The 223,041-nt window shown below is 61.6% G+C and carries 222 protein-coding genes, 8 tRNA genes, 1 other RNA gene and 16 pseudogenes (1 of these 247 only partly in view); 106 read left to right on the top strand and 141 right to left on the bottom strand.

Translation table 11 applies throughout. The features are described 5' to 3' along the window. Window positions 1-1,185: the 5' portion of a bacterio-opsin activator domain-containing protein gene (locus A4G99_RS10640; protein ID WP_066143168.1), read on the bottom strand. Its footprint begins 834 nt before the window's first position; 1,185 of the gene's 2,019 nt are visible here — the first part of the coding sequence; it begins with the start codon at window positions 1,183-1,185; its stop codon lies beyond the left edge, outside the window. Between the two features lie 92 nt (window positions 1,186-1,277). Here A4G99_RS10640 and A4G99_RS10635 point away from each other — a divergent pair, with 92 nt between their 5' ends. Continuing rightward, entirely contained in the window at window positions 1,278-1,574 is a 297-nt protein-coding gene (locus A4G99_RS10635) for a transcriptional regulator (protein WP_066143163.1), read from the top strand. A 260-nt stretch (window positions 1,575-1,834) separates the two neighbouring features. Here the strand turns inward: A4G99_RS10635 and A4G99_RS10630 are convergent, their stop codons facing one another. The 3 genes from A4G99_RS10630 to A4G99_RS10620 all read right to left on the bottom strand — a co-directional run bounded on the left by A4G99_RS10630 (window position 1,835) and on the right by A4G99_RS10620 (window position 5,394). Continuing rightward, window positions 1,835-3,109 (bottom strand): PHB depolymerase family esterase, encoded by a 1,275-nt coding sequence (locus A4G99_RS10630; protein ID WP_223301822.1) that lies wholly within the window; start codon window positions 3,107-3,109, stop codon window positions 1,835-1,837. An 8-nt stretch (window positions 3,110-3,117) separates the two neighbouring features. Continuing rightward, entirely contained in the window at window positions 3,118-4,110 is a 993-nt protein-coding gene (locus A4G99_RS10625; RefSeq protein WP_066143160.1) for a PHB depolymerase family esterase, read from the bottom strand. A gap of 81 nt (window positions 4,111-4,191) precedes the next feature. Then, window positions 4,192-5,394 carry a glycoside hydrolase family 18 protein gene (locus tag A4G99_RS10620; protein WP_066143156.1) on the bottom strand — a complete coding sequence of 401 codons (1,203 nt, stop codon included), beginning with the start codon at window positions 5,392-5,394 and terminating at the stop codon, window positions 4,192-4,194. A 178-nt stretch (window positions 5,395-5,572) separates the two neighbouring features. On the opposite strand from A4G99_RS10620, the gene A4G99_RS10615 reads away from it, so the two are divergent. Together A4G99_RS10615 and A4G99_RS10610 are read left to right on the top strand one after the other, a co-directional pair. Next, window positions 5,573-5,968 (top strand): VOC family protein, encoded by a 396-nt coding sequence (locus A4G99_RS10615; protein WP_223301821.1) that lies wholly within the window; start codon window positions 5,573-5,575, stop codon window positions 5,966-5,968. 132 nt (window positions 5,969-6,100) lie between these two features. Beyond that, window positions 6,101-6,940: an SDR family NAD(P)-dependent oxidoreductase gene (locus tag A4G99_RS10610; RefSeq protein ID WP_066143153.1), complete on the top strand. Its 840-nt coding sequence runs from the start codon at window positions 6,101-6,103 to the stop codon at window positions 6,938-6,940. A 22-nt stretch (window positions 6,941-6,962) separates the two neighbouring features. Here A4G99_RS10610 and A4G99_RS10605 read toward each other — a convergent pair whose 3' ends face one another. The 3 genes from A4G99_RS10605 to A4G99_RS10590 form a co-directional block, all read right to left on the bottom strand. After that, window positions 6,963-7,898 carry an alpha/beta hydrolase gene (locus tag A4G99_RS10605; RefSeq protein WP_066143150.1) on the bottom strand — a complete coding sequence of 312 codons (936 nt, stop codon included), beginning with the start codon at window positions 7,896-7,898 and terminating at the stop codon, window positions 6,963-6,965. A 423-nt stretch (window positions 7,899-8,321) separates the two neighbouring features. Next, window positions 8,322-9,563 (bottom strand): Nramp family divalent metal transporter, encoded by a 1,242-nt coding sequence (locus A4G99_RS10595; RefSeq protein ID WP_082837784.1) that lies wholly within the window; start codon window positions 9,561-9,563, stop codon window positions 8,322-8,324. Between the two features lie 612 nt (window positions 9,564-10,175). Then, complete coding sequence (locus tag A4G99_RS10590; protein ID WP_066143139.1) at window positions 10,176-11,555, bottom strand: NAD(P)/FAD-dependent oxidoreductase; 1,380 nt, start codon at window positions 11,553-11,555, stop codon at window positions 10,176-10,178. A 142-nt stretch (window positions 11,556-11,697) separates the two neighbouring features. On the opposite strand from A4G99_RS10590, the gene A4G99_RS10585 reads away from it, so the two are divergent. The 3 genes and pseudogenes from A4G99_RS10585 to aglJ all read left to right on the top strand — a co-directional run bounded on the left by A4G99_RS10585 (window position 11,698) and on the right by aglJ (window position 14,880). Beyond that, the gene (locus A4G99_RS10585) at window positions 11,698-12,477 is read left to right on the top strand and encodes an enoyl-CoA hydratase/isomerase family protein (RefSeq protein WP_066143136.1); all 780 of its coding nucleotides are present in this window, start codon (window positions 11,698-11,700) and stop codon (window positions 12,475-12,477) included. A 196-nt stretch (window positions 12,478-12,673) separates the two neighbouring features. Continuing rightward, window positions 12,674-13,877 (top strand): annotated as a pseudogene (locus tag A4G99_RS10580) (amidohydrolase). A gap of 94 nt (window positions 13,878-13,971) precedes the next feature. Next, window positions 13,972-14,880: an S-layer glycoprotein N-glycosyltransferase AglJ gene (aglJ, locus tag A4G99_RS10575; RefSeq protein WP_066143130.1), complete on the top strand. Its 909-nt coding sequence runs from the start codon at window positions 13,972-13,974 to the stop codon at window positions 14,878-14,880. A 93-nt stretch (window positions 14,881-14,973) separates the two neighbouring features. Here aglJ and A4G99_RS10570 read toward each other — a convergent pair whose 3' ends face one another. Beyond that, entirely contained in the window at window positions 14,974-15,612 is a 639-nt protein-coding gene (locus tag A4G99_RS10570; RefSeq protein ID WP_066143126.1) for a cell division inhibitor MinD, read from the bottom strand. An 83-nt stretch (window positions 15,613-15,695) separates the two neighbouring features. On the opposite strand from A4G99_RS10570, the gene pyrB reads away from it, so the two are divergent. From pyrB to A4G99_RS10555, 3 genes are all read left to right on the top strand, one after another. After that, complete coding sequence (pyrB, locus tag A4G99_RS10565) at window positions 15,696-16,607, top strand: aspartate carbamoyltransferase (RefSeq protein ID WP_066143124.1); 912 nt, start codon at window positions 15,696-15,698, stop codon at window positions 16,605-16,607. Next, window positions 16,604-17,065, top strand: coding sequence for an aspartate carbamoyltransferase regulatory subunit (gene pyrI / locus A4G99_RS10560; RefSeq protein ID WP_066143121.1), 462 nt, complete (start codon window positions 16,604-16,606; stop codon window positions 17,063-17,065). Before pyrB ends, pyrI begins: the two co-directional genes overlap by 4 nt. Window positions 17,066-17,163: 98 nt before the next feature. Next, window positions 17,164-17,862 (top strand): hypothetical protein, encoded by a 699-nt coding sequence (locus tag A4G99_RS10555; protein WP_223301820.1) that lies wholly within the window; start codon window positions 17,164-17,166, stop codon window positions 17,860-17,862. On the opposite strand, the gene A4G99_RS10550 is transcribed toward A4G99_RS10555, so the two are convergent. Further along, window positions 17,863-18,465 carry a hypothetical protein gene (locus A4G99_RS10550; protein WP_066143116.1) on the bottom strand — a complete coding sequence of 201 codons (603 nt, stop codon included), beginning with the start codon at window positions 18,463-18,465 and terminating at the stop codon, window positions 17,863-17,865. Window positions 18,466-18,546: 81 nt separating this feature from the next. Further along, on the bottom strand, window positions 18,547-19,464 hold the full coding sequence (locus A4G99_RS10545; RefSeq protein ID WP_066143114.1) for a peptidylprolyl isomerase: 918 nt from the start codon (window positions 19,462-19,464) through the stop codon (window positions 18,547-18,549). A 261-nt stretch (window positions 19,465-19,725) separates the two neighbouring features. On the opposite strand from A4G99_RS10545, the gene A4G99_RS10540 reads away from it, so the two are divergent. Continuing rightward, entirely contained in the window at window positions 19,726-20,205 is a 480-nt protein-coding gene (locus A4G99_RS10540; protein ID WP_066143111.1) for a phosphopantetheine adenylyltransferase, read from the top strand. 15 nt (window positions 20,206-20,220) lie between these two features. On the opposite strand, the gene A4G99_RS10535 is transcribed toward A4G99_RS10540, so the two are convergent. Further along, window positions 20,221-20,541, bottom strand: a complete 321-nt coding sequence (locus A4G99_RS10535; RefSeq protein WP_066143109.1) for a cyclin — start codon at window positions 20,539-20,541, stop codon at window positions 20,221-20,223. 86 nt (window positions 20,542-20,627) lie between these two features. On the opposite strand from A4G99_RS10535, the gene A4G99_RS10530 reads away from it, so the two are divergent. Next, a tRNA-Leu gene (locus A4G99_RS10530) sits at window positions 20,628-20,712 on the top strand. A 142-nt stretch (window positions 20,713-20,854) separates the two neighbouring features. Further along, entirely contained in the window at window positions 20,855-22,411 is a 1,557-nt protein-coding gene (locus A4G99_RS10525; protein WP_066143104.1) for a polysaccharide biosynthesis C-terminal domain-containing protein, read from the top strand. Between the two features lie 327 nt (window positions 22,412-22,738). Here A4G99_RS10525 and A4G99_RS10520 read toward each other — a convergent pair whose 3' ends face one another. Together A4G99_RS10520 and A4G99_RS10515 are read right to left on the bottom strand one after the other, a co-directional pair. Further along, window positions 22,739-23,158 (bottom strand): RNA-binding protein, encoded by a 420-nt coding sequence (locus A4G99_RS10520; RefSeq protein WP_066143098.1) that lies wholly within the window; start codon window positions 23,156-23,158, stop codon window positions 22,739-22,741. A 30-nt stretch (window positions 23,159-23,188) separates the two neighbouring features. Beyond that, a complete protein-coding gene (locus A4G99_RS10515; RefSeq protein WP_066143095.1) occupies window positions 23,189-23,401 on the bottom strand; it encodes a hypothetical protein in 213 nt (70 codons plus the stop codon). Between the two features lie 165 nt (window positions 23,402-23,566). Between A4G99_RS10515 and A4G99_RS10510 the strand changes: the two genes are divergently transcribed. Further along, on the top strand, window positions 23,567-24,124 hold the full coding sequence (locus tag A4G99_RS10510; protein WP_066143092.1) for an NUDIX hydrolase: 558 nt from the start codon (window positions 23,567-23,569) through the stop codon (window positions 24,122-24,124). On the opposite strand, the gene A4G99_RS10505 is transcribed toward A4G99_RS10510, so the two are convergent. Next, entirely contained in the window at window positions 24,121-24,945 is an 825-nt protein-coding gene (locus tag A4G99_RS10505; protein WP_066145126.1) for a hypothetical protein, read from the bottom strand. The genes A4G99_RS10510 and A4G99_RS10505 overlap by 4 nt on opposite strands. 157 nt (window positions 24,946-25,102) lie before the next feature. On the opposite strand from A4G99_RS10505, the gene A4G99_RS10500 reads away from it, so the two are divergent. The 4 genes from A4G99_RS10500 (at window position 25,103) to A4G99_RS25900 (ending at window position 27,569) form a co-directional block, all read left to right on the top strand. After that, on the top strand, window positions 25,103-25,411 hold the full coding sequence (locus tag A4G99_RS10500) for a hypothetical protein (protein ID WP_066143089.1): 309 nt from the start codon (window positions 25,103-25,105) through the stop codon (window positions 25,409-25,411). A 107-nt stretch (window positions 25,412-25,518) separates the two neighbouring features. Next, entirely contained in the window at window positions 25,519-26,661 is a 1,143-nt protein-coding gene (locus A4G99_RS10495) for an acyl-CoA dehydrogenase (RefSeq protein ID WP_066143086.1), read from the top strand. A 324-nt stretch (window positions 26,662-26,985) separates the two neighbouring features. Beyond that, on the top strand, window positions 26,986-27,144 hold the full coding sequence (locus A4G99_RS25905) for a hypothetical protein (RefSeq protein ID WP_190303740.1): 159 nt from the start codon (window positions 26,986-26,988) through the stop codon (window positions 27,142-27,144). A gap of 257 nt (window positions 27,145-27,401) precedes the next feature. Further along, window positions 27,402-27,569 carry a hypothetical protein gene (locus tag A4G99_RS25900; RefSeq protein WP_190303739.1) on the top strand — a complete coding sequence of 56 codons (168 nt, stop codon included), beginning with the start codon at window positions 27,402-27,404 and terminating at the stop codon, window positions 27,567-27,569. 24 nt (window positions 27,570-27,593) lie between these two features. Here the strand turns inward: A4G99_RS25900 and A4G99_RS10490 are convergent, their stop codons facing one another. The 6 genes and pseudogenes from A4G99_RS10490 to A4G99_RS10470 form a co-directional block, all read right to left on the bottom strand. Then, a complete protein-coding gene (locus A4G99_RS10490; RefSeq protein ID WP_066143083.1) occupies window positions 27,594-28,268 on the bottom strand; it encodes a phosphoglycolate phosphatase in 675 nt (224 codons plus the stop codon). Between the two features lie 66 nt (window positions 28,269-28,334). Beyond that, a complete protein-coding gene (locus A4G99_RS27160) occupies window positions 28,335-28,763 on the bottom strand; it encodes a low molecular weight phosphatase family protein (protein ID WP_394337456.1) in 429 nt (142 codons plus the stop codon). 33 nt (window positions 28,764-28,796) lie between these two features. Continuing rightward, window positions 28,797-29,135, bottom strand: a pseudogene (locus A4G99_RS27155) (ArsR/SmtB family transcription factor); the annotation flags it as partial. A gap of 153 nt (window positions 29,136-29,288) precedes the next feature. Further along, a complete protein-coding gene (locus A4G99_RS10480) occupies window positions 29,289-30,431 on the bottom strand; it encodes a hypothetical protein (protein WP_066143080.1) in 1,143 nt (380 codons plus the stop codon). Further along, window positions 30,432-31,976 carry a glycerol kinase GlpK gene (gene glpK, locus A4G99_RS10475; protein WP_066143078.1) on the bottom strand — a complete coding sequence of 515 codons (1,545 nt, stop codon included), beginning with the start codon at window positions 31,974-31,976 and terminating at the stop codon, window positions 30,432-30,434. A gap of 141 nt (window positions 31,977-32,117) precedes the next feature. Further along, window positions 32,118-33,260 (bottom strand): Cdc6/Cdc18 family protein, encoded by a 1,143-nt coding sequence (locus tag A4G99_RS10470; RefSeq protein ID WP_066143076.1) that lies wholly within the window; start codon window positions 33,258-33,260, stop codon window positions 32,118-32,120. A 143-nt stretch (window positions 33,261-33,403) separates the two neighbouring features. Here A4G99_RS10470 and glpA point away from each other — a divergent pair, with 143 nt between their 5' ends. Genes glpA through A4G99_RS10455 form a run of 3 tightly spaced genes read left to right on the top strand, consistent with a single transcriptional unit; the run spans window position 33,404 to window position 37,678 of the window. Beyond that, complete coding sequence (gene glpA, locus A4G99_RS10465) at window positions 33,404-35,071, top strand: anaerobic glycerol-3-phosphate dehydrogenase subunit GlpA (protein ID WP_066143073.1); 1,668 nt, start codon at window positions 33,404-33,406, stop codon at window positions 35,069-35,071. Next, window positions 35,061-36,353 carry a glycerol-3-phosphate dehydrogenase subunit GlpB gene (glpB, locus tag A4G99_RS10460; RefSeq protein ID WP_066143071.1) on the top strand — a complete coding sequence of 431 codons (1,293 nt, stop codon included), beginning with the start codon at window positions 35,061-35,063 and terminating at the stop codon, window positions 36,351-36,353. The genes glpA and glpB overlap by 11 nt, the downstream gene beginning before the upstream one ends. Then, window positions 36,350-37,678 (top strand): anaerobic glycerol-3-phosphate dehydrogenase subunit C, encoded by a 1,329-nt coding sequence (locus A4G99_RS10455; protein ID WP_066143069.1) that lies wholly within the window; start codon window positions 36,350-36,352, stop codon window positions 37,676-37,678. Before glpB ends, A4G99_RS10455 begins: the two co-directional genes overlap by 4 nt. 20 nt (window positions 37,679-37,698) lie before the next feature. Here the strand turns inward: A4G99_RS10455 and A4G99_RS10450 are convergent, their stop codons facing one another. Beyond that, on the bottom strand, window positions 37,699-38,337 hold the full coding sequence (locus tag A4G99_RS10450) for a hypothetical protein (RefSeq protein WP_150123090.1): 639 nt from the start codon (window positions 38,335-38,337) through the stop codon (window positions 37,699-37,701). 113 nt (window positions 38,338-38,450) lie between these two features. On the opposite strand from A4G99_RS10450, the gene A4G99_RS10445 reads away from it, so the two are divergent. Together A4G99_RS10445 and A4G99_RS10440 are read left to right on the top strand one after the other, a co-directional pair. Further along, window positions 38,451-39,026 carry a plastocyanin/azurin family copper-binding protein gene (locus A4G99_RS10445; protein ID WP_066143064.1) on the top strand — a complete coding sequence of 192 codons (576 nt, stop codon included), beginning with the start codon at window positions 38,451-38,453 and terminating at the stop codon, window positions 39,024-39,026. A gap of 80 nt (window positions 39,027-39,106) precedes the next feature. Continuing rightward, entirely contained in the window at window positions 39,107-39,418 is a 312-nt protein-coding gene (locus A4G99_RS10440) for a hypothetical protein (RefSeq protein ID WP_066143061.1), read from the top strand. Here the strand turns inward: A4G99_RS10440 and A4G99_RS25180 are convergent. The 3 genes and pseudogenes from A4G99_RS25180 to A4G99_RS10430 form a co-directional block, all read right to left on the bottom strand. Next, the gene (locus A4G99_RS25180) at window positions 39,399-39,515 is read right to left on the bottom strand and encodes a rubrerythrin-like domain-containing protein (protein WP_150123089.1); all 117 of its coding nucleotides are present in this window, start codon (window positions 39,513-39,515) and stop codon (window positions 39,399-39,401) included. The genes A4G99_RS10440 and A4G99_RS25180 overlap by 20 nt on opposite strands. Window positions 39,516-39,556: 41 nt before the next feature. Then, window positions 39,557-40,488, bottom strand: a pseudogene (locus tag A4G99_RS10435) (DUF368 domain-containing protein). Between the two features lie 213 nt (window positions 40,489-40,701). After that, entirely contained in the window at window positions 40,702-43,749 is a 3,048-nt protein-coding gene (locus tag A4G99_RS10430) for an oligosaccharyl transferase, archaeosortase A system-associated (protein ID WP_066143059.1), read from the bottom strand. Between the two features lie 244 nt (window positions 43,750-43,993). Between A4G99_RS10430 and A4G99_RS10425 the strand changes: the two genes are divergently transcribed. From A4G99_RS10425 to A4G99_RS29820, 5 genes and pseudogenes are all read left to right on the top strand, one after another. Then, window positions 43,994-44,893 carry a hypothetical protein gene (locus A4G99_RS10425; RefSeq protein WP_082837782.1) on the top strand — a complete coding sequence of 300 codons (900 nt, stop codon included), beginning with the start codon at window positions 43,994-43,996 and terminating at the stop codon, window positions 44,891-44,893. Between the two features lie 87 nt (window positions 44,894-44,980). Next, a complete protein-coding gene (locus A4G99_RS10420; protein WP_066143056.1) occupies window positions 44,981-45,805 on the top strand; it encodes a glycosyltransferase family A protein in 825 nt (274 codons plus the stop codon). Beyond that, entirely contained in the window at window positions 45,802-46,881 is a 1,080-nt protein-coding gene (locus A4G99_RS10415) for a sulfatase-like hydrolase/transferase (RefSeq protein WP_066143054.1), read from the top strand. The genes A4G99_RS10420 and A4G99_RS10415 overlap by 4 nt, the downstream gene beginning before the upstream one ends. Before the next feature lie 136 nt (window positions 46,882-47,017). Next, entirely contained in the window at window positions 47,018-48,130 is a 1,113-nt protein-coding gene (locus A4G99_RS10410) for a lipopolysaccharide biosynthesis protein (RefSeq protein ID WP_082837781.1), read from the top strand. Beyond that, window positions 48,013-48,336: pseudogene (locus tag A4G99_RS29820) on the top strand (polysaccharide biosynthesis C-terminal domain-containing protein); the annotation flags it as partial. The gene A4G99_RS10410 and the pseudogene A4G99_RS29820, both read left to right, overlap by 118 nt. Before the next feature lie 132 nt (window positions 48,337-48,468). On the opposite strand, the gene A4G99_RS10405 reads toward A4G99_RS29820, so the two are convergent. From A4G99_RS10405 to A4G99_RS10375, 6 genes and pseudogenes are all read right to left on the bottom strand, one after another. Beyond that, window positions 48,469-49,443, bottom strand: a complete 975-nt coding sequence (locus A4G99_RS10405; protein WP_066143048.1) for a glycosyltransferase family A protein — start codon at window positions 49,441-49,443, stop codon at window positions 48,469-48,471. Between the two features lie 159 nt (window positions 49,444-49,602). Next, window positions 49,603-50,745, bottom strand: a complete 1,143-nt coding sequence (locus A4G99_RS10400) for a glycosyltransferase (RefSeq protein ID WP_066143045.1) — start codon at window positions 50,743-50,745, stop codon at window positions 49,603-49,605. 66 nt (window positions 50,746-50,811) lie between these two features. Next, complete coding sequence (locus tag A4G99_RS10395; RefSeq protein WP_223301819.1) at window positions 50,812-51,015, bottom strand: hypothetical protein; 204 nt, start codon at window positions 51,013-51,015, stop codon at window positions 50,812-50,814. A 111-nt stretch (window positions 51,016-51,126) separates the two neighbouring features. After that, on the bottom strand, window positions 51,127-52,044 hold the full coding sequence (locus A4G99_RS10390) for a hypothetical protein (protein WP_066143040.1): 918 nt from the start codon (window positions 52,042-52,044) through the stop codon (window positions 51,127-51,129). 106 nt (window positions 52,045-52,150) lie between these two features. After that, window positions 52,151-52,713: pseudogene (locus tag A4G99_RS10385) on the bottom strand (hypothetical protein). A gap of 624 nt (window positions 52,714-53,337) precedes the next feature. Continuing rightward, window positions 53,338-55,125, bottom strand: a complete 1,788-nt coding sequence (locus A4G99_RS10375) for an SLC13 family permease (protein ID WP_066143034.1) — start codon at window positions 55,123-55,125, stop codon at window positions 53,338-53,340. A 242-nt stretch (window positions 55,126-55,367) separates the two neighbouring features. Here A4G99_RS10375 and A4G99_RS27145 point away from each other — a divergent pair, with 242 nt between their 5' ends. The 7 genes from A4G99_RS27145 to rqcH all read left to right on the top strand — a co-directional run bounded on the left by A4G99_RS27145 (window position 55,368) and on the right by rqcH (window position 60,320). Then, window positions 55,368-55,841 (top strand): universal stress protein, encoded by a 474-nt coding sequence (locus tag A4G99_RS27145; protein WP_066145118.1) that lies wholly within the window; start codon window positions 55,368-55,370, stop codon window positions 55,839-55,841. After that, entirely contained in the window at window positions 55,769-56,233 is a 465-nt protein-coding gene (locus tag A4G99_RS27140) for a universal stress protein (protein ID WP_066143031.1), read from the top strand. Before A4G99_RS27145 ends, A4G99_RS27140 begins: the two co-directional genes overlap by 73 nt. 43 nt (window positions 56,234-56,276) lie before the next feature. Then, entirely contained in the window at window positions 56,277-56,870 is a 594-nt protein-coding gene (locus A4G99_RS10360; RefSeq protein WP_066143029.1) for an SHOCT domain-containing protein, read from the top strand. A gap of 71 nt (window positions 56,871-56,941) precedes the next feature. Next, window positions 56,942-57,181 carry a hypothetical protein gene (locus A4G99_RS10355; protein WP_066143026.1) on the top strand — a complete coding sequence of 80 codons (240 nt, stop codon included), beginning with the start codon at window positions 56,942-56,944 and terminating at the stop codon, window positions 57,179-57,181. A gap of 93 nt (window positions 57,182-57,274) precedes the next feature. Then, a complete protein-coding gene (locus A4G99_RS10350; RefSeq protein ID WP_066143023.1) occupies window positions 57,275-57,739 on the top strand; it encodes a VOC family protein in 465 nt (154 codons plus the stop codon). Window positions 57,740-57,780: 41 nt separating this feature from the next. Next, window positions 57,781-58,194, top strand: a complete 414-nt coding sequence (locus A4G99_RS10345) for a hypothetical protein (protein ID WP_066143020.1) — start codon at window positions 57,781-57,783, stop codon at window positions 58,192-58,194. A 44-nt stretch (window positions 58,195-58,238) separates the two neighbouring features. After that, on the top strand, window positions 58,239-60,320 hold the full coding sequence (gene rqcH, locus A4G99_RS10340) for a ribosome rescue protein RqcH (protein WP_066143017.1): 2,082 nt from the start codon (window positions 58,239-58,241) through the stop codon (window positions 60,318-60,320). On the opposite strand, the gene A4G99_RS10335 is transcribed toward rqcH, so the two are convergent. Together A4G99_RS10335 and A4G99_RS10330 are read right to left on the bottom strand one after the other, a co-directional pair. Beyond that, window positions 60,278-60,742, bottom strand: a complete 465-nt coding sequence (locus tag A4G99_RS10335) for a hypothetical protein (RefSeq protein ID WP_223301818.1) — start codon at window positions 60,740-60,742, stop codon at window positions 60,278-60,280. The two genes, rqcH and A4G99_RS10335, sit on opposite strands and share 43 nt — an antisense overlap. 64 nt (window positions 60,743-60,806) lie before the next feature. Next, window positions 60,807-61,676, bottom strand: a complete 870-nt coding sequence (locus tag A4G99_RS10330; protein WP_066145116.1) for a DUF6544 family protein — start codon at window positions 61,674-61,676, stop codon at window positions 60,807-60,809. A gap of 193 nt (window positions 61,677-61,869) precedes the next feature. Between A4G99_RS10330 and A4G99_RS10325 the strand changes: the two genes are divergently transcribed. Beyond that, on the top strand, window positions 61,870-62,562 hold the full coding sequence (locus tag A4G99_RS10325) for a DUF4013 domain-containing protein (protein WP_066143014.1): 693 nt from the start codon (window positions 61,870-61,872) through the stop codon (window positions 62,560-62,562). Window positions 62,563-62,600: 38 nt separating this feature from the next. On the opposite strand, the gene A4G99_RS10320 is transcribed toward A4G99_RS10325, so the two are convergent. Continuing rightward, window positions 62,601-63,293: a DUF4013 domain-containing protein gene (locus A4G99_RS10320; RefSeq protein ID WP_066143011.1), complete on the bottom strand. Its 693-nt coding sequence runs from the start codon at window positions 63,291-63,293 to the stop codon at window positions 62,601-62,603. 107 nt (window positions 63,294-63,400) lie between these two features. On the opposite strand from A4G99_RS10320, the pseudogene A4G99_RS10315 reads away from it, so the two are divergent. Together A4G99_RS10315 and A4G99_RS10310 are read left to right on the top strand one after the other, a co-directional pair. Beyond that, window positions 63,401-64,485: pseudogene (locus tag A4G99_RS10315) on the top strand (mRNA surveillance protein pelota). A 65-nt stretch (window positions 64,486-64,550) separates the two neighbouring features. Continuing rightward, window positions 64,551-65,087, top strand: a complete 537-nt coding sequence (locus tag A4G99_RS10310) for a hypothetical protein (RefSeq protein ID WP_066143007.1) — start codon at window positions 64,551-64,553, stop codon at window positions 65,085-65,087. Here the strand turns inward: A4G99_RS10310 and A4G99_RS10305 are convergent. Both A4G99_RS10305 and A4G99_RS25175 read right to left on the bottom strand, forming a co-directional pair. Next, a complete protein-coding gene (locus A4G99_RS10305; RefSeq protein WP_066143004.1) occupies window positions 65,084-65,818 on the bottom strand; it encodes an MBL fold metallo-hydrolase in 735 nt (244 codons plus the stop codon). The two genes, A4G99_RS10310 and A4G99_RS10305, sit on opposite strands and share 4 nt — an antisense overlap. Before the next feature lie 71 nt (window positions 65,819-65,889). Further along, the gene (locus A4G99_RS25175; RefSeq protein WP_150123088.1) at window positions 65,890-66,102 is read right to left on the bottom strand and encodes a hypothetical protein; all 213 of its coding nucleotides are present in this window, start codon (window positions 66,100-66,102) and stop codon (window positions 65,890-65,892) included. A gap of 408 nt (window positions 66,103-66,510) precedes the next feature. Between A4G99_RS25175 and A4G99_RS10295 the strand changes: the two genes are divergently transcribed. The 4 genes from A4G99_RS10295 (at window position 66,511) to A4G99_RS10280 (ending at window position 72,166) form a co-directional block, all read left to right on the top strand. Beyond that, window positions 66,511-67,566, top strand: a complete 1,056-nt coding sequence (locus tag A4G99_RS10295; protein WP_066142999.1) for a succinylglutamate desuccinylase/aspartoacylase family protein — start codon at window positions 66,511-66,513, stop codon at window positions 67,564-67,566. Between the two features lie 99 nt (window positions 67,567-67,665). Next, complete coding sequence (locus A4G99_RS10290) at window positions 67,666-68,100, top strand: SRPBCC family protein (RefSeq protein ID WP_342764485.1); 435 nt, start codon at window positions 67,666-67,668, stop codon at window positions 68,098-68,100. 168 nt (window positions 68,101-68,268) lie between these two features. After that, entirely contained in the window at window positions 68,269-69,399 is a 1,131-nt protein-coding gene (locus A4G99_RS10285) for a hypothetical protein (protein ID WP_190303738.1), read from the top strand. Window positions 69,400-69,460: 61 nt separating this feature from the next. Next, window positions 69,461-72,166 carry an ATP-dependent helicase gene (locus A4G99_RS10280; protein ID WP_066145114.1) on the top strand — a complete coding sequence of 902 codons (2,706 nt, stop codon included), beginning with the start codon at window positions 69,461-69,463 and terminating at the stop codon, window positions 72,164-72,166. 7 nt (window positions 72,167-72,173) lie between these two features. Here the strand turns inward: A4G99_RS10280 and A4G99_RS25895 are convergent, their stop codons facing one another. Beyond that, entirely contained in the window at window positions 72,174-72,347 is a 174-nt protein-coding gene (locus A4G99_RS25895) for a hypothetical protein (protein WP_190303737.1), read from the bottom strand. Between the two features lie 232 nt (window positions 72,348-72,579). Here A4G99_RS25895 and A4G99_RS10270 point away from each other — a divergent pair. Continuing rightward, window positions 72,580-74,203: pseudogene (locus A4G99_RS10270) on the top strand (SLC13 family permease). A gap of 12 nt (window positions 74,204-74,215) precedes the next feature. Here A4G99_RS10270 and A4G99_RS10265 read toward each other — a convergent pair. The 4 genes from A4G99_RS10265 to fen all read right to left on the bottom strand — a co-directional run bounded on the left by A4G99_RS10265 (window position 74,216) and on the right by fen (window position 79,501). Next, window positions 74,216-75,445 carry a lactate racemase domain-containing protein gene (locus tag A4G99_RS10265; protein WP_066142987.1) on the bottom strand — a complete coding sequence of 410 codons (1,230 nt, stop codon included), beginning with the start codon at window positions 75,443-75,445 and terminating at the stop codon, window positions 74,216-74,218. 33 nt (window positions 75,446-75,478) lie between these two features. Then, on the bottom strand, window positions 75,479-78,127 hold the full coding sequence (locus A4G99_RS10260; RefSeq protein ID WP_066142984.1) for an AAA domain-containing protein: 2,649 nt from the start codon (window positions 78,125-78,127) through the stop codon (window positions 75,479-75,481). 152 nt (window positions 78,128-78,279) lie between these two features. Continuing rightward, on the bottom strand, window positions 78,280-78,474 hold the full coding sequence (locus tag A4G99_RS10255) for a hypothetical protein (protein WP_066142981.1): 195 nt from the start codon (window positions 78,472-78,474) through the stop codon (window positions 78,280-78,282). 46 nt (window positions 78,475-78,520) lie between these two features. Then, window positions 78,521-79,501: a flap endonuclease-1 gene (fen, locus tag A4G99_RS10250; RefSeq protein ID WP_066142978.1), complete on the bottom strand. Its 981-nt coding sequence runs from the start codon at window positions 79,499-79,501 to the stop codon at window positions 78,521-78,523. A gap of 104 nt (window positions 79,502-79,605) precedes the next feature. Here fen and A4G99_RS10245 point away from each other — a divergent pair, with 104 nt between their 5' ends. After that, window positions 79,606-80,037: a hypothetical protein gene (locus A4G99_RS10245; RefSeq protein ID WP_066142975.1), complete on the top strand. Its 432-nt coding sequence runs from the start codon at window positions 79,606-79,608 to the stop codon at window positions 80,035-80,037. 111 nt (window positions 80,038-80,148) lie between these two features. Here A4G99_RS10245 and A4G99_RS10240 read toward each other — a convergent pair whose 3' ends face one another. Together A4G99_RS10240 and A4G99_RS10235 are read right to left on the bottom strand one after the other, a co-directional pair. Further along, a complete protein-coding gene (locus tag A4G99_RS10240; RefSeq protein ID WP_223301817.1) occupies window positions 80,149-81,237 on the bottom strand; it encodes a thioredoxin domain-containing protein in 1,089 nt (362 codons plus the stop codon). 85 nt (window positions 81,238-81,322) lie between these two features. After that, window positions 81,323-81,904 (bottom strand): GNAT family N-acetyltransferase, encoded by a 582-nt coding sequence (locus tag A4G99_RS10235; RefSeq protein ID WP_190303769.1) that lies wholly within the window; start codon window positions 81,902-81,904, stop codon window positions 81,323-81,325. 89 nt (window positions 81,905-81,993) lie between these two features. Here A4G99_RS10235 and A4G99_RS10230 point away from each other — a divergent pair, with 89 nt between their 5' ends. From A4G99_RS10230 to A4G99_RS10220, 3 genes are all read left to right on the top strand, one after another. Next, complete coding sequence (locus tag A4G99_RS10230) at window positions 81,994-82,584, top strand: class I SAM-dependent methyltransferase (RefSeq protein ID WP_066142969.1); 591 nt, start codon at window positions 81,994-81,996, stop codon at window positions 82,582-82,584. A gap of 22 nt (window positions 82,585-82,606) precedes the next feature. Then, complete coding sequence (locus tag A4G99_RS10225) at window positions 82,607-83,026, top strand: DUF3054 domain-containing protein (protein ID WP_066142966.1); 420 nt, start codon at window positions 82,607-82,609, stop codon at window positions 83,024-83,026. Between the two features lie 72 nt (window positions 83,027-83,098). Then, on the top strand, window positions 83,099-83,497 hold the full coding sequence (locus tag A4G99_RS10220; protein WP_066145110.1) for a TIGR03618 family F420-dependent PPOX class oxidoreductase: 399 nt from the start codon (window positions 83,099-83,101) through the stop codon (window positions 83,495-83,497). Window positions 83,498-83,521: 24 nt separating this feature from the next. On the opposite strand, the gene A4G99_RS10215 is transcribed toward A4G99_RS10220, so the two are convergent. Then, entirely contained in the window at window positions 83,522-84,163 is a 642-nt protein-coding gene (locus A4G99_RS10215) for an SdpI family protein (protein WP_066142962.1), read from the bottom strand. 87 nt (window positions 84,164-84,250) lie between these two features. Here A4G99_RS10215 and A4G99_RS10210 point away from each other — a divergent pair, with 87 nt between their 5' ends. The 3 genes from A4G99_RS10210 (at window position 84,251) to A4G99_RS10205 (ending at window position 87,172) form a co-directional block, all read left to right on the top strand. Beyond that, window positions 84,251-85,498, top strand: coding sequence for an OFA family MFS transporter (locus tag A4G99_RS10210; RefSeq protein ID WP_066142959.1), 1,248 nt, complete (start codon window positions 84,251-84,253; stop codon window positions 85,496-85,498). A gap of 324 nt (window positions 85,499-85,822) precedes the next feature. Then, window positions 85,823-86,044: a hypothetical protein gene (locus tag A4G99_RS27135; protein ID WP_082837779.1), complete on the top strand. Its 222-nt coding sequence runs from the start codon at window positions 85,823-85,825 to the stop codon at window positions 86,042-86,044. Window positions 86,045-86,173: 129 nt separating this feature from the next. Beyond that, complete coding sequence (locus A4G99_RS10205) at window positions 86,174-87,172, top strand: ornithine cyclodeaminase family protein (RefSeq protein WP_066142956.1); 999 nt, start codon at window positions 86,174-86,176, stop codon at window positions 87,170-87,172. Here the strand turns inward: A4G99_RS10205 and A4G99_RS10200 are convergent. The 7 genes from A4G99_RS10200 to A4G99_RS10170 form a co-directional block, all read right to left on the bottom strand. After that, window positions 87,094-87,594, bottom strand: a complete 501-nt coding sequence (locus tag A4G99_RS10200) for a hypothetical protein (protein WP_223301816.1) — start codon at window positions 87,592-87,594, stop codon at window positions 87,094-87,096. The two genes, A4G99_RS10205 and A4G99_RS10200, sit on opposite strands and share 79 nt — an antisense overlap. A gap of 54 nt (window positions 87,595-87,648) precedes the next feature. Further along, window positions 87,649-87,909 carry a hypothetical protein gene (locus A4G99_RS10195; RefSeq protein WP_066142954.1) on the bottom strand — a complete coding sequence of 87 codons (261 nt, stop codon included), beginning with the start codon at window positions 87,907-87,909 and terminating at the stop codon, window positions 87,649-87,651. A gap of 56 nt (window positions 87,910-87,965) precedes the next feature. Further along, window positions 87,966-89,303 (bottom strand): aspartyl protease family protein, encoded by a 1,338-nt coding sequence (locus tag A4G99_RS10190; protein ID WP_066142951.1) that lies wholly within the window; start codon window positions 89,301-89,303, stop codon window positions 87,966-87,968. A gap of 73 nt (window positions 89,304-89,376) precedes the next feature. Beyond that, on the bottom strand, window positions 89,377-90,408 hold the full coding sequence (locus A4G99_RS10185; protein ID WP_066142948.1) for a presenilin family intramembrane aspartyl protease PSH: 1,032 nt from the start codon (window positions 90,406-90,408) through the stop codon (window positions 89,377-89,379). Between the two features lie 79 nt (window positions 90,409-90,487). Next, window positions 90,488-90,715: an H/ACA ribonucleoprotein complex subunit GAR1 gene (locus A4G99_RS10180; RefSeq protein WP_066142945.1), complete on the bottom strand. Its 228-nt coding sequence runs from the start codon at window positions 90,713-90,715 to the stop codon at window positions 90,488-90,490. Further along, window positions 90,715-90,996 (bottom strand): signal recognition particle subunit SRP19, encoded by a 282-nt coding sequence (srp19, locus tag A4G99_RS10175; protein ID WP_066142943.1) that lies wholly within the window; start codon window positions 90,994-90,996, stop codon window positions 90,715-90,717. The genes A4G99_RS10180 and srp19 overlap by 1 nt, the downstream gene beginning before the upstream one ends. 564 nt (window positions 90,997-91,560) lie before the next feature. After that, window positions 91,561-92,655, bottom strand: coding sequence for a PGF-CTERM-anchored ABC transporter substrate-binding protein (locus A4G99_RS10170; protein WP_066142940.1), 1,095 nt, complete (start codon window positions 92,653-92,655; stop codon window positions 91,561-91,563). Window positions 92,656-92,717: 62 nt separating this feature from the next. Here A4G99_RS10170 and btuC point away from each other — a divergent pair, with 62 nt between their 5' ends. Together btuC and A4G99_RS10160 are read left to right on the top strand one after the other, a co-directional pair. Next, window positions 92,718-93,827: a vitamin B12 ABC transporter permease BtuC gene (gene btuC / locus A4G99_RS10165; RefSeq protein ID WP_066142938.1), complete on the top strand. Its 1,110-nt coding sequence runs from the start codon at window positions 92,718-92,720 to the stop codon at window positions 93,825-93,827. Further along, entirely contained in the window at window positions 93,824-95,092 is a 1,269-nt protein-coding gene (locus tag A4G99_RS10160) for an ATP-binding cassette domain-containing protein (protein ID WP_066142935.1), read from the top strand. Before btuC ends, A4G99_RS10160 begins: the two co-directional genes overlap by 4 nt. Before the next feature lie 65 nt (window positions 95,093-95,157). On the opposite strand, the gene A4G99_RS10155 is transcribed toward A4G99_RS10160, so the two are convergent. Further along, complete coding sequence (locus A4G99_RS10155) at window positions 95,158-95,466, bottom strand: hypothetical protein (protein ID WP_066142932.1); 309 nt, start codon at window positions 95,464-95,466, stop codon at window positions 95,158-95,160. 375 nt (window positions 95,467-95,841) lie between these two features. Between A4G99_RS10155 and A4G99_RS10150 the strand changes: the two genes are divergently transcribed. Genes A4G99_RS10150 through cruF form a run of 3 tightly spaced genes read left to right on the top strand, consistent with a single transcriptional unit; the run spans window position 95,842 to window position 99,041 of the window. Continuing rightward, window positions 95,842-97,329, top strand: coding sequence for an NAD(P)/FAD-dependent oxidoreductase (locus A4G99_RS10150; protein WP_066142929.1), 1,488 nt, complete (start codon window positions 95,842-95,844; stop codon window positions 97,327-97,329). Between the two features lie 34 nt (window positions 97,330-97,363). Continuing rightward, window positions 97,364-98,191 carry a prenyltransferase gene (locus A4G99_RS10145; protein ID WP_066145107.1) on the top strand — a complete coding sequence of 276 codons (828 nt, stop codon included), beginning with the start codon at window positions 97,364-97,366 and terminating at the stop codon, window positions 98,189-98,191. Window positions 98,192-98,210: 19 nt separating this feature from the next. Further along, window positions 98,211-99,041: a bisanhydrobacterioruberin hydratase gene (cruF, locus tag A4G99_RS10140; protein WP_066145106.1), complete on the top strand. Its 831-nt coding sequence runs from the start codon at window positions 98,211-98,213 to the stop codon at window positions 99,039-99,041. A gap of 31 nt (window positions 99,042-99,072) precedes the next feature. On the opposite strand, the gene A4G99_RS10135 is transcribed toward cruF, so the two are convergent. From A4G99_RS10135 to A4G99_RS10125, 3 genes are all read right to left on the bottom strand, one after another. Beyond that, window positions 99,073-99,387 carry a spore germination protein GerW family protein gene (locus A4G99_RS10135; protein WP_066142926.1) on the bottom strand — a complete coding sequence of 105 codons (315 nt, stop codon included), beginning with the start codon at window positions 99,385-99,387 and terminating at the stop codon, window positions 99,073-99,075. Between the two features lie 358 nt (window positions 99,388-99,745). Further along, a complete protein-coding gene (locus A4G99_RS10130) occupies window positions 99,746-100,060 on the bottom strand; it encodes a hypothetical protein (protein WP_066142923.1) in 315 nt (104 codons plus the stop codon). 36 nt (window positions 100,061-100,096) lie between these two features. Beyond that, a complete protein-coding gene (locus tag A4G99_RS10125; protein WP_223301815.1) occupies window positions 100,097-100,978 on the bottom strand; it encodes a winged helix-turn-helix domain-containing protein in 882 nt (293 codons plus the stop codon). Window positions 100,979-101,067: 89 nt separating this feature from the next. Between A4G99_RS10125 and A4G99_RS10120 the strand changes: the two genes are divergently transcribed. From A4G99_RS10120 to A4G99_RS10105, 4 genes are all read left to right on the top strand, one after another. After that, window positions 101,068-101,409: a hypothetical protein gene (locus tag A4G99_RS10120; RefSeq protein ID WP_066142920.1), complete on the top strand. Its 342-nt coding sequence runs from the start codon at window positions 101,068-101,070 to the stop codon at window positions 101,407-101,409. 83 nt (window positions 101,410-101,492) lie between these two features. Beyond that, window positions 101,493-102,272, top strand: a complete 780-nt coding sequence (locus A4G99_RS10115) for a pantoate kinase (RefSeq protein WP_066142917.1) — start codon at window positions 101,493-101,495, stop codon at window positions 102,270-102,272. Window positions 102,273-102,333: 61 nt separating this feature from the next. Next, the gene (locus tag A4G99_RS10110; RefSeq protein ID WP_066142914.1) at window positions 102,334-103,005 is read left to right on the top strand and encodes a TIGR00266 family protein; all 672 of its coding nucleotides are present in this window, start codon (window positions 102,334-102,336) and stop codon (window positions 103,003-103,005) included. 54 nt (window positions 103,006-103,059) lie between these two features. Then, entirely contained in the window at window positions 103,060-103,890 is an 831-nt protein-coding gene (locus A4G99_RS10105; RefSeq protein ID WP_066142912.1) for a heme-copper oxidase subunit III, read from the top strand. A 6-nt stretch (window positions 103,891-103,896) separates the two neighbouring features. Here the strand turns inward: A4G99_RS10105 and A4G99_RS10100 are convergent, their stop codons facing one another. From A4G99_RS10100 to A4G99_RS10090, 3 genes are all read right to left on the bottom strand, one after another. After that, on the bottom strand, window positions 103,897-104,316 hold the full coding sequence (locus tag A4G99_RS10100; RefSeq protein WP_066142910.1) for a VOC family protein: 420 nt from the start codon (window positions 104,314-104,316) through the stop codon (window positions 103,897-103,899). Between the two features lie 92 nt (window positions 104,317-104,408). Next, window positions 104,409-104,966, bottom strand: coding sequence for a hypothetical protein (locus tag A4G99_RS10095; RefSeq protein WP_066142907.1), 558 nt, complete (start codon window positions 104,964-104,966; stop codon window positions 104,409-104,411). Beyond that, a complete protein-coding gene (locus A4G99_RS10090) occupies window positions 104,963-107,230 on the bottom strand; it encodes a DUF6789 family protein (RefSeq protein WP_066145104.1) in 2,268 nt (755 codons plus the stop codon). The genes A4G99_RS10095 and A4G99_RS10090 overlap by 4 nt, the downstream gene beginning before the upstream one ends. 168 nt (window positions 107,231-107,398) lie before the next feature. Between A4G99_RS10090 and coxB the strand changes: the two genes are divergently transcribed. Continuing rightward, entirely contained in the window at window positions 107,399-108,253 is an 855-nt protein-coding gene (coxB, locus tag A4G99_RS10085) for a cytochrome c oxidase subunit II (RefSeq protein ID WP_066142903.1), read from the top strand. An 83-nt stretch (window positions 108,254-108,336) separates the two neighbouring features. Here the strand turns inward: coxB and A4G99_RS10080 are convergent, their stop codons facing one another. The 3 genes and pseudogenes from A4G99_RS10080 to A4G99_RS10070 all read right to left on the bottom strand — a co-directional run bounded on the left by A4G99_RS10080 (window position 108,337) and on the right by A4G99_RS10070 (window position 110,175). After that, window positions 108,337-108,696 (bottom strand): hypothetical protein, encoded by a 360-nt coding sequence (locus tag A4G99_RS10080; RefSeq protein WP_223301814.1) that lies wholly within the window; start codon window positions 108,694-108,696, stop codon window positions 108,337-108,339. Window positions 108,697-108,972: 276 nt separating this feature from the next. Then, window positions 108,973-109,047: transfer RNA gene (locus A4G99_RS10075), tRNA-Thr, on the bottom strand. 149 nt (window positions 109,048-109,196) lie between these two features. Further along, a pseudogene (locus tag A4G99_RS10070) lies at window positions 109,197-110,175 on the bottom strand (class I SAM-dependent methyltransferase). 81 nt (window positions 110,176-110,256) lie between these two features. Between A4G99_RS10070 and dph5 the strand changes: the two are divergent. Continuing rightward, window positions 110,257-111,057, top strand: a complete 801-nt coding sequence (gene dph5 / locus A4G99_RS10065) for a diphthine synthase (RefSeq protein ID WP_066142900.1) — start codon at window positions 110,257-110,259, stop codon at window positions 111,055-111,057. Window positions 111,058-111,190: 133 nt separating this feature from the next. Here dph5 and A4G99_RS10060 read toward each other — a convergent pair whose 3' ends face one another. Together A4G99_RS10060 and A4G99_RS10055 are read right to left on the bottom strand one after the other, a co-directional pair. Next, window positions 111,191-113,299, bottom strand: coding sequence for a BGTF surface domain-containing protein (locus A4G99_RS10060; protein WP_082837833.1), 2,109 nt, complete (start codon window positions 113,297-113,299; stop codon window positions 111,191-111,193). Between the two features lie 483 nt (window positions 113,300-113,782). Beyond that, window positions 113,783-114,538: a VOC family protein gene (locus A4G99_RS10055; RefSeq protein ID WP_066142896.1), complete on the bottom strand. Its 756-nt coding sequence runs from the start codon at window positions 114,536-114,538 to the stop codon at window positions 113,783-113,785. Window positions 114,539-114,784: 246 nt separating this feature from the next. Here A4G99_RS10055 and A4G99_RS10050 point away from each other — a divergent pair, with 246 nt between their 5' ends. Then, window positions 114,785-117,028, top strand: coding sequence for an immune inhibitor A domain-containing protein (locus A4G99_RS10050; protein WP_223301813.1), 2,244 nt, complete (start codon window positions 114,785-114,787; stop codon window positions 117,026-117,028). Window positions 117,029-117,104: 76 nt separating this feature from the next. Here A4G99_RS10050 and A4G99_RS10045 read toward each other — a convergent pair. The 9 genes and pseudogenes from A4G99_RS10045 to A4G99_RS10005 all read right to left on the bottom strand — a co-directional run bounded on the left by A4G99_RS10045 (window position 117,105) and on the right by A4G99_RS10005 (window position 124,492). Continuing rightward, window positions 117,105-118,174: pseudogene (locus A4G99_RS10045) on the bottom strand (methionine synthase). Further along, window positions 118,171-119,166, bottom strand: a complete 996-nt coding sequence (locus A4G99_RS10040; RefSeq protein WP_066142890.1) for a 5-methyltetrahydropteroyltriglutamate--homocysteine methyltransferase — start codon at window positions 119,164-119,166, stop codon at window positions 118,171-118,173. Before A4G99_RS10040 ends, A4G99_RS10045 begins: the two are co-directional and overlap by 4 nt. 167 nt (window positions 119,167-119,333) lie before the next feature. Further along, window positions 119,334-119,909 carry a HemK2/MTQ2 family protein methyltransferase gene (locus tag A4G99_RS10035; protein WP_066142887.1) on the bottom strand — a complete coding sequence of 192 codons (576 nt, stop codon included), beginning with the start codon at window positions 119,907-119,909 and terminating at the stop codon, window positions 119,334-119,336. Next, entirely contained in the window at window positions 119,906-121,105 is a 1,200-nt protein-coding gene (locus tag A4G99_RS10030; RefSeq protein WP_066142884.1) for a mechanosensitive ion channel family protein, read from the bottom strand. The genes A4G99_RS10035 and A4G99_RS10030 overlap by 4 nt, the downstream gene beginning before the upstream one ends. Next, the gene (locus tag A4G99_RS10025) at window positions 121,105-121,989 is read right to left on the bottom strand and encodes a 16S ribosomal RNA methyltransferase A (protein ID WP_066142881.1); all 885 of its coding nucleotides are present in this window, start codon (window positions 121,987-121,989) and stop codon (window positions 121,105-121,107) included. The genes A4G99_RS10030 and A4G99_RS10025 overlap by 1 nt, the downstream gene beginning before the upstream one ends. Before the next feature lie 107 nt (window positions 121,990-122,096). Further along, a complete protein-coding gene (locus A4G99_RS10020; protein ID WP_066142878.1) occupies window positions 122,097-122,669 on the bottom strand; it encodes a DUF655 domain-containing protein in 573 nt (190 codons plus the stop codon). Window positions 122,670-122,712: 43 nt separating this feature from the next. Next, window positions 122,713-123,069, bottom strand: coding sequence for an RNA polymerase Rpb4 family protein (locus A4G99_RS10015; protein WP_066142875.1), 357 nt, complete (start codon window positions 123,067-123,069; stop codon window positions 122,713-122,715). A gap of 3 nt (window positions 123,070-123,072) precedes the next feature. Beyond that, window positions 123,073-123,363, bottom strand: a complete 291-nt coding sequence (locus A4G99_RS10010; protein WP_066142872.1) for a 50S ribosomal protein L21e — start codon at window positions 123,361-123,363, stop codon at window positions 123,073-123,075. Between the two features lie 139 nt (window positions 123,364-123,502). After that, window positions 123,503-124,492: an aldo/keto reductase gene (locus A4G99_RS10005; RefSeq protein WP_066142869.1), complete on the bottom strand. Its 990-nt coding sequence runs from the start codon at window positions 124,490-124,492 to the stop codon at window positions 123,503-123,505. 109 nt (window positions 124,493-124,601) lie between these two features. Here A4G99_RS10005 and A4G99_RS10000 point away from each other — a divergent pair, with 109 nt between their 5' ends. Further along, window positions 124,602-125,768, top strand: coding sequence for a cystathionine gamma-synthase (locus A4G99_RS10000; RefSeq protein ID WP_066145098.1), 1,167 nt, complete (start codon window positions 124,602-124,604; stop codon window positions 125,766-125,768). Between the two features lie 74 nt (window positions 125,769-125,842). Then, window positions 125,843-126,505, top strand: coding sequence for an MBL fold metallo-hydrolase (locus A4G99_RS09995; protein ID WP_066142866.1), 663 nt, complete (start codon window positions 125,843-125,845; stop codon window positions 126,503-126,505). A gap of 22 nt (window positions 126,506-126,527) precedes the next feature. On the opposite strand, the gene A4G99_RS09990 is transcribed toward A4G99_RS09995, so the two are convergent. The 6 genes from A4G99_RS09990 to A4G99_RS09970 form a co-directional block, all read right to left on the bottom strand. After that, window positions 126,528-126,794 carry an elongation factor 1-beta gene (locus A4G99_RS09990; protein ID WP_066142863.1) on the bottom strand — a complete coding sequence of 89 codons (267 nt, stop codon included), beginning with the start codon at window positions 126,792-126,794 and terminating at the stop codon, window positions 126,528-126,530. Window positions 126,795-126,797: 3 nt separating this feature from the next. After that, a complete protein-coding gene (locus A4G99_RS24350) occupies window positions 126,798-126,974 on the bottom strand; it encodes an HVO_2753 family zinc finger protein (protein WP_082837777.1) in 177 nt (58 codons plus the stop codon). A 57-nt stretch (window positions 126,975-127,031) separates the two neighbouring features. After that, the gene (locus tag A4G99_RS09985; protein WP_066142859.1) at window positions 127,032-127,424 is read right to left on the bottom strand and encodes an OsmC family protein; all 393 of its coding nucleotides are present in this window, start codon (window positions 127,422-127,424) and stop codon (window positions 127,032-127,034) included. A 109-nt stretch (window positions 127,425-127,533) separates the two neighbouring features. Then, window positions 127,534-128,067, bottom strand: coding sequence for a GrpB family protein (locus A4G99_RS09980; RefSeq protein WP_066142856.1), 534 nt, complete (start codon window positions 128,065-128,067; stop codon window positions 127,534-127,536). Window positions 128,068-128,310: 243 nt separating this feature from the next. Then, window positions 128,311-129,036, bottom strand: a complete 726-nt coding sequence (locus A4G99_RS09975; protein ID WP_066142853.1) for a metal-dependent hydrolase — start codon at window positions 129,034-129,036, stop codon at window positions 128,311-128,313. Window positions 129,037-129,186: 150 nt separating this feature from the next. Further along, entirely contained in the window at window positions 129,187-131,580 is a 2,394-nt protein-coding gene (locus A4G99_RS09970; RefSeq protein WP_066142850.1) for an amino acid permease, read from the bottom strand. Between the two features lie 321 nt (window positions 131,581-131,901). On the opposite strand from A4G99_RS09970, the gene A4G99_RS09965 reads away from it, so the two are divergent. Continuing rightward, complete coding sequence (locus A4G99_RS09965) at window positions 131,902-132,633, top strand: fumarylacetoacetate hydrolase family protein (protein ID WP_066142848.1); 732 nt, start codon at window positions 131,902-131,904, stop codon at window positions 132,631-132,633. 26 nt (window positions 132,634-132,659) lie between these two features. Here the strand turns inward: A4G99_RS09965 and A4G99_RS09960 are convergent, their stop codons facing one another. After that, window positions 132,660-133,823, bottom strand: coding sequence for an NAD(P)/FAD-dependent oxidoreductase (locus A4G99_RS09960; RefSeq protein ID WP_066142841.1), 1,164 nt, complete (start codon window positions 133,821-133,823; stop codon window positions 132,660-132,662). Window positions 133,824-133,977: 154 nt separating this feature from the next. On the opposite strand from A4G99_RS09960, the gene A4G99_RS09955 reads away from it, so the two are divergent. The 3 genes from A4G99_RS09955 to A4G99_RS09945 all read left to right on the top strand — a co-directional run bounded on the left by A4G99_RS09955 (window position 133,978) and on the right by A4G99_RS09945 (window position 136,067). After that, the gene (locus A4G99_RS09955) at window positions 133,978-134,223 is read left to right on the top strand and encodes a YhbY family RNA-binding protein (RefSeq protein WP_066142839.1); all 246 of its coding nucleotides are present in this window, start codon (window positions 133,978-133,980) and stop codon (window positions 134,221-134,223) included. After that, entirely contained in the window at window positions 134,223-135,104 is an 882-nt protein-coding gene (locus A4G99_RS09950) for a mechanosensitive ion channel family protein (RefSeq protein ID WP_066142837.1), read from the top strand. Before A4G99_RS09955 ends, A4G99_RS09950 begins: the two co-directional genes overlap by 1 nt. 72 nt (window positions 135,105-135,176) lie before the next feature. Continuing rightward, entirely contained in the window at window positions 135,177-136,067 is an 891-nt protein-coding gene (locus tag A4G99_RS09945; protein WP_066142834.1) for a succinylglutamate desuccinylase/aspartoacylase family protein, read from the top strand. 37 nt (window positions 136,068-136,104) lie between these two features. Here the strand turns inward: A4G99_RS09945 and ffs are convergent. Together ffs and A4G99_RS09935 are read right to left on the bottom strand one after the other, a co-directional pair. Next, an RNA gene (gene ffs / locus A4G99_RS09940) (signal recognition particle sRNA) lies at window positions 136,105-136,416 on the bottom strand. Window positions 136,417-136,519: 103 nt separating this feature from the next. After that, window positions 136,520-136,780 (bottom strand): DUF5658 family protein, encoded by a 261-nt coding sequence (locus A4G99_RS09935; RefSeq protein ID WP_066142829.1) that lies wholly within the window; start codon window positions 136,778-136,780, stop codon window positions 136,520-136,522. 406 nt (window positions 136,781-137,186) lie between these two features. On the opposite strand from A4G99_RS09935, the gene A4G99_RS09930 reads away from it, so the two are divergent. The 4 genes from A4G99_RS09930 (at window position 137,187) to A4G99_RS09915 (ending at window position 141,440) form a co-directional block, all read left to right on the top strand. Next, window positions 137,187-137,495: a DUF5798 family protein gene (locus tag A4G99_RS09930; RefSeq protein WP_066142826.1), complete on the top strand. Its 309-nt coding sequence runs from the start codon at window positions 137,187-137,189 to the stop codon at window positions 137,493-137,495. Between the two features lie 54 nt (window positions 137,496-137,549). Beyond that, the gene (locus A4G99_RS09925) at window positions 137,550-138,530 is read left to right on the top strand and encodes a PLP-dependent cysteine synthase family protein (RefSeq protein WP_066142823.1); all 981 of its coding nucleotides are present in this window, start codon (window positions 137,550-137,552) and stop codon (window positions 138,528-138,530) included. A 149-nt stretch (window positions 138,531-138,679) separates the two neighbouring features. After that, the gene (locus A4G99_RS09920) at window positions 138,680-139,096 is read left to right on the top strand and encodes a hypothetical protein (protein ID WP_066142820.1); all 417 of its coding nucleotides are present in this window, start codon (window positions 138,680-138,682) and stop codon (window positions 139,094-139,096) included. A gap of 286 nt (window positions 139,097-139,382) precedes the next feature. Continuing rightward, window positions 139,383-141,440, top strand: a complete 2,058-nt coding sequence (locus A4G99_RS09915; RefSeq protein ID WP_066142816.1) for an alkaline phosphatase PhoX — start codon at window positions 139,383-139,385, stop codon at window positions 141,438-141,440. Between the two features lie 45 nt (window positions 141,441-141,485). On the opposite strand, the gene A4G99_RS09910 is transcribed toward A4G99_RS09915, so the two are convergent. From A4G99_RS09910 to A4G99_RS09900, 3 genes are all read right to left on the bottom strand, one after another. Next, complete coding sequence (locus A4G99_RS09910) at window positions 141,486-141,896, bottom strand: CoA-binding protein (RefSeq protein WP_066142813.1); 411 nt, start codon at window positions 141,894-141,896, stop codon at window positions 141,486-141,488. A gap of 41 nt (window positions 141,897-141,937) precedes the next feature. Beyond that, window positions 141,938-142,573, bottom strand: a complete 636-nt coding sequence (locus tag A4G99_RS09905) for a recombinase RecA (RefSeq protein WP_066142811.1) — start codon at window positions 142,571-142,573, stop codon at window positions 141,938-141,940. 157 nt (window positions 142,574-142,730) lie between these two features. Continuing rightward, on the bottom strand, window positions 142,731-143,612 hold the full coding sequence (locus tag A4G99_RS09900; protein WP_066142808.1) for a geranylgeranylglycerol-phosphate geranylgeranyltransferase: 882 nt from the start codon (window positions 143,610-143,612) through the stop codon (window positions 142,731-142,733). Between the two features lie 101 nt (window positions 143,613-143,713). Between A4G99_RS09900 and A4G99_RS09895 the strand changes: the two genes are divergently transcribed. Further along, window positions 143,714-143,788 (top strand) — tRNA-Arg (locus A4G99_RS09895). 519 nt (window positions 143,789-144,307) lie between these two features. Beyond that, window positions 144,308-145,372: an ROK family protein gene (locus tag A4G99_RS09890; RefSeq protein ID WP_190303736.1), complete on the top strand. Its 1,065-nt coding sequence runs from the start codon at window positions 144,308-144,310 to the stop codon at window positions 145,370-145,372. Here the strand turns inward: A4G99_RS09890 and A4G99_RS09885 are convergent. Further along, entirely contained in the window at window positions 145,311-146,438 is a 1,128-nt protein-coding gene (locus tag A4G99_RS09885) for a hypothetical protein (protein WP_066142805.1), read from the bottom strand. The two genes, A4G99_RS09890 and A4G99_RS09885, sit on opposite strands and share 62 nt — an antisense overlap. A 345-nt stretch (window positions 146,439-146,783) precedes the next feature. On the opposite strand from A4G99_RS09885, the gene A4G99_RS09875 reads away from it, so the two are divergent. The 3 genes from A4G99_RS09875 (at window position 146,784) to pdxA (ending at window position 150,461) form a co-directional block, all read left to right on the top strand. Further along, entirely contained in the window at window positions 146,784-148,103 is a 1,320-nt protein-coding gene (locus A4G99_RS09875; protein WP_066142799.1) for a lactate racemase domain-containing protein, read from the top strand. Beyond that, window positions 148,096-149,349 carry a four-carbon acid sugar kinase family protein gene (locus tag A4G99_RS09870; RefSeq protein ID WP_066142796.1) on the top strand — a complete coding sequence of 418 codons (1,254 nt, stop codon included), beginning with the start codon at window positions 148,096-148,098 and terminating at the stop codon, window positions 149,347-149,349. Before A4G99_RS09875 ends, A4G99_RS09870 begins: the two co-directional genes overlap by 8 nt. Window positions 149,350-149,456: 107 nt before the next feature. After that, window positions 149,457-150,461: a 4-hydroxythreonine-4-phosphate dehydrogenase PdxA gene (gene pdxA / locus A4G99_RS09865; RefSeq protein ID WP_066142793.1), complete on the top strand. Its 1,005-nt coding sequence runs from the start codon at window positions 149,457-149,459 to the stop codon at window positions 150,459-150,461. 40 nt (window positions 150,462-150,501) lie between these two features. On the opposite strand, the gene A4G99_RS09860 is transcribed toward pdxA, so the two are convergent. The 4 genes from A4G99_RS09860 to A4G99_RS09845 form a co-directional block, all read right to left on the bottom strand. Continuing rightward, on the bottom strand, window positions 150,502-150,741 hold the full coding sequence (locus tag A4G99_RS09860; protein WP_150123086.1) for a hypothetical protein: 240 nt from the start codon (window positions 150,739-150,741) through the stop codon (window positions 150,502-150,504). A 57-nt stretch (window positions 150,742-150,798) separates the two neighbouring features. Continuing rightward, on the bottom strand, window positions 150,799-150,993 hold the full coding sequence (locus tag A4G99_RS09855; protein WP_066142787.1) for a hypothetical protein: 195 nt from the start codon (window positions 150,991-150,993) through the stop codon (window positions 150,799-150,801). Between the two features lie 174 nt (window positions 150,994-151,167). Further along, window positions 151,168-151,749, bottom strand: a complete 582-nt coding sequence (locus A4G99_RS09850; RefSeq protein WP_066145096.1) for a peroxidase-related enzyme — start codon at window positions 151,747-151,749, stop codon at window positions 151,168-151,170. 90 nt (window positions 151,750-151,839) lie between these two features. Further along, window positions 151,840-152,481, bottom strand: a complete 642-nt coding sequence (locus A4G99_RS09845) for a hypothetical protein (RefSeq protein ID WP_066142784.1) — start codon at window positions 152,479-152,481, stop codon at window positions 151,840-151,842. A gap of 212 nt (window positions 152,482-152,693) precedes the next feature. On the opposite strand from A4G99_RS09845, the gene A4G99_RS09840 reads away from it, so the two are divergent. The 3 genes from A4G99_RS09840 (at window position 152,694) to A4G99_RS09830 (ending at window position 155,197) form a co-directional block, all read left to right on the top strand. Then, entirely contained in the window at window positions 152,694-153,110 is a 417-nt protein-coding gene (locus A4G99_RS09840) for an ester cyclase (RefSeq protein WP_066142781.1), read from the top strand. A gap of 57 nt (window positions 153,111-153,167) precedes the next feature. After that, window positions 153,168-154,040, top strand: coding sequence for a helix-turn-helix transcriptional regulator (locus A4G99_RS09835; RefSeq protein ID WP_066142778.1), 873 nt, complete (start codon window positions 153,168-153,170; stop codon window positions 154,038-154,040). Window positions 154,041-154,108: 68 nt separating this feature from the next. Continuing rightward, window positions 154,109-155,197 carry a M23 family metallopeptidase gene (locus A4G99_RS09830; RefSeq protein WP_066142775.1) on the top strand — a complete coding sequence of 363 codons (1,089 nt, stop codon included), beginning with the start codon at window positions 154,109-154,111 and terminating at the stop codon, window positions 155,195-155,197. 19 nt (window positions 155,198-155,216) lie between these two features. Here A4G99_RS09830 and A4G99_RS09825 read toward each other — a convergent pair whose 3' ends face one another. The 7 genes and pseudogenes from A4G99_RS09825 to A4G99_RS09795 all read right to left on the bottom strand — a co-directional run bounded on the left by A4G99_RS09825 (window position 155,217) and on the right by A4G99_RS09795 (window position 162,918). Beyond that, window positions 155,217-155,777, bottom strand: coding sequence for a hypothetical protein (locus tag A4G99_RS09825; protein WP_150123085.1), 561 nt, complete (start codon window positions 155,775-155,777; stop codon window positions 155,217-155,219). A 117-nt stretch (window positions 155,778-155,894) separates the two neighbouring features. Then, a complete protein-coding gene (locus A4G99_RS09820) occupies window positions 155,895-156,935 on the bottom strand; it encodes a hypothetical protein (RefSeq protein WP_066142769.1) in 1,041 nt (346 codons plus the stop codon). Further along, a complete protein-coding gene (locus A4G99_RS09815) occupies window positions 156,932-157,951 on the bottom strand; it encodes a lipid II:glycine glycyltransferase FemX (protein ID WP_066142767.1) in 1,020 nt (339 codons plus the stop codon). The genes A4G99_RS09820 and A4G99_RS09815 overlap by 4 nt, the downstream gene beginning before the upstream one ends. 5 nt (window positions 157,952-157,956) lie before the next feature. After that, window positions 157,957-159,570 (bottom strand): alkaline phosphatase family protein, encoded by a 1,614-nt coding sequence (locus tag A4G99_RS27130; RefSeq protein ID WP_255359086.1) that lies wholly within the window; start codon window positions 159,568-159,570, stop codon window positions 157,957-157,959. 568 nt (window positions 159,571-160,138) lie between these two features. After that, window positions 160,139-161,503 (bottom strand): annotated as a pseudogene (locus tag A4G99_RS27125) (asparagine synthase-related protein); the annotation flags it as partial. 456 nt (window positions 161,504-161,959) lie between these two features. Next, window positions 161,960-162,415, bottom strand: coding sequence for a thiol-disulfide oxidoreductase DCC family protein (locus tag A4G99_RS09800; RefSeq protein ID WP_066145094.1), 456 nt, complete (start codon window positions 162,413-162,415; stop codon window positions 161,960-161,962). 281 nt (window positions 162,416-162,696) lie between these two features. Next, window positions 162,697-162,918: a hypothetical protein gene (locus A4G99_RS09795; protein ID WP_223301811.1), complete on the bottom strand. Its 222-nt coding sequence runs from the start codon at window positions 162,916-162,918 to the stop codon at window positions 162,697-162,699. 142 nt (window positions 162,919-163,060) lie between these two features. On the opposite strand from A4G99_RS09795, the gene A4G99_RS09790 reads away from it, so the two are divergent. Continuing rightward, entirely contained in the window at window positions 163,061-163,417 is a 357-nt protein-coding gene (locus A4G99_RS09790) for a hypothetical protein (protein ID WP_190303735.1), read from the top strand. On the opposite strand, the pseudogene A4G99_RS09785 reads toward A4G99_RS09790, so the two are convergent. The 3 genes and pseudogenes from A4G99_RS09785 to A4G99_RS09775 form a co-directional block, all read right to left on the bottom strand. Further along, window positions 163,414-164,557, bottom strand: a pseudogene (locus A4G99_RS09785) (NAD(P)/FAD-dependent oxidoreductase). The gene A4G99_RS09790 and the pseudogene A4G99_RS09785 sit on opposite strands and share 4 nt — an antisense overlap. 80 nt (window positions 164,558-164,637) lie before the next feature. After that, on the bottom strand, window positions 164,638-165,612 hold the full coding sequence (gene mvaD / locus A4G99_RS09780; RefSeq protein ID WP_066142761.1) for a phosphomevalonate decarboxylase MvaD: 975 nt from the start codon (window positions 165,610-165,612) through the stop codon (window positions 164,638-164,640). 66 nt (window positions 165,613-165,678) lie between these two features. Next, window positions 165,679-165,876: a hypothetical protein gene (locus A4G99_RS09775; RefSeq protein ID WP_066145087.1), complete on the bottom strand. Its 198-nt coding sequence runs from the start codon at window positions 165,874-165,876 to the stop codon at window positions 165,679-165,681. A 119-nt stretch (window positions 165,877-165,995) separates the two neighbouring features. Between A4G99_RS09775 and nth the strand changes: the two genes are divergently transcribed. Further along, window positions 165,996-166,682, top strand: coding sequence for an endonuclease III (gene nth / locus A4G99_RS09770; protein ID WP_066142758.1), 687 nt, complete (start codon window positions 165,996-165,998; stop codon window positions 166,680-166,682). A gap of 728 nt (window positions 166,683-167,410) precedes the next feature. On the opposite strand, the gene A4G99_RS09765 is transcribed toward nth, so the two are convergent. Beyond that, entirely contained in the window at window positions 167,411-168,163 is a 753-nt protein-coding gene (locus tag A4G99_RS09765; protein WP_066142755.1) for an isopentenyl phosphate kinase, read from the bottom strand. After that, window positions 168,160-169,143, bottom strand: coding sequence for a mevalonate kinase (gene mvk, locus A4G99_RS09760; protein WP_066142752.1), 984 nt, complete (start codon window positions 169,141-169,143; stop codon window positions 168,160-168,162). Before mvk ends, A4G99_RS09765 begins: the two co-directional genes overlap by 4 nt. Before the next feature lie 204 nt (window positions 169,144-169,347). Here mvk and A4G99_RS09755 point away from each other — a divergent pair, with 204 nt between their 5' ends. Next, window positions 169,348-170,667, top strand: coding sequence for a methyl-accepting chemotaxis protein (locus A4G99_RS09755; RefSeq protein WP_066142749.1), 1,320 nt, complete (start codon window positions 169,348-169,350; stop codon window positions 170,665-170,667). 118 nt (window positions 170,668-170,785) lie between these two features. Here the strand turns inward: A4G99_RS09755 and rpsB are convergent, their stop codons facing one another. The 16 genes from rpsB to moaA all read right to left on the bottom strand — a co-directional run bounded on the left by rpsB (window position 170,786) and on the right by moaA (window position 179,206). Continuing rightward, window positions 170,786-171,562 (bottom strand): 30S ribosomal protein S2, encoded by a 777-nt coding sequence (rpsB, locus tag A4G99_RS09750; protein ID WP_066142747.1) that lies wholly within the window; start codon window positions 171,560-171,562, stop codon window positions 170,786-170,788. Then, a complete protein-coding gene (eno, locus tag A4G99_RS09745; RefSeq protein WP_066142745.1) occupies window positions 171,559-172,770 on the bottom strand; it encodes a phosphopyruvate hydratase in 1,212 nt (403 codons plus the stop codon). The genes rpsB and eno overlap by 4 nt, the downstream gene beginning before the upstream one ends. Then, the gene (locus A4G99_RS09740; protein ID WP_066142743.1) at window positions 172,767-172,949 is read right to left on the bottom strand and encodes a DNA-directed RNA polymerase subunit K; all 183 of its coding nucleotides are present in this window, start codon (window positions 172,947-172,949) and stop codon (window positions 172,767-172,769) included. The genes eno and A4G99_RS09740 overlap by 4 nt, the downstream gene beginning before the upstream one ends. Beyond that, window positions 172,949-173,149, bottom strand: a complete 201-nt coding sequence (locus A4G99_RS09735) for a DNA-directed RNA polymerase subunit N (RefSeq protein ID WP_018128667.1) — start codon at window positions 173,147-173,149, stop codon at window positions 172,949-172,951. Before A4G99_RS09735 ends, A4G99_RS09740 begins: the two co-directional genes overlap by 1 nt. Before the next feature lie 12 nt (window positions 173,150-173,161). Continuing rightward, window positions 173,162-173,557: a 30S ribosomal protein S9 gene (locus tag A4G99_RS09730; RefSeq protein WP_066142740.1), complete on the bottom strand. Its 396-nt coding sequence runs from the start codon at window positions 173,555-173,557 to the stop codon at window positions 173,162-173,164. Continuing rightward, the gene (locus A4G99_RS09725) at window positions 173,551-173,988 is read right to left on the bottom strand and encodes a 50S ribosomal protein L13 (protein WP_066142737.1); all 438 of its coding nucleotides are present in this window, start codon (window positions 173,986-173,988) and stop codon (window positions 173,551-173,553) included. Before A4G99_RS09725 ends, A4G99_RS09730 begins: the two co-directional genes overlap by 7 nt. Then, complete coding sequence (locus tag A4G99_RS09720; protein WP_066142734.1) at window positions 173,985-174,338, bottom strand: 50S ribosomal protein L18e; 354 nt, start codon at window positions 174,336-174,338, stop codon at window positions 173,985-173,987. Before A4G99_RS09720 ends, A4G99_RS09725 begins: the two co-directional genes overlap by 4 nt. A 27-nt stretch (window positions 174,339-174,365) precedes the next feature. Further along, window positions 174,366-174,450, bottom strand: a tRNA-Leu gene (locus A4G99_RS09715). Between the two features lie 195 nt (window positions 174,451-174,645). Next, window positions 174,646-175,392 (bottom strand): DNA-directed RNA polymerase subunit D, encoded by a 747-nt coding sequence (locus A4G99_RS09710; protein WP_066142731.1) that lies wholly within the window; start codon window positions 175,390-175,392, stop codon window positions 174,646-174,648. 3 nt (window positions 175,393-175,395) lie between these two features. Then, complete coding sequence (locus A4G99_RS09705; RefSeq protein ID WP_066142728.1) at window positions 175,396-175,782, bottom strand: 30S ribosomal protein S11; 387 nt, start codon at window positions 175,780-175,782, stop codon at window positions 175,396-175,398. After that, window positions 175,779-176,300, bottom strand: coding sequence for a 30S ribosomal protein S4 (locus tag A4G99_RS09700; protein WP_066142725.1), 522 nt, complete (start codon window positions 176,298-176,300; stop codon window positions 175,779-175,781). Before A4G99_RS09700 ends, A4G99_RS09705 begins: the two co-directional genes overlap by 4 nt. Beyond that, the gene (locus A4G99_RS09695) at window positions 176,300-176,806 is read right to left on the bottom strand and encodes a 30S ribosomal protein S13 (protein ID WP_066142722.1); all 507 of its coding nucleotides are present in this window, start codon (window positions 176,804-176,806) and stop codon (window positions 176,300-176,302) included. Before A4G99_RS09695 ends, A4G99_RS09700 begins: the two co-directional genes overlap by 1 nt. A gap of 16 nt (window positions 176,807-176,822) precedes the next feature. After that, a tRNA-Ser gene (locus A4G99_RS09690) sits at window positions 176,823-176,907 on the bottom strand. An 82-nt stretch (window positions 176,908-176,989) separates the two neighbouring features. Continuing rightward, the gene (locus A4G99_RS09685) at window positions 176,990-177,295 is read right to left on the bottom strand and encodes a hypothetical protein (RefSeq protein ID WP_066142718.1); all 306 of its coding nucleotides are present in this window, start codon (window positions 177,293-177,295) and stop codon (window positions 176,990-176,992) included. After that, window positions 177,292-178,074: a succinylglutamate desuccinylase/aspartoacylase family protein gene (locus A4G99_RS09680; protein ID WP_066142715.1), complete on the bottom strand. Its 783-nt coding sequence runs from the start codon at window positions 178,072-178,074 to the stop codon at window positions 177,292-177,294. The genes A4G99_RS09685 and A4G99_RS09680 overlap by 4 nt, the downstream gene beginning before the upstream one ends. 157 nt (window positions 178,075-178,231) lie before the next feature. Next, complete coding sequence (gene moaA / locus A4G99_RS09675; protein ID WP_066142713.1) at window positions 178,232-179,206, bottom strand: GTP 3',8-cyclase MoaA; 975 nt, start codon at window positions 179,204-179,206, stop codon at window positions 178,232-178,234. Window positions 179,207-179,395: 189 nt separating this feature from the next. Between moaA and A4G99_RS09670 the strand changes: the two genes are divergently transcribed. Both A4G99_RS09670 and A4G99_RS09665 read left to right on the top strand, forming a co-directional pair. After that, a complete protein-coding gene (locus A4G99_RS09670) occupies window positions 179,396-180,436 on the top strand; it encodes an Mrp/NBP35 family ATP-binding protein (RefSeq protein ID WP_066142710.1) in 1,041 nt (346 codons plus the stop codon). 3 nt (window positions 180,437-180,439) lie between these two features. Beyond that, window positions 180,440-180,667 carry a hypothetical protein gene (locus A4G99_RS09665; protein ID WP_066142707.1) on the top strand — a complete coding sequence of 76 codons (228 nt, stop codon included), beginning with the start codon at window positions 180,440-180,442 and terminating at the stop codon, window positions 180,665-180,667. Window positions 180,668-180,685: 18 nt separating this feature from the next. On the opposite strand, the gene A4G99_RS27120 is transcribed toward A4G99_RS09665, so the two are convergent. Both A4G99_RS27120 and A4G99_RS09655 read right to left on the bottom strand, forming a co-directional pair. Further along, window positions 180,686-181,441: a hypothetical protein gene (locus A4G99_RS27120; protein ID WP_223301810.1), complete on the bottom strand. Its 756-nt coding sequence runs from the start codon at window positions 181,439-181,441 to the stop codon at window positions 180,686-180,688. A gap of 226 nt (window positions 181,442-181,667) precedes the next feature. Continuing rightward, window positions 181,668-185,042 carry a PKD domain-containing protein gene (locus A4G99_RS09655; protein WP_066142705.1) on the bottom strand — a complete coding sequence of 1,125 codons (3,375 nt, stop codon included), beginning with the start codon at window positions 185,040-185,042 and terminating at the stop codon, window positions 181,668-181,670. 298 nt (window positions 185,043-185,340) lie between these two features. Between A4G99_RS09655 and A4G99_RS09650 the strand changes: the two are divergent. From A4G99_RS09650 to lrpA1, 3 genes and pseudogenes are all read left to right on the top strand, one after another. Then, window positions 185,341-187,229: pseudogene (locus tag A4G99_RS09650) on the top strand (2-oxoacid:acceptor oxidoreductase subunit alpha). Between the two features lie 2 nt (window positions 187,230-187,231). Further along, a pseudogene (locus tag A4G99_RS09645) lies at window positions 187,232-188,165 on the top strand (thiamine pyrophosphate-dependent enzyme). A 104-nt stretch (window positions 188,166-188,269) separates the two neighbouring features. Then, window positions 188,270-188,698 (top strand): HTH-type transcriptional regulator LrpA1, encoded by a 429-nt coding sequence (gene lrpA1, locus A4G99_RS09640; RefSeq protein WP_066142702.1) that lies wholly within the window; start codon window positions 188,270-188,272, stop codon window positions 188,696-188,698. Window positions 188,699-188,713: 15 nt separating this feature from the next. Here lrpA1 and A4G99_RS09635 read toward each other — a convergent pair whose 3' ends face one another. Further along, window positions 188,714-189,319, bottom strand: a complete 606-nt coding sequence (locus tag A4G99_RS09635) for an arsinothricin resistance N-acetyltransferase ArsN1 family B (protein WP_066142700.1) — start codon at window positions 189,317-189,319, stop codon at window positions 188,714-188,716. 105 nt (window positions 189,320-189,424) lie between these two features. Here A4G99_RS09635 and A4G99_RS09630 point away from each other — a divergent pair, with 105 nt between their 5' ends. Together A4G99_RS09630 and A4G99_RS09625 are read left to right on the top strand one after the other, a co-directional pair. Next, on the top strand, window positions 189,425-189,904 hold the full coding sequence (locus tag A4G99_RS09630; protein ID WP_066142697.1) for an SRPBCC family protein: 480 nt from the start codon (window positions 189,425-189,427) through the stop codon (window positions 189,902-189,904). Between the two features lie 34 nt (window positions 189,905-189,938). Then, window positions 189,939-190,496 carry an NAD(P)/FAD-dependent oxidoreductase gene (locus A4G99_RS09625; protein ID WP_066142694.1) on the top strand — a complete coding sequence of 186 codons (558 nt, stop codon included), beginning with the start codon at window positions 189,939-189,941 and terminating at the stop codon, window positions 190,494-190,496. 30 nt (window positions 190,497-190,526) lie between these two features. On the opposite strand, the pseudogene A4G99_RS28710 reads toward A4G99_RS09625, so the two are convergent. Further along, window positions 190,527-191,574, bottom strand: a pseudogene (locus A4G99_RS28710) (M42 family metallopeptidase). Window positions 191,575-191,686: 112 nt separating this feature from the next. Here A4G99_RS28710 and A4G99_RS09615 point away from each other — a divergent pair. Further along, window positions 191,687-191,944 carry an MTH865 family protein gene (locus A4G99_RS09615; protein ID WP_066142691.1) on the top strand — a complete coding sequence of 86 codons (258 nt, stop codon included), beginning with the start codon at window positions 191,687-191,689 and terminating at the stop codon, window positions 191,942-191,944. Here the strand turns inward: A4G99_RS09615 and A4G99_RS09610 are convergent, their stop codons facing one another. After that, window positions 191,945-192,175: a hypothetical protein gene (locus A4G99_RS09610; RefSeq protein WP_066142688.1), complete on the bottom strand. Its 231-nt coding sequence runs from the start codon at window positions 192,173-192,175 to the stop codon at window positions 191,945-191,947. Window positions 192,176-192,250: 75 nt separating this feature from the next. Further along, the gene (gene pdhA, locus A4G99_RS09605; protein WP_066142685.1) at window positions 192,251-193,291 is read right to left on the bottom strand and encodes a pyruvate dehydrogenase (acetyl-transferring) E1 component subunit alpha; all 1,041 of its coding nucleotides are present in this window, start codon (window positions 193,289-193,291) and stop codon (window positions 192,251-192,253) included. Between the two features lie 232 nt (window positions 193,292-193,523). Between pdhA and A4G99_RS09600 the strand changes: the two genes are divergently transcribed. Together A4G99_RS09600 and A4G99_RS09595 are read left to right on the top strand one after the other, a co-directional pair. Further along, entirely contained in the window at window positions 193,524-194,834 is a 1,311-nt protein-coding gene (locus A4G99_RS09600) for a M20/M25/M40 family metallo-hydrolase (protein WP_066142681.1), read from the top strand. A gap of 145 nt (window positions 194,835-194,979) precedes the next feature. Beyond that, entirely contained in the window at window positions 194,980-195,717 is a 738-nt protein-coding gene (locus A4G99_RS09595) for an NAD(+)/NADH kinase (protein ID WP_066142679.1), read from the top strand. 158 nt (window positions 195,718-195,875) lie between these two features. Here A4G99_RS09595 and A4G99_RS09590 read toward each other — a convergent pair whose 3' ends face one another. From A4G99_RS09590 to hisC, 4 genes are read right to left on the bottom strand one after another with little or no spacing between them, the layout of a single operon-like run. Beyond that, window positions 195,876-196,403, bottom strand: coding sequence for a multiprotein bridging factor aMBF1 (locus A4G99_RS09590; protein ID WP_066142676.1), 528 nt, complete (start codon window positions 196,401-196,403; stop codon window positions 195,876-195,878). A 42-nt stretch (window positions 196,404-196,445) separates the two neighbouring features. Then, entirely contained in the window at window positions 196,446-197,048 is a 603-nt protein-coding gene (locus tag A4G99_RS09585) for a CDP-alcohol phosphatidyltransferase family protein (RefSeq protein WP_066142670.1), read from the bottom strand. Continuing rightward, on the bottom strand, window positions 197,048-197,557 hold the full coding sequence (locus tag A4G99_RS09580) for an adenylate kinase family protein (protein WP_066142667.1): 510 nt from the start codon (window positions 197,555-197,557) through the stop codon (window positions 197,048-197,050). Before A4G99_RS09580 ends, A4G99_RS09585 begins: the two co-directional genes overlap by 1 nt. Further along, window positions 197,554-198,681, bottom strand: a complete 1,128-nt coding sequence (gene hisC / locus A4G99_RS09575; RefSeq protein WP_066142664.1) for a histidinol-phosphate transaminase — start codon at window positions 198,679-198,681, stop codon at window positions 197,554-197,556. The genes A4G99_RS09580 and hisC overlap by 4 nt, the downstream gene beginning before the upstream one ends. 89 nt (window positions 198,682-198,770) lie before the next feature. Here hisC and A4G99_RS09570 point away from each other — a divergent pair, with 89 nt between their 5' ends. The 3 genes from A4G99_RS09570 (at window position 198,771) to A4G99_RS09565 (ending at window position 200,389) form a co-directional block, all read left to right on the top strand. Then, window positions 198,771-199,094, top strand: a complete 324-nt coding sequence (locus A4G99_RS09570; RefSeq protein WP_150123083.1) for a hypothetical protein — start codon at window positions 198,771-198,773, stop codon at window positions 199,092-199,094. A 17-nt stretch (window positions 199,095-199,111) separates the two neighbouring features. Beyond that, window positions 199,112-199,339 carry a hypothetical protein gene (locus A4G99_RS25170; RefSeq protein ID WP_150123082.1) on the top strand — a complete coding sequence of 76 codons (228 nt, stop codon included), beginning with the start codon at window positions 199,112-199,114 and terminating at the stop codon, window positions 199,337-199,339. A gap of 96 nt (window positions 199,340-199,435) precedes the next feature. Next, on the top strand, window positions 199,436-200,389 hold the full coding sequence (locus A4G99_RS09565; RefSeq protein ID WP_066142657.1) for a TIGR03557 family F420-dependent LLM class oxidoreductase: 954 nt from the start codon (window positions 199,436-199,438) through the stop codon (window positions 200,387-200,389). 235 nt (window positions 200,390-200,624) lie between these two features. Here the strand turns inward: A4G99_RS09565 and A4G99_RS09560 are convergent, their stop codons facing one another. Then, window positions 200,625-201,503, bottom strand: coding sequence for a DUF4349 domain-containing protein (locus tag A4G99_RS09560; RefSeq protein WP_066142655.1), 879 nt, complete (start codon window positions 201,501-201,503; stop codon window positions 200,625-200,627). Between the two features lie 127 nt (window positions 201,504-201,630). Here A4G99_RS09560 and tpiA point away from each other — a divergent pair, with 127 nt between their 5' ends. Continuing rightward, a complete protein-coding gene (gene tpiA / locus A4G99_RS09555) occupies window positions 201,631-202,275 on the top strand; it encodes a triose-phosphate isomerase (protein ID WP_066142653.1) in 645 nt (214 codons plus the stop codon). On the opposite strand, the gene A4G99_RS09550 is transcribed toward tpiA, so the two are convergent. Both A4G99_RS09550 and A4G99_RS09545 read right to left on the bottom strand, forming a co-directional pair. Next, on the bottom strand, window positions 202,272-202,556 hold the full coding sequence (locus A4G99_RS09550) for a hypothetical protein (protein WP_066142649.1): 285 nt from the start codon (window positions 202,554-202,556) through the stop codon (window positions 202,272-202,274). The genes tpiA and A4G99_RS09550 overlap by 4 nt on opposite strands. A gap of 50 nt (window positions 202,557-202,606) precedes the next feature. Next, window positions 202,607-204,080 (bottom strand): annotated as a pseudogene (locus tag A4G99_RS09545) (helix-hairpin-helix domain-containing protein). Between the two features lie 181 nt (window positions 204,081-204,261). On the opposite strand from A4G99_RS09545, the gene A4G99_RS09540 reads away from it, so the two are divergent. The 4 genes from A4G99_RS09540 (at window position 204,262) to A4G99_RS09520 (ending at window position 206,341) form a co-directional block, all read left to right on the top strand. Further along, on the top strand, window positions 204,262-204,576 hold the full coding sequence (locus A4G99_RS09540) for a HalOD1 output domain-containing protein (protein ID WP_066142646.1): 315 nt from the start codon (window positions 204,262-204,264) through the stop codon (window positions 204,574-204,576). A 181-nt stretch (window positions 204,577-204,757) separates the two neighbouring features. After that, a complete protein-coding gene (locus A4G99_RS09535; RefSeq protein ID WP_223301808.1) occupies window positions 204,758-205,096 on the top strand; it encodes a HalOD1 output domain-containing protein in 339 nt (112 codons plus the stop codon). Window positions 205,097-205,319: 223 nt separating this feature from the next. After that, window positions 205,320-205,892: a metal-dependent hydrolase gene (locus A4G99_RS09530; protein WP_066142641.1), complete on the top strand. Its 573-nt coding sequence runs from the start codon at window positions 205,320-205,322 to the stop codon at window positions 205,890-205,892. A gap of 242 nt (window positions 205,893-206,134) precedes the next feature. Then, a complete protein-coding gene (locus tag A4G99_RS09520) occupies window positions 206,135-206,341 on the top strand; it encodes a hypothetical protein (protein WP_066142637.1) in 207 nt (68 codons plus the stop codon). A 1,187-nt stretch (window positions 206,342-207,528) separates the two neighbouring features. Here the strand turns inward: A4G99_RS09520 and A4G99_RS25165 are convergent. The 3 genes from A4G99_RS25165 to A4G99_RS09500 form a co-directional block, all read right to left on the bottom strand. Continuing rightward, window positions 207,529-207,703 (bottom strand) — tRNA-Trp (locus A4G99_RS25165). Window positions 207,704-207,745: 42 nt separating this feature from the next. Further along, the gene (locus A4G99_RS09505; protein ID WP_066142630.1) at window positions 207,746-207,970 is read right to left on the bottom strand and encodes a DUF5795 family protein; all 225 of its coding nucleotides are present in this window, start codon (window positions 207,968-207,970) and stop codon (window positions 207,746-207,748) included. A 251-nt stretch (window positions 207,971-208,221) separates the two neighbouring features. After that, complete coding sequence (locus tag A4G99_RS09500; RefSeq protein ID WP_066142628.1) at window positions 208,222-209,043, bottom strand: DUF5794 domain-containing protein; 822 nt, start codon at window positions 209,041-209,043, stop codon at window positions 208,222-208,224. 464 nt (window positions 209,044-209,507) lie between these two features. Between A4G99_RS09500 and guaB the strand changes: the two genes are divergently transcribed. After that, window positions 209,508-211,001, top strand: coding sequence for an IMP dehydrogenase (gene guaB / locus A4G99_RS09495; protein WP_066142626.1), 1,494 nt, complete (start codon window positions 209,508-209,510; stop codon window positions 210,999-211,001). 56 nt (window positions 211,002-211,057) lie between these two features. Further along, entirely contained in the window at window positions 211,058-211,726 is a 669-nt protein-coding gene (locus A4G99_RS09490; protein ID WP_066142623.1) for a DNA methyltransferase, read from the top strand. Between the two features lie 4 nt (window positions 211,727-211,730). On the opposite strand, the gene A4G99_RS09485 is transcribed toward A4G99_RS09490, so the two are convergent. Next, the gene (locus A4G99_RS09485; RefSeq protein WP_223301807.1) at window positions 211,731-212,303 is read right to left on the bottom strand and encodes a LysE family translocator; all 573 of its coding nucleotides are present in this window, start codon (window positions 212,301-212,303) and stop codon (window positions 211,731-211,733) included. Between the two features lie 414 nt (window positions 212,304-212,717). On the opposite strand from A4G99_RS09485, the gene A4G99_RS09480 reads away from it, so the two are divergent. Further along, window positions 212,718-214,898, top strand: a complete 2,181-nt coding sequence (locus A4G99_RS09480; RefSeq protein WP_066142616.1) for a succinylglutamate desuccinylase/aspartoacylase family protein — start codon at window positions 212,718-212,720, stop codon at window positions 214,896-214,898. A 396-nt stretch (window positions 214,899-215,294) separates the two neighbouring features. Here the strand turns inward: A4G99_RS09480 and A4G99_RS09475 are convergent. After that, window positions 215,295-215,368 (bottom strand) — tRNA-Lys (locus A4G99_RS09475). A gap of 468 nt (window positions 215,369-215,836) precedes the next feature. Here A4G99_RS09475 and A4G99_RS09470 point away from each other — a divergent pair. After that, entirely contained in the window at window positions 215,837-217,282 is a 1,446-nt protein-coding gene (locus tag A4G99_RS09470; RefSeq protein ID WP_066142612.1) for a DHH family phosphoesterase, read from the top strand. Window position 217,283: 1 nt separating this feature from the next. On the opposite strand, the gene A4G99_RS09465 is transcribed toward A4G99_RS09470, so the two are convergent. The 3 genes and pseudogenes from A4G99_RS09465 to A4G99_RS09455 form a co-directional block, all read right to left on the bottom strand. Beyond that, a complete protein-coding gene (locus A4G99_RS09465) occupies window positions 217,284-217,580 on the bottom strand; it encodes a PRC-barrel domain-containing protein (RefSeq protein WP_066145083.1) in 297 nt (98 codons plus the stop codon). A gap of 180 nt (window positions 217,581-217,760) precedes the next feature. Then, window positions 217,761-218,882 (bottom strand): pyridoxal phosphate-dependent aminotransferase, encoded by a 1,122-nt coding sequence (locus A4G99_RS09460; protein ID WP_066142608.1) that lies wholly within the window; start codon window positions 218,880-218,882, stop codon window positions 217,761-217,763. A 66-nt stretch (window positions 218,883-218,948) separates the two neighbouring features. Beyond that, a pseudogene (locus A4G99_RS09455) lies at window positions 218,949-219,382 on the bottom strand (DUF393 domain-containing protein). Between the two features lie 132 nt (window positions 219,383-219,514). Here A4G99_RS09455 and A4G99_RS09450 point away from each other — a divergent pair. Continuing rightward, a complete protein-coding gene (locus A4G99_RS09450; RefSeq protein ID WP_066142604.1) occupies window positions 219,515-220,405 on the top strand; it encodes a sulfurtransferase in 891 nt (296 codons plus the stop codon). A gap of 36 nt (window positions 220,406-220,441) precedes the next feature. On the opposite strand, the gene A4G99_RS25890 is transcribed toward A4G99_RS09450, so the two are convergent. Beyond that, complete coding sequence (locus tag A4G99_RS25890; RefSeq protein WP_190303734.1) at window positions 220,442-220,582, bottom strand: hypothetical protein; 141 nt, start codon at window positions 220,580-220,582, stop codon at window positions 220,442-220,444. Window positions 220,583-220,756: 174 nt separating this feature from the next. Here A4G99_RS25890 and A4G99_RS09445 point away from each other — a divergent pair, with 174 nt between their 5' ends. Continuing rightward, the gene (locus A4G99_RS09445) at window positions 220,757-221,059 is read left to right on the top strand and encodes a HalOD1 output domain-containing protein (RefSeq protein ID WP_066142601.1); all 303 of its coding nucleotides are present in this window, start codon (window positions 220,757-220,759) and stop codon (window positions 221,057-221,059) included. A 3-nt stretch (window positions 221,060-221,062) separates the two neighbouring features. Here A4G99_RS09445 and A4G99_RS09440 read toward each other — a convergent pair whose 3' ends face one another. The 3 genes from A4G99_RS09440 to A4G99_RS09430 form a co-directional block, all read right to left on the bottom strand. After that, window positions 221,063-221,362, bottom strand: coding sequence for a hypothetical protein (locus tag A4G99_RS09440; protein WP_082837773.1), 300 nt, complete (start codon window positions 221,360-221,362; stop codon window positions 221,063-221,065). 2 nt (window positions 221,363-221,364) lie between these two features. Further along, window positions 221,365-221,451, bottom strand: a tRNA-Arg gene (locus tag A4G99_RS09435). Between the two features lie 598 nt (window positions 221,452-222,049). Further along, window positions 222,050-222,835 carry an SDR family NAD(P)-dependent oxidoreductase gene (locus A4G99_RS09430; RefSeq protein ID WP_082837772.1) on the bottom strand — a complete coding sequence of 262 codons (786 nt, stop codon included), beginning with the start codon at window positions 222,833-222,835 and terminating at the stop codon, window positions 222,050-222,052. Between the last annotated feature and the right edge of the window lie 206 nt (window positions 222,836-223,041).

Below are 223,041 nucleotides of genomic sequence, written 5' to 3'. Positions count from 1 at the left end.
CGAAATCCCCGATTCGATGTCGCGGTCGAGCGCTTCCTCGCGTATCTCTTCGGGAAGCATGTCCGTCTCTCCGACGTCCCGAATCACCTGCAGTTCGTCGCTACGCATCGCCTCGCTCGCGGGGTCGTCGCCGAGCCTGTCGCCGTATTCGACGAGTATGTCGAGATAGCCCTCGATTCCACCGGCGCGGGTTCGGGGCGTCACACCCCCGCGGCTGACCTCGCTCTCGTCCGTCCACGCGAGTTCGTACAACCCGGATTCGACCAATCGTTCACACACCATCTGTTCGATGTCGTCGCGCGTCGCCGCGTGCACGAGGTCGCGGATGACCTCCTGTATCACCCAGTGGATCCGGTTCAGCGTCTCCAATTCCTCGTGCTGATGGGCCAGCGTTTGCTCACGTTGCCGTCGCTCGGTGATATCACGAGCAACCCAGACGACGACGTCCCGGCCGTTGATCTGTTGGCCAAGCGGCGTCGAGCGCGCCTCGAACCAGCGTTGTCCGCTTTTGACGGCGAGCGGATATTCCATCGTTTCGACCTGCCCGCTCTCCAGCGTCCGATGGATGTGGCGTAAAAAACTGTCCGCGATGTCGTCCGAAAAGACGTCGTGTAACTGTCGGCCGACGAGGTCCGGCGGCGCTGTCGCGGCGAGGGCCTCCGAGTTCGGGCCGACGAGCAGTTCGCAGTATTTTCCCGTCTCGTCCAGGAGGAAGGCGACGTCCGGGAACGCGCTCATGAGCGTCTTGATGTGATTATCGCTGTGGCCGCCGATCCGATCGTAAATCGCGTCAACGATCCGTTGTCGTAACTCCTCCGTTCCATCGAGCGCGCTCAGTGGAACGTAATCGCTCACTCCGAGACCGATTGCTTCGCTGGCGATTCGCTCGTTTCCGCTATCCGTCAGTAGGACGAACGGGAGGTTCGGATGGTCGTCGCGTATCGAATCGAGGAGCGCGATTCCCGTCGAATTGGGTAAGCGGTGGTTACTGACGACGCAGTCGATGGCGTCGCTGTCGAGGCGGGAGAGACAGTCCGTTGCGGACGAGACGGAGTGAACCGTCAGGTCCTCGTGGCCTCCATCGAGTCGCCGTGCGATGTCGGTTTCGTGCTCGACGAACAGGACCGTATGGCTCCTCGTCGTTCTCGTCTCGAATGAGTCTCCTCCGGCCGTGTGCTCCCCCATCGCAAATTATCTCATGCACCCGGGCGGGAAAACAGTTTATGTTGTCAGTTTCATCGCGGTAGTAATTTGAACCAGCGTGACTAACGACTGGTATGCGCGACGACGAGACGACGCGCGAGCAAATCGCGGCGTTTCTCCGAACCGAACCGGCCTCGCCGAGTACCCTCGCAGGGGAGTTCGAAATCACGGCAGGTGCGGCAGTTCGCCACGTCGAACACATCGCTCGCTCCGTCGAATCGAACGACGAACAACTGCTCGTCGCCCCGCCCGAATGCCGGGACTGTGGCTTCGACCGGTTCGACAACCCCGCAAACCGCCCCTCCCGGTGTCCCGAATGTAAGAGCGAAGCCATCGACGAACCCACGTTCGTGATCCGAGAGACCGAATGACGGGGCGGCTTCGACCGACCGATGAAACAACGGGGGTGCTTCGATTTCGGAAACGGCTCAGCACGAACTGACGGCTTCGTAGTAGCCTTCGGAGGTTTCCTTCAGCGTGCTCGTGTAGGCCGGGAAGCCGAGGTAGTCGTCGGAGCCGACGGCGTAGTAGGCACCGGTCGAGGTGTCCTGATAGGCACGGCCCGCGTCCGCGTGTTCGTAGTTGTAAGCCGTGCCGCAGTAGCCCGAGAAACCGGAGCCGACCGAAATGGTTACTGAATCGTTTCCTGGTCGTTGCCGTCGTCGTCGGTGACGGTGACGCTGGCCGTGTACTGCCCCGACGACCCGTAACTGTGGGTGACGGTCGCGCCGGTTGCGCTTGACCCGTCGCCGAAGTCCCAGTCGTAGCTCGCAATAGAGCCATCCGAATCACTGGACCCACTGGCGTCGAAGGTGACGGTTTCGTCGACGTCCGGCGAACTCGGACTGGCGCTGACCGTCGCGGTGGGTGCAGAGTTGTCGCTGCCGCCATCTCCACCGTCGCCGCCACCTCCACCGCCCGACCCATCGCGCGGGTGGTCCGCGAAGAAGTTCCAGATGATTTGGCTCGCGTCCGGGCCGCCGGGGGCGGTGTAGGAACCACCCTGCGCGCCGCCGGACCACGCGTGTCCCATGCTGTCGACCATCCACTTCTCGACGATGGTATCGCCGTTCCCGTCGCGGTACTCGGAGACGGTGTAGCTCAGGCTACTGGCCTGTCCGTCTCGCGTCGCGTCGGCAGTGTAGTCGATATCGTCGTCGTCGGCTCCGTCCGATGCGAGGTCGTTGGTCTGGGTGGCCTGCTCGGCGGCCTGATTCCCGTTCTTCGGGTAGACGGTGTAGTCGCTCGTGCCGTGGAAGACGATGGTCGGAATCGTGTCGGTGACGCCGTTCGACTGCATCGCCTGATACGCCACCGTCCCCTGCGTCTGCGGGTCCGGGCCGCCCTGCGTCATGGCCATCGTCGCGTCGGTCACGCCATTGGCCGCGCCGTACTCCAGCCCCGAGTGAACCGCCCCCGCGGCGTACAGGTCGGGATAGGCGGCGAGTAGGTTCGGCACCATTCCCGCCCCGGCGGAGAATCCGGCGAGGAAGACCCGGTCTCCGTCAACCGTGTTCGCCCCCATCACGTCCTCGGCCATCCCGGCGATGAGTGCGGCCTCGCCGCTGCCCCGTGTCGTGTTCGAATCCTCGAACCAGTTCCAACACTCGTTTGCGTTCGCGCTCGTCGTCTGGTCGGGATAGATGGCGATGAACGTCTCGCTCTCGGCGACGTCGTTCATCTTCGTCTCGTTCTTGAACTGGTCGGGACTCTGGGTACAGCCGTGAAGCATGACGACGAGCGGAATCGCCGATCCGTCGGCCCCCGTCGGAATGTACTTCTTGTACGTCCGGCCGTTGTACGTTTCCGAGGTGTACGCGCCCGCTGCCGCACTGCTGGTTCCAGCGACGAGCGTGCTCGCGCCGACCGTCGCGCCGACGGACTTCAGGAGGGTGCGTCGTTTCATCCGCATGGTCACAGGTCCCTCGTGAATCCGGAGACGAACTCCCAGATGATCCGACTGGCGTCCGGCCCGCCGGGCGCGGTGAACTCCCCGCCAGCGACTCCACCGGACCACGCGTGATCCATGCCCTCGACTTGCCAGTGTTCGACGAGCGAGTTACCGTTCTCGTCGTGGTACTCGGATACAGTGTAGTCCAAACTCGGCCCTTGGCCGCCGTAGGTGCGGTCGGCCGTCGTATCGACGTTGTCGTCGTCCGATCCATCGGACGCGAGGTCGTTGGTCTGAATCGCCTGTTTCGTCGCCTGCTCGCCGTTGATGGGGGAGACGGTCGTGTCCGCCGTCCCGTGGAAGACGATGGTCGGCAGTTCGCTCACGGTGTCGTAGATGTCCATCGCGTCGTAGGCGTCGGTTCCCTTCAGTTCGGGGTCCGGTCCGCCGTACAGCATCGCCGTCGTTCCGCCCGCCGATGTATCTGCCGCGTCGTACTCCAAGCCGGAGTGAACGCCGCCCGCCGCGTAGATGTCGGCGTACTCCGCGAGCAGGTTCGGCACCATCGCCGCACCGGCCGAGAGTCCGGCGACGTACACGCGCTCGGGGTCGCAGTTCTCGGCGTCGATGGTCGTCCGCGTCATTCCGGCGATGACGGCCGCCTCGCCGTAGCCCCGCATCGTGTTCGCATCGTAGAACCAGTTCCAGCACTGGGCCGGGTTCCGCGCGTTGTACTGATCGGGGTAGATGACGACGAACCCCTCCTCATCCGCGATGCTGTTCATCCGTGTCTCCTGTCGGAACTGGTCCGCGTCCTGTGAACACCCGTGGAGCATCACCATCAACGGCGGGTTCGACCCCGCCGAATCCGGGACGTATCGCCAGTAGTCGAAGCCGTCGTAGTAGTGGTTCGTGTACCTTCCCGTCGCCGTCGCCGTTCCCGAACTTCCCAAGACGCCCGCTGCGGCCACCGTACCGCCCACCGACCGCAGGAGCGTTCGCCTGTCAAGTTTCATGCTATGACGAAACGTACCAATGATGTCGAACAAAATCTATTGGTGGGTTAATATGTAAATATTGCCCGATGGACGCGATATTTATCGTCGTCCGCGTCGGCGCGAACAGCCGAGCGCGGCGTGTATCGCGCTGATGAGCGTGTTGCTGGGGTCGTGTGAAAGTTCCCAGCACATCATCCCGCCGAAGTCGTTGTCCCTGACGTACCGGGATTTCTCCATGACCGAATGACGGTCGTCGTAGGTGACGAAGGTGTCGTCAGTCTCCGAATACAGCCACGGGACGCGCGCCTCGCGATGCCAGTGATACTGGTACTGCGGCTTGCTCTTGAGTTGGCGAATGGCGTGATACGATTGGGTGTCCGCGCCGTCGAACGGTTGGAACAGTCCCTGATTCTCGTTTCCGACGTTCTCGAAGACGAAGCCGTAAAACGGCGTCCCGCAGACGAGTTTGTCCCGCGCGATGGGCTTTTCGGCCCAGTACTGCATCGCGTGGTCCACCGTGAGAAGTTCCTGCCAGTACGTCGGGTCGTCGTACGGCGCGTACAGCGGCGCGTTGAAGTTCGTCGCGGAACTCCAGCTCCCATAAAAGTTGTAGTTCATCACGTTGATGAAGTCCAGGTACTCCGCGATTTTCCCAACCTCCAACGGGTCGATGTTCGACGGAATGGGGGCCGCCGCCATGCTGAGTTCGTAGTGCTGGTCGTCCTCCTTCCCGGCCTCGTCCAACTGTCTGCGGAGTTCTTCGAGCAACAGCGTGAAGTTTTCCGGGTCGTCCTCCCGAACCGAACCGTCCGGGTACTCCCAGTCGATATCGATGCCGTCGAAGTTGTATTTTCGGAGGTGTTCGACGGCCGTTCGGGCGAACCGTTTTCGACTGTCGGCCGTCGAGGCCGCGGCCGACATGTTGTCCCCGAATTCCGCGATTGTGAGCATGAACGTCGTCCACGGCTGTTCGTGCGTAATCTCCTCGAACTGTTCCAGCACTTCTGGGGCGTAATCGCCCGTGACGGCGAGTTTCACCTCGCCGTTCGCTTCCGTTTCGAGAAACGCGTAGTTCAGGTGCGTTAGTTTGTCGTACGGCACGTCCCGCGGCGTGTAATCGCCCGCCCACGACGGATAGTACGCGACGACGCGTTTGTCCGACCGCCGTCCGTGTCGGTGGCGATGGTGGTCTTCGTGACCCTCCCTCGCCTCGACCGTATTCCCGAACAGCGCCAGCGTCGTCACCGCTCCGGCACCCTGTAGGTATCGCCGCCGTCCCACGCCGCTATTTTGTATTTTCATCCACCGTAGGGATAATCATAATAATAAATAAAAATATACCCTAGCTTCGTAATTTTATTTTCCGACAAGTGGGAATGACGAACGCTCTCGGAAACGGAAAACCGGCCGTTGGTCCTGAAACCCCGAAACGAGCACTGGGTATTAACGACACACGGGCCGTAGTTCGAGGCGGATTCGGATGAACGTCGGTCGCCAAATCCGAGACCGATCCACGAATTTCATCATGCAACTGAACCACACCAACCTCACCGTATCGGACGTGGAGACCACGGCGGCGTTCTTCGAGGAGTACTTCGACTTGGAGAAACGGGGCGGCAGTCCCGCCATCACGATTCTCTCGGACGACGCCGGGACCGTCCTGACCCTGATGCGGGGAAAGGAGGGCGAGGACATCGAGTATCCGAGCAGTTTCCACATCGGCTTCTTCGTCGACGACGAGGACCTCGTGGACGAGAAACACCGCCGACTGGAGGAGGACGGCTACGACGTGACGGACGTCAAAATGCGGCACAACACCTACGATTTCTACGTCGAAGCGCCGGGCGGGTTCTCCATCGAATTCGGAGCCAGATAGGTCAGTCGAGGTATCGGCTCCTTCCGAGGTTACGAAACGCAGAGCAGTCGTCGTGGTCGTCGGTTCGCTACCATCGACCACCCTTCCGAAGGGCTATGTCAATATCTGTTGGATTGTCCAGATGAACCATCCATGAACGGATTAGCAGGGAAGACGGCACTCGTGACGGGAGCAGGGTCGGGAATCGGGCGTGCGTCCGCGCGCCGGTTCGCAGAGGAAGGCGCGAACGTCGTCGTCGCCGACATTGTCGAGGATTCCGGCCGAGAAACGGTCGAACTCATCGAGGACGCTGGCGGCGACGCGACGTTCGTCGAAGTGGACGTTTCCGACCTCGCGTCCGTCGAGCACATGGTCGACGTCGCGGTCGAAACCTACGGAAGTCTCGATTTCGCGCACAACAACGCGGGAATCCTCACGGACTTCGTGGAGATGACCGGTATCGAGGAGGGTCACTGGGACAGGCTACTCGACATCAACCTGAAGGGGATCTGGGCCTGCATGAAGGCCGAACTTCCCGTCATGAACGAACAGGGAAGCGGTGCCATCGTCAACACGGCATCCGAAGCCGGTTTGGTCGGAATGGGCGGACTCTCCAGCTATTCGGCCAGCAAACACGGAGTCGTCGGGTTGACCAAGTCGGCCGCGCTCGAATACGCCAGTCGGGGCGTCCGAATCAACGCCATCGCGCCCGGTCCGACGAAGACGAACATCCAATCCGGATTGATGGGCGGCCCCGGCGCTTGGTCGTCGATGTCGCTGCGGGACCGTCTCGGGACGGCCATCGACCTGATTCGAACGGCGATTCGGACGATGTGGTCCGATTTCGATACGTCGGCCATGCGGGACGTTCCGATGGACCGCATCGCCGAACCGGAGGAGATGGCCGGGGCGGTGGCGTTCCTCTGTTCGTCCGACGCCTCGTACATCACCGGACATACGTTGCCCGTTGACGGCGGGCAAGCGGCCGACTGAGAATCGACGGCACGGGATTTCGTCAGTTCTCGTCGAGCGCGTCCGCGAGGTCGGCGGCGACGTCCGCGATGGCTTCGTGGGCGCGGTCTACCTCGCGTAACGTCATGAACCCGTGGACCATCGTCTCGTAGTTCTCGTAGCGCGTTGGAACGCCGTCCCGGACGAGTTGTTCGGCGTACGCCTTCCCGCCGTCGCGGAGCGGGTCGAATCCGGCGGTGATGACCGTTGCGGGAGCGACATCCGACACGTCGGCCGCCTTCGTCGGGTCGGCGTACGGGTTTCGTTGGTGGATTTCGTTCACGTAGTAGCACCGTTCGTACCACTCCAAGTCGGATTCGCTGAGGACGATACCCGTGTGCTCTCGGACGGACTGCTGGTCGTCCTCGACGCCAACGCCGGGGTAGATGAGCGCCTGATGGGCGATTTCCGGACCGTCGCGCTCGGCGGCCATGAGCGCGGCGACGGCGGCTAGATTCCCACCCGCGGAATCGCCCGCGACTGCGATTTCCCCGGTTCCACGGATCGCGTCCGGGTTTTCGGCCGCCCATTCGACGGCGGCGTGGGCGTCCTCGACCGCCGCGGGGAAGGGGTGTTCGGGTGCGAGTCGGTAGTCGACCGAGAGGACGGCCAGGCCGCTCTCCCGCGTGAGGTGTCGGCAGAGCCAGTCGTGCGTGTCGATGCTTCCGAAGACGAACCCGCCTCCGTGGAAGAACACGACCGTGGGAAACGGTCCGTTCGCATCGGGGAGGTAGAGGCGAGCGTCGAGGTCGTCCGCGGGACCGGGAATCGTCCGGTCCACGGTCGCACCGACGCTCGGCGGGTTCCGATTCTGTAGCCACATCGCCGGTCGGGTGATGAGGCGGGCGATTTTTACCCCGCGACGACTGTGCGGGAGCGGAAATAGGTCCTGACGCTCGACCGCTGCCTTCGCCTGTGGGTCGATTTCGTCGGCTTGCATACCCGAACGATTGGGGAATCGAGACCAATGATTGTTCGTGCTGCGGCAGGTCTCCGGTGCCATTCGTGTGAGTCGGAGTCTGTGATGTCACGAACTGCTTCTTCTCACGGCGAGGGGTCATCGAAAATTCGTTTCGTGCATACCGCTCCGGGTAACACGAGGAAAAGAAGGGCAACGACGTCGTCGAAAGTAACCGTCGGGGCCGTGGAGTAGAGCCAGATACCGTACAATACCCCGATAAAGCAGAGCAGTGCCCCGATAGCGAACAGGCGTTTTGCCGTCGAACTCATACCTCGTGTCGTGTCTCGGAAAATATATAATCGGATGATAGCGGTTAGCGCGCAGTGCAACGCACGTGACCCCGAGACGACTGGTCTTCGATGGCTCGTGCAACTCCGTCCCGAAGTCGGCGTTCACCCGAACTTAGCCGAATATCGTGGTGTAGAGCAGCCAGACGTTGAGCACGGAGATCAGCGCGACGATGGCGCCCATGACGCCCGTCGTGCTGGTGCGGTTGACGAACGAGCCCATAAGACCCTCCTCGCGGGTGAAGTAGACGAGCGGTATCAGGACGAACGGCAACTCGAACGAGAGGGCGACCTGGCTGGCGACGAGGACGCTCGTCGGGTCGAACCCGGCGATGACGACGGCGAGACTGGGGACCAGCGTGACCGAGCGCCGGATCCAGACGTTCACGTTCCAGTCCAGAAACCCGTCCATGACGGTCTGGCCGGACATCGTCGCGACGAGCGAGGAGGAGAGTCCGGCGGCGATGAGCGCGATGCCGAACGCGAGGCTGGCGTTCGTGCCGAAGACGCCGCTCAGGGTGACGTAGGCATCGTTGAGTGTGCTGATTCCGGTTCCGGTGAGTGCCGCGGCGGCGACCACGAGCATCGCGGCGTTGACGAACATCGCGCCGAACAGTGCGACGACCGTGTCGATCGATTCGTAGCGGAAGTGGTTGCGGTGGACGTCTTCGGTGTCTCCGGACTCGGCGACGAGGCGTTCCCGTCTGTCCTGCACGATGTAGGGGTGGAGGTAGATCGAGTGGGGCATCACGGTCGCACCGAGGATACCGATGGCGACGTAGAGGGCGTCGGCGTTCGGGATCGATGGCGCGAGACCGGCGGCGACCTGTCCGGTGGTTGGCTGGGCGAGCACGACCTCGAAGACGAAGGCGAGGGCGATGACCCCGACGAGGGCCATAATCACGTACTCGATGGCGCGGAAGCCCCGTTTGTAAGCGGTGCGGACGCCGAGCAGCGCGAAGCTGGATGCCCCGGCGAGGATCGCACCGCCGGGTAGCGGGATGTTGAAGATGAGGCTGAACCCGATGGCCGCCCCGATGATCTCTGCCATGTCGGTGGCGATCATCGCCAGTTCGGCGGCCGCCCAGAGGACGATCACGACGCGCCGCGGGAGACGCTCACGGCAGAGCTGTGCGATTCCTTTCCCGGTAGCGATACCGAGTTTGGCAGCGACGATTTGGATACCCATCGCCATCATCGAGGCGAGCACGATCACCCAGAGAAGGGCGGTGCCGTACTTCGCGCCGCCGGAGATGTTCGTCGCCCAGTTCCCTGGGTCCATGTACGCGACCGAGATGAGAAAGCCCGGTCCCATGTACTTCGCCAACTCGCGAAAGGAGAACGCACGATTAGACATTGGTTAACAGTAGTTTAGACGCCTCTAATAATATTATTTGTGGTTCTAACATTCGCTGCCGTACTGTCGATTGAGGCGCTCAAGACCCCACGAAAAGCGTATTCAGTTATCAGCCGGGGTCCTCCCGCTTGCAACGCTCCGTACGGTCGAAACGACGCTCGTGACGAACACTCACGTTTTGCCCGATCGAATGGAGACGTTCGACTGGCTCTGTCGGAGTAATGGAAATATCGCCCGGAACACTAACCTCCAGCCTCATTCCGTGGCGGCGTGCCGAGTCGGCTGGCAAACCCTCGTGCCGGGCGGGCGAGAATATCGCCAACTTTCGACGGCTGAACCGTCGAAGCGGGTCGCGTCAGTAATGGCGACCGACTTCCGAGCCAGTTAGCCCCGACTCACGGGCAGTGATTTTGGAGCTCACTACGCTCACTGAACTGTTGCACACCTGGGTTCTCCGCTCGGTCATCGCTCCCGAAGTGGGAGTACTCCGGCGGGGACTGAGGTGCGCATCGAACGGTAGACGACGGCCGAATAAGGAGTTTCGGGTTCAGTTATCAGAACAGATATTCGGAGCCGAAAATCCGGACGTCGGAACGGATGGTCGGCGTCGCGTCAGTACGTGTACTCGTCCTCGGTGACCTGCACGTACTTGCCGTTCCGGTAGCCGAACTTCGTCTTCTTGTACTGGGCCATGAGCCTCCCGGCGCGAACGCCGGACGAGAGGCTGGACGAATCGAGCTTTCCGATTCCGGTGCCGTCGTCGTTGAGCAGTTTGTTCACCATCGAGAACGCCTTGTCCCAGTCGTCCGGGCCGTACTCCTCCACGATGTCCGCGAAGGCGATGTTACGCAGGAGTTCGTCGCCGATCGCGTCCTTCCACTCGTCGTTGTACGATTCGATGTCGTCGGTCGCGGCGAGTTTTCCGGCGATCTTGCCCGAGCGAACCGCGACGTGGTAGCCGCCCTCGTGGAAGGCGCTGGTCGTTCCCATCGCACCGCCAGCGACGGCGATTCCGGCTCCGACGGGCGATTCGATGGGCCGCGTCGAGGAGATGGGGTACGTTTCGGTGCCGTTCGATTTCCCGCGGTCCTCCACGAGCGGGAAGTCCTCCTCGATGTCGTACTCGTCGCCGTACTCGCGTTCGAGGAGGCGGCGGATGTACTCGTTCGGACGGGGGAGTCCCTCGTCGTCCGGGCGGAGAAGGTCGTAGGAGTCGGGGTCGTCGACGTCCTCCAACGTCATTCCGATGGGCATGGTGAGTCCCACGCGGGCAACCGTGCCGTCGTTCGGGAAGACCCACGGATAGGCCGTCTCGCCGGGGATGACGCCCCACCAGAACTTGATGGCGGACTTTTCGAACACCTCTTCGGGGAACTCGCGGTACTCCTGATACGCGATGTGGTTCACTTCCGGCGGGCTGAGGTAGTCGCTCGTGGAACTGCCCTCGGGCATGAACTGATCGAGCGCCCCGAGTGTAACCTGGCGCTGTGGCCCGTCGGCGAGGACGAGATACTTCGCCTCAATGTCCTCGCCGTCGGCGAGTCGAAGCGCGTGACGGTACTCCGCGTCGAGGTTGGTTTCGACGGCCTTGACGCCGACGCCGACGCGGTACTCCGTGCCCGCATCCTCGACGCGCTCCCGTAGCCAGTCGTCCATGCGGGCGCGGAAGAAGGTGAATCCCATATTGGGGTACGACGCATCTATGCCCGTACCGCGGAGGGTGACGGCCTCGTGTGGGCCGATGAAATCCGCGCTGTCGAGGACCTGCAGGACGACCTCGTCGGGAATGTCCTCGTAGTCCTCGTCCATGATGTCGATCCAGTAATCCAGCATTCCGGCGGCGTCGGTCGAGTCGGGACCGAGGAACTCGCGGTCCTCGCGCGGGACGCCCTTTTCGAGGACGACGGCGCTCGCGCCGTGTTTCCCTGCTTGTTCACCGGCCGCCATCCCTGCGGGGCCCCCGCCCACTATCGCAACGTCGAATCGCTCCATATTCCTACGCTACTCAAGGAGGGATACTAAATTCTTAGCCTTCGGTCGCGCGAGCGTTAGGAATCGAAATCGGTCGCCGTACTCCACGGGATCGGTCGCCGTACCACGGTACTGTTTTGGCGATTCCGCCCACAGAACCGGTATGGCAGAGTTCGAACACCTCTCCGTCGAGCGGACCGACGACGTGGCGCGCGTGACGATGAACCGCCCGGAAACGCACAACTCGATGAATCCCGCGATGGCCGCCGAACTGCGGACGGCGACGGCCGACCTGTACGAGGACGATTCGCGGTGTGTCGTGCTCACCGGAACCGACGGCGTGTTCAACACGGGTGCGGACCTGTCGGTGCTCTCGGGCGACGCGAGCGACGGCCGGACGCTTCGAAGCATCGCCTCCTCCCTCCACCGCGCCATCGAAAACCTCGCGCGGGCACCGAAACCCGTCGTGACCGGCGTGAACGGCGTCGCGGCGGGCGGCGGATTCGGCCTCGCGCTGTCGGGCGACATCGTCCTACTCGCCGAGGACGCCAGACTGGAGTTCGCGTACCCGCGCGTCGGTCTGACCGGCGACGCAGGTTCGACGTTCTTCCTCCCGAAGATCGTCGGCCTTCGGCGGGCGAAGGAAATCGCCCTGCTCGACGAACCCATCGACGCCGAAGCGGCCGTCGAGATGGGATTGGCGACGGAAGTCGCGCCCGACTTCGACGAGCGCCTCGACGAACTCGCCGCGAAGTTCGCGGACGGTCCGACGAAGGCCTACGGCGCGACCAAGCGCCTGTTCAACCGGGGGCAGGGACGGGACCTGTCGGCCCAGATGGCCGCCGAGACGGATTCCATCGCCCGGATGACCACGACGGCCGATTTCAAGCGGGGGCTGGACGCATTCTTCGGCGAAGGAGAACCGGAGTTCGAAGGAAAGTAATCGAGCGGTTCGAAGGTAGTCGGTGGGTAGGTGGGGAGTGTGGGAAGGTGGGGAGTGGGTGAGTGGGCGGGGAGTGGGCGGAGGTGAATGGGGGTAGGCGGGGAGTGAGTGGTGGATGAATGGGTTATACGTGCGGAAATCGGCAACCTATGTTTCGAACCGAAATACTCATTCTCCCGCCCTCGGTGGTTGTGGCATGCAGGCAATTCTCAATGGAGACGTTCGCACGGTCGCCGACGCGGGAACCATCGATGGCGGTGTTGTGCTGTTCGAGGATGGGGAAATCGTGGCGGTCGGCGCGGAGGGTGACGTCGAGGTCCCGGACGACGCCGAAGTCATCGATGCCCGTGGGAAGCCAGTGACGCCGGGTCTCGTGGAGGCCCACAGCCACGCCGGGATGGGCGAGTGGGGCGAACCGGAGGACGGCGATGTGAACGAACTCTCGGATCCTGTGACGCCGCACGTCAACGCGCTGGACGGTTTTCACCCGCGTGACGAGCACCTTCGCCACGCCTACCAGGGCGGGGTGACGACCGTCAGCGCCCGGATGGGGAGCGCGAACGTCATCGGTGGCATCATCTGTTCGATGAAAACCTACGGGAACATCGCCGACGAGATGCTGATCCGGGAGGACGGCATGAAGGCCGCGATGGGTGAGAACCCGAAGCGGTTCCACGGCGACCAGAAGGACCGCCAGCCCACCACACGACCCGGCATCGCGGCCACCCTCCGACAGGCGTTCATGGACGCCGAGGACTACATCGACCGCCGGGAGAAGGCCGCCGAGGACGGCGACCCGTTCGAGCGCGACCTGGGCATGGAAAACCTGTCGCGGGTCATCGAGGGCGACCTCCCGCTCCGCGTCCACGCCCACCGCGCCGACGACATCGCCACCGTGTTCCGCATCACCGACGAGTTCGGCATCTCGGACCTGTCGATCGAGCACGCCACCGAGGGTCACGCGCTCGCGGAGGAGTTCGTCAAACGGGATGTCCCCGCCATCGTCGGCCCGTCCTTTTACTCCGGCGCGAAGTACGAACTGTCGAACATCACCTTCGAAACCCCCGGCATCCTCCACGACGCGGGGGTCAAAATCGCCATCCAGACCGACGCACCCGTCCTCCCGCAGGAACACCTCGACGTCTGTGTCGGACTGGCGATTCGAGAGGGACTCCCGGAGGAAGCCGCCCTCCGGACCGTCACGCGCAATCCCGCCGAGATTCTGGGCATCGAGGACCGCGTGGGGACGCTGGAAGAAGGGACGGACGCGGACCTCGTCGTCTGGGACGGCGAACCGTTCGACATCACCGCCGACGCCCAGCACGTCTTCGTCGACGGCCAGCACGCGTACGACGCGGAGCGCGACGACCGCGACCCACGGCGACGAGTACGCGTGGTGACGATCAACCGTGCTTGATCTTTTCCACTACCCCTCTCGTCGCTGACAGAGTCAAAGGGTTGGGCTTTTAGCCTCCCGGTGTTCATCTCCCGACGATGCCCGACAGAGAGGACGTGTGCGTACTCATCCCGACGTTGAACGAAGCCGAGACGATTGGCGAGGTCATCGATGGCTTCCGTGAGCAGGGATTTTCGAACGTTCTCGTTGTCGACGGGAACTCGGACGACGGAACGCGCGACGTGGCGACGGATCACGGCGCGCGCGTCATCCAACAGAGCGGGGTCGGCAAAGGCCAAGCGGTCCGCGAGGGACTGGAACACATCGAAGCGGAGTACGTCCTGATGCTGGACGGTGACGGGACGTACAAACCCGGGGATGCGGACACGATGCTCGCCCCGCTCGACGATGGGTACGACCACGTCATCGGCAACCGATTCGCGGACATGGACGACGGCTCGATGCCGCGGCTGAACCACTTCGGAAACCGCATCATCAACGAATCCTTCGCGGTCATCCACCGCTCGAACTTCAAGGACATCCTCAGCGGCTACCGCGCGTTCACCCGCAAGTCGGCCGAGCGGGCGTATCTCACCTCGGACGGCTTCGGCGTCGAAACCGAACTCGCCGTCGAATGCGTCAAACACAGCGTGCCGACCGCCGTCGTCCCGGTCCAGTACGAGGAACGCCCCGACGACTCGGAGACGAACCTCCACCCGCTCTGGGACGGCGGCGACATCATCATGACGCTGTACCAACTCGCCAAGACGAACAACCCGCTCTTTTACTTCGGAAGCATGGGATTCGTCAGCGGTCTCTTCGGGGTGTTCCTCGGCGCCTACGTCGGCGTCGAGTGGGTGACACGCCACATCTCACACGAAGTACTCGCCGTCGTCGCGGGTGTCTCCATCATCTTCGGCCTGCAACTGCTGATGTTCGGCGTCCTCTCCGACATGATCGTGACACTGCACCGCGAACAGATGCGTCGAATCGAAGAACGACGGTAGACGGCGACCGCCGACGAACGACGGCAGATGACGACGATAGACGGGAACTATCCACGACGAGAGCGTTCTTTTCACACGAAGTTCCGGGGGCGGTCAGAGCCGTTTGGACAGGAGCACCGACGCGAGTCGGTCGTACGCCCGAACGACCGACTCGTCGGAGAGCACCGCGACGCCGCCGTCCGGAATCGAGGCGAGCACTGGTGTTCCGAGCAGTCGCTGGACCCTCGGAAGGGGACGGTCCGCTCGCGTGAGAACGACGCCGATGATGGTCGTTCCGAGCGCACGCGCCATCGCGGCGGTTTTGGCCGCGTCGCGCAGACACGCCGGGTCGGGTGTCGTCACCAACAGGACGTGGTCCGCGATGCGGAGCGGCGTCGCCGCATCCGGGCCAGCACCCGCCGGACAGTCCACGAGAACGTGGTCAGCAGTGCCGGGGAGACGGGGGAGGGCGTCCGCCAGCGAAATCCGTTCGCCCATGGTTCGTGGTGCGGGGACGATTCCGACGCCGGAGAGATTCGGCGGCGGATGGGTGGCGGTCTCGACATCCTCGCCCGCCGCAACCGCGGCGAGGTTCGGCGTCGGTTCGACGGCCGCGAGCAGATGCAGATCCGGCATGTCCACGTCGGCATCCGCGGCGAGGGCGGACCGGCGCGTCCTCCCGAGTGCACCCGCGAGACCGAGCGTCGTCGTCGTCTTGCCACAGCCACCCTTGCCACCGGCGATAGCGAGCATACCGGGAGTGGACTCATCATCCGATTTAAACTTCGGGGTGAGACCCGTACCTTTCAAGACGCGTGACGACCCCTGTTCGAACGATGCGGCACGACCACCTTATCGACACAAAACAACTAACGCGGCAGGACATCGAGGACGTCCTCGACCACGCCGCGGAAATCGACGCCGACCCGTCGGCGTTCGCGGATCGACACGCGGGAAAACTGCTCGGACTGATGTTCTACGAGCCGAGTACCCGCACGAAGATGAGTTTCGAGACGTCCATCAAGCGCCTCGGCGGCGATATCGTCGACATGGGACCCGTCGAATCGTCGAGCGTGAAGAAGGGAGAAAGCCTCGCCGACACGGCCCGCGTCATCGAGGGATACGCTGACGCACTCGTGTTGCGCCACCCGAGTCAGGGTGCGGCGAAGATGGTGGGCGAGTTCGTCGACGTTCCGCTCCTGAACGCGGGCGACGGCGCGGGACACCACCCGACTCAGACCCTGCTCGACCTGTACACGATTCGGGAGAACGCGGGGCTGGACGACCTCACCATCGGCATCATGGGCGACTTGAAATACGGCCGCACGGTCCACTCGCTCGCCTACGCGCTGACGAACTTCGACGCCAACCAGCACTTCATCAGTCCGGGGAGCCTGAAACTGCCACGAAGCGTCCGCTACGACCTGCACGAGGCCGGGGCGAGCGTCCGCGAGCACACGGATATCGAGGCAATCCTCCCGAACTTGGACGTGCTCTACGTGACCAGAATCCAGCGCGAGCGCTTCCCCGACGAGAACGAGTACCGCGCTGTCGCGGGCGACTACCAAATCGACCTCGAAACGCTCGAAGCCGCGCCGGACGATTTGACCATCATGCACCCGCTTCCGCGCGTGGACGAAATCGCGCCCGAGGTGGACGAGACGGAACACGCGAAATACTTCGAACAGGCACACAACGGCATCCCGGTGCGGATGGCACTGCTGGATTCCATGCTGGAGGACCAATGAGCGACCACGAACTCCGCGTCAGTAAGATTCGAAACGGCACCGTTATCGACCACATTCGCGCCGGACAGGCGCTCAACGTCCTCGCCATTCTCGGCATCGACGGGGCCGACGGCGAGGAGGTGAGCGTCGGGATGAACGTTCCCAGCGACCGGGTCGGGAGAAAGGACATCGTGAAAGTCGAGGGGATGGAGTTGAGCCAGAACGAGGTGGACGTGCTCTCGCTCATCGCGCCCGACGCGAGCATCAACATCATCCGGGAGTACGAAGTCGCGGAAAAGCACCGCTTGGAGCGACCCGAGTACGTCACCGGCATCCTCTCCTGCCCGAACAGCAACTGTATCTCGACCGAGGACGAACCGGTGGACTCGAAGTTCGAAGTGCTCCCCGACGGCGTTCGGTGTGAGTACTGTGAGACGATACTCCGCGACGACCTCGCCGCACACATCAGCGTAAAGTAGGAAACGACGGCTTAACGGGCCGAACTGGAACGCTTAACGAGGCGAACTGGAACGAACGGTCGGCCCGGTTTATGCTGTCACTCGAAATGCTTCCCGGTATGGGAACCCGAATCGGCAGACATCTCGCACTCGTCTTCTCGCTTCTTCTCGTCGTCTCGGGCGGTGCAGCCATCGCGGCCAGTACGGCAACCAGCACGTCGGCCGCGACCAACACGTCTCCGTCTCCGAGCGCGCTGTCGGCGGTCCAAGTCGGCAACTACAAAGTTTCCATCAAGAACGTGACCGTCAGGACGTGGGCGCTCCGGAACACGACGGTGGACAACGCGACCATCGATACGGTTCACGTCGGGACGTTGCGGACGAAGCGCGGAGCGAAGCGGAACGTCACCCTCCACAACGTCTCGGTTTCGACGGTCCACATCCGGAATGGAACGCTGAAAAACGTCAGCGCCGATAGAATCGTCATCCGAAACCGCTCGATCTGGAACGTTCCGGGCGGTGATCTGTTCGACCCCGGCGTGAAAAACCGCGTCATCGAGCGACACGTGCTGGAGAACCTCACCGTCGAAGGTGCATCCCTCGACACGCTGAACGTGACGACGCTGTCCACGGCCAACGTCACGGTGCCGGAGCAGTCGACGGACCCGCAGGTCGATCCGGCCGTGACGAATCCGGATTCGAAGCCACGACCGGACATCGTCATCGAGAACGCGAGCGTCGATTCGGGGGTCGTTCGGCACGCGAACGCCGGAAGCTGGTCCGCCCGGAACATTAACTCCGAGAACGCGACGGGATAGTCAGAGAAACGAAGCGGTCTCCACGGTTTTCCCGCCCGGAAACGCCGCCCCGCCGAGTTCGAACCCCGGAACCCGCACCTCGTCGCCCTCCCGAAACGTGAGCCCCGGAACGTCGCCGAAGACGCGCCGAAACTGCTCGTCCGCGTCTGCGTCCGGAACGGTGAGTTCGACCCGCTCGAAACGGGTGTCGTCCCACGGTCCGAGGTCCGTTTCCACGTCGCTCCCGTCCGGGTGGAGTTCGACCCGGAACCCCCACGGGGTCATGACGAACGTCCGTCGTCCGTCGCGGTCCCGGACCGACCAGTCCGCCTCTACCGCACGGTCACAGATTTCATCGAACGAGGTCGTACACAGACCGAGATGGTCGAAATGCGGCTTTCGTCCCGGTGCTATCGTGACGTTCACGTAGCCCCGCTGGGCGTTCTGGAGGCGGAGGCGAAAGTCGTCCGGAATCGGGTCCGCCGCGTCGAGCGCGTGGAATTCGCCATCGACCTGCCCGAATCGCCGGTAGGGCGGCAGTCCGTGCGCGTCGAGTTCGGCCTCCGCATGGTTCACGTCGGGCGTGTTGAAGTGGAGATGAAAGAGTCTGGTCGGGGATTGCATATCCGACGCTCACGTCCGTGCGAAAAAATCGATTCGGTTCGATGTGGTTCGATTCGGTTCGATACGAATCGAGGGACTCGATTACTCTTCGACTTCTTCGGCTTCGTCGTCGGCTTCGAGTTCCTCGACGAGTTCGTCCTCGTCGATGTCGGCGTCTTCGAGGGCTTCTTCGAGGTCGGCACCGCCCATGCCACCCATTCCGCCCATGCCCATCATACCGGCACCGGCGCCGTCGATGGTCTCCTGAACGATGACTCGGTCGAGGTCGAGTCGGTCGATGACGTCCTGTGCGATCTGCTGTTTCTGGAACATCCACTGCTGGTTCATCGATAGCTGCGGCGTCGCCTCGATGTAGAGGGTTTCCTTCTCGACCGTCTCGGTCTCGGTCTCGCCGTCCTCGTCCTCGACTTCCTCTTCGACCTCGTCCGTCTCGATCCACATGTCGAGGTCGGCGTCGATGTACATCGAGAAGAGACCCTTGGCCTTCTCCTCCGCGTCCTCGACCTCTTCGACGATTTCGTAGTCGTATTCGATGTCCTCACCGGCGAGCGGGTGGTTGAAGTCCACGCGTGCGCGGCCGCCGATGATGGTCTCGACGTAGCCCTGCTGGCCGTCGACGTTGACACGAGCACCGGGGTAGCGGTCGTCCTCGCCGATCTTGTCGGCGCTGATCGTGCGGACTTGCTCGTTGTCGTACTCGCCGAACGCCTGCTCGACGGAGACGGTTCCCTCGTCACCGGCTTCCTTCCCGTAGATGTCCTCTTCGACGTCCTCGAAGATGTGGCCAGCACCGAGAACGATGGTGCGCGGACCGAACTCGCGGTCTTCCGCCTCGATGCCTTCCTCTTCGGCGACCTCTTCGCTGGTCGTGTCGACGAGGTCCTCGTCCTCGGCGGTTCGTGCCGTGTAATCGAGACTGATGAAGTTTCCTTCCTGCAGCCCCTCCTCTGTCTGAGTTTCTTCTTCCTCGTTTACATCTGCTTCTTGTTCGTCACTCATATCCGAAACGACACCCGTTCTGCCCTTAAGAATCACGTTTCGCCTTCGAGGAGGAATTTAGCCGATCGGGAACCGTTTCTCCCTCCATACGAGCATTTTAGCGGGTGAAACACCGAAATTCATCGAAACCGACGTCTCGCGGTGACCCCCACCCGAAGTTAGCCGATATGTTCGCTCGTCGACAACGAGGTGGAGACCCCGCGTCCGGTGGTGTCGCGGCGTTCCGAAGGTGATAAACCACGCGGAACCATTCGCCGGGGTATGGACGTTGCGTTGGGTGGGACGTTTGACCCGGTTCACGATGGACACCGGGCGTTGTTCGAGCGAGCGTTCGAGTTGGGTGATGTCACCGTCGGGTTGACGAGCGACGATCTCGCTCCCGCGACTCGAAACGTTGACCGACATGTCCGCTCGTTCGAGGAACGAAAAGCCGACCTCGAAGCCGAACTGCGAGACTTTGCGGGGGAACACGACCGCGACTTCGAGGTTCGAAAACTCACCGAGCCGACGGGGATCGCCACCGAGGAGCAGTTCGACGTGCTCATCGTCTCTCCCGAGACGAAGGACGGCGGCAAGCGAATCAACGAACTCAGAGCTGAGAAGGGACACGACCCGCTCGAAATCGTCGTCGTTCCGCACGTCGAGGCCGAGGACGGAGACATCATCTCCAGCACGCGAATCGTCGTCGGCGAGATAGACGAACACGGGAATCTGACCCCGGACGACGACGGACGCGATTGAATTTTCCGAACGCAACTACCACGACGGCGGTTGTAGTCCGGCCTCTTTCAAAATCGACTTCCAGCGCTGTTGAATGGTCAGCCGAGAGACGTCCATCGCGTCCGCCACGACCTGCTGTGAGCGCTGGTCGCCCTCGATGAGCGACCCGGCGTACAGGCTGGCGGCCGCGACCGCGCGTTTCGAGCGGTCCTCGGGGTCATCCGCGTCGGAGACGGTCGAGAGGAAGAGGTCCGCCGCTCGCGAGCGAGCGGCGGTTTCGAGTTCGAGACGGTCCGCGGCCTGTTGAATTTCGGCGAGCCAGGCTTCGTTTTCGACGTGGTCACGTGCCCGATACACGAGAAAACGTTGCTCGCCATCCGATATAAACGCTCGTCCGACGAGAACGATAGGTACTTATCCGGCACATGAAAAAGCCATACTGCGTGCGGGTAGCCAAGCTAGGCCAACGGCGCAGCGCTTAGGACGCTGTCCCGTAGGGGTCCGCCGGTTCGAATCCGGTCCCGCACATTTTCATCACGATTACCCGGCGAGCCTTCGCTTTGTGGAGGCTCACCCCGCCTGCCGACGGTATCCGAAATCCGGTCGGGAAAATCATTCCGTTCCAAGCGAGAAAGTATTTGGACGACCAACGCGACCGTAGCATACAGTAATGGACCGAAGCATCTCGGACGGAGTTCTGTCCGTTGCCGGAGCGAAGGTGCTCACGCTCTTCATCGGACTCCTCACCACACCGATCCTGTATCGATGGCTCGGTGCCGAGAGGATCGGTATCTACTACGGCCTCCTCGCCCCGTTCTCGCTGTTCATGATCTTCGTCAGTTCCGGGGTGAGCGACGGTGTCCGGAAGTTTCTCGCGGAGAACAGGGCGTTCCCGGACTGGACGTCCCACGTCGTCGGGTTCTACTTTCGACTGGCGTCCGGGTTGGCGCTCGTCGGCGCGGGACTCGTCGCGCTCGTCACGTGGAGCGGCGTCCTCGATTCCCTCCTCCCTCCCGGATACGAGATATACGGGTACCTGCTCGCCGTCCTCGTCGTCGTGAGCCAGTTTCAGTCGTACGCCCGCCGGACGCTGATGGGATTCGGTCTCGAACGCTACTCCGAACCGCTGCAGATCGTACAGAAGGTGACGTTCGTCGGGATCGCCCTCGCGCTCATCAGCGCGGGGTACGGTGTCACCGGGATGTTCGTCGGGAACATCGCGGCGAGCACGGCCGTCGCCCTCCTCGGCCTCGCGCTGGTCAACCGCAAAGTGTCGTTGGGGAGCGTTTTCAGGGTTCCGTCCTCGGAGTTTCCACGCAAGGAGTTGCTCACGTTCAACGTCCAATCGATCGTTCTCATCCTCTGTCTCACGTCGCTCTATCAGGTCGATCTCATGATGCTCACCCTGCTGACCACTTCCAAACAAGTCGGATACTACCGGGGAGCGCTCGAACTGGCGGAGTTCCTCTGGTTCGTCCCGCTGGCGCTCCAGACGGTCTTCGTCCATTCCACGTCCGAACTCTGGGCGGCGGGACGGGTCGACAAGATATCGAACCTCGCCGCACGCACCACACGATACACGCTACTCATGACCGGCGTGATGGCGGTGGGGCTCGCCGCGTTAGCGCCCGACGTCGTTCCGGTGTATCTCGGCTCCGACTTTCAGCCGACGGTGAAACCGCTCCTCCTGTTATTGCCGGGTGCGCTCGGGTTCGCCGTCGCGCGGCCGATTCTCGCCATCAGTCAGGGCGAGGGAACGCTCGGGTTCCCGATTCGCGCGACCGGTGCCGCCGCGGCGATAAATCTCGGGCTCAACGCGATACTCATTCCCCGCTACGGGATGTCCGGAGCGGCAGTTTCGACGAGCATCGGCTACGGTTCGATGTTTCTCTTCCACGTTTGGAGCGCGCGGAAGGTCGGTTTCGACCCGCTCTCGAACGCTCGTCTCGGCCGCATCGCCGCGACGATGCTTCTCGCGGCACCGCCGATATTCGCTCTGGCGCACTTCATCACGTACTCCATCTCCGTCTCGGGAATCGCCCTGCCGCTCTCCCTCGTCGTCGTTCCCCCGCTCGGACTCGCCATCTTCCTCTCCTGTGCGTTCCTGACAGGAGCGCTGGGAATCTGTGAGGTGCTTCGGTTACTCTCGGATTTCCCCGTGCCGGTCGGACCGCTCGCTCACCGACTTCGATGTCGAACGCCGTTCCTTTCCTCGCTCTGCGGGTAGACTCGGCACCGTTCGAGTTGTCCCACGGGAGTACGATCAGCCGCAAAAATTCGAAAGACGCGTTTGCGAGGTTAGTGGTCCGAGAAACCGTCTATCACGCCGCCGCAGTCCGGACACGACACATATTCGGTACCGGTGCTTTTGTGGCCGGTCGGATTGCCGTTACGAGTCGTGCGGGAACTGCTGCCATGGCTCAGGTCAGAACTACAGTATGGACATTCTAGCATGATACTCATCCACGCGTTGCGTGGTAACGATTCACACAACACGAGGTATCATAATAAACTTTGTGTCGGCTTATCTCCGGGAGAGATGCCGTAATCGTGATTACGAGAGCGCCTCCTTGGCGTTCTCGACCGCTGCTTCCTTCTTCGCGGGGTAGGCTTCGACTTTCGCGCGGAGGGTGATTCCCTGCCCGAGTCGAACCTCGTCGCGGTACGCGGCTTGCTTGTCGAGCGAGATGAAAAACGAACAGTTGTCGTCCACGCGCTGGTCGAGTTCCCCGCGCACTTGCTCGATGTCGTCCAGTTCGCGGAGTTTGCCGAGTATGTGACGCATTTCGTCGGCGTTCTCCACCCGCGCCGAGAGGATGAGGATTCGGTCGCCGAGATGCCCTTCGCTCTTCATGCGCTCGATTTCGGCCTCCTCGGGGAGGTAGGCGTCGAGGGCGTCCTCCACGCGCTGGTCGTCTTCGGTCGCATAGCAGAATGCCCGCAGGTCGATGTAATGAAACGGAACGCTGGCCATGATGGTACGTACGAGTGGGGGAAAGAAAAGTTACGCTTCGTCGTCCGCGTCTTCGTCGGCGTCACCCTCGGCCGCTTCGAGGGAGTCCTCCGGAACGCCGGTTTCCTGTCCGTCCTCGAAGCTGACGGTGTAGGTGGCGTCGCCGAACATGTTCTCGATGACTTGCGTGACCGTCCCCTCGTCGCCGTCGTATTCGCTGTGCTGGTCGTGCAGAATGACCGCGTCGTCTTCCTCAAAGCTCATACCGCCGGATAGCCCATCCGGTCGTAAAAACCGTCCGATTCCGGAGTGTCCCCGACCGAAGGCTTATCTCGCCCGCTCGAATATCCTGGCACATGATTGCACTCTCCGCGCGGTCGGATTCTCCCTCTCGTTCGCCATCCGAGTCACATCGCGGTCAGTCACACGATGACGCTCGATGACCTCTGGTTTCTCGCTACCGAGGCGGACCAGCGGGCCGAACAGGCCTATCATCGACTGACGGAGCGACACACGGGATTTATGGAGTTCACCCGGACGTACGATGTCTCCCGGCGGCGATTTCGGACGCTCGCCCGGCGCGTCTCGGACACCGGCGCGCCGTACGGCGCACACACCATCGTCTATCGGCCGTCCGGCGAAATCCTCCTCGTCTGGCACGGCGGGTTGGACACGTGGGTGCTCCCCGGCGGCGGCATTCAGGAAGACGAGTCCTACCGCGAAACCGCGGAACGGGAACTCTGCGAGGAGGCGGGCGTGGAAGCGAACTACGAAGGACTCGGAATCGCAACCCGTACTGCAATTCGGTGCGGCGAGTACTCGACGTGGGGTATCCTCCCCGTGTTTCAGGCGTGTGCGAAGACGACGACGCCGACGGTCCGCGACCCGGACGGCGAGATAACGGATGCGAAATGGTTCGGGAAGTTACCCGAAAACACCCGCGACCGCGAGCAGTTGGTCGCGTGGCAGGAAAACGAGTTCGGCTAGTTGCCGTGCGTGACGCCGTCGCGTGAGTCGGCGTCCATCCGCCGAATCGCGCCGCGGGCGTTGCCCGATTCGTAGCCAAAGAACACGTCGTTCGCGTAGGCGTCGGCGACTTCGGTGGCGTGAATGAGGTCGTCGATGTCGATATCGACCGCGTACAGTTCGATGCTGAACGGGATGTCGAGCGCGTCGGCGAACCCACTGGCGATGATTTCGAGCCAGTAGGTCGTCGAGTAGGCCATGTCGTACAACGGGACGACGAACTCGTCCACGTGTTCCGACAGCGCGTCCAAGTCGAGTCCGGCGCGCTCGTAGAGGTGGCCCGGATACGGGTCGGGGTACAGCGTCAGATACGTTTTACCGGGGATTCGGTCGGTCGCTTCCGCGACGAACTCCGTGATGACGTCTGCGCGCCACGCGTACCAGTCGTCGTAGTCGCTCTCCGCGAATTCCGCCTCGCACTGCTCGCAGTGGCAGTACTCCGCCCGCGGGAAGCCGATGTCGTCCAGTCGCACGTCGGGGTAGGCCTCGGCGGCGTCGGAGACCATCTCCAACAGTCCTTCTCGGTAGGCTTCGCGCGTCGGGCAGATGTACCCCCAGTCGAAGTACGGTTGCTCGCGGGTCGCCAGTTCGCCCTCGTCGCTCACCGGCACCAACGAGGGGTCGTTCTCGGCGGCGGTGCTGTCGCCGAAACAGGAGATCATGTTCACGCCCATCTCGACAGGTTCGGTTGCACGCCCCGTCACGTCCTTCATCTCGTAGAATCCCCGCTCGAACTCGGGCCAGTCGAGTTCCTCGGGATTTCGCGTCACCACGCCGTACATGGTACGCCGTTCGGGTTCCGGTCGGTAATCGGTTTCGAACCCCGTGTCTCTCGCTTCCACTCCGCCCTCGTCCCTCGCTTCTCCACACATTCCCCCTTGAACGGCTTTCAAGTTCGCCCCGCAGACCTTCCCCTGTGGGGACGCTCTACTCTAGTCCATGATCCGAACCATACTCGGCGTCGCATGTGCCAGCGTCGGAGCGCTCACGTCCGCCGCACCCGGCGAGAACAATCCGCTGAACGGACTGGACGGATTGCAGGAGATGGACGACCTGCAGGGAATCTCGTTCGACAAACTCAACATCCTCTCCCTGCTCGCGCAGGCGGGGTACGCCTTCCAGAAGGGCAACGCGAAGCGCGGCGCGCTGCTGCTCGGTGCGGCCACCATCGCGCCGAAAAGCAAGGAGGCGTCGTACCTCGTGCAGGGCGTCGTCACGCTCGATTCCATCCGCAAGCGACTGTCGTAAGCCGACGAGGAACGACCGGTTCCCGCGAGCGGATGTCGTACGCCAGCAATGGACCCGGTTGGACCGCGATGGGAAAAGTAAAGGATTGACTGCACGCATTTTCCGTTATGGACTTCAGTCTCTCCGCAGAGCAGAAACAGATCCGGGACATGGTCGCGGAGTTCGTGGACGAGGAAATCAAGCCTCGCGCCGCGGAAATCGACGAAACCGACGAATTCCCCAGCGACCTCGTCTCGGAGATGGCCGACCTCGGCCTGATGGGCATGCCCTTCCCGGAGGAGTACGGCGGGGCCGGACTCGACTACCATTCCTATGCCATCGGCCTCGAAGAGATCGCACGCGGGAGCGGCGGCCTCGGAACCGTCGTCGCCGCCCACACCAGCCTCGCGGGTAACATGCTCTACGAGTTCGGGAACGAGGAGCAGAAACAGGAGTTCCTCACCCCGGTCAACGAGGGCACCGACATCGGCGCCTTCGCGCTCTCGGAACCCGGCGCGGGGAGCGACGTTCCGGCGATGGACACCACGGCCGACAAGGACGGCGACGAGTACGTCCTCAACGGCGGCAAACTCTGGATTTCGAACGGCTCAGTCGCCGACACCGTCACCGTCTTCGCCAAGACGGACGAGGACGCGGGGAACAAGGGCATCTCCTCGTTCGTCGTCCGTCCCGAGGAGGACGACGGCTTCCACGTCGAGGGCACGGAGCACAAACTCGGCGACAAGGGCTGTCCGACCGCCGAACTCCGGTTCAGCGACCTCCGGATTCCCAAGGACCGCCTGCTCGGCGAGGAGGGCGACGGCTTCGTCCACGCCCTGAAGACGCTCAACGGCGGGCGCATCACCATCGCCGCACGTAGCATCGGTCTCGCCCGCGCAGCCCGGGACGACGCGCTCGAATACGCCCAGCAGCGCGAGCAGTTCGACCGCCCCATCAGCGACTTCCAGACCATCCAGCACAAACTGGCCGACATGGACACGAAGATTCAGGCCGCGAAGATGCTCATGCACCGCGCCGCCGACCGCAAGATGCGCGGCGAGGACTTCATCAAACACGCCGCACAGGCCAAACTGTTCGCCAGCGAAATCAGTAGGGAGGTGGCCAACGAGGGCATCCAGATTCACGGCGGCTACGGCTACACCACCGACTTCGACGCCGAGCGCTACTACCGCGACGCCAAACTGAACGAAATCTACGAGGGCACCAGCGAAGTCCTGCGGAACACGATTGCGGCGCAGATGTTGGACTAAAGAGGAGAGCAGCGACTCGGTGAACGCTCTTCGGGCGATTTTGTTTTGGTCGGGAGATGACGATACAGAGCAGTTTGATTGAGAAGACTCCAAATACTGAGTTGCATCAATACCGCACCACACCCTCCCCGGACATTCCTCGCTACGCTCGTCACCCTCCTATCAGAGCAAGCTCTTTTGTGCTCTCCTTCGCTCCGCTCACGAGGATGTCGCGTGCCGTGGGAGTTGATTCGTTTGCACGTATCTCGTCCAGACGAGTGGCGCGCGCTGACAAGACGTTCGACCAGCGTCCGGTCGAACCGTCTTGGAAAATCCGTGCGAGGGATGACGGAGGAGCGCGAAGCGCTTCCGGAGGAATCGGTTGGGGAGGCGTGTGGCACGGGCGGTGCGGGATGGGATGAAAGGGGCCGCCCGCTCGCGCATTGCGTGGTCGTCTCGCCGACCCCTCTCGAAGTAGTGAGCGACGAAGGAGCGAGCGGATGAGAGATGTTGGCCGAGCGTCACACGAACGAACGTGAGTGTGGCCACGGAAGTCGCAGCCCGCGAACGAATGTGAGCCGGAACGTCTTCCGGAGGACCGCGAGCGGGCGGGGGCTTTCGAGGTCTGTCTCCAACATCTGAGATTACAAATCAACCAAACACATTCGTTTGTAACGGGAGTGTTCTCGAAACCTGAATTTCGGTAATTCGATACTCCAATACCCCCACAAATATATCCCAATAGAATTCAATCAATCGTCATGTCTATGCGGCCAACCGTGAAGGCGGCACTGGTGGCCCTCTCGGTATTCGTTGGCTCGCTTGCGTTCGAACAAATCGGTGCGCCGTGGTTCGTGAACGCGCTGTTCGTTGGCCTTTGCCTGCTACTCGTCGCGATCACGTCGAATCGAAACGGCATCCAAAACTAGCGAACTCCGCACACACCTCTTTTTTCACGGCCACTCTCGAACTTCCTCCAAAACCGATATCGTCCCCTCCGAGTACGACTCCTCGATGACCGTCTCGGCCGCGCGCTTGGCCTTTTCGTCGGCGTTCGCCACCGCGTAGCTCTCGCCGACGACGCCGAAGGTGGAGACGTCGTTTTCCGAGTCGCCGATGGCGACGAACTCCTCCAAATCGCGTCCGAGCAGTTCGGCGACGGCCTTTATTCCCATGCCCTTGCTCACGCCGGAGGATTTGACGTGGTAGGCGAAACCGGTGTCCACGACTTCCTGTCCGTACTCGCTGGCGAGTTCCGAGAGCGGGCCGAGCGGTTGGTCGCGCTGGACGGCGATTTCGGTCTCGCGCCAGCGGTTGGTCAGGTCCACTTCGCCCCACCCCAACTCGTGACCTGCCTCTCGGTACTTCTCGGCGACGCTACGGGCGGCGTCCCCGTCACCGTTGCGCGTAATCTCGTCGTTCGCGAGGACGATGCCGCCGTTCTCGGCGATGACGAGTTCGGGAATCTGGAGGAAGTGACAGAGCGAGACGGGGTAGGGAAACGCCTTGCCGGTGGCGATGACGACTGGGGCCTCCCAGTCGGGGAGCAAGTCGAAAAATCGCGGGTCGATGGAGTCGTCCGGCCGGGTCATCGTACCGTCGATGTCGAGAACGAGCGGTGGAACCATGCCGGGGGTTCGTCGGTTCCACACTTAGGTTCGGCGTTCGCGGTTATCCGACCCCCGTCGCCTGTCTCAGCGCTCGATTTCGTCGAACAGCGACCGCACGCGGCCGCGGATTTCGTCCCGAATTTCGCGGACGCGCTCGGAGGATTCTCCGTCGGGGTCGTCGAGGTCCCAGTCGCGGGTTTCGCCCGCCCACGAGGCCGGGCACACGTCCGCCGCCGAACAACCCATCGTGATCACGTAATCGCAGGTCTGCAACTCCTCGAACGTGATCTCCCGCGGGGTTCGGTCCGCGAGGTCGAAATCGCGTTCCGCCATCGTCTCCACGACGGATTCGTGCACCCGGTCCGCCGGGTCGGTGCCGCCGGTCACGAGTTCGACGTCGAACTCCCGTCGTTCGATCTCCCGCTCAGCGAACGCGGTCGCCATCTGGCTCCGTCCGGCGTTTTGCACGCAGACGAAGGCGACCGTCGGTGGTTCCCAGAACGCCACGTCCAGCGCGGCACGGAGGCGTTCCGCGCGGTCGGTCGCCCCGTAGTAGTGCCATCGTCCCGCCGTCCGTCGGGTGACGAGGTCGGCATCGGCGAGTTCCGAGAGCGCGTGGCTGAGCGCGCTTTCGCTCACGTCGAACAGCGGCGTGAGTTCACAGACGCACAGGTCGCGGTTCGCCGTCGTGAGAACGCGAATCAGCCGATAACGGGTCTCGCTCGCCAGCGCCGAGAGCGTCGAAATGTGATCGGTGTCGGCCTCGGCGAATGCGTCCTCGCGGAACGCCAGCAGTTCTTCCCGCCGTCGTTCCACGTCGTCGTCCGAACACCCGTCGAGTTCGTCGTCGAGCAGGCGACGAAGTCGGTCGTCTTGTCGAGCCATGAGTTGTTAGTTGAATAGTTGAACAACTATTCATCTATTACGGTTTGCCGCTCACTACCGGTTCACGCGGAGGTCGTTGAGTTCGCGCGGAAATCGGCGAAAAATCGATGGTCGGAAATCGGCGACCGACGCGTCGGTGCGTGACGTCCGAGGTTACATCCCGAGCGACGCGACCCACGCGCTCTGCGGGAAGACGCCGAGTGCGGCCAGAATCGCGACGAGGAACGTGCCGAAGACGATGCTCGCGGCGGGCGGGTCCATGTGCGTGTCGGCGTGGGAGTAGAACACGCGCTGGAACGCCTCGCCGAACAGGCCGCAGACGACGCCGAACACCGCACCCACGGCGAGCGCGGTGAGGAGCGGAATCTGCGCCTGAATCGCGGCCGGAGATGCCGTCGTGATGTTCATGCCCGCCGGGGCGAGCGCCAGCGCGGCGGTGCTCGCCGGGAGAGCCATGTGGTGGGTGACGGGCATCCGCTCGACGCCGCAGTTCAGGAAGACGAGGCTGGCCGCGCTGATGCCGAAGGCCAGGAACGGACTGCCCGTCACGTAGGCCGTGTACGCGCCCAGAATCCCGACGACGAGGCCGAGCGTCGCCACGTTCGCCCACTTGTACTGGTGGGGCAACCACGGTTCGACGAGGAAGCGGTTTCCGACCGTTCCGCCGTCGGTTTCGGGCGAACCGCCAGCCTCTGATTCCCCGCCGTCAGCCGCCGGTTCGCCGATGATGCGACGGTCCTCCGACTCGAACGGGGACATGTTCAGGAGGCCCTTCTTGGCGTTTCCGATGATGCTGTAGCCGAACACGAGTCGGTGGGCCGCGGCGGAGAGGACGACGCCCATCGCGATGGGGTCGTAGGGCATGCTGTAAATCGTCGAAAGTTGGACGAACCAGTAGCCGAGGATACCGAACAGGCCACCGACGACGAGCACGTCGGGTTTCGTCCCCTGTGCGAAGGCGATGTTCTTCGCCTCGTGGAAGTCGAAGCCGGTTTCCATGTAGCCGCGTTTCGCGGCGTAGGCGGCCGCCGCCGTCCCCGCAGCGAAACTGATCGCGGGGGAGAACACCGGACCGAACGCGATGGAACCGGTGATACCCAGTGCGCCGAGTTCGCCCGCCTTGCCGGGACCGGTCGCGGCGACGTAGCGTCCCACGACGTTCGCCGCCTCCCCGGCGATGACCATGAAGCCGGTGAAGATGAACGCCGGGAGCGCGCCGACGGCCGCGCCGAACGCGCCGCCCGCGAACGCGGCGATGAGCATCTCGATGGCCCAGAGCGAGGAGAGTTCCGCCATTTACGTCCCTCCGTCGTTCGCCCAGTCGAGCGACCGCTCGACCGCGTCCTCCCAGCGACCGTACTTCTCGTCGGCCTCGTCGCTCGACATCGCCACCTCGAACTCGCGGTCTACCTGCCAGTTGTTCCGGAGTTCGTCGGCGGTCTCCCAGTAGCCGACGGCCAGACCGGCGGCGTAGGCCGACCCGAGCGCCGTCGTCTCGTCCACGACCGGCCGGGCGATGTCCGTCCCGAGGATGTCGGCCTGTAGCTGACAGAGGAAGTTGTTCTTCACCGCGCCGCCGTCCACGCGGAGCGTTTCGACCTCGATGCCGCTGTCGGCCTCCATCGCTTCGGCGACGTCGCGGGTCTGATAGGCGATGGATTCGAGCGTGGCGCGGACGACGTGTTCCTTCCGGGTGCCGCGCGTCATGCCGACGAGCGTCCCGCGGGCGCGCTGGTTCCAGTGAGGCGCACCGAGTCCCGTGAACGCGGGAACCATGTAGACGCCGTCCGTCGAATCGACGCTCCGTGCGAGGTTCTCGGTCTTCCCGGCGTCCTCGATGAGGTCCATGTCTACGAGCCACTCGATGGCCGCGCCGGTGACGAAGATGGAGCCTTCGAGCGCGTACTGCACGGGTTCGCCCGAACGCTGGAATCCGACCGTCGTGAGCAAGCCGTGTTCGCTCTCGACGGCTTCGTTACCCGTGTTCAGCAGGAAGAAACTGCCCGTGCCGTAGGTGTTCTTCGCGTCGCCAGCGTCGAAACAGGTCTGCCCGAACAGGGCGGCCTGCTGGTCGCCGAGTGCGCCCGCGACGGGGACCGCCGCACCCAAGAAGCCGTCGGGGTCCGTCGAACCGTAGGTCTCGTCGTCGCTCGACGGGCGAACCTCGGGCAACATCGCGCGCGGCACGTCGAACTCGGTACAGAGGTCGTCGTCCCAGTCCATCTCGTGGATGTCGAACAGCATCGTCCGCGACGCGTTCGTCACGTCCGTGATGTGCTCGCCCGTCAGGTTGTAAATCAGCCACGAGTCGATGGTTCCGAACAGGATTTCGCCGCTTTCGGCCCGCTCGCGCAGACTCGCCGGGCGAGCGCGCTGGGTCTTGATCGGTTCCGAATTATCGAGCAACCACTCGGCCTTCGTCGCCGCGAAGTACGCGTCCGGTTGCAGTCCCGTCTTCGCCCGGACGTCGTCCGCCTTCCCGTCCGCCTCCAGTTCCTCGATGCGGTCGGTCGTCCGCCGGTCCTGCCAGACGATGGCGTTGTGAACGGGTTTGCCGGTGTCCGCGTCCCACAGCAGCGTCGTCTCGCGCTGGTTCGTCACGCCGATGGCCGCCAACTGCCCGGCGTCGATACTCGCCTCTGCGAGCGCCGATTCGATGACCGACTGCGTGTTCTCCCAGATTTCGAGCGGGTCGTGTTCGACCCACCCCGGTTCCGGGTAGATCTGTTCGTGTTTCTCGTAGGCGTTCGCGACCACCGTTCCCGAGTGATCGAACACCATGAACCGGGTGCCTGTCGTTCCTTGGTCTATCGAGCCGACGTAGGTGTCGTTCGTTTCCATTGGATAACCTCCTGTGTCCGATGCCTGAATGACCGTATCCATCGGGTGACTCAGCCATTTTTACTGGCAATCGGCCATTGGCTGTAAACATCAAACACTTTCATTATAAATGTTGCCCATTCAAGGAGCGTGTGACTTCGCTCAATTTTCGTTGAGCGCCTCGAACACGAGCGTCGGAAACCGCGGTTCGAGCCTGCTCGGTTGCCGTCCGCTCCGAACCCCGTTCTCGGAGGTCACCCGTTCGAGTACCCCGGCCTCGGCGAGTTCGTAGAGGTAGCGAGTGACCGTTCCGGCCGAAAGGTCCGTCTCCGCCGCGATGGCGGTCGCGCTGGTTTCGACCGACACCCGAACGCTCGCGTCGAGTTCGAGCAGTTCGACGAGGACGTGGCGGCGGTTTTCCGGCAGCGAGAGGACGATACCGAGCGGAACGCCGTCGCGCGGTACCGCGTCCATCCCCGCCGTCAGATGCCCGTCGTGGATTCGGTCCGCGTCCGCCCCGACGGCGAGCGTTACCGCGCCGAACAACGCCGCGAGCGCGTCGTGGGCGTCCCCCTCGGCCCACTCCGCGAGCGTCTTCACCTGTGCGTGGTCGAGGACGCCCTGCCGCAACCCGCGCGAGGCCCGTTCCGTGATGATGTCCGTGAGTTCGTGGGTGCTGTACGCCGGGATTTCGAGCGCGTTCGACGCCTCCGCGCGCGCTCTGCCGACCGTCATCACGGCCAGCGAGTCGTCCGTCTCGTCGAAGAGCGACTCCGTCTCCGCGGCGGTGAGCGTTTCGTCTTCACCGACGTGATCCACCGCGACGACGACGCCCCGGTTCGAGTCCTCCACGGCGGTCGCCAACTTTCGGCGGAGGGTTCCCGTGCCGACACCGCGTTTCGGCACGTGCTCGTCGGTCAACGAATCGAGCACCGACCGATACAGTTTGAACGCCGTGCCCGCCCGTCTGGCGTCGATGTAGACGAAATCGAACCCGCCCTCGCTCTCGGCGCGGGTCGTCGTCAGTATCTGCCCGTTGCCGGAGGACAACCGTTCCGCGAATTGGTCGAACAGCGCGGTGACGATGGCCGATTTCCCGGCACCGGGTGGGCCGTACAGATGCAGATTCGACGGAAGCCGTCCGTCGAACAGGGGGTCGAGCGCGTCGAGCAGTCGTTCCAAGGTGGACCCTCGCCCGACGGGGTTCGAGATGTGTGTCATCGGGCTGAGAACACCACACTCGACGACGAAATTGGCGACCTGGGGTGTCGCCCGGCGACGCTCGATGCGCTCTCCGATGTCCATTACCGCCGTCTAACCGTTCGAATGTAGATAATAGTTGTCTCTCGCCCGTCGCGTTTCGCCGGAATCCGAGCCGCCGGACCGTATTTTATCTATACCACCGCTACTGTCGGTAAACTAAAGTGGATTCCAACGAACCGTCATACATGGCAACTGACGCCGATGTGCTCGTGATTGGGGGTGGCTCCACGGGCACGGGAATCGCCCGAGACCTCGCCATGCGAGGCCTCGACGTGACGCTGGTCGAGAAGGGCAACCTCACCCACGGGACCACGGGGCGGATGCACGGTCTGCTCCACAGCGGCGGTCGGTACGCCGTCTCCGACCAAGCCAGCGCCGAGGAGTGTATCGAGGAAAATCGCGTCCTCCGGGACATCGCCAGTCACTGCGTTGAGATGACCGGCGGCCAGTTCGTACAACTGGAGGGCGACGACGACGATTATTTCGAGGAGAAGCTACAGGGCTGTCGCGATTGTGGCATCCCCGCCGAGGAACTGACCGCCAGGGAAGCGCGCGAACAGGAACCCTACCTGACCGGGGACGTGAAACGGTCGATTTCCGTCCCGGACGGGGCCATCGACCCGTTCCGACTCTGCGTGGCCAACGCCGCCGACGCGGAGATGCACGGCGCGCGAATCGAAACGCACGCGGAAGTGACCGACGTGCTGGTCGAGGGAAGCGACGTCACGGGCGTCGAAGTCCGCCACGCGAGCGGGCCGGGCAAACGGAACCATTCCCATCCCGGAACCACCGAGAAGATTCGCGCCGAGTACGTCGTCAACGCGACGGGCGCGTGGGCCGGACAACTCGGCGAGATGGCGGGCGTGGACGTCGAAGTCCGCCCCTCGAAAGGCGCGATGGTGGTCATGAACTGCCGACAGGTGGACACGGTCATCAACCACTGCCGACCCAAGGGCGACGCCGACATCATCGTCCCGCACGAGACGACGGCGATTCTCGGCACCACGGACGAGGAGGTCGAGGACCCCGAAAACTACCCCGAGGAAGGCTGGGAAGTGGATATGATGATCGACGAGTTATCGAAACTCGTCCCCATCCTGCGCGACTCCCGGACCATCCGGACGTTCTGGGGGGTTCGCCCGCTGTACGAACCGCCGGGAACCGGGACGACCGACCCGACCGACATCACACGCGACTTCTTCCTGTTGGACCACGAGGAGCGCGACGACCTGTCGGGGATGGCGAGCATCGTCGGCGGTAAGTTCACCACCTATCGGATGATGGCCGAGAAGATTTCCGACCACGTCTGTGACCGACTCGGCGTCAGGGCGACCTGCCACACCGCCGACGAACCGCTCCCCGGCAGTCACGATTTCACCCTGCTTCACGACTACATGGAGGAGTTCGGGTTGCGCTCGCCCATCGGCCGCAGAAGCGTCCAGCGACTCGGCAGTCGCGCCGAGGGCGTGCTCGAAAGCTGTGATCCGAACCCGACCATCTGCGAGTGCGAGGCCGTCACCCGCGCGGAGATTCACGACGCCATCGAGGGGGCCGGGTCCGACCTGAACTCGGTTCGTATCCGCACCCGGTCCTCGATGGGCAACTGTCAGGGCGGGATTTGCTGTCACCGGATGGCGAACGAACTCCATCCGGAGTACGACGAACCCACATCTCGAAAAGCCCTCGACGAACTGTTTCAGGAGCGCTGGAAGGGCGAGCGTCACGGTCTGTGGGGCGAACAGCTTTCGCAAGGGGCGCTGAACTACGCCCTTCACGCGACGACGATGAACCGCGACGAAACCACCGAAGACATCGACTTCGCGGCGTTCGACGGAGGCCAGCGTGGCGATTGAGGACGACGTGGTGGTCATCGGCGGCGGCATCGCCGGGATGAGCGCCGCGCTTTCGGCCGCCCGCGATGGCGCACAGGTCCGTCTGCTCTCGCACAAGGAAAGCACGCTCCGGCACGCGAGCGGCCTCGTGGACGTGCTGGGGTACACGGACGCCGACGGACTCGTCTCGGACCCGTTCGACGCGATTTCGGGGCTTCCGGACGAGCACCCCTACCGAATCGTCGGCGAGGACGGCGTCCGCGACGGCCTCGACCTCTTCGATTCGGTGGCCGATTACGAGGGGGCACACACCGACCGAAACGCCCTCGTTCCCACCTTCGGGGGGAAAATCAAACCGACCGCACGGTACCCGCCCGCGACCGCCGCGGGACTCGCCAGCGACGACCGGGACACCCTGCTCGTCGGTTTCGAGACGGTGGTGGACTTCGACGCACCACTGGCCTCCGAGGCTCTCTCGGCCGACGTTCCGTTCGATGTCCACGGCGCGACGGTCGCGTTTCCGGGCGATTTCAGGACCGACGCTCGAATCACGCGGCTCGCCCACGCGCTGGACGAAAACGAGCGAATCGAGGAACCGAGAGACGGCGTATCCGCGTCACTCCCCATCCGAACCGCGCTCGCCGATGCGGTCGAACCGTACCTCGACGGCGCGGAGCGCGTCGGCTTCCCGGCGTTGCTCGGCGAGGAGCGGACCGGAGAAGTGATCGCCAGCCTCGAATCCGAACTCGACGCGGCCGTGTTCGAGGTGCCGATGGGACCGCCGAGCATTCCGGGAATGCGCCTGGAAACGGCGTTTCACGAGGCTCTCGTCGAGGCGGGCGTTCGAACCACGTCCGGAAACCCGGTCGTGGATTTCGAGACGGGCGATGACGGCGATATCGAGGCCGTCGTCGTGGAGCGAAACGGCGCGGCAATCCCGTTCCACGGCGAGCAGTTCGTGTTGGCGACCGGGGGCTTGGTCGGGAAGGGTATCGACTCGACGCGGGAACGCGTCTCCGAACCGATTTTCGACTGCGACGTCCCCGCACCGGACGACCGCTACGACTGGTCGGACGAGGAGGCGTTCGGCGACCACGCCTTCCCGCGGTTCGGCGTGGACGTGGACGACGAACTGCGCCCACTCGATTCGGCGGGCGAACCGGAGTTCGGGAACCTTCGCGCGGCCGGTGGGGTTCTCGGCGGCTACGACTTCGCGGCGGAGAAATCGGGCAGCGGCGTCTCGCTTTCGACGGGCGTCGTCGCCGGACGACTTGCGGGCGAACAGGTGAATACCAATCCATGAGTGAGAAGGAAACGGGCAGCCGAGAGGCGGCCGAACTACGCGACGTGTTTACAGGCGAACCGCTCGACCTCAGACCGGGGTCCGACGACTGCTACAAGTGCTCGACGTGCGACACGGAGTGTCCCGTCGCGGAAGTGGACGACGACTTCCCGGGGCCGAAGTTCCAGGGGCCGGAACAGTGGCGACTCAAGCGCAAGGACGACCACGACATCGACGATTCGATCATGTCGTGTTCGAACTGCATGCGCTGTGACAGCGCCTGCCCGTCGAACGTGCCCCTCTCGGGCATGCACAACACCGCACGCGGCGACTACGTGGACAAGCAGATGTCGAAGTTCTCGCGGGAGTACATCCGCAACCGCATCCTGGCGAACTACGGCCGACTCGCGCCGCTCGGCGCGATGTTCCCCCGGATCACCAACTTCGTGATGGGCCTCGACGTGACGAAGACCGTCTACGAGAAACTGCTCGGCATCGCGGGCGAACGCGAGTTCCCCGCCTTCGCCGAGCAGACGTTCACCAGTTGGTGGGACGAACGTGGCGGGGACGCCGCCTCGAAGCGACGAGCCGAGCGAAATAGGGACGACGGCGAGGACGCCGATAAGAAGGTCGCCTACTTCCACGGCGACTACTCGAACTTCAACACGCCCGAGGTCGCAAAATCGATGATCCGGGTGTTCGAGGAGTTTGGCTACGAGGTCGTCGTACCCGACCAGCGCTGTTCGGGCACGCCGATGTACGCGAACGGGATGCTGGACGACGCCGAGCGCGCGGCGAAGTTCAACATCGAGACGTTCGCCGCGCTGGTCGAGCAGGGGTACGACGTCATCTGCTCGTGTACGTCCTGTTCGATGTCGCTCCGGCAGGAGTACCCGGAACTCTACTCGTTCGACGGCACCGAGAAAGTCTCGTCGAACACCTACGAGGCGCTCGAATACCTCCGTGTCAACGAGGACCTGGACGGCGCGCTCGCGGAGTCGTCGGTTCCGGAGTCCGAGTTCGGAACGCTGTCCTACCACGCGCCGTGTCACGCCAGGAATCAGGGACTCGCCGGACAGGCCGTCGAACTGCTGTCGGCGCTCGACGGCACGGACCCGGTGGACGTTGGCGACTCCTGTTCCGGCATCAGCGGCACGTACGGCTGGAAGGAGGAGAAGTACGACAAGTCCATGAAAATCGGCGAGGAGATGTTCGAGCACATGGAGGACGCCGACGGCGAAACCGGCATGACCGAGTGTCCGACCTGCGCGATGCAGATGGAACACGGGACGGGCTACGATATTCGCCACCCGCTGGAAGTGCTGGACGCGGCGCTGGTCAGTTGAAGTGCAGGATACGGCGTTGGTCAGTCGAACTCGCGCTGAATCGCCTCACCCTTTTTCTCGGCGGTATCCTGCGGACGGCGTTGCATGTGTGCGCGCACATCGTCGAACAGGGCGTCGGGCGCGTCGTTCGCACGGTAGCGGATCGACTTCCCGCTCGTCAGTTCGAGTCGCACGTACGGCCGTTCGTACTGTATCGAGGAGAGCCACTCGTAACGGATTTCGGTGATTTCGTTCCTGACGTACGGAATCCGACGTTTCATATCGACGCCGACGCCCTCGTGAAACGCGACCGACTCGTCGCCGACGAGGGCGTGGGTCGTGAAGTATCGCTCGTCCGGTTTCACCCACAGCGACGTACCGGAACTGTAGTTCAGCGTGTAGCAGGTCCCGTGGGGCCGGTCGTCCCGTAGCCCCTCGGCGACCCGTTTCGTGTACTCCGCGTGGTCGTCGAGGAGGGTCCAGTACGTCCGGTCTACCTCCTTCGTCCCGGTGTACCACAGGCCGAGTCCGATCAGTGCGCCGACGGCCAGACTGGCGAGGGTCGGGTTCGCAACGACGAAGAGGCCCGCGAGGATGACGCCGAGCAAAATCCCGGCGAAGGGTCGCCAGCCGAGCCACCACAGGAACGTGCTCACCTCTCCCACCGTGTCCTCGTTCATCGTGACGAGTACACTCCTCACCGCTGAATAGTTTTTTGTACGCACATTCGAGCCGAGATTCGGGACCCTGAACCTTCTTGCCGGTTCCCGTCGTGAACGGAAGAGGGGGTACGATGTCACGACAGCAAACGAGGACCCAGACGAGGCGAGCCTTTCTCACGACGGCGGCGGCGGGGACCGTCGCCGCCGCGAGCAGCGGGACCGCCGATGCACAGGGGACGAAGACCAAGACCATCAAACTCGGCGGCGAAGTCATGGGCTGGCAGGGACAGCAACCGTCCAGCATTTCCGGGAAGAAGAACCCGACGTTGAAGCTCAAGGCCGGACAGAAGTACGAGGTCATCTGGACGAACCTCGACGGCCAACCGCACAATTTCGAACTGCTGGACTCCTCGGGCAACGTCATCAAAGCGACGGAAAAGATGTCCCAGAAGGGAGCGACGCAGTCGCTGACGTTCACCGCCACGCCCGAGATGGTGCAGTACCGGTGTGTGGTCCATCCGACGACGATGGTCGGGAAGGTGCAGATTCAGGGTGCGAAAAAGGAAGCGACGAGTTCGAACGCGAACATTCCGACCGACGCGTACGTCTTCGCCGCCGCGATCATCCTTGCGGTTTTCTCGCCGCTACTCTTCGCGTTGCTGTTGATGCGGGTCGGGCCCGATGATGGGGTGCGACCGTCGGGGTAGCCACGCGACTACGAACGGTACTGTTTCACACAGTGTCGCTTCGGAGGAACGCTTTTGTGGGGCGACGGTAGTCTTCAGACATGTTTGACTCCCTCTACCACGAAATCGAGATAATCGAGCGGACCCATCGGGTTCTCCTTCTCGTGGGGGAACACGGTCCGATAGGGATTCGACGGCTATCGCGGACCGCCGAACGGGAACACCACGAGATTCGTGCGTCCCTTCGGCTTCTGGAGGAGGAGGGATACATCGAATCGACGCCGGACGGCGCGGTCACGACCGCCGATGCCGGGAATTATCTGATCGAGGTGGACGACGACATCGACGCCGTGACGGAGAGCCTCGATTCGCTCCCCACCCTCTCGAAGGAAATTACTCGCGCGGGACGCTGACGTTTCGCAACTCGGCACCACAGTCCGGGCATTCACCCGGGTGCTGGAGCGCGCTCACGCGGTTACCACACTGTTCACATTCGTATGTCGCGGTCATCGAGCGTCCTATGCCATGCAGTAAGTTAACGTTTGTCCCACTCAGTAGTCGAGGTCGTCGGTGGTGTAGTCGAGCAGGAGGACGGCACCCCCACCGACGAGCGCGGCGACGATTGCAGCGCCGAGTACCGTCGGCGTCCACGCGAACGACGCCGACGAGAACGTCTTCTCGACGGGGTAGCGAAGCGCTCCGACCATCAGGCTGACGAGGAACGTCAGCGTCGCCGCCCGGTAGTGTTCGAGCGCCCACGACACGATTCGGGAGATGGTCAACAACCCGACGAGCGCACCGATCATGAACGTCACCACGACCGCGCCGGGCGTGACGACGGACGCGATCGATCCACCGTCGAGGAGGCCGACGAGCGCGTCCTTGAACCCGTGCAGGCTCTCGGAGAGGTAGTTGTACTGCCCGAGGAGCATGAGGATGAGCGCCCCGGAGACGCCGGGGACATCATCGCGCTGATGGCGACCATCCCGGTCAGGAAGACGAACGGAAGCGGCGTCGAACCGGTCGCCGATTCGGTCGCACCGGCGATGAGGAACGCGACGGCGAAGCCCGCGATTGCGGCACCGACTTGCCCCGGCGTGTTTATCGACACCTCGCTGTAGAGGACGATGGCCGACGCGGCGATCAGGCCGAAGAAGAAGCCGTAGAGGATCACGGGATGGTGTTTGCTTCCCCACGTGACGGCACCCGTCACCGCCACGACCGCCGTTGCGATTCCCGCACCCAGGGCGAGCAGAAACGGGAGATCCATCTCCGACAGCATCCCGCGGACGGCGGCACGCTCGTCCGGGTCGTACGCTCGAAGGATGCTCGGCACGATTCGTGGGTCGAAGGACGCGACGGCGGAGATGAGTCGTTCGTAGATTCCCGTGATGAGGGCGATCGTTCCGCCGGAGACGCCGGGGACCGCGTCGGCGGACCCCATGCAGACTCCTTTCAGGTAGATAGTCAGCAGGCCACGCATTGCCCCGGGGTTTCCGGTCGAATCAAAAAACGATTCCCATCCGCGCTCGACGCTACCGGACTCGCGTTCGTCACCAGTCACGTCGAAGTCTACGACACGCTCCGATATGAGAATGTGGGCTGGAACGTGTGAGCCGAGAGACAAGGGAAAACGACGGGAAACAACGGGAAAACCGAACGAAAATCGAGACGAACGAAAAACGCGAAATCCGATTCAGTCCCGACGCGAGACGACCATCGCGGCCGCGAAGGTGCCGACGAGACCGGCGCGCGTCGATGGTGCCGCGGGACTCGGGAGCGAACTGCTGTTGGTCGAACTGTTAGTCGAGTTGTTCGCGCCGACCGAACCGTTTCCGGCCGAGGAGTTGCCGCCCGTCGCGTTGTTCGGTGCGGAACCGGCCGAAGAGTTGTTGCTGGACGAGTTGTTCGCGCCCTCGACCGGAACCGTCTGCTGGTTCGTGACCGACACCGTCACCGGCGAGTTATCCTCGCCGATGACCTTGCCCTCCGAGACCTGCGCGGTCGCGTTCTTGAACGTGACCCCGCCGTCGCCGAGCGTTTTCGGTGTCGAGAACTCGTACGGACCGGTGGCACGAACGCTGGTGTTCGTGTACCCCTCGTCCGTTCCCCACTTGTCGTAGCCGGTCGTGGAGTACGGGAGCGTCATGGTGAACTTCCCGTTCGCGTCCGTCGTCGCCTTCTGGGTGTAGGTGAACGTGCCGCCGGTGGCGGATTTCATCTTCACCGACGCGGTGATCTCGGTGTTCGCCGGACCGGTTCCCTGCACCGTCGCGCCGGGAACGCGCTCGTACGTCTTCACCCACGAGGGTGACGTGCGGAAGTAATCCTGAACGGAGACGTTAGCCTGTTGCAGGAGTTGTGCCCGCTGTGCGAACACCTGGTAGTGCGTCGATCCGTAGCGCAGCGCGGTGGATTGGCTCTCGTGGACGACACGGTAGTGCTGAAGCGCCGGGATATCCTCGCTCGCATATGGTCCGATACCGCCTATCTGCGAGGAGCCGTCCTGTTTGACGTACTGACGGGCTTCCTTCATCGTGTCGAACTTCTTCACCTGCGGATTGATCTTGTACGTCTGACCCTGGTACGTGGTCAGATCCCAGTCCAACACGACGGGTTGCGCATCGACGGAACTCCCGTCGTACTTGTACAGGCGAACCATCGTGCTGTTGTAGTACGCCTGCTTGTGTTGGGTGATGTAACTGCTGTTGGTGTAGATGTAGTCGACAAAGTCACTCGACGAGACGTTGTCGTCGAAGACGGTCGGCGCGAAGAACTTGACGTTCCCACTCTGTCCCTTCGTCTCGACCATCTTCCAATCGACCATCACGTAGCGGGTCTGCTCGTTCGAATCGCCCATGTTGTCGAGGATGGCGTTGGCCTGTGACTCGTTCTGGGCGAGCAGATAGTTCGCAGCGGTGGTCGCACCTTCCTGGAACGGATTGGCGTCCGGAATCCGTTCCCCGTTGGTGGTGATCCAGTGGCCGTAGTCCCACCACGACATGACGCCGTACGACCCGTTCGGATAGTCGTAGTCGCCGTCACCTTGCGTGTACGTGCCGTAATAGGCCATCGAGCTGTTGTTTCCGGCACCGTAGTTGCCTTCCTGTGGCGTGTTGCCCTGCATCCACTGCAGGCTGCCTTCCCACTGCGTGATCGCACCGGGTCCGGTGTTGTTACCGACCGTCTGTGCCGTGTAGGTCTGTGACCCCCCGACCGACATCGGCATGACGAGTCCGGGGACGACCAGCAGGAAGACGAAACAGATGGCGAGCACTTGATACAGTTCGGCGTTTCGGATCGTTTGACTGGTCGATTTTCCGAAGCCGACGAGTCCGAGCACCCACCCGAAGAGGTAGGCGTTCAACACCGCGACCGGAACCGCGAGGTAGTAGTTAAAGCGCACCTGCGTGAACGCGGCGGCGAGGATGAAAGCCGACCACACGAGCACGAGCATCTTTTCGGCGTCGTTCTCGTTCGACGACACCGACCGCCACACCATCACCAACGCGCCGATGATGGCCGTGAAGAACATCAAACCGTACTGGGGGACGACCGCCGACGTCAGCGAGTCGCCGCTACTCAGGAACGGTTTCGCCTCACCGATGGTGCGCTGTGCCGCGCCCGCGTTGAACCCGACGAAGCGAACGAGGTTCTCCTGAATCAGGTGGAACAGATTCGGTAGGACGACGGAGACGACGAGGGCGCCAACGGCGATAATACCGAAGATCGCCAGCGGGTAGCCCGTGGTCATGAGGTTTCGGTCGTCCCATTCGCGTGCCAGCCACGTCATGAATCCCGCGCCGATTGCGATGGCGAACGCCATGAACGGTTGGAGCAGGGAGAACTTCGTCGCGCTGAACGCGATCGTTCCGAGCGGGACGAGCAAGAGGAACCCGGCCACACCCATGCTGATCGAGGCGACGAAAGCGAGGTGGTCGGGACTGACACCGCGCACGTAGTCCGCCGTCAGTTTCAGCAGGAAGAACACGCCGATGATGCCGATGAGGAGGACGCCCGGTGGCCACACCCAGAGATACATCGCGGTCGCGATTCCCGCGAGGACGCTGTAGCCGAGCGGTCGGCGGACCGACGCGAAATCACGGTCCAAGAGGAGTTCGTAGACGGGGCGTTCCCGTTCCGCGGCCGAAATCGCGATCATCATCGCCAGCACGGCGAACGTCTGGAAGAACGGCTCGACGATGTTGTGGTCCGAGAATCCGACCAAACCACGGTTCAAGAAGACTCCCGGAATGAGCGCCAACACGAGAACGCCGAAGAGGCCGCCCAGTCGGCCGCCCAGTCGCTTCCCGATGAGATACGTCGGGATGGCGACGAGCGTGCCGAAGACCGCTGGGGCGACGAGGAGCGTCAGTGAAACCGTGTGGTGGGACGGGTCCCCCAGCCCAACGATCAGCGCCGCCGTGGCGACGAGTTGGTCGTAAAACGTCCCGAACTGGCCGACGCTCGTCCCGAACGGATAGTACGTCCAGGGGTCGAACGGCATCGTCGCGGGCCAATGATTGACTGTATACTGTACTTGTCTGAGATGATACCACGCGTCGTTACCGGAGAGGTACACCTTCCCGTTGATGAGGAAGTTGCCGTACGATTGGAGGCGTACCCACAACATGAATCCCAGTAACAGTACGAGTACGGGAATGTGGTACCAGTGTTCGATATAGTCGAGGACTGAAGTAGCCGACGTGGAGGTGTCCTCGACCTGTTCGGTGCCTTGGCTCATCTGGTGGAGAATTTGGCAAAACGCGCATAAGCCTTATGATAGCGTGTTTTCGAATTCGGAATGGTAACGTGTTGGAAAACATGAAATATTCTGTAACTATCTGCGCTGAACCGTTTCTGAAAACGGGAAAATCACCACCAGCGATGGTTCATGATTCCCATCTACGGTAATTCTATGAACGTTTATAATGCCCCATCTACCGACAAGTTCTTCTATTCCCCGTAGGAACAAGCGGGAAAGTAGAATGACACTCAAGGATTTCATCGAGAAGTCTGATAGGCACTTTCAACGGGAGGGTCTGAAATCGATACCGGACATATCGAAGGATTTCTTCACCAGTGCTATCTCGAAAACACCGTACGTAAATCGTTTCGGGACGAACGTTTATGAGAAAGAGTGGGACGTACTGGTAATCCTTGATGCCTGCCGTCTCGACCTCTATCGAGAGACTATCAACGGGGATGCCGACACTATCTGGTCGGTCGGCAGTTCATCCGAGGAGTGGATGCAACATACATTTGGCAACGCGGACACGACCGGAACTGCCTATATCACCGGCAATATCTTTTCGCGTGAGTATCTCGACGAGAACCATTTCTATGCGCTGGAAGAGGTATGGGAGTATGGGTGGGATGACGACGAGGGGACGATTCCACCACGACCGCTTACCAACGAGGCTGTTCGGACGTGGCGGCAAGAAACCCCGGAACGAATGATCATCCACTACATGCAACCTCATTTCCCCGCCATCGGAAGTGACGTCAATATCGGTGGGAAGATAGAGAAAGCAAAGTTCGGCGATCCGGGACGCGACTTCTGGCTCGAAATGAGGTTGGGAAGTATCTCCGATAAGGACGCTTGGAGAGCATACCGCGACAATCTCGAATACGTCTTCGAGGAGGTCGAACTACTGATGGAAAACGTCACTGGTACCGTTGCTATCACTGCGGACCACGGAAATGCGTTCGGTGAATGGGGCGCCTACGGTCATCCAGCAGGATATCCGATCCCACAGCTCAGAAGGGTACCATGGGATGTCTACGATTGTACAGATGAGAGAACGTTCACCACGACGGAACCGGAAAAGTATGAAGCAACTGCAACAGAAGTTGAGGACCGACTCTATGACCTTGGTTATATGTAATACACTCCCGCGAGGAGATTCAAAAGGGCTGAAGCGGCCGACCGATCCAGCAACACGAGACACACCGAACTGCGCTCAGGGAGTCGAATGATGTCTGTCGAATGGAGCTTCCTGACGACTAACTATAATAAAGGGGACAGTATCGACACAGCGATTACGTCGTTGGTACAGTCACTCCCCGATAGTAGCGAGTTGATAGTCGTTGACGGAGGAAGTACGGACGAGAGTCTAGAAGAATTGATACATCTGTCAGAAAAGCACGAACCGGTTGAGTTCGTAGTTGAAGAATCGAACCTCGGCGAGGGGAGGGAAATCGCTGTCCAAGAGAGCAGTGGAGAGATCCTCGTTCAACATCTCGACACGGACCGTCAATACGAGGACTTAACGGAATACCTCGAACTATATCAGTCTCTCCGCGAGGAACACGAAAATCTCTTTTTCATGACGCTCGATTCGATATACATCTCGTCTCGAGATGTCCACGAGAAAATCGGTGGGTGGCCTCCTCTCGGACGTGTGGAAGAACGTGTCTTCGTCGATAGGGCTCTTCGAACGGACGGAGTTACCCTACGTCTGTATCCCGAAAACAAGAGCGAAGAGATCCCGACTCGTGACGTCTCGACGCTTCCGAAACGGATGCAAAAGTGGTCGCGAAGTACCCGCGATAACCTTCGTTGTGGATTCTCGTACGGACAGATCGCTCGGTTTCACCACCACGAATTTTCGCCCCCGAAGGCGCTCGTTGCGGATGCGATAGCGTTGAAGGGATTGTGGGATTCTCGTGGGCTCCGAAATTACGGCCGGAAACGCCACTCGTGGCGTGAGTTCCCGTCGTGGGAGTATGGAATCGACAAGAACAGCGACATCGTACTTGATGGTCCACTTCGAGACGAATTTGGTGAGATACGATGAAAACGCTACTTGTAACGGTCGATTCGCTTCGATATGATCACTACCAGTATATGGAGCGAACGCGGGAATTTCTCGGGGACTCACACGGCCGCGCGTACGCAACAGCGACAGCGACACTCGGGACGTTTCCGAACGTGTTCACCGGGACGTATACGAAGTCGAACGAGATTTCGGAATCGTTTGTCGAGGAGATCGACGTACCGACGATCGGCATTACGACGAACCGACTCATCTCGGAGCGATACGGGTACGACGTTGGATTCGACCACTTCAGTTCGCCAACACCGTCCCGCGAGGAAGGATTGAAACAGCGAGTCGATTCGATCCTTCCTGAGGGACCGGTGTACGGGGCCATTGCACGTCTTTATTCGCTCTACCAACGGCTCTCTCCCACTACCGTACAGAAGTCGTTTCGACCGGCCGACGATGTGGTTTCAGAGTTCAAGAACGTCGCGGGAGACGAGTGGTTCGCTTGGCTCCACTTCATGGAACCACACCACCCCTACGATCCCGACGATACCGATCTCTCCCGGGGCGAAGCGCAAGAGCTCAGTCGGCAAGCGATTGCTAACGGCGTTCATGGCGAGGAGGCCGAGACGGTTCGCGAGTTGTATAGACAGGAGGTGGTCGAGCTGGACGCGCAACTTGCCGAACTCTGGGACATCATCTCCGACGACACGACCGTCGTATTCTCGGCGGATCATGGAGAGATGCTCGGTGAGGACGGAATCTGGGGTCACCCCGGTCTGTTACGTGAGGAGATATTGCATGTCCCGTTCGCAACGACCGCCTCTGTCGAGAGCGAACTCGTATCGAGTATCGATATTCCGTCCATCGTCCTCGGCGAAGAATACCGGAAGGGGATGCTTGATCGGACGACCGCGTACGCGAGTCACGGAAACAAGGCCGCTGCCATTGAGGAGGGGCTCATCGCGAATCCGAACGGCGTGTTCGACTGCGATGGAGACGAAGTGAGTCGACCAGCATTACAGCGCAAACAGAGTCGGTTCGAACCGTCCGGAATCGTAAAATCCGATGCGGTCGAAGAGGATCTGAAAGACCTTGGATACCTATGACTAAGAATAAGCGTATCTCGTCTCTACACGGTAGCAATGACTGAATACAGCTTCGACGGAGCTGTTCGAACGACCCGCGGATCTCTTGGCTGTCGGACTATCACGACTTCCAGAATACCGATCGCTTCCCCTCTCCATGGCTGAAATAGAAACGATGTCTCTCGGCTGGGAGTCAATCAAAGGACTCCTTGCGAAAGGCGTGATGGCGACTTTTGGATTCGCTGGGACGGTCATTTTCGCTCGTCTGTTCGACCCGAGCGCGTTCGGCGGCTTTTACTTCCTGCTCTCGATCGTGTTTCTCGTCGATCAGCCAGTTCGTGGAATCGGTTTCGCGGTGAAAAAACGGTTCTCCGAGGACGGGAGCGCGAAGTCGGAACTACTGGGACTGATCTTCTGCCTGAACGTTGTCCTGTTCTTCCTCTGTGGAGCAGTGGTTGGAACGACGAATCTCGTCGTGGACCATACGAACGTCCCGATGGCTCGATGGGTGTTTTTCTCCATTTGGATCTCACTCGCGTTTTTCTTCCCGCTACAGGGGCTCCTCAAAGCACGAGGGAACCCGTCGCTCGCCACCTGGTTGGACACACTTCGATCGGTTCTGACGCTTCCACTGCAAATTGCGTTCATTCTCGCTGGGTTAGGTGCCGCGGGGATGGGATTCGGACTGGCTACCGCGACCTTCTTGACGGTCCCCATAACGTACTATTTTCTAGATCTCTCTCCGAGTCTCCCGTCGTTCGGCGTCGTGAAATCCGTCTGGTCCTACGCGAGATATACGATGCCATCGTTCCTCATCGGGGAGACGTACGACCGGTTGGACATCCTCCTCCTCGGAACGATCCTAACGCAGGCGGTGGTCAGCGACTACGAAGTGGCGATGAAACTCACGCTCCCCGCGATATTCCTGACGGGAGCGATCACCAATGGTCTGATGCCGAAGATCTCCAACATTCACAGCCGACGAGGGGACCCGTCCGGGGATATCTCCAATGCACTCTCCTATTCGAGTATCGTCTCCATTCCGATCTTTTTCGGTGCGCTATCGATGGCTCAAAACTGGTCGTCACGACCTACGGGGGGAAGTACGCGGATGCATCGACGTTTCTCGTTGGGCTCGCACTCTTCCGTGTCATCCAGACACAGTCGGATATCTATTCGAGCACACTGTCGGGACTCGACAAACCGAATCTCGATCTCAGAATATCGGTCGTCACGTTGGCGATCAACATCGTATTGGGGTTGCTGTTGATTTCCAGCCTTGGCGGAATCGGCGTCGTAATCGCCACGATAGTAGCGGAATTCGTTCGTGGGGTCTTCCGGGCGCTCACGGTACACCGTCTTTTATCGAACATCACGCACATTCCCCGGACGCTTCTTGAACAGTTGCTCGCGGGGGGCGTCATGTATCTAGTCATAGAGATACTTACGAACCTATTGACGCTCGACGTTTGGTGGAAGGTCGGCAGCGTGATATCGGTTGGCGCAGTCATTTACGGGTGCGTGCTGTTACTCCTGAGCGACAACTTGCGTGTCACTCTTCTAGGGGTCTACCGGGACGCGGCCGAGAATGGGTGTGAGATCGATCCGCTATCGGGGCGACGAAACTGGACTCAAATGCTTGTTTTGGCGTGCTATCCGCCAATTGAGGATCTTTCGATACATGTCGGCGACACGCTTGGCCGTCGCAGGAGAGGTGAGCGAAAGGATGTAGAGTGGGAGGTCGATGGCGCTCATCCCCTCCGTAATCGAGTTGGAGATCACCTTCCGCGCTTCCCGCAGTCGGCCGTAGCGGAGGTGTTCTATCGCCATCGTTCGATGGAGCGTGGCGATATCGTTCTCCATGTGGGGAAGGATTGCGGACGGGTCACCGTCGTAGACCGCTTGTTCGACTTCCTTCGGGATTCCCGACTCACGTTCCTTGATAAATTTGTGGAGTAACAGCACCTCTTCGAACCGTTCCGCATAGACGCTCTCCTCGTGAACGGTGAAGTCGTACAACGGTTCGTCGATGTTTGCGATGGTCGACGTTTCGGCGATTCGAACCCATAGGTCAAGATCCTCGATATGGTCAAGCCGTTCATCGTAATAATCGACATCGTCGAGTACGTCACGTCGCATCATGACGCTTCCGTGGACGAGATGGTTCTTTTCGAAGAACGCCTCCCGCGGAACCCGTTCTAAAACCCGTCGTCGCGCACGTATCTCCCCGTCTTCGACGATGTATGCACCGGTGCCAAGCACACCGACATCGGGATGTTCGTCGAGGAACTCTGTCTGTTTCTCGAACCGTTCCGGGTGCGACGTGTCGTCCGCATCGTGACGAGCGATGTACTCGCCTTCCGCTTCGTCGATTCCGCGATTCAGTGCACTCGCGATACCGGTAGTCGTCCGTTCCACGACGCGATACGGCGATTCGCGAACGATGTCCGCAGTTCCATCGTCACCATCATCCACGACGATCACTTCGAAATCTTGGAATGTTTGCGCTCGAAGGGAATCCAACGTTCTCCCGATATCATCCTCGTCATTGTATGTTGGAATGATGACCGATATACGAGGCATTACCGCTACTACCGAACGATTCGTTAAAAGTACAGCGTATTCGTACTATGCGTGATCGTTCATTTCGGATTGACACAGCGAATGACGGTTCGTTGATTCATTACTATCCCTCCGTGACGACGACGAACACTGGTGGTTTTCCTGCGTGGAGTGTACGACCTATTCGAACGCCTCCCGTAGCTCCTCGTCTATTTCCCACGTTCCATCGCCTTCACCACGTAACAACTCCAAACTCGCGCGGAACAGCGAGACTTGCGTGTCGAAGATGGCGTACACAGGTTGAAGCGGGCCGAGTCGATCGCTCCCGCCGAGTTTGACGAACGCACCGAGTCCACCGGGGACGACGAGACCGAACGGTCCCGCCGCGACCAGTGCAGCCCCGGTCAGGAGTCCGATTCCGAGCGCGAGTAGCCACGGCGAGACGATCATGAACCACCAGTTGAAGGGGAGCACGACGCCACCGTATTTTCCGTGTTTTCCGAGCGCATCGCGGTGTTGGGCGAGTAGCCGAATCAATCCCATACCGCGGCGATCCTTCTGGAGACGTCGTTTTCGGAAGTCCGAATGAGAGGCCTCGCTGTAGCGGATCTCCGGGTCGAAGATCACGCGCTTGCCGTTGCGACGAATCTTCAACGCGAGTTCCGTGTCGTCGGCGAGCGACTCCGGGTCGATGGGAACGATGGCGTCGTTCTCGAACGCAGAGAACGGTCCGTGGAATATCAGCGTCGAGTCGAGATGCGATTCGAGCGTCTGGATGTGTGCTTGGACGCCGCGATAGCCCGCCTCGACTTCGCTTCCGCCGAGCACGTCCGCGTTCTGGCCGGTCACTGCGGCGACCTCCGGGTCGGCGAGGTTCGCGGCCGCGACGCGAAGCACGTCGTTCGCGGTGTAAGAGTCACAGTCGGTCTTGACCACCATCTCGTTCTCGGCGGCGGCGTAAGCGTCGTTGAGCGCGGGTGCGAGTCCACGTCGCTCGCTCTCTTCGATGAGGTTCAGCGACGGGTGTTCGCGGTCGGCGAAGTACTCGCGGATCAGTTCGGGCGTCTCGTCGTCGCTCGAATCCACGACGACGAGTTCGACCTTCTCCATCGGGTAGTCGAGTTCGAGCAGGTCGTCCAGTTTCTTCTCGATGATATCCGCCTCGTTGTATGTCGGAAGGATGATGCTTACGGTCGGTTCAGCCTGCCGTTTCCGGGCGGGTGAGCCGTCCGGGCGAAGGTACCCGTACAGGGCGAGGAAGCAAAAATACGGAATCGCGGCGACGGCGATGACGACCGCCGCGGCCTTTGCAAGCCGGTTCATGTCCGATCGTTGGGCGTTTTGTTTTAAACATCTATGGATTGATGGCGGGTGGTTCGTCCGCCGAAATCAGCGTGTGATTCTGCTCAGATACCACGTCAGTAGAACGCCGAGGATGAGACCGCCGATGATCGCACCGACGAGAACGACCGGCGTCGCCCCGCCGTGGAAGGCGATGAGACCGCCGGACGCGCCGACCAGCAGGACGATGGCGATCTTCAGTCGTAACATCGCGGACGAGCGTTCCTCCTTCGAAGTCGGTCCGACCATCATCGCACCCGATCCATCGATACTGGTGGTACGTCGTCACCCGAGTGTGCTGCCCGCATGAAAGGAACGGAGCGAGCGAGATGCTTAAATCCCGGCGAGACGGTGCGGATTGGACTACTGTCGATACCGTTCGACGGTCTCGAACAGTTCCTCGAACGCGGGGTTGCTATCGTAGCGAATCGTTCCCGTCCGGTCGTCGTAGTCGATGAGGTGAAGGTCCCATAGCTTCGGCAGGGTTATGTGACGGAGGTTGGTTTCGAGCGAGCGCTTTCGTAGTTCGTCGGTGGCGGTCAGTTCATCGATCGTGAGCACGCCGTCCGGTGCGTTCATCGCCATTCGAAGCACGTACCGACAGTTCCTGTCAGCGAGGACTTCGAGCCAATCATCGACCACGCCGGACGGTGCTTGAAGCCCGTCGGTAGCGATAGCTCCCTCGGGAATGGCAGGAAGTTCGGCACTGTCCGCGTCGGCGGCAAAGGGGGTCCTCGGATCGTTCGAATCGGCCGAACCGGTCGAGTTCGGCAAATCGGTCGAACCGCTCGGGTTCGTCGAACCGGCCCCAGTACCCGAGGTGTTCGAATTATCGCTCGACTCGTTCGACGCCCCACCTTTCGACCCGGTGCGAAGCGGTGCGACCATCCCGGCGACGCCGATAACGAGTCCCAACAGCGCGCCGCTCGTCACCATCGTTTGGACGAGGAAATAGGGGTTCGAGATGTGCCACCCCGAGACTTTCGCGGTGACGATGACGCCCGCCGCGAACCCGCCGAGCGCGAGCATTCCCTTGAAACAGGAAACGTCCACTTTTTGGAGCGTTTTCGCGTCGATATCGCTTCGCGTGAGTCGATACCCCACGTATATCAGCATCGCCGAGAGCGTCATCTCGATGATGAACTCCGGGAACCATACCGACCCGGAGCGAACGAGCGGGTCGATGACGACGACGATGGACAACAGAATACCGATGAGTGCGATCACTCGACCGCCGTTTCTTCCATCGGGCACTGCGATGTCGGGGGGAGTCACGCGCATCCGAAGGTCACTGAGTGTCGTACTCGCTCGACACTACTATCGGTTTCGCCACCAGTGAGAAATCAGACCTGTTTTGCGCGAGTGAAAATCCGTTCGGCCCGCCGAACTACTGGAACCCGCGCCCGACCTCGTCCTCGTCGATGAGGTCGTCCAGTTCCTCGTTCAGGAGCTTTTCGGACTCCTCGAACGTCTCCTCCAGATCCGAGACGGCCTCCGGGCGGTCGTACCCGTCGAACTCCATCGGTCCGAACGCCGGGCTTTCCAGGGCCTCCATCACGTCGTCGAAGAGGTCGGCACCGGACGTCGGCGCGTCCGCGTGCGCCTTGATTGTTTCCTCGATGCGCTTTGCCCGCGCTTCCATCTCGTCTTTCTCCGGACGCTTCTCCTCGGGATTCTGGACCGCGAACCGTCCGCCACGGTACTCTTTTTCGGGGAGGAAGCTCCCGATTTCGTCGTCCAATTTCCGGGCGACCTGCGTGCCGACGCCCCGGACCTGGTAGGGGTTTTTCGCGTACGTCTTCAAATGGTAGAGGCCAGCCTTCGGATGGCGAGATACAGATCCTCGCCGACACCACCTGCCCGCTTTCCCCCCGCGGCCCGCCACCCTTCAGGATCGACTCGGCGGTCAACAACGTCCTGTAAGACATCCTGCCATTCTCGAACCCGCATAGGTACACCGTGTCACGCCGAGGAGATTAACGTGTCGCTTTCTCGGATTCGGAGGTGGGATTCATTTCACATTTACACATTCGATTGTCGACAGAAATCTCTTCGAGTGACCAACCGAACGGCGCGCGAAAGCGCACGATAGTGCGCCCGCGCGAGGGATGACGAGCGAGGAACGAAGTGACGATGGGAGGAATCGGTTGGGGAGGATTGTGGCGCGGTGCAGTAGCGGGGCGGTTGTGGTGGTGTGGGTGGATTGAAAGGGGCCCTCCGTTCGCGTTTACATGGTCGTCTGTACAGGCTCTATCCGCGCGACCGTTGCGGAGAGCGCGGATATCCTGCACAGCGACCGCGAACGGAGGTGGGCTTTCTGGGCCATCTTCGTAGTCACTACACTCACAAAGTAACCAAACCCACTCCGACAAAGCGAACGGACGGGGGCTTTCGGGGTAGTATTCTCGGTAATTGCAACCGTGAATCGATCAAAATCACCGGTTCGTAGCGAACCGCTGTGACTCTTCGAACCGTTTCTCCCGGCAGCGACGCTCACGAGAAAACCGAACCCACCCCTCGTCACAGCCCAACTCGCCGTCACAGCCCACTCCGTCGTCACAGCCCAACTCGCCGTCACAGCCCGAAATAGAGCGCGATCGTTATCGGCGTCACGATCGCCAAAATGATCTGCAACCACACGCCGACGCGGGCGAAGTCGGTGAATCGGTACCCACCGGGGCCGTAGACGAACAGGTTGGTCTGGTAGCCGACGGGGCTCATGAACGCGGCGCTGGCGGCGAACATCACGGAGAGGAGGAACGCGAGCGGATTCACCCCGATCTCCCTGGCGGCGTTGATGGCGACGGGAACCATGAGCGCGACGGTGGCGTTGTTGCTGATGATGTTGGTCAGGACGACGGTCGTCAGGTAGAACACCCCGAGGACGGCGATGGTTGGGAGGAACCGACTGGAGGTGGCGACCAGTGCACCGAGGAACGCGGCGGTGCCGGTGTTCTCCATGGCGATGCCGAGCGGAATCACGCCCGCGAGCAGGAAGATGACGGTCCAGTCCACGCCCTCGTACAGTTCGGTCGGCGAGAGCGTCCCGGAGAGGACCATCGCCACGACGCCCGCCAGCGCGGCGACCTGGATTTCGAGGAATCCGAGCGCCGCCAACCCGACGACGGCCGCGAGGATGGCGATGGCGACAGGTATCTTGTCGTAGCGGTAGTCCTCCCGCGGGAGTTCGCGGGCGACGATGAGGTCGCGCGTTTCGGCCACGCGCTCCAGTTCGTCGGCGGGCAGTTGGAGCAACAGCAGGTCCCCGACGGCGAACTCGGCTTCGCGGACGCGCGGCAGGCGAACGTCCCCGCGCTGGAGGGCGACGAGCGTCGCGTCGTAGCGCCGGAGCGTCGTGCTCGTCGCGATGGTCTCGCCGATGAGCGCGGAATCGGTCGGGACGACGACCTCGATGAGGACGCTTTCCGCACCGTCGTCCGGCATCTCTTCGGTGACAGCGGGTTCGCGTCCCACCGTCGGCAACGGGTTCAACGCCTCGGCTTCGATGAGCGACGTGAGGTCGGGCCGACTCGCCGTGATGAGAAAGTGGTCGTCCGGTTCCACAGGCTTGCTGGAAAACGGCGAGAGGACGGTGTCCTCCCGGACGACCTCTTTCACTTCGCCGCCGAACCCGGCTTCCGTCGGCACGTCCGCGATGGGTGTCCCGACGAGCGGCGAGTTTTCCGGCGCGACGAGTTCGGCCAGATACTCCTCGACCTCGTACTCCTCCAACAGCGTTTCGCGCGGGCGAACACGCTCGGGAAGCAAACGTGGCGCGACGAAGACGAGGTAGAGCGCCCCGGTGATGAGGACGACGACGCCAACCGGCGTGAACTGGAAGATGCCGAGCGAGCGCCCCAACAGTTGCTGTGCGAGGCCGCTCGCCAGCAGGTTCGTGGAGGTGCCGATGAGAGTGAGCGTGCCGCCGAGCATGGCCGCGTAGGAGAGCGGAATCATCAGTTTCGACGGCGACGTGTTGCCACGATGGGCCAGGTCCGAGGCGAAGGGCACGAGCAGGGCGACGACCGGCGTGTCGTTGATGAACCCCGACACGGACCCGGCGATGCCGACGGTCGCGAACACCTGTCTGAATTGGCTATCGCCGACGACGCCCGCGACGCGATGGCCGAGCAGTTGCACTGCGCCCGTTTGGCGCACGCTCTCGCTGAGGATGAGCATGGCGAGGACCGTGATCGTCGCCTCGTTGGAAAACCCGGTGAGTCCCTCCGTCGGGGACACCTTCGTCCAGTGGCCGAACACCATTAGGAGGACGAGGATGATGAGCGCCGTCACGTCCACGGGAAACAACTCGGTGACGAAGAGGACGAACGCGAGGAGGATGATTCCCAAGACGACGAGCATACTGTTCGTTATCGGTGGAATTTGAACTCCTGTTTGAAGTGGAACCAACATTTATACACCCCCGTGGACGCGCCGCACTGCTCACGTGCCACCCCACTGTTCATTCGACGGAACCGGACAAATCCCTATCTCAATCGTTCACGGTGTGACGACAAAATCCATCGAGCAGGCTCGTTGGTGTATCGTGGCGCCCGCGTACCGGGGGAAATCGATTGAAGTCCATCGCCGTCGAATTGCCGACGATGAACGATTCGATTCTCATACCGACCGACGGCGCGGAGACGACGGACGCGGCAATCGAGCACGGGTTACGACTCGCGGCGAAAACCGGCGCGACGGTCTACGCGTTGTACGTCATCGACATGCCGCAACTGGGCGTGGCGAACGCCGACGAGGGACTTTCCGGCCTCGTCGATCTGCTCGAAGAGGAAGGGAAAGCGGCGACGGCCGCGGTCGCCGAGCGGGCACGCGGGTACGACGTCCAGGTGACGGAAGCGATGGAGGCGGGCGTTCCCTTCCGGGAAATCCTCGACTACGCCGACGACCACGACGTCAGCCTGATTTCGATGGGGACCGGCAAACACGGTCGCCTCGAATCCTACGTCGTCGGAAGCACGGCGCGCAAAGTGAGTCGGCTCTCGGAGTGTCCCGTCTTGACGGTTCGGACGACGGACGAACGACGACGACGGAGTACGAGAACGTCCTCCTTCCGATAGATGGAACCCAAGGATCGGAGCGAGCGATCGACGAGTGTGCCGAGTTCGCCGCCGAGTACGACGCGTTCGTCCACGTCCTCTACGTCATCGATTCGCGGGTCGCCCGGTCGGGGTCGCTCATGGAACTCATGGAGAGCGAGAGCAAGCGCGCGTGCGGTGACGCCGTCTCGCGGGTCACGAGCGAGGGCGCACAGGCCAGACAGGAAACCCGTCACGGACGCCCCGCCGAGCAAATCCTCGACTACGTAGACGACCACGACGTAGACTGCATCGTCATGGGAACCCACGGTCGAACCGGCATCGACAGGTTCGTGATGGGAAGCGTGGCCGAGACGGTGCTCCGACGGGCGACGATTCCCGTGCTCACCGTGCGCGATTCGGGTGAGGAGTGACCGCGCCGATTCGTTTTTACCCAATCACATTGACGGTTCGGTAATGACCGATTCGGCAACCAAGAGCGGATTCCAATCCTTTGGGTTCACCACGCTCTTCGTCTTCGGTCTCGGAGTCGTGACGTTTCTCGCCGGGAATCTGACGCTTGCTGTGGTGTTTTGGATACTCATGATTATCCCAGTCATGCTGTCTCTTGTATCGATGGACTGGGGAGATGACGAACGATCCGCTCGTTTCACGGACACTCGATACGACGAGTCGAAACGAGATTCCCCGGAATCGGTCCCACCAGAATCGGAATCGTCTGTATCGAATTCACCGGAATCGACTTCTCCGAAGCCGTCGCGTCCCTCACACGCGACGGACAACGCGCTCGCCCACCTGCGCCGTCGGTACGCCGACGGCGCGATGAGCGAAGCCCAGTTCGAACACGGCGTCGAGCGACTGCTCGCCGCCGAGGGCAGCCAAGACGAGGCGGTCGTCGCGCTCCGGAACCGGTACGCTCGCGGCGAACTCACCGACGAGCAGTTCGACCGGAAGTACGACCGACTGCGAGCGACGAGCACCGTCGAAAATGCCGAAGAGTCGATCGAACGGGGCACGTTCTCCGGGGACGAGTATGAAACGGAATCGTGACGAATACGCAAAGGAGTCGTAAGTTGTCACGAGACGACAAGACATATAGCCAATCGTTTCGACCGTCTCTCATGGCCGGAGTACACATCGTCATCCCGTGGTTTCTCGCGATTCCGCTCGCCGTTATCTGTGCCGTGTGGATCTATCGGGACGCGAAAGATCGCGGTATGGAGACGGCTGACATGTGGGCCGTCGGCATGTTTCTCGCCTTTTTCATTCCGCCCATCATCGGTGCCATCATCGTTTACGCCTTCTACCTCCGGAAACGGAAGCCACGGCGTGGACATCCCTACGCGGTGCCCGGGGAGTAACGAATCCGCGTACTTCGACGCGGATTCGAGCGTGCTACCCCTTCTCTCGGTCGGACAATCCTTATCCTCCATCCCGGAAAACCTCGGGTCACCATGTCGAATTCCGATCACGATATCTATCCGATGCCGCTGTTTCCGCAGTTGACCGTCTCGAACGTCGAGGAATCCACGGCGTGGTACGAGACGCTGGGATTCGAGGTCATCTACTCGATGCCCGTGATGTCCCACGTCCGGTACCGCAAGTACGCCGACATCATGCTCGTCGCGGAGCGGGACGACGGGGACGAGGAATCCGGGTCCTGGAACGAGGAATCCCCGCAAACGCCCGCTCGCGGGAACGGCGTCGCCACGTACATCACCGTCGAGGACGAGTCCGTCGACGACGTGGCGGAGCGGGCCGAGGAGAACGGAATCGAGATTTCCGTCTCTCCCCACGAGACCGACTGGAACACGCGCGAAACGACGGTTCACGACCCGGACGGCTACGAACTCGTCTTCTCGGAACGGGCCGAGACGGACAGGGATTTCGGGGACGTGATGGGGTCGGTCGAGGAGTAGCTGACCTGAAAGCTTATTCTGGGCCCTGTGATATTCCGTCCATGGCAACCGACGAACGCGAGCACGGCGGTATCATGTTCGGTCGGAGCACACGTCTCTCGAAGCGACTGCTGGCGGTTGCAGTCGGCATCTTTGCCCTCACGTTCCTCGCGCACACACCTCCAGACCTGTTCCCGATCACGTTTCCGTTCGGATTGGACCTTCGAATCCTCTTCCTGCTGGCGGTCGTTCCCCCGCTTGTGGCCGTCTACTGGAACGACGGTTTGCTCGTGAGTCTCGTTCTCGCGGCGGCACCGACGGTCGGATTTTTCGTTCCCCTCGCCGCGTTCGACCTCGTGTATCCGAGTTCGTCGCTCGCGTGGGGCATCGAAACCGGCGTCGCAGCGGCGCTGGTCCTCGGCGTGCCTGCGTATCTCGTTGGTTCGATTGCCCGACGAATCGTCTCGCCGCCGTAACGTCGAACGACACGCCTTTCCTGCCGCCCGAGAAATCCACGGGCATGGACAGAAAGCGGGAGCTTTCGAGCATCGACCTCGCCGCGGTCTCGCGGGAGTTGAACTCCTTCGAGGGTGCGAAGGTCGATAAAGCGTATCTCTACGGCGACGACCTGTTGCGCCTGAAGATGCGCGATTTCGACCGCGGTCGCCTCGAACTGCTCGTGGAAGTGGGCGAGATAAAACGCGCCCACACAGTCGCACCGGAACACGTCCCGCCCGCGCCGGGCAGGCCGCCGAACTTCGCCATGATGCTGCGAAACCGCCTTTCAGGGGCGGATTTCGCGGGCGTCGAACAGTTCGAGTTCGACCGCATCCTCCAGTTCCACTTCAAACGCGAGGACGGCGACACGACCATCGTCGCGGAACTGTTCGGACAGGGCAACGTCGCGGTGCTGGACGAGAACAACGAGGTCATCGACTGTCTCGACACCGTACGGCTCAAATCCCGTACCGTCGCGCCGGGGTCACAGTACGAGTTCCCCAGTTCGCGGGTGAACCCGCTCGACATCGACTACGAGGAGTTCGAGTACCGGATGAACGACTCGGACACCGACATCGTTCGGACGCTGGCGACGCAACTCAACTTCGGCGGCCTGTACGCCGAGGAAGTCTGCACCCGTGCGGGTGTCGAGAAGGCGAAGGACATCGCGGACGCGACGGAGGAGGAGTACGAACGCGTCTTCGCCGCTATCGAACGAGTCAAAGAACCGCTGGAGACCGGCGACTTCGACCCCCGCGTCTACTACGAGGACGACGTGCGTACCGACGTGACGCCGTTCCCGCTCGAAGAGTACGAGGACAAGGACTCGGAGGCGTTCGACTCGTTCAACGCGGCCGTCGACGACTACTTCACCAACCTCGACCTCTCCGAGAACGAGGACGCGGGCGAACCACAGAAACCGGATTTCCAAGCCCAGATCGAGAAACAACAGCGCATCATCGACCAACAGGAGGGCGCTATCGAGGGCTTCGAACAGCAGGCGGACGCCGAGCGCGAGAAGGCCGAACTGCTGTACGCCAACTACGGTTTCGTGGACGAAATCCTCTCGACGGTGCGGAGCGCCCGCGCCGAGGACACGCCGTGGGCCGACATCGAAGCGCGGTTCGAGGAAGGTGCCGAGCGCGGCATCGAACAGGCCGAGGCCGTGCAGGGAATCGACCCGAGCGAGGGAACCGTCACGGTTCGAATCGACGACACCGACATCACGCTGTTCCCGGACGACGGCGTCGAGAAGAACGCCAACCGCCTCTATCAGGAGGCCAAGCGAATCGAGTCCAAAAAGGAGGGTGCGTTGGCCGCCATCGAGGACACCCGAGAGGAGTTGGAGGAGGTCAAACAGCGCGCCGAGGAGTGGGAGGCCGAACCTGAAGAGGAGCGGACGGAACCGGAGAACATCGACTGGCTCTCGCGGGCGTCGATTCCGGTCCGAAAGCAGGAGCAGTGGTACGAGCGGTTCCGCTGGTTCCGCACTTCGGACGGGTTTCTCGTCCTCGGCGGACGCAACGCCGACGAGAACGAGGAACTCGTCAAGAAGTACATGGACCGAAACGACCTGTTCTTCCACTCGCAGGCACACGGCGGTCCCATCACCATCCTGAAAACGTCCGACCCGAGCGAGCCGTCGAAGGACGTCGACGTTCCGGAGGAGAGCAAACGGGAGGCCGCCCAGTTCGCAGTCTCCTACTCGTCCGTTTGGAAGGACGGCCGCTTTGCCGGAGAGGCCTACATGGTCAACCCCGACCAGGTGTCGAAGACGCCCGAGAGCGGCGAATACCTCGAAAAGGGCGCGTTCACGATTCGCGGCGACCGGACGTACTTCGACGACACCGAGGTCGGCGTGGCGGTCGGCATCACCGTCGAACCGAACACCCGCGTCATCGGCGGCCCGCCGTCGGCCATCGAAAAGCAGGCCGAGACAGTCATCGAGGTCGAACCGGGCCAGTACGCCCAAAACGATGCGGCGAAGCGACTCTACCGGGAGTTCCGCGAGCGGTTCGAGGACACGTCGTTCGTCCGCAAGGTGGCGAGTCCGGACCTGATTCAGGAGTTCCTCCCGGCGGGCGGCAGTCGGATGAGAGACTGATTCAGTTTTTGTTCGAAAACGTTTGACCGAATGTCGATTGAATCGGTTCGGATGTGGATGGTCACGGACAGTGCACCGGGTTTTGCAGGCTTGCTGTTTTTCAGGCCGCTCCGGGTTTCGGCCGTGATTGGCTGGTTGGAACTACTGACCGAGGAAATCCGTTTTCGTTCTCCTGCTTCGAGGGTGAAACTCTTTGATACGACTTCCTTACCCCCGGAAATGGTGATTGAGAGTGTTTGTTCCTCGTCGGTGTTGTTGACTGCGTAAATCGGGATGGTATCGTGTGATGATTTCGCCGTGCTGCTGTGCGATTTTGTCGTGCTGCTCGTTTCGTCGTCGGAGTCCGAGAGTGCGTTGCAACCAGCCACTGCACCGATCACTCCCACTAAAGAGCCGATAAACATCCTCCGGGCAGAATACATTGTTATTCTACTTTGAAATGAGTTTTATTTTAAGAATTCGATGTCCGTCCATCGATGCTGGCTCTCACACCATCGGTTCCGTGTGATGTTCGATCCGTTCGATGCTGGCTCGCCAGTAGCGCAGGTCCTCCTCGGACAGGTTCCACTCGACGGTTGCGTCGGTCGGAATACGGAGGCCGTTCCGGACCTCGTAGTCGGAGAACCGTCCGGTCCACGGGACGAACGAATCGTCCTCCTGTCGATAGCGCTCGGTCGTGACGCGTTCCACTTCGCCCCGCTCGTTGAAATGAAAGACCAGCGACGCCGATACGCCGTCGTGTTCGAGCGTCGCCCTCGCGGAGCGTTCGTCGACTGCCTCCCACTCGACCCCGCTCGCGGGCAACAGTGCAGTCGGGAACCAGACGGCCTCGGCGAGATAGCGGACCAACTCGCCCGCGTTCATCTCGGGACTCGGACCGGCGCTGGCGACGGGAATCGCGGAGAGGAGTCGAGCGCGCAAGAACCCCTGACGGCGTTTGTACAGATCCAGAACGTGGACCGAAAGTAGCGGAAGCACCCCGATCTCTGCGTCCCAGACGAACGCGGGCGGACGGACCGAGAAGTGCTGTGTCGCGTCGAGCGGCCGCCACTGTGCATCCCTCCCGCCGAGGCGAAACTGACCGCGTTGGTCGAGACGAACCGTCCTGACGTACGGTTGTCCCTCCGCGAGCACCGATTCGAAGTACCGCCTGACAGGGTCCGGAAGTCCGTCGATGTCCGCTTCGGTGAACACCCGCCGCTCGGGGGCGTTCGCATCCGAGCGTAACTCGTCGAGATGGCGTTGGATTTCGTGGTCGAACCGACGCCGACCGACGATAACGGCGAGGACGGCGACGAGCGTACTCGGAACGATCCACGGAATCGTCCGCTTCACGGTTCGGGACTCGGGGACCATGTCACGATACCACGGTTTCATCGTCCGTAGTTCTGCTCCCGGGAAATCGGATCGGTGATCGTTCCAACGGTCCGGACTGGTCGTTCGAACGGTGCGGACATGTCCTCTTTTCAGAGCAAACGATTAAGCTCTCATACGGCGTCTAGGGCCCTGTATCGGGTGAGCCGGGGGGCTCGACCCGAGGGGGAAAACAATGTTCAACGAAAGCGTTCAGTATCTGAAAGACAGTGACGACGCGGTGACGAAAGTGCTCGTCGGGGGGCTACTCGTCATCTTTAGCTTCCTGATCATCCCGGCCATCGTGCTGGAGGGGTACATGATCCGCGTCCTCCGTGAGGTTTCGGAGGGCGACACGGAGGCACCGATGTTCGACGAATGGACGGAATTGTTCGTGGATGGACTGAAGGCGCTGGTCATCACGTTCATCTATCTCCTCGTCCCGACGGTGATCGCCTTCGTCTTCATCGGCGGCGGTGCGGCGCTCGCGAACAACTCCACGTTCGTGGGGGGATTCGTGGCGGTCGTCGGAAGCGTGTTGACGTTCCTGGCCGGAATCGCCGTGTGGTACACGCTGCCCGCCGCGCTCGTCCGATTCGCCGAGAAGAACACGATGGGGTCGGCGTTCGAGTACGAATCGTACCTGCCCATCCTCCGTGACCGCGACTACGCCACGGGATGGCTCATCGCGCTGGCCGTCGTGGTCGTCGCCGGTGTCGTCGTGAGCGCCATCGCCGCGGTTCCGATCGTCGGATGGGTGGTCGGCGCGTTCGTCGCCTTCTACGCCCACGTGATGGTGGCGTTCATCTACGGCACCGCCTACGCGGAAGCCGACGAACACCGACTGCGCGAGGGACCGGAAGTCGAAGAGGGACGACCGGCGGTCTAATTCTCCGCTATTTATCCGATCTGATTGTTTTTAGCCGATCAATCCATCGACGTCGCGGCCCGGTCGGTCGATTCCTGTCGGGGAGTGACCTCTTTACCGAACGCCGTTCCGAACATGTAGCACCCAGCGAGATAGAGCCAGAAGTAGAAGAACGGGGCCAGTATGACTCCGAATCCGAGCGTGACCGCGACGAAGACCCCGAAGAACATGCCTCCAGCGATTGCCACGAGCAGCGTCAGCACGACGGCGGTGATGTACTCCGTGCTCTTCAGTACCGGGCCGAGGGTTTCGAAATCGAACGCCGCGCCGACGTTCCCCGTTCGGGCGAGGTTCGTTAACGCAGCGGGGAGGAGATACTGAACCGCGAACGCGAGAACGAAGGTGACGAGGAGGCCGAGCACACCGATGCCGCTAAGCACCCCGGTAGAATCGCCCGAGTTACCGAGACCGATGAGGGCGAACATCACGATCATGATGATGATGGGAACGAGCGCGTACACGAACCCGACGACGAATCCTTTGAGTCCGTCCACGAACATCACCCCCCAATCCGTGAAGTCGGGCGGTAGTTCCTCGTCTCGCGACGTCGCCGCCAACACCTGCATCATGTATCCCCCGACGAAGATGCCGGGAATGAGGAGGAAGGAGAAGAACGCCAACGTTCCGCCAATGATGATCCGTGCAATTCCGCTGTCTCCCTTCGTCGGGTATCCTATCGCTTCTTCGAGCATCGTGGTCGGATATCAGATGGCAGGGCTTTAATCCTATCTGATAATTTCGACGACGAACGAACGCCCGAATAGCAGGGCACTTACCGCCGGAAAACACACTCCTACCCATGCAGATACACGACCGAACGTCCCTCGACGGGAACCGCGAGCGGATCACGCTCGTTCCCGAGAGTCTGGACGACCTCTGGCATCTGACGTATCTCCTCGAACCGGGCGACGAAGTGGCGGGCGATACGACCCGCCGCATCCAGCGCGCCGACGACCAGATGCGGGATACGGGCGGCGAGCGCGAACACATGCACATCACGCTGAAGGTGGAGGACGTGGAGTTCCACCGCTTCGCCAACCGCGTTCGCGTCGGCGGGGTCATCACCGACTGCTCGCGGGAGGACCAGTTAGGCCTCCACCACACGCTCAACGTCGAGGAACGGGAGAAACTCACCATCGTCAAGGAGTGGAAACGCGACCAGTTGGACCGCCTCGACGACGCCGTCGAAGCCACCGACAACCCGGACATCGCCATCGCAACCGTCGAGGAGGGCGAAGCGTACATCCACACCGTCGCCCAGTACGGTGCCGACGAGTACACTTCCTTCTCGGGGACGACCGGAAAGGGCGAGTACGCGGGCGGCCGGACCGAACTGTTCGAGCAGTTGGCGTCGGCGCTGTCGCATCTCGACGTGGACGCCATCATCCTCGCCGGACCGGGCTTTACCAAACAGGACGCCTACGACCACATCGAGGAGAACTACCCCGAACTGACCGAGATGATATCGATGGTGGACGTGAGTTCGTCGGGCGACCGGGGCGTCCACGAGGTGCTGAAACGCGGCGCTGTGGACGAAGTACAGGCGGAAACGCGAATCGCCGAGGAGGCAGAACTCATCGACCAACTGATGAAACAGATCGGCGAGGGTGCAAAAGCCGCCTACGGAATCGAGGAGGTCAAACAGGCGACCGATTTCGGGGCGTCGAGCAACTGCTCATCCTCGACGAGCGACTTCGGAAGGAACGCGGCGCGCTCGGCGAGGACGAAGCGGGCGGCGAGTGGGAAATCGACGTGAACGAGATCATCACGGACGTGGAGCGGAAGGGCGGCGAAGTAACCGTCTTCTCCCACGAGTTCGCGCCGGGCGAACAGCTTTCGAACCTCGGCGGAATCGCCGCGCTTCTCCGCTATCGGCTGAACTGAACTCGACCTGGTTTTTGGGTTCCGGCAAGAACGCTTAACCATCGTCCCCGCGAATTTTGGCGCAGATGTTTCTGTATCTGGCGGGGAAACTGGCTATCGTCGCGGTTTACTACTTCGTCAGACTGATTCCCGTCGTCGGCCTGAAACTCTCCGACCGGTACGAAGACCAGATGTTCGGTCCGCTCGTCAACGACGTCTCCGTCGGCGAGATAACCGCGGAGCGGTCGAACGGGTCGGTTTCCGTCGAACTCGAACTCGACAACGACAGCACGCTCGACGCGCACATCGTCGGCGGTGCCGTTCGGTGGGGGAACACGCAAGCGGGCGAGACGGTCTGTTCGTTCGTCTGGACCGAACACTTCGATACGCTGCCGAAGAACGTCGAAGCCAAGAAAATCGGCGGCGAGGGGAGCGGAACGCTTCGCCTCGAACACTGCGTCGATAGCGACGACGTGTGGATGGATGGCGAACTTCGGTTGCGCCGCGTGTTCACGGTTCGGGGACGCGAGATGCCGCTCGGCGTCGCCAACTTTTCGCTGCCGGAAAAATCGGTTTCGGTCGGATCACACGATACCGCGGAGCGGTCGGCGGTCGAAAGTTAGATTTCGACGGACAGCAGGTCTTCCGCGAATCCGACATCGCCGTCGTACTCCGCCGCAATCGACTTCAACATCGCTTCGTGTTTGCCGTCCGTGTGCGGGTAGAGGTGGGTGAGATACACGCGTCCGATGTCCGTCCCGGAGAGCGCCTCGCCGAGTTGCGACGGCGTCGGGTGGTTCGACACGTCCACCTCGTCGGGGAACGAACAGTCGTGGACGAGGACGGCGCTGCCGTCGGCGAAGTTCGCCAACCCGGAAAACGCCTCGCTGTCGCCGCTGAACGTGAACTCGTCCTCGAACTTGTACGCCAGACAGTCCATCGAGTGGCGCGTCTCGAACCCTTCGACGCTGAATCCCGCGACGTCGAACTCCTCGTCGGGGGTGATTTCGCGTACTTGCAGGTCGATTTTCCCGTCGAGATAGTCGTGTACGGAGAGCAACCCGTCGAGGAGGCGTTTCGTTCCGGTGGGGCCGACGACTTCGAGGTGTTCCTCCCCGGCAAGCCACCGGGCCTTCAGGAGGGGCATGAGGTCCGAAACGTGGTCGACGTGGTGGTGAGTCAGGAGGACGGTCGAGATGTTTTCGTAGCCGACGCCGGACTGCTGGAGGCGGTGGATGACGCCACTGCCGCAGTCCACGAGGACGCGACGCCCGTCCGCTTCGACGACGATGCCCGATTGAAACCGACTCCCGGTCGGCATCGCGCTTCCCGTGCCGAGAAACGTGATTCGCATACGTACCCTCTCGTCGGGAAGGTGAAAAAGCTTCAGCAGTGAAAAACGGTAGCAGTGAGGATGGTTGATAGTCACATATCTATGTGGAACGGCCGTCGCTCGATGTCGAACTCGCAGGCCGGAGTTCGACCGCAGGGGTGGACCGGGACGACTACCCCGGGAACAGCACGGACGAGTATTCCGGCGAGGACGGCGATTTCAGCGTCGTTGTCGGGGATTCCGTCCGAGATTCGTCGGGAGCGTCTTCGACCATCCTTCGTCGCCGGTCGATGAGTGTGCGACACCGTCTGCTCGCATCTCGTGGACGAAACGCCCCGTCCGCGGTGATAGTGAAGACGATTGCATCTGAATGAAGATGATTGGATCTGAACGTCGTCAGTGGACATCAAATCCCGAACGGCGATAACCGGTCGAGAGGGACGTATTTCGGCGGAATAGATGCTTTCCGTCCGTGACGTGAGGAGCGACGTACTCGTGGGCGAGGACCCGCTTGATGCGACTATCGAAACGCTCCCGATATCCAATCAGTATGAAATGTAGCACCGACCAACTCCTCCCGTACAGCGAAGTCTGGGGGCGTGTACGACCGGTTGCGCTTCGCGTCGGGAACCGTTCAGAACGTTTTTCTTACTGATTTACCCTACAGGGAGTCTATAACAAAATGTCAATGGTGGTGTAGGAATGGGTGCTTCATGACAAAATCAACGAACGATACTTCGGACAGGCAGACGAGTCGGCGAACGTTCCTGCAACTGGGGACGACAGCGGTCGCGGCCACGGCGCTCGGCTACTCGACAACCGGTCTCGGAGCCGCGAGTTCGAGGGATACGTACAAGATTCGTGAGGGAACACCCGACGAGACGGAAGTCGTCGTCATCGATTCGGGGTCGTCCGGCCCAACCGCGGTCGTTGTCGGCGGGATGCACGGCAACGAACCGGCAGGATACAAAGCGGCCGAGCGGATGAGCGAGTGGTCCATCGACAGGGGAACACTCGTTTTGATTCCCAAATCGAACCCGGTCGCCATCGAGAAGGACACCTACTCGAACGAGAAGGGGAACCTCAACCGACAGTTCCCGCCCGGAAAGACGCCATCGACACCGCTCGCGCGAGCCATCTGGGGCGTCATCACCGACCACGACGCCGATTTGGTGTTCAACCTCCATAGCTCACAGGGCATTTATAAGGAGAACGTCGGCCCGGACGGCGTCGGTCAGGCCATCTACCCCACGACGGTGAAAGGGGCGAGAGGAAACGCGACGAAGGCCGCGAAATACGTGAACGAGAACTATCTGGGCGACCGGAAGGACTACTACCGGTTCAAGCGCGGGAACCTGATCGACGGGACCCGTCCCCTGTTGATACACAAGGTGGACGCCGACCTCCACAAACCCGGCTTCATCGTGGAAACGACGCGGTACGAGACGGACCTGGAAACGCGGGTGAACTGGACGCTTCACGTCGTGGCGTATCTCCTCGACCAGTATTCGATCCGCGACGTTTCGGGGTCCTCGGGAGGTTCCGGCGGCGATTCGAACGACACGACCGATTCCGACGGCAGCAGTTCCGACGACAGCAGTTCGGATGACAGCGGTTCCGACGATAGCAGTTCGGGTGATGGCGATTCGGGCAACAACTCGTCCGACGCGAGCGATTCCGACGACAGTTCGTCCGACGATTCGACCGGTTCAGACGGCAGTCGGGCGATGGGACCGAAAGCTCCGACGAATCGGTCGGGGTGGTCCTGAACGAACACGAGGACGAAGAGTGGGCAAAGCTGGTTCGACAGTTGTTCGACTGATATCCGGGGACGGGCGCTCGTGACCGAACGCTCGTAGTCGGTACCGATTTCCCGGATAAGCACACAGGTTTCGTATGGACAGCGAGGTTCGTTTCGAACGCGGTCCCGACGTCGTCATCTCGCCGTCTCGCGGGACATCGACGCATCCCCGGATGCGGCGTGGGAAATTCTGACCGACACGACCTACTGGCCGGCGTGGGGACCGTCCGTCACCGGCGTCGATTGTGCCGACCGGGTGATTCGAGCGGGGTCGAGGGGGAGAATCGAAACCGCGTTCGGCATGCCGCTTCCGTTCGAAATCACCTCCTGTGAGGACTTTCGCTGGACGTGGGACGTGGCGAACGTCTCGGCGACCGGCCATCGCGTCGAAGCGCTCGATGGCGGGTGCTGCGTCGTCTTCGAGGTCCCGATTCTGGCGACGGCGTACGCGCCCATCTGTCAGCGCGCGCTCGGTGAAATCGAACGGCTCGCCGAAGGCTGACTGACGACGGGAAGGACGACGGACGACTTCCACCCGATTCCTGACCCCCGTTTCTTCTCAACTCTCGTCCAAATGACGAGATGATCTCGAATTATTCAATATATTCACTCTATTTTCCCATACTTTGTATCATAATTAACACTATTCGTACCGATCGTTTACTCGGCTATGTCCCAACGACTCTCCCGGCGGAAGTTCGTGCAGGTATCGGCAGTAACGGCGACGGCGGTCGGCGGTACGGTTCTCGGTGCGGCGCGAGCAAAATCGGCGGAGAACGGCTGGTCGGAAGTCGAGTCGCCGACGACGAAGACGCTCCACGGTGCGGTCGAGACGGTCGAAGGGCCGTTCGCGGTCGGCGCTGGCGGGGACGTCCTCGCCCGCCGTGCGAGTGGCTGGCAGAAGGTGGTCGAATACGGGCCACAGGCGCGGAGTCGCCCGCTGACGGGCGTGGACGTCACCGACGACGGGAAGGCCATCTGGTTCGTCGGCGGGAGCGGCGTCATCGGCGAGTACAACGTCGCGACCGAGACGCTGACCAACTACTCCGCGCCGAAGGGCAAGACGAGCACGTGGGAGGACGTCGCCGTCACCGGAAACGCGGACACGGACGAACGACTCTACTTCGTCAACGGGTCGGGCGAACTGCTCGTCGGCATCCGGCAGGACAGCGGCGTGATAAAGTACAAGAAAGTCATCAAACCCGGCGGCGGTTCGACCATCCCCGGCATCGACTTCCATTCGCGGAAGAAGGGCCACGTCTGTAGCACGAGCCAGTTCGTCGCGAAGACGACCGACGGTGGAGGGAAGTGGTCGAGAATCGGCATCGACTTCGCGGGCGGCGCGTTCTTCGACATCGCCAGCGTCGGCCCGAAGGACGTGAACGTCTCGGCGGGCGGCGGCACCGTCTACCGCTACGACGGGTTCCGCTGGACGCCGCACGTCATCGACGACGACAAGCAGGGAATCCGCGCCATCGACCGCGACGGCGAGAACGGACTGGCCGCGGGCAACGGCGGGAAGGTGTACGAACGTCAGTCGGCAGGACAGTGGACGCGGTACCGGACCCCCGTTTCGACCAAACTGCTCGGCGTCTCGAACGGGTCCAACGGCGTCGACGTCGCCGTCGGCGCTGGCGGAACCATCGTGGAGCGGACGAGCGACGGGAGTTCCGGCGCTTCCGGCGGGACGAACAACACGAGCGCCGGAACGAACGGGACGACCGACGCGTCGTCGCTCTCGATTCCGGACACGGATAAAACGGTAAAGCGGTATCGTGAGGGCGTCGTGGAGTTCGAGTAACGATTTCACTTTCACCCCGCTGGCACAACCCTCTTTGCCGCCCGCTACCAACGCGGAACAAATGGATGCGAGAGGGCTGTTGGCCCGCGAGGAGTTGGATTTCGACCCCGAGACGGTCGAAATCGCCGACGAGGAAACCCTCGGTCTCCTCGAACCGGCAGTGCGGGAGTGGTGGGTCGAACAGTTCGGCGAATTCGTCCCCGGGAACGGCGGGTTCTTCACGCCGCCACAGCGCGAGGCGATTCCGCTGATTCACTCCCACGAGAACGCCCTCATCGCGTCGCCGACCGGGAGCGGGAAGACGCTCGCGTCGTTCACCGCCATCGTGAACGAACTGTTTCGCCGCGAGCAGGATTCCGGGCTGGACAATTCGGTCTACTGTCTGTACGTCTCGCCGCTGAAGTCGTTGGCGAACGATATCCACCGCAACCTCGAACTCCCACTTTCGGGAATCGAGGACAAGATGGACGACGTGAGCGAGGTCCGCCACGCCATCCGACACGGGGACACCGATTCGGCGGCGCGACAGAAGATGCTCGACGAGACGCCCCACATCCTCAACACCACCCCGGAAACGCTCGCCATCCTGCTCAACTCGCCGAAGTTCCGCGACAAACTCAGAACCGTCGAGTACGTCATCGTGGACGAAATCCACAGCCTCGCCGACGGCAAACGCGGCACGCATCTCTCCGTCAGTCTCGAACGACTGGAGAACATCGCCGACTCGCCGACGAGAATCGGTTGTTCCGCGACGGTCGAACCGCTGTCGGACATCGCGGAGTTCCTCGTCGGCAGGGCGGAACCCGGCGGGGAAAGCCGAGAGTACGAGATAGTTGACACGCGGTTCGTCCGCGAGTTCGACCTCGAACTCCAGTGTCCGACCGACGACCTCGTGCACACGCCGCGGGCCGTCGTGCAGGAGCGATTTTACGACCAACTGCACGAACTGATCCAGTCGCACACCAACACGCTCGTCTTCACGAACACGCGGTCGGGGGCCGAGCGCGTCCTGCAGAACCTGCGCGAGAAGTTCTCCGAGTACGACGAGGAGAATTCCGGCTGTCACCACGGTAGCCTCTCGAAGGAGTCTCGCCAACGGATCGAGGGACAACTGAAGGACGGCGAACTGGACGTGGTGACGACCTCGACCAGCCTCGAACTCGGTATCGACATGCCGCACATCGATTTGGTGGTGCAGGTCGGTTCGCCGAAGAGCGTGGCCTCACTGCTCCAGCGGGTCGGACGGGCGGGTCACCGACTCGGACAGACCGTCATCGGACGCGTCGTCGCGCTGGACCGGGACGAACTGGTCGAGTGTGCGGTCATGCTGAAGAAGGCCGAGGAGGGGTTCGTGGACCGCGTGTTCATCCCCGAGAACGCACAGGACGTGGCGGCCCAGCAGGTGTACGGGATGGCCATCAACGAGGTGCGCCCGGAGTCGGACGTGAAGGCCACCCTTCGGCGAGCGTATCCGTACCGGGATTACTCGGACGAAAAGTGGGAGTCGCTTTTGCAGTATCTCACGGCTGGCTACGAGGGAATGGAGGACAGGAACGTGTACGCGAAAGTCTGGCGCGACGAGAACGACCCGCCGGACGGCGAGTACCATTACCCCGAGTACCCGGTCGACGAACCGTTGATGGGCAAACGTGGCCGACTCGCCCGCGTCATCTACATGACCAACATCGGGACGATTCCGGACTCGTTCACCTGCGACGTGTTCACCCGCGCGGACAACGAGTGGGTCGGTGATCTGGACGAGGGGTACCTCGACACGCTGGAGAAGGGAGACGTGTTCGTCCTCGGCGGTCAGCACTTCGAGTACAAGTACCGTCGCGGGTCCAAGGTGTACGCCGACCGTACCAGCGCCCGCCCGACGGTACCGTCGTGGTTCTCCGAGCGCCTGCCGCTCTCGTACGATTTGGGACGGGAAATCGCCGCATTTCAGGGCGAACTGCTCTCGCGGTTGACCGACCGTGGAAAACCAGCGGTTCGGGTGTGGCTCCGGGAGTTCCCGCTGGACGAGAACAGCGTCCGGGCGCTCGCGCGGATGTTCGACGAGCAGGTCCGGTACGCCGGACCGGAAAGCGTGAGCACGGATACGCGGTTGACGATAGAAATCGTGATGGACAGAGAGGAGTACCAGCGCCACTACTACGTCCACTCGAACTACGGCAGGAAGTTCAACGACGGCCTCTCGCGCGTGGTCGCCTACCGCTGTGCGCAGGCCGCCAACACGAACGTCGGGGTCGCCGTCGCGGACAACGGCTTCACGGTCTCGATGCCGCTGAACCGGAAGGTGGACGTGCCGGGAATCCTCGCGGACATCGACCCCGACGAAGTGCGTGGGGATTTGCGCGCCGCGCTCTCGGGTACCGACCTGCTCCAGCGTTACTTCCGCATCAACGCGACGCGCTCGCTGATGATCCTCAAGCGCTACAAGGGCTACGAGAAGTCCGCCAGCGAACAGCAGGTGTCGAGCGAGATGCTGCTCGGGTTCGCCGACGAGTTGGACGAGTTCGCCGTCATGGAGGAAACGTACCGCGAAATCGTGGAGGACAAACTCGCGCTCGAATCCGTCGAGGAGATTCTGGGGAAGGTACAGGACGGCGACATCGACGTCGTTCAACACCGCGTCGAATCGCCGACCCCGCGTGCGTTCGGGTTGGCGACGCTGATGGCCAGCGACGTGGTGCTCGCGGAGGACGAGAGCGCCGTGTTACAGGAGTTCCACGACCGCGTCATGGATTTGATTGCGGAGGAATGACTTCTTCCTATCCCTGTCTTCGGGTCAGGATAGTACCGAGCGCGATACCCGCTGCCGAACCGATGGCCATCCACACGGCCAACTCCCCAGTGACGATTCCGACGCCGGTCCCGAGCGGCAGGCCGACGCCGATGCCCCTCCATAGTTCGCCGTGAACGTTAGGCCTCTGTGCTTCTTCCATGTTGGGGCTTCTCCCACGCCGGACATAAACCTCGGCCAATCGGAATAACTTCGATATTCAGTTCGGTGGAGACGTCGCGGAACACGATTACTGAGATAACTTCAGACATCGACGGAAATCTTCGGATCCATACGATATAATCTAAAAGTACAACCGTAAGTTCCGATTCAGTTATAATTCTCACAAATCTGAGAAAGAATTAATCGTGCCGAATCCATGCGTCTGCTTGCCAATGACACAGACGGATCCACGCAGGCGACTCGTTCTCTTCGTTATCGCGCTTATCGGGACGGCGGTAATCGCCGCCGCCCCGACGCCCGCCGGGCTTTCGGTCCGCGGGCAGTTCGCGTTCGCAACGATGTTCTTCGCGGGCTTTCTCTGGGTGACAGGGACGCTTCCGCTGGCGGTGACGGCGCTATCGATCCCCGTCGTGCTCACGATGTTCGGCGTGTACGCCGATCTCGACGACGCGCTGGCGGGTTTCGCGAACCACCTCATATTCCTGTTCATCGCCGGGTTCATGCTGGCGAACGCGCTCCAGAAGTACGACATCGACCGCCGGATCGCCCTCTGGATAATGTCCGTGATGGGGTCCTCGCCGCGCCGACTCGTCCTCTCCGTAATGCTGGCGACGGCGTTCCTCTCGATGTGGGTGTCGAACACGGCGACGGCGGCGATGATGACGCCCATCGCGCTCGGCGTCCTCTCGCAGGTACTGGGCCGCGAGACGGTCGAAGCGGCGGGTTCGGCAGTTCCAGGAGGGTCGTCCGACTCGTCGCCCGCCCCCGACGGCGGGACCGTCGCTGTTGAAGGCGGGGACGAACCGTTCACCAACCTCCACGTCTCGATGCTTCTCGGAACCGCCTACGCGGCCAGCGTCGGCGGCGTCGGGACGCTCATCGGGACGCCGCCCAACGCGGTGCTGGCCTCGCAACTGAACGAGATTCTGGGCTACGAGATAGGTTTCGCCCAGTGGTTGATCATCGGCGTTCCGGTCGTCGCCATCACGCTCCCCATCGTCTGGTACGTCCTGACGTATCTCCTCTATCCGCCGCAGATAGACGACGTGAGCGACGCTCAGGAGATGGCCAGTCAGTACCTCGAAGAGGAAGGCGAGTTGAGTCCGCGCGGCAAGCGCGTCGCGCTCATCTTCACCGCGACCGCCCTCCTGTGGGTCGTCGGCGGGTTGGGCGACTTCATCGGCGGGTACTTGCCGTCGTCGTGGGCGGTCACGCTGTTCGGCGGAGAGGGAACGAGCGTCTTCGGCATCGACGGCCACCAGGGCATGCTCTACTACGTCGTCGTCGGCCTCGCCTCGGTTCCGGCGCTCGTGCTGGCGGACACGATGGAGTGGGACGACCTCGTGGACATCGACTGGGGGACCATCCTCCTGTTCGGCGGCGGCATCGCGCTCGCCGACGCGCTGGCGACGACGGGCGCGACCGAGTGGATATCGAACTCGGTCTTCAAATCGCTCACCGGCGCGCGCCATCGTCCTCGTCGTCGGCGTGGTCGTCCTCCTCGTCATCTTCCTGACGGAGATGACCTCGAACACCGCCACGGCGACCATCATCATTCCTATCCTCATCAGCATCGGGAGCGTCTTCGCGGCCACGCTCGGACTGACGGACGTCGCCGCCGCCGTCTTTCTCTCCGTTTCGGGGGCCATCGCGGCGAGTTTCGCGTTCGCGCTCCCCGTCGCGACCCCGCCGAACGCCATCGTCTTCGGGAGCGGCTATCTCAAGCAGGAACAGATGATGCGCGCCGGGGTCGTGTTGAACCTGATAATGACCGTCATCCTCACCGGACTCATCTGGGTGCTGTTCCAGTTCGTCTGGCCGCACGTCCTCTGGTGAGGTAACCCGTTTTCACTCCGGTCGAACCAACAGTGTATCGAGCGCGTCCGGAACGACGAGCACGTCGCTGCCGGGTTCGACGGCGTCCTCGACGGAGTCCCGGGCGTGCATCAGACAGTCCTCGACGATTTCGGGATGTTCGCTCCCGGTCACGTACACGTCGTGGTCCCGCAAGACGCGGGCCACGACGAAGGCTCGTTGTGCCCCCGGTTCGTAGCCGGTTCGCATCTCCTCGTAGAGACTATCGGGGTCGTTCGCGCCATCGAGTCGGTCGTAAAATCGCTGTTCGCCTTTTCCCTCGCCAGCGCCTTCGGGCATGTCGGCGGGGACGACGACCCGTCCGCCCGAACGGAGCGGGTTTCGGTCGCCGAGGACGACGTACGTCGCGGCGCGGGTCGCCTGATAGAGGTTCGCGGCTTTGGCTTCCGGAACGCCCGTGATGACCGCGTCGTAGCCCCCTTCGACCGGAACCGACAGCGCCTCATTTGCGACTTCGGCGAGGTCGGCGACCACGTCGCGGTGGTATCCGGCACTGGCCCCGAGAATCCCCTGTGGCCCGTGCGTGACGTTCAGACAGAAGTCGATTCCGATCACGTCGCCCGCGTCGTTCAGCAGTTCTCGGAACGGGTTGTCCTCGACCCGGCCGAGTCTGACGCCGTCCCGGGAGAGCATGTCCGGCCCGTGCGTGTACCGGATGAGCGACTCGCCACCCGCGCCGATGGCCACGGTTTTCGCCCCGCCGGAAAAGCCAGCGTACTGGTGCGGTTCGACCATCCCGGTCGCAAGGACGCGGTCCGCGTCCGCGACGGTCGGGTTGAGTTCGATGGAGACCGCTACCCCATCAGGTGCCTCGACCGTTCCGACCTCCATCACCGCCTCCGCGTCGTGATTCTCGGCGAGGTCCGCGTGCTCGCCGAGCGCGTCCTCGATTTCCTCGTCGGTCATCGGGCGGTGGAGACCGAGCCCCAAAACGACCGAGACGTTTCCGCGACGCACGTCCGCCTCCGCCAGTTCCGCGAGCAACACGTCCAACAGCACGTCGTCCGGCGTGGCCCGCGTCACGTCCGTCACGACGACCGCGACCGTCTCGTCAGGGGACACGAGGTCGTGGAGATTCGGGCCGTGCGGGTCCGTGACCGCTCGATCGGCGGCGGTCCGAGGGGATATCGCGGTACCTCCCGGCGGAGAAAGAACGGTCACGTCGCAGTCGGGCAGGGAGTAGTCCGGAAGCGAGTCGTCCATGAGTCGCGGTACGAACGCCGGGGAGGAAAGTCCTCAGGTCGCCCACTCGACCATTCGGTCGTACAAGGGCGACGAGCGCAGGGCGCGCTCGTCACCGACGAGGACGAGGGATTTCTTGGCCCGGGTCAGCGCGACGTTCACCCGGCGATAGTCGTCGAAGATGGGACTGTCCAAGTCGCCCGTGGCGACGAACGAAACGATGATGACCTCCTTGCTCGACCCCTGGAACCGATCCACCGTATCGACCGCGACCGAATCCGGAACCCTTCGAGAAATCTCGGCGACCTGCGCCCGGAACGGCGCGATGACGCCGATGTCCTCGCGGGCGACGCCCGCCTCCACGAACTCCGAGACGAGTTCGGTCACGCGCTCGGCCTCGACGGGGTTCGTGTTGCCCGCCGTCTTCCCGCCGGGGTCGAAGAAGCTGACCCCCGTCCGGAGTTTCGGTGAAAGGGCGTCCGGATCGACCGTCGGGAGGTTCTCGATCCGTTGGGCCGCAACCTCGCCGCTGGCCGGACGGAGCGCGCCGTCGTAGAACTCCCGCGAGGAGAACGCCTGAATCCGCTGTGCCATCCGGTACTGTCGGTCGAGCATGACGGACGCCTCGGGGTACCGTTCGACCAGTCGCTGGAACAGCGATTTGGAAAGCTCGGTTTCAGCTCTCACCACGGGCGGCAGTTGATGATGGTCGCCGACGAGGACGAATCGTTCGGCGAGGTTGATGGCCGCGTGTGTCGCGGGTTCGGTCAACTGCGAGGCCTCGTCCACGAGCGCCACGTCGAACGCCTCCTCGCGCATGATCCGCGAACCGCAGGTCGACGTCGTGGCGGCGACGACGCTCGCCCCCTTGAGTTCGGCGACGCGCGCGCCGGGGTCGCCGCTCCGCTCCAGACGAACGTCCTGCATGTCCGCGCGGACGCCGGTCTCCGTGCCGACGCGAACGATTTCTCCGAACCCTTGCTCCCGGAGCGCTTCGAGCGCGTTGTCCACGGCGCGGTTCGTGAACGCCGACAGCAGGACACGGTTGCCGTCCTCCACCAGCGCCCGAATGGTCCGCGCGATGGTGTAGGTCTTCCCCGTTCCGGGCGGGCCGTGGATGAGCGCGCAGTCCTTCGCGTTCACCGCGAGGTTGACCGCCTCGTTCTGGGCGTCGTTGTTCTCGATGAAGGGTTGCATCCCGTCCTCGAACTCCGGTTCTTCCCGACCGAACAGCACGTCCTTCCGCCGCTCGTCGCCCTTCAGCAGGGCGTCGTGCAGCGCGGTCAACATCGCGTCGGACGAGAACTCCGAGGGGTACACGTCCAGTCTGCGAAGTTCGACGGGTTCGTCCGTCGTGACGACGATTTCGTCGCCCAACTCCACGACCCGCGCCAGTTCCGCGTGCCCGCTGACCGGGTGGCCGTTGCTGGCGAGGACGACGTCGCCTTCCCGAATCTTCGAGACGGCATCGTCGGTTCGTCGGGCGCGGAGTTCCCAGCGCTCGCCTTCGATCTGTGTTTGCCCCGCGGGTTCCAAGCCGATGAGCGCGCGGTCGTCGTCCGCCCGCTCCTCGGCCGTCTGTTCCCAGAGTTTGGCGTACTCGCGGTGGGTCGCCCGCCGCTCCTTCTCTATCTGCTCGTACTTCTCCCGGAAGTACTCGCGCTCGTCCTCGGAGATGGGGCGGCCTATCTGGCCCGCCTTCGACTCCTGATCCAGACGCCCCGAAACGACCATGCAAGTGTCCTTCTCGAAGCAGTACTCGCATTTTGCGTTCGCCTCGTACCCCGTCGGAACGCTCATGTCGAACTCCGCCGCGGCTATCTCGTTGCGAGTTCGGACGACGAATTCCAGCAGTCCCTTGGCGATGGCGAACTCCTTCGCGGGCGAGAGGTCGCCCGACTCCTCGGCGCGGTCCAGCGCCGAGTTCTTCGTGTACAGCAGGGTCCCCGTGTCGGCCGGAACGTCGCGTTCTTGCAGGAGGAGGGCGTAGCAGGCCGCCTGAATCTTGTCCTGAAAGCGCGGGTCGCGGTTCGTGTTCTTGCCCGTCTTCAGTTCGACCGGCATCCCGCGACGGAGCGCGTCACACCGACCCTTGATGCCGAAGCGTTCGCTGATGAGCGTGTACTCGCTTCGCCAGTCGTCCGTGTCGTCGAGGACGCCCTGTTCCAACCAGCCCTCGATGGCGCTGGCGTTCTGGCGTACCTCACCCGCCACCTCGTCCGCCTCGCGTCCGAGCAGGCCGAGTTGCAGGCCGACCTCCTCGACGCGCTCTTCGATGGATTCGTCCAGTTCCCGACCGCGGAGCAGGTCGCCGAACACCTCGTGGACGATGGTTCCTTTGACGACGGGGTAGTTCAGCGGAATCCCCGACAGTTTGTTCAGGTAGTACATCCGGGGGCACTGCACCCACGAGCGAACGTCCGTCACGTTCACGAGGAACGCCGGTTCGACCACGACGTAGGACTCCTTGCTCGTCGCGTAGCTCGTCTCGCCTTGGTATTCGGACTCCTCGACGTCCGTCACCAGCAGTTCCATCCCCGCTTCGAGATACTCCGCCGTCTCCGTCCACTTCCCCCACAGCGTCACCGTCTCCGGCACGTCGTCGTCCGGTTGTACGACGACTTCCACGAGGTCGCGCTCCCCGTACTGCGTACTCACGGTCCGCACCTCTCCCGGCTCGGTGACCGTCCCCCGTATATTCACGAACAGTTCGTACTTGCCCTCGCGGAAAAATACTGTCGATTACGACGGCGAAGACTGGTTGGACGAGTTCGGTGTGGTTTCGAGGTTCGTTTTCCCGTCTCGCCACGAACGGACGCGCTCGGTTTTCGCCAAAATCAGTTCCAACTCCGGACTCATTCCGCATCCGAGACGAGGGTCCACGGCGGGTCGATAACGCCGATCATGGTGAGAATGATGGCCGGGAACCAGTAGATGGCGATGATTTCCAGCGTGAGGCTGTCGTACAACAGGAGAAAGCCGAAGAGGAAGACGAAGGGAACCACGAAAATCAACCAGACGGCTAGCGTACGTTGCTGCTCCACGTCCATTGGCGGGAGGTCGAACGAGGGGGGCAAGAATCCTTCGAAAGCAGAGCTACGTCCACTGGTCGAGACCGGTCTGGGTGATGCTCTCCTCGATGCGCTCGAACCCCCGTGCCACCTCGTCCTCGTGGACCTTCCACTCGTCGACGACGTACTCGCGGGCCGCCGCGATGTCGGGGTCCATCGACGCGTCGAACTCGTACTCGTCGGTCACGTCAGGGTCCAGAAACATCCCGCGGATGATGTCCACGTTTTCGATGTACGCGTCGCGCCCTTCGAGGACGCCGAAGAGGTCGCCGTGTTCCTTGACGCCCTTGAGTGCCGTTTTCGGGCCGACACCGGAGACGCCCTCGTTGAAGTCGGTGCCACAGAGGATGGCGATATCGACCAACTGTTCCCACGTGATGTCGTGTTCTTCGAGCGTCGCCTCGAAGTCCATCAACTCCGGGTCGCCCTTGCTCGTCAGTTGGCGGAGCGTGAGCGGCGCGCCGAGGAGGAGCGCGTCGTAGTCCTCCGTTCCGGCGTAATCGACCGCTCCCGTTCGCGCCATGTGCGCCGCCTGTGCTTCCCCTTCGGCGGGGGCCTCGATGACGGGCACGTCGAGCAGTTCGAGCAGTTCCCGCGTCGTTTCCTGAATGACGGGCGTGAGCCGCTGGGTGTGGGCTTCGAGTCGGGCGACTTCGATGGCGTCGCCCTCCTCGCGTGCGTCCTCCAGTTGGTCCTCCAGTTTCTCGCGCTGTTCGCGTCGGTTCTCGATCTCGTCGCTCTTCAGGTCCGTGACGTGGCCGTCGAAGACGAAGACGGGAACCAGGTCGTGTTCGAAGAACTTCGGGAGGCCTTGGACGACCCCAACGAGATTGGCAACCTCGGTGCCGTCCTCGGTGGTGTACACCTCGTCGCTGGTCCACTTGACCGTCGTCGTGAGATAGCGATAGAGCCAGTTGTGGGCGTCGATGGCGACGACCGAGCCTTCGATGTCGTCGAAGCTGACCTCCTCCAGGGATGCGAGTTGCCGCAGTGCGGAATTACCCATTTGGCGACGCTAAGGGCGGGAACGGCTTGAAAGCTCCCGTCCGGGACGACATCGAGCTATCTGTCGGAGAAAAGTGTATTAGAACCCGATTTGAAACGAAGCGTATGAAACGAAGAGCCGTCCTCACCATGACCGCCGGTTCTCTACTCGCACTCGCTGGGTGTGTTGGATCCCTCGGTTCGAAATCTCGGGATAGCGGCGTCGTCCTGACGAAATTGTCCATCGAGAACGATAGCGAAAACCCGCAAACAGTCGCAGTCGATGTGCTCTACGATGGCAAAAGCGTTTATTCAGAGAGACACGAGGTCACAGCGAAGGAGGGCAACGTTCTCGGTGGGAAGGAGATTACTGTCGACTTTCCTAGTGATCCCGGAGAAGTCGTGATTCGTGCGAAGATAAGGAATGACAGTGCGGAGGCGAACCTCACGGACGTGATGAAGAACGCGTGTGCGAGAGTACAAATTTGGATAGACTCGGACAGTTCGCTATCCATTTTTTCGAGCAACGAGGGAACCGGCTGTTTCGAAAACCGATGACTCCCCGTACTTCTCTTCGGTGTAGCACTCGCTCGTGAGTCTGTGTTCGACCAGTGTGACAAAGAGAGCGGTGAGAGAAGAGTGGAACATCGGGTTCACGACGAACGCCGATCAGTTCCCGGATTTCGTGCCGGTCGTCGTGCTGGTCGAGTTCGTCGTGGTTTTCGTTCCCGTGGTGCTCGTGGTCGAATCGCCGGACGTCTTGGTGGTGCTCGTCGTCCCGGACGTGGTGGTTCCGGAATCTCCCTTCGTGGTGGTCCCGGAATCTCCCTTCGTGGTGGTCGTCCCCGAACCGTCATCCTTCGTGGTGGTCGTTTTGGAATCGTCCGTCGTGGTCGTCGTTTTCGATCCCGACCCTTTCCCGAGCGCCGCGTCGAGTTGTGCCTTCGTCTTCTTCGGTGACACAGTCGGCGCGGTTACGGTGTCGCCGACGACGATGCGGGGGACGCGCGTGATCGGGATATCGTGTACTTGGTCCATCGTCTTCTCGATCTGGGACTGGTACTTACCCGACTCGATGAGCGAGGCGATATCCGAGCGGTCGCTCACGTCTGCCTTCTCGGCCAGGTTGAGAAGCGTCTCCGTCGTCGCCCACCCCGGCGCACTGTTCTGGTTTTTGAACACGGTGCCGAAGTACGTCCAGAACTGGTCGGGTTCCTGATTCCAGACGACCAACCCGGCCCGCGCCGCACGGGGTGAGTCGGGGCCGTGGAACCCTTCGCCGTCCTCGTAGGCGACGGCGCGGAACTCGATCGCCACGTCGCCGGGTTTGACGTACTCCTCGATGAGCGTCGGCAGGATGTCGAGGACGAAGTGACGCGTGTAGGGACACTTCCACGCGCCGTAGAACCGTGCCGTCACCGATGCGTCCTCCGACCCCATCGTCGCATACTTGTGCTCATCCGCCTTTTCCGGGCGTGACACCGACCGATAGGCTTTCGGTGCGGGTTCAAGGTCCTCCGGGTCCACGGGTTCGACCTCCGACGTCGTCTCCGTCTCTGTCTCCGTCTCCGTTCCGTCTTCGGTGTCCGTCGTGCTCGTCGTCGGGAATTGAATGGTCTCCGTCGTCTGTGCGCCGTTCCGTCCGCTCGAATTCTCCGAGGACTCGTTCTTCGAAAACGCCGAGCAACCGGCGATTCCGACCGTCAGGCCCGACCCGATGAGTCCGAGCACTCTTCTTCTATCGTCTCTCACTGCCATACACGAAGCGATACTAAACCTTCGTTAATAGGTCATTAACGGCTGAATGAACGGTGTACTAAACGAAGAGATCCTCTCCGTGAAATCATCGATCTTCCGAGCGTTCAACCGGCCGAGAGTCGTCCGATTGCGGTGGCCGACGACCCTCCTTCGCGGCCAGAAACTCCTCCTCGTTCGTGGAGAGGTCACGGGCACGATACACGTCCAATCCGTCCTGATAGCGCTCCGTTTCGGGATTCGGGTGTTCCAAGACCAGTTCCGCCAGTCCCGTCTCCTCGCCGGTGAACCCGAACCCCGCTCGATAGAGCGCGTGGTACGCGTAGGGATTGTTTACCGCGATTTTAACACGCTGATAATCACGCTCGTGAATCCGTCTCGTCGTGAATCGCGCGAGTTCGGAACCGATTCCCTCGCCGCGGCGGTCGGCGTGCACCGTCACGTACCGGAGCCACATCGTCCCGTCATCGGTGCGGTCCTCGTTGAACGCGATGGCGGCCACGAGACGGTCGTCGCCGTAGTTCACCGGAAGCCCCACCGCATCCCGTGAGATGCGGGCGACGGCCTTCCCCGTGTTCGACATCACGAACTTGCCCGCGTAGCTGAACCGTTCGTAATCGAGTCGCAGTTTCGGCCCCTCGTCCGGCCATCCCAGTACCGCGTACTCCATGCCCATCCGTTTCGGCGCGACCCACATCCCTCCATCGGGTCGCCCGTTCCCGCCGTCGAATTTTATGCGATGGGTCGCGTTCATCCGATATGTCCCCCACGAACGGCGATATCGGTCACTTCGACCGCATCGCACAGTTGTACGACTACTTCTCGCCCGATTCGGATTACGACATTCTGCGCGAAGGCCTCCAACAGGCCGAACGACGGGTCGAGCGAATCGCGGACGTGGCGGGCGGAACAGGCCGTGCCGTGCGCGCGTTCGACGTGGACGAGCGCTTCGTCGTCGATGCCTCCTCGGGGATGCTCGCACAGGCACACGCACGCGGACTCGATTGCGTGCGCGGGGACGCGACCCGACTGCCGCTCGACGCCGAATCCGTCGATGCCGTCGTCATCTCGGACGCGCTCCATCACATCGGCGACGCGAAGGCGACTCTTTCGGAAGTCGAGCGCGTGTTGCGGCCCGGCGGCGTGGTGATCATCCGCGAGTTCAATCCGGCGACAGTTCGGGGCCAGTTGCTCGTCCGTGGCGAACATCTGCTGGGAATGCGGTCGTCGTTTTTCACGCCGGACGAACTGGCTCGTCTTCTACACGCGGCGGACCTCGTCCCGCGAGTTCGGGGCCGTGGCTTCGATTACACCGTCGCGGGTATCAAACGCACATCGGGAACGACATAACCCCGGCCGTGCAACGAACCGTATGAGCAGTGCGTTCGTAACTCGGCGATTCGACCGCTCGGGAACGACGGCCGGACTCTTCATCGGCGATATCGTGGTTCTGTTGGTGCTCTTGGCAGTCGGGAGCCTTCGCCATCACGATCCGATTTTCCAAGAACCACTTTACTTCGCTAACACCGTCGCACCGTTCCTCATCGGGTGGTTGATATCCGCGTTCATGGTCGGCCTGTACAGTTCCCGCGCCCGCCGCTCGATTCGAACCTCGGTGCTGTTCGCGGACGGAACGTGGATTACCGCCGCGCTCATCGGTGCCGCGCTCCGTGCGACGTCGTTCTTCCACGGCGAGTCACCGGTCAGTTTCGTCCTCGTGATGCTTGGCTTCGGCATCCTGTTTTTGACCGTCTGGCGAATCCTGGCTGGGGTTACGTTCGCGATTCGCTAACGCGGTCACTTTTCCGTCGCCGAACGCCGTGGCCCGTAGCGTAAAGTGATTCCCGGTTGTCGTCCGTTCCTGATGTCGTCCATTCCATCCGAGTTCCACGAACTGTTCGAGAAGCCCGTCTTCGCGTACTTCGCCACGCTCACGCCGGAGGGACTGCCGCACGTCACCCCGGTGTGGGTCGATTACGACGCCGACGAGGACAGGGTGCTCGTCAACACCGAACGCGGTCGGCGCAAGGAACGAAACGTGCGGGAGAATCCGAAGGTCGGGATGGGAATGACCGACCCGGACAACCGCTATCGGGCGCTGTCCGTCCTCGGTGAAGTCGACGAGATGACCGAGGAGGGTGCCCGCGAGCACATCGACGAACTATCTCAGCGCTACACGGGGGAGGAGTATCAGCCGGAGATTCGGACGGCGCGAGTCCTGCTCAAAATCCGTCCGGACGAGGTCATCGCGCACGGCGGGTGATCGGAAACGGCGAAAATAGCGTTTTTACGCGGCGACACGCCGGTACTCGACGTACGAGTACAGCATGAGATAGGCCGCGGCGAGGAGGACCGGGCCCACCACGAGGTAAATCGCATATCGGGGGACGAACGCGCCGAGGATGGCGATGATCCCCGCGAGTTTGAACAGCGGCCCCGCACGCGCGTGAGTTCGTTTCCACACCCTGTCGTCCGAGAGCGTCCACGGCGTCCGAACGCCGATGAACCAGTTCCGCTCGACGCGGCTCATCAGCGCGCCGATGAAATAATACAGCACGCCGATGGCTGGCGACAGCACCATGGTGAAGTCGAACCGGTAGCCGAGGTTCCAGAGGACGATCAGCGCCTGCATGTACAGCATGAACGCGACGAACAGGACGATGAACAGATCGTAATACCGCCGGAACTCCGCGATGTTCTCCCGGAGCGGGTCGATCCGCGGAATCGCGGCGAAGAGCACGAGCAGTCCCGCGGTCATCGTCGGGATCAGGAACAGTCCCCACAGCTTTGGCATCGTGCCGTCGGCGTTCCCGCTCGCGTTCCAGTGGGACGCGATTTGGTCCGGCATGCGGGGATAGTAGTACACGCCCAGGGCGAACGAAACGGCGACGAGTGCGAGCGCGACGAGATACGATTTTCTCCCCTTCATGGAGGATAATAGTTCGTATTCCCTCATAAACGTACGCGGGTTTCCCCAAACCCAACTCTGATTGTTATCCGGTTGGTCGGTTGCGCCATGAGTACTACCGATGTCGATTATTCTGCCCGTGCCAAGGACGTGCTCGGGTTCTCCAGATGGTGGCAGGTCGCCGCTGCTGTCGTGATGATGGGGTTGGTCAGTCCGTATCAGTACGTGTGGTCGTCCCTCCGCTCGCCGATCGCGAATCGCCTCGCCATCGACCCGGCGGCGCTCGGCGCGGTGTTCACCCTCTTCGTCATCTTTCAGGCGGGGTCACAGTTCCCCGTCGGTTGGTGGCGTGACAGACACGGCCCACGGGCGCTGACGCTCCTCGCGGGAATCCTCGCCGGGGGTGGCTATCTCGCCCTGTCGCGTGCGACGAGCGTCTGGCAACTGTATCTCTTCTACTCGCTCGGGGCCATCGGGGTCGGTATCGTCTACACCGTCGCGGTGAACACGGCGCTGAAATGGTTCCCCGACCGGCGCGGCCTGACGACCGGGCTGGGGACGATGGCGTTCGCCGCGGGAAGTGCGCTCGTGGTTCCGTACGTGCGCACTAACGCGACGGCGTCGAGTTACCCGGGCGTCCTCTGGAACATGGGACTGCTCATCGGTATCGGAATCATCGTCGGAGCGGTCGTGCTCCGCGACCCGCCGAAGGGGTGGCTCGAAGCGACGGCCGACGGCGGCGACGAGGCGACGGAGATGGTCTCGGGTCCGCAGTACACGTGGCGCGAGATGGCCGGAACGTGGCAGTTCTGGGTGATGTACGTGATGTTCGTCTGCGCGAGCGGGGCGGGGTTGATGCTGACCGCGAAGGTCGTCTCCTTCGCCGAGCACTTCGGACTGGCGGCGATGATCGCAACCGTCTCCGCCATCGTCCTACCGCTTTCGGGTGGCGCGGGGCGGTTGATCGTCGGCGACGCGTCCGACCGGATCGACAGGGAGCGCGCGATGGCGGTCTCCTTTTTCCTGTGCGGCGTCGGTCTGTTCGCCGTCGTTTGGTTCGCGAACGTGAACTCCGACATCGGGTTCGTCCTCGCCGTCATCGTCGCCACGTTCTTCTGGAGTCCACAGTACACGCTGTTCCCGAGCGTCGTCGGCGACTACTACGGGCGGGAACATTCCTCGGCGAACTACGCACTGCTCTATTCGGGGAAGATGTGGGGTGGCGTGTTCGGCGGGGCAGTCACAGGGTTTCTCGTTACGGCCATGGGATGGACGGTCGCGTTCCTCATCGGCGGTGTTCTCGCAATCGTGGCGGCGCTCGGTGCGTTGCTCCTTCGTCCCCCGACGCACGACTGATCGGTGAATACCGCCGTTCGGTCGTCGATCATCGACGCCCTACCTCAATTATCGCCGGTAATTCTCCCTCGAAAAATTCAGACAACGCCTATCATGAGCATCGTTAACATGGCTTTGTGGCAGAATGAATTACTCTCGGGCATTTCACACCCCCCTGAGAGTGCAGAATTCTCGGTCTGGGGTCCCTGTATCCTAGTCGCATCTTCATAAGTTATGAAGATGTAACCGGTAGATTCCTTAGAGCATTCTCAATCCATACAGGAATCAGCTGCTTCGCCTATGGGAAACAGTTATATACCTACACCGCATATTATTGAATACATTATGACTGGATACTATGACCTCATTCTTGGCCTGATCCCACTCGCATTGGTCGGTGTAACCGGAGCGTTCAGCATCGCTGGACTCGCGCTAACGACCGCTGTACCCCTTGGAGCGTTCGTTTCCGTGCTCCTCATCGGACACGCACTGTTCGTAAACGGACCCGTCGATGAAGCATCTGCCCCGAACCCCCAGTCATCCGCGCCAGTCAATTCCGCTGAGTAATTTTCGTCTCTCTTTTCCCTCTCCTTTCTCCGTTCGTTTCACGTTCGCAGTTTATTTTCACCCTTCATTCCCGACGGCTACCGTTTCCGTTCCTCAACGGTTTTGTCGCTGGCTTCCGTTCGTCCAGCCATGACCGAGACGCTGTTTTTGACGAGCGACGACGTCGCTGGACTGGCAGAGATCGACGAGTTCGTCGATGCCGTGCGTGACGGCTATCGTCAGCGAGGACTGGGAGCGCCCGCGAAACCCCGGACGACGCTGGTGAACGACGAACCGGCGGGGATGCTGACGAGTTACTCCGCGATCCTCCCAGAAACGGGCGCGATGGGCGGCTACATGTATCCCGCCGGGTTCAGCGCGGGCGATGCGTGGTTCATGACGCCGCTGTTCGACGCCGAGACCGGCGAACCCCTCGCGCTCATCGACGGCGCGAGCATGAATCCGTTCAAGACCGGTGCGGCGGGTGCGGTCGGACTCGACGCACTCGCGCGCGAGGACGCAACCTCGCTCGCTCTCATCGGTACCGGCGCGCAGGCACGCGGACAACTGAAAGCGGCGATGACGGTCCGGGACATCGAAACCGTCTGGGTCTACTCGCCGACGAAGGAGAACCGGGAGTCGTTCGCGGGCGAGATGAACGAGGCGTACGACGCCTCGGTCGCCGCCGTCGCCAGCAGTGCCGCGGCCGTCGAGGACGCCGATATCGTCATCACCGCGACGACGGCCAGCGAACCGGTGTTCGACGGCGACCTGCTCAAGGACGGTGCACACGTCACCGCGATGGGTCAGTATCACCCGAAAAAGCGCGAACTCGACGCGACGACGATAGCGCGCTCGACGTACGTCCCCGACCTGCGGGAGCGCGCGACGTCGGACGCGGGGTCGTTCCTCCTGGCGATGGAGTCGGGCGACGTGACGGAAGAGGACATCCACGCCGAACTCGGCGAGGTGGTCGCGGGCGAGAAACCGGGCCGCGAATCGGCCGAGGAGATAACCGTCTTCGACAGCGGCGGAACGGGCATCGAAACCGTCGCTTCGGCGTACATGCTCTACCAGAAAGCCTGCGAGGACGGATTGGGCTCGACGATCTCGTTCTCGCCCGCGAGCGAGGCGCTGACCGGCGAATAGTTACGACCGCGAACCGACCCACGCCCCGAGCGCGACGCGTACATCGCGTGTCCGGCGTGAAAAATAATGGATTCGTCCTCTTCGAGGGTCATGTCCAACAACCGACCGAGCATGACCCGTTCCCCGAAGAGGGAGAGCAGGAGGCCGTAGCCGAGACCGCCGATTGTTCCCTCCGTTTCGGCGTCGAGTGCCGAGTTCGACCCATCTCCGAACGCGATGGCGAAGAGGCTACCGGCGAATCCGCCGTACAGGAGGTGGAGTGCGATTGCACCCACGGGATGGTCGTTCGGTTCGCCGCCGAGGAACTTCGCGCAAAACTCGGCCGTCGGCGGATACGACAGCGAAATCGACTCACGGAATGCCGTCATGACGACGGTACTGAACAATCCACCCACGAACCCGTTCGTTGCGTTCGAAGCCATGGAGTAGGCTCACAGCGGCGGTACGAATAGTTGTGACGGCACCCGAATCGACGATTACACCGACCAGCCGAACTGCTCTTTCGCCTTCTCGACTGCGCTTTCGACCTTCTTTTCGAGTTCGTCGATGGAGCGTTCGACGTAGTGGACGCGTTCGCGTGGAACGCGTCGGACCATGTCGTCGCCCTCGTCGTTGACCCCGACCTTGATCAGCCAGTGGTCGTCGAAGTAGACGATGTCGTCGTTCTCGGCTTCTCGTTCGATTACCTCTCCCTCCGGGTCGTCGTAGACGATGGTCGCCGTGCCCGTGTCTGGCATCTCTGGCATCGTTCGTGCCTGCGGAGAGTGAACGGAAACTTCCTTTGGCCGTTTCCCTACTCCTCGCCCGCCCGACGGCGGATGTCGATGCGATAGTCCGAGAGCACGTCCCGTCCGAGGATGAGCGGATGACGCATGTGGCTTCGGTCCTCCACGCTGGCCGTCACCCTGTGCCACCGTTCGCCGATACCGATGTCCACGTCCACCAGTGGCCGCGTCTTGCTCGCCTTCCCGCTGCCGAACTTCACGGCGGCGCTGCTCTTGATGGGACCCGCGCCGACCGCCGACGCGAGGTCGATACCGATGCTCGTCCGGGTCGCACCCGTGTCGGCCTTGGCGACGACCGACTCCGACGTCCGCATTCCGTTGACGACCACCAGTTCCGTGTAGCCGACTGTTCGGTGGCGGTTCGTCCCGCCCGCCCGACGTGGTTTACAAGCGGGAACCGAGTCATCCAGCGACTGGGCGATCTCCGCGACCTGTCCGGGGGGCACCTCACCACCCGCCCGCTCGATGGCGTACCGGGCGATGTACGGGGCAGCGCTTTTGCCAGTCGCGTCGAACAAGCCGGTGAACCCCGCCGTCGGGTTTATTTCGAGGACGTACCAGTCCCCGCGCCACTCCATCACGTCCACGCCCGCAACGTCGAGACCGAGGGCGTGTGTCGCATCGAGGGCGATGGACCCGACTTCCCTCGGGAGTTCGTCCGTTACGTCCTCCGGGGTGCCGCCACGCGCGACGTTCGTCCGCCAGTCGCCGTTCGGGGCCAACCGCCGCATCGCGCCGACGACCTCGTCGCCGACGACGTACACCCGCACGTCGGACTGTTTGCCCCGTTGGTCCAGAAATCGCTGGAGGAACGTGTGCCTGTGGCCGACGACCGGCGTCGGTCGCTCGTTTCGCGCCACCTTCCACGCCGCGTCACCGTGGGTCCCGATACCGGCCTTTTGGAGCATCGATCCGCCGACGTACCGACTCCCCTCGGCAAACGTGGCGGCGGACAATCCCAGATACGAATCCGGCGTTCTCACGCCTTGGTTGGCGAGTCGAACCGCTGTCGCGTACTTGTGAATCGCCGTCAGCACGGCCGGAGGCGGGTTGACCATCGGTCGATGTCCGGCGAGCGTGTTGGCGATTTCGAGGTGTTCGAGCGGATGTTCGGCGGTCGTCAACAGCAGTCGGTTGACGACGATATCCACGTCGGGGTCGAGTCGCGGTTCGTCCCCGATGATCTGGACGCGGGTGTTTCCCTTCCGAAGCCAGACGGGAACGTGGCCCAAATCGTCTATCGCGTTCAAAATCGCCTTCGTCTCCTTGCTGTTGTGAAAACTGAGGACGCCGACACGAACGGGTTCATCGTGCGGGGAAGGCGTTCCTTCGCCGAGAGGAGTCATGGCATCCCTACGCGAGGGACGGGCCTGTCCGTTTCGTCGGTACGAAACCCTGAGAGGTCCGAGAACGGTCGTGTTACAATCCGAGCGCTTTCATCAACGGAATGCCGCTCGCCAGCGCGCCGACGAGGTAGCCGCCGATTGCGCCGCCGTTCAGGAGCGGCAGTCCGGCGTGTGCTCGGCCCTTCATCACCATCCACAGCAGGACGAGTAGTCCGGCTATCGTTCCGATCATCGCGGTCAGCGCGGGCAGGTTGAGCGCGATTCCGGAGAGGAGCGCGTTCGCCGGGGAGAAGAAGGCCGCGCTGGCGACCATCACGGTCGGCATGACCGCGTCGCCGAGACCGATGAAGAAGGCGTCCCGATTCGCTTCCCCTTCATCTCCGACTGCTTCGCCGAGGCTCTCGGAATCGTCGAACTCGCCGTCCCCATCGCCGACCAGTTCGTCGTCGTTCTCGCTGACCGCGCCTTCGCTCGTCGCCTGCACGGCGTCTTCGAGGAACGAATAGGAGAGCGACAGCGGAATTACGAGGATGACAGGTATCTTCAGGTCCATCACGCCGGAGGCGAGCGTGAGCATGTGTTCCGTGCCGTAGACGCTGATGGCGTCGTAGACGGCCAGCACGGTGAGTAGGAGGATAGCGGGGAGCAAGCCAAAGCTGATGCCGAACAGTCCCGCCGACCCGGCACCCATCAGGACGCCCGCGGCGTCGATGACGTACCACTCCGGATACACTGCCAGCGCGAGTGAAACGAGCGCGGCGAAGACCCACGCGAGCACGTTGACTTGCGAATCGGAGACCGTCACCGTGACGACCGCCGGAATCACGACGCTGAACACGTACAGCGAAATCATCCCGCTGGTGAGGATGATAACCGCGCGCAGAATCCATTGCACGCCGAGTTTGATGACGACGAGCATTCCCGCCGTGAAGACGAGGATGACGCCGATGTAGACGAGGCTGTTCGTCGGGTCCGACGGGTCGCTGACCGTCTGGTACCCCGCCGTCTTGAACGGCTTCACCAGCGCCAGCGCGCCGAGTTGCACCGCCAGAAAGATGGCGACGGTCAACCCGGACGCGAAGAACTCCCGCGTTCGATTGTCCATGTCGGGAGATAGAAGTGACCCCTCTTTGTGGTTTTGGGTTCGTCGGATCGATTAGGGGTTTTCAGAACCGAACGGAAGCTTACCGGGCGTAGAGTTTCGCCCCGACGAGCGTCGGGAGCGGTGTCTCGTCGTCCGGCGACACCGCGACGTAGGGCTTTGACACCGGCCCGAACACGTCCACGACCCGTCCGACCGTCGTCAGTCCCTCGTCCACCACCATCGTGCCGATGTCCGGGTACTCCTCGCTCGGCGAGCGAACGATGGCCAGTCCTTGGGCCGTCCGGACGACCTGTCCGAGTCGCTGCATCACTCGCGCATGGCCGTGACGTATGCGGCGACGGCCTGTACGACGTCGTTCTTCGCGGAATCGTCCGCGTTCTGTACCAGCACGCGTCCGCGTTCCTCCCATCCCTCGCGGGAGTACGCCTTGTCGCGTTCGATCACCGTGTCGTAGCCGACTTGCTGTACCGCCCGTGCGATTTCGTCCACCGTCGGTTCCTCGACGGCCATCCCTTCCGGTACCCGTCGCCCTTGTCCGCGAGTCAACCCCGCGTCGATGTAGGCGGGCCAGATGACTATTTCGACCATACCGTCACTCCACAGTCCGGCGTTAAACTCCTTTTCGTGTCACGCCGACGAGGAGGTGTTCGTGGAGGATAGTGGATTTTGGTGGAAATCAGTATAAAATAGTATTATTTAGTATCTCACCACTCGCTACGCGGAGAGGTGTTTTGTTAGAAGGAGAGTGGAATCGCTGGGGAGCAGACCGCCTCGAAAGCCCCCGCCCGCTCGTGGTCGTTGCACGGGATATTTTGGCCTCCCCGCGCTGGAAGAGCGAAGCTCTTCCAAGCCCTCGTTCGCTTCGCTCACGAGGACACCGCACGGCTAAAATACTGGCCCGTGCAGACGCCCACGCGTTGCGCGAGTTCAGTCGGAAACGAGTTCCGACAACGTCCCCCTCACTGTGTTCGCGGGACCAGGCGGCCCCTTTCAATCCCACCCCGCACCGCTCCGCTACCGCACCGTGCCACACTCCTCCCCAACCGATTCCCTCACTACGTTCGGTCATCCCTCGCGCGGGCGCACTACCGTGCGCCTTTTCGCGCGCCGTGCGGTTGGTCCCCTTCGAAAAACGAAAGACGAAAAATCCGTTCAGAAACGCCGCGTCAACAGTCCAACGAGTCCGAGTGCTACGACCGCAATCGGAACGCCGAATCCGGGTTGGCCGCCGGATTCGCTCGTGCTGGTGGCCGAGTCGGCGGTGGTCGTGGTCGTCCTCGAACCCGAGTCGGCTGAAGTCATCGTCTGCTCGGTCGTCGTCGTGACGTTGGCCTTCTGATAGGCCTTCGGGTGGAGCGTCTTGGCCAGTTTCGCGATCGGTTTGACGATCTGTGGGGCTGGCTGGCTGACGTAGTTGGGGTTCAGCGAGACGGTCTGGTTCTTCTTCGCGGCGGGGGTGCTGCTGTAAGCGTCGGGTATCTTCGCGCCCGTCGAGACGATGAACCACTGGGGTTTCTGCTCGACGACGACCTCGTTACTGATGGGCTGGTAGCCGGAGATTCCTGCCTCCGCGGCGACGTTCGTCCCGCCAGCCTGCGTGATGATGGTGTCCATGAACGTGCCGTTCCCGGCGGTGTACCCGCCGCTCATCACGTACATGACCGAGGGACTGTCCTCACCCTCGACGGCCTGATGGACGGTCTCGATTCGGTCTTTCATCCACGAGACGGTCTCCTTCGCACCGCCGCACTCGCCCGTGAGTTTGCCGGTGAGGTTCGTCTTGGCGTAGATGTCGTCGATGGATTTGGCCTCGCGGAACTTGTAGACGGTCAGCCCGGCGTTCCGGAGCTTTTTGACCGTCTCGTCGGAGATGATGTTCGGGGCGAGGACGAGGTCGGGATTCAGCGAGACGACCTTCTCCGGGACGACGGCGGTCATCCCGGCACCCGAAACGTTCGTCTTCTCGCTCGCGCCGTCGAGGTACGCCGAGTACTTCGATACGCCGACGACCTTGTCCTTACCGCCGATCTTCCACATCGTCTGGGCCGCGCTCGGCGAGAGCGTGACGATCCGCTTCGGCGCTTCGTTTATCGTCACCTTCGCTCCCGTCGCGTCGGTTTTCGTGACCGGGAACTTGCAGGTGGTCTGTGCGTCAGCAGCGCCCGCGACGCCCGCACCGACGCCAGCTCCGAGGGAGCTGACGACGACGGTAACGAGCAACAGCGCCGACAACAGTCGGTGTCTCATGTAGTCGGCACGTCGGCCGTATTCAATAAATATTTACCTAAAGCAATTTCACTTTCAGATAGATGCGATACGGGACGCGAGTGACGACGTGGTGTGCGGGGTTGGTAGCGGCGCTGGTCGCCGTCGTGTTGGTGAGCGCGGCCATCGGCCCGACGTCGCTCTCGCCGCTCGTCGTCGGAAAGGCGCTGCTCAACGCGCTGGCCGTTCCGACCGGAATCCGGTTCGTGAGCGGGGCGCTCACGGTTCCCGGCGGACTCGTCATCACGTTCCCGTCGTTCGATCTGCAGTACAGCCACCTCTTCTCCTTCGCCGTCCCGGAAACCGCCACGATCATCGTCATGCGGCTCCGGATGCCGCGAATCGCCCTCGCCGCCGTGGTCGGGTTCGCCCTCGCCACCGCGGGCGTCGTGATGCAGGGCTTCTTCCGAAACCCGATGGCGGACCCCTCCATCATCGGCGTCTCCTCGGGCGCGGCCGTCGGCGCGGTGGCGACCATCGCGCTCTCGATTTCGATCCCGTTCGCGCTCCCCGTCTGTTCGTTCGTCGGCGCGATTCTCGCGGCGTTCGCCGTCTACCTGCTGGCGACCCAGAACGGCAGAACACCCGTCGCAACCCTCCTGCTCGCTGGCGTCGCGATCCAAACCCTCCTCGGCGCGGTCGTCTCCTACCTCCTGCTCCGGAGCGGGCGAAGCCTGCGCGAGGCGGTTTTCTGGCTGATGGGCCACCTGAACAACGCGTCGTGGACGAAATTCGGAATCGCGCTTCCCGTCACGGTTCTCGGTTTCGTCGTCCTGCTCCTCTTCGCTTCCGACCTCAACGTCCTCTTGCTCGGCGAGGAGGACGCCCACAACCTCGGCGTCGAAGTCGAACGAACCAAGCGGCTTCTGTTGATCGTCTCCAGCGTCGTCACCGCCGCCGCCGTCGCGGTTTCGGGCGTCATCGGCTTCGTCGGCCTCGTCGTCCCGCACATCATGCGCCTGCTGGTCGGTCCGGACCACCGAATCCTGCTCCCGACCAGCGCGCTCGCCGGTGCGGTCTTTCTGGTTGCGACGGACACCGTGGCCCGGTCCGCCGTCGGCGCGGCGGAACTCCCGGTCGGCATCGTCACCGCCTTCCTCGGCGCGCCCTTCTTCCTCTATCTCCTGCGGAAACGCGAGGTGCGTTCGCTGTGATCCGAATCGAGGACGTGGCGATAACGCTCGGCGACAGCGAAATCCTCGACGGCGTTTCCGCGACCATCGAGAACGGGCAGTTCGTCGGCCTCGTCGGCCCGAACGGCGCAGGCAAGACCACCCTCCTCCGCGCCATGAACGGCGTTCTCACGCCGAATTCCGGCCGGGTGGTCGTCGCGGACGACGCCATCGCCGACCTCTCCTCGAAGGCCGCCAGTCGCCGTGTGGCGACGGTTCCACAGGACACCACGTTGTCGTTCGATTTCTCGGTGCGCGACGTGGTCGCGATGGGTCGAAACCCGTACCGCTCGCGGTTCGGCAGCGAACTCGGCGACGGATCGAACGACGGGACGAGCGCCGAAACCGGAACCGACCTCGTCGAGCGTGCGATGGCCCGAACCGAGGTTTCGAGATTCGCCGACCGTTCGATCACCGAAATCAGCGGCGGCGAGCGCCAGCGCGTCCTGCTCGCGCGGGCGCTCGCACAGGACACGCCCGTCCTCCTGCTGGACGAACCGACGGCCAGCCTCGACATCAATCACCAGGTCCGAACCTTCGAACTCGTCCGCGAACTCGTCGCGGACGGGAAAACCGTCGTCGCCGCGATTCACGACCTGAACCTCGCGGCCCACTACTGCGACGAACTCCTATTGCTCGCTGGCGGGTCGGTGCTCGCGTCCGGACCGCCGACGGAAGTGCTGGCCGAGGAGACGCTACGCGAGGCGTTCGACGCCCGTGCGGTCGTTTCCAGCCATCCGGTCACCGGTTCGACGTACGTCACCGCGCTCCCCGACCGACCCGCGCAAAACGGGGGAACGGGGGAAACGGGCGGTCGGATACACGTCGTCGGCGGCGGTGGAACCGTCTCCCGACTGCTCTACCTGCTTTCCGCGGCGGGCTACGAGGTGTCCGTCGGCGTGCTGAACGAGGGTGATTCGGACCTCGAAACCGCTCGGCTTCTCGGACTCGACGCCGTCACCGAGGACCCGTTCGCGCCGATAGGAACGGAAGCGCGGGAGGCCGTCGAGCGACGAATTCGCGAGGCGGACGTGACCGTCCTCGCCGACGTGGAAATCGGAGCGGGCAACCTGGCGAACCTGGAGGCGGTCGCGGAAGCCGATTCGGTCGTCGTCGTGGAGGAGCGACCGTTCGCGGAGCGGAACTACGCCGGAAGCGACGCGGCGGTGCAGTATCGATCCCTCTGCGAACGGGGCGCGGTCGTTACCCCCGACGACCTCCTCTCGACCGTTTCCAGAGTGATCTGAACGGTAGCCGATCCGGATTTTGTCGAAAGGGTACCGGTACCGATTCCTGTCACCGCACGACGGCGCTACATCTCGTTCGTCCGTCGCTTCTGCAGCAACTCGAACAGCATGAGACCGGCGAAGACGCTCGCCGCGAGCATGACGATAGCCGCGATACCGACCGGGACGGACGGCGCGACGACGACGGCGGTTCCGAGCAGTGCGCCGGACACCAACGCCGTGAAAAACCGTTTGATACCGGTGAAGGAGGCGAACTTCCGGACTAACGTCGGGTCGAGACCGACGACCCGTGACCAGACGACGTACAGCGAGGCGACGAGGAGAAACGAGAGGACGGCGACACCCAACAACAGAAAGAATGCGTCTAACTCCATTCGTTCGACCCTGTTGGTACTCACGGTGTGATACTGGAGTATAAGTCTATCGAACGATATGAAAAGAGATGAAAGCAAGGGAGGGGTGGTGCAGTGTGGGGGTCTACGGTATCTCGGGATGAGAACTTACGTGAGAGGTTTGGTGACACTTTGGAAGGAAGCCATCCCTCCGCCAGAGCCTCTGGCACCGCCGACATACGCGCGCTCACACTGACACACTGACGCGCCCGAGTCAGAAGTTGGGCGCACTTACTCCTAGTACACCCCGTACCTTTGTTATACGCCAGCTAAACCCCCGAACAACCGACCTTATACGGTGATGAAACCCAACAGTCGGGGGGTTGTTTTTATCAGTCTTCCAACCCCAGGTCCGGTATGAATCTCGCTGACTGCTCGGTGGTCGTCGTCGGCAGCGGCTTCGGCGGTCTTTCGACCGCGTGCTATCTCGCGGACGCTGGCGCGGACGTGACGGTGTTCGAGAAGAACGAACAGCTCGGCGGCCGTGCCAGCAGGCTCGAAGCGGACGGCTTCCGGTTCGACATGGGCCCGTCGTGGTATCTGATGCCCGACGTGTTCGAGCGCTTTTTCGGCCACTTCGACCGCACGCCGAGCGACTACTACCGACTCCAGCAACTCGACCCGCATTATCGAATCTTCTTCAAAACCGACGACGAAACCACCGACTCCATCGACATCGTTCCCGATTTGGAGCGAAACAAGGAGTTGTTCGAATCGTACGAGGACGGGGCGGGTGAGGCCCTTCAGCGTTACCTCGACAAGTCAGAGGAGAGCTACGACGTCGGGATGGAACACTTCGTCTACACCGACCGCTCCCGGTTTCGGGATTACGTCTCGATGGACGTGGCGAGAAACGCGCGCGGTTTGAACCTCCTCGGGTCGATGCAGGAACACGTCGAGGGCTACTTCGAGAACCCGCGACTCCAGCAAATCATGCAGTACACGCTCGTCTTCTTGGGCGGGTCGCCGAACAACACGCCCGCGATTTACAACCTGATGAGCCACGTCGATTTCAACCTCGGCGTCTACTACCCCGAAAACGGCATCGGCGACGTCGTGGACGGCATCGTCGAACTCGCGGAGGAACTGGGCGTCGAGTTCGAAACCGACCACGAGGTGACGGACATCACGGGCAACGAGGGCGACTTCTTCGTCCACAGCGGCGATTCTCGAATCGCGGCCGACCTGGTGGTCAGCGACGCCGACTACGCCCACACCGAACAGGAACTCCTGCCGCCGGAATCCCGCCAGTACGACGCCGATTACTGGGAATCGAGGACGTACGCGCCCTCGGCGTTCCTGTTGTATCTCGGCGTCGAGGGGAACGTGGAACCGCTCGCCCATCACACCCTCGTCCTCCCCGAGGACTGGAATTCACATTTCGACGAAATCTTCGAGGAACCGGCGTGGCCCGACGACCCGGCCTACTACCTCTGCGTGCCGAGCAAGACGGACGACTCCGTCGCACCCGAGGGACACAGCAACCTGTTCGCGCTCGTCCCCATCGCACCCGGTCTGCCGGACGGTCCGGCCATCCGCGAGAACTTCCGCGAGAAAGTCCTCGCCGACATCGAGGAGAACACCGGCGTCTCGCTCCAGGACCGCATCGTCTTCGAGAAGTCCTTCTCCGTCTCGGAGTTCGCCGACCGCTACAACAGCACGAAGGGGACGGCGCTGGGACTCGCCCACACGCTCATGCAGACCGGTCCGATGCGCCCCCGCCACCGCTCCTCGAAGGTCGACGGCCTCTACTTCACCGGGTCGTACACGAACCCCGGCATCGGCGTTCCGATGTGTCTCATCGGCGGCCAACACACCGCAGACGCCATGATCGAGGATTACTAACTTCGAGTATCAACCGATGCTCGACTATCGAACGATGATCCGCTCCCTACTGAAACTGTCGCGGCCGCGATTCTGGCTCTACCTCGCCGGGCCGGTACTGGTGGGTCTCGCCTACGGCGCGTCGTCGCTCGGTGATCTGCTCTCGCCGATTTCGCTCGCCCTCTTCGTCTACTTCCTGCTCCCGGCCAACGTCTTCCTCTACGGCATCAACGACGTGTTCGATGCGGACATCGACGAGGAGAACCCGAAGAAGGACGAGCGTGAAACGCGGTATCGGGGCGACCGGACGGTTCCGGTCGCCGTCGCGGTCTGTGCCCTCCTCGGCCTCGGGTTCCTCCTCGTCACGCCGCCCGCCGCGTGGCCGTGGCTGCTCGGCTTTCTGGTTCTCGGCGCGGAGTACTCCGCGCCGCCGCTGCGGTTCAAGACGACGCCGATTCTGGATTCGGTCTCGAACGGGCTGTACGTCCTTCCCGGCGCGATGGCCTACGCCACGCTGTCCGGGAGTCAGCCGCCGTTCCTCGCCGTCCTCGGCGGGTGGCTCTGGGCGATGGGCATGCACACGTTCTCGGCGATTCCCGACATCGAACCCGACAGGCGGGCCGGAATTCGAACCACCGCAACCATCCTCGGCGAGTCGAGGACGCTGGCGTACTGCGCGGCCTGCTGGCTGGCAGCGGCGGGGCTATTCGCGCTCCTCGACGTGCGAGCGGGCGTGCTCCTGTTGGTCTATCCCCTTCTCGTCCTCGCGTGGGTCGCCCGCGACGTGACCATCTCGCGGGCCTACTGGTGGTATCCGGCCATCAACACCGCAGTCGGGGCCGTGTTGACGATGGGCGGCCTGTGGGGTGTTCTGCATGGATAGCGGAACCGATTGGCGGGAGATGGACAGGCGGAGAATCGAAGCCCGGTTCTCCGCGCTCGTCCGCGAGAACCGGTTCACCATCGCCGTCGTCTTTCCGCTCATCGGGGCCGTGATGTTCATCGCGGGCACCGAGCCGTGGGTTCCGGCGTGGCTCGCACGGAACCCCTTCCTCATCATCTTCGGTACGGTCGTCATGCGCTCGCCGCTCGTCGCCGGATTGTTGCCGCTCATCGACAGACGGGCGGGTATCGCGCTGTTGTTGTTGACCGTCTACACCTATCTCATCGAGTTCGTCGGCGTGACGACGGGGTTCCCGTACGGGCAGTTCCACTACGTCCTCGAACTCGGTCCGATGCTGTTCGGGACGGTTCCGGCGGGGCTTCCCGTCTTCTTCTTCCCGCTCGTACTGAACAGCTACCTGCTCTGTCTCCTCCTGCTCGGCCCGCGTGCGGACTCGCGGTTCGCCCGCTTCGCGGCCTCGCTCGCCGTCGTCGTCGTCATCGACCTCGTGTTGGACCCGGCGGCCGTCGCGCTCCGGTTTTGGACGTACCCCGGCGGCGGTATCTACTACGGCGTCCCGCTCTCGAACTACTTCGGTTGGGTCGTCAGCGGCGCCGTCGCGGTCGGACTGGTCGAACTCGGCTTCGACTGGCGGGCGCTCCGCGACCGCCTCGATTCCTGTGAATTTATGCTGGACGACATGGTGAGCTTCGTCATCCTCTGGGGGGCGATGAACGCCTACTTCACCCACTGGCTCCCCGTCGGGGTCGCCGTCCTGTTGTTCGTCGGCCTCCGACGGATCGACCGCTTCGACTTCGCCGTCCTCCGTTCGGTCACCGCGTCCCGCTGAATCGAAATCGGTTACCGCACCTACCCCAAAATCAGTTCCCGCGTCCGAGGAGTACACCGAGGACGAGGCCGACGCCGACCGCCATCAGCGTTCGCCGGGATTCGGAAAACCGGACGAACCGCGTCCCGTCCGGCGTGACTTCGAGCGCGCCGACCGGTTTCGCCGTCGCGCCGCCACCCACTCGACTGCTTCCCCCGCCGCCGAAGCCACCGAACCCGTAGCCGACCTTGGCGATCGGGATAATGGTCCGGTTCTTGAGATGAACCGGAGTGCCGTACACGGTTTCGACGCCGACGTTCCGACGGAGTTGCTGGAGAAAGGCCTCCAGTCGCTCGAACGCGTCCATATCGTTCGCAACCGACGGGAGAACCAAATGGTTTTGCATATTTACAGCCCCCGAGCCGATCCGCGGCTATTTTCCGCTATATAGACCACTTAGCGACGCTTTTTTGCGAGCAGCATCTCTCACGATTCGTGGCGCATCCAACGTTGACGTGACAAATCCTGCCATCATCCATCGAATAGCACCATACCTGCGGTTGCACCGTCGTCCCGTGTCGTCGCCGACGACTCGCCACGTGACGGTGTTCGCCGCTCACGAGGTTCTTCGGAACCTCGCGCCACACCCCACCACTTCACGAACGCTTCACTTGTCACACCCCTCCCCCTTTTCGATCCGCTTCGCTTCACGGACGCTTCAGTCGTCACGCTCCGCCGTTTCTCCCGTCCCGCTTTTCCAACCGCTCGATGCGCCCCTGTGCGAGCAGTCCGGCACCGAGCAACCAGCACCCGACGCCGACCCCGAGCAATCCGAAGGAGAGCCGTGACCGCGGTCCGTGAAGGGCCGTGTCGCTCGGGGCGGTCCGCACGAGCACGGCGAGTGCGGCGGTCACCGTCCGTGTCTGCGAGACGACGTCGGAAATCCCGACGATGACGACCGGAAACGAGACGACGAGGAGCGCCGCTCCCAGTACGGTACAAACCGTCCCGGCGACGCCGAGGGTCGTCCGGTCGAGCACGATAGCTCAAGAAGACGGTACGGAGGCCCTTAGCGTTCAGCGTCGATACACCCGGCGATACCAGACTGCGAAGCCGAGGACGAGAATCAACGCCCCACCGGCGAAAAAGAGCAGTCCCGGCGGGATTCCGGCGCTCGCCGCGCTTTCTGCGACCGTCCGCGTCGTGCTCGTCGTACTCGACTGCACCGTGGTCGTCAGTTGATCCGAGGCCGTCGTGGTCGCGTGATGCACCGCCGTCGTCGTGTGATCCGCCGTCTTACTCAAGGTGGACGTCGCGTTGTCGGCCGCTCCGCCCGCATTGTGGGCGGTCGTGCTCGCGTGCGTCCCGCTTGTGTGAGTCGTATCGGGGGCGCTGCCGCCCGCGTTGTTGGCGTGCGTCGTGGCCCCGCTATCGGCACCGTTGTCGGCATTTCTGCCCGAAGTGCTGTCGCTGCCTCCGGAACTCAGGGTCAACGTTCCGAGAAGCGGCTTGCCGTCGGCGAGTCGTTGAACGACGAGGCTCGCCAGTCCGAGGACGCCGATTCCGCCGAGCAGGTTCTTGAGGGCTGACTGTAGCCCTCCCGTGTCCGATTCGTTCCCGGCGAAGAGGACGAGCGGTTCGGCCGTCGGGGCGTACACCTTCATCTCGCGACCCTTCTCGGAGTAGGCCGTGTCCGCGACTTCGACGAGATTGCCGTCCTCCAGTTTGCCGAGGTGGTACTGGGCGTTTTGAAGGGAGGTATCGACGCGTTCGGCGATAGTGGCCGGGGTCGCCGGTTCCTCGTAGAGGGTGGCGAGGATGTCCGGCCGGTTTGCGAGGAGAGGGCCGCGACTAACGCGTCCGCATCTTCGCTGTCGACGCCGACGACCCGCGGGTCGCGGTCCTCGTCCGCGACGGAATCGACGGTGGAGGGCAGGAAGTCGACCATACCCTATCATTCCAAGGGGGGACTATAACTTTGCCCGACACAGGTGAATCCGGTATCTTATTATTCTACCATAAAAATACACCATCCGGTAGCGAAGGCATGGACGGCGACGAACACTCGTTACGCGCACTGCTTCAGATTCTCGCGGAACCGCGTCGGCGGTACGCATTGTATCATCTCCGACGGCACGACCGGACGACCGTTACGCGCCTCGCGGACAGCGTGGCGGGGTGGATGGACGCCGAACAGGACGAACCGCTCTCCGGACAGGAACACGTCCACATCTACACCGAACTGCACCACACAGACATCCCCCGTCTCGTCGCCGCCGGAATCGTCCGCCTCCACGAGGACGAAGAACGGGTCGAAGTCGTCGAATTTCCGGAAATTCTGTCGGACCTGCTCGACGTGACGCTCGAATTCGACGACGGGGCGATGTGAACGCCCGCGTTCGATTTATACACCTGCTAATACGCGGTTCCGGTGACGGGGGATTCAAGGCCCACTTTTGCATCCATACGAGTATGAGAGCGTTCGCTCCGGGAAGCGTGACGGCGGTGTTCGCACCGGCCGAATCGGGCGACGGGTCGAAAGGCGCGAGCATGGCTATCGAGGACGGCATCGTGGCCGACGTTCGGGAGGCCGACCGAACCGAGATACTGCTGGACGGCAAGCGGACCGACTTCGAACCGGTCACCGGTGTCCTCGACGGCTTGGCCGTGACGGCGCGCGTCGAACTCGAATCGGCGATTCCCATCGGCTGTGGCTTCGGAGCGAGCGGCGCGGCCACGCTCGCAACGGCGCTGTCCGCGAACGCAACGTTCGACCTCGGGCGCTCGCGCGAGGACCTCGTACAGGCCGCACACGTCGCGGAGGTGAACGCTGGAACCGGACTCGGGGACGTGTTCATCCAATCCGCCGGGGGATTGATGATGGACGACGGCACGGGACGGCGACGGTGGGAACCGACGAACGCCATCGAGTACGTCTCGTTCGGCGGGATGGCGACCAGCGAGACGCTCGGCGACGCCGACATCATGGCGAAAATCGAAACCGTCGGCGGGCGAACCCTCGATTCGCTTCCCGACGAACCGTCGCTCGAACGCCTGACGCGGGATGCCTGGTCGTTCGCACGAGAAATCGGGTTGCCGACCGAACGGGTTCGACGCACCGTGGCCGACGTGGAGGAATCAGGCGGCGCGGCGAGCATGGCCATGCTCGGCGAAACGGTCTTCGCCGTCGGCGTCGAGGACGCGCTTCCGAACCGAACGGAAATTTCGTTCACGGGTGCGGAATTGCTATAAAACGGCGACTCAACCGCTCAGGCAAGTAGATTCATATACTGTGGTGCCCTCATTTTTCCGTATGGAGTACGAAATTACCAACGGACCGAGCAACGCGATCCTTACCGTGACGCTCGACGCGGACGAGCACATCGAGGCGAAGACGGGTGCGATGGTGAGTCGGAGCGAGAGCATGAAGGCGGACGCCCAAATCGGGGGCGGCGGCGGCATCTCGGGCATGCTCTCCCGGGCCATCAGCGACGAACGGGAGATGGTCTCGAACACGTTCACGGCGTCGGTCGACGGTGCACACGTCACGCTCGCGCCCGATATGCCGGGCGACATCGTCCCGATCGATCTCCGGGAGACCGGGCGCATCAAGGCCCAATCGGGCGCACCGGTCGCGTGGACGCCCGAGGTCGAGCACGAAACCGCGGTCAACGAGGCCGGGAACTTCTTCTCGTCGGGCGAACTGACCGTCCTCGCCCTGAAGGGCGACGGCATCGCCTTCCTCTCCTCGTACGGATCGCTGTACGAGATCGATATCACCGACGACGATCCGCTCGTCGTGGACGAGGATCACCTCATCGCGTGGACGGACGGGTTGAACCTCACGCGCAAGACGGACGGCGGGATCAAATCCTCGATCCTCGGCGGCGAGGGGCGCGTGACACACTTCTCCGGCGAGGGGACGGTGTGGCTCCAGACCCGCGACCCGCTCGTGTTCATCGAGTCGATGTCGAACGGGAACTGACCGACCCCGATTGCCGTCGAATTTTTGTCACTCCGCGGTGTGTCTCTACCGGTTATGTCCGAGTCAGTGGCACACGGCGAGTCGTCGGGAACCGACGGTTCGGCGCATCACGAGGGGAGTCGATGGCCCATCATCGGTGCCATCGGGGCGGGAACGATGTATCTCGGCGCGGCGCTCACGATACTCGGTCACGTCACGGACGTGTTCCCCGAACTCGCCGGATGGGTGATCGCTATCGGGGGGTTGGCCGTGCTCGTCGTCGGACTCGGCGGGTGGCTCAACCAGGCCTACGTACACGACTACTGGCAGGGGCGCGTGAGCAAGACGAAGTACACCTACGAGGCGACGATGGTGACGTTTTTGCTGACCGACATCGCGACGTTCGGCGCGGTGTTCACCTACTACTTCTTCATCCGGGTACAGCCGTGGCCGCCGACGGAACTCCCCGACGTGCTGAGTTCGTTGTTGCTCGTCAACACGGCCGTCCTCGTTCTGAGCAGTTTCACGCTCCACTTCTCGCACATCGCGCTGGGGAAGGGGAAACGAAAGCGGTTCCTGACCCTCCTCGGCGTCACCGTCGTCCTCGGTGCGGGATTCGTCGCCGGACAGGCCTACGAGTACTACGACTTCATCTCCCACGAGGGATTCACGCTGACCTCCGGACTGTTCGGGAGCGCGTTCTTCGGGCTGACCGGCCTGCACGGCCTGCACGTCACGCTCGGCGTGATTCTGTTGTGCGTCGTCTTCGCGCGAGCGATACGCGGCCAGTACGCTCCCGACAGGGACGCCTCGGTCAGCACCGTCTCGATGTACTGGCACTTCGTGGACGCGATATGGCTGCTTCTCGTCGTCGTGCTGTACTTCGGGTCGAGCATCTCCGGATGAGAGGAGCTACGCCGTCCTCCTCGGTTCGACGAACAGGAGTTCGTTCCCCTCCGGGTCGAGCGCGATGACTTCGACGCCGTACTCCCGTTCCTGCGGTTCGGAGACGAACTCGACGCCCCGCTCACGCAGGTCGTCGTACGTCGCGTGACAGTCGTCCACCGCCAACCCTATCATCGGGTTGTGCCCGACGAGATGCGAGAACCTGTCGGCGTCCTTCCCGCCGAACCACGTCGGGGAACGGAGGATGACGTGCACCCCGTCCCGTCCGGCGGGAGCGACGGTGAGCCATCTGTCCTCGCCCATCTCGCTGTCCTCTTTCTTCTCGAAGCCGAGCGTTTCGGTGTAGAAATCGAGCGCTTCCTCCTGATCCTCGACGATCAGCGCGAAGTGGGTGATCCGCGAGACGTGGCCGGTCGATTGCTGCATGGTTTTCCCCCGCAGAGATGACGACGGCGAACACGATATACCCGACCCCGTGCTGGACGCATATACGACCCCGTGCTGTCGGGTGTCTACTTCTATCCCGCGTTCCCCTCGCGCTCCTCGCGTTCGAGCAGCCTTCGGTAGAGCGGCGGCGTGAGAATGCCGCCGATACCGAGCAGGATGGACACGATGCCGAGCGGGAAGAGCAGCGGGTCCACGCCGAGACACGGGTTGGCGGAGGAGATGGTCACGTAGTGGGTTTCGCCCCCCGAGGTGACGAGTACCCCCCTCCGGAACGCGGCGCGGTGGACGAACCGGCCACGAACGTCACCGGTACTCCGCGGGTTGTCGAGTGCGTACTCGAACGCCCGGCGTTCGGCGGGGGCGAGTTCATCGACGCTGAACTGCTGGAACGGACCGCGTTGAGTCGCCGCCGTCAGCTGGTTCGTCTCGTCGGGCGAATAGACGTCGATGGTCGCGTGCCCGCACAGATTGAGATGCGTCTGGACGACGGCGTAGCCGCCGAGGACGCCGCCCGCGATTCCGATGGCGATGAGGAGCGTTCCGAGGAACGGCGCGCCGTAGGTCAACAGCGCATCTCGAACCGATCCTTCCTCCGTGACGGATTCAGGTTGTCGGTCGTTCGTGCTCATTCGGTCACCTGCCAGCGTTCCGTGAGGTATTCGAACGTGGCGGACAGGCCGAACCCGTAGAACCAGTGGGCGATGAGGACGAAGACGACGTACGCGAGCAGATGGAGACCGGTTTGTCCCGTGTAGAACGCCAAGGCGAACCCGACGGCGATCACCGTCGCGAACGCCAACCCGGTGATGATACGGGGCTCACCCGGCAGGTACTCGGCCAGCACGGCGAACAGGAGCGCCCACGTCGTCATGCCACCGATGAGGAAGAGGAAGTAGCCGACGACCACGCTCTGCTGTCCGACGAAGCCGGCGAGGTTGACGAACGACGAGAGGCTGAACACGTTCAAAATCGTCGCCGTGAACAACACGCCGGACATGAGGACCGTCCCGACGAGACCGCCGATCGCGGCCGCTGCGACGACTCGTGGAAACGAGACACCGAGCGATCTGACGCCCTGGAAGACGTTCGGACTCCCCTCGCTCGGGATGTCCGTGGCGGCCGCTCGGGTCGTCTCCGGTTCGGTCGGTTCGATGCCGTACTTCGCCTCCAGCCGTCGTTCGAACCACTGCCACTCGCGGGTGAACTGGTTGGTTCGTTTCAGCCCCCACACGTCGGCGTCCGTGACGGGTGTGCCGTTCCAGTACGACCAGAGCATGTTGTAGAGCCACAGCAGCACCGAGAGACCGATGATGTACGCCCCGATGGTCGAGATGCGTTGGAACGAGGCGAACTCGGGGGGGTAGACGGCGTAGCGGCGAGGGAGGTTCAACAGTCCCAGGATGATCATCGTCCCGAAGGTCACGATCGATCCGACGACGAACAGCAGGGACTGGAACAGCGCGAGTTGCCGGTCGTACATCCGTTCGGTCAGGATCGGGTACCAGTAGTAGCTCGCGGCGATCATCATGAACGGGATGATCCCCATGAGGATCAGATGGAAGTGACCGACGACGTAGTAGGTGCCGTGGAGGACGATATCGATGGGAATCGCCGCGAGGAACACGCCGGTGACGCCGCCGACGACGAACGTACCGATGCTGCTGATACAGAGCACCATCGGTGCCGTGAGTCGGATTTCCCCGGACCAGATCGTCGTGATCCAGTTGAACGTCTTGATGGCGCTCGGCACCGCGATGGCGACCGAGACGGCCATGAAACTCGCGCGGAGACGTGGATCCATTCCGGTCACGAACATGTGGTGGGCCCAGACACCGAACGAGAGCACACCGATGGCCATCGTGGAGTAGACGATGAAGTTGAACCCGAACAGTTTCCGGCCCGCGAACTTCGGGAGGATGAAACTCATCAACCCGGCCGCCGGGAGGAAGATGATGTACACCTCCGGATGGCCGAAGAACCAGAACAGGTTCTGCCACAGCATCGGTCCGCCACCGCTCGCCGCGTAGAACGTCGTCCCGAACACGCGGTCGAGCAGCATCATGATCGCGGCGCTGCCGAGCAGTGGAAACGCGAAGATGATGAGTGCGCTCGTCACGAGCATGTTCCACCCGAAGATGTCGAGCGACCCCATGTCGAGGCCCTCCTCACGTTCGTAGAAGATGGTGACGATGAAGTTGATGGCACCGAGGGTCGTGGCGATGCCGGAGAGGTGCAGGCCGAGGAGGAGGAAGTTCACCTGTGGGTCCGTGCTCTGTGTCGCGAGCGGCGTGTACAGCGTCCATCCGAGTTCCGGATCGTGAAGCGTCCAGAAGAACTGATACAGCGGTCCGTGTATCCCGACCAGATCGAGGAACTGGCCGACGACCTGTGAGGGAAGCCCCCCACGGACGAGGAGCAACGAAGGGGGCAACAACCAGAACCCGATGGCGTTCAACCGCGGGAACGCCATGTCGTCCGCGCCGATGAGCAGCGGCAGGAAGTAGTTGGCGATGCCGAAGAAGACCGGCGTGACGAAGAAGAACAGCATCGTCAACCCGTGGGACGTAAACAGCGCGTTGTACGTCTCGGTCGACCAGATACTCGCGTTCGGGGTCAACAGCTCCGTCCGCATCATCATCGCCTCGATGCCGCCCCAGAGCGCCGCGAACGTCCCGAAGACGATGTACAGTTTCCCGATGTCACGGTGATTCGTCGTCGTCGTCCAGTAGGTTATCGAGTTCCAGATCGAACCGAGGTCGAAATCGAACTCGCGCGGGGACGGATATCCGCCGTCCGGTTTCGCCGACCGTTGACGGGCCAAGCGGGTGAGCAACCAACATCCGCCGACGAGAAGACCCAAGACGGTGAGTTCGATTAGCGCTCGGTTCGTCATCGGGGCCCCTCCCGGTGGCACCCGCTCGTTCCCCTCCCCCCGTGCATACTCCTTCGTGTCACTGTCGACCACAATAAAGACGGGGGGCAATTCGGAGATAATGATGGATGAAAGACAGTTCAACGAACGCACGATAGCTATATCCGCACGTCAGTTGACTCGGGAACGATGCGACGCCGTCGCACTGGAGGGGTTCGGTGGGGGACGATAGCATGCCTTCTCCTCACCGCCGGAATCACCGCCGTCGAACCAGCGGCCGCACAGTCCGTAAACAAACGACTCATCGATTCGCTGAACTACCAGCTCGCGTACGTAGCGCTGCCACTGACGCTCCTCGTCGAGCTCATTTTGGTGTATGCGGTCTTTCGGTTTCGAAACAACGACGACCCGCAACCGACCGCGGAAGACAAGCCGCTCGAAATCACGTGGACCATCGCTACCGCCATCATCCTGCTGTTCGTCGGTGTCGCCGCGTTCACCGTGTTGACGAACCCGTACATCACGCCGACACAACCGAGGAGCGCAGGGACCGGCGGTGGCGCGGGCGGTTCGAGTCTGGGAGGTGCGAGCGGAAGCGGTGCGGGAATGGGCGTCGCCGACGCCGCGAACACATCGAATGCGGTGACGGTTCACACCCTCGCCTATCAGTGGGGGTGGCAGTTCCAGTATCCAGGGACGAACGTCACGACGCACGACGACCTCGTCCTGCCCGCACACACGGACATCTACATTCGGATGACCTCCGCGGACGTGATCCATTCGCTGTTCATTCCCCAATTAGGGGTCAAACAGGACGTGTTCCCCAAACGAACGACGATCATCCACACGCGCGTCTACAAAACCGGAACGTATCGCGGCTACTGCACCGAGTTCTGCGGGTCGGGACACGCTCGAATGCGGACGAAAGTCCGCGTGCTTCCGAAAAAGCAGTACCGTCAGTGGTTGCGAAACAAGTCGAAAAAGACGGCATCGACGAACGGTTCGGCGGCGACGCGGAACGCGTCGGCCAAAACGGCCGGGTGACGACGAACGCGTCACCGCTCCGTGTTAGTTCTCGTGCCGTTTTCGGTGTGCTAGGTCGTAGCCGTCGACATTTCTAGCTCGATTTAGTTGCTCGATATTTGGACGTTGTCCAGCGTCACGCCGATGTTCTTCAGCGTCACGTCGATGTTACAGATCTCGTACTGGTGCCCGTTGACGGATACGTGGAGGCCGTCGATACTCATCGTGGAATCGTCGAGGGTGTAGGTTCGATGATCGATGGAGACGTCCGGGAATCCCGGTCCGGAGAGATGGGTGTCCGAGACGGTTATCGTGACGTCGCTAACGGTGATATCCTGCCCCCCGAGCTTCGTGACGTCGCTCGTTGTGGCGTGGCCGTCGGCGAGTGCGACACCCGTTCCGCCGCTGACGAGGAGGACGGCAACCAGTAGGCTTGCGAGGACTCTCTGCGAGGTTACTCTCATTGCGGCTTTCCCTTCGTCACCCACGAGAAAAAGCGGCGCAGATCGTTGAAACCGTTCATATTGATCACCTCGATTCCGTCCGATTCAGTTCGTCCCTGTCGATGGGAGTATTTCTACAAATGACAATTGAAATTGCTATTTATGCCGTCTAACGTCTGTTCCCTACGAACGAATGGAGATCGAGCAGCTCTCACCAATTCCGTTTTTTACAGGGAGTAGGAACATCCTAACCAGAAACAGGATCGCATGTCGTGTGGCACGGCGGAAATGAAAAAGAGCCGGTGGAGGGATTTGAACCCTCGGCCTATTCCTTACGAAGGAATCGCTCTAGCCAGTCTGAGCTACACCGGCACGCGTCTACATTCAGCGTCCCGAATCCGACCTCACTTCGCTCGGTCGGACACCGCATTGGTGTGCTTCGAACTACATTCAATTATAGACCCCACAGGTGGCATAAGGGTTGCGAAATCAGTGTCGAGTATGGCGTTACTTGTCACGAACTACCGCGTCAACCGCACGTCCAAACAGACGTTGAGTTCGTGGGGTGCGTAGGACCGGACCTCCCGTCGCGTTTCGACCGTCACGTCGTACTCCGGTTCCGCAACCGACCGAATCGCCTCCTCTCCAGGTCCGAACGGGTCGTCCTCGTGTTGGATATCGTAGTAGTGGATGACGCAGTCGTCGCTCGCCAGCGCGACGGCGGTATCGAGGAATTCGTCGGCGCTGTGGGGGAGGTTCATCACGAGGCGGTCGGCCCAGTCCTCGTACTCCGTGGCCGTCCCTCGAACGTCGCGGAATCGCCGTCACGCGGTCTTCGACCCCGTTCCGGCGTGCGTTCTCTTGGAGGTAGTCGATAGCGACCTCGTTCACGTCCGCGCCGACGACGGTCGCATCGCGCTTTGCGAACGGGATCACGAACGGCCCGACACCGGCGAACATATCGAACGCGTGCTCGTCCGGCGTGACCTGCTCGGTGACACGGTGTCGCTCCGTCGCGAGACGCGGCGAGAAGTACACGCGTGCGACGTCCAACAGGAACTCACAACCGTACTCGCGGTGGACGGTTTCGGTGCCGTTTCCGGCCAGCACGTCCCAGTCGCGCACCCGGGTTTCTCCTTTCACCTTCGACGCGCGGTTGAGCACCGTTTCGACCGGCAACGCCGATGCGATGATGGCGTCCGCGATTTCCCCCGCCAGTTCCGAGTCGTCCTCGTCGATGAGGACGATGTTCCCGAGTCGTTCGTAACTCGGTTCGAAGCCGAGGATGTCGGCGGGCATCTGCTGTGTCGTGCGGGTCGGGAGATCGTGGGAGACGAGTTCGAACTCGGATGGGACCGCGTCGGGGTCGGTGACGGGAATGTAGAGCCAACCGTCTTCGACCACGATTTCCACCTCGTCCACCACCAAATCCGACTCCGCGAGTTCGCGGCGCGCCGCTTCCCCCTGTTCCCGTTCGACGCGCACGCAAGGTACTTCCATACGTCACCTTGCCGGAAGCGGGCGTTAACGCTGACGCTTCGGGTCGCATCGCTTAAACGTGCATCTTTCCAAACCCTCCTCATGCTCACTTTCATCGGTCTCGGCCTGTACGACGAGCGCTCGATTACCGTCGAGGGCCGCGAAGCGATCGCCGACGCGGACGAAGTTTTCGCCGAATTCTACACCAGCAAACTCATCGGCGCTGACGTCGCCGACCTCGAAGCGTTTCACGGGACGGACATCGAAGTTCGTGATCGCCCGGGCGTCGAACAGGATCCCGAGGATATCCTCGACGCCGCCGAATCCGGACACGCCGCCTTTCTCACCGCTGGCGACACCATGATTTCGACGACCCACGTGGACCTCCGCCTGCGTGCCGAAGACCGCGGTATCGACACCCGCGTCATCCACGCGCCGACTGCGGAATCCGCGGCCAGCGGTCTCACCGGTCTCCAGAATTATCGGTTCGGCAAAGCGACCACGCTCCCGTTCGAGTACGCCCACGGCGCGGATGGGCTTCCGGCGAGCGTGACCGACGTGCTCGACGATAACCGAGAACGGGGACTCCATACGCTCGTCTACCTCGACATCAAAGTCGGTTGGAATCCGCGAAAGGAGTCGGAGACCGAAGACGAGTACATGACGGCGAACCACGCGGCCGAGTTGCTCGCCGATGGCTACGACGACGTGCTCGCCGTCGTCGTCGCGCGTGCCGGAAGCCCCGACCCGCTCGTCGAAGCCGATCGACTATCAGTACTCGCGGAGCGCGATTTCGGCGACCCGCTCCACCTGCTCGTCGTCCCCGGCGATCTCCATCACATCGAGGCAGACGCCCTCGCGTCGCTCGCGGACGCGCCGAGCGAACTGCTCAACGTCGTGTGAGTCGGTACGTCGTAAAACGGAGGATGGCTTCTTTTCGATTATTTTGACCTGTTCAGTAACGCCGTCGCTGAGGGGTCGAGTACGCGAAAAATGAATTAGTTTTCGTCAGTCGAAATCAGACGCGGTGTCCGATTTAGTTCTCTCGGCGGAGCGCGAGGAGCGCAGCGGCGAGGAGTGCAACGACGGAGACTGCGACGCCGAAACCAGGCTGACCGTCGTCGTTCGACGAGGTCGAGGTCGAGGTCGAGGACGTCGTCGTCTCGGACGAGGACGTCGTGGACGTCGTCGTGTCCGTCGAAGACGTCGTGGTCGTGTCCGTCGAGGACGTCGTCGTGGTCGTCGTGGACGACGTCGTCGTGGTCGTGGTCGTCGTGCCGTCGTTCATGTCAGCGTTCACGACACCACCGATCTTGGTGTTGTCTTCGTCACTGCTGACGTAGACGGAGAACTCGGTGCCGTTGTCGACGTCATCGCGGTCGAAGTTGTACTTCGCCGAGAACGTACCGTCGTCGTTGACGGTCACATCTTGTGGGATGTAGAAGATGTTGCTGTCGGCAACAACGCTGAGTTCCGTACCCGGTGCGAGGTTCGTCTTACCGGAGACGGTGGAGTTACCCTTCGGAGCCTGGAAGTCTTCGCCGCCGTTCAGCGAAGTGTCCTGCTCTTCGTACGTGAAGGTGGTGGAGACGGACTGGTCCTCGTCATCGCCGTTGAGAACGTAGTTCTCGTCGACGGTGAACGTCGCCTTCCAGTCGCCGTAGCCATCTGCACCGTCCGCATCTGCGAGTTCGTCTGCCGAGATGACCGCGTAGAACGTGCCGTTGTCACCGTCAGGGACGATGGTGAAGTCGCTGGCACTGAGCGTGTCTGCCTCGGTGTTCTTCTCGACGTTGTCGCCGGTCTCTTCGAGCGTCAGCGACATGTTCTGCTGCGATTCGAGGTCGCTGTTATCGATTGCACCGTAGATACCGGTTGCGTCGACCTTGAGGACGACGTTGTCGCTACCTGCGACGGTGCTACGCTGCGTGACGGTGTCCGTCATGTCTGCAACGTCATCGTGGGTGTCAACGCTCTGGGGCTGGATCCACGTGCTGATCGAGTCGGTCGAGCGGTCGCTGATACGGAGCTGCGTCTTGTCCGAGGGACTCTTCGCAACGTCCATTCCGTTGTTGTCGCTCTGGGTTTCCCAGCCAGTCGTGCTGACGGCGAGGTCGTAGTTTCCAGAGGCGAGCGGTTCGGAGCTAAGCACTGAGGAGTTACGGCCCGTAATCTTCGTTCCGTCTCCTTCAGTAACGTAGTTGACGCTTGCGTTGTTCGTGTTGAACGTGTTGAGGTTGAGAACCACTTGACCGTCGTCGTCAGAGTCCGTGACGTTGAGGTTCGACTGGAAGTTGGAATCTGCGAAGCTTCCAATCTGAACGTATGCGGTGTCGGTATTGTCGAGGTTGATCGTGATGTTGGCGATGTCACCGCGAGGGGTGGACTCTTCGTTCACGAAGGTCGCCGTCTTGTCGCCAGCCTTGTCCACGGTGATCGAGGCTTCCGACGAAGCTTCGGTGTCGACAACATTGAACGTGAAGTTGTACGTACCGGCGTCGATGCTGCCGAATTGAGCGTTGACATCTTCCGAGGTGCTGCCGCTGATTGTGACAATATCGTCGTCCTTGTACGTGTCGGTAACTGCGCTACCGAATACGTCCTGAAGATCCTCCCACGAAAGGTCGTCCGCCGAGACGTTAACCTTGTAGCTCGGACGCTTCGGGGATTTGAGCGTCAGCGTCGTCGCGTTCGTGTCCGTGTCCGAGTTCACAACGGAGTCGTCATCGAAGCTGGCACTGAGGTCCTGCTCGACGATTTCGAACGAAGCGATCTTGTTGTTGTCTTGGTCCTCGATGAAGTACTTCCCCTTGTCGAGTGCGCTCGTGTCGAGGAGAATGTTACCGTTATCTCCGACAGATCCTGCACTGCTCAGGGTTTCGTCGTCATCGTTGGTTCGAACCTCGTACGTCGTGTCGCTGGAGTCGAGGTTCTGGTTTCCGCTGCTGTTCTGTGTGCTGTTCGAAATGAATAGCTGTTCACCTTGGAAGTAGGTTCCTCCGTTCGACAGTGTGTCGTCACCGTCGCTTGCGGAGTGGGTCGTAGCAGCAGCCGTGCCTGCGAACGCCATGGTGCCGGCGAAGACCGACAGCACGAGCATCGCGGTCAGGGCGAGGCTGCGAACCTTTGAGTTATTTCCTGTCATGCTTTCTCGTTGATTGTTTCTTTGTCGGCGACAGTTCTTTTCCCACGACCGTATAGACATTTCGTCCAACCCGAACCGGTTCGGGAGGAAGTAGTACTCCATCTGCCACCATGGGTAGGGGTACAGGAAGAAAGTTATTCCCTTATTATAAATGCTTTGTGGTCTGGTAATCGGTCATTACGCACTTACGCGCCCGAAATCAGGCGATAGCGGCGTCAATGAAAATTCGAGAAAAAGGTAATAGAGGAGACCAATAGAGTGTTTCGGAGCGATCCCGAAATTGTACAAGGAGCCATTAAGTCGGAGATTCACCATTCCAGTCTTTAAGTAGGAACGGATGGGGACCTCGAATACAAGACATGGTCTCGAAGTGATTATGATAGAATTCGATGACTGGATATTAACTGATATTTACGGATCTGTTATGCAGTTCCCAGTAAATATTGTTCGATATCGCCGAAAAAGAACCGTCCGTATTCGCGCTCAGTTCTCGATGAGTTCGATCTCGTGTCCGTCCTGATCCTTGGTGAACGCGTACCTGTCGTCGCACGATTCCGGGTCGCGGTAGTCCACTGCCTCGCGCTCCATCAGGGTATCCCAGTCGTCGCGCAGGTCGTCCACGCGCACCGCGAAGTGACCCCACGCGTCGCCCAGTTCGTAGGAACGGCCGTCGTAGTTGTACGTCAGTTCCACCGCCATCGCCTCTTCGGGGGCGTCCTCGGGCTTCATGAAGTAGTTGGCGAACGTGTCCGACTCCCATCGCCCCGTGTGCACGTATTCGAACTTACGCGTCCAGAACCCGAGCGCGTCGTCGGCGTCCTCGACACGGATCATGGTGTGGTCGATACTCCAGCGAGCACCGTGGTCGCGCTGAACGATTTCGATCTCGTGTCCGTCGGGGTCCTTGACGAACGCGTAGCGACCACCGCAGGAATCGGGGTCGCGGTAATCCTCCACACCGGCGTCCATCAGTTCCTCGTAGGCGTCGTACACGTCCTCGACGCGGACCGCGATGTGACCCCACGCGTCGCCCATCTCGTAGGAACGGCCGTCGTGGTTGTACGTCAGTTCGAGTGTCGCCCCGTCCTCGTGTACGTCTTCGGGACCGAGGTGGACGTTCGTGAACGTATCCGCCTCCCACCGGCTTTTCTCCTCGTATCCGAGGTGCGTCTGGTACCAGTCGAGCGATTCGTCCAAATCCTCTACACGCATCATTACGTGGTCGAATGTCCCGCTCATACGTTCGAAACCATCCTCTCCGAAGCGAAAAGGGTACCGTTCGCGGAAACGCGAGCGTGAAAACGACCGCGCGACAGTCGCTCCACCTCCCTGCTCGTCTCACAGCCACGGTATCTCAGGGCACTCGGAATCGAAATTCGGGATACACCGAGTGTAAAAGACATCTGTATTTAGTATTTAATGTGATTAAATAATTCAATCATTTTTGCAAATAATTATGTAGATAGAGTTAACAGTACACGTCGGATGAAAATAAAAGCGGTGGCGTTGAGTTTATTAGTCGTACTGTCCACGTCGGCCCTCTGGGCCGGCGGTACTGTAGCAACACACCCGAACACGAGCGACGACCTTCGTCCGACCGTCCTCGACCCGAAGCACCCCGTGAACAACTCCTCGGACGGGGTCGAATATCGGAAGGGCGAACCCTCACAGGAGTCGCTCGACAAGCCGATAGATTTCGATTCCGCTCCCGATAGGTTCACGACGACGGATAGGGAACAGGCCGGGACGGCATCCATCCTCGCGGATACGGACTCGTCCATCATCATGGACCCGTCCGACGACGCGACCGACCCGGACGGCATCGGAACGACCAAGCAGTACCTCGGCTCCGACAACGACAGCTACTACTTCAAGAACTTCACGCTCCTCTCCGTCGGTGACAACGTCGAAGTGTGGGTCGCCCGCGACATGACGTGGCCGGAAAACGACTCCCGCACCGACCCGACGGTCTCGGAACAGCAGGCCGAAGCGCTTCGCACGGCGTTCGACGAGAACATCTACGACACCGAAGCCGACGTGTTCGGTAAACCCGACGCCCGTAACGGGACCGACAGTCAACTGGAGGAAATCGGTGCGGTCCCCGACGACTACTACCACACCGAGAACGGGTCCGGCAAGACCGTCCTGCTGGTGGACAACATCCGGGACGAGAACTACTACAACTCGTCGTACCCCATCTACACGGCCGGGTTCTACTCGCCCCAGATTCAGCAGTACACCGACCGCAACGTCGTCACGCTCGATGCTGCGGGATGGCAGGAAGTCAACGAAACCAACGACGAGGTCGGCTCCGAGGGAACGCTCGCACACGAGTACCAGCACCTCATTCACAACGACCTCGACAGTGACGAGACGACGTGGGTGAACGAAGGCATGTCCGATTACGCCGAAACCGTCACCGGCTACGGCATCGCCCAAGAGCACATCGACGCCTACGAGGAACTGCCGTCGAACTCCCTCACCAACTGGGAGGACCAAGGGGCTATCAACGTCCTCTCGGACTACGGCATCGCGCTCAGCTTCCAGATGTACCTGAGCGACAGGTACGGAACCGACTTCATCAGCAACCTCGCACACGACGAGAAGAACGGAATCGCGGGCGTCGAGGAAACCCTGAACGAGACCGGTGCGAACACCGACTTCTACCACCTCTACCAGGACTTCTCGACCGCGGCAGTGCTCGACTCCTCGGACCACCACGTCCGGGACGAGTACGACATCGACGGTCTCGATTTGAACCTCAACACGTCGAACGACGTCGGTACCGCTGGCGCGTGGGGAACCAACTACAAGGAGGTCGATACGTCCGACAAAGGGCCGATAACGGGCGTGGAGCTATCGGGAACGGACTACATCGGAACCCAGTGGCAGACCGCGACTGATCCCGTCGACGGCGAGGGGACGGTACTGTACTCCGGGTCCGGAACCCTGCTCGACCGGTACGCCATCATGGATGCCGACCTCTCGAACGGATCGACGCTGTCGTTCGAGACGAACTACGACATCGAGAAGAACTGGGACTACGGCTTCGTGCAGGTCTCGACGGACGGCGGGGAGACGTGGGAGAGTCTGGAATCCAACCGGACTGACGACTCCCCGAACCCGGACGCTCACCCGACGGTCAAGGAGAACGTACCGGGATACACCGGCACGACCAACGGAACCTGGGTCAACCAGTCGTTCGACCTCTCGAAATACGAGGGCGAGGGTGACGTTCTCGTCGCCTTCCGCTACGTGACCGACTGGGCGACCACTCATCCCGGCATGTACGTCCGGAACGTCGAAGTCGGCGGCGAGCACGTCGCCACGGACTCCACGGACTCGTTCGAGAGTCTCCGCGAGGCGACGGGTGACAAGGTCGAGTACCAGTTCACCTTCATCGGCATCAAGAAGAACGGCCGCGCGAAGGTGAAGCAACTCGACATGCGGACCTTCGACGACGGCGAGAAACAGGAACTCGAACACTTCCTCCACAACGGTAACTTCGAGAAAGTCATCGCGGCTTCGACGTGGGCGGCCCATCCGGGTGAGGGCGGCCGCGTTCCGGTCAGCGTCGAGTTCGAATACGCGCGCGATGGACACGGACACCACGGTGGCCACGGTCATCACGGGCACGGTGGTCATGGTGGCCATCACGGTCACGGACATCACGGTGGTTACGGTGGCCATGGCGGTTACCACGGCGGCCACGGCCACTACGGCAGGTAACGGAGCGAAAACGCGTCGCTCGAACTTTTTTGGTCGAAAAACAGGAGGAGACTCGTCTTTGGGACGCCGTCGAGCGTCAGTCGTCGGCGCTGACCGCTTCGCCGCCGATATCGATCTCACCGGCATCGAGTTCCGCTTCGACTTCGCGCGCGGCTTGCACCATGTTGGCCATCTTGCCGTACGCCACGTCGCGCGGGAGCAATTTCAGACCGCAGTCGGGACTGACGGTCAGTTGCTCGGGCGGGACGATTTCGAGTCCCTTCCGGATGTTCGCCTTGATCTCCTCGACGCTCTCGACTTCGGCGGTGTGGGCGTCGGTGACGCCGAGCGCGAGGTTCGCGGTGAATTCGGGGTCGCGGAACACGTCCAACTGCTCGAAGTCGCGTTGGCGAGTTCGAGGTCGAACTCGTCCACCGGGAACTCCAGTATCTCGGGATAGATACGCGAGTAGTCGCCGTAGCAGACGTGCAGACCGAGGTAGACGTCGTCCGGGATGCCGTCCGCGATGCGCTCCAGACAGCCACCGACGATGGCGTGATCGTCCGGCGTCGTCGCCAGTGCCGGTTCGTCGATCTGGATGTAGCGTGCGCCCGCTTCGACCAGTTTCTCGATCTCCTCGTTCACCAAGTCCGCGAGGTCGTAGGCCAGCGACTCCTCGTCGTCGTAGGCCTCGTTGAAACTCCAACTCGCCAGCGTGTACGGGCCGGTGATGGGCACCTTCACGGGACGCTCGGCCACCTCGCTGGTGAACTCGTACTCGTCCACGAGCCACGTTTCGTCGTACTCGACGTCAGTGACGACGCTCGGTTTGTCGAAGTAGTTGTGTCCCCACACTTTCACCGGACCGTTGAACTCGTAGCCCGAAATTCGGTGGGCGAAGTACTCGACCATCTCGTTGCGCCGCATCTCGCCGTCCACCACGACGTCCAGTCCGGCGCGCTCGTGTTCGTCCGTGATGAGGCGGGAGGCGTCGTCTTTCGCTTCCTGCCACGCCTTCCCGTCGAAGTCCGCGTCGGGGTCGTTGTAGAGTTCGCGCGAGCGGTCCACCCACTTCGGCTTGGGGTAACTCCCGACGATGGTCGTCAGGATGAAGTGGTCGTTGTCGTGATCCTCCGGACGGAATTGCTCTCGGCTATCTTCAGTCATATTTCCACCTCCTCCAACCGCGCGGCCTCACCGAGCGCGGCCAGTTTCTCCTCGAATTTGTTGTACGGCAGGTAGAACGGCTCCGTGTTCGTGGTGAGATACACTTTCTCGAACTCGTTGACCGGCGTGTTCTCCTCGAACCAATCGACCCGTTCGGCGACCGTCTCGGGTGATTCGACCAGCGTGTTCTGCCCGTCGACCAGTCCGAGCGACACCGAATCCGTCGTCCCGAACTCGTTGATGTTGGACAGACAGCCGTCGTGGTCGGTCACGAGGTCGTAGCCGAGCGCGTCGATGTCGGCGTCGAGGACGTGTGCGTGGACCTTCTCGGTGAGCGACCCGAAGTACGGTTGTACCACCACGTCGGCGTCCGTCGCGTTCGCGACGACGTCGATCGCCTCGCTTGCGCGGGCGTCCTCACCGTCCGCGGGCGGGTTCTCCACGAGCGAGGGTTCGAGGAGGAACAGCGTCTCGACGCTCGGGAACGCCTCGACTTCCCCGGCGAGGAACTCCGCGACCGCGGCGAGGAACTCCTCGTCGTCGCCGTAGTAGTCATCGGTAGCGAGGTCGGCGAGCGAGTAGGGACCGGGGAGGACGGCCTGCACGTCGTCGGCGAGTTCGGCGGTCGATTCCAGTTCGTTCGCCACGTCGCCGTCGAACGTGAGTTCGTCCACGACCACGGGGTCGCGATAGAAGTTGTTGTTGTCGTAGTAGCGCACGATTCCGCCGGTTTCGACCGAATCGTGTACCGTCAGCGGATGAGCCAGCATGTCGTCCCAGCGCAGTTGCCCCTCTACGACCCGGTCGAGTCCGGCGTCCTGTTGCACCGCGACGACTTCCTTCCGTGCGTCGTCGTACACCGTGGTCAGTTCCGACCCTTCGTCGCCCGAGATGAGGTCGTGTTTCTGGTGGCCCTTCAGATCGGAGAGATCGTCCTTCGCCCAATCGGGGAGCGGAAACAGCCCCGTGGATGTGGCGATTCGTTCAGTCATGTACTCCGGGGTTAGTTATGCTGGTGTTTAATATTTTCCGTTCCTGAAAATGTTTCGCAGTAATCTCGGTGGCGGTCAGCGGACGAGTTTCAGAATCATCAACGGACGAGTTTCAGAATCATCAACGGACGAGTTTCAGAATCATCAACGGACGAGTTTCAGAATCATCAACGGACGAGTTTCAGAATCGTCAGCGTCTCGAACGGGAACGACTCGTCGCGGAGCGCGACGGCACTAAAGCCGTTCTCGCCCGCCCGCGAGACGACCTCTTCCACGCCCGAGAGACTGCTGACGAGAAGGTACACCCGGCCATCGGGCGCGAGCACGCGCCCGACGGCGTCCAGGAACGGGTCGATGACTTCCCGCCCGGATTCGCCGCCGGAGAGCGCCTTTTCCATCCAGTCGTCGCGTTCGTCGTCCGGGTCGGTCGGGAGATACGGTGGGTTGAACAGCACGGCATCGAACGCACCGTCACGGAACGGCGACACCAAATCCGCCCGCACCGCTTCGATTCCTCGCTCACGTGCGCGCTCGCACGCGTGAGGATTGACGTCCGCCCCCACGACGCGGGCACCCGTCTCGTCGGCCACGTGCTCCGAGACGTATCCCGACCCCGTGCCGACCTCCAGAACCAACTCGTCCGCCGTTATCCCCTCGGCCGCGACCGCCGCGAGCAGATGGGAGTCCTCGGCCGGTTGATACACCTGCGTTTCCTCGCCGCGTCGTTCCGCCAGATCAGTCATCGTTCGTCACCATCCCCGTCCGCCGAGTCGTTCCCTCCTTCGTCCGCCGCCGTTCCACCGTCGGTCGCTTCGCCGCCGTCCGTCGTCGCCCCGAGTTCGCGTTCCCGCCCGCGGGCGACCTGGAATCCGTTCGTCTCCGCACGCCCCGACAGTTCGCGCTGCGGGTACGGAATCTTGATGTCCTCCTCGTCGAACGCGGCTTTCACCGTGTTGATGACCGTCGTCTTCGCCCGCCACTTTCTGCGCGCGCTGGGCTTGTCGATCCAGAACCGAAGGCCGAGGACGACGGCGGAGTCGCCGAGCGACTTGGTCACGACCTGCGGGGACGGAACCGCCAGCACGTCCTCCGGTTCGTCCATGGCTTCCTCCGCGATTTCGGTGGCTCGCTCGATGTCGCCGTCGTAGTCGATGCCGACGTCCACCTCCAACCGCAGTCGTCCCTTCCGACTCCGGTTGATGATGGTGTTCCCGCCGACGATGTCGTTGGGAATCAGGACGTACTCCCCGTCGAACGTCTGTATTCGCGTGTTGAAGATCGAGATGTCCGTGACGATTCCCTCTCGCTCCTCTATCTCCACCCAGTCACCGATTTCGAACGGTCGAGCGAACATCAGCATGAACCCGGCCAGCACCGCCCCGAGGGTCTGCCGAGCGGCCATCCCGACGACGATTCCGAGGAACCCCGCACCGACGAGGATTCCCGTCAGGTGCTGGCCCCAAATTCCGAGGATGGTCGCACCGGCGGTGACGTACACCGTCACCTGCGTGAGACGATGCAGTATCTGGGCTTGGTGGCGCGAGATGGCATCCCGGTGTCTGGTGAGTCGGTCGACGGCCTCCCGAACGATTCCCACGACGACGTAGGCGACGACGAGGGCGACTACCGAGAGGAGAAGTCGAGCCGCGTTCTTCGAGTTTAGGGCCTTCTCCAGGTCCTCACCCGAGAAGAATAGCAACGTCGAGTGGACGTAATCCCACGCGAACATCAGCGTCAGCACCGCCAACGCGGCGAAGACGACGAACGATGCGGTTACGATGACGTTCACCAGCGCGTTCGGCAGCGTCTTTTGGAGTCTCCGCCGTCCGCGCCACGCCACGACGATTCCGGCGAGTAGCGCGACGAGGACGAACGCCGAGACGAAGAGGCGTGCGTCTATCCCCACGAAGCCACTGAACCAATCGATCATCCCCGCCATCAACCACCACCCCGTCCGTACTCGTCGGCCACGCGCGCCATCGCCGCGAACTGGGCGGGCGTGACCTTTCCGGCGCGTTTTCGAAGGATATCCTCACCCAATACCTCGTCGTCCGGGGATTCGAGCGCGTCCACGACGGCGTCCGGGTCGTCAAGCCCCGAGATGTGGGCCGTGTTCCGGATCCCGTTACGAATCGTCTTCCGACGCTGGGTGAAGACCGCCTTCACGAAGTCGAGGAAGAACGCCTCGTCGTCCACCTCGTACTCCGGGTCCCTGGGGGTCGTCCGAACGATTGCGCTCTCGACTTCGGGTTGCGGCGCGAAGGCTTCGCGCGGGACGGTTTCCACGACCTCCACGTCGGCGTAGTGCTGTGCCGTCACCGACAGCCTGCCGTACTCGTCGCTTCCGGCCTCGGCGGCCATGCGCTCGGCGAACTCCCTCTGGAACATGAGGATCATGGGTTTGCCGAGCGGGAGCAATCGAAACGCTATCTCGCTCGAAATTCCGTACGGGAGGTTGGCGATACACGCCGAAAAGTCGGGGAGTTCGACCGACAGCGCGTCGCCCTCCACAACAGTCAAATGCCCCGCTTCACGCTCCGCTCGAAACTCGCGGCGGAGGAAATCGGCGAATTTCGGATCGCGTTCGACGACCGTCACGCGGTCGGCGACCGCGAGCAGGCGGTCGGTGAGGACGCCCGGTCCGCCACCGATTTCGAGCACGTGGTCGAGACGCATCTCCTCGGCGTACGTCGGTATTCTATCGACGACTCGGTCGTCCACGAGGAAGTGCTGGTCACGGTTCGGGTTCCCCCGCGCGCCGGCGCGTCGGATCAGCGCATCGGGGTCTCTCCGTCCGGGTTCCTCGGGTGGCGAGCGTTCCATCGTTGCCCCCTCCTACCGGAGCGAGTGGCGTAAACCCACCGAGTTGCGACTGGGAGTCGTTCCGGAAATGCGCACGGAAACGATGCGCGGAAGAAACGTAATACCCGTCAGTCGTGACGGGCGAACGTTCGGTATTTCAGATCGTCCGAGCGGATCTCTTCGAGGATCCGCTCGACGAGGACCTCCTTCGGGTTGTGAAGTCCCGAAACACGGTCTTCGAGGTCGTCGAAGCTCTCGAACGGCTTCCGCTTTCGCGTTTCCAGCACGTGGTTTCGCAGTTTCTTCCCGATACCGGGAAGCAGGTTCAACTGGTGGAGTCGGAGGGTGATCGGTTGGGCGTCGTTGTAGAAGTCAACGAACCGCCTCTCGTGGCGGTCGACGATGTCCGCGACGGCGTGTTCGAGTTCCGACTGTGCGGCGGAGGTGAGGTCATCGTAGGGGATTTCGCGCACGTTGGTGACGTTTTCGCGCGCCTCCGGGGGTTCGATCGGAATGCTGTCGCCGATACCGACGCTCTCCCCCTGTTCGAGCGTGAGTTCGAGGAGGTGGAAATCAGATTCGGTGAGGACGTAGGCGACTGGCTCTTTCTGGTATTGCGGACGGTCGTCTTCTGCCCGACCGTTCGGCAGGAAGTCGAGTACAACAGCCGACGCTTCGCTGTCAGTCTCGGATTCACTCATTGGGCTGGAATACGGCGACGAGCAACTTAAAGAATCGGTGAAGCTACTCGTACTTCGCCACGACGTTCAGTATCTCGTCCAGCTCGTCGCCCGAGAGGGTAAACCGCTCCTGTGCGTACACCGCGCGCAGTTCGTCGCGGTCCTGCGGCAGAAGGTCGGCGATTTTGTAGCCCGTCTGCTCGTCCACCTTTTCGAGTTCGAGCAGCTCGGCGACCAGCTCGCGGGATTCCTCGGCATCGAGGGCCGCGAACCGGTTGACGTGCTCGATGGCCCGGGAGAGGTTGTACGGCATCTCGCGGGTTTCATCCAGCGCACGTTCGCGCTCGATGTCCGCGAGGAGCTCCTTCGCCTCGGGCGTGGTGAGATACTCCTCGTCGAGCTTTTCCTTGAAGATAGTCATAGCTTACTTCTGTTCGCGGAGGTGTGCGGGCTGGGTGATGAGCGTCTTTTCCTTGCCACCGTCGTTGATGATGACCTTGTATGCTTTACCCTGCTTTCCGACGACTTCGCCTGTGCGACCGTTGAATCGCGGGTGGAAGCGTCCTTTTCGCACGCTCGGGTCGATCTTGAGGTGGACTTTCTGTCCGTTCTCGTACTGCTGGACTGCACGCTGTGGTGGCGAGGTGCCACGGTCGCGGGGGTTGTTCGACAGTTTTTCTCGGGTGGTGTTGTACGGTCCGTTCGAGCTCGGCATAGTCGTATGACGCTCTTGTTCAGTGACGGTTATAAAAGATACGTTCCTCGTCGGGGAAAACCGCCTCCCCGTGCCGATCGTTCACACTCGTTTTCGGTTCGTCGGTTTTGGCGTCACAGTTCGGGGTCTCAGTTCGAAGTCACCAGCGATGATGAACCGCGTCGGCCACGTGTGCTTCGTAAATCTCGTTCGTGCGCTCCCGCTCCTCGGCGGTGAGCGGCGGGAGGGATGCGGCGACGACGTTCTCCCGAATGTGGTCCGGACTGGTCGACCCCGGAATGACGGTCGAAACCGCGTCGTGGTCGAGTATCCAGCGGAGCGAGAACTGCGCCATCGTCGCGTCCTCGGGCACCAACCGTTCGAGTTCGTCCACCGCTTCGAGCCCCCGTTCGTACGGAACGCCCGCGAACGTCTCGCCGCGGTCGAAGGCTTCCCCTTCGCGGTTGAAGTTCCGGTGGTCGTTCTCCGGGAACTCCGTTTCCTTCGATAGCTGTCCGGTCAGCAGGCCGGACGCCAGGGGAACGCGAACGATTACGCCGATGTCGAGTCGGCGCGCTTCCTCGAAGAACAGCTCCGCCGGACGTTGACGGAACGGGTTGAAGATTATCTGGACCGTCTCGACACCCGGATATTCGATGGCTTTCAGCCCCTCCTCGACGCGTTCGACGCTGACGCCGTAATGGTCGAGTTTACCCTCCGCCTTCAAGTCGTCCAGCGCGTCGAACGTTTCCGGCCGATAGTAGACGTCCGTCGGCGGGCAGTGTAGTTGAAGCAGGTCGAGCGAATCCATATCAAGATTCGTCCGGCTCCGGTCCACGAACTCGCGGAGATTCGATTCCGCGTATCCGGACGCCTCGTGCGGGTCGAGTCGTCGTCCGGCCTTCGTCGCCACGACGGGCCGTTCGTCCGTCTCGTACTCCGCGAGCACGTCGGCGATGACGCGCTCGCTCCGTCCGTCGCCGTACACGTCGGCCGTATCGAGGAACGTGATTCCGGCGTCGAGAGCGGCGCGAACAGCCTCGTGAGCGGTCTCCTCCGAGACGTCTCCCCAGTCAGACCCGATGTTCCACGTTCCCATGCCGATTTCAGTTATCTCGTAGCCCGTCGTTCCGAGCCTGCGTTCGTCCATACGGTTCGACACGGACTCTCACTACATTGTCTCTTTGCCCGACCGCGAAACGAAAGTCGCTCGACCGCGAGACGAAAGGATAACCCCGCTCCGGTTCGTCCGCTCGCGTATGACCGACAGCGACGATTTCAGGTTCGAAACGCGCTCCATCCACGCCGGACAGGAACCGGACGAGGAGACGGGTGCGCTGATGACCCCCATCTACGCTAACTCGACGTACGTGCAGGACGGCCCGGGCGACCACCGCGGCTACGAGTACTCGCGCACGGGCAACCCGACGCGCACCGACCTCGAAGACAATCTCGCCAGCCTCGAAGGCGGCGAGTACGGTCGGGCCTTCTCCAGCGGGATGGGTGCCATCAACACCGTCCTCAACCTGCTCTCCTCGGGTGACCACGTCATCGCCAGCGAGGACGTGTACGGCGGAACCCACCGCATCTTCACGCAGGTGTACGCCGACTACGACGTCGAGTTCTCCTTCGTGGACATGACCGACCCGAGCGAAGTGTCCGACGCGGTGCGCGAGAACACCGAACTGTTGTGGGTCGAGACGCCGACGAACCCCCTGCTCAACGTCGTGGACATCGCCGCGATGGCCGACATCGCCGAGGACGCCGACGCGCTCTGTGCGGTGGACAACACGTTCGCCACTCCGTACCTCCAGCGCCCGCTCGAACTCGGCGCGGACGTCGTCTCACACTCCCTGACGAAGTACCTCGGCGGCCACTCCGACGTGGTCGGCGGCGCGCTGGTCACGAACGACGAGGCGCTGGACGAGAAGTTCGGCTTCTACCAGAACAGCGTCGGCGCGACTCCCGGTCCGCACGACTGTTTCCTCGTCCTGCGCGGGACGAAGACCCTCGGCGTCCGGATGGACCGCCACTGCGACAACGCCCGCGCCATCGCGCAGTGGTTGGACGACCACGAAGCGGTGGACACGGTGTACTACCCCGGCCTCGAATCACACCCGAACCACGAACTCGCGGCCGAACAGATGAGCGACTTCGGCGGCATGGTCAGTTTCGAACTCGACGCCTCGCTCGAAGAGGCGGCCGACGTGGTCAGCGAAACCGAGGTGTTCACGCTCGCCGAGAGCCTCGGCGGCGTCGAATCGCTCATCGAGCAACCCGCGACGATGACCCACGCCGCGATTCCGAAGGAAGAGCGCTTGGCGGCCGGACTCACCGACGGCCTCATCCGCGCCAGCATCGGTATCGAACACGTGGACGACCTGAAAGCCGACCTTCAATCGGCGTTCGACGCGGCGTTGAACTAGAGTTTTCGTCTTTTTATCCGGAACCGAGTGCCGGTGCCCAATGATACACCACGTTGGGACCCATCCCTTCGTGCATGGAACTCACGGATCACGTGTACGCGTTTCCACTGACGTACGACCTCGGTGACCGGGAGATGACGATATACCCCTCCGGCGTCGAAACCGAAGACGGACTCATCCTCCTCGACGCCGGGTTACCCGGTAAAATCGACACGCTGGCCGACGCGCTCGCCGAGGACGGCTTTTCGCTGGACGACGTGGACACGCTGTTTTTGACCCATCAGGACGGGGACCACGTCGGCGGCGCGGCCGAGTTGCTCGACCGAACCCACGCCAGCGTCGTGGCATCGACCGGTGACACACCCGCCATCGAGGGCGACGAAGAACTCGTCAAGTCGGACCGATACCCGCCGATCAACGTCGATATCGAAGTCGTGGACGGCGTCACGTTCCGCACCGAGGCCGGGCCGATGCGCGTGGTCGAAACGCCGGGGCACACGCCCGGCCATCTCTCGGTCGTCCTGCCCGAGGCCGAACTGCTCATCGCGGCCGACGCCACGGTCGCGGACGAAGACGGACTTCAGGGACCGAACGAAACGTTCACCCCCGAGATGGAGATGGCGATACGTTCCCTCGGCAAACTCGCCGCGTTCGACACCAGCGGGACGCTGTGCTATCACGGCGGGTTCGTCGAGGACGCCGATGTCGAAGCGACGTACCAGTCGCTCACGAAGTAGAAACGAAAAACGAAACGAGGAATTATATTCGACCGACGTTCTGCACGTCGATGCTCTCGACGCCTTCGACGGACGAGAACGACTCCTCGACGGCTTCCGTGCCACCGGCATCGTCGGGGACGATGACCGTCGGCAGGAGCGCGATGAGGCCGAACGCGACGTCCTCGCGCTCGAAGCCGTTGATTTTCGCACCCTCAGGGAGCGAATCTTCGAGTTTCTCTTGGAGGTCGTCCAAGTCGATTTCCGGGCTCTGCGGCATCACTTTGACTTTGGCTGCTACTTTTCCCATTGTTTACGGTCCGAGGAATGCACAGTTGGGGCATTCGTAGAGGTTGCTCTGTTTGCGGCACTTCGCACAGCGGTAGATGGTCTGCCCACAGTCAGGACATTTGAACGAGGCAGCGTTCGTGCCGGAGATGTTGATCCCGCACGAGACGCATTTTCGTGCTTGTTTTTGGGTCTGACTCATACCCCCACGTTCCGCCGCGCGACTTTTAACGCTTCCCTTTCGGGGTTCGAGACGGCGTTAGAACGCGCCCGTCTCGACGGTCGCTTCGGCGTGCAGGCTCTCTTTGACGGCGTCGTGAACCTTGCAGAGTTCGAACGCACGGTCGATGACGTCCTGTGCGGTCTCGTCGTCCGCTTCGGTCTCCCACTTGATGTCGAACGCGACGGCTTCGAGTTTGTCGTCGTCGTTCAGGTCGCCGCTCACGTCGATCTCAATCTTGCCGAGGTCGCCCGCACCGCGCTGTTCGCCACCCACGCGGAGGGCGGGGACGTAGCACGAACCGTACGCCGCGAGGAGCGTTTCGAGCGTGTCCGGCGCGTCCTCGCCCGTCGCGTCGATGGTGACGGAGAAATCGCGGATGTCGTTTTCTGCGCTGTAGCCCTCTTCCGACGTGGTAGTGACTTCTGGCATTGCAGTTTCCAGGTTCGCCCCAATACTCCTAAGGCTTGTTCTTCCGGCCGAGTGTGTCGGAATATGTACAACGGAGAACGATTTACGGAGTAGTGGAGATGACGTTCCGTTATTCGATTTTTGGGTCGTACCCTTCGTTTCGCGCGCACTCCAAGATGGACTGGATGATGTCCGATTTCGCACGGGTGTATTCGGTGATGTCGGTCGAATGGTTTTCCGCCGCTTTTCGCTTGACCTCCCCGTACTCCTCGCGTGCTTCCGGATGGTCACGGAGATACTCCCGAAGGAGGAGATATCTCGTCACGGCGTCGGAGTACCGTGGCCGGATGTGAACGTTGAACTGCTGGCCCTCGTCGTGGTTTCGCCCGAGTGAAATCCAATCGTCCGGTCTGTCCTGCTCTCCCGGAGAGTATCCTGCCTCTTGCAGCAGTTCGGCACACGTTCTTCCCTCGTCCATATCCGAAACGACCGGGCAAATGTCCACGATGGGTTTGGCGGGCAATCCCGGCACGGAGGTGCTCCCGATGTGTTCGATGCTGACGACGTGTTCCCCGAGTATTTCCTCCATTCGGGTCGCTTCCCGCTCGAAGTGAACCGGCCATTCCGGATCGTACTCCACGATTTCGATACGAATGTCTTCCATGGAATTCCAGACTGGGTATCCGGAAATATTACGTCTTTGATTGTTTCACGATTACAGTTACTGGAGGGCAGTCCTCGAAAGCCTCCGCCACGGTTGTGCGACCGGACGGGGGCTTTCTGAACTTTTATCGCGGTAGTTTCGGTTCCAAGGTCTCCTGTTCAGTTCATCGCAACCCTCAACGTACGCGAACACCTGAAAAGTAGAAAACGAAACGTCACGTCCAGCGCGTCTTACCGTTCTCCGTCACCAGAGTTGGTCGGAGAGGTCGAACGTCTCGTCGCCGTCCAGAACGTGGACTTCGGCGTCGTTGCCGGTGGCCTCCACTTCGCGGACGAAGTCCTCCGGGTCCTGCTCGATGGGCGGGAACGTGTCGTAGTGCATCGGGAACGCGTAGTCGGCGTCGACCCAATCCACCGCGACGGCGGCCTGCCACGGCCCCATGGTGTAGTGGTCGCCGATGGGAACCGCGACGGCGTCGGGTTCGAGGAACGGGCCGATGACGTCGCGCATTTCGGTCATCAGGGACGTGTCGCCAGCGTGGTAGAACGATTCGCTCTCCTCGTCGGAGACTTGAGTCGGCTTCGTGTCGCTGATGACGAATCCGGCGGGCATGCCGCCGGAGGCTCCGTAGCCCGTGTCGAGGCCGTTGGTGTGGTCGGCACGAACCATCGTGACGAACGCGTCGTCGGCTTCGAAGGTGCCGCCCATGTTCATCCCGGTGCCGTCCTCGACGCCGTACTCGTCGGTGACGTAGCCGATGACCTCCGGCGTGGCGACGAAGTGCGCATCACGGAAGCGGTCGGCGTCCGCGATGTGGTCCGCGTGCCCGTGCGTGAGCAGGACGTAGTCCGGGTCGAGTTCCTCCGGATCGGTGTCCGTCTTCGGGTTGTCGAAGAACGGGTCGATGAGGAGTTCCGTGTCGTCAACGGTAACGTGCCATGTCGAGTGTCCGTACCAAGTGAGTTCCATGGTGTGGGGTAGGATTGTGCCTGAGCAGTCTTAAAAGATGTTGGCGACGAATGGGGTGTTCCGAGCGGACGCCGTCCGGTGGTCACTGCGAAACGACGGTGGATCGCACGTCGACGGACGACCGAAAAAAGACTCGAATCCGAGCGCCGATTACAACCAGCGCTGAAGGAGCGAGGTGATGCCGAGGTTCTTCTTCGCCATGATGACGATGTTCTCCGAGCGCCGAGCGATCTCTTCGGGAACTGCGCCGAAGACGATCTGTTCGAGGAGGCCTTCCCGCGTCGCACCGATCACCGTGAGGTCGAAGTCGGCCGAATGCTCCAAGATCGCGTTCGAAACGTCGTCGCTCTCGATGACTGCGGTATCGACTTCGCCGTCAGTGTCGAACTCCTCCGCGGCTCCGTTGACGAGCTCCTGGGCTTCCTGCCGGTCGCTCTCGGAGGCGTCCGGAGAGATGATGTGGAGAATTTCGACGCGAGCGTTCTCCGGTCGTGCGATTGCTTCCGCGATGGTCGTCGCGTACTCGGCGTGCGGGCCGCCCGCCATCGGCACGAGGATGGAGTCGATGTCGGAGGACGCCGATTCACCGATGCGCTCGACGAGAACGTCGGCCTGTGCGTCCTGTGCGATTCGATCGACGGTACTCCCGAGAACGATATCACGGCGTCGGGCTTGATCGCCGCCCTGCCAACCGAGGAGGACCGCGGTACTGTCGTGTTGGTCGATGGTGTTGAGGATGGCGTCGGCCACGTCGTGACCGATTCGAATCGTCCCGCTCACGGGGACGTCCGCGTCTTCGCCGATTTGGATGGCTCGACTGAGGACGTTCTCCTTTTCGTCGGTAACGAACTGCCGACCCTGGGAGAGCGGCGTCTGCGGCGAGACGGTGACGACGCTCGTCACCAGTATCTCGCCGTCGTTCTCGCGTGCGAGGTCGATAGCCGTCTGCATGAGTTGGTCCGCGTTTTCCGGATTGGCGATGGGGACCACGAGTTGATAGTCACGGCGTTCGGTCGCACGATGCGAGACGACCGTCGGGGTCTCCTGTTCGAGTTTCTCCATCTCCTTCTCCTCGGAGTAGGCGTACCAGACGGCGATGCCGATGGCGAACCACGCGGCCATCGTCACCAACGCGGTGAAGCCGTCCTCCCACGGGCGGAGCCCGAGCGAAGTCAAGAGGAAGGGGGTGAGCAGCAACTGGAAGACGATACCGAGGATCGGAATCCACGGCATGAACGGGATTTTGAACGGACGATCCAGGTTCGGCCGGTTCCTCCGCATCGCGATTGCGGCGATGTTCACCATGGAGAACAGGAGGATGAACATGACGCTGGAGGAGGCCGCCACGCTTTCGATCGGGAGCGTGAGGGCCATCAGCATGATGATGGCTCCGGAAACCGCGATGGAGAGGTACGGCGACCGCTTCTCCTCGTGGATGTCCGAGAGTTTCGGCGGCAGGAGGTTGTCACGAGCCATCGCGAATCCGATACGACTCGACGCATACAGCGTGGCGTTCAGCGCACTCATCGTCGCGGCCAGACCGGCGACGAGCAGCAACGAGAGACCGTACGGGACGAACTGGCCCGCCGCTCGAATGATACCGAGTTCACCGAGGTTACCGAGGAGTTGCCACGTGTAAACCTGTCCCGTCTCTCCGGACATGTTCGCGAAACCGAGCAGCGTGTCGGTGATGTGAATGCCACCGATGGAAGCGAACGCGACCAGAATGTAGATCGGAATGACGACTGCGATCGAGTAGAAGATGGCTTTCGGGATGTTCGTCCCGGGATCCATGACCTCCTCACCGCTCTGAACGATGATGTCGTATCCCTCGAACGCGACGTAGGTGAAGCCCATCGCCGCGAGAATTCCGCCGATTCCGGCGGGGGCAAATCGCGGGCTGGACAGGAACTTGGTCGACCAGTCCGGCTGTTTGAACGTCGCCAGCGCGCCGAAGATGACGAAGACGCCGAGGATGATGATTTTCGCCGTCGTGATGACGATTCCGATCGTACCGGTTTCCTCCGCGCCGCGATAGTTGATGTAGGCGAACAAGGCGATAACGAGACCGGCCAAGAGTCGCTCGGTCAGCCCACGGGTCAAAAACCCGAAGAGGACGAATTCGTGACCGAGACCGGTGTAGACGCTGATGAACTCGGTGAGGAACACGCCGAAGGTGACCGCATAGAGTGCACAGGCGACAGCTTGTGCGAACCAATTGGCCCATCCGGTGTAGAACCCGTACGGACTCGGCAGTGCCTCAGTCACCCAGCTGTACGCCCCGCCAGATTGGGGAAACGACGCCCCGAGCTCCGCGTACGACATCGCAGTGAACGTCGCAACGATCCCGTTCAAGAGGAACGCGAGCATGAGCGCGGGACCGGCGAGACCGGCGGCGAACCCGGTCAGCGCGAAGACACCCGCCCCGATCATCGCCCCGATTCCGATAAAGGTGATGTCCCACAGACTCATGTCCCGCGAGAGCTCTGTACCGACATCCCGCTGAGAGGCATTTTCGTTCGCCTCCGTCGTATTCTCAGCCATTGTTTAGTCTATCTGATGGAGTCCTTAAAAGGTTAAATAACTGGCCTTGTCTCCCGCCTTCCCTTATATAGTGAAACGGTACGAAAGGTGGTTAGCATGGGCGAGTGAAGCGGTTCGTCCTTCGATTTGGCCAACAATCTTTTACCTCAGTTCGATTGGATTTGGCCCACGCGGAGCGTGGGTAAAAGTGAGAGGAACGCTCGGAGCCCAAACGTCACGACCGTTTCGCTTGGCGATCGAACACGGGTCGTGAAACGAGGTCCGTCGCGAGTCGTTTCCGGCAACCGAACCGTTTTGCGTTCCCCCTTCGACATCCCGGATATGCATCGAGTCAGATTCCGAGACCCGGCAGGGTCAGTCAGAACTGGCGAATGGCGCGACGGAAAACTCCACTTCGCGGACGACAGCTACGACCCGGAGGACGTCGACATCCTCGCCCCGAGCGAACCGACGAAAATCGTCTGTGTCGGCCTGAACTACGCGGACCACGCGGCCGAACGGAACAAGGACGTTCCCACGCGTCCGCTCCTGTTCCTCAAACCGCCGAACGCGGTCGCCTCCCACGGCGACACGGTTTCACTGCCCGCTGGAAAGGAGCGCATCGACCACGAGGCGGAACTCGGCGTCGTCATCGGCGAGCAATGTCGAAACGTCGCCGAGGAGGAGGCGATGGACGTCGTGGAAGGGTTCACGTGCGTCAACGACATCTCGAACCGCGACGACCAGGATTTGGAACAGAACTGGGTTCGTGGCAAGGCGTTCGACAACTCCTGTCCGCTCGGTCCGGTGCTGGCGACACCCGACGAAGTCCCGGACGACGCGGGCGTCCAACTCAGGGTCAACGGGGAGGTGAAACAGGATTCCTCGCGCGACCAGTTCATCTTCTCCGTGCCGGAACTCATCGCGGAAATCACGACCTACCTCACGCTCGAACCCGGCGACGTCATTATCACCGGCACGCCCGCGGGCGTCGGACCGCTGGAAGACGGTGACACGGTCGAGGTCGAAATCGAGGGAATCGGAACGCTCTCACACGACGTGCGTAGTCCGTAGAAAACGAAGACGTTTTTCCGAGCTAGTTAGAGGACGCTCCACGCCTGGACGGCGCGGTTGAACGACGAGACGTCGGCGATCCAGCGTGCCGCAATCGTCTTCTTCAGTGTCTCCGCGGCGACGGAGTTGAACGTGCTGACGGGGAAGTCGAAGCCAGCGACCTTGACGCCGTGTGCGACGGCCTCGTCGCCGATGGAGATGACGGTCCCCTTGTCGTCGAACGTCCACGTCTTGAGCGGTTGTCCGTAGATGGAGCGGGAGACGTTCTCGCCGACGACTTCCGCGGCCTGCCACGCGGCCTGTGCGGTCGGCGGTGCCGGGTTCTCGCCCTGATCGATGATGGCGCAGTCTCCGATGGCGAACACGCGCTCGTCACTGGTCTGGAAGTCCGATTCCGCCGTGACGCGGTTGTGCTGGTTGTCGAGTTCGGTGCCGTCCATGGCGTCGCGGCCGGTCACGCCGCCGGTCCAGACGAACACGTCGTAGTCGAGCGCCTCGCCCTCGTCGAACTCGATCGCGTCCTCGGTGGCCTCCGTGATCGGGTCGCCGGTCAGGATGTTGATGTCCTTTTCGAGGACGTACTTCTTCACCGTTCCCTGCAGTTCGGGGTCCATACCGGGCATGATCTCGTCCATCGCTTCGACGAGGTAGATGTCGATCGGTGCACGGTGCTTGTCGCGGTACTCGGCGATTTCGCCCGCGCTCTGAATGCCCGACAGTCCGGCCCCGCCGATGACGACCTTCGCGGGGTCGTTTCGGGACGCCGTCTTCGCGGCTTCCTTGACCTGCTCGTGGATTTCGAGCGCGTCGTCCAGGTTCTTGAGCGTGAGCGCGTTCTCGGCCATCCCGGGGATGCCGTAGAAAGCGGTCTTGCTTCCGAGCGCGACGACGAGATAGTCGTAGTCGAGGTCAGCGCCCTCGTCGAGTTCGACCGTCCGGTCGTCGGTGTCGATGGCCGTGACGGTGTCCTGCACGAATCGGGTGCTCGGCGATTTTATCTCGTGGATCGGGATCGTGATCTTGTCCATTGCCCGCGGATCACGGATGACACGGTGGGACTCGTGGAGGACGAGGTGGTAGTCCTTCTCCGAGACCCACGTAATGTCAGCGTCGTCGAGTTCTTCTTCGAGTTGCTGTATCGCGCCAGCACCAGCATAGCCAGCACCGAGCACGACGACCTTCTGAGTCATACTCGGACATCTGGATTCATTCGATACAAAGGTGTTGAAACCCGCAAGCGAGTGTGTGATATTGTCTCCCTCGATTGATTTTATGGTCCAGCGACGAAACCCGACGTGTTGGTTGCAAGCTTTAAAGTCGGTCGCGCCAAACTATTCGGCACTTATGAGCAATCAGGAGTTGCGAAAGGAGGCACACGACCTCGACGTGACGGTGTGGGTCGGCAAGAGCGGACTCGATGCGGTCACCGAGGAGTTGAAAGGACAACTGCAGAACGAGAAACTCGTCAAGGTGAAATTCCTTCGGGCGGCTCGCGGCGGCACCTCGACCGACGAACTCGCGGAGGAACTGGCTGACGAGGTGAGCGCCAAACTCATCGAAACACGCGGGAACACGGCGGTGTTCCACTGATGGTAAAGCCCCTCCCGTTCCTGAAAGATATGATGGAAGCGGGGTATGCGATGGCGGTGACGCAGGCGATCTACTTCGTCGTCTCGTTCGTCGTCCTCTACCTGCTCGGCCGTATCTTCGTCATTCCGGTGGTCAAACGACTGCTCGACAGACAGGGGTACGACGAGAGCGTCAAAATCCCGCTCACCAAAGTCACCCAGTTCGCGGTGCTGTTCGCTGCTGTCGGCATCGCGTTCGCCCTCGCAGACTACGGGAACATCCTGACCGCACTCGCTACCATCGCCGCCGCAGCGACGTTGGCAGTCGGCTTCGCCCTGCAGGACATCATCGCCAACTTCGTCGCTGGCGTGTTCATCTTCACGGACAAACCGTTCAAGATCGGCGACTGGATCGAGTGGGACGGCGACAGTTACTCGGGTATCGTGGAGGACATCGACCTCCGCGTGACGCGCATCCGGACTTTCGACAACGAACTGTTGACCGTGCCGAACTCGGTGCTGACCGATGGCGTCATCAAAAACCCCGTCGCCAAGGACAAGCTTCGCGTCCAGTTCCTGTTCGGTATCGGCTACGACGACGACATCCACCGAGCGACCGAGATAATCCTCGAAGAAGCTCGAAAGCACGACGAGATTCTGGACGACCCGGAGCCCTCCGTTCGGCTCACCGAACTCGGGGACTCCTCGGTCGGTCTCAAATCCCGCTTCTGGATTTCGGACCCGAAGCGCAGTGACTTCGTGAAAACGCGCGGGGAGTACGTCACCGCGGTCAAGGAACGCTTCGACGCGGAGGGAATCGACATCCCGTACCCGTACCGCAACCTCGCGGGCGGAATCGAGATCTCGAACCCCTCGGAGTTGGCCGTTCTCTCGGAAGACTGAGACCGATTGACTTTTTATAAATTTCAACGGTCATGAAATAGCGTTGAAGTAGTTCGGGAATTATCTGCCGGTATGAACGATAGGAGACGAGCCTTTCTCTCGACCGTCGGGTCCGTATCCGTCGGCGGTACCCTCGCCCTCGCTGGCTGTGCTGGCGATTCGAAGAACCGGGCCGCGGGGAGGACGACGTCGAACAGGGAAACGACCGAAACGACCGAGACGAGCACGGCGACGTCCTCGACGACGGGGGAACGGACCGTGAGGACGTCCCTGATTCGGAAGGGAACGAAACAGGAAACGATCATCTACGAAATCAATTCGGGCACGTCCGGTCCGACCGCGTACGTCGAAGGCGGAATGCACGGAAACGAGGAGAGCGGTTACTGGGCCGCGGAGGACATCCGAACGTGGGACATCGACGCCGGGACGCTCATCGTTCTCCCCAAGGCGAATGTCCGAGGGGTACGACACGAGCGACGAGAATGGCCGGGCGAGATGGATTTGAACCGGCAGTTCCCCATCGGCGACCCGCCGAAGAACGCGCTCGCACGGGAAATTTGGGCGGCCATCGGCGACTACGACCCCGACGTGTTCATCGACCTCCACAGTTCGAAGGGAATCTTCGAACGGGAGGGTGACGACGGCGTAGGTCAGAACGTACTCAGGTCGAAGCACCCGAAAATCGTCAACAGCGTCGGCAACGCCGTCAAACGGCTGAACGACGAGTACGTCACCGGCTACTCCGACGTGTACGACTTCGTCTCCACGCCCCTGACCGAGACGAAGTACGCCCGCACACCGATGCTCGTCAACAAGATGCGGGCCGACCGCGACACTCCCTCGTGTCTCTTCGAGGTCACGCAGGACGACGTAAAACCGAAAAAGCGCGCCCGCTGGACGAAGGTGTTCGTGGATAGCATGCTCGATACGTGGGGAATCCGGGCGTCGCGGATGAACGAGTAGAACGGCTTCTCAGCTCTTCGGGAAGAATGCGATATGAATGTGGACGGCCGGAGTTGCCCGGCGTTCCGAACCGGGGAATCCCTGTTGCCTCCTCCACCCCGCGATCCTACGAGCGACAGCTGTTCGATGGTCCGCTGCTCACTTCCGTGCCTGACGGATTGCCACCGACTAACTGCGCCGAGACACTCCTGCGAGTGTTCGCCGCAGACCGCTGGCCCCGCAGGACGAGGCTTCTGCGTTGGCTTCCGGGGCCCGGCTCGGTCTGACCGGACGTGTCCGGAGTTCGGTTCCCGCTCAAGACCATAGCGCGGGCGAAGAGCAGGGCCTAACTGCCCAACCTAGTCCACTTCACAGTAAACCACACCGCCTTAAGGGCCTTTCGGGTTTCGTGTTTCGTGATCCGCGGTTCCCGTTTCCCGTTTCGTGCCGAAACTTACCCGACTGGAACGACGTTAGCCGACCGTGACGATGGCCACGAGGTTCGAACAGACGACCAACAACCCGACGACGAGATAGACGAAACTCCCGAGTCGGAACGTCCGACGGGAACGGCGCGTCCATCCCGAAAGGACGATCAGGAGGACGACCGTCGCTCCCTTGAGAAGTAACAATCCGAGGAGACCCATCTCCCCTAACAGGTGTGCGACGAACGGGTTCCCCTCGTTCAAACCGAGTCGAAGGCCGACGCCGGTCGTCACCACGTCGCCGAGCATCACTCCTAGCACGGCGGCTAGCAGCGGAGCGGAAACGTGTGACCACGATCGAGCGATGGCGTTCGGCAACACGGAAACACATTCACCCTCACGTCACTTTGTTATAGGCCGACTGTCAGTCGGTAACGCTCCGCTGTCGACGACAAAGCGACCACTATCGGTTGAGTTGGTTGTTCCAAGCCTTCCTTTTGGGAGGTCGAACGGGACGAACGAAATCGTCGGCGATAGCCGTCGAGCGTTACAGACGCCCCGCGTTTCCCGATACGAAAATCTCCATTTCGACGCCATACCGAGGTATAACGCCCAGTACCACGCGAATATGGTCGAATATGCTCCCAGTTTGGGTTGGCTGCACTTCCTTGCTTGAGTCGGAAAACCCACATTACCTCGGAACGAACGGCGGTGTATGGGTCTAGGAAGCACGGCCAAGAAGCTTCAGACGGTCGCCGAAACGGCGGAGAAACTGTACGCCAAACTCAACGAACTGCGCGAGCAGATACAGGATATGCGCGATACGCTGGAGACGACGAACGAGCGCGTCGAAAAGCTCGAAACCGAAAACGCACATCAGCGTGCGCTCATCGAAGCGTTGGCCCGCGAGGAGGGTATCGACGTGGACGAAGTGCTGGCCGACATCGAGTCGTCCGAATCGAGCGACGGATCGAACGACGAATCGAATGACGGGACGGACGAGACGGTCGAAGCGAGCACGTAAGGCTCGCCGACGGACATAATAACGACTAACAGCCCTCCCGTCATTTTTTGCCGCATGACCACACATCGGGAGCCACTCGATTCGGTGCTCGACACGGTCGGGCGGACGCCGCTCGTCCGCGTTCACGCCGCTCCGGACGAAGTACCCGTATACGCGAAGTTGGAATCGTTCAACCCCGGCGCGAGCGTCAAGGACCGCATCGGGAAGTACATGATCGAGCAGATGCTCGAACGCGGCGAACTCGAACCGGGCGGAACGGTCATCGAACCGACCGCCGGGAACACCGGAATCGGGTTCGCCGTCGCGGCGGGGCAACTCGACGTGAACGCCGTGTTCGTCGTCCCCGAACGGTTCAGCAAGGAAAAACAACAACTCATGGCCGCGCTCGGTGCGGAAGTCATCAACACGCCGACGTCGGACGGCATGGGCGGTGCGATCGAACGCGCGTATCAACTCGCCGAGGAGACGCCGAACGCGGTGGTCCCACAGCAGTTCGGTAACCCGCTGAACGTCGAAGCACACTACGAGACGACGGGACCGGAACTGTACGAGGCGCTGGACGGTAATATCGGTGCAGTCGTCGCCGGGTGTGGCACCGCGGGGACGCTGATGGGGATGGCGAAGTACGCCCTCGACCAGAACCCCGACACCTACGTCGCCGCCGTCGAACCCGAAGGGTCGCTGTACTCCACCACCAAGGGGGCCGACGTCCCGGAGGAGGAGTACAAAATCGAGGGGATCGGAACGCACGACACCTCGACGAACGAACTGTTCGACCCCGACCTCGTGGACGAAGTCATCCAAGTGCCCGATAAATCCGCACACGACGAGTTGAAACGGCTCGGACGCGAGGAAGGACACCTCGTCGGTTCCTCGGCCGGTGCGGCGAGCGTCGCGGCACGGCAAGTCGCCGAAAAGATAAGGGACGGGGAAATCGACGCGCCCGCCGACACCGTCGTCACCATCTTCCCGGATTCCAGCGAACGCTATCTCTCCAAGGGAATCTATCGGTCGTTCACGGAGTGGGAAGGATAACCGAAACGCGGTTTCGGTATCCTACGCGTTTCTATACCCTATTCTCCGTACCGGTATATAGTGAAATTACGAAGCTACTAATCCCCGTTCGTTCTCGCATCCGACAGCGAGTAGCCGACGAATATCGGTTCTCGCGGGACAATACAGCCATGTCGCAGACCAACGAGAGCGGGATTCCGCAAGTGCACAGGGAGTACCTATTGGGCGTCCGCATCGTCACGGTGGACGGGGCGGACGGGAACGGGACGCAGTATCGGTTCGAAGCACCTGACCATCGAGGAGTTCGGTTCGACGACCCGGACTCGGCGGAACTGTACGCCGACGTGTACTTCGACGTGAACGGCTTCCAGGAGGAGGGAACGGGTGACCGCGGCGTTCCGCCGGAAATCATTCAGGCTGGACGCGACACGTTGGCCGCGTACTTTCTCACACAGCCCTACACCGACCTGAACTGGGTCGCATCGTTTTACGGCAAGCGCCCGCCGGAAATCGAGCGCTACATCGAAACGGTTCGAAAGCGCGCGGAGGAAATCCGTACGGGCGCGGCAGGGATGGGAATGGAGTGAGCGCACCGAACTTCCGATTCCACGATGTCTCGCTATTTACACGCAACTTTTCTCTGATTCGATACCATATCGTACTCAATAGACGGTAATCGGTACGGGTTCCCGTGCCAACCGTTCGAGGAACTCCCCGACGGTCGAAAAAATCGAGTTTCGAGGCGAAAAAGTCCTCCTGGTGACAGTGTCAGCATAATCTGTACATAACTCCCAGTTCGGTCGTGAGAAAGCCATATCTCACATACTCCTATTATAAATTTACATGTAGTTCCTATTGAAAACCACCGCTTGCATGGTCGAGTTCACCCGACGCAAACTGATGGCCACGTCCGCCGCTGCCGCCTTGGGAGCGAGCGTTTCACCGCAAGCGATAGCGATCGAGAGCACCGAACCGCCAGAGGACGACGACACGCCGAAAGCGCCCTACGTGAAGGGGAGCCTCAAGCGCTTCTCCTCGACCGCGTTCGGCGCGGAAGTGACCGGGCCGTTCGTGTTCGACGACGGAACGCCGATGTTCAGCCTCCAGCACCCGAGCCGCGACAACCCCGCACCGTACAACCGGTCAGGGATGGGATACTTCAAGGGGTTCCAGTTCTCGATGGACGGAACCAACGACGACTTTTCCGAACTATCCACGCCGCAGACGAACGAGGAACAAGGAACCATTCGCGGTGCGGACGGGGAGTTCACTTTCATCGCACAGGAGGAAGACCGGATCAACGGCGGAACCGAACGCCTCGGCGTCTCACAGACCCCCGACGGGTGGGACATCACCCAGGAGAAATTCGCCGGGACGCAGTACGGAGATACCGCATCGAACCCGGACTGCAACCAGTTCATCCCGACGAACGAGGACGGAACCGAGGGCTACCTGTTCACGAACTGGGAGAACAGCCCCGGAAACGTCTCCCGTATTCCGCTCAGACGGGGCGAGGACGGGGAATGGGACGCGGACCTCGAAAACGCCATCAACCTCGCGAACACCGAGCAGTTGCGCGAATTGGGCGGAACGCGGATCAACTGCTACGGCGACACCTCCCCGTGGAACACGATGATATCCGCCGAGGAAAACTACGCACAGCCCCGTGTTTCCCTGACCGCCACGGTGGGTGACATCGTGGAGAAGGGCACCGGAACGAACCTCATCGGAGGCTGCCAATTCTGGAACCGACCGAACCCGAACGGGATTCAGGAAGCCATCGACGACTACTACGGCGACGAATCGTGGGGCGTTCAAGGCTACTGGGCGTTGACCGGACTCGAATTTCTCGCGTACTATCTCGGCGCGGAGCGCGTCGATCAGACCTCGCTCGCGGTGGACGAATCCTCCGACGGGAAGAACACGATGACTCCCATCGGGGACGTCTACCCGAACCCGTACCGCTACGGCTACTTCGTGGATTATCGCGACCCGGCGGCCGAGACGCCACAGCCGATCAAATACTACGTGATGGGCCGCGCCTCGTGGGAGTGTCCGGACATCCAGAGCGACAAACGGACGGTGTACGGCTGTTCGGATGGCGACAGCAAGGGGATTTACAAGTTCGTCGCCGACGAGGAGATCGACGGCTACTGCGACCCGATGAACGTCGCAGGCACGCTGTACGCGCCCAAAGTGACCAACGCGGACGCCGCGAAGAAAAACCCGCCAGCCGACGTGGACCTAGAATTCGAATGGCTGGAACTGGGTCACGCCGCCAACTACGAAGTCGAGGAGTGGATCGCCGAGTACGACGACGTCACGCAGGTCGATTACCTCGAAACCCACGCCGACACCGACTGGGAGGACGACCTCGACGCGGCACTGGAAGAGGCGGACAAGGCGGTCGTCGAGAACGGCAACCGGAACTACATCACGAACGAGCAGATCGTCGAGTGGGCGAAACAGTACGAGAGCGACGGGCCGGACGGCGTGGACGACGACCTCCGGAAGGTTCCGTTCCTCGAAACCCGCGCCGCCGCCAAGGAGATCGGCGCGACCATCGAGTTCAACAAAGCCGAGGGTGTCGACAGCAAGGACGGCGCGAAACCCGGCGACTACGTCTACTTCGCCATCTCCGCGCTCAACGACGCGCTCGCGGACACGTTGGGCGATATCCGACTGGACCGCGTCGATGGCGGTGTCGTCTACCGCGCCGAACTCGAAGACGACTACAACGTCTCGACGCTCGAACCCGTCATCGTCGGCCCGGACGCCAGCGACCCGGCGGACATCGCCGACGACGCCCTCATCAACGTGGACAACGTCAACGTGATGGACGACGGTCGCGTGCTCTGCTGTGAGGACGCGGATAAGTTCGGCCGGTCGTACAGCAACGACTGTCTGTACGTTTACGAACCAGCGGAATAAGGCGAGGGAGTTCCGAGGAGTAGGACGAGGGAGTTCCCCCCGTTTTTATCCAATCAGCCGACCGTGTTCGACCTTCATACAGCGGTCCTGGACGACGCGTTTTCCGGCGTCCTCCGCCCGTTTTGCTGCTTCGTCGTCACGGATTCCGAGTTGCAACCAGACGGTGTCCACGTCGTCCCGTTCGAGGACGGCATCGACGATGTCCGGTACCTCTTCGCTCGGTCGGAACACGTCCACGATGTCGATTTCCTCGTCCACGTCGGCGAGCGAGTCTGCCGCTTCACGGCCGAAAATCTCGTCCGCGAACGGGTTGACGGGGATCACGTCGTACCCGTGATTTCGGAGGTATTTCGGTATCTCGTGGGCGTCCTTGCCGGGCGTCGAGGAACAACCGACCACCGCAACGGTGTCGAGTTCGAGGACGTCTCGGAGTTCGTCATCTCGTTCGATTGGCATGGGGGAACTGACGTGACGGGCGCGCAAAAGGATTCGCTCTTCTATAGTCGCTGCCAGTCGGTCGTCGGACCGATGCCTTTCATTCGGACTTCCGATTCGTTCCCGTCCGCTTCACGGATCTCGATCTCGCCGTCGAACAGTTGCCGAAGCGTGCTCATCGTCTTCGCGTCGTGTGCCGACGAGTCGATGACGAACAGTCCGAGCGCTTCCGCACTCTGTACGCGGCCGGTAAAGACGTGCAAAAATCGAAAGACAGTCTGCAGATTCGAGTACATCAGCAGCGTCGAAAGCGAGTCGAACGCGATTCGGTTCGACCGGACGCCCGAATCGTAAAACCGCTGGAGGAACTCCGAGAGTTTGATTCCGATGCCCGTCATGTCCACGGGGGAAGATGCGAACTCGATACCATCTACGCGCCCCGGATTCATTCCTTGCTGCTTCGAGACGCAGTCTACGATACCGATCGGAGAATCACCGTCGGTGCGACGCGATTCGTATTCCGACAACACCTGCTTGCCGGTGCTCTTCGTCGTCACGATGATCGTGCCACTGTCATCTCCATGTGCGAGCACATCGAACGTGAGACGCCGCTTTCCGGTCATCGGTGGACCAGCAACGAGCAGGTTCGTCCCCGGGCTAACCTCCATTCCCGAGAACGTCTCTCCTAAATTGTACATGATGGTTCCTCAGTGTACAGGGTCACACCCATTGGACTGACAGCGAACGGCAGAGGAGGCAAACGGGTGCCGGTTTTCTCCCCCGGTTTCATCTGGAATTAATATATTGGGTTCTACTTATATTCTTTTTGATTGCTATCTGAAACGGTAGGAACGCTCAAAAGAGAACGGCGATTCGACCGACGACGAACGCAACCGCGGCGAGAAACATCCCGTACTTCAAGTGATTTTGTCCTGCTGTCGGATCTCCGAAGCTTTCGGCGGCCGCATAGAGCATGACCGCGTCGGCCGGGACGACGACGGCGAGATACGGAAGTCCGAACACCCCCCACAGGTACGGGAGTGGACTGGCGAGCACGGCGACGACGAGCAATACCGTTCCGAAAATCGTCGCGGGTCGCGCGCCGATGGCCAGCGGAAGCGTGTTCAACCCCTCTTCGCGGTCGCCGTCCATGTCCTCCACGTCTTTGATGATCTCGCGCGTGAACGTCGAGAGCGCGGCGAGCAGGAAGAGGATGGCCGCGGTTCGGATTCCGTCCACCGGAATCGCGGTGCTCCCGGCGTCGGCCGCGACTGCGGCACTCCCGAAGAGAAACGTGCTGCCGCCGAGATAGGCGACGACCGCGTTTCCGACGCCCGGCAACCCCTTGAACAGTTTCGTGTACGCGACGAGCGCGACGAGGTTCAGCGCCGCGATTGCGATGGCGAACACCGGGAGCAAGAGCGCCGCGGCGACGGCCCCGACGAACAGGACGATGCTGAAGAGCAGCGTTCCTTTCGGGGACACCGCCCCCCGTGGAATCGGTCGGTCCGGCGCGTTGATGCGGTCGATATCCCGGTCGAAGTAGTCGTTGATGGCGTTGCCCGCGCCGGTCGCCAACCACGTCGCTACCACGGCCGCGACCACCTGCACCGGCTGTGAATCGGTGAACACGCCGCCCGCCACGAACGCCCCGATGAACGTGAGCATTCCCGCGGCGAACGTGTTGCCCGGACGTGTGAGTTCGAACAGTCCCTTCGCACGTCCGTCTGTACTCATACGGCGACGTACTCGGGCGACGCGGTATAAATGGTCGGAATGTGATTTCCACGAGACGAAACCACGACGTTTAAAAAGTAGGGGGCAGTACGATTGAGTGCGGGCGCTTAGCTCAGTCTGGACAGAGTGCTTGGCTTCGGACCAAGTTGCCGCGGGTTCAAATCCTGCAGCGCCCATCATTCTGCGAGGAACGAACGTGACGAGCGAATGATGTCACGCGAAGGATTCGAATCAGGGAGTGGAGTGAAGCGAAACGACCGTGGTTCACAATCCTGCAGCGCCCACTTGCTTCCGCGAACAACTTCGTGAGCGGGAGCAACGTGACGCGCGAAGAATTTTGAACCCTGTCAGTTGCAGTCCGGACCGGCGTCGCCTGCTTTCGTACTCTGACTTTCCGGATGCGCGCATCCAAACGAATCAATCAACAAGCCGACAGTAAGACGGTCGAAGTCAGCGGTCCCATTCGAAAGGTCGCTTTGCTCAATAGTCAATCGGTGCCTGTAACGTCCCTCCTTCCCCGAGTGGATCGAATCTCACGGCTTTCTCCGTGGATACGCGACGAAATACGGAGGGGCGTTTCAGGGATACAGTAACCTCGACGGATAGTTACGAACGTATGGTAAAATGACCTTCAGGTATTCAAAAAGACAGTTATGGGGGGCATAATAATATGAATACCTAGCGAAGCCCGTTCCGTGAGCGTTACATCCTCCGTCGCAGTCATCGATATCGGGAGCACGCGGATTCGGTACGGACCCGCCACGCGTGAGGGGCCCGTAACGGTCGAGACCGAACCGACGGACCCGATGCGATTGACGGCGCAACTCGTCGATATCGTCGACCGTCTCCGCACGCAATCGCCCGGAACGATCCGGCACGTCTCCGTTTCGACGACCGGACTCGTCGACGCCGAGCGGGGCGTCATCGACGAGTTCGATACGGCGGACGGCGAGACGATTCACGACATTCCGGTCGCCGCCGCGATGAAGGACGCCTTCGGTCTTCCGACGGCCGTCGAAAACGACTGCACGGCGGCCGCAATCGGGGAGGACACCTTCGGATCGGGGTTCCGATCCGATACCGTCGTCCACGTCACGTTCGGAACGGGAATCGGTGCGGGCGTCGTCATCGACGGCACGCCTGTTCGGGGTGAAGAGGGCTACGCTGCGGAAGTCGGACTCGTCCCCATCGTCGCGGATGGCGACTTGTCGAGCACCGGCGTTCGGGGTGCGTGGGAGGCCTACTGCTCGGGTCGAGGAATTCCGCAGTTCGCTCGTCACCTCCTGGCGACGGACGATCGATCCTCGATGCTTCGCTCGATGGACGAGGTTTCCGCCCCCGACGTGTTCGCGGCGGCCGACGACGGTGACGAGTTCGCAGGGGACGTCCTCGACCGCGTGGCGCGGTACAACGCCGCCGGTATCGGTGCGATCGCGAACATGTTCAACCCCGGGATCATCACGCTCGGCGGGTCGTCGCGCTCAAAAACCCCGACCGGATCTTGGATGGGATCCACCGCCACTTGGACGAGTACGTCCTCGCCGACCCGCCGGTCGTCCAGCTCACGAGTTTGGGCGCGGACATCGAACTGTACGGCGGGGCGGCGACGTTCTTCGGTGCGAACGAGAGCGCACCCGTGGCGGAGCAGGTCAGCGACTGACCCCGCGTGGTCGCGACGTGAACGCTGTAAATCGAATTTTATTGCCCGTCGCTTGAGGGATCCGAGTCCGACGTATCCTCGACTAACGAATCAGGACTGATGCTCTCCTCCTGGCTCGGCGTGGTGAAGGGCGTGATGGCGACGGTCCGCTGTGAGACCATCGAGACCCGTAACACGAACGCGAAGAGAACGCTCAGTGGGGCGATACCGATGGTCAGCGCCACCGGTACGAGGGCCGACAATACCGTCGGCGTCAGGACTGCCTGGTTGGACGCGGCGAACTGATGCATCATGATGATGGCGACCACCACCGCGGGGATACCGGTGTAGAGTAGGACGCGCGAAATCTTCGCCAACTCGTCCTGGATGTACAGGGTTTTGAGATACTGACGAGCCACGTCGATCTGTTCGAGTCGAACCACCAGGTCGTTCAGCGCGTCCCCCACCCTGTCCGAATACTGGTCGGAATGATCGTCCATGAGCGTCCGTATCTCGAATATCTCCTGTGAGTAGTTGGTTTGAAGCGTGACCGACAGGGCTTCGAACAACCCGACTTCGGCCCGGCTCAGGAGGGTTTCGACGTGTTCGATATGCGTCCGTAGACGTGAAACGAGTTGTTCGAGGTCGTCACGTGCTTCGGTATCGGAGACGTCATCCAACTCATCGCTTACCGTGTCGAGTTGGGCCTTGGTCTGGTCGAGCAGGAGTTGCAGGAAGTCCGTGGGTGTAACCGGCGCGACGTCACGATCGACCTCCTCTTCCACCGCTTCCCGATATTTGTTCGTCTCCTCTATCTGTCGGCGGAGATCACCCGGTGCGCCGAGCTGCTGTGAGATGACGAGTTGGTTGATCGAGATCACGATCGTGATGAGCGTGAAATTACCGCCGATCAGCGCTCCGAAGATGTAAAACAACGGCTGCAACGTCTCCTTGTCGAAGCTGGTTAGCAATTCGATGGCAAGGAGGATGAAGAAGACCACGGCGAGGAAGCCGACCGCGATCAGCATCCGATTCTCGACGAGAAAGAGCCACTCGCGTGTTCTGGTCAGTGGAGCGCGGAGGCTGTTCATGAGTTTCGGCGGCGTATACACGGCGCTAGCGTCCGAAGACTGGTTCGATGTGGACGACCCCTCCGTAGTCTTGAGGCCACTTGACGAGTCGGCCATCACGTGAAGTATCCGTTCGAAGTTAAGAAAGTCATGTGGCCGGGGAACTCCGCCGCGACCGATGCCATTCCGTCGTTCAAGCACGAAGAGACTCTCACTGTGCTCACTCGATATTCGTTCACCGCAGCGTATTCCCTGTACCTCCCTCAATTTCCAGGATACTGGTGGCGCGCGGTCCGAGCCTTCGCGTTCCTGTCGCGACACGGCAGCAGTCCGCTCCGCGGGATTCGTTTACGTATCGAAGCTTCGTTCCGTGTTCCATTCGCACGCGGTACGAACGCCCACCGGACGTGGAGTTTTGTTCCCCACGGACAGAACTAAGTCTATTTGTCGAGAACTGAACGCATGGTTACGCTTGACGTTCCACGCCCGACGGAATTCGAGAACGTCAACGACGTCGAAATCGAGGACCTCCCACGGGTCGCGTATGCCACGCGAGAACGCGACCCGCCCCAGATCGACGACGTGGCCTCCGCGACGCGCGCGGCGGTGGACGACATCCCGGCACTCTCCGATCTCGACCCGGGAGCCGAGGTCGCAATCACTGTCGGGAGCCGTGGTATCCACGACATGCCCGAACTCGTCGAGGCGGCGGTCGCCGAACTCGCGGATCGAGGCTACCAGCCGTTCGTGATGCCGGCGATGGGAAGTCACGGCGGTGGAACCCCTGAGGGTCAACGGTCAGTTCTCGCGGAGTACGGCGTCACCGAGGAACGCCTCGGTTGCGAGATACGCGACGCGATGACGGTGGAATCGGTCGCCGAGGACGAAACCGGTCGTCCCGTCCCCGTTTCGACGGTCGCGCTCGACGCGGACGCCGTCCTCCTCACAAATCGCGTGAAACTCCACACCGACTTCCACGCGGAGGTGGAATCGGGGGTGACCAAGATGTGCGTCGTCGGCCTCGGAAAGCAACGGGGTGCGGAGGAGATGCATAACGCCGCCATCACGCGCGGTCTCGGAACCGTCGTCGCGGAGCGCGCCGCCCTAATTTTCGAACACGCGCCAGTGGTCGGCGGCATCGCCCTCGTCGAGAACGCACGCGACCGAGCGGCACACATCGAGGGCGTTCCCGTCGGGGACATTCCCGACCGGGAACCCGAACTGCTGGAGCGCTCGAAGGAGCTCTTTCCGGGGCTTCCGGTCGATCGACTCGACCTCCTCATCGTGGACGAGATGGGAAAGGAGGTTTCTGGAACCGGAATGGACACGAACGTCCTCGGGCGGTATCAGTTCCTCGACGAGCACGAACCCGACTCACCGGAAATTCGGCGCATCTACGTCCGAACGATCACCGCCGCTTCGCACGGTAACGGTCTCGGGGTGGGCCTTGCTGACTTCGTTTACGAAGACCTCGTCGAGCGATTGGACCTCGTGGATACCTACCTGAACACGGTGACGAGCGGCGAACCGTCGCGGGCACACATCCCCATCGTCTCGCCGAGCGATCGAACGACGCTCCTGCTGGCGTACTCGATGACGGGCGTCCGCGACCCGAAAGACCTGCGTATCGGCTACATCCGGAACACGCTGGAGCCGGACGAACTCTACGTCTCCGAACCCGTCGCGGATGAACTCCGGGAGCGAGACGACACGAGAGTGGGTGACCTGCGCCCCCTCGCGTTCGATGACGACGGCGACTTCGCCTTCGGGTTCGATGACTGACCGAACGCTGGTCGTCGCCGACGACCTCACGGGAGCGACCGATACCGGCCACGGCTTCGCGGCCCGCGGGTTCGAGACGGTCGTCCGACTGGACCCCGATTTCGAATCGCCCGACGCCGCGGTTCTCGTCGTGGATACCGACTCCCGCTACGTTGCCCCGAACGAAGCCGCTTCCCGCGTCGCAACCGTCATCTCCGATATCGACGCCGCCACCGTCTACAAGAAGGTGGACTCCACGTTACGCGGGAACCTCGCCGCCGAAATCGAGGCAGCAATGGCCGCGATGGACGCCGACGCGGCGGCCGTGGCACCCGCGTTCCCGTCGAACGGTCGCGTTACGGCGTGCGGGTATCATCTCACCGAGGGAGTGCTCGTCACCGACACGGAGGCGGGAAACGACCCGGACAGTCCGGTACACTCCCCTCGGCTTCCCGACCACCTCCGTCAGCAAGGGGCGAGTGACGTCTCTCACGCGGGTATCGAGGTGGTCGGCACGAACGACGTTCCAGCGGCACTCGACGATGGGCGTCTCGTCACCTTCGACGCCGTCCACGACGTTCATCTCGACGCCATCGCAAGCGGGTGTGACGACGCCAACGGGAACGTGCTCCTCGTCGGGAGCGGCGGCCTCGCCGAACACGTTCGCGTTCGGGCGACACCGACGGCGGACCGCACTTCGCTCGCCGAGAACCCATCGGGAACGGCGTTCGGCGTTTCGGGGAGCGTGAACGAGCGGACGCTCGCGCAACTCGACGCGCTTCCCGCCGACCGTGTCGTCCACCTCGATGCAGTGCGGGCCGTCCACGACGTCGAGGCCGCCGTTCGCGCCGCGGCCGTGTCGTGTACCGACCGTTTGGCTGACGAGGAAACAGTCGTCCTCACCTCGGCGTGCGACCCGGCCGATGTCGACATGGTGCTCGGTGCCGCCGCCGAGGCCGGAGTGAGTGACCGCGAGGCTCGTGAGCGCGTTACGGAGGCCCTCGCCACCGCGACCGAATCGGTCTGGACGGAGCACGCCCCAGATGGTCTCTTTCTCACCGGCGGTGCCGTCACGAAGGGCGTCCTCGGCGAACTCGACGCTCGTGGTATCGCCCTGCGCGGGGAGGAGGTCACCAGCGGCGTTCCGGTTGGCGAAGTTCGCGGCGGTCTCGCCGACGGGACACCGCTCGTGACGAAGGCGGGTGCCTTCGGCGAGGACGGTACCATCTCGGACGCGCTCGACCACCTTCGCCGCGTACCGATGTGAAACGGGCGCTGAACGATCAGTTCGACTCCGACCCACTCCACAGCGCCGGAAACGATTATCCGACGACGGGAAAACAGTGAAGCGATTCACCGGCGAAACGATGAGCGATGGACGGAAACCCACGGTTGGCGCTGACGATGGGGGACCCCGGTGGTATCGGCGCGGAAGTGATAGCGAAGGCGTACCCCGAGGCACGGGCGGATGCGGACCTTCTCGTGGTAGGGGACGCCGACGTGATGCGCGAGGCGATCCCAGACGGTGCTATCGACCTCGGTGTCCGGTCGATACCGGACGTCGGTGATGCCGCCTTCGAACCGAATACCATCGACGTTCTCGACCTCGACAACGTCGCGAACCACGAATGGGGCGCGCTCCGCGAGGACTTCGGTGCGGCGAGTTTGGAGTACGTCGAACGAGCCATCGAACTCGCGCTGGCGGGGGATGTCGATGGCGTCGTCACGGCACCTATCAACAAGCAGGCGACTCGGATGGCCGGAAGTGAACACGCCGGTCACACGGGATTGCTCGCCGACCGAACCGGCGTCACGGATTACTCGATGATGCTCGTCGAGGACGACCTTCGCGTCACGCACGTGAGCACGCACGTGCCGCTCCGGGACGCCTGTGACCTCGTGACGACCGAGAACGTCCTCGAAACGATTCGGGTTACGCGGGACGGTCTGCTCGACCTCGGTATCGACGACCCGAGCATCGCCGTCGCGGGGCTGAATCCGCACGCGAGCGATGGCGGTCTCCTCGGCGACGAGGAGGCCGAGGAAATCGCACCGGCAGTCGAGGCAGCTCGGGAGAATGGAATCGACGTCGAGGGACCCGAATCACCCGATACGATATACGTCCGGGCGGCCCGCGGGGAGTTCGACTGCGTCGTTTCGATGTACCACGACGAGGGACACGTCCCGATCAAGATGCTCGGGTTCAGCACGGGCGGAGAGGTAAGCGGCGTGAACATGACCGTCGGTCTGCCTATCGTCCGGACGAGCGTCGACCACGGTACCGCGTTCGACATCGCCGGGGAGGATATCGCGTCGTCCAAGAGCATGAAAGACGCCGTCGAAGTGGCGGCGACGGCGGTTCGGAACCGGTCGAGTTGAACTGACGGCCGCTATCACCTGTTAATCCGCAGTTCACCCTTCAACTCTGGTTATCCCACGCGAGGCCCCACCCGGGATAGATTCCGAGAAGTGCAGTGACACCGATGAGGAAGAATATCGCCGCGAAAGCAAACGGAAAGATCGGTGGAATCGTCCGCATTCCTCCACTGTACTCCGCGGTTTTCCCTTGGAGTGGAAGCGGTATCGTCAGATAAAGTCCGATAAGCATGACTGCACCAACGCCGGTCATAATCAGACCATCATTGATTCTATTCTTCATGATACTTAGTAGGAGCACCCTCAGAAATTCATTTTTGGCCGAAATAATACATATATATCACGACCCCGAGAACGCCAATCCTATCACGGCGAGTCCCAGTACAACGAGTCCGACTCCCCATGCTTTCGTGTATCGCTTCGTACTGTTCCCGACTTCGCCATCATCCCCGATTCGGAGCGTCGTCAGTCCGGAGAAATAGAACCGGGAAATCCCGACGATGATAATGAGGACGCCCAAACCGGCGATGTGCATGTCCACGATAGATACGATATCGTCTGTTTCGTGGTTGACTTTTTCAGCCGAGGAAGTTACTCTCGAACCACGGCATCCGGAATATTCCTCGACCGCGAAAACGGTCGGACGCCGTTCTTGCTACTCTCAGTGTTCACCCGGGGTTTGTTGGCGGCCGACGCCGACTGCTCCCGCCTACCGGCCCATCGTGTGGAACTCGTCGTTCGGTCGCCAGTCGGCGAACAGCGCCATTCGGTTCGAGAGGTTGAAAAAGCTCGTCACGCTCCCGATGTCCCAGACTTCCTCGTCGCTGTAGCCGACGTCGCGCAGTCGTTGGAGGTCGTCCTCCGAGACCTCCGTCGGGCGTTCGGTTAGTTTCACCGCCACGTCGAGCATCGCCATCCGTTTCTCGCTCACGTCCGCCTGTCGGTAGTTCGCCACCAACTGGTCCGCAAGCGTCGGCTGTTTCGCGTAGATGCGTACGAGCGCACCGTGCGCCACGTTGCAGTAATAACAGTGGTTGACGCCCGAGACGGCGACGACGATCATCTCGACTTCCTCACGGTCGAGCGACGTGTCGTCCACGAGCGCGTCGTGGAAGGCCATGAACGCGCGGAAGTGCGAGGGCTTGTACGCGAGCGCCGCGAACACGTTCGGCGTGAACCCCGCGCGTTCGGTCTCCACGTCGATACGCTCTCGGAGGTTGTCGGGGAGTTCGTCGTACTCCGGAACCGGAAATCGTCGCTGTGCCTCGTCATCGAGTGTCGGGTCGGACATGATACTCGGTTCGCCGTGCGTCATCTTAACGCGGTGGTCCGAAGCGAAAGTAAAAATCACCGCACGAGACGGTGGGGCTGTTCCGGCGATTCAGCAATCCTGGTCGGAATCGTCGTCGCCCGACTTTTCAGTCGTTTTCCCGTTCGATGTGCCGCTGTCGTCGGATTCTCCCTCGGTCGTATCGTCATTCGACGATCCACTGTTCTCGGATTCGGTATCGGTCGACCCGCCGTCGTCGGTCGTTTCGTCGGCCGAACCGTCCTCGGTTTCGGTCGTGGTCGTCTCGTCGCTCCCGTCGTCCCCACCGGACTCGCTTCCGTCAGTGGTCGTCGTGTCGGAAACGGAACTGGCGGTTCCCTTGGCGATGACGGTCGATTCGTCCGGTGTGAGCAGGGCGACGACGTCCTCGTCGTCGTTGTTCAGGACCTCCCCCTCGTAATCGAACTTCACGTCCGCTTCCGGGACCCGTTTCGCACCGGTTGCGACGATAAACGACTGGCCGTTGCCGATGACTGTGTCGTCCGGCAGCGTCCTTCGCTGGTCCGTGTCCGGGTTGCCGTACTCGAACGCAACGACGTAACCGGAGACGTCCACGTCGTCCATCGACGTGTTCTCGAACACGACGAACTCCTCCTCGGACGCGACTTGCGTGAGTTCGATGGGGAGTCCGTTCTTTCCGATAACCTGCGTTGCACCGGCGCCGACGGCGGCGAGCGTTGCGACTGCGCCCAATACGTTGCGTCGTGTTGTAGGCATGTGCAAACGGACGAATACGTTCAACCAACTAAAAATGCATCTAAACTATACAGTCATATTCGTTGACTTATTGTATCAGTTCGGTTATTAGTTGAATATCCGACTGATACACACGTTCGGCGCGGATCTCGGGCACGATCCGGTCGCCGGAAACGTAACGCATCGGGACGACGATTGATCGGACGAACATGACGAGCGCCAACGAACACGAAGATCGCGTTCACCGCCTCTACGAGGGAGTATGGAACGGGGAGAATCCCGGCATCGCAACGGAACTCGTCCATCCCGAGTACGTCATTCACGACCGGGATCTCGCGGAGGAACTGCGTGGACCGGAGTTGTACACGGCGCTTGCGGATTCGACCCGCGAGATCTTCCCGGACATGTCGTTCACCATCGAGGATTCGTTCGCGGTCGAGGACAAGGTCGCCGTTCGCTGGACGATGGTCGGCACGCAGGACGGGGCGATGGTCGGCATCGAACCGACGGGAACGGCGGTGACGCTCCGCGCCATCGAGATCGACCGGTTCGAGGACGGGCGTCTCATCGAAACGTGGACGCAGAGCGACATGCTCTCGCTCATGGAGCAACTCGACGCGGTGTGAATTGTCGGGCTAAGGGAAGGGTTTACGCCTCTCGACGCTCGAATGCGGATACCGAACATGGGTTCGCCAGAGGACGCGACCGACCCGGCAGCGGCATTCAGTACGTTGAGCGACTCGACGCGTGTCGAAATCGTTCGAGAACTCTCGAACGCCCAGCGCGAATCACCGGGGGACCCCGCTCTCCCCTTCGCGGAGTTGCGGAAAGGCGTCGGCGTCCGGGATTCGGGTCGGTTTCTCTACCACCTGAAAAAACTCCGCGGTCACTTCATCGAGAAGACCGAGGAAGGGTATCGGCTCAACTACGCCGGTATCGAGATGGCTGCGTCCATCCTCGCCGGGACCTACACCGAACGCGAAACGCTCGGCCCAGTCGAACTCGACAGCACGTGCATCGACTGCGACGAAACGGCCGTCGGACGGTACGAAAATGGAATCCTCTCGGTCGCTTGCGAAAACGACCACCTGTTGTTTCAGTGGGGACTGCCGCCCAACGCTGCGGCGGACGCGACGGTCGGAAAACTGGTCGAACTGGCGACGACGTTGGTGTTCCACGCCGTCGAACTGTCGCTGGTCGGCACCTGCCCGAAGTGCTACGACCCGATGACGACGGCCGTCGAACCGGTCGAACCCGAGCGACTCGCCCCGCGATTTCGTGCGAACTGCGGGACGTGCGGTTGTCTCATCATCGGCCCTGTCGGATTCTGCCTGCTCGGTCAGTCGGATGTGGACGCGTTCTACCACCGTCACGGGCGGTCCGTTCGGTCCTCCTACCTGTGGGAACTCGAATTCGCGGGGAACGACGCGTCGCTCGTCTCAGAGGGGAACAACGGACGATACGTGCTATCCTTTCGGCTCGACGACGAGGAGCTATCCGCCACCGTAGACGACACCGCCCACGTGGTGGAAACGACTCGTCGGACGGTGGGGTAATTGTCAGATTTCCAATCGAAGAATCGTTCGCCAAACACTGAAACGACTGACCGGCCCACCTATTCCCGATGTCCAGGGCACGCAGTCCGACCGATTCCGGAGACGGTGGAGAATCAAATCGACGGAGCGGTCTCCTCAAAAAAGTTCCCGACCCGACGAACCTCTTCCTTCTCGGCTTCGTCTCGATTCCCGGCTATCTGTTCGAGTCGCTTCGCCCGCTCCGACGGTGCGCGCTCTTCTTTCTCTTCGGGTTGTGGCCGTTCGTTCGCATGGTCGCTCCAGCACGGGTGAACGGCAGTTCTCCGACGGACTGGATACGGTTCAGCGAGGCACAGCGGAAATGGTGTATGGTCCTGTCGGTCCTTTTCATGCAGCTAAATCCCTTCGTACAGGGAAAGAGCCTGCTTCAGTTGGGCGGCCACATTCTCATCCTCGCCCGACATCGCGGCCGACTTCCGAATCCGGAACGATTCGAGCAGAGTACGTCCTTCCATTTGCCGTTCGCCGATCCATCCGATTACGACGCCGCTGACGGTGCCGCCCTTCCCGATTCGTGCGACGATACGTGGACAGTCGCCAACGGCAGCCCGAACCGTGAGAACTCCCACTCGTGGGGAGTCCTCACGCAACGGTACGCTTACGACTTCGTGATAACTGATGGGGACGGCAACACTCACACGGGCGACGGGTCACGTCCGGAGGAGTACTACTGCTTCGGTGAGCCGATTTATGCGTCCGCGGACGGTGTCGTCGTCGAAACACACGACGGCCACCGCGACCACGGGCGGGTGGACGGGTGGTTCGACGTCTTCCAACGTGATATCCGAGGAAACTGGGTCACCATCGAACATGCCGACGGCGAGTACAGCGTCTCGGCACACCTCCGGTGCGGTAGCGTCGAGGTGGCTCCGGGCGACCGTGTCGAACGTGGGCAGCAGATCGGTCGTTGTGGTCACTCCGGTAACTCCACCGAGCCACACCTGCATTTCCACGTCCAGGACCGACCGAACTTCTATCTCGGGATGGGACTCCCGATTCGGTTCGACGGTGTCGTCGCCCGCGACGGCAGGAAGACGGACGAGCGGGACGATTTCGACGAAACACCCACACGGCAGTACATCACCGCCGGACAGCGCGTGATTCCGGCGGACGATTGAACGGTCCAGAAAACGGTATTCACCAACCGTCGGCCGAGATGCCGTCGTCCTCGTGGAGTTTCGCGAAGTCGAACGTATGGACATCCGTGGACCGAATCGTGTAGGAGTCTTCGTAGACGTCGATGACGTCGAATCGGTTGTTCGTCTCCCGGACTTCGGCCCTATCGTCCAACTGTACGCGGTTGAAATCCGTTCGGGACGTCCACGTGTTCAGACAGCCAGTGCCCTCTTCGCTGCTGTCGAAATTCTTTCCACAGACGCCGAGGAGATACTCGACGGTGAATCGAGCGGACAACTTGTGGTGGCGGTCTTCACTCACGACGATATCGTCGGGGGAGCGAACGCTCCCCCCGACGAACGCCGGGTCGTATCTGCCGAAAATCCTTCCGTCGCCGTGGTCAAATCCGATCCAGAGTGGCTGGTCTATGTAGGTTTGATTGCCGTACTGCCATTCGAGGGAGATGGCCTTGAGTTGGAGTTCGCCCGTCTTCGCAAGCCCGACCTTGGACAGGCAACTCCCGAGACTTCCGGTCGTGAACGCGACCCCCGAAGCGGCGAGGACCTGTCGTCTGGAAGGCATGGCGGATCGGTTGCGTTCGGATAGCATAAACTTTCAGGAGGTCGGGTATCGAACGGTATTCCGAAAACAGAACCCACCGACGGTCGAGCGGACGTTACTGGAGTTCCAACGCGCCGTTCACTCCTCGTTTCGATTACGGAACAGGTAGAGACCCGTTCCGAGGATGCCGGAGAGGGCCGTCATCACGCCCAACCCGTCCTGTCCGACGGGCGAACTGGTCTGCGTTCCCGGCCCGCTGGCGACGGTTTGCGTGGCCGTGTCGTTCCCCGCCGATTTCTCGGTGGTTTCCGCCGTCGTGGTCGTCGTGGTCGTACCGGTCGAGGTGTCGGTGGACGTGGTTGTCGTGGACTTCGTCGTCGTCGTTCCCGTCCCGCTTCCTCCCCCGGACCCGCCGCACTGTCCGGCGTGGATGACGACCGGTTTCGTCATGTTCAGCGACGCCCACTGACTCCCCTCCGAATCGGTCGAAAGTGCCCGCCAGTTCTCGACCTTTCCGGCGTAGTCCCGCTCCAAGTGCTGGCCGTACAACCGCGCCTCCTCGTTGAACGCGGGATGTATCGTCACGCTATCGTCGGGGGTCAGCCCGCGGAACGCACCGCCGTCGGCACCGCCGCCGTGTTTTGCATCGCTCGCCCACGTCCAATCGACGTCCCACTCGTCGTCCGCCTTTTGGAACGTGTCGTAGTTGGTCGACGCGTTGTACTGATCGTCGGCCACCGCCCACTCGCCGTCGTCCGGAAGGCCGGTGATGTGGAACGTCACCGATCCGCCGCCATTGCTCCCGCGCTTGCCGTGCATGAAGACGAGGCTCGTCCCCTTCGGCCCGCGGTAGAGGTAGAGTTCGCTGGTTTCGGCCCGTTCGAGCGCGCTCGCCGGGCCGTAGGAACTGTACCAACCCTTCGGATCGGTGTCCGACGAACGGTAGTTGTAGAACTTCTCGACGGGCAAATCGGAGGTAATGACGGCGAGCGGAACGCAGGTATCGCCCTGTTGAAGGGCGTACTTCGAATCCGTGACGTGTCCCGTCTGAACGAGGTTGTCGCCAGCGCCGTCGGCGCTGGCGATTGTGACGCCTCCGACACCGACTCCGACGGCGATTCCCGCGACCGTGCGGAGGAAGGTCCGGCGGTTCAGGGACGTCCGTCGAGTTCGGCTCATTCCGAAACCACCTTGAGCGCGGAGGGAAGCCGTCGGTACACGCCGGTCACGGCCTGCATCCGGGTCGATTTTCGCTGGACGGTGTGATAGGCGACGGGTTCCGGCCCGAACTTCGATTTGTACCGGCAGAGGCGGGGCAGGTTGGCTCCCACGAGGTCGTATCGGGTCAGGCCGCGCTCCTGTGCCTCCTGAATGATGTGCCAGTCCAGCAGGTCGTTGATGGGGAACTCGACGTCGGATTTCGCGCCACCCTGCCATCGATAGATGGTGTCGTCGGTTTCGAGCGTCACCATGCCGCCCAGAATCTCGCCGTCGCGCTCGCAGACGTACGGCCTGACACAGCCATCGGGGAGTCGCTCGTACAGTTCGGTGACGAACTCGGGGGTGATCCGGTAGTCCTTCCCCTGTGCCGCGTGACGGTCCTGAATCTGGGTGATGACCGCTTCGATTCCCGCCACGCCAGCCTCCCGAATCGTACAGCCGTCGTCGCGGTTCTTGACGTTGCTCCGGGCGTCACGGCTGAACTGCATGAGTAGGTCTTCGCCCGTCAAATCGAGGATGTAGGTGTAGGAGGGGGACACGTCGAAACCGTTCCACGAGAACGGTCGGAGGTCGGTGTACTCGTCCACGGTTCGGACGTCCACGTACGCCGGGTCGATTTCCGTCTCGATCCATTCGATCGCGCCGTCGATGAACTCCCGGTGTCGCCGTTCGGCCTTCCGCTGTTTCAGCTTCGCAAAGTTGAGCAGCGTCGGACCGAGGTAGTACACTTCGAGGTGCGGTGGCGGCGAGTACACCATCCGAAACGGTCCTTTCGTCGTCACGAAAATCGGGAACAGCCCGACCGGCTCCTGCCCTTTGTATCCGACGAGGAATCGAACCTCGGTGTTCGACGTTTCCGCGAGGTACGTGAGCGCCTCGCGGCGATGAAACGGGGTCGGCCCGTCAGAGCGTTCCACGAGGTTGTTCCATCGTTCGAGCGTGCTATCGTCCGCTTCCTGAATTTCTATCGTCATTTGTCTCACTCCAGATATCCGAGTGCCGCGAGTCGGTTCGCCATCCGGTCGTCGGATGCGGTCTGTTCGTCGGAATCGGTCCGTTCGCCACCCGTCGTCCCGCCCGTTTCCCGTCGCGTCGAGTACCCTTCCTCGCCGACCGATTCGACCGGCGAGAGAACGTCGCCGTCCATTTCGGTGCTCTTCGGTATCCCGAACAGCGCGAGCACCGTCGGCGTCACGTCGAAGAGGTGTGCGTCGGAAATCCTTCCGTGGACGCCGTCGCCAGCCATCGCAACGATACCGTTCCGCTTGTGGTTCCACGGTTGGCCGGGTTCGGCGAACTCGTGGCCCGAAAGCTCCGCCGAGAGGAAGTTGTCGAAGTCCGTCGGCACCGTGACGATGTCCACCGCGCGCTCGGCCTCCGGCCCGTCGAAGTAGGCTTCTCGGCGGGCCACGTCCTCGAACACTGGAGTTCCGTCGGGCGCTTCGACGTCGGCGAGCAGGTCGATGAGTTCCGACCGGAGCGACTCGTATCGCTCCGGTGGAACGACGCCGTCGGGGTCGCGTCCCGCCAAGTTGATTCGGACGCCGCATTCGATCCTGGCACGCATGTACGCCTGCGAGGCGGGGAAGTCCACCTGCCGACTGCTCGCCCGGACGACCCCCGACGGGACGAGTTCGGACGCGACCCCGCGAAGTCCGACCGTGTCCAACAGCTTTCCCGCCCGATGGGTCGTGAGACCGACTTTTGCCGCGACGGCGGTCAGTCGTTGGAGCGGGTCATTCGTTCGTTGGAGCGGGCCGCGGCGGTCGTCCGGATCGCCGCGACCCGCCTCGTCCCCGCCGTTCCTGAGTTTCGACTCCCGGGTCGGAACCCACGACGGCATGCCCTCGCCACCCTGTGAGACGGCCGTGTAGCCGTGATCCGTGAGGAACTCGTTGACGTAGAAGCCCGTCCCCGTCATCTCCCCCATCCCGTGGTCACTGACGACGAGCACGGTGTCGGGGTTGGTCGCGTCGAGGATTTCCCCGACCTGCTCGTCGACGGCCTCGTACACCGCCCGAACCGTTTCCCGCTCGTCGGGGAACTCGTGGAACACGGTGTCGGTCTGCTGGAACTGCACGAAGCCGAAATCGGGCTCGAAGCGGTCGGCGAGATACCGGAACGCCCCACCGCGGGACTTCACGACGTCACGATACTCGGCGGCGGCCTCCTCGGGCATCGCGTCTGTCGTGTCGGGATAGATCCGGTACTCCCCGATTGCCTCGCGGAGTTCGGCGAGCAGGTTCTCGGGGTGACATGCCGGTGATTCCGGAGCCATGTATCCCGGCACGAGCGCGCCCTCGAAGTCGCGTGGCGGGTGCGTGACCGGGACGTTGACGACGACGCTCCTGATCCCGTGCCGTGAGAGGTGTCCCCAGAGCGGTTCGGCCCGAACGTCGTCGCCGTCCACCACGTTCCAGTCGTACCCCTCGTAGTCCAGAAAGCTGAACACGCCGTGCTTGCCGGGGTTCACCCCGGTAAACAGCGACGGCCACGCGCTCGGCGTCCACGGCGGGAGTTGGGATTCGAGCGGGCCGGACACCCCGTCGTCGAACAGCGATTCGAGGTTCGGGAGCGCCCCCGTCTCGAACATCGGTTCGAGAATCGGGCGACACGCCCCGTCGAGACCGATCACCAGCACGTCCAACCCGTCCTCGCTCACTCCCCGTCACCTCCGTCGGCGGTCGCAGTCGAAGACGTGGTCGCTCGGTGGTCGGTCCGGAGGGGGCGCTCAACGGGGTCCCGCCAGCATCCGAGTCACCACCGATCCGTTTCGTGACCGGCATCTCCAACAGGGTCAACAGCGTGTACAGTTCGACGGCGTTGTCCTCGCCGCCGAGGTGGTCCTCGTAGCATCGGTTCACGCCGTCCCAGTCGAGGAACGGGAGGGAGTCCACGAGGTCCCGGTCGTCCGCGAGCGCGTCCCGAACGAACTCGCTTTGCCGCACGAACTCCTCGTCGTCGGGCCACGGTCCGTGCGTGCACCACGGTCGCGGCGGTTCCTCCCTCTCGAAGAGCTTCCACCGAAGCGCGTTCAGGTGTTTACCGGCGTATTCGACCGGGAACGAGCGGTCGATTCGAACGCCGGATTCCGAATGCGGAACGGCGGCGAGACGCGAATCGAACCGCTCGATGGCGCGGTGCATGAGGTTGCGCCGAAGCTGATATTGGATGGGCATCGAGAGATGGAGGTCGATGAGCCGGTTGTCGAGAAACGGCGTCCGGTACGGTCGAATCTGTCGGAGGCTGTTCGTGTAGATGAGTTCGGTGTCGTTCGACAGCGGGTAGTACTCGCCACAGAGGACGAGTTCCCGCATCGACCGGTATCGGACACCGTGGTGGTCGATTTCGCCGTCCGCCGTGACGGAGATGTTCTCCCGGAGGACCGATTCGACGTCCACATCGCCGTCGAAATAGCTCGGCGTCTCGACCGCCAGTCCGTCGATGAACTCGTCGATCGTCCGAATCCGATCTTCGACCGGAAGCGTGACGTTCCCGAACGAACCGAGCGACAGTTTCGGCGACGGTATCTGGTGGCCCTTGAACAGGGTATCGGCGTACAGACCCGAGAGGAGTACGTCCACCGTTCCCGTGAGTTCCTCCGCGAACCCCGTCGGATACCCCTGTTTGTACCAGCCGTCGAAGTTCGAGAGCGACGGGTTACGCTCCAAGCTTCGCCGTCGATAGTCGTCGGTGCGGGGCAGGAAGAGGAGTTCGTTCCCGGCGGCCGCCGCGATTCGGTCGGCGATCCGCGCCTCGCGGTTTCGCCAGTCGTTCATGTGAAAGCCGATCACTGGCTGGTTCATCGCGGACATCACCAGGCGCGAATCGCTCCCGCCGCTCAACAGCAGTCCGTACGTTCGATCCTCCCGTACCCATTCGTCGATGATTCGCCGGAACCGCGAGACGAACTCCTCGACGAAGTTCTCGAACGGTTCGTCTCGCGGGGTGAATTCGGGCCGCCAGTAACAACGTGACTCCGTCGTGTTCCCGTCGTCATCGACGGTCGTGACCGACGCGGGCGGGAGCTTTTCGACGCCGGAGAGCGGCGTCGTCACGCCGAACGACCGTTTGAACGCGAGGTACTCCGCGAGGTAGTCGCGGTCGAATTCTGGGTCGACGCCGGGGTATTCGGCGAGCGTCTGAATGTCGGTCGAACACACCAGGGTGTCGCCCACGCGGGTGTGGAACAGGGGATACGAACCCAGTCGGTCGGTCAGCAGGGAGACGGTTCCGTTCTCGCGGTCGTAGACGATGCCCGCGAACTGTCCGTTCACCCCTTCGACGAAGTCGATACCGTACGATTCGTACAGGTTCGCACAGTACGTGGGGGAGTCGATGGAGTCCGGGCGTGCTTGGTAAGAGCCGTTCCGCTCGAAGCCGTACACGTCGCCGATGATCCACACCAGCGTGTCGCCGGTGACGGTTCGGGCGGGTTGCTCGTCGGCGAGGAGTCGGTGGAATCCGCTGGTCACGGCGACCCGTTCGTCGGCGAACGAGTCGGTTCGCTCTCCTCCCCACTGCATGCTCGGAAACTCGTCTAAGCCGACCCTTCGCGGACCGAACGCACCGAACAACCCTACCATGTGCCTTTCCCTCCGGAAACCACCCGTCTTCCCTTCTCCTCCGTAGTTCCAGCGTAGTGGTCGTTAGTCCGACCGTTCGATGGCGGCGGTTGGGCGACCCGTTCTCCGGAACGACATCCTGACTCGATTTGGTGTGGCCTTTCGTTCATCCGTTCTCACTGAAATTCAACTGGCGGTACCGAACCATTGTTATACGCGGCCTGTGGCCGATGTGCGTCATCCTACCGTTGAATCAGTGGGTGCGAACGGACGGGAAGAAGCAGCCTACCCGCTGGGTAGGGGAGTGCAAACGTGTTGGTAGGAGAGATCAAACCGGAGCGTAAGGACGGTCAAACGCGAGTAGGGGATGCCAAACGTCGTGAATGTCGAATCAGACGGAGTCGAGAATAACGGAATTCAAACGGAGTCGAGCGAGCGCTCCACGAACCGCTCGCGGATTTCGGGAGGCGGTATCGGACACTCGTCCTTCCGGCCGAAGATTCGGTAGCGGTATTTCGCTATCAGGTCGTACACCGGGTCACGAACTGCCTCAGGAAGATAGATAAGCGGGTACAGAAGCGGCCACGGACCGTCGAGTTCCCGACAGACGCGAAGCGCGGCGGTCGAACGGGTGTAACAGTTCTCGCCGTCCACGAGCACGAACGAGTCGAACTCGTCCATCGGGAGGTCGTGGCGGGAGAGGAGCGATTGCCCGACTTCGGACTGAAGCGGCGCGAAGCGGAACGTTCCCGCCTCGTCGAACCGCACCGTGAACCGAACGACAGCGTTACAGAGGTTACAGACGCCGTCGAACAGCAACACGGGGTGATCGGGCCCGTCGGTGGGTTCTTCGGAGTCGGGTTCGGTTGCCATCTGTTCGTTTCGACGTTCGGCCTCCTGGGCGATAGATTCGTCGGAATCGACCGTGTTGGGTACCAACTGTCGAATTCGACCGTCTGGGGCTATTCGCCGACGCGCTGCTCCCAAACGAGGCGATGGCTCGTCGTGGCGTTCTTTGCTCTACTCCTCATCTGAGTAACCGAGCGGGGACTTCGCGGCAGTTTGCGTCGCGCCTAACTCCCCGTCGCGATTTCGTCTCAAAAGTGAACGTCGTGGCACGCAGTGAATTCTCAATCCGTTCGAGTAGCGGTTTCTCAGTCCGTTCGAATGTTACTGGTCGCACATGCGCAGGTGACTGTCGGGTCGAGAACGTCGTCGATGGGCATCTCCTCGCCGCATTCCGTGCAGACGACGGAGGGTCCCGAGCGACGATAGCGCTCCCGGTAGTACTCCAGTGCGCGGGTTCCGACTATCGCCGCGGCACCGGCCCCGACTGCGCCAAGCAGTATCGTGTCGAGTGTTGGTTCGCGTGCCATGATGAGCCAAGGAGGAGCCAGTACCTTAAAGTTGATGCTGGATTCGTTCGGTATACATATTTCGGCCCACCCTTCGGCCCTACCCTTCGGCCGAACCACAAGCGGTTCATATAAAAACAGGTTCGTCGTAAAGGGAATCACGATGCTATCCTTCATCGGTTCCGTCGTCGGCTTCATCGTGAGCCTGCTCATCGGTGCCCTCGGCATTTACATCGGTGCGCGGGTCGTCACGGGAACGGACGACTACGGTTACGCGCTCATCACTGCCATCGTCGGCTCGGTCATCGGTGGAATCGTCGCGGTACTGCTCGGCTGGCTGTTCGGCTGGATCGTCATCCTCGTCGCGTGGATCTGGGTCATCAACTGGCGCTACCCCGGCGGTTGGGGCAACGCCATCGGGATCGGCCTCATCGGCTGGCTCTCGGTCGTCGTCATCACCTACGTGCTGGCCATCCTGGACGTCCTGACGTTCTCCTCGCTCGGGATTCCGGGAGTTTAGTCGCCCAACTCTTCTCCGATCAAATCGACCGCGTTTCGAACCGCACCCACCGACGAGAGATATCCAGCGCCGACCGTCGCTTTGAGCGCCTTCGCCGCCGTCCCGGTGACGACCGTCGGGCCGACCTGTGCGACCGCACCGTCGCCGACCGAGACGAGCCATCCCGGCGAGTTGAACGTGAACTGATCGAGGCGCGGGTCGAACACGTCGTCCCTCCTCGACCAATCGAACGATGTTGTCGGCGACGACGCGCGCTTCCCGCACGGCCGACTGTGCGCTCGCCGGAACCGCCTCGCCGTCGCCGTCCACGACCTGTGCGGCATCGCCCACGACGAAGGTTCCGTCGCCGAGTCGAAGCGTGCTATCGACGCGGGCGCGGTCTCCGTCCATCGCGTCCGACCCGCGGATGCCGCCCGTCCAGACGAACTCGTCGTAGTCCAGCGTCTCGCCGTCCGCCAGCGTGATCGTCCCGTCGTCGGCCCGTTCGACTGCCGTCCCGGTTCGAATCTCGATGTCGCGCGCTTCGAGTTGCTCCCTGACCGCTTCCTGAAAGTTGGCGGGGAACGCGGGTGCGACGTGGTCGAACTGTTCGAGCAGGACGATTTTCACGTCCATCAACTCCTCGTCGGCGAGGGCGGCCAGTTCACCCGCGACCTGCACGCCGGACAGCCCTGCTCCACCGACCACGACGCGTCCGCCGTCGGCGTCCAGAAACCCCTCCCGAATCTCTTCGGCGTGGTCGAGTCGCTTCAACGGAATCGCATGTTCCTCGACGCCGGGGAGGTCATAGAAGGCGGTTTCGGCACCGAGACAGACGGCGGCGTAGTCGTAGTCGAGTTCGTCAGGGTCGTCGATGTCGAGTTCGTCGTCGGCATCGTCTGCAAGGACGACGCTTCCGTCGTCCGGGTCCACCGACTCGACGCGGGTTTCGCGTATCTCGCAGTCGAGGACTTCAGTCAGCGGAATGGAAATTTGGTCGGCGAGCGACGGCCGTCGGATGACCCGATGGAGTTCGTGTTGGACGAGGTGGTGTCCGGTCTCCTCGACGACGACCAGATTCGTCTCGTCGGGAAGTTCTTTTTCGAGTTTCCGAGCGAGGGCCAGACCGGCGTAGCCAGCGCCGAGAACTGCGATTTGCATGCGAGGCATAACGGGCGGGAAGGTGAAAGGCGTACTCCCCGCATAAAATGAGAGGTCGAAAACCGGTCGGTCTCTCGGTCTCAGAACAGCGCGTCTTCCTCGGGGAGGATTCGGGCCGGTCCACCGACCTTCCAACTCATGGTCTCGACGCCGCAGTCGGCGATGGCGTCCTCCACCTCATCCACGTACTCGGCCGTCGTGTTGATGTAAACGCTCGCACCCGTGTCGGTGGAGTAGTAGGCCGGAACGCCCTCTTCGTTGCGGAGTTCCCGAACCGTGTCGAAGATTTCGAGCGTTTCGGGCTTCCAGTACACCCATCCCGCCGGACCGGTCATCGTCGTCGCGGCGAGCGACAGCGAGTCGTGTTCGGCCGTCTCGAACACGCGGTCGAAGTCGCCCACGCGGAGCGCGTCGCGCATCTCCACGAGTTGGTCGTGGATGTGGGCCAGTCGCGCCTCGAACATGTGGCTGTCGGCGGCCTCGCGGTGGGCCTCCTCGGTTTCCTTGTACGCTGGGACCAGTCCGGCGACGATGCGAACGTCGTCTTCGAGCGGCGACTCAAGTCGCTCGGAACGGCAGTCGTGGTCGTTCAGGCCCATGTGGAGGTCCGAGAACCCGCCCGTCACGGCGCGGGCCGCGGAGGACGACCCGAGACGCGCGATAGTCGAGATGTCCGGACGCGAGAGGTCGAGACCGGCGGCCTCCACGGCGGCCATCGCGGCGGCGGCGAATCCCGACGAAGAAGAGCCGAGGCCGACGTTCGAGGGGAAGCTGTTCTCGCTCTCCAATCGGACGCGGGTGTCGATTTCCGCGAGCTCCCGAACGCGCGAGACGACTTTGCGAACGCGGTCAGCGGCGTGGCCCGTCAGTTCCTCGCCGTCGACGACGAAGGTGTCCGATTCGAACGACTCGTCGAACTCGACGGTCGTCGTGGTGTTGCTCGGCGCGGTACAGACGCTGATGCTGTCGTGGTACGGGTATCGCTGTTCCTCGTCGCGCATCCCGTGGTACTTGACCAACCCCTGAATCGGGTGGGCCTTCGCGGTCGCTTTCATACGGAGATGGCTGTGTGACTGGCGTTTAAACTCTCTGGATTTCGAGCATCGGAGTGAGGCGGATTCTCAGAAACGCCGTGCGATTTCGTAGGCGAGCGTCGTCGGAAGGAAGACGGCGAGGAGGACGAACGTGATCTCGTCCGTCGTCGGCCCGGACCCCGTCCACGCGCTGTAGAAGTAGAGAGCGCCGACGGCGAGCACGCCGACGACCGCCGCGACGTAGTTCGGGTCCGTCCACGAAACGGGGGCGCTATCGGTGGCCATGCTCACCAGTTGGGAATCCCGCATGATGGTTCTTTTCCCGCTCGGAACGTCGAAACACCGAATCAGCAAACCACCGAAACACCGAACCACTCAAACCGACGCCCTCCGAGGACTCCGACATGGGCGTCCCACTCGACACGCGGGAGGAACAACTGGACGAAATCGTGGACAGGCTGTACGACGAATATCCCGATGCGACCATCTCGCTGAACTTCTCCAATCGACTCGAACTGCTCATCGCCGTGATGCTCTCGGCCCAATGCACCGACGAGCGCGTGAACAAGGAGACCGAACACCTGTTCGAGAAGTACACGTCGGCGGAGGACTTCGCGAACGCCGACGTGGACGAACTCGCGGAGGACTTGAACTCCATCACCTACTACAACAACAAGGCGAAGTGGATCAACAGCGCCTGTCAAACCATCATCGAGGAACACGACGGCGAGGTGCCGGACACGATGACCGAACTGACCGACCTCACGGGCGTCGGCCGGAAGACTGCCAACGTCGTGCTCCAGCACGGCCACGATGTCGTCGAAGGAATCGTCGTGGACACCCACGTCCAGCGACTCTCGCGCCGATTGGGGCTGACCGAGGAGAAGACGCCGAAGAAAATCGAGGAGGACTTGATGACGTTCGTCCCCGAGGAGGACTGGCAGTGGCTCACCCACCTGTTCATCAGCCACGGCCGGGCGACCTGCACGGCCCGAAATCCGGACTGCGAGGACTGTATTCTGGAAGATATCTGTCCCTCCTCGAAACTCGACAACGACACAGACCTCGCCAGCGGCGAATCGTGGGCGTGAAGGAGTTAACGGGATTCATACTGAAGAGAAGACGATTTCGAGATATCTATCGCGCTCGCTACGCACAGGAGTGTTTGCTGGATTTGTGATTGCAGTTGTTGGGGAGTAGACTACCTCGAAAGCCCCCGCCCGCTCGCGGCCGCTCCACGAGATATTCTGGCCGCTCAGCAACGCCCGGCCAGAATAGTTGCTCGTGGAGACGACCACGCAAGCGCGAGCGGACGGCCCCTTTCAATCCACCCACACCACCGCTACCGCCCCGCCTCCGCACCGCGCCACGACCCTCCCCAGCCGATTCCTCCGGGAGAGCTTCGCTCTCCCGTGCTCTCGTTCACTCCTTCGTTGTTCACGAGAACTCCGCTCGTCGCTAGCGCTCCTCGGTCGTCATCCCTCGCACGCTATTGACACCGGCTGTCGGCCGAACGCTGGCCTCCAACCGGTGTCAGCGCGCGCCACTCGGTTGGACAGAATATGGGATATAATCAATGCACGGCGCGCGAAGGCGCACGCCAGTGCGCCCGCGCGAGGGATGAGCGGCACGACTGGAAGGAGTGCCGGGAATCGGCTGGGGAGGATTGGGCGCAGTGCGGAGGCGGTCTTCATTGTGGCTCGGCATCTGTAACCGTAACACCGACAGAAACCTCTCGTAACAGGCGGACGGGACTTTTTGGGCCCCTTTCTATTCACTGTTACTTCGTTCTCATAAAAGTCGTCTCGCAGCGATTTTCCTACCCGTCGATTCTCGTTCCCGGATTGTCCCCGGCCAGAAACGCGCGCACGTCGTCGGGACCGAAAATCGAAGCGGGTGCGCCGAGTTCGAGCAGCGCGTTCACTTTCCCGGCCATGCCGCCGGTCACGTCGGTGGATTCGCTCTCGCCGAGCACGTCCGCGACTTGGTCGTACGACGTAATCTCGGGAATCACGGCGTCCTCGTCGTCCAGCACGCCGGGGACCGTCGAACAGAAGCCGACGCGGTCGGCGTCGAGTTGGCGCGCGACGGACGCGACCAGTTCGTCACCGCTGACGATGGTGACGCCCTTTCCCTCGTGAATCACGACGTCGCCGTAGAGCACCGGGACGAACCCTTCGCCGAGCATCGTCGCGATTTGCTCAACCGGCAGCGAGAGGTTCGCGTCCGAATCGCGGGAAGCGACCGAAAACGGGTGAACCGGAACGGCCGGAACGTCGCGTTCGTGCAGTCGGGAGAGGACGAACTGATCGAGGGTTTCCATCGCGCCGTGAATGTCGATGACGGCTTCGATATCTGTGCTGCCGACCGTCTTCGAAACGCCGTGTTTGCTCGCGTGGTGGTGGCCGAAACTCCCGGCACCGTGGACGAGCACGAGGTCGTCCGTCTGGCCGCCACTTCTGCCCTCATCCACTGCGTCCGCGACGAAGTCCAGCATCTCCCCGTCCAACGTGTCGGGGCGGTCCTTGTCCGTGATGACGCTCCCGCCGAGTTTGAGGACGGTGAGGCTCATTCGACGCGCACCCCTTCGGTATCGAGTTCGGCGCGGAAGGCGTCCTCACACCCCGGCGTGAATCGGAGCGCCGTCTTCGTCTCGTCCGTCGGGTCGAGCGCGACGATACAGCCGCCGCCACCGGCACCCGTGAGTTTCGCGCCGAGCGCGCCCGCGTCGCGGGCCGCCCAGACCATGTTGTCGAGCGAGCGCGAGGAGACGCCGAGCGCCTCCAGCAGACCGTGGTTGAAGTTCATGAGCATCCCGAGCTTCTCGATATCGCCGTCGGCGAGCACCTGCTCTCCCTGCCGGACGATGTCACCGATGCTCTCGACGGTCTCCGCCGCGAAGTCGTACTCCTCGCGGAGCGCTCGGACGCCCGCGACGAGTTTCCCGGTGTCGCCCGCGCCGCCGTCGAAGCCGACGACGATGGGCAGGTCGGGTGCGTCGATCTTCCGGCAGTCGTCGCCCTCGACGCGGACCGCGCCGCCGGTCGCACAGCAGAACGTGTCGGCGCGGGAGGCTTCCCCGTCCTGTACCGCGAGTTCGGCCCGATACGCTCGGTCCGCGAGTTCGTCGCTCGAAAGCGTTACGCCCAGTTCGCGGGTCGCGGCGTCTATCGCGGCGACGGTGACCGCGGCCGAGGACCCGAGTCCCGCACCGAGCGGGATGTCGCTCTCGACGGTGATGTCGAAGCCCGCATCCGGCGTGTCGGTCGCGTCGCGGACTTGCTTGACCGACGCGTCGATGTACCCGGTCGCCGCTCGGACGAGCGACTCGGAGACGTTCACGTCCGGCGTTTCGTCGGCACCGCGACCGTACTCGATGGTGAACCCATCGAGACTCAAATCCTCGGCGTTGACGCGCAATCGGTCGTCATCGCGCAGTTCGACGGTCACTGTCGCTCGGCGTTCGATGGCACACGGGACGGCGGGTTCGCCGTAGACGACGGCGTGTTCCCCGAAGAGATACACTTTCCCGGGGGCGCTGGAAACGGTCATGTTCGTGGCTCCGCACCGGGAGATAACAGGGTTTTCGGACTCCGGTCCGCTCACGGCGGACAGGGTTCCGGACGGATTCGAGATTCGTCATACGATCGTCTGAAATGAAGCCGTCCGAACCGAATCTCTCCGTAGTCAGTCTCGTTGCATCATTCCCAAAATATATACTGATTGGTTGTATCCGTTCGAATACATAATCTGTCCATGGGAACTGAACAATCGGTACGAAACGAAATCTACCCCGGCGGCGACCTCGATGCTGGTGCGTTTTGGCGTCACGCGTTCGAAAGTCTCGTCACGAGACTACCCGAGCCCGTGTTCGTCGTGGACGAGCACGGAACCATCACCTACTGGAACTCCGGTGCGGAGGAGTTGACGGGCTACTCCGCGAGTCGGGCGATCGGCATGCCCTCCTACGAACTGTTCGGGACGGACGGTCAAGACGAAACGCTCGCCGAAACGGTGGTCCGGACCGGCCAAGTCGTCCGAGAGTCGGATATTCGTACGGCACCCACGGCGAGCGGCGGGACGATCCACGGACGCGCTCTCGGTGTTCCGATCACCACCCCGGACGGTGAGACGGTCGGTGCCGTCGAAGTCATCACCCGCGTCACCGAACTCATCGAACAGCGGGAAGCCGTCCGCGGGTTGCAACAACAGATGTCCGAAGAGGTCGAAGGCGCGGTCGCCGAACTCCGTGATTCCGCCGCGGACGTCGCGGAGGATTCCCAGTCCATCCGGGAGCTAACTCGCGATCAATCCGATAACCTCGGCGATGTCCAGTCGGAAGTCGCCACCTTCAGCGCGACGATCGAGGAGATCGCCGCCAGTTCCGAGGAGGTCAGTAGCCAAAGCACCGAGACCAAAACGCTTGCCGAGACGTCAGCCGACGCGGCCGCCGACACGCTCGCCACGGTCGACGAGGTTTCCGAGAGCGCGGAGGAAGTCGTCACCGACGCGAGCGAACTCGAAAACCGCATCGACGAGATCGACGAAATCGTCGAAGTCATCGACAACATCGCGAAACAGACCAACCTCCTCGCGCTCAACGCCAACATCGAGGCCGCACGCGCCGGATCGGAAGGTGACGGCTTCGCCGTCGTCGCCAACGAGATCAAGGACCTCGCCGAGCAGTCCAAAGAGCGCGTCGACCAGATAGAGTCCATCGTCGACGACATCCGCGAAACCGCACTCGACACGGTCGAAAGCATCGAAGAGACGAACGATGGTATCGTCACCGCGACCGAAGAAATCGAAACCGTCGTCGAAAATCAGCAGTCGATCGTCTCCGCGATTCAGGAAACCGACGTGGGAATCACCGAAATCGCCGACGCGACCGACGAACAGGCCGCTAGCGCCGAGGAAATCGCGAGCATCATCGACAACAGCGTCCGTCGAAGCGAGACCGTCTCCGATTCGGTCGAGCGCATCGCCACGGCAAACGAACAGCAGACCGAGATGGTCGCCGACTTGGAACAGCGGATTCACTCCCTCGAAGCCGAAATCGAGCAGTCGCTGAACTGAATCCCGGACCTCTTTTCCAGCGTCAGCGGAATACTACCCCGATATCGGTGATTCTCGAACGCCGTCGCTATCGACCATCGAGTTCGGAAAAGGCACAAATCGCGTCGAAAAACGTCGTTTAAATCTCGCTCTCGAAATCGTCGAGCGAGTAGGCAGGTTCGGCACCGCGGCGGTCGAGCGTCTCGTTGGCGAGCAGCCAGTAGACGACCGACAGCGCCTTGCGACCTTTGTTGTTCGTCGGGACGACGAGGTCCACGTTGCTCGTGGAGTTGTTGGAGTCACACATCGCGATGACGGGGATGCCGACCGTGATGGCCTCTTTGACCGCCTGTGCGTCTCCGATGGGGTCCGTGACGACCACGACGTCCGGCTCGATGTAGCCGTCGTATTTCGGGTTCGTCAGCGTACCCGGGATGAATCGACCCGTGCGGGCACGTGCGCCGACGGCGTCGGCGAACTTCTCGGCCGGGAAGCGACCGTACTGGCGCGAGGACGTGACCAGAATCTGCTCCGGGTTGTAGTCGGCGAGGAAGTTCGCCGCCGTACGGATTCGCTGGTCGGTCTTGCTCACGTCGAGGACGTACAGACCGTCCGTGCGAACGCGGTGGATGAACCGCTCCATGTCCTCGGTCTTCTGCTGGGTACCGATGTGGACACCTGCGCCGAGGTAGTCCTCGACGGGAATGAGGAGGTCTGCCTCCTCGTCGCCGAGGACGTCCTCGTCGAACTGCGGTTCTTCTTCTTCGGTCTCGTCCGCCTGTGCGGCGACGTCGTCGTCAGGGTCGACGTCCGGTTCCGCACCGGACTCGCCGGTCGGTTCCGCGTCGATCTCCTCTTCCGCGGCGTCGAGACCGTCCGTTTCTTCTTCTACCTGTTCGGATTCGTTATCGCTCATAATCGTGATACGTTCTGCTCGATTCGGATGAGTTCGTTGAGCTTTGCGGTTCGCTCGCCGCTGACCGCGCCCGTCTTGATGAACGGTGCGTCGGTCGCCACGGCGAGGTGTGCAATCGTCGTGTCCTCGGTTTCGCCACTACGATGCGAGATGACCGGGTCGTACCCGTTCTCGATCGCCAGTTCGACGGCATCGAACGCGTCCGAAAGCGTGCCGATCTGGTTCGGCTTGATGAGGATGCTGTTTCCGGCACCCTTCTCGATACCGTCCGAAAGTCGCTCGACGTTGGTGACGAACAGGTCGTCACCACAAATCAGCGTCTTGTCACCGACCTTCTCGGTGAGTTTGGCGAAGCCGTCGTAATCGTTCTCGTCCAACGGGTCCTCGACGTATGCGAGGTCGTACTCGTTCACGAGGTCCGCGAGATAGTCGATCTGTTCGTCGGTCGAACGGGTTCGGTCGCGGTACTGGTACTCGTCCGCGTCGGCATCGTACATCTCGGCTGCGGCCACGTCGATGCCGAATCGAATCTCGAATCCGAACTCGTCGGAAACGGTCGAAGTGGCTTCCTCCATGAGTTCGAACGCGTCGTCGTCGTCGATGGACGGTGCCCACGCACCTTCGTCGCCTTTGCCTGCCGGAATGTCCCGCTCGGCGAGGATGTCCGCGACCTCCTGGTGGACGGCCGCGTTGGCGAACACCGCGTCCTGGACGCTCGGCGCACCGACGGGTGCGGAGAGGAACTCCTGAATCGCCGTCGCGTCGGCGGCGTGTTCGCCACCCCCGATGACGTTCCCGAGCGGAATCGGGTAGTTGTCGCCACGGAACGCACCGCCGAGGTGCTGATACAGGGGTGCACCGAGCACGTCCGCCGCGGCCTTCGCGGCGGCCATGCTGATGGCGACGGCGCTGTTCGCGCCGATCTCGGAGAAGTTGTCCGTCCCGTCCGCAGCGCGAAGGGTGCGGTCCACGTCGCGCTGGTCGCCGACGAAGACGTTCCCTTCGAGTCGTGGGATCGCATGCTCACGAGCGGAGGCGATCGCCTCGCTCGTATCGAGTTCGATCGCCTCGTACTCGCCCGTACTCGCGCCGCTCGGTGCGGCCGCACGGCCGAATCCGCCGCTCTCGGTCAACACGTCGGCTTCGACCGTCGTGTTGCCACGCGAATCGAGTATCTGACGGAGCCGAACGCTCTCGATGCGCGTCATTCTGCCCCCTCACGTCGAACCGAGAACGGTAGGACGCCAGCGTCGTACTCTTCTGCTGCGATGAGTATCGGCTGGGACTCCTCCGTTTCGACGAGAACGGGTGCGCCGTACGATACCTGCAGTGCGCGTGCACCGAGGATTCGGGCTTTTTCGTATCGGGAGTATTGTTGTTGGGGCATTACTGATAGGGTGCGACGATGTCCACGAGGTCTTTGTGTGCGACGAGCATCCGTCGGCAGCAGTGGCGTTCGACACCGAGGTCGTCGAGGACCTTACCGGGGTCTTCGTTACCCATCTGCGTCTCGGCGCGCGCCTTGTACTCCTGCCAGTGTTCGCTCACTACGTTACCACACGTGAAACACCGGACTGGAATCATCATGGGTTGATCACCTTAACGGTAGGACTTCTGGTAGCGGGCGCGGGCACCGGGTCCGCCCCACTTCTTCGGTTCGGACTGGCGGACGTCGTTGACCAGCAGGGAACGGTCGAACTCCATGAACGCGTCACGAAGTTCGGCGTCGCCCATGAACTGGACGAGGCCGCGAGCGATGGCGGTGCGGACGGCGTCTGCCTGTCCGGTGATGCCGCCACCCGAAACGCTCACTTCCACGTCGACTCCCTCACGCTCGTCGTCCGCGATGCGGAACGGTTCGAGCATCTTGAGGCGAGCCATTTCCGGTTCCACCAGTTCGACTGGCTTCGAGTTGATTCGTACACGACCTTCGCCGTCCGTAACCGTGGCGCGAGCGATGGCCGTCTTCTTCTTTCCGCTCGTGTTCGTTACCATGTGACGTTAGCACCTAGGTAGTCGCTGACTTCGCCCAGCTGGACGAAGCGGATGTTCGAGAGTCGGTCCAACGACGTCCCGTTGAGGACTTCGCCGTCCTCGTCGTACGGGTTGCCGACGTAGACACGCACGTTCTCGAAGGCTTCTCGCCCTCGCGGCTTCTTGTACGGAACCATTCCCCGAATCGCTCGCTTTGCGAGCATGTCCGGACGCTTCGGGTAGTACGGCCCCTGATCGGAGCCGAGGTTGACGCGCGTCTCGAATTTGTCCAGTACGTCCTGTTTGCCGCCGGTGATGATAGCTTGCTCGGCGTTGACGACGGCGACCGTCTCGCCGTCCAATGCACGCTGTGCAACCTTGCTTGCGACGCGACCGAGAATACAGTCGCGTGCGTCGACGACGACATCTGCGTCGAATTCTGCGATACTCATCGAATCACCCGGACGTTGGAACCGCTGGGATTTTGTTCGATTGCCTGTTCGAGTTGGATCGGTTCGCCGTTTGCCTGCTGAATCTTCGTCTCCGCAGTCGACGAGAAGTCGACCGCAGCAACAGTGACGTTCTTCTGCAGGACGCCGCTACCGAGAACCTTACCGGGTACGATGACGGTCTCCTCTTCCTCCGCGTACCGCTCGATGCGGCCGAGGTTGACCTCTGCGTGCGTACTCCGTGGTTTCTCGAGGCGTGCTGCAACGTCGGTCCACACGTCGGCTCCCGAATCACGGGACACCGACTTGAGTTCGGCGATGAGACTACTGAGCCTCGGATTAGTTTTACTCATGCTACTTCCTCCAGTACAGAGAACGGATGCAGGGAGCAGGATTTGAACCTGCGGACTCCTACGAGACAGCGCCCTGAACGCTGCGCCGTTGGCCAGACTTGGCTATCCCTGCACGCTAAGAACACGTGCGTACCCTCGCGGGCAACACAGTGTTGTCCGTGGCCCTTAAAACCACTTTCGATTGTCGAGGCATTTCGTGCCTCGATTTCCGCGGACGGGAAGCGTCCGCGAGCCCGTCGAACCCGGGAGTTGACACTCCCGGTCGAATCGGCGGACACGTCAGGGAGGTTGTAAGGGCCGGTCATGGTTATAGTTGAATTGCCTGTTCGAGTTCGTCCGCACGTTCCGTGAGCGAATCGACGGCCTGTGTCACCAGTTCTTCGACGGTGAACGAGCCGTCACTTTCGACGTGGAACACGAACGCGTTCGGTACGTCGATGACCTCGACTTCCTTACCGGGGAACCGCTGTGTGAGGTCGTGGTCGAACGCCTCCGTCGGAACGAGTTCGCCATCGTCTTCGATGACGCCGCGAAGGATTCGCGGCTCTTCCTCCTCGAACTCGTCCCGGTCGCCGACGACTTCGACGCGCTGCAGGTGACGATAGCCGACCGCGACGCCACCTTGGTGTTTGGTGTGTTCCTTACCCGAACCGATCACCGCGTCGGCTTCCAGTTCGAGTCGTTGACCCTCTTTCAGGTCGATGATCGGGACGTTCTCGTCGGCGGGCTGGACCATCTCGTCGGAACTGATGAGGTCGCCCGAGAACGCGGTTCCCGGTCCCGAAACGTCGAGGCTGAGCGTTACCGTGTCGCCCTCCTCGAACTCTCCGGGTGGCGTCGTCAGCGGGACGAGCCCGAGTCGCAGTCCGATTTGCTCGTCGAACATCACCGAGGAGTTCTCGATGACTCGGAGCGTATCGATGGACAGCGTCGGAACGTCCGCTATCATCGCTCGGCGAATCCCGTTCGCGAACGCCGGAGTGACGTTGCGGACGAGGAATCGCGATTTCCGTTCACCGCGGTCGATGAACTCTACGTCGAAGTCTTCGGTCATGGTTTAGAATCCACTACCTTTCGGTGCGCGGGTACCGTCGTGCGGAATCGGTGTTACGTCTTCGATACGTCCGATTTCGATACCGGCTCGTGCGAGTGCGCGAATCGTCGCCTGCGCACCCGGACCGGGGTTCTGCTGCAGGTTGCCACCGGGGCCACGCACGCGAATGTGCAGGCCGTCGATGCCAGCCGCTTTGACCTCTTCGGCAACCGTCTCGGCCATCTGCATGGCCGCGTACGGCGAGGACTCATCACGGTTCTGCTTGACGACCGTCCCACCGGACGACTTCGCGATCGTCTCGGCACCGGTCTGGTCCGTGATGGTGATGATGGTGTTGTTGAACGATGCGTGTACGTGGGCGATGCCCCATTTGTCGTCGTTGTCGCTCATTCGTTACCCTCCGAACGTTCGGGGTGAAGGTCGTCCGCAAGCGGGCTGTGCTCGTCGAAGGCGATGTCGCCTTCCTCGTCGATTTCGACTTTGGCCGAGGGAACCGACACGCGCTGACCGTTCACCGTGACGTGACCGTGCGTGATGAATTGGCGTGCCTGTTTCGGCGTGTGAGCGAGACCCTTTCGGTACGCGACGGTCTGGAGACGGCGCTCAAGAACGTCGGTGATGTCGAGCAGCAGCACGTCGCCGAGTTCGTCGCCATCGCCGAGGATGCCGAGTCGCTTCAGTCGCGACAGGAACTCGCTGCTCTCGTCGGCTTCGTCGCCCGAGATGTCGCCGAGCAGGGAACGAGCCTCGCGTCGGTAGTTACGAAGCTCACTCTGTGCTCGCCAGAGCTCTTCCTTGTTCTTCAGGCCGTAACGGTCCATCAGACCGCGTTCCTCGGCGATACGCTCGCCCTGGAACGGGTGGTTCGGCGTCTCGTAGAACTTGGTGTTCTCACCGGGGAGCGACATTATTCGTCAGCCTCCGCTTCTTCGGCCGCCGCTTCCTTGATCTCCTCGACGTTCACGCCGATCGTACCCTCGGTACGACCCGTGGACTTCGTTCGCTGACCGCGAACTTTCTGTCCACGCTTGTGGCGGACGCCTTTGTAGGAGTCGATCATCTGCATCCTGTTGAGGTCCCGACGGCGGGCCATCGACAGGTCGTTACCAGTTTCGTGGGTCGTCTCGCCGGAGAAGTATTCCTTGCGGTGGTTCGTGAGCCACTCAGGAACCTCGTCGGCGTAGTTTTCCACGGCTTCGACGACACTCTCGATGTCGTCCTCGTCGAGGCGGCCGAACGTCGCTGTTCGGTCGACGTCCGCCTCCTCGGCGATAATTCGAGCCGTGCGACGACCGATCCCGTTCATTCCGGCGAGGGATCGCTCTACGGACTTCGTCCCATCGAGGTCTGTTTGCCCGATGCGGACGAAGTACCGAAGGTCGTCGTCATCGTCCTGTGGTTGTTCGGTACTCATAGTTGATTGATTGGAGCGTCGAGGGAGGGATTCGAACCCTCGAGGCTTGACGCCACAGAGTTAGCAACCCTGCGCCGTGGGCCAGACTAGGCTACCTCGACACACTCGTTTGTGTATGTTCGCCCTTCCGGACTCGGGACGCACGCCCCTACAGATGTCTGCACTCTATTCTATCGGGGGTTACTATTTAAACGCAACGAATGACTTCCGAACACTACGTGAAACCGCCGCAAGGGGCACCGAGACGAGATACGCGCCGATGAAAAACGGTATCCAGAACACCCACAGTTCGAACGTCGGAAGCAGGTGACTTCCGTACGCACTCCCCAACGTCAACGCGTAGTAGCCCGGCAACGCGAGGGGTGTCATCAACTTGGCATCGACCGCACCGAGAACCAGCGGAACGACTAACAGGAGATACCATCCCCAAACCGCCCGCCCGGCGAGTATTCGTCGAACGGACGAATTTCGGCTCCGTTTCACGCTCATCGACCTCCTCGCCGCTCGATGCCGTGACGAGAGAGCAGGTCGGTCGCTGCTGTCTTCTCCCATCGCGCTCTCGTATCCGAATCGAGCAGAAACTTCGTCGTCTCGACGATGTACCCCGGTCTGCCGAGGTCACCCGCAACTTTGTGCACGAGCATCGGTCTCGACCCGTCGAGTTCGCCGCCCCGACGATACTCGTGAAACGGCATGTACCACGGGACGACGTTCTCGTTCAACCGCTCCGCCGTCCGTTTTGCATACTCGGGTGCCGGGTCGGCGTCTGTCGGCCAGATCACCTGTCCGACCGACGATTCGTGATAGCTGTAAATCCCGAGTGAACGGTGCAGGTCGAGCACCATCTCCGGATCGTGTCGTTCGACCACTCCCCAAATGGCTCGCGCCAACTTCGTCTTTGGCTCTTCACCGCTCGGGAACTGTCGGTTCAAGTCCCCGTGTGCACCTTCGCGCCGATTCTTTCGAATCGCCACTCGGTTCGCCTTCGGAAGGACGACCAGTTTTCCCCGTTCGATCTTCCAACGGGCGATTTCGCTCGCGGCCCGATACCCACACCGTTCGTCGCCGTGGATACCCCCGACGACCAACACCGTTGGGCCATCGCGTACTCCTTCCCGCACGAACACGCCCGTCTCGTACTTCGTTCCCAGGAGAAGACGATACGTCGGGTCGAGCGTTGCCTGCCCACCCCCGCTAGCGGCAACCGACAGCAGTGTACTTCCGGCGAGAAGCGTGCCCGTCCTCGCGAGTAGTGTCCGGCGTCGCATACGAGAAGCGCCGCAGGGAACTACCATCAACCTTGTCGCCCTACGCGTGCGCGAAGAACAAAAACCAGTGACAACTAAAACAGGATCATCAGCGACGACTAAAACAGGATCATCAGCGACGACTAAAACAGGATCATCAGCGACGACTAAAACAGGATCAGGCGTCGATGTACTGGTCGTCGATGTAGCGGTCGTTTATTTCCCACTCACCGTCGTCGTTCCGGACCATGTACTCACCGTAGTAGGGAACCCGGTTTGCGACGGTCTCACGGAACGCCGTTCGAATTTCCGGTTTCGTCATCTCTCCCATCGGTCGGAGGTCGTCGTTACGGTTCAGACACCCTTTGAGGAATCCTTCGTGCGTGACGCGCACGCGATGACAATTCGCACAGAAGCTTGGGTTCTCGACAGGGTCCACGATTTCCACCATCCCCTCTCCGACCCAGTACCGTCTCCGTCCGTGCATCTCTCGGATTTCGACTTCGTCGGCCTGCTCTTCGAGCCAATCGTGCACTCGCTGGATGTCGATGGCCCACTCGGGATTTCCCGTCAACTCGGGCATGTACTCGATGAGTTGTAACTGCAGTCCGTCGTTTTCCGCGACGTGCTCGACCATCTTGGGAACGTAGCCCGCCGTCGCCTCGAACACGACCATATTGAGTTTTACCGGGTCGAGTCCCGCGTCGAGCGCCGCTTCGACGCCTTCGAGCACTTTGTCGTATGCGCCGCTGTTGGTCACCTCGGCGAACGCTTTCGGGTCGAGTGCGTCCTGTGACACGTTCACCCGGGATAATCCCGCCTCGCGGAGTTCCTCGGCCCGTCCCGGGAGAAACGTCCCGTTCGTCGTGAGCGAGGTTTCCATCTCGTCTGGAGTCCGCCGAATGATCTCTTCTAAATCTTCCCGGAGCATCGGCTCACCTCCGGTGAACTTCACCTTCCCGACACCGAACTCGCGGGCGACTTCCAGAAATCGAATCACGTCGTCGGTACTCATCTCGTCGTCGCCCGGTTCCATCGGACCACGAGTATCGCCCAGCCCCTCGTTGTGGCAGTAAACGCAATCGAAATTACACCGGTCGGTCAGTGAAACACGTACCCCCGTGACTTCACGCCCGAACGAATCTTCGAGCATCACTCACTTTTTGGCCCGAGTATTCTTAAAGTCGTGGGCGGGTGTACCCGAAACGTAATCGAATGTGGTTACCAACCGCTGAAAGACTAGCGGAAATCAGCCACTAACCGTTCGTTTTACTGTCACCAGCCACGAGGGCACCATCGGGTTCACAAGTCTTATCGACATATCGTACCCTATCGTCATCACATGGATGAAACAGACGTTCGAGAGATTCTCCGAACGGTTCAGGACCCGGACCTCGGCGAGGATATCGTCTCCCTCGGTCTCGTCAACGATATCACCGTCGAGGACGGTATCGCACAGATTTCGCTCGCGCTCGGCGCGCCCTATGCACCGCACGAGTCCGAAATCGCAAACCGCGTCCGCGAGGCGCTCGCCGATGAGGGGCTAGAGGCCGAACTCTCCGCTCGTGTCGATACCGAACTCTCCCCCGAAGAACAGGTCCTTCCCGGCGTCAAAAACGTCATCGCAGTCGCTTCCGGAAAGGGTGGCGTCGGCAAGAGCACCGTCGCAGTCAACCTCGCCGCAGGACTGGCGAAACTCGGCGCACGCGTCGGCCTCTTCGACGCCGACGTGTACGGCCCGAACGTCCCCCGAATGGTCGATGCCACCGAGCGACCACGAGCGACCGAGGAACAGAAACTCGTCCCGCCGGTGAAGTTCGGCGTGAAACTGATGAGCATGGCCTTCCTCACCGGCAAGGACGACCCCGTCATCTGGCGCGGCCCGATGGTCCACAAGGTGCTCACGCAACTCTGGGAGGACGTCGAATGGGGAGAACTCGACTACATGGTCGTCGACCTGCCGCCCGGAACCGGTGACACACAGCTCACCCTTCTCCAGAGCGTCCCCGTCACCGGTGCCGTCATCGTCACGACTCCTCAGCAAGTCGCACTCGACGACGCGAACAAAGGACTCCAGATGTTCGGCAAGCACGACACGGCCGTCCTCGGCATCGCCGAGAACATGAGCACGTTCAAATGCCCGGACTGCGGCAGCGAACACGACATCTTCGGCCACGGCGGCGGTGCCGCGTTCGCCGAAGAACACGACATGCCCTTCCTCGGGTCGATCCCGCTCGACCCCTCCGTCCGCAGCGGCGGCGACGAAGGAACCCCCATCGTTCTCGACGACGAGACCGAAACCGGCGACTCCTTCCGAACCCTCACCGAGAACGTCGCCAACAACGTCGGCATCATCAACCGCCGCCGACAGCAACAGGAGTGAGCGATGGCAGGCGAAACCGAGTCACTCGGACCGGACGAAAAGCGGATGGAAACGCTTCGCGACATCGCCGACGACATCCGCGGTGAGTCGAGCGAGAGCAAGTTGGTCGCCGCGATGCTCTACCGCGTGAGCGACCTGTTCGACCCGGATGAGGAGACGACACCGCGCGATATCTTCATCAATATGCGGACGATCATCCGGACGAAAGACGCCGGTGGCAAGGGAAAGTAGCCGGGGCTCGTTCGGCACTCAGCGCCACCGCCAGACGAACAGTAGTCCGATGAACAGGGCAGGGGTGAAGTAGATGATCGGAATGCCTCCGACGTCCTGATTTCCACTGAGTTTCTCGGCGGGGCCCTGGGAGTACGTGTCGTTCGTGTAATGGTAGTGGTTGCTCATCCACGTCGGGCGAACGGGTTGGAACGATTCGTTCCACTGCTTGGTTTCCTCGCCAGCCTTCCCAGCGAATCCGACTTGATCTATCCCACCGCCCTTCTTCGTCAGGTTGCCCGTGTAGAGGCGTGCCTCCCCCGCTATCTTCGTGTCTTCTTTGTCGAGTAATTCGACTTTGATCCGAGTAGAGTTATGGGGTTGCGGGGATGGCGCATAGAAACTACCGTCCGTACCGAGCGTGTGGACGAACAATTTCGTGGAATATCGACGCATGGATGGGTTGACTATGGTGACGTACGCGACAGATGATGGCTTCCCGTCGATGGTTCCATCAGCCACCGTGACGTTCGCGATATAAGGGGTTGGAATTTTAGTTGTAGCAGAGGCATTTATTTTCTCGGTGAAGTTGTAAGTTGTCAGGTTACCATATGTTGAAATGGTTATTGAGTGGTTGTCCTTAATAACGTCTAACGCCTTTGTGAAGTCCATATTTCGTTCGACATGCTCTCCAGGTTTGAGATCAAAGAATTCCCTTTGAAACCGAGTATCATCCACGAGAACGATATAACCAGAGTCGATCAGGTATTCTGATGTAGGATTATATATGTCCATGTGAAGATGGTTCTTAGAATGATTTATTTTGATACATGCACCCCGTGATGAGTGAATAACTCGATCATTTCCCTCTGTAGAAACAGGACAATTGGAGGAAGAAGTTGAGCTAGCGCTCCCACTCGAAACAACAGTCGCTGCCAAAACTAAAACTATAATCCAAATCAGACGTTTTTTCCGTTCCATACCCCCGAGTTGATGTTTTATAATATATAAAAGTAATGTGTTACTTCGTGTAGTGCAATCCTTTGTCGTCTGTATCACCCTCTTTTTTGTGTCGTGATTTGAGTAGTTTCCTAATCTTATATTTTGTTACAAACTTGTGATACGACTCGTGGACGATCTTGCTACCGACAGATTCGTTCTTGATTTTGCTATCCTGAGTGACGTACTGCTGAACGACATCTACTTTTGCGGTAACGTACGTCTTGAGGACGGTATCGCCCTCTAGGTGAACATCTGAAGTCGTCGTTTTCGATCCAGTCTGTTTCTTCAGGTCCCACCGTACGTTTGGCTGTGCCTCCCCGATTCGCCAACCATCGAGTTGGGAGTACGACATTGCAAGGTCCAATTTCGTCGTCGTCAGTTTATCTTGCCACTCGTACTGCGCATCCTGAACTTTCTTCCTCGTTTGGACGTCGTAGGTGTAGTCGACGTCCGTGTGCTGCTCCTTGTATTCGTAATAATACTGCGTCTCGTATTGAGCATCCTCGACTTTTCGTCGTTTCTGCTTCCCAGTCGCCCAATCGTCGTAGTGGAACTTCTGGTACGACCAGTAATAATCCGTCTCGGTGACGGTATACGTGTAGTACTCGGTCGTCGTGTACGTTCTGGTGACCGTATCCGTGTAGGTGTACTGCTTCGGCACTTCCATGCAGATACCATACCGGCTACACTGCATGACGTATTTTGTCCCCGTTTTGGTCACGGTGACAGTTTTCCGCTTTCTCACCGTTTTCGTCCCTGTTTTCTGCACGTCGTGTCTGTGTGCGTACTGGTTCAGCATCCGATACTGTGCCGGAGACGTCTGCACCCGCCGAGTGTCACCCGTGAACGTCCCTTTTCCGGATTTCGAGTCACGCCACTCGTGTTCCGTCGTCGTGTACGTCCGTTTTTTCGCCGTCCGACCGTTGGACCACCAGTCCGGGTGTACTTGGAGAAATGCGGACTGTTGTAGCTTGGTCGAGAAGCTTCGATCGACGTCTTTGTATTTAGCATCCGCAACCTTCGTCCGCTTTTGAATCGCATACTCGAATCCGTCCCGCGTTTTCTCATCCACGGAATATCCGTTCGAGAGATACTGGTCACGTTCCGTCGGTGATTTGGTTGTCTTCCAGTCGTAAATTGGTTGGTTCACCAAGTAGCTCGTGTCCTTGATTCTGGGATTCGTCCATCGTTTCCCATAGTTTCTGTACACTGTGACGTCGGGAATATCCACCTCCTTGTACGTCTCCGGCTTGTTTTCGTTGTATACTCGGATTTTCGCTTGCCCGTTCGTCTGGAACAACTCCGAGGCAGGAATTTCCACGATTCCGGTATACATTCGAACTTCTCCACTCTTCTGGTTGATAGTTTTATTCTTGTCCTTTACTCCATGCTTTTTCCAATCTACAACGGAACCAGATGCGCCCTTAACATCGATGCCCAAATGGTAATTATATTGGTATCTGTTCTTACTGAATTGGAATCCATTTGTAGTCACTCGAAGTCTGACTGTATCGTTCGGTTTGTAAGGACCGTTTGAGAGTTCCTTAACCGATTGAACATTTGGAACATAATCATTGAGATAATTGAACTTCTTTTTCGCCGTTAGGCCATATCGATCCTTAATCTTCAATTCTGCAAAACTGACTGATGAAAATTTTGCTGTTTTATTGTCTGCAGTGATTGGTTGAGCACCTTTCATCCAGACATATCTCAATTTTGTATGGTCTGGGTCAAACGAACCGCTCGCGTCTACAACAATACCCCAGTTAATTGCCCTGTAGCCATTTGTGCCATCGTTGGTGACGTCCAACCGGATTTCTGGAGGAGAAGGAGTCACGTGTAGCGTAGATTTGCTATGGAGCTTTTCACTCATCTGCTCCCTTTTATCATTCAAAACAAAATATCTGGAGTTAATATTGTATTTGCCAGGATGATTGCCTGCAATATCTTCCTTAACAACCAATACCCCTTCATCTGTGCTTCTGCTCTTAGATAGATCATGGATATCTGGATTCACATTTGAGTCTGCTATTTGTACGCTACTAGGATCCACTCCGTTCAATTTGATCTTCGTTACGTGATGTGCAATATATCGTTTCGGATCGATTCGCGTATTATACGAATCCACGTCGTTGTTGACGAATCCGGATTGAACGATCTCCGGCATTTTCGAGGGGGTTATCGTCCGCGTGAGCGTCGTTGTCTGCCCGCGTGTGTCAACTGCGGAGACGGTGAGCGTATACTTCTCACCGGGCTTGAAATCCTTCGAGTCGAACGACACCGTCCGGTGGCGCTGCATCCCACCGGGTGTGGTGGCGTCCATTTTCGTGCGTCCGATTTCCTTGCCGCCGAGTTTGACGTGAACTGACTTCAAGTTCGCATACGCATCAGTCGCATACGCACTGCCGGAGACGGACCCGAAGGTATCGAAAGAGGGTAACTTGACGGTCGGTTTTGGATCGGCTGTGACGGTCGTTGTTCCACCCGAAAAGCGTGCGATGTTGCGGGAACCATCCGAATAGGTGACGAGAGCATACAACGAATGGTCGCCGGGTTTCCATTTCGCCGCCAGTGCCCGACCGTTACCGGTCTGTGCACCGTCACCGAACCACGTGATGGAGCGTACCTGCGACGACGTAGCCGTGGATTGGATGCTGTAGGTTCCTCGGAGCGGTGTAGTACCGGTGACCAATTCGTCCCCGGAAATCGTGGGTGAGAACCGATTCGCGAGTGTATCTCGTGGTACTGATGGGGCACGATTCGCTTGGACGGAGATACGCAGCGTGTCAGTGTCGGTTTGACCGTCCGTATCGTAGGCCGTCGCCGTGACGGTCCGCGTTCCTGCGTTCGAAAACGTTCGTGTGAGGGTTTCGGCATCGTTGCCGCCAGAAAGGGAGTCCGTGGCGACCGTTTTTCCGTCAAGCGACCACACGACGTGGTTGAGGGGTGCCGCACCGGCATTGACGGTTACGGAGTACACCGACTGTTCGCCGACGTGTGGGTTTTCTGGGCCGGACACGTCGACAGACGGACCGTCTCCCGGAGCGACGGTTACGTACAACGTGTCGTGACTGCTCGTCCCGTCCTCGTCGGTAACCGTCAGGGAAACCGCGTATCGTCCGACTTCGTTCGGGTGAAACCGGGTCTGCGGACACGTTCGACAGTTCGGCGTGATCGTTCGCCCGTCCGGGGTTCGTATCGACCACTCGTATCGCTCGATGTGGCTGTCCGGGTCGTGTGATCCGGAGGCATCGAGGAGGACTGTGCTTCCGCGCGCGACGTGCTGGTCGAGTCCAGCGTCAGCGAGCGGCGGTTCGTTTGCCGCCGCTATCGCCGGGAAAAATACTGTCGTGAGGAGGAGTACTACTGAAATACTCGTGACGACTCGGTTCATGCAATTCTGCGAGTTTTGTGTCCCTTTGCTTTAAAAAGCTATTTGATTTATATCTCATATTATATTAAACTATTAATAGGTTTGGCGACTTTGTAACGAGACTGAGATAACCTTCGCGTTCATTTATTGCTATTTAAATAACCATTACTAAATAGGAAGTTTATTCTAGGAGAAACGGTGAAATCAGCCGGTAGACGCCATCTATCACAAAAGTTCCTTGCCAATCTATGGCAAAGGCTTTACCAGCATGCGATACAATTCTTATCCACCAGGCCCGGGAGGCCATGGAGTTTCAATTATGACGGATGACGAACTCATCTGGCGAATCGCAGGCGGTTCCGGTGACGGGATCGACTCGACGAGTCAGAACTTCGCAAAAGCCCTCATGCGAGCAGGGTTACACGTATTCACGCACCGACACTATCCGTCGCGCATTCGCGGCGGCCACACCTACGTGGAGATTCGCGCGGCGGACCACGAAGTCAAATCGCGCGGGGACAATTACAACTTCCTCCTCGCGCTCGGAGACAGTTTCGCGCGGAACCCACAGGAAGAAGCATACTACGGTAACGAGGAAATCAAGCCCCTGACGGAGAACTTGGACGAACTCCGCGAGGGTGGAGTCATCATTTACGACTCCGGCTTGCTCGACACCGACGACATTCCGGACTTCGATGCACGTGTCGAGGAGAACAACTGGCACGTCTTCGATCTGGACCTCCGCGGACTCGCCAAGGAGTACGGTCGTGAGATCATGCGAAACACGGCCGGTGTCGGCGCGACCTGCGCCATCATCGGGATGGAACTCGACATCATCGAAGACCTGATGGCCGAGGCCATGCCGGAGAAAATCCTCGAACCGAACCTCGAAGTCCTCCGTGCGGCCTACGAGGACCTCAACGAGAACTACGACACGGACGTCGGCGTCACGCTCCCCGAGAGCGACTACGACGACGACAAGGTGCTCATCTCGGGCAGCCACGGTATCGCCTACGGTGCCATCGACGAGGGATGCCGGTTCATCTCCGGATACCCGATGACACCGTGGACGGACGTGTTCACCATCATGACCCAACATCTCCCCGACCTCGGCGGGATTTCCGAGCAGGTCGAGGACGAGATCGCCGCCGCGGCGCTCGCAATCGGTGCGAGCCACGCGGGCGCAAAGGCGATGAGCGGGTCGTCCGGCGGTGGGTTCGCACTGATGTCCGAACCGCTGGGTCTCGCCGAAATCAACGAGACGCCCCTCGTGTTGGTCGAATCGATGCGTGCCGGTCCATCGACCGGGATGCCGACGAAACCCGAACAGGGCGACCTCGAACACGTCCTGTACACGAGTCAGGGAGACTCGAACCGCGTCGTGTTCGCGCCGGGTGACGCACGCGAATCGTACATCCAGACGCGAAAGGCGTTCGAACTCGCGTACAACTACCAGCTTCCGAGCATCATCCTCTACGACCAGAAGCTCTCCGGCGGTCACGAAACCGTTCCGGAATCGACGTTCGACCGTGATCCGAACCCGGACATCGGCGAAGTCGTTACGGAAGAGGAAATCGAGCAGGGAGAACGCCTCGCCGGTCGATTCAAGCGCTACCGCTACGACGGCGAGAACGGCGTCAGTCCGCGGTCCCTGCCGGGACAGAAGGGCGGCAACTTCCTCGCCTCGGGTAACGAGCACAACGAAGCCGGTCACATCAGTGAGGACCCGGACAACCGTGTCACGCAGATGGACCGTCGTATGGAGAAACTCGCGGCCATCCGCGAGGAACTCGACGACATGGACGAGTCCCACCAGACCGTCTACGGCGACGAGGACGCCGACTACGCCATCCTCAGCTTCGGTAGCATGAAGGGTGCCGTCGAAGAGGGCGTCGAAATGCTGAACGAGGACGGCCACTCGGTCAAGACGATGAACGTCAGCGACATGGTGCCGTTCCCGAAGAAGGAGGTCAACGCCTTCCTCGAAGACGTCGACGAGGTGCTCGTCGTCGAGATGAACGCCACGGCACAGTTCCGCCGACACATCCAGGCGCGACCGGCAAGCACGGCGATAAGCTGTTCAGCCTGCTGAAATACGACGGCAACCCGTTCGAGCCTTCGGAAGTCGTTGACGGCTTCGAAGCACGAATCGACGGCGACGCCAACCCAGCGCACAACACGCGCATCGAATCCGCAACGGGTGACTGAAAATGAGTGTATTCAACGCAATCGACGAAGAACGAGACATCGACGTGAACGAGTTCACGCCCAGCCTCGAACCACAGGCGACGTGGTGTCCGGGCTGTGGTGACTTCGGCGTCCTCAAGGCGCTGAAACAGGCGATGCCCGAGGTCGGCCGCACGCCGGACGAGACGCTCCTCGTCACCGGTATCGGCTGTTCCGGGAAGCTATCGAGCTACTTCCAGAGCTACGGCTTCCACTCCATCCACGGGCGCTCCCTACCGGTCGCACGCGCGGCCAAGATGGCAAACCCCGACCTCGAAGTCATCGCCGCTGGCGGTGACGGTGACGGCTACGGAATCGGCGGGAACCACTTCATGCACACGGCTCGTGAGAACCACGACATGACCTACATCGTCTTCGACAACGAGATCTTCGGACTGACGAAGGGGCAGACCTCGCCCACGTCGCCGAAGGGACACAAGTCGAAGACCCAACCGAAAGGGAGCGCGAAGAGTCCGATTCGACCGCTCTCGCTCTCGATCACCTCGGGTGCGACGTACGTCGCCCGAACGGCGGCGGTCAACCCGAACCAGGCGAAGGAAATCCTCACCGAGGCGATGGAACACGACGGGTTCGCACACGTGGACTTCCTCACGCAGTGCCCGACGTGGAACAAGGACGCAAAGCAGTACGTCCCGTACATCGACGTGCAGGACAGCGACGACTACGACTTCGACGTTCACGACCGTCGTGAAGCGATGCAGATGGCGCACGACACCGAGGACGCTCTACGAGGGCAAAGTCCTCACCGGGCGCTTCTACGTGAACGACGAGCGACCCTCCTACCAGCAGGAGAAACAGTCGACCGGCGACATGCCGGAATCGCCGCTCGCCGAGCGGTACTTCGACGACGATTACGAGTGGGAACGGAGCTACGACCTGCTCGACCGCCACAAGTAATCTCGTTTCGCCGTTCTCGTCGGTTCGAACAACCTTTTCGTGGCCGCCAATGTGTTTTTCACTTCGCAAGGTATTTTTTCCTGTGCGGGAAACATCCTGGTATCATGAGTACGGAATCGACCGAAGACCGTATCCTCCACGTCTTAGAGGACGATGCACAGGCGTCGTACTCGGAAATCGCGAATCGCGCTGGTGTTTCGAAGCCAACGGTTCGAAAGTACATCGAAAAGCTCGAAGAGGAAGGCGTTATCGTCGGCTATTCCGCCGAGATCGACCCGAAGAAGCTGTCCAGTCAGAGCATCGCGCTCGTGGGCATCGATGTCGAAAGTGAACGGTACGTCGAAGCGACGCGGGCGCTCCAAAATCTGGACGATATCGACACCCTCTACACGTGTAGCGGCGACCACATGCTGATGGCCGAAGTTCGCGCACCGAACGGCGGCGCGGTCGGCACCGTCATCAGTGACGACATTCTCACCATCGACGGCGTCACCGCGGCCCATCCGTCGTTTCTTCAAGAACGTCTCAAGTAGTCTTCCGAGTGCGTCTCACGAGAGCCGTATCGATCCGCGGCCGAGTCCTACCGCATCGTCCCTGACGCTCCCGTCGAGTGCGGACAGCGAGCGCGGCGGTGTCGGTTCGGCCTTGTCTCCATCGGTTTCTTCGACGAGTCGTAAGTGCCACCAGCCGACACTCCGCCACGAACCGTCCTTGTAGCCGACGTCTCTATACGTCCCGACCTGCTCGAATCCCAGAGACTCGTGCAGACCGACGCTGGCCGGATTCGGGAGCGCGATTCCGGCGTAGGCGTTGTAATACCCCTGTTCCCGAAGGAGTGTGAACAGCGATTCGTAGAGTCCCCGTCCGATACCCGACCGATGGTGGTCGGAACGAACGTACACCGAAACGTCCACCGACCACTGGTAGGACTCCCGAGATCGATGGGGACTCGCGTAGGCGTACCCGAGGAGTTCGTCGTCGTGGACACAGACCAACCACGGGTACGCCGGAAGGGTGGCTTCGATCCGATTTTCGATCTCCGCTTCGTCGGGTGGCGTCCGTTCGAAGGAGATGACCGTTTCGCGGACGATGGGGGCGTAAATGTCGGTGATCGCCTCGGCGTCGGTCGGTTCGACGAGTCGAATATCGACCATGCTCAGTTGCCGTCTCTCGCGATTATAAAACTCCCTATGACGGCGATAACGCGCTCTTACTGGTTACGCACAAGCATTTTTACCGGAGAGCGGGAACTATCGGCAATGGCTATCTATCAGCGGGAAGTGTGGGTCGATGCGCCGTTCGAGGACGTGTGGCGGTTTTACTCGACCACGGACGGCTTGGAGGCGCTCACGCCCGAGTGGATGAACCTTCGAGTGGAGGGGGTTCGTGGTCCGGACGGCGAGGCAAACCCGGACGTGCTGGAGGCGGGAACCCAAATCCGCATGTCGCTTCGCCCCTTCGGCGTCGGTCCACGTCAGCGCTGGACTTCGATCATCGTCGAGCGCGAAGAGGAGAATTACGCGGCGATGTTTCGGGACGAGATGTCCGATGGGCCGTTTCCCGAGTGGAAACACACACATCAGTTCTACGCGGGTGACCAGAGGCAGACGCTCGTCCGTGACAGGGTGGAGTATCGGTTTCCAGCGCTCGGCGAGGCGGGAAGCCCGCTCGCGAAGGTCGGCTTCGAGCCCATGTTCCTGTATCGGCACGCGAAGACGAAGCACTTGCTGGAGCGATGAGGTTTATGCACGTCAGCGTGGTAACTGACGTCACATGTCAGACGTAGCTGTCATCGGCGGCGGTCCTGCCGGTCTGAGCGCGGCGCTGTTCACCGCGAAGAACGGACTCGATACGGTCGTGTTCGACACGGACGGAACCGCGATGCACGCGGCGCACCTGTTCAACTACCTCGGAATCAAGAGCATCGGGGGGGACGAGTTTCTGGGAATCGCTCGCGAACAGGTGGACGAACAGGGTGCCGAACGAAAACAGGGTGAGGAGGTAACGAACGTTGAAGAGTCGGACGACGGGTTCACCGTGACGACGGAGAACGGCGAGTACGATGCGACCTACGTCGTCTTCACGACCGGACAATCACGGGACATGGCCGAGGCGCTCGGCTGTGAGTTGAACGACAACGGTACGGTGAAAACCGATTCGGATAGCGCAACGACGGTCGAAAACGCCTACGCCGCCGGGTGGACCGCCCGTTCGGACAAGATTCAGGCGGCGATCTCGGTGGGCGGCGGTGCGGCCGCCGGATTGGATATCTTGAGCACCGAAAAGGGGCGTGCGTTCCACGACTTCGATACGCCGGACGACGCGGAGTGACGGCGTTCGGGGCGGCCGATAGTTGGGAGACTACAACGAGTAGTCGTGCTCGCCGTCCTCGGTTTCGAGGAAGGCGGTGAGCAGGTCGATGGTCGCCGACACGTCGTCGCCGTTGGCGCTCTCGGTGACGGTGTGGAGATATCGGGTCGGAATCGAGATCGCGCCGACTGGCTTCGCGCCGTAGGTGTTCTGGAACCCGGCGGTGTCCGTCCCGCCCGACGGGAGCACTTCGAGTTGGTATGGGATGTCCTCCGATTCCGCCACCGAGCGCATTCGTTTGTGTACTTTCGGCGTCGTGACGACGCTGCCATCCTTGAGCTTTATCGCGGTGCCGTCCCCGAGACGAGTCACGTAATCCCGCTTCTTACTCACCGCCGGAAAGTCGTTCGCGACGGTCACGTCGGCCGACTGCGAGGTCGGGGTCGACGTCGACACCGAGCGCGGTCGCACCACGAAGGCCCACTTCCTCCTGAACGGTCGCACAGAAGTGGATGGTCGCGTCCGGGTTCTCGATGCGTTTCGCCGCCTCCAGCATGGAGAACAGACAGATGCGGTCGTCCAGTGCCTTGCCGGAGACGTTGTTACCGACTTTCGTCGTCGTCTGTTCCATCGTGACGATGTCGCCTACGGAGACGCGTTCGTCGGCCTCGTCGGCCGGGAGGCCGAGGTCGACGTAGATATCCTCGACGTCCTCCTCTCCTTCGTCGCCGTCCAGGAGATGCGGCGGTACCGACCCGATGACGCCCGTCAGGTCCTCGTCGTCCGTGTGGACGGTGACGCGCTGTGCTCGCAGAACACGGGGGTCCCACCCGCCGAGCGCGTCCAGTGAGACGAACCCGTCGTCGTCCACGTAGCGAACCATGAACCCGATCTCGTCCATGTGTGCCGCGACGGCGACTTCGTAGTCCCCCGTCCCCTCGATGGTTCCGATGACGTTCCCCATCGCATCGGTGTAGAGTTCGTCCACTTCGGGTTCCATTTCCCGTCGAACGATTTCGCGGATCCGGTCCTCGTATCCCGCCGCCCCGTTCGTCTCCGTCAGTTCGCATAACAAGTCGAAATCGAAATCGAATGCCATACCGAATCTCTCGCGTATCGGAGTATAAACCTCCCTGAAGCGGTGAATAAACTCACAACTTGTGTATTGTGGTTCCGGAACGTTTTTGCCGATTACCCACACAAGGAGTGACATGGCCGACAAAGAAGCGGAATTCCGACAGCAGTTTCACGACGCATTCGAAGGCGCGGATTACCCGGTCAGCAACCCGATGGAACTCGTTCCGGCGCTCCCGAACGGACCCGGTACGCGTTTCGAAGCGGGCGACACCAGTCTGACCGCGATGGAACTGGCGACGAAGATGAACGACGCGCAGGATTTCCCCTACGATACCGTCGACGAACTCGTCGATGACCTCATCGAGGGGATGAAACAGAAGGATATGCTGTAACTACTCCTCGTTTTCATCGGGAAGTGCGATCAGTAACACTTCCCAGACGTCCTGTTGCTCGTTGAATCGGCTGTCGATAACCCGGTCGTTTTGCCCGAGCGGAATCGGTTGTTGTGGATGTGAAACTTCGAGCCACGTCAGCGTCGGCTCTGTGATTTTCATCTCGGCGATATCGGCCAGTTTCTCTGTCTCGGCGCCGTACTCCCCCGGTCCGCGTTCGTGACGTTCCATCGGAAATCCCCGTCTCGGCTACCACAGCACGACACATAACGTTGCTGGCGACCGTGGTGGGAATCGAGACAGCGGTTATCGGTCCACGTCGGGATTCTCGGGAACGGCGTCACGCTGACGCGGATGCCGAGGGTGTTCGCTCGCGTAGACGTGGTCGAAGATGGCGTCCACGTCGTAGCCGTCGTGTGCTTCGGCCGCTTCGACGGCCTCCGCGACCTGTGCCTTCGCCTCCTCCCGAAGCGACTCCTCGTCCTCGTCCGTCCATCCGTGTTCGCTTTCGAGATACTCGCGGGTGCGAACGAGCGGGTCCTTCTCCGCCCATTCTTCGACCTCGGCCTCGTCGCGGTACTTCGTCGGGTCGTCCGTCGTCGTGTGGGCACCCTGTCGGTACGTGACGGCCTCGACGAGTATCGGTTCGCCCGCCTTTGCGCGTTCGAGTGCGTCGGAGACGGTTCGATAGACCGCGAGCACGTCGTTGCCGTCCACGCGGACGCCTTCGAAGCCGTAGGCCCCTGCCTTCTGGGCGATGGTCGCGCTCGCGGTCTGGCGCTCGCGCGGCACCGAAATCGCCCACTGGTTGTTCTGGCAGAAGAAGACGGTGGGGGTCTCGAACACACCTGCGAAGTTCATCGCCTCGTGGAAGTCACCTTCGCTCGTCGCTCCGTCTCCGAAACTCGCCAGCACGGCGCAGTCGTCGTCTTTATAACTCGCGCCCATGCCGACGCCGACGGCGTGGGGCAGTTGGGTGGCGATGGGAATCGTCGGCGGGAACGTCCGCAGTCCTTCGGCATCCTCGCGGTCCACGTAGTTTCCCGCCCCCGAAAGGTGCAGGAGGATGTCTCGCATCGCGTGGCCGCGGGTGATGTAGATGCCGTGGTCGCGGTAGGTCGGGAAACAATAATCGTCCGGTGACAGCGCGTAGGCCGCACCGACTTGGGCCGCTTCCTGTCCCTGCAAGGGCGCGTAGGTTCCGATTCGCCCCTGCCGGTGGAGCGAGACGGCTTTCTGGTCGAACGTCCGGGCGAGTACCTGTAACCGGTACATGCTCTCCACGTCCGTCGAGGAGAGGTCCACGTCCCCATCGACGTTGCCGTCGAGTCCAACCACGCGCGCCATATCCGGAACTTGTGAAGCCATATCGTAGAATCACCGACTGTCTATCGGTCAATCGGCATCATTCGTTATAAAACATCGCCATAGAAGGAATATCGAAGAAGATATTCAGTCACCTTAAGTACCTTGATTATAAATCACCGAAAATATTGCCGGTTCCACGCTGATAACTAACGATTCGTTGGGATATTACGTTTCGAAACATTTAGGCTACCGCTACGATATGTGGAAGCGTATGTCACAGTGGATCGGACGGACGTTCACGAGCGATGCAGGATGGAATTTTCTCGAAACGATAGTCGATATCGGTGATCGGATGACCGGCAGCGACGGCGAACGGGAAGCCGCCGAAGTGACCCGCGATACGCTCACCGACGTCGGCGCACGGAACGCCCGCCTGGCCGAGTTCGACGTGCAGGGGTGGACACGGGGGACGAGTTCGATTACGGCGGGCGACACGACACAGGAGAGCATCGCCCTCCCGCGCAGTCCCGCCGGATCCGCGAGCGGTGAACTGATCGACCTGGGATACGGTCTCCCGTCCGACTTCGAGAAACACGACATCGAGGGGAAGGTCGTCATGGTCGCCTCGAACGTGCCGAGTTATTTCGACCGGTTCATCCACCGCCGGGAAAAGTACTACTACGCCGTCGACGGTGGGGCGGCCGCCTTCGTCTTCCGAAACCACGTCGAGGGCTGTCTCCCGCCGACCGGCAGCGTCGGCACCGAGGAGGACCCCATCGGCGACATCCCCGCTGTCGGCGTCTCAAAAGAGGTCGGGACGCGACTCGCTCGCCGTTGGGACGGTGACGAGGTGACGGTCGACGTCGATGCCGAGATTTACGACGCGACCAGCCAGAACGTCCACGCCGAGTTGGGTCCGGACACCGAACAGGAAGTACTCGTCACCAGCCACATCGACGCTCACGACATCGCGGAGGGAGCGATGGACAACGGCGCGGGAACCGCGATGGTCGTCGAGATAGCCCGCGCGCTCGCCGAGCGCGAAGACGAACTCGACACGAAGGTCCACTTCGTCGCCTTCGGTGCCGAGGAAGTCGGTCTCGACGGGTCGGCCCACATGGCGAGCGAAACCGATTTCGACGGCATCAAAGCCATCCTGAACAACGACGGCGTCGGTCGCGGTCGGACGCTCACGTTCACCACCCACGGGTTCGACGCGCTGGACGACGCCGCTCACGAAGTCGCGGATGAGTACGGCCACCCCATCAGCACGATTCCCCACCAGGGACCGCACAGCGACCACTGGCCGTTCGTCCAGTGGGGCGTGCCGGGCTATCACGTCGGCAGCGAAACGGGCGACGAGGGCCGTGGCTGGGGTCACACCTTCGCGGACACGCTGGACAAACTCGAAGTCCGCGACCTCCGCGAGCAAGCCATCCTCCTGACGGACCTCGCGGTACACCTCGCCAGCGACGACTACGAAGTCGAGCACAAGGACCCCCGGGAAATCGCCGACGCACTCGAAGCAGAGGACCAGGCCGCAGGGATGAAGATCATCGGCGACTGGCCGTACGACGACTGACCGTACGACGACAGATCGTACGATGACTGACCCGTCGTTCGTTTTTGCCCCTTTCTCGGGGGACGAGCGCGGTATCCTTTTCAGGTCGGAGTGAGACTCTTTAGGTAATGAATCTCCGACGCGACCACGGCCGAGGGAGGCCGAAATGCACGTAGGAATCGTCACCGGTCGAGACTCGTTCGCGGACCGCATCGACGACGCGCTCGGTGACGAACCGGAACGAACCGCGAGCGACGACGCCCGATCCGTCATCGACGCTGGGCCGACCGTCGTCGTCGCGGACGGCGAGCACGCGGTCACCGACCTCGTCCGTTCGGGCGTGTCGGTCCCAGTCCTGCCCGTCGATTCCGGTGCGGGCGTGGAGAGCGTTTCCCCCTCGGACATCGAGGCTGCAATCGACGACCTCCTCGCGGAGCAGTGGACGACGGTGGACCGACCCCTGCTCTCGATCACGGTCGACGGCGAGCACGTCGCACGGGCGCTGTTCGATACGACGCTCGTAACGAGCGAGCCAGTTCGGATCTCCGAATACGGCGTCCGAATCGAGGACGAACAGGTGTCCCAGTTCAGGGCCGATGCCGTAGTCGTCGCCACCCCCGTCGGCAGTCAGGGCTACGCACACGATGCGGGCGGGCCGGTCGTCCAACAGGGGTCGGACGTCCTCTCCGTCGTTCCGGTCGCGCCGTTCGCCATCCACGTCGATAACTGGGTGCTTCGCGGTCCGGTCACGCTGACCGTCGAACGCGACGAGGACGGCGTGGAACTCCTCGCCGACGACCACACCGTCCGTCCGGTCGAACCTCACCAATCGGTCGAAATCACGTTCGACGGTGCGCTCGACCTCGTCAGCGTCGAATCGAGTCGCCGGTTTTTCCAAGGGTAGCGATACGGGTTTCGGGTCGACAACCACGTCACGGGGTTTCCACGGTAGGGGCTTCGACGGTGAAAATGACTCACCTATCGCTCAGGGACTCACCGACTCACAACTGTACCTATCGCTCACGAGCGGTGGAAAACGAAAATAGCGATAAAACTCGGCGTTCAGTCCTTGCGCTTGACGACGTCGCCGAGGGTGTAGCTGCCGGTGGAACTGCCGCCGCTCCACTCCTCATCGTCCGCGCCGGAGCTACCAGCCGTGAGGCTGATGTCGAGTTTCTTCTCCAGTTTCTTCTGCACGCTGTCGCTGGGGAGGATGTCACCGTGTTCGAGCTTACTGATGAGGCTCGCCTTCTCGTTGAGTTCCTTGGCGAGTTCTTCTTGACTCAGACCGGTGGATTCACGCGCGTTGCGGATTCTGTCGTCGTAATCCTGTGCGATCTCCTCCATGTCGTCGAACATGTCGTGACGGCGCGAGCGTCCGCCGGACGACCCTGTACTACCGGTGCCGGTGTTCGAATCACCCGAGGACGACGAGGACGTCGAATACTTGGTCGAGGTGGTGGACGTCTGCTGTGTCTTGACTTCCGTTCCGAAGTCGGAACAGTTGTCGCACACGTCCAGTTCCGCACCTTCGACTTTGATAGTCTTGGGAGACGCCGTTTCGGCACCGCACATCTCACACTGAACCATACCTTGACCTTTACCGTCTCGACTCATAAATGGCACGCCACGTCAGGCCAAGGCACGCCAGGAGTAGTAAAAGCGCTGGAGCGCCGTCAGGTGCCCCACGACGGCGAACAAGCCGAGCAACAGGGCGACCAACGAGTAGCCGCCGATGGACTGAACGAACGCGGCGATCGCACCGACGACGCCGATGAGCGCCAACCGATCCGCACGGCCGAGCAGACCACCGTACACGCGGTCCAATCCGACCGCTTGGGCTTGCGTGCCGAGATACGACGTCATCAGCACGCCCGTCACGGCGGCGAGTCCGAGCACGAAATCCCCGATTCCCGCCGCGAATCCGACGATGAGGATGATGTCGGCGTAGCGGTCGAGAACGTGGTCGAGCAGGTCGCCTGCGGGCGAGTCGGTACCGAGTTCGCGGGCGAGCGCACCGTCGAGGATGTCGAGCCAGCCGTTCAGGAAGACGAGGATGGCACCGACGAGGTACCAGATGGGCACGTCCGGGCCGAAGTAGAACGCCACCCCGGCACCACCGGCGAGGACGAACGCGATGATGCTCACCGCGTTGGGCGTCAATCCGAGGCTCGTCGAGGCCGAGACGAACGGTCGAAGCGCGCGGTTTGCGACGGGACGAAGTTGGTCGAGCATTAGAGGTACTCCAGATAATCGACGGTTCCGGCCGAAGGTGCACGCTCCCCTCTGACGACGGCTTCGATGTCCGACGCGACGGCCTCGGGCGTCCGGTCGGTCGTGTCGATTTCGTAGGTCGAATCGGGACCGTGTTCCGCGACCGTTTCGGAGAGAATCACGTCCAGGGCTTCGCTCTCGGCGTTCTCCTCCGCCTTCGCGTCCGACTCGCCTCGCTCACGCAGCCGCTTCGACAGCTCCTCGGGATGACAGCGCAGTACGACGACCCGGTCCGCATCGAAATGGTGGGCCAAATGCGAATCGACGAGCAGGTCGTCGCCCCGGGACGCCAACCATTCACGAATCGCGTCGAGGTTCGCGTACAGGCTTCCGCGCTCCTCGTCCTCGCCGTCGTGAAGTCCTTCCTCACGGATCGCGTCGTTCAGGTGGACGACGTCGAGGTCGGATTCGACCAGTTCCGTCGCGGTCGTCTTCCCGGTTCCGGGCGTCCCGGTGACGGCGACCCTCACGGGGAGAGCACCTCGTTGAGTTCGCGGACGGCGCGGCGCGTTTCCTCCTTCGTTCCGCAGGTGATGCGCACGCAGTTCGGGAGTCCGAAACTCGTGCAGTCGCGGAGGATGACGCCGCGTTCCTGTACCGCGTCGGCCACCGCGCTCGCCTCCCCGTCGCCGACGTCCGCGAGGACGAAGTTGCCGTGGGCCTCCCACGTCGGCGCGTCGAGATTGTCGTAGATGTATTCGCGCGCCCAGCGAGCCGTTTCGACGGATTTCTCGACGTGTTCGTCGTCGGTGAGCGCCGCGAGGCCGCCCCGGCAGGCGAGTTCGCTGGCGGCGAAGGGCGTGTTCACCCGTGCGTACGCGTCGGCCCACTCCTCGGGGACGACGGCGTATCCGAGACGGACGCCCGCCAGTCCGTAGGCCTTCGAGAAGGTGCGCAAAACGGCGACATCATCGCGCGAAGCGCGATTGCCAGACACATCGGGGGATGTGTCGCTGTCGTCCCGTTCATCGAGCAGCGAAATCGCGCTCGGCGCATCGGCGTACTCGCCGTAGGCCTCGTCCACGAGGACGAGCGTGTTCTCATCCACTCTCTCGGCGATTTCCGTCACCGCGTCCAACGAGAATCGCCCGCCGGATGGATTGTGTGGGCTGGTCAGGTAGACGATTCGCTCGCCGTCGTAGTCCGAAAGGACGGTCTCGGCGGTCAGCGCGAAACCGTCGTCGGGCGAGAGGTGGTATTCGTTCACCTCGCCGTGGTGGTAGCGGGCGCTCATTCCGTAGTAGGCGAAGCCGGGTGTCGGGACGAGGACGGCATCGCCGGGGTCGAGCATGGCGCGCGAGAGGTAATCGAGCGCGCCGTCGCCGCCGTTGGCGAGCCACACCTGTTCGGGCGTGACGTTCCACCGCTCGGCGAGGCGAGCGGTGAGGTCGGTGTGCGATGCTTTCGGGTAGCTACTGGCGTTCCCGGCCGCGTTCCGAATGGCCTCGACCGCCGCCGGACTCGGGCCGAACGGGTTCTCGTTCGATGCGAGTTTCACGAGGTCGTCGGGGTCCATGTCGAGTTCCCGTGCGACTTCCTCGATGCCCCGTCCGGCCTGATACGCGATATGCGCGGAGAGGTCTCGTGGTTCCATATCGGGAGGTGTCACCGACCGGCCTTAAGGATGGCCACCCGCGGCCAGTACGACTAAGCGAGTTCCCAGCGTGTCCTGTTTGGGCAAAAATGACACATCATCAGCACCGGGAGAGCCAACGCAGTCGCGGACAGGAGTCGAGGATGAAACGATACGGTGGCCCGCGGACGGAGCAGGGACACGAGGGGACCAACCGCAGGGAAAATCACGCGAACGACGACACGGTGGACAACATCACCAACGACGGCAAGAACGTTACCGTCAACGAGGGGGAAGACACCAGCAAGGACACCACCAACGGGGTGAACGACAAGACTCGCGGCAGGGACCGCAACGCCATCAGCGCCAACAAGGACGACGATACGGCCACGGTCGGAGAGGACGGCAGGAGGAAGTCTCCGGGGAACAACTGACCGACGTGGAACGGACGATGATTCGCGGGGGACGACAGGAGCGAAAACTGCGCCAGGAGCGACTGCAACGCGAACGGCGGTACGGGAAACGACAGCAACGCGGCGACCAGCAACAACCACAACAGCACGAATACCAGCAAGAGCGGCGATGGCAGCAACAGCACCGTCAACAGGGACAACGACGCGAACAGCAACAACGCTCACACGAACCCAGTCCGAGGCGGTTCGAGCGTCTCCAGCGCTAATAACCGTCCTTGCGTTTTCAGCCAGCAGTCTCATGCGGAGGAACGATGTAGCGCCTGTGGCATGACATTCGATTCGTCCATCGACGGGGGAACGATATGACGGAAATCGGCTACACGGTTTCGAGCGAGGAGCACGGGCCGAACGAGTTGGTCGAGCACGCCGTCCGGGCCGAGGAGGTCGGTTTCGAGTTCGCGTCCATCTCCGACCACTTCCACCCGTGGGTCGGCCAACAGGGGAACGCGCCGTTCGTCTGGTCCACGTTGGGCGGCATCGCACAGGCTACCGACGACCTACCGGTCGGCGTCGGGGTGAACTGTCCCATCATGCGAATCCACCCGGTGAACGTGGCGCACGCCGCCGCCACCGCCGCGACGATGTTCGAGGGCGACTTCTTCCTCGGCGTCGGGACGGGCGAACGCCTGAACGAGCACGTCACGGGCGAGCACTGGCCCGAACATTCGGTCCGATTGGAGATGCTCGAAGAGGCCATCGAGATCATCCGAAAACTGTGGCAGGGCGGACAACAGAGCTACTACGGCGACCACTTCACCGTCGAGAACGCGCGCCTCTTCACGCTGCCCGAGGAGCCGCCGGATATCGTTGTTTCGGCGTTCGGCGACACGGCGGCCCGCGCCGCCGCCGAACTCGGGGACGGGTTCTGGAGCGTCGGCCCGCAGGACGTGATCGAAACGTGGGAGGACGCGGGTGGCGAGGGGCCACGATACAGCCAGATGACGGTCTGCTACGCGGAGGACGAGGAGGACGCCATCGACACGGCTCACGAGTGGTGGCCCAACAGCGCCCTCACGGGCGAACTCAACTCGCAACTGCCGACGCCGACCCACTTCGAGCAGGCCTGCGAGATGGTCACCCGCGAGGATATCGCCGAGGGAAACATCATCACCGACCCGAACCCCGAAACGCACATCGAGAACCTGGAGGGGTTCGCGGACGCGGGGTACGACCACGTGTACGTCCATCAGATCGGTCCCGATCAGGAATCGTTCTTCCAGTTTTACGAGGAGGAAGTTCTGCCCGAGGTCGCGTGAGCGGAGCGAACGCGACCAGGCAAGACCCGGTTTGTCTTGCCGTGGTCTCACGAACGAAGTGAGTGAGAACCAGTCAGAACGTGTTCTGACGCGGTTCGCGTGAGCCGGGCGGGACCTTCGGTCCCGTTGGAAACTGGCGCGAAGCGTCGGCGACGAAGTTCCCGTGAGCGTGCGAACGGGAGCACGGAAGAGTTTGCTCTTCCGGAGCGAACGAGAACGAAGATCACTGCTTCCGTTACTGCCGTCGCCAGAAGACGACCACCGCGCCGACCGGGATTCCGAGGACGGCGAAGTACGGGAGGGCGTACGCCGCGCCGACGACGAGAGCGCGGAGTACGACGGCGACGCTGTCGATAGAATCGAGGAACGCCGCCACGACGCCCGCGTCGTACCACGACTTCTCGCGGGAGACCTTCGTGTCGGAAGCGGGCACCGACTCGTGCATCGTCACCGTGACCGTCGAGTAGGCGACTCGATTCTTCAGCGATTTTTGCTTCGCCTCCAGTCGCTCGATTTCGGACTGCACGTCCGAGAGGCGTTTCTGGACGGAGAGAACGGCGTCGGTATCGCTCGCGTTCTCGTAGAGCGATCTGAGTTTGTCGCGCTGTGATCGGAGGTTCGTCAGTCGCGCCTTCAAGTCCACCAGTTGGTCGGTCACGTCAATCGTCGCGGTGTTCGAGTGTTCGACGTCTCCCATTCCTTTGGCTCGGTCGAAAAACGCCGAGAAGTTCGACTTCGGGACGCGGAAGACGACTTCGCCGGACTTCCACGTCCGGTTACCCCGTCGGTGGACGCGCTGACTCGAATCGCTGACGAACCCACCACGTTTTCCGGCGAGTCGGGTCAGCGTCGTCCGCGTCTCCTCGAAGTCTTCGACCGACAGAGAGACGTTTCCGTTCCGTACGAGCATCCGCTGTTGGACCGACAGCGCCGACTGTGGAGCCGAGTCGCTCTGCCCGTTCGAACTCCCGCGGTCGGCGTGGTTCGACCCGCCACCGTTTTCGCGCGCGGCATCGTTCTTCGCCGCGTCGTTGCCGCCCATTCCGGCGCACCCGGCGAGGACGACGAGGACGACCAGCGAGAGCGCGACCAACCGCCTGTGACTACCTGCCATACTCGTGAATTGTAGATGATAAGTAAAGTGGTTGTGAAGAGTGAAAGAACCGTTTCACCCTCCGGCGCACCGCGCGAGTTTTCGGGATGGCGGAACCTATTTGGGTGCGCCGACAGTCGCTCCGGATATGTTCGTACTCGTCAATCTCAAGGCGTATCCGTGCGACCCAATCGAAATCTCGGAGGCGGCTCGCGACGTTGCAGACGACTACGGCGTCGATATCGCCGTGGCACCGCAGGCGGCCCACCTCTCTCGCGTGGCCGACACCGGCGTCGAAACGTGGGGACAACACGTCAGTCCGGTCGAACACGGTAGCCACACTGGGAGCACCCTCGCGGAGGCAGTCGCCGACGCGGGTGCGACAGGCACGATGCTCAACCACTCCGAATGCAGGCTCAAACTCGCGGACATCGACGCCGGACTCGACGCCGCCGAGCGCGTCGGCCTCGACACGACGGTCTGTGCCAACAACCCCGAACAGGTCGGCGCGGCCGCCGCCCTCGGACCGGACGCCGTAGCCGTCGAACCGCCGGAGCTCATCGGCACCGGTACGCCCGTCAGCAAGGCCGACCCGGACATCGTCACCGACGCCGTGGCCGCCGCGGAAGCCGTCTCGGACGACGTGAGCGTCTACTGTGGCGCGGGAATCAGCACCGGCGAGGACCTCGTGGCGGCGGGGGAACTCGGCGCCGAAGGCGTTCTCCTGGCAAGCGGCGTCGCAAAGGCCGACGACCCGAAAGCCGCGCTGGAAAACCTCGTGGAACCGCTCTAATCGGATCCGTTAGAAACGATAACGAAGTGATCGTCGTCCTGTTTTTCGAGCACCGATTTCTCCCGCATACTTACGACGTAGCCCGTGACCGTCCGTTCGAGTTCGTGCTCCGCCCGAACCCGGACGAGGTTGCCGATGACCTGCGCCGACGGCGGCTTCTGTGCCGCGCCGCAGTCGTAGATGGTGAGCAGTTCGTCACCCTGCTCGGACTCGTAGACGATGATGTGAGCGTGTTGGGGGAGATGCCACCGCTCCTCGCCCACCGCCGCCAACTTGTTCATACCCGAACTAGCGGGGCAGGGGTAATCAGAAATCCGGAAGCGAGGGGTAATCAGAAATCCGAGAGCGACACCTGCCCGTCGCGGTCTCCCGACCGCGACGGGCCATCCTTGTCGTCGGACTCGTCGGATTCGTCCGGGTCGGATGATTCGGACGAGTCGGTTGTGTCTCGCGGATTCTCCGTGTTCTTCCATTTGTCCCACCTGTCTGCCGAATCGGACGAGTCGGCGTCAGCCGACGAGTTCGGTTCGGAAGCCGAATTCGGTTCGTTCTCCGTCGATTTCGGAGTCTCGAACCCGTCGAGGCTGGTTTGGTCGCTCTCGGTGAACTGGAGGTTCGACACACGAACGCCGACCTTTCGAACCCGGTCGTCGTCGAACTCGGTCAACAGATCGAGCGCGACTTCCTCGACGAGTTCGGGTTCGTCCACCGGTCCCGGAAGCGAGCGTGCGCGGGTGTGCACGTCGAACGGCGGCGTCACGACCTTCACTCCGATGGTGCGGTACATCGCGTCCCTGTCGCGGGCGCGCTCCGCGACTGCCGCCGCGAGGTTGGCGACGCGAGTTCGTTTCTCCTCGGTATCGGTCGTCGGGTCGGTGAACGCCGACTCGCGCGAGAGGCTCTTCGGGCGGCCCGTCGGCGTCACCGTCCGGTCGTCGTCACCGCGCGCTCGGTGGTACAGTTCCCGGCCGCGCTCGCCGAACCGATCGGCGAGAACGCGCGGGTCGGCGTCGGCGAGGTCGGCGGCGGTTTCGATACCCATCTCACGGAGCGTGCGGGCCGTCACAGGGCCGATTCCGTGTAGCTCAGCAACGTCGAGCGGTGCGAGGAACTCCCGAACGGTGCCCGGTTCGACCACGGTCAACCCGTCGGGCTTGTCGAAGTCGCTCGCAATCTTCGCCGCGCTCATGTTCGGCGCGACGCCGACGCTTCGCGGTGACGCCGACCTCGCGCTGGATTCGGTTCTTGACGTGTCGGGCGAACCCCTCCGCAACGTTCCAGGCGGTTCGGTCGGTGACGTCGAGGTATGCCTCGTCGATGCTCACCTCGCGCACCGTGTCGGCACAGTCGTGGAGGATGGCGCGTACGTCCGAACTGACCGATTTGTAGAACTCGATATCGACGGGGCGGTAGTAGCCCCGCACTTCGTCGCCCGTGTCGTCATGTCCGTCACCCGTATCGCTCTCTCTGTCGTCCGTATCGCCCTCTTCGTCGTCGGCTGTCTCCTCGCCACCGCTCGCCTCGTCGTTCTCTTCCGATTTTTTCGGCAGTCGTTCGAGCGCTGTTCCGATGGCTTGGGCGCTCTCGACGCCGTGTTCGCGGGCTTCGTAGCTCGCCGTGGCGACGGCACCGTGAGATTCACCCTCCTCGTAGCCCATCCCGACGACGACCGGTTCGCCGCGCAGCGACGGATCACGGAGCCGCTCGCAGGAGGCATAAAAGCAGTCCATGTCGACGTGGAGGACGATACGCTCCTCGTGTTCGTCCTCCACACCGGGTAAGCGTGAACCGCCACGGTTCGACATTCGTGGGTGTGTTGGTTCGCGACCGGAATTAACCTGTGCAAACCGGATCGGAAGTGAAACGAGCCACCTGATCAAGAATATTTGACACCCATCCCGGCCACAAGCGATAAATACAGTTTTCAGGACTTCTACGCACTATTTCGCTATGTTTATGCGCGGATATGTAGTAGCGATGAATACAATGGTCGCTCCCGACGAAGAAAGTCCAAACGAGGATGAAAGACTCAGCATCCGGGTCATCAACGCGATTGCCGAGCACGAAGGCACGACGCCGACCGAAATTAGGCCGGTACTGTACGATACCATCGACCCCGACGCGCTCGATTCCCTCTTTTCTGCGACCCATCAGGGAGACACCCGAGCGGACGGCAACGTCGAATTTCGCTACGGTCCCCATCGAGTGACGGTCCACAGCGATGGTCGAATAGAAATCGAGCGTGTCCGGGACTCCGGACCGCTCTCTTCCACCTCCGAGACGGCGTCGGGAGACAACTAAACGACGGCTATTCGAGTGAGCGACCTCCACCCACTCATCCTCCCTCTCCATACTCACCGTATCCCCTCCCCCGTTCCTGTCCTACCGCTGTTCTACCCGACGACTGCCAGCGGTCGTGTCAACTATCGAAATCGCCGATAGCTATATCACTGGTTCGTCTCTGATGGATAGTCGTATACCTGTGGTCGATTCACCAAGTGATGAACGGATGGGAATAGAGATAGAGGACGTCAGTGACGACAACCCAGCGGAAACGTCCTCGACGTACGTCTTCGACATCGAGAAAGAGATGGCGAACGGGCACACCTGCGCCGGTATCGTCCGGGCCATCGCTACCGTCATGGACGAGGAGCCGAGCCGAATGCAACCGCTCCACACCGCCGTCAACTGCGACGCCCTCGATGCGCTGTTCCGAACCCGCCGCTACGGGGACGCCCGCGATAACGTGTCTCTCACCTTTCACTACGACGTCTACGAAGTGACCGCCGACGCGAAGGGCAAAGTCGTCGTGAAAGAGTAACCGACCCCATCCCGACTTCGTTCCGAGTAATTTCAGCCATCCACGGAGCGACCGGTTCGACGGATTATCGAACACATCGGGCAACGTGTGGCTAGTTCTCCGCATTTTTTAACCCTCGACTTACTACCGACTGAGTGATGAGATATTCACACAGGGACACGATACCAACGACCCGATTCCTCCCGCTCGGTCGCAACCGTCCCCGTTCGGTGGTGAGCGTCCCATGATGCCGTGGGGGCACGCCGCGTTCGGGTACGCCCTGTACTCACTCGGGCATCGCGCGTGGACGCGCGCGCCGCCGTCCGGGAAAGCGGTGCTCGCCGCCCTCTTCGGAACGCAACTTCCCGACCTCGTGGACAAACCCCTCTCGTGGGGACTCCACCTCTTCCCACAGGGGTACTCCGTCGCCCACTCGGTGTTCGTCGCCATCCCCATCGGCCTGCTCGTCATCGCCCTCGGGGTGTACTACGACAAGGCCGACATCGGTGCCGCGTTCGCTGTCGGCTACTGGTCGCACCTCGTCGGGGACATCATCGTCGCGTTCATGGAACACCACGCGTCGCCGTTCGACCGCGTGTTGTGGCCCGTGGTGACTCTTCCGCCGTATCACCATTCGGTGTCGCTGTTCGACCGCGCCTTCCACATCATCGGCGCGTTCTTTCAATCGCTCACGGCGAAACAGCAGTTGATGGTGCTCGGCATCTACCTCGCACCGTACTTCTGCGTGTTCATCCTCTGGCTCGTGGACGGCGCACCGGTCGTTTCGGAGCTAAAGCAGGCGGTTGTCGGGCGATAGAAGGAACTCGCTTGGACGACTCCACGTTCGTCTTTTACTGGTTTTTTGGTTATACGATCCCGAGTCGCTCCGGTTCGCTGCCCCAGCGTGTCGAACGTTTCCGACGGCGTGGAAAATTGACTGACGATCTGTTGCGTCTCGGTGGCGCCGATGTCGGAGTACTCCGTGCCGAGGCCGATACCGTGAGCGTGGTCGCCGAGACTCGCGGAAAGATCATATGATATGGAGATAACAGCTACATAATGACCGACGATACGCTTGTCCCGTGGAAGACCCTCGTCAATATGCTTGGGATCGGAATAATCACTGCGTTGGTCGCGCTCCTCCTCGTGATGCTTTTCCCACTTCCGGGTCTGCCGTCGTGGGCATCGATTCTGTTGGGAGTCGCTGTGTCATTCTTGTACTATTCTTACGAAGAATACGGACGAGAGGAAGCGACGACATCGTAATCCCGTCACTGTACTCAACACCACCTCACGAAGCTCGTAAGTCGTCTCGACGTCCCAAAGTACCCACGACGCGTTCTACTTCCTCGGCTTCGTCCTCTGGAACCTCGCTACGACCATCGTCGTCATCCGAGATTCTGTTTGATTTTCCCGTTGTGGTTCCTTCATCACGTTTGCTTCTGTACCGCATTGAGGGCTTTGATGAGTTGATATCCGACGATGAAGATGACGAAGCACACGAGGCCAGCAAACCAGGATAGTACCTTGTCTGGGTTGATCGCGACAACTATGATTGCGAAACCGGTTCCGAGAACACCTACAAACACAAAAACGTGACCGACAAGCCGCATAATCGCTCGGTTCATCTGAATCGTATCAACTCATCTGTTTCTCCTGTAACGTATATGCGTGAGGATTCTCCTCCGTGGTAATTTCGAGCTACCTTGGAGAATTGTATTCCCGGATTATTTCACACCACGTCCATCACCAACTGTTCCCTCGTCTTCTTCGCACTCCCTGATTTTCCGCTCCCCATGAAAACACGTATGCAATTTTGCGGATTCGTTTGTCGCGTTCTACAACCCCAAGGAATCGAGAAGCTGCTCGATGGGTGAAAATTATTTGTTCGTGAAAAACTACTGTGGATATATGCTGGCCGAGGCGTTCTTCTATCTTGGGCTACTCTTTACGCCACTCGCTGGTTTGCTCTGTCTTCGATTGTTACTCATCACTGGTTGGGTAACCGAGGGAACGGAAGAGCGTGACGTGTGGTTTTCCGAGACGCCTCAAGAAGTGCACTCGTATAAATCACCGTTTCACAAGGCGGCTACTTGGATTGTCGGAGTCTTCGGCGTCTGGTTTCTCACTCTCATCCTGTACGTCTCCATCGTTGATTCGCTCTTGGCGTCACTATAATCAGAAACGGATTTACCCACCCCCCTCAAGGAAGCAAATTTCGGCCACTCACTAACTCGGTACTTTCCAAGCCCGGTTTTCTTCGGTACCGTAGGTTCGGCGGAAGTCAGCGGTTACGTGGGCGTCACAGTAATCGCAAGTAGTCCGCTCGGAGGGAACTGCGGACGGTAGACGAACTACCATCCGGTCGTCACCTCCCAATAACGAGACCCGTAGCTAACGGGTTTACCTGTAGTTAGTGGTTCTAAAAAGCTTAGTAAGGCTTTTTTACAGCATGGGGTCGGAGGGATTTGAACCCCCGATCGACTGATATCTCCGGTGCGCCTCGGAACTCCAGAGGGTCGTCAACGCGAGCGATGATCAGTCACCCGCTCGGTATATCAGCTGGAGTTTCGTCCCGGGCGCATAGCCTCTGGAGTCAGTCGCCATCCCTGGCTTGGCCACGACCCCGCGAATTTTGATTGGTCGAAAAGGCCTAAAGGGGTTTCGATTCTATTCCTCCCGCGTCCCCCAATCACAATCTTGGCATTTATATCCCGTCACGAACGCCGTGACGCTCGGCATGTAGCCGACCTTGAGCACATCGCCGCCGCAGTCGGGGCACTGTCGCTCGGCGTCCTCGATGCGGTCGGCTTCCATCACGGAATCGTCCTCTACCAGTTCGGCCAGTCGCTTCGGCGTCACCATCCGTCCCTGCACGACGCGATTATCCGGCATGTGAAAACCACTGCGGCGGAGCGGGAAAAACGTTACAGCTACGGGTCGATACTACCACCGAAAAGGGAACGGTCGAGCGAGGTTACAGCCACGGACGGCGTTGGCCGCCGTCCTCCTCACCGGGGTAGCCGTAGGCCGAGGACGATCCGTCCGTATCTCCCTCGGGACTCCCTTCAGTGAGGTTCTCTTCGCTGAAGTCCTCTCCGGCGAGTTCGCCGTCGTCGAATTCGTCGCGTTCTCGCCGCCGTCCGTCACGGCCGCCTGCGACTCGTCAGCGGCCGGTTGCGATTCGGCGCGACCGGTCCCGGCTTTCCGGCGGCCTCCTCGGCCGCTTCGACGGCAGACTCGACGTGTTCGCCGGGGTCGAGCGCCAACAGGCTGGTGACCACGAGGACGAACAGCGGGGCGCGACCCGGTGCGAAGCCGAGTATCGACAGGGGTAGGACGCCCAGCGCGACCGCGCTGCCGAAGCGGAAGCGATCGATGTCCACGACGCCGCGCAGCCACGGTGAGGTGAGTGCGATGGCGAGCGCGAACGCGACACCCGTCCCGGCCGCCGCGACGGCGGGGACGATTTGGGTCGCTTCGATGGCCTTGACTTGGAAGCCAGCGGGTTGCAGGCTGGCGAGCAGGCCGAAGCCGACGATGACTCCGGGGCTCGGCAAATATTCGCCGATGCGTGCACTCGCGGTCTTCGCGGCGATGGCGGCGATGACCAGCGCGGCGAAGCGCTCGAAGGTCTCCATCTTCAACGCGCTCGCGATGGTCGGCGCGAACGCGGCCTCGATGCCAGCGACGGCGATCAGGACGACACCGACCGCGAGGACGGTCATCGCCTGTTCACGCGGGGTGCCGTCCATCTCGGCGAGGATGACCGCGACGGTCGCACTGCCGCCGAAGACGAGCAGACCGACCTGAATGATGCCGACCGGGGAACTCAACGCACCGGCGAGCACCATCGCCGGGAAGATGCCGTCCACGAGGGGAAGCCCCATGACCGTCGCGAGCAACTTCGTCGCGCCGCCTACTTGTCGCTCTAAGCGATAGGCGACCGGGTGTTGTGAGCTACTCATCGACTAGTGACTATGACCCTGACCCGTGGGCGAAGGGTGATGGTATCTGCGGTGCGACCGGTCGTGCGAATTCGGTCGAAGATTCCCCGCAAATCCTTTCGCTACCAGTGTTGTGCACAGTTTAGCAAAAATTGCAATCGGAGCAAAAGAGTCGCTGCTCGTCCGACCTGCAATGCGCTGTGCCATGAGACTGGTAGAGTCCATATTTACAATTATTGTCGATTATTGCTTAAGTGTTGCGTGACAAATGACCCCACGCAACGCGAAATGGACGCAGAATCACCCGTCTCGCTTGCGCTTTTTTGTCAAACAACCCCGATCACCGACTGTTCTTCAGTGGCAATATATGACGCTTTCGGCTGCCGCCCCCTGAATACTCACATGCATGTATAACATTCAACGTTTAGGACGACAGGAACGCACAATCTCGCAACGTTTTTCAGTAACCGCTCCGTTCGCATTACATGGCGAACGATTCTACCAACGACGGGCCGTATTCCGAGAAACTCCGCGTACCGGAGGCGCTCACCTTCGACGACGTACTCCTGCGCCCGAAGGAGAGCCGCGTCGAACCGGACGACGCCGACGTGAAATCACGAGTCTCGAAGAACGTCGAACTCAACGTCCCGGTCCTGTCCGCGGCGATGGACACCGTCACGGAGAGCGATATGGCGATAGAGATGGCACGACAGGGTGGACTGGGCGTTCTCCATCGAAACATGGACGTCGACCAGATGGTCGCCGAAATCGAGCGCGTCAAACACGCCGACGAACTCATCATCCGTGACGTCGTGACGGCGAGTCCGAAACAGACGGTTCGCGAAGTGGACCGGATGATGGCGCACGAGGGCGTCAGCGGCGCACCCGTGGTCGACGAAGACGACGAAGTGCTCGGCATCATCTCCGGCACCGACATCCGCCCGTACCTCGAAGTCGGCGAGAAGGACGAAGTGCAGGAAGCGATGACCGACGAGGTCATCACCGCCATGGAAGACGTGACCGCGCGCGAGGCGCTCGAACTCATGTACGAACACAAGATCGAGCGCGTTCCCATCGTGGACGACGAGGACCACCTCACCGGACTCGTCACCATGCAGGGCGTCCTCCAGCGCCGGGAGTACGGCGAGGCGATCCGCGACGACGACGGCCACCTCCGCGTCGGTGCCGCCGTCGGGCCGTTCGAAACGGACCGCGCCGTCGCCGCGGACGAAGCGGGTGCCGACGTGTTGTTCATTGACTGTGCGCACGCGCACAACCTGAACGTCATCGACGGCGCGCGGGAAATCAAAGAATCGGTCGATGCCGACGTCGTCGTCGGCAACATCGGCACGCGGGAGGCCGCGGAGGACATCGTGGACTTCGCCGACGGACTGAAAGTCGGTATCGGACCGGGAAGCATCTGTACCACCCGCGTCGTCAGCGGGTCGGGCATGCCACAGATCACCGCCATCTCGCAGGTGGCCGACGTCGCGATCCAACACGACGTTCCCGTCATCGCCGACGGCGGGATTCGGTACTCAGGCGACGCCATCAAGTCCATCGCGGCGGGTGCCGACGCCGTCATGCTCGGGTCGTACTTCGCGGGTACCGACGAGGCACCGGGCCGCGTCATCACCATCGAGGGTAAGAAGTACAAGCAGTACCGCGGCATGGGCAGCGTCGGCGCGATGAAGAGCGGCGACGGCAGCCGCTATCTCAAGGACGAACCGCAAGACGAAGACGAGTACGTCCCCGAAGGTGTCGAGGCGGCGAAACCGTACAAGGGAACGCTCGAAAGCGAACTCCACCAACTCGTCGGCGGCATGCAGTCCGGCATGGGCTACGTCGGCGCGGAGACGATTCCGTCGTTCAAGGAGCGCTCGGAGTTCGTCCGTATCTCGCCCGCTGGCCAGCAGGAGAGCCACGCACACGACGTGATGATCACTGACGAAGCGCCGAATTACAGCCCCGGCGAGTAAGCGAGACGTTCACACGCCGTCACCATCTTTATCCCATCCGTTCGAGATTTGTAGCCATGCAGACGTTTCTTCGATTACAGTACGAGAAATCCGACGAACTCCCGTCCGAATTCGGGCACGATATTCGAACGCCCGAATTGTTCGTCGAGAAGTTCATCACGGAGTTTTCCGACGAGGGGGACATCATTCTCGACCCCTTCGCTGGATTCGGAACGACAATGAAAGTCGCCGAGGAGTTGGGTCGGGTTTCCTACGGAATCGAATACGAAGAAGACAGGGTGGCGTTCATTCGCGAACGCATCGAACACGAGGACAACGTCGTCCACGGCACCGTCTTCGATCTCCACGATTACGAGTTGCCGACGTTCGATCTGTGTCTCACTTCGCCACCGTACATGGCCGAGGAGGGGGAAACCAATCCGTTTCAGAACTACACCGGGGAGAGCAGCTACGCGAAGTATTTGGCGGATTTTCGGCGCGCATTCGCAATCGTCAAGGAGTGCCTGGTTGACGACGCCCCTGTTCTCGTGGATATCTCGAACCTGAAAAACGACGGGAACGTGACGACCCTGGTGTGGGACGCTGGCGGAATTCTCTCGGAACTGTTCCACTTCGAGGGAGAAATCGTGGTGGGGTGGGAAACGGACGACAGTGAGGAACGGGACGGTAACTACGACTACGGCTACGATCACAACTACTGTCTCGTGTTCCGCAACCGTGAGTAATCACTCACCCGACGTGCTCGGGCAGTGCCAACCGAATTCCGAGGCCGACGAAGATGCTCCCCGCGAGCCATTGGAGGCCACGGTTCACGCGGGCGTTCTCACGGACGACCCGTCCCACGCGTTGTGCCGCGAAGGCAACCGTCGAGAGGTACACGAGCGTCAACACGGCGTAGGTCAGGCCAAGCATTGCCATCCGAACATCGGTGTTCGACCCGGTTCCGGCGAACTGTGGAAGGAACGCGAGGAAGAACAGCGCGACTTTGGGGTTGAGGACGTTCACGGCGATGCCCTGCCGAAAGCTGTTTTCGGTGCGTTCGATATCCGTTTCGCTCTCCAACGTCAGTCCGTCGTCCGACCGGAGCGTCTGAATCCCGAGATAGACGAGGTAGACGGCACCGACGAGTTTGACGGCGGAGTAGGCGACCGCGGAGGTTCGGAGGAGGACGGAAAGACCCAGCACTGCCGCAGTCGTGTGAACCAGCACTCCGGTGCTGACGCCCGACGCCGCCCGGACGCCTGCACGCCGTCCGTATTCGATACCGCGGGTGAGAACGCAGATCGTGTCTGGCCCTGGCATGGCGATGAGCGCGAGCGAAGAACCGAGAAAAACCAGCAAGGGTGAGAGAGCCATCGTTCAGCTAACGCGGACGAGCGGTCGCCAGTAATACCTTTGCACGAAAGGGGACGACGAAACCGCGTTCCCGTGACAACAGTGAGCACGAACTGTGAGCGAGTCGACTTATAATAGATTTGTATGTAAAGCCAAGGAGGTATCTCAATAAAGAAGACATGATGTAGTAAGGATCATATCAGATTCGATCAAACCATGGCACGAAATAGCCCTTCATCAGATTTGACGGATTTCGAGGTCGATCGACGCACATATCTCAAATCGGGTATCTTTGCACTCGGTTCGGTAGGGGGATTGGCCGCCGGTTCGCGGGGTGTCTCCGCGGGTTCGGGTGGCAACTCTCGGTCGAGCTATTCGATTATGGAAGGAACGGCCGAAGAGACGACGGTGTACGAAATCGACAGCGGGAACCCCGGCCCGACGGTGATGCTCACCGGCGGAATACACGGGAGCGAGGCGAACGGGTACAGATCGGCCGAGGTGATCATGAACTGGGACATCGACGCCGGACGGATGGTCGTGATTCCCAGATGCAACAAGTGGGGAATCGAGCGGGACTCGCGGACGTACGACAACCACAATAAACGCAACATCGACCTCAATCGACAGTTCCCACCCGGAAGGACGCCAACGACGCCACTCGCCCGAGCGATTTGGAACGTGGCGGTGTCGGAGGACATCGACTTCCTCATCGACATGCACAGTTCCCACGGCATCTACAGGCAGGGCGACGGCGTCGGGCAGGGCATCTTCTCCACGGCGGCGGGGAACGCGACTGCCTACCGTAAACGCCTCGTCTCGTACATGAACGAGAACGTCATCACCGATTCGACGTTCGCGTACAGCGGGGCGACGAGTCCGGACGGTTCGCGGCCGATGCTCAAACACAAGGTCGGCGCGGATCTGAACACGCCCGGGATGATCATCGAATCGACGTACGAGTACGACCGTTCGATCGCCACACAGGTCCAGAACACCACCGCCGTTGTCCGTGAATTCTTCCGGGAGTACGGCCTCATCACGCGGTCGCACAACGCGGCCGCGGACAACGCGCTCCTGTACCACGACGACGCCGCCGTCGTCGATGCGTCGGTGGACGACAACGGGAAACGGTCCGGACTCTCGTTCACGGTCACGAACGACGCCGACTCGTCCATGTGGATTCAGGACGTGCGAATCGAACCGGCGAACGACGATATCGACGGACTCAGCGACCACTCCTACGACGAGGGCAAGTGGGTCAGCGAACTGTTCATCGACGCCGACGTTCGGAACGGCGTCACCGACCTCAACGGTGGCACGTCGCTACCGACGATCATCGATCTCGATACCGATGGCTTCAGCGACAGCGCCTCGATCGAGGCGGTCCTCTCATCGGGTTCCTCCGCGACCGTCCACCTCTATCAGTTCGAATCGGACGGCTCCCCGGTCGATATGGCGGGCGAATCGGTGGACTTCACCGTGAGCTACGGACTCGACAGCGGAGCGGTGGGGTCGTCTTCGTTCACGGGGAGGAGCGCCTCGTCTGGTTCGGGCACCCCTTCACAGGATTCGAGCGTTCCGTCGCACGGTTCGAACACGTCCTCGCGGGATTCGAGCGCTCCTTCGCAGCGTGGTTATCTCGCCTACAACAAGGACGCCGGAGCGGTCGATACCCCTGCTGACGACAACGAGGAACGGTCGGGAATCACGTTTAGCCTCACGAACAAATCCGGGTCGAACACGACGATTCGGAGCATCGGTATCGAACCGGCGAACGACGACATCGACAGACTCAGCGACCACTCCTACAGCGAGGGTAAGTGGGTCAGCGAACTCGCCATCGACGCCGACGTGCGGAACGGCGTCACCGACATCAACGGTGGGACATCGCTACCGACGACCATCGACCTCGGCTCGGACGGGTTCAGCGACAGTGCCTCGACCGAGGCGGTCCTCTCGTCCGGATCCACCGCAACCGCCCACTGCTACCAGTTCGAATCGAACGGCACCCCCGTCGATATGGCGGGTGAAGCGGTCGAATTCACGGTGGACTACGAACTCGGCGACGGGACGAGCAAAACCCTCTCGTTCACGGCCGAAAACGACTCGTCCGGTTCGCTGACCCCGTCACACCCCCTCGGCTACGACGGAACCGTCACCGCTATCGATACCCCCGAAGACGACAACGGCGAGCGCTCGGGACTCTCGTTCGAGGTCACGAACGACGCATCGTCGAACCTGATCATCGAACGCCTGCGCATCACGCCGTCTGACGGCGACATCGACGAACTGCGTGACCACTCCTACAGCGAGGGCAAGTGGGTCAGCGAACTCGCCATCGACGCCGACGTGCAGAACGGCGTCACCGACATCAACGGCGGAATGTCACTTCCCGGTTCCATCGACCTCGATACCGATGGCTTCAGCAACAGTGCATCGGTCGAGGCGGTCCTCTCGTCCGACTCGTCCGCGACCATCAACCTCTACCAGTTCCGCGCGAGCGGTCCCCGGTGGACATGGCTGGCAAAACGGTCGAAGTCGGCGTCGAATACTCGGTGAACGGCAGCGGCAAATCGCGGACCATCACCCTCCGTCCCTGAGATTCGCCGGAACGGGACGACCGTTTTTAGGAGACGGTTACGAATCGACCGAAGCCATGGACGAGACGTTCGAAGCGTTCTGGAACCCGCTTTCCGATTTTCCGGACGACAAGTGGCCGTTGTATCCCGTGGGCTTGTTGGAATTACTGATCCATGAACTGTGAACGGGTGTTCTCCTCGAAATAGCCGAAAAGCCACGATTCACGAATCAGTTCATCGAAGAAGTACGGGCCGGGCGCGTTCGAACTACGCCCAGACGTTCCAGGTCACTCACATCCGTTCGTTTCCCGGGCGTGCGACCGGTCTACTTCAAATCGCTGGCCGCTTCGCTCGTCACGTTTATTCTTCGCAAAAGCGGGCCGGGCGCGATTTGAACACGCGACCGTCTGATTAAGAGTCAGACGCTCTGCCTAACTGAGCTACCGGCCCAACGCATTTTGAAAAAGTCGGGTGGGACGTAAATACGTTTCCTTTCGAATCGCAGTGTCCCGGTTTGGGGTGAAAAACGATGTGAAAAATCGGCCCGAAAACGAGGTCAGTAACTGTCGAAGACACCGAGCTTTTGCGCCCGGAATTACGGAGGGAGAAGACCACGTAATCGGCGGCGAAAGAGATGTCGTCGATGGCGGTGATGGCCCACCATCTCGGGTCGCGTACACGTTCGTCAACCCTTCGGTGAGCACCGCAGTTTCACTTCCGTCAGTCGCCGACGGGGTAACGATGCGGTCGGTTCCCGTATCGAGCGTGTTCAGTATTATCACACCGATTTGTGACATTCGTTTTTACTATCTCGGTGATGGATCGATCCACCTCACGGATGAGTAAAGCTGGGCGTGGACTGGTTTCAACGGCGCTCCGGGAGGATTAAGTACCGGCCGGGGCAACGGCCCAGTAGTAATGAGCGCCGGGATAACTATCTCCTCGATGTCTTCGTACGCCATTTTGGGTTGTGGGAGCGTCGGCTACGCCGTCGCCGAGGAACTTGTTGCACAGGGGAAAGAAGTTCTCATCATTGACCGGGACAGCGATCGCGTCGAGGCGCTCCGCGACCAGGATTTGAACGCGCAGAGCGGGGACATCCGCGACGAATCGGCCGCGAAAGACGTTGCCGACCGCGACGTCGTCCTCATCCTCTCGTCCGATGTCGCGGCCAACAAGGAAGCCGTCTCGAACCTGCAGGATCGAGGTGGCGAACGGTTCACCGTGGTTCGCGCGAGCGATCCGGTGTCGGCCGACGAACTCACCGAGATGGGCGCGGACGTGGTGATCAACCCGTCGACCGTTATCGCCAACTCCGCGCTTCGGTCGCTCGAAGCGGGCGAGTTGGAGTACAAGGCACGGCAGTTGTCCGCCGTCATCGAGGGCACGTCGAGCAAACTCGCGATTCTCACGCACGACAATCCTGATCCGGATTCCATCGCCAGCGCGGCCGCACTCCAGACGATTGCCGAAAGCCTCGGCGTCGAAGCGGACATCCTCTATCATGGTGAGATCGGACACCAGGAGAACCGGGCGTTCGTCAACCTGCTCGGTATCGAACTGATCCAGCGTGACGAAGTGAACGTGAACTCCTACGACACGTTCGCCCTCGTCGATCACATGCGGGCGACACAACCCGAACTCGACCATCCGGTCGATATCCTCATCGACCACTACGAACCCGAATCGGAGTACGAAGCGGGGTTCTCGGACGTGCGGCCGAACGTCAGTTCGACCTCGACCATCATGACGAAGTACGTTCAGGAGTTCGATATCAACCTGAGCGAGGAGGTCGCGACGGCGCTCCTGTACGGTATCCGTGCCGAGACGCTCGACTTCAAGCGCGACACGACGCCCGCCGACCTCACCGCGGCGGCCTACCTCTACCCGTTCGCCAACCACGACACGCTCGAACAGGTCGAATCGCCGTCGATGTCGCCAGAGACGCTGGACGTGCTCGCCGAGGCCATCACGAACCGGGAGGTGCAGGGCAGTCATCTCGTCAGCAACGCGGGCTTCATCCGAGACCGCGACGCGCTCACGCAGGCCGCCCAACACCTGCTCAACCTCGAAGGCATCACAACCTCGGCCGTCTTCGGCATCGCCGACGACACCATCTACCTCGCCGCCCGGTCGAAGGACATCCGGATGAACATCGGCAACGTGCTACAGGACGCCTTCGACACCATCGGCGAAGCGGCGGGCCACTCGACGCAGGCCAGCGCGGAGATTCCGCTCGGCATCTTCACCGGCATCGAGACCAACGAGGACAACCGCGATACCCTGCTCTCGCTCACTGAAGAAGCAGTCAAGAAGAAACTGTTCGACGCGATGGGCGTCGATGGAGAATCGAACGGGAACTAAATTAGACGACCGCTTCTTCTCTTTCTCCCTCTTCCGGTTCCTTCAACCGTTCCACGACATCGTTGATGAGGATGACGTCGCCGACCGCGCGCACCCACCGGTACGGCACGATGATGCCGCGTCCCGGCGTGATGCGGTCGCCGAACAGTTCGTCGTTGATACCACCGAGTGCGAGACCTGTTACTGCCGTTTCGTTCAAATCGAGACGAACGTCGTCCACTTCTCCGACGAAGACTCCGTTGTTGGAGTAAACCTCCCGGCCGACGAGCGTCGTAATTTCCGCTGGGCTTCCGTCCATACCGTCCATATGAACATGAGATTGTATGCGCGGGTCTTAACTCTTGGCAGACCACGGCGGAATGAATCTATCGGGGCGATGAGAGTCGTCTGACGCGTTTCACACTTCGGACACATACTGTGGATTTGGTAACCGATATCTCGAACGTCTCGCGGACTCCCGGTCGTTGCGACGAGCGTCTCACTCCCCGATATCGTCCAACACGTCGCCGAACGCGTCCAATCCCGCCCGGACTGTCTCGTTGTCCAGTCCCAAACTCAATCGGAAGCTGTCGCCGTCGTCGAAGAACCGCCCGGGAACGACGAGAATTCCCTCCTCCCACGCGGCTTCCGATACCTCGTCCCCGTCGGCCGATTCGTGGGAGAAAAAGCCGTAGGTACACCCGGACGGGACGGCCCCGGAGATGTCGTCGCGCTCCTCGACGAACTCCGCGAGCAGTTCCCGATTCTCCTCGATTCGGTCGCGCGATCCCTCGGCGAGTTCCGTCTCGGCGTACAGCGCGCGGCGGGTAAGCGCCATACCGGGTGCCGATATCGCCGGGACGTGGAACATGACCGATTGGGCGCGCGAGACGAAGTCGGCGTCCGCGACGAGCCACCCGACGCGAATCGGGCCGAATCCGAGGTACTTGGTCATCGAGTTCGTGATGACCGTGTTCGGGAGCATGGCGGCGGTCGGGCCGCCGAAGACGCTGGCCTCGTCGGCACAGAACGGCGCGTACACCTCGTCCACGAGCAGGATGGCGTCGTTGTCCGCGGCGGCGCGACTCGCTTCCGCCATCGTCTCTCGACTCGCCCGACTCCCGCTCGGGTTGTGGCGGTTCGTGACGACGATACAGCGCGTTCCGTCGCTCATCGCCGCTTCGACTCGCCCGGGGTCGAGTCCGTAGTCGTCCTCGGCCGGTCTGCGGAAGCGGTCCACCGTCGCACCGAGTCCCTCCGGCGTCGCCACCAGCGGTTCGTAGCCCGGTTTCTCGATCAGTGCGCGCGGTGGACGGTCGTCGCCACCGTCCGTTTCGCCCGCTCCGTCCCCTTTCCCGCCGAGTGCGGCGGCCATGGCGACGAAGTTCGCGTGCGTGGCACCGGCCGTGACGAGGACGTTCTCCGTCCCGACGTCGTAGGCGTCGGCGATGATGGTTTCGAGGTCGAGGTCGTCCGGCGGCGACGGCAAGTCGGCGAGTTTCGGCGGCACGATGCCGTCCGGTTCCGGCACCGCGCGCCGCAGGTCGCTCGACCCGAGGTCGTGCGTGGCGGCTTCGGGGCGACCGGTGATCCAGTCGAGATAGTCGATATCCGGGAACATGCCGGAGGCTACGGAGAGGTGAGTCTTAACCTTCGGGAAGGATGCAAACCACACGAAGGTGCACGATCAGTCGTCCCGCACCGCTATCGGCATCGAATCCGCGTTCGTCGCCAAGGCGTCGAACCGTTCGCGGGCGTCGTCAGCCATCGGATGGACGCCGTGGTACGGATCGGGGTCACCGGCAACCCCGGTCACCGTTCTGATGGCGTCGCGATGGATTCGTAGTTGTCGCCGACGACGTCGCGGATCAGAACCGGCACTCCCGCCCGCTCACAGAGTTCGCGGGCCGCCTCCCTCCCCACGTACACTCGACCCTCCTCGTTATCGGCGAACACCAACGCGAACGGTGTCGCATCGAACTGCGCTTCGAGAAACGACTGGGCCGCCTCCGCATCCCACGGAATCGCACCGACGCCGCGCACCCGCCGTAGCACGGACGCCGCCGCCGAACAGAACGGACAGTCCCCGTCGAAAACGAGTATCGCGTGATACTCGGTCATGCTGTTCCGGCTACGGGAGTTTCGCGGATAAGGATTGTTGCGCCGAAACGGAACCGAAGAACGGTCGAACGTACCATCACGCGGTAACGTGCCCATCATCTCTAAGTGGAAATAAGGAGACGAACTAGACGTATGTCAGAGACCGAGCGAAGCGACGTTCTCGTCACGGCCGAGTGGGTCGACGACCACCTCGACGAGTTCGGGAGCGACGACCCCGAGTACCGACTCGTGGAGGCGGATATCGAGTACGACGAGTCCTACGCCGAGACGCATATCCCCGGCGCCATCGGATTCCGTTGGGGACCGCACCTCCAGGACTCGTTCCAGCGGGACATCCTGAAGAAGGACGACTTCGCCGAGATGATGGGTGAACACGGCATCGCCGACGACAGCACCGTCGTCCTCTACGGCGACGAGTCGAACCAGTGGGCGGCCTACACCTATTGGCAGTTCAAGTACTACGGCCACGACGACGTGTATCTCCTCGACGGCGGCCGTGAGTACTGGCTCGAAAACGACTATCCGACGGACGACGAAGTGCCGTCGTATTCCGAGGCGGAGTACGACGCGGGTGGCCCGTTCGATCACCTCCGGATCTACCGCGAAGGCGTCGAGGACGCGATAGAACTCGACCTCCCGCTCGTGGACGTCCGGTCGGAAGCCGAATACCGCGGCGAGAAAATCGCACCGGAGGGGAGTCCGGAAACCGCACAACGAGCGGGTCACATCCCCGGCGCGACGAACATCACGTGGAGCGAGAACCTGAACGACGACGGGACGTTCAAGGAACGCGACGAACTCGAAGCGCTGTACGAGGACCACGACATCACGGGCGACAGCGGCGTCGTCACCTACTGTCGTATCGGCGAGCGCTCGTCGATAACGTGGTTTACGCTCCACGAACTGCTCGGCTTCGAGGACGTGCGTAACTACGACGGGTCGTGGACCGAGTGGGGCAACCTCATTCGGTCGCCCATCGAAGCCGAAACTGACGAACCGGCGAGCAGAGCGAGCAAAGGATAACTTCCCGGTTTCGGGCGGAGGAATCGTGCGGTTCTCTTATTCCTGTTCGTCTTCCGTTTCGGTTCTCGATTTCCGACTCTCTATCGCACGGAGGAGGTCCGGTGTCCGCTCGTGTCGCGGCGTCTCTGCGAAGCGTTTGATTTGTCTGAAATCTTCGTCGGTTAATCCGGATTCCATACTAATTGTGGCGATTTTATACGGTATATATCTATGCAAAATAGTGCGTTTTCTGAACTGTCTGAAGATCATCATCCTATATTTGAACCGAGATATATATCCCACCTACCGATGCTCAGTCCGGATGGTGGGGTTTTTTATACAACGTCGTTGCCAACAGATAGTAGCCGAACCATGTCTCCGGGAAGCCAACTGACACCCCCAGAACCGACGATACCGGCGAAATCGCCCCCGCGACAGTTTGCTGTTCGGGAGGACGAGCAGGTGAGCGAGGCAGTCATCCGCGCCGTCTCCGAGCAGGAGAACGTCGACCTCCAGAACGTCGCGCCGCTCTACGAACGGATCGACCCCGACGCGTTGGACGACTTCTTCGAACCCAACTACGACGGCCGGGTACCAACCGTCACCAGCGTCGAGTTCGATTACGGCGGATACACGGTCGTCGTCCGTGGCTCCGGTATCGTCGAACTCCACTGAATTTTAGCGGTCCGCTTCGACCGCGGTGACTGTCACCGCACGGACGCCGAATCCGTTCCCGAGAGCGACCGCGATAGCCTCCCGGTCGCGCGCTTCGGCGACGGTCAGTTCGGCGACGACGTCGACCGCGATGTCCGTCGCTCGGGGACGGAATCCCGCGTGTGCGACGTCGTGGACGGTTCGAACCGACTCTATTTTCGTGAGCACGCGTCGTGCCGCCGTCGTGAGCGTGCCATCGGTTCCACGCGGAACTAACACCGTGAGTTCAGCAGTGACCGTCACTGGATGGAGTGCCTGTGACATATTGCTCCCGCGCGAATCGAACGCGCGACACCCGCGAACTGCTGCAACGAGCAGGACGCAGGCAGGGTAGACCACTACCCGACGGGAGCGGCGGAACGGGTCGAGGGGACGAACGGGCCGATACGGGACGAGATTCGCTCGACGAGGTCGAGAGATGTCTCTGGGCGTTCGCCAGCGAGGCCTCTCACGGTGGGGTGTCCCCGTGACACCCCACCGACGGTCGGACGGTTGCGGAGCCGTACCCGTTCCGGTTACGGCTGTCCGCGGATCGAGGTCGTCAGCCGAATCGGTTCGGCGGGTTCGGCGGATTCGGCCGATGACACTCGACACCCGAAGTTACACACTGGTAGGACGAACGCCGGTACCGGACGGTAGGGTCGAAAAGAGCCAACTGATGGCCCGGACCCGCACGGAGTCGGGGCTCCTCGATCGTGGAGAATCGAAGAAAGCACCCGCCGTCGGTGGCAGTGGCGTCCGCCTTACGCGACGAGCGTGGGTGCAGTCCGAATGCGGTGAACATCCGTCAGACCATACCACCCGTCGCGTCCGCATGGAGGATTCGCCTTGGATGCTCCATACAGAGCCATCCATGCGGAAATCCCAAACGCGGACACTCCGGCCTCGACGAGGACGGCGTGCAGTGGACGCGATTGGGTGGTGGTGGTCATGATGGTCACTCGGATTCGGTCAGTTGGGTGTATCTTCACGTATTTTGGCGAACATAATAATCGTTATGCAACCGTGAGATTGTCTAGCAATGAGTCGAATCCGTCCGAACGGGTACCACTCGACGAGGGTTTTGTCCCGCCAGAGTCGCCCGCTCGGGCCGCCAGATTTGAAACGCGCCAACCAGACCGGCGTCTCGGCACCCGTCTCGACGCTCCGCGGGGCACTCGACCCACCCATATCGGTTCGGACCCACCCCGGACAGACAGCGTTGACGAGGAGGTCGGGATACTGCACCGCCAGCGCGTCGGTGAACGCGTTCACACCGGCTTTCGACACGCCGTACGGGAGATGGCCGGTATCGATGCCGCCGTCGAACTGCCCCGAGCCGCTGGAGAGGGTCACGACGCGCCCGTCCTCGCGCTCGGTCAGCAACGACAGTGCGTGTTTCGTGACGAGCATCGGCCCGTGGAGGTTCGTCCGAAGCGTCGTCTCGATTGCCTCGTCCGACAGCGACTCCAACTTCCCGGTCGGCCCGTACGTCGCGGCGTTGTTCACCACGATATCGAGCCGTCCTTCCTCGTCGGTGATCGTCTCCACTGCGCCCCGAATCGTGTTCCCGTCGGTTACGTCGAGTTCGACGGCCCGCTGGTCCGTCGCCGTGACTTCGTTCGGATTCCGCGCTCCGGCGTACACCCGTGCGCCGAGTGCAGTTAGTCCCGCCGCGATCTCCGCACCGATCCCCCGATTCGCCCCCGTGACGAGCGCACACTGTCCGTCCAACGAGTCGTACACGTCGACGTTCATGGAGCGGCTACGGCGTCGAGGTGCTTCCAGGTTGTGTCGATCACGAGCGTCTCGACTGGTCGTGTTGTGTTTGGAAAAGCGCCGAGAGGGAGATTTGAACCGGGCAAGACATTCCTGCTCGCTCACATTCGTTCGCTCCGCGGGCCGTGTCTTGCTTGCTCAAATTCCCTCCTGCGTTCTCCCACTCGTACTGCGGCGAGCACACG

The sequence above is a fragment of the Haladaptatus sp. R4 genome, from assembly GCF_001625445.1.
GTDB lineage: Archaea > Halobacteriota > Halobacteria > Halobacteriales > Haladaptataceae > Haladaptatus.
Note: the sequence above shows the minus strand (reverse complement) of the source record. Positions and strands in the feature narration are given on the sequence as shown.

Coding starts and splice junctions, on each gene's coding strand:
- A4G99_RS10635 (WP_066143163.1), top strand. CDS start 1,278: ATGCGCGACGACGAGACGACGCGCGAGCAAATCGCGGCGTTTCTCCGA.
- A4G99_RS10630 (WP_223301822.1), bottom strand. CDS start 3,109: ATGAAACGACGCACCCTCCTGAAGTCCGTCGGCGCGACGGTCGGCGCG.
- A4G99_RS10625 (WP_066143160.1), bottom strand. CDS start 4,110: ATGAAACTTGACAGGCGAACGCTCCTGCGGTCGGTGGGCGGTACGGTG.
- A4G99_RS10620 (WP_066143156.1), bottom strand. CDS start 5,394: ATGAAAATACAAAATAGCGGCGTGGGACGGCGGCGATACCTACAGGGT.
- A4G99_RS10615 (WP_223301821.1), top strand. CDS start 5,573: ATGAACGTCGGTCGCCAAATCCGAGACCGATCCACGAATTTCATCATG.
- A4G99_RS10610 (WP_066143153.1), top strand. CDS start 6,101: ATGAACGGATTAGCAGGGAAGACGGCACTCGTGACGGGAGCAGGGTCG.
- A4G99_RS10605 (WP_066143150.1), bottom strand. CDS start 7,898: ATGCAAGCCGACGAAATCGACCCACAGGCGAAGGCAGCGGTCGAGCGT.
- A4G99_RS10595 (WP_082837784.1), bottom strand. CDS start 9,563: ATGTCTAATCGTGCGTTCTCCTTTCGCGAGTTGGCGAAGTACATGGGA.
- A4G99_RS10590 (WP_066143139.1), bottom strand. CDS start 11,555: ATGGAGCGATTCGACGTTGCGATAGTGGGCGGGGGCCCCGCAGGGATG.
- A4G99_RS10585 (WP_066143136.1), top strand. CDS start 11,698: ATGGCAGAGTTCGAACACCTCTCCGTCGAGCGGACCGACGACGTGGCG.
- aglJ (WP_066143130.1), top strand. CDS start 13,972: ATGCCCGACAGAGAGGACGTGTGCGTACTCATCCCGACGTTGAACGAA.
- A4G99_RS10570 (WP_066143126.1), bottom strand. CDS start 15,612: ATGCTCGCTATCGCCGGTGGCAAGGGTGGCTGTGGCAAGACGACGACG.
- pyrB (WP_066143124.1), top strand. CDS start 15,696: ATGCGGCACGACCACCTTATCGACACAAAACAACTAACGCGGCAGGAC.
- pyrI (WP_066143121.1), top strand. CDS start 16,604: ATGAGCGACCACGAACTCCGCGTCAGTAAGATTCGAAACGGCACCGTT.
- A4G99_RS10555 (WP_223301820.1), top strand. CDS start 17,164: ATGGGAACCCGAATCGGCAGACATCTCGCACTCGTCTTCTCGCTTCTT.
- A4G99_RS10550 (WP_066143116.1), bottom strand. CDS start 18,465: ATGCAATCCCCGACCAGACTCTTTCATCTCCACTTCAACACGCCCGAC.
- A4G99_RS10545 (WP_066143114.1), bottom strand. CDS start 19,464: ATGAGTGACGAACAAGAAGCAGATGTAAACGAGGAAGAAGAAACTCAG.
- A4G99_RS10540 (WP_066143111.1), top strand. CDS start 19,726: ATGGACGTTGCGTTGGGTGGGACGTTTGACCCGGTTCACGATGGACAC.
- A4G99_RS10525 (WP_066143104.1), top strand. CDS start 20,855: ATGGACCGAAGCATCTCGGACGGAGTTCTGTCCGTTGCCGGAGCGAAG.
- A4G99_RS10520 (WP_066143098.1), bottom strand. CDS start 23,158: ATGGCCAGCGTTCCGTTTCATTACATCGACCTGCGGGCATTCTGCTAT.
- A4G99_RS10515 (WP_066143095.1), bottom strand. CDS start 23,401: ATGAGCTTTGAGGAAGACGACGCGGTCATTCTGCACGACCAGCACAGC.
- A4G99_RS10510 (WP_066143092.1), top strand. CDS start 23,567: ATGACGCTCGATGACCTCTGGTTTCTCGCTACCGAGGCGGACCAGCGG.
- A4G99_RS10505 (WP_066145126.1), bottom strand. CDS start 24,945: ATGTACGGCGTGGTGACGCGAAATCCCGAGGAACTCGACTGGCCCGAG.
- A4G99_RS10500 (WP_066143089.1), top strand. CDS start 25,103: ATGATCCGAACCATACTCGGCGTCGCATGTGCCAGCGTCGGAGCGCTC.
- A4G99_RS10495 (WP_066143086.1), top strand. CDS start 25,519: ATGGACTTCAGTCTCTCCGCAGAGCAGAAACAGATCCGGGACATGGTC.
- A4G99_RS25905 (WP_190303740.1), top strand. CDS start 26,986: ATGACGGAGGAGCGCGAAGCGCTTCCGGAGGAATCGGTTGGGGAGGCG.
- A4G99_RS25900 (WP_190303739.1), top strand. CDS start 27,402: ATGTCTATGCGGCCAACCGTGAAGGCGGCACTGGTGGCCCTCTCGGTA.
- A4G99_RS10490 (WP_066143083.1), bottom strand. CDS start 28,268: ATGGTTCCACCGCTCGTTCTCGACATCGACGGTACGATGACCCGGCCG.
- A4G99_RS10480 (WP_066143080.1), bottom strand. CDS start 30,431: ATGGCGGAACTCTCCTCGCTCTGGGCCATCGAGATGCTCATCGCCGCG.
- glpK (WP_066143078.1), bottom strand. CDS start 31,976: ATGGAAACGAACGACACCTACGTCGGCTCGATAGACCAAGGAACGACA.
- A4G99_RS10470 (WP_066143076.1), bottom strand. CDS start 33,260: ATGGACATCGGAGAGCGCATCGAGCGTCGCCGGGCGACACCCCAGGTC.
- glpA (WP_066143073.1), top strand. CDS start 33,404: ATGGCAACTGACGCCGATGTGCTCGTGATTGGGGGTGGCTCCACGGGC.
- A4G99_RS10455 (WP_066143069.1), top strand. CDS start 36,350: ATGAGTGAGAAGGAAACGGGCAGCCGAGAGGCGGCCGAACTACGCGAC.
- A4G99_RS10450 (WP_150123090.1), bottom strand. CDS start 38,337: ATGAACGAGGACACGGTGGGAGAGGTGAGCACGTTCCTGTGGTGGCTC.
- A4G99_RS10445 (WP_066143064.1), top strand. CDS start 38,451: ATGTCACGACAGCAAACGAGGACCCAGACGAGGCGAGCCTTTCTCACG.
- A4G99_RS10440 (WP_066143061.1), top strand. CDS start 39,107: ATGTTTGACTCCCTCTACCACGAAATCGAGATAATCGAGCGGACCCAT.
- A4G99_RS25180 (WP_150123089.1), bottom strand. CDS start 39,515: ATGACCGCGACATACGAATGTGAACAGTGTGGTAACCGCGTGAGCGCG.
- A4G99_RS10430 (WP_066143059.1), bottom strand. CDS start 43,749: ATGAGCCAAGGCACCGAACAGGTCGAGGACACCTCCACGTCGGCTACT.
- A4G99_RS10425 (WP_082837782.1), top strand. CDS start 43,994: ATGACACTCAAGGATTTCATCGAGAAGTCTGATAGGCACTTTCAACGG.
- A4G99_RS10420 (WP_066143056.1), top strand. CDS start 44,981: ATGATGTCTGTCGAATGGAGCTTCCTGACGACTAACTATAATAAAGGG.
- A4G99_RS10415 (WP_066143054.1), top strand. CDS start 45,802: ATGAAAACGCTACTTGTAACGGTCGATTCGCTTCGATATGATCACTAC.
- A4G99_RS10410 (WP_082837781.1), top strand. CDS start 47,018: ATGGCTGAAATAGAAACGATGTCTCTCGGCTGGGAGTCAATCAAAGGA.
- A4G99_RS10405 (WP_066143048.1), bottom strand. CDS start 49,443: ATGCCTCGTATATCGGTCATCATTCCAACATACAATGACGAGGATGAT.
- A4G99_RS10400 (WP_066143045.1), bottom strand. CDS start 50,745: ATGAACCGGCTTGCAAAGGCCGCGGCGGTCGTCATCGCCGTCGCCGCG.
- A4G99_RS10395 (WP_223301819.1), bottom strand. CDS start 51,015: ATGATGGTCGGACCGACTTCGAAGGAGGAACGCTCGTCCGCGATGTTA.
- A4G99_RS10390 (WP_066143040.1), bottom strand. CDS start 52,044: ATGCGCGTGACTCCCCCCGACATCGCAGTGCCCGATGGAAGAAACGGC.
- A4G99_RS10375 (WP_066143034.1), bottom strand. CDS start 55,125: ATGCTCGTCGTCTTGGGAATCATCCTCCTCGCGTTCGTCCTCTTCGTC.
- A4G99_RS27145 (WP_066145118.1), top strand. CDS start 55,368: ATGAACGATTCGATTCTCATACCGACCGACGGCGCGGAGACGACGGAC.
- A4G99_RS10360 (WP_066143029.1), top strand. CDS start 56,277: ATGACCGATTCGGCAACCAAGAGCGGATTCCAATCCTTTGGGTTCACC.
- A4G99_RS10355 (WP_066143026.1), top strand. CDS start 56,942: ATGGCCGGAGTACACATCGTCATCCCGTGGTTTCTCGCGATTCCGCTC.
- A4G99_RS10350 (WP_066143023.1), top strand. CDS start 57,275: ATGTCGAATTCCGATCACGATATCTATCCGATGCCGCTGTTTCCGCAG.
- A4G99_RS10345 (WP_066143020.1), top strand. CDS start 57,781: ATGGCAACCGACGAACGCGAGCACGGCGGTATCATGTTCGGTCGGAGC.
- rqcH (WP_066143017.1), top strand. CDS start 58,239: ATGGACAGAAAGCGGGAGCTTTCGAGCATCGACCTCGCCGCGGTCTCG.
- A4G99_RS10335 (WP_223301818.1), bottom strand. CDS start 60,742: ATGTATTCTGCCCGGAGGATGTTTATCGGCTCTTTAGTGGGAGTGATC.
- A4G99_RS10330 (WP_066145116.1), bottom strand. CDS start 61,676: ATGGTCCCCGAGTCCCGAACCGTGAAGCGGACGATTCCGTGGATCGTT.
- A4G99_RS10325 (WP_066143014.1), top strand. CDS start 61,870: ATGTTCAACGAAAGCGTTCAGTATCTGAAAGACAGTGACGACGCGGTG.
- A4G99_RS10320 (WP_066143011.1), bottom strand. CDS start 63,293: ATGCTCGAAGAAGCGATAGGATACCCGACGAAGGGAGACAGCGGAATT.
- A4G99_RS10310 (WP_066143007.1), top strand. CDS start 64,551: ATGTTTCTGTATCTGGCGGGGAAACTGGCTATCGTCGCGGTTTACTAC.
- A4G99_RS10305 (WP_066143004.1), bottom strand. CDS start 65,818: ATGCGAATCACGTTTCTCGGCACGGGAAGCGCGATGCCGACCGGGAGT.
- A4G99_RS10295 (WP_066142999.1), top strand. CDS start 66,511: ATGACAAAATCAACGAACGATACTTCGGACAGGCAGACGAGTCGGCGA.
- A4G99_RS10285 (WP_190303738.1), top strand. CDS start 68,269: ATGTCCCAACGACTCTCCCGGCGGAAGTTCGTGCAGGTATCGGCAGTA.
- A4G99_RS10280 (WP_066145114.1), top strand. CDS start 69,461: ATGGATGCGAGAGGGCTGTTGGCCCGCGAGGAGTTGGATTTCGACCCC.
- A4G99_RS25895 (WP_190303737.1), bottom strand. CDS start 72,347: ATGGAAGAAGCACAGAGGCCTAACGTTCACGGCGAACTATGGAGGGGC.
- A4G99_RS10265 (WP_066142987.1), bottom strand. CDS start 75,445: ATGGACGACTCGCTTCCGGACTACTCCCTGCCCGACTGCGACGTGACC.
- A4G99_RS10255 (WP_066142981.1), bottom strand. CDS start 78,474: ATGGACGTGGAGCAGCAACGTACGCTAGCCGTCTGGTTGATTTTCGTG.
- fen (WP_066142978.1), bottom strand. CDS start 79,501: ATGGGTAATTCCGCACTGCGGCAACTCGCATCCCTGGAGGAGGTCAGC.
- A4G99_RS10245 (WP_066142975.1), top strand. CDS start 79,606: ATGAAACGAAGAGCCGTCCTCACCATGACCGCCGGTTCTCTACTCGCA.
- A4G99_RS10240 (WP_223301817.1), bottom strand. CDS start 81,237: ATGGCAGTGAGAGACGATAGAAGAAGAGTGCTCGGACTCATCGGGTCG.
- A4G99_RS10235 (WP_190303769.1), bottom strand. CDS start 81,904: ATGGAGTACGCGGTACTGGGATGGCCGGACGAGGGGCCGAAACTGCGA.
- A4G99_RS10230 (WP_066142969.1), top strand. CDS start 81,994: ATGTCCCCCACGAACGGCGATATCGGTCACTTCGACCGCATCGCACAG.
- A4G99_RS10225 (WP_066142966.1), top strand. CDS start 82,607: ATGAGCAGTGCGTTCGTAACTCGGCGATTCGACCGCTCGGGAACGACG.
- A4G99_RS10220 (WP_066145110.1), top strand. CDS start 83,099: ATGTCGTCCATTCCATCCGAGTTCCACGAACTGTTCGAGAAGCCCGTC.
- A4G99_RS10215 (WP_066142962.1), bottom strand. CDS start 84,163: ATGAAGGGGAGAAAATCGTATCTCGTCGCGCTCGCACTCGTCGCCGTT.
- A4G99_RS10210 (WP_066142959.1), top strand. CDS start 84,251: ATGAGTACTACCGATGTCGATTATTCTGCCCGTGCCAAGGACGTGCTC.
- A4G99_RS27135 (WP_082837779.1), top strand. CDS start 85,823: ATGACTGGATACTATGACCTCATTCTTGGCCTGATCCCACTCGCATTG.
- A4G99_RS10205 (WP_066142956.1), top strand. CDS start 86,174: ATGACCGAGACGCTGTTTTTGACGAGCGACGACGTCGCTGGACTGGCA.
- A4G99_RS10200 (WP_223301816.1), bottom strand. CDS start 87,594: ATGGCTTCGAACGCAACGAACGGGTTCGTGGGTGGATTGTTCAGTACC.
- A4G99_RS10195 (WP_066142954.1), bottom strand. CDS start 87,909: ATGCCAGACACGGGCACGGCGACCATCGTCTACGACGACCCGGAGGGA.
- A4G99_RS10190 (WP_066142951.1), bottom strand. CDS start 89,303: ATGACTCCTCTCGGCGAAGGAACGCCTTCCCCGCACGATGAACCCGTT.
- A4G99_RS10185 (WP_066142948.1), bottom strand. CDS start 90,408: ATGGACAATCGAACGCGGGAGTTCTTCGCGTCCGGGTTGACCGTCGCC.
- A4G99_RS10180 (WP_066142945.1), bottom strand. CDS start 90,715: ATGCAGCGACTCGGACAGGTCGTCCGGACGGCCCAAGGACTGGCCATC.
- srp19 (WP_066142943.1), bottom strand. CDS start 90,996: ATGGTCGAAATAGTCATCTGGCCCGCCTACATCGACGCGGGGTTGACT.
- A4G99_RS10170 (WP_066142940.1), bottom strand. CDS start 92,655: ATGAGACACCGACTGTTGTCGGCGCTGTTGCTCGTTACCGTCGTCGTC.
- btuC (WP_066142938.1), top strand. CDS start 92,718: ATGCGATACGGGACGCGAGTGACGACGTGGTGTGCGGGGTTGGTAGCG.
- A4G99_RS10155 (WP_066142932.1), bottom strand. CDS start 95,466: ATGGAGTTAGACGCATTCTTTCTGTTGTTGGGTGTCGCCGTCCTCTCG.
- A4G99_RS10150 (WP_066142929.1), top strand. CDS start 95,842: ATGAATCTCGCTGACTGCTCGGTGGTCGTCGTCGGCAGCGGCTTCGGC.
- A4G99_RS10145 (WP_066145107.1), top strand. CDS start 97,364: ATGATCCGCTCCCTACTGAAACTGTCGCGGCCGCGATTCTGGCTCTAC.
- cruF (WP_066145106.1), top strand. CDS start 98,211: ATGGACAGGCGGAGAATCGAAGCCCGGTTCTCCGCGCTCGTCCGCGAG.
- A4G99_RS10135 (WP_066142926.1), bottom strand. CDS start 99,387: ATGGACGCGTTCGAGCGACTGGAGGCCTTTCTCCAGCAACTCCGTCGG.
- A4G99_RS10125 (WP_223301815.1), bottom strand. CDS start 100,978: ATGATAGGGTATGGTCGACTTCCTGCCCTCCACCGTCGATTCCGTCGC.
- A4G99_RS10120 (WP_066142920.1), top strand. CDS start 101,068: ATGGACGGCGACGAACACTCGTTACGCGCACTGCTTCAGATTCTCGCG.
- A4G99_RS10115 (WP_066142917.1), top strand. CDS start 101,493: ATGAGAGCGTTCGCTCCGGGAAGCGTGACGGCGGTGTTCGCACCGGCC.
- A4G99_RS10110 (WP_066142914.1), top strand. CDS start 102,334: ATGGAGTACGAAATTACCAACGGACCGAGCAACGCGATCCTTACCGTG.
- A4G99_RS10105 (WP_066142912.1), top strand. CDS start 103,060: ATGTCCGAGTCAGTGGCACACGGCGAGTCGTCGGGAACCGACGGTTCG.
- A4G99_RS10100 (WP_066142910.1), bottom strand. CDS start 104,316: ATGCAGCAATCGACCGGCCACGTCTCGCGGATCACCCACTTCGCGCTG.
- A4G99_RS10095 (WP_066142907.1), bottom strand. CDS start 104,966: ATGAGCACGAACGACCGACAACCTGAATCCGTCACGGAGGAAGGATCG.
- A4G99_RS10090 (WP_066145104.1), bottom strand. CDS start 107,230: ATGACGAACCGAGCGCTAATCGAACTCACCGTCTTGGGTCTTCTCGTC.
- coxB (WP_066142903.1), top strand. CDS start 107,399: ATGCGACGCCGTCGCACTGGAGGGGTTCGGTGGGGGACGATAGCATGC.
- A4G99_RS10080 (WP_223301814.1), bottom strand. CDS start 108,696: ATGAGAGTAACCTCGCAGAGAGTCCTCGCAAGCCTACTGGTTGCCGTC.
- dph5 (WP_066142900.1), top strand. CDS start 110,257: ATGCTCACTTTCATCGGTCTCGGCCTGTACGACGAGCGCTCGATTACC.
- A4G99_RS10060 (WP_082837833.1), bottom strand. CDS start 113,299: ATGACAGGAAATAACTCAAAGGTTCGCAGCCTCGCCCTGACCGCGATG.
- A4G99_RS10055 (WP_066142896.1), bottom strand. CDS start 114,538: ATGAGCGGGACATTCGACCACGTAATGATGCGTGTAGAGGATTTGGAC.
- A4G99_RS10050 (WP_223301813.1), top strand. CDS start 114,785: ATGAAAATAAAAGCGGTGGCGTTGAGTTTATTAGTCGTACTGTCCACG.
- A4G99_RS10040 (WP_066142890.1), bottom strand. CDS start 119,166: ATGACTGAACGAATCGCCACATCCACGGGGCTGTTTCCGCTCCCCGAT.
- A4G99_RS10035 (WP_066142887.1), bottom strand. CDS start 119,909: ATGACTGATCTGGCGGAACGACGCGGCGAGGAAACGCAGGTGTATCAA.
- A4G99_RS10030 (WP_066142884.1), bottom strand. CDS start 121,105: ATGGCGGGGATGATCGATTGGTTCAGTGGCTTCGTGGGGATAGACGCA.
- A4G99_RS10025 (WP_066142881.1), bottom strand. CDS start 121,989: ATGGAACGCTCGCCACCCGAGGAACCCGGACGGAGAGACCCCGATGCG.
- A4G99_RS10020 (WP_066142878.1), bottom strand. CDS start 122,669: ATGAGTGAATCCGAGACTGACAGCGAAGCGTCGGCTGTTGTACTCGAC.
- A4G99_RS10015 (WP_066142875.1), bottom strand. CDS start 123,069: ATGACTATCTTCAAGGAAAAGCTCGACGAGGAGTATCTCACCACGCCC.
- A4G99_RS10010 (WP_066142872.1), bottom strand. CDS start 123,363: ATGCCGAGCTCGAACGGACCGTACAACACCACCCGAGAAAAACTGTCG.
- A4G99_RS10005 (WP_066142869.1), bottom strand. CDS start 124,492: ATGGACGAACGCAGGCTCGGAACGACGGGCTACGAGATAACTGAAATC.
- A4G99_RS10000 (WP_066145098.1), top strand. CDS start 124,602: ATGACCGACAGCGACGATTTCAGGTTCGAAACGCGCTCCATCCACGCC.
- A4G99_RS09995 (WP_066142866.1), top strand. CDS start 125,843: ATGGAACTCACGGATCACGTGTACGCGTTTCCACTGACGTACGACCTC.
- A4G99_RS09990 (WP_066142863.1), bottom strand. CDS start 126,794: ATGGGAAAAGTAGCAGCCAAAGTCAAAGTGATGCCGCAGAGCCCGGAA.
- A4G99_RS24350 (WP_082837777.1), bottom strand. CDS start 126,974: ATGAGTCAGACCCAAAAACAAGCACGAAAATGCGTCTCGTGCGGGATC.
- A4G99_RS09985 (WP_066142859.1), bottom strand. CDS start 127,424: ATGCCAGAAGTCACTACCACGTCGGAAGAGGGCTACAGCGCAGAAAAC.
- A4G99_RS09980 (WP_066142856.1), bottom strand. CDS start 128,067: ATGGAAGACATTCGTATCGAAATCGTGGAGTACGATCCGGAATGGCCG.
- A4G99_RS09975 (WP_066142853.1), bottom strand. CDS start 129,036: ATGGAACTCACTTGGTACGGACACTCGACATGGCACGTTACCGTTGAC.
- A4G99_RS09970 (WP_066142850.1), bottom strand. CDS start 131,580: ATGGCTGAGAATACGACGGAGGCGAACGAAAATGCCTCTCAGCGGGAT.
- A4G99_RS09965 (WP_066142848.1), top strand. CDS start 131,902: ATGCATCGAGTCAGATTCCGAGACCCGGCAGGGTCAGTCAGAACTGGC.
- A4G99_RS09960 (WP_066142841.1), bottom strand. CDS start 133,823: ATGACTCAGAAGGTCGTCGTGCTCGGTGCTGGCTATGCTGGTGCTGGC.
- A4G99_RS09955 (WP_066142839.1), top strand. CDS start 133,978: ATGAGCAATCAGGAGTTGCGAAAGGAGGCACACGACCTCGACGTGACG.
- A4G99_RS09950 (WP_066142837.1), top strand. CDS start 134,223: ATGGTAAAGCCCCTCCCGTTCCTGAAAGATATGATGGAAGCGGGGTAT.
- A4G99_RS09945 (WP_066142834.1), top strand. CDS start 135,177: ATGAACGATAGGAGACGAGCCTTTCTCTCGACCGTCGGGTCCGTATCC.
- A4G99_RS09935 (WP_066142829.1), bottom strand. CDS start 136,780: ATGCTCGGCGACGTGGTGACGACCGGCGTCGGCCTTCGACTCGGTTTG.
- A4G99_RS09930 (WP_066142826.1), top strand. CDS start 137,187: ATGGGTCTAGGAAGCACGGCCAAGAAGCTTCAGACGGTCGCCGAAACG.
- A4G99_RS09925 (WP_066142823.1), top strand. CDS start 137,550: ATGACCACACATCGGGAGCCACTCGATTCGGTGCTCGACACGGTCGGG.
- A4G99_RS09920 (WP_066142820.1), top strand. CDS start 138,680: ATGTCGCAGACCAACGAGAGCGGGATTCCGCAAGTGCACAGGGAGTAC.
- A4G99_RS09915 (WP_066142816.1), top strand. CDS start 139,383: ATGGTCGAGTTCACCCGACGCAAACTGATGGCCACGTCCGCCGCTGCC.
- A4G99_RS09910 (WP_066142813.1), bottom strand. CDS start 141,896: ATGCCAATCGAACGAGATGACGAACTCCGAGACGTCCTCGAACTCGAC.
- A4G99_RS09905 (WP_066142811.1), bottom strand. CDS start 142,573: ATGTACAATTTAGGAGAGACGTTCTCGGGAATGGAGGTTAGCCCGGGG.
- A4G99_RS09900 (WP_066142808.1), bottom strand. CDS start 143,612: ATGAGTACAGACGGACGTGCGAAGGGACTGTTCGAACTCACACGTCCG.
- A4G99_RS09885 (WP_066142805.1), bottom strand. CDS start 146,438: ATGGCCGACTCGTCAAGTGGCCTCAAGACTACGGAGGGGTCGTCCACA.
- A4G99_RS09875 (WP_066142799.1), top strand. CDS start 146,784: ATGGTTACGCTTGACGTTCCACGCCCGACGGAATTCGAGAACGTCAAC.
- A4G99_RS09870 (WP_066142796.1), top strand. CDS start 148,096: ATGACTGACCGAACGCTGGTCGTCGCCGACGACCTCACGGGAGCGACC.
- pdxA (WP_066142793.1), top strand. CDS start 149,457: ATGGACGGAAACCCACGGTTGGCGCTGACGATGGGGGACCCCGGTGGT.
- A4G99_RS09860 (WP_150123086.1), bottom strand. CDS start 150,741: ATGAAGAATAGAATCAATGATGGTCTGATTATGACCGGCGTTGGTGCA.
- A4G99_RS09855 (WP_066142787.1), bottom strand. CDS start 150,993: ATGCACATCGCCGGTTTGGGCGTCCTCATTATCATCGTCGGGATTTCC.
- A4G99_RS09850 (WP_066145096.1), bottom strand. CDS start 151,749: ATGTCCGACCCGACACTCGATGACGAGGCACAGCGACGATTTCCGGTT.
- A4G99_RS09840 (WP_066142781.1), top strand. CDS start 152,694: ATGACGAGCGCCAACGAACACGAAGATCGCGTTCACCGCCTCTACGAG.
- A4G99_RS09835 (WP_066142778.1), top strand. CDS start 153,168: ATGGGTTCGCCAGAGGACGCGACCGACCCGGCAGCGGCATTCAGTACG.
- A4G99_RS09830 (WP_066142775.1), top strand. CDS start 154,109: ATGTCCAGGGCACGCAGTCCGACCGATTCCGGAGACGGTGGAGAATCA.
- A4G99_RS09825 (WP_150123085.1), bottom strand. CDS start 155,777: ATGCCTTCCAGACGACAGGTCCTCGCCGCTTCGGGGGTCGCGTTCACG.
- A4G99_RS09820 (WP_066142769.1), bottom strand. CDS start 156,935: ATGAGCCGAACTCGACGGACGTCCCTGAACCGCCGGACCTTCCTCCGC.
- A4G99_RS09815 (WP_066142767.1), bottom strand. CDS start 157,951: ATGACGATAGAAATTCAGGAAGCGGACGATAGCACGCTCGAACGATGG.
- A4G99_RS27130 (WP_255359086.1), bottom strand. CDS start 159,570: ATGTTCGAGACGGGGGCGCTCCCGAACCTCGAATCGCTGTTCGACGAC.
- A4G99_RS09800 (WP_066145094.1), bottom strand. CDS start 162,415: ATGGCAACCGAACCCGACTCCGAAGAACCCACCGACGGGCCCGATCAC.
- A4G99_RS09795 (WP_223301811.1), bottom strand. CDS start 162,918: ATGGCACGCGAACCAACACTCGACACGATACTGCTTGGCGCAGTCGGG.
- A4G99_RS09790 (WP_190303735.1), top strand. CDS start 163,061: ATGCTATCCTTCATCGGTTCCGTCGTCGGCTTCATCGTGAGCCTGCTC.
- mvaD (WP_066142761.1), bottom strand. CDS start 165,612: ATGAAAGCGACCGCGAAGGCCCACCCGATTCAGGGGTTGGTCAAGTAC.
- A4G99_RS09775 (WP_066145087.1), bottom strand. CDS start 165,876: ATGGCCACCGATAGCGCCCCCGTTTCGTGGACGGACCCGAACTACGTC.
- nth (WP_066142758.1), top strand. CDS start 165,996: ATGGGCGTCCCACTCGACACGCGGGAGGAACAACTGGACGAAATCGTG.
- A4G99_RS09765 (WP_066142755.1), bottom strand. CDS start 168,163: ATGAGCCTCACCGTCCTCAAACTCGGCGGGAGCGTCATCACGGACAAG.
- mvk (WP_066142752.1), bottom strand. CDS start 169,143: ATGACCGTTTCCAGCGCCCCCGGGAAAGTGTATCTCTTCGGGGAACAC.
- A4G99_RS09755 (WP_066142749.1), top strand. CDS start 169,348: ATGGGAACTGAACAATCGGTACGAAACGAAATCTACCCCGGCGGCGAC.
- rpsB (WP_066142747.1), bottom strand. CDS start 171,562: ATGAGCGATAACGAATCCGAACAGGTAGAAGAAGAAACGGACGGTCTC.
- eno (WP_066142745.1), bottom strand. CDS start 172,770: ATGACGCGCATCGAGAGCGTTCGGCTCCGTCAGATACTCGATTCGCGT.
- A4G99_RS09740 (WP_066142743.1), bottom strand. CDS start 172,949: ATGCCCCAACAACAATACTCCCGATACGAAAAAGCCCGAATCCTCGGT.
- A4G99_RS09735 (WP_018128667.1), bottom strand. CDS start 173,149: ATGATGATTCCAGTCCGGTGTTTCACGTGTGGTAACGTAGTGAGCGAA.
- A4G99_RS09730 (WP_066142740.1), bottom strand. CDS start 173,557: ATGGTAACGAACACGAGCGGAAAGAAGAAGACGGCCATCGCTCGCGCC.
- A4G99_RS09725 (WP_066142737.1), bottom strand. CDS start 173,988: ATGAGTATCGCAGAATTCGACGCAGATGTCGTCGTCGACGCACGCGAC.
- A4G99_RS09720 (WP_066142734.1), bottom strand. CDS start 174,338: ATGAGTAAAACTAATCCGAGGCTCAGTAGTCTCATCGCCGAACTCAAG.
- A4G99_RS09710 (WP_066142731.1), bottom strand. CDS start 175,392: ATGACCGAAGACTTCGACGTAGAGTTCATCGACCGCGGTGAACGGAAA.
- A4G99_RS09705 (WP_066142728.1), bottom strand. CDS start 175,782: ATGAGCGACAACGACGACAAATGGGGCATCGCCCACGTACACGCATCG.
- A4G99_RS09700 (WP_066142725.1), bottom strand. CDS start 176,300: ATGTCGCTCCCCGGTGAGAACACCAAGTTCTACGAGACGCCGAACCAC.
- A4G99_RS09695 (WP_066142722.1), bottom strand. CDS start 176,806: ATGAGTACCGAACAACCACAGGACGATGACGACGACCTTCGGTACTTC.
- A4G99_RS09685 (WP_066142718.1), bottom strand. CDS start 177,295: ATGAGCGTGAAACGGAGCCGAAATTCGTCCGTTCGACGAATACTCGCC.
- A4G99_RS09680 (WP_066142715.1), bottom strand. CDS start 178,074: ATGCGACGCCGGACACTACTCGCGAGGACGGGCACGCTTCTCGCCGGA.
- moaA (WP_066142713.1), bottom strand. CDS start 179,206: ATGCTCGAAGATTCGTTCGGGCGTGAAGTCACGGGGGTACGTGTTTCA.
- A4G99_RS09670 (WP_066142710.1), top strand. CDS start 179,396: ATGGATGAAACAGACGTTCGAGAGATTCTCCGAACGGTTCAGGACCCG.
- A4G99_RS09665 (WP_066142707.1), top strand. CDS start 180,440: ATGGCAGGCGAAACCGAGTCACTCGGACCGGACGAAAAGCGGATGGAA.
- A4G99_RS27120 (WP_223301810.1), bottom strand. CDS start 181,441: ATGGACATATATAATCCTACATCAGAATACCTGATCGACTCTGGTTAT.
- A4G99_RS09655 (WP_066142705.1), bottom strand. CDS start 185,042: ATGAACCGAGTCGTCACGAGTATTTCAGTAGTACTCCTCCTCACGACA.
- lrpA1 (WP_066142702.1), top strand. CDS start 188,270: ATGAGTACGGAATCGACCGAAGACCGTATCCTCCACGTCTTAGAGGAC.
- A4G99_RS09635 (WP_066142700.1), bottom strand. CDS start 189,319: ATGGTCGATATTCGACTCGTCGAACCGACCGACGCCGAGGCGATCACC.
- A4G99_RS09630 (WP_066142697.1), top strand. CDS start 189,425: ATGGCTATCTATCAGCGGGAAGTGTGGGTCGATGCGCCGTTCGAGGAC.
- A4G99_RS09625 (WP_066142694.1), top strand. CDS start 189,939: ATGTCAGACGTAGCTGTCATCGGCGGCGGTCCTGCCGGTCTGAGCGCG.
- A4G99_RS09615 (WP_066142691.1), top strand. CDS start 191,687: ATGGCCGACAAAGAAGCGGAATTCCGACAGCAGTTTCACGACGCATTC.
- A4G99_RS09610 (WP_066142688.1), bottom strand. CDS start 192,175: ATGGAACGTCACGAACGCGGACCGGGGGAGTACGGCGCCGAGACAGAG.
- pdhA (WP_066142685.1), bottom strand. CDS start 193,291: ATGGCGCGCGTGGTTGGACTCGACGGCAACGTCGATGGGGACGTGGAC.
- A4G99_RS09600 (WP_066142681.1), top strand. CDS start 193,524: ATGTCACAGTGGATCGGACGGACGTTCACGAGCGATGCAGGATGGAAT.
- A4G99_RS09595 (WP_066142679.1), top strand. CDS start 194,980: ATGCACGTAGGAATCGTCACCGGTCGAGACTCGTTCGCGGACCGCATC.
- A4G99_RS09590 (WP_066142676.1), bottom strand. CDS start 196,403: ATGGTTCAGTGTGAGATGTGCGGTGCCGAAACGGCGTCTCCCAAGACT.
- A4G99_RS09585 (WP_066142670.1), bottom strand. CDS start 197,048: ATGCTCGACCAACTTCGTCCCGTCGCAAACCGCGCGCTTCGACCGTTC.
- hisC (WP_066142664.1), bottom strand. CDS start 198,681: ATGGAACCACGAGACCTCTCCGCGCATATCGCGTATCAGGCCGGACGG.
- A4G99_RS09570 (WP_150123083.1), top strand. CDS start 198,771: ATGACACATCATCAGCACCGGGAGAGCCAACGCAGTCGCGGACAGGAG.
- A4G99_RS25170 (WP_150123082.1), top strand. CDS start 199,112: ATGATTCGCGGGGGACGACAGGAGCGAAAACTGCGCCAGGAGCGACTG.
- A4G99_RS09565 (WP_066142657.1), top strand. CDS start 199,436: ATGACGGAAATCGGCTACACGGTTTCGAGCGAGGAGCACGGGCCGAAC.
- A4G99_RS09560 (WP_066142655.1), bottom strand. CDS start 201,503: ATGGCAGGTAGTCACAGGCGGTTGGTCGCGCTCTCGCTGGTCGTCCTC.
- tpiA (WP_066142653.1), top strand. CDS start 201,631: ATGTTCGTACTCGTCAATCTCAAGGCGTATCCGTGCGACCCAATCGAA.
- A4G99_RS09550 (WP_066142649.1), bottom strand. CDS start 202,556: ATGAACAAGTTGGCGGCGGTGGGCGAGGAGCGGTGGCATCTCCCCCAA.
- A4G99_RS09540 (WP_066142646.1), top strand. CDS start 204,262: ATGGTCGCTCCCGACGAAGAAAGTCCAAACGAGGATGAAAGACTCAGC.
- A4G99_RS09530 (WP_066142641.1), top strand. CDS start 205,320: ATGATGCCGTGGGGGCACGCCGCGTTCGGGTACGCCCTGTACTCACTC.
- A4G99_RS09520 (WP_066142637.1), top strand. CDS start 206,135: ATGACCGACGATACGCTTGTCCCGTGGAAGACCCTCGTCAATATGCTT.
- A4G99_RS09505 (WP_066142630.1), bottom strand. CDS start 207,970: ATGCCGGATAATCGCGTCGTGCAGGGACGGATGGTGACGCCGAAGCGA.
- A4G99_RS09500 (WP_066142628.1), bottom strand. CDS start 209,043: ATGAGTAGCTCACAACACCCGGTCGCCTATCGCTTAGAGCGACAAGTA.
- guaB (WP_066142626.1), top strand. CDS start 209,508: ATGGCGAACGATTCTACCAACGACGGGCCGTATTCCGAGAAACTCCGC.
- A4G99_RS09490 (WP_066142623.1), top strand. CDS start 211,058: ATGCAGACGTTTCTTCGATTACAGTACGAGAAATCCGACGAACTCCCG.
- A4G99_RS09485 (WP_223301807.1), bottom strand. CDS start 212,303: ATGCCAGGGCCAGACACGATCTGCGTTCTCACCCGCGGTATCGAATAC.
- A4G99_RS09480 (WP_066142616.1), top strand. CDS start 212,718: ATGGAAGGAACGGCCGAAGAGACGACGGTGTACGAAATCGACAGCGGG.
- A4G99_RS09470 (WP_066142612.1), top strand. CDS start 215,837: ATGAGCGCCGGGATAACTATCTCCTCGATGTCTTCGTACGCCATTTTG.
- A4G99_RS09465 (WP_066145083.1), bottom strand. CDS start 217,580: ATGGACGGAAGCCCAGCGGAAATTACGACGCTCGTCGGCCGGGAGGTT.
- A4G99_RS09460 (WP_066142608.1), bottom strand. CDS start 218,882: ATGTTCCCGGATATCGACTATCTCGACTGGATCACCGGTCGCCCCGAA.
- A4G99_RS09450 (WP_066142604.1), top strand. CDS start 219,515: ATGTCAGAGACCGAGCGAAGCGACGTTCTCGTCACGGCCGAGTGGGTC.
- A4G99_RS25890 (WP_190303734.1), bottom strand. CDS start 220,582: ATGGAATCCGGATTAACCGACGAAGATTTCAGACAAATCAAACGCTTC.
- A4G99_RS09445 (WP_066142601.1), top strand. CDS start 220,757: ATGTCTCCGGGAAGCCAACTGACACCCCCAGAACCGACGATACCGGCG.
- A4G99_RS09440 (WP_082837773.1), bottom strand. CDS start 221,362: ATGTCACAGGCACTCCATCCAGTGACGGTCACTGCTGAACTCACGGTG.
- A4G99_RS09430 (WP_082837772.1), bottom strand. CDS start 222,835: ATGAACGTCGACGTGTACGACTCGTTGGACGGACAGTGTGCGCTCGTC.